We start from the raw sequence: 227158 nt of genomic DNA, 5'->3' as shown, positions 1-227158 counted from the left end.
TTGGCCCGCCAACATGATCAAAGGTGCACCCTTGCGCACCACATGGGTCGTGATGGCGATCATCGGCGCCTCACCCACATTGGTCAGCCCGCCGTGCACTTGGCCCTCTGGAAAGAACAGCGGGGTACCGATGGCAAATTCGACGATGTTCCCGTTCGGGGCTTGGGCCCTGGTCGGTGTGACAACAACGGCATATTCATCGCCAGGATGTGTGTGCAGCGGGATGGTGGCTCCGACGGGTACCGACAGGCGGGTTACAATGACTTCCATGTCTTCCGACCCGGGTACCGGACCACGGCGAATCTCTTCACGGATGATATCTTGCGCGATGGCGCTACCAGCCGTGACGACAACCAGAAGAGCACTCAACAACAGTTTCATGATACGATCCTCCGTTTACAGATCAGCTCAGCCAGCGCTTGCGGCGGCGATAGGACCGCACATCGCGAAAGGATTTACGGCCCTCATCGGACATCCCCAGGTAGAACTCTTTCACATCCGGATTCTCGCGCAGCTCTGCGGCGGGCCCGTCCATAACGACGCGACCGCTTTCCAGGATGTAACCGTAATGGGCAAAACGTAGGGCCACGTTCGTGTTCTGCTCGGCCAGCAGAAACGTCACGCCCTCATTCTCGTTTACAGACTTCACGATGCCAAAAATTTGCTCGACCAGTTGCGGGGCCAACCCCATAGACGGCTCATCCAGCAGGATGGTCTCGGGGCGGCTCATCAAGGCCCGCCCGATGGCGGTCATCTGCTGCTCTCCCCCCGAGGTATAGCCCGCCTGCGACTTGCGGCGCTCTTTCAAACGCGGAAAATAGTCATAGACCATCTCAAGGTCAGCCGCGATCGCGGCCTTACCGTCCGACCTGGTATAGGCACCCGTCATCAGGTTTTCCTCGACAGTCAGGTGCTCGAAGCAATGGCGGCCCTCCATGACCTGAACGACACCAGCCTTGACCAGATCGGCGGGGTCCTTCTCGGCCACGTTGGAGCCGTGATAGAGGATCGACCCCTTGGTGACCTCACCGCGCTCAGAGGCCAAAAGACCGGAAATCGCCTTCAACGTGGTGGTCTTGCCCGCCCCGTTGCCGCCCAGCAGGGCCGTGATGCCGCCCTTGGGGACCTTCAGGCTCACACCCTTCAACACGAGGATCACGTGATTATAGATCACCTCGATATTGTTGACCTCCAAAACGGTCTCTGCCTCCACTTTCGCGTCCAGCATGGGTCACACCTTCATTGTTCCGAAAAATATGCAAATCCCCCCGGCGACGATGAATACCGCCGCCGGGGGAATGGGGCTTACTTGCAGCCCACTTCGATGCCGTTTTCATCCGCATAGGCGGCCGAATCTGCGTCGATCAGCGGCTGAATCACGTCCATGTCCGTCGCCGAGAAATCCGAGATCAGCGACCATGTGCCCGCAGATGCATCCCACTGGGTCATGCCGATCAGGCCCGGACCACCGTGGTTTTCACATGACACGTTAAAGGATGGACCAAAGCCCGGCAGACCAAGGCCTGCCATCTTTTCTTCGGTGATCTCCAACGCTTCCATTCCGTCGCGCATCATCCCTGGGGTGATGTCGGCAGTGCCGTGGATAGCCTGGGCTGTCTTGGCGGCTTCGGCGGCAAGCATCGCGGCATAGAGGCCGCGGTTATAAAGCACCGTACCGATCTGATCGCCTGCACCCGCGGCCAGGCCCTTGTCGACAACATGGGTCTTGATGTCGTCAAACACGGGGAAGTCGCTGCCCACGCCGTGGAATGTCAGCGCCTTGTAGCCGTCCGCCGCGTCACCCGCAGGCAGCACGTCGTTTTCAGAACCAGACCACCAGATACCGATGAAGTTTTCCATCGGGTACCGGATGTTGGCCGCTTCCTGAACCGCAACCTGGTTCATAACGCCCCAGCCATACATGATGACATTGTCAGGACGTTCGCGGCGAATTTGCAGCCACTGGGATTTTTGTTCCTGACCGGGGTGGTCCACGGCAATCAGGCTCAGCTCAAAACCATGCTTGGCAGACAGCTCTTCCAGCGTGCGGATCGGCTCCTTACCATAGGCAGAGTTGTGATAAACCAGCGCGATTTTCTTGCCTGCAATGTCGCCCTGGCTCATCAGATAGTTGATGGCACCGGACGCCCCATTCCAATAGTTGGCAGGGTAGTTGAACACGTGGCTGAACACTTCGCCATTGGCGGCAGAGGTCCGGCCATAGCCCATCGAGTGGATCGGAATGTCGTCCGCCGTCGCTTTGGGGATCAACTGATAGGTGATGCCGGTGGAAAGGGGTTGATAGACCAACGCGCCCTGGCCTTTGGTGGACTCATAGCATTCCACACCTTTCTCGGTGTTATACCCGGTTTCGCATTCCAGCACGCGTGCCTCGACGCCGCCGATGCCACCGTCACGCTCGTTGAGCAGGGTGAAATAATCGGCATAGCCATCTGCAAACGGAATACCGCCCGCCGCATAAGGGCCCGTCCGGTAGCTCAGTGATGGGAACACAAGGTCCGCCATCACGGGGCTTGCGGCCATCACGGCTGCTACAGCCATTGTTCCTAGTTTCATCTTCATCGGGGTTTCCTCCCTTGGTTTATCCGATGTGTAGGCCTTGCGGCCCATCCGTAGGGCGGGGTTCACCCCGCCATTCTTGGTGACCAGCCCAGCTAGTGCGGGAAGGGCCACAATCTCAATTTCTCCTTGGCGACACGCCACAACTGGGCAATGCCATGCGGCTCGGCGATCAGGAACACGATGATCAATCCGCCAACGATCACCAGGTTAAAGTGCGCCACGATATCCGTGGGCCAGCCCAGAAGGTCGACGCCCACCAGTTTCAGGATCACAGGCAGAACCACGAGGAAAGCCGCCCCGGCAAACGAGCCAAAGATGCTGCCAAGTCCACCAATGATGATCATGAACAACACGATGAAGGATTTTTGAATACCAAACACCTCGCCCACTTCCACAGCGCCCAGGTACACCGCAAAGAACAGCGCCCCCGAGATGCCGACAAAGAATGACGACACGGCGAAGGCGGTCAATTTGGCCTTCAGCGGGTTCACCCCGATGATCTCGGCGGCAATATCCATGTCACGAATGGCCATCCACTGGCGCCCCATGGACCCGCGGGTCAGGTTGCGCGCTATCACGGCCGAGCCGATGGTGAACACCAGACAGAACAAGTAGGTGGCCCAGGCCTCGGTATTCGGCCCCGTTACCTCGATGCCAAATACGGTGCGTTCCGGCGCGTTGATCTGGCCGGAAGCGGAATAGTTGTAGAACCACGACACCTTGTTGAAGAGCCAGACAAGAAAGAACTGCGCCGCCAGTGTCGCCACGGCCAGGTAAAACCCCTTGATCCGCAAGGACGGCAAGCCAAAGGCGGTGCCAACCAAGGCCGTGATCCCCCCCGCCAGAATGACGTGGAAAAAGATATTCACATCCGGAAAGGCGGTCATCAGCTTGTAACAGGCATAGGCGCCCACAGCCATGAACCCGCCCGTGCCAAGGCTCACCTGCCCACAATAGCCAGTCAGAATATTCAACCCGATGGCCGCGATCGCATAGATCAGAAACGGCAAAAAGATCGAATTGACCAGATAATCATTCATCACAAAGGGCATGACCACAATGGCCACCAACAGCACCAGATAGTACCGATAGCGGTCAAACCGGATCGGGAACGTTTGGCTATCTTGCGGATATGTCGTCGAAAAATCGCCCGCCTCACGATAGAACATCTCAGGCTCCTCCCCCAGCGTGCGCAATCCGCGCCGCTTTAACCATAACTTCAGCTTTTAGCGTTTCGCCATAGTTCGCCCCATTTCCGCTGCCATATTGGGCGTGGGAAAGTGGAGTGGGAACCATGACTGCAATTCTTGACGACATCCGTCGTCTGGACGCCGCGCATGCGCGTGGCGAAATAACGGCGGCCGACCTGAAGGCCGCCAAGGCCCGGTTGATGGACGCTGTGCCAGAGGTGCGCGACGTCGCGCCGGCACCAGCGACGCCAGCGGATAAACGAGCACGGCCCGGCATTGGCGCGGCGCTGCTGCTCTGCGCCCTGATCCTGACGATCTGCGTCGGCGGAACACTTGTGTTGACCGGCGATATCATGCTGTCAGCCACGGTATCCATTACCGTACTTGCCGCGTTCACCGTCATGCTCTTCCGGCAGCTTGATGGGTAAACGAAGGTTCCCGGGTGGCCGGGTCTCATTGGGCAAAGCCCAATGGGGTCGCCCGCACGGGACAGATCATACACGTTCAATGATCTTCTCCCCAAACAAGCCCTGCGGACGGAACACGAGGAAGATCAACGCCAGTACATAGGCAAACCAGTTCTCCGTCGCGTTCATGGTAAATCCAAAGAGCGCCCCCGCCAGATCGTTCGACGACATGAAGAACTCAAAGAGCTTTTCGCCCACGCCAATGATCAAGCCACCCACGATGGCCCCGGGGATCGACGTAAACCCGCCCAGCATCAGCACCGGCAAGGCTTTGAGCGCGATCAGCGACAGCGAGAACTGAACACCCGATTTCGCGCCCCACATGATGCCCGCCACTAGGGCCACAAAACCCGCAACAGACCACACCAAGATCCAGATATAGTTCAACGACACACCCACGGACAAAGCGGCCTGGTGGTCATCGGCTACGGCGCGCATGGCGCGGCCCTGCTTGGTGTACTGGCTGAAGGCGACCAGCGCGGCCACCAGGATGATGGCAATGATCGTCGCCGTAATGTCCAGATTATCTATGAAAAAGCCGTAGCCAAAGATGTTGTACGTTGCCTCGTCAATGGCGAGGTTGATGCCTTGCGGTAGACAGGTCCCATCCGTAAGGCAGACATCCAGTTTTTTGATCTCGGAATTCCACATCAGGTCGGCCACACCCTCCAGCAGATAGGCCAAACCAATGGTCGCCATGAAGAGGATGATCGGTTCCTGACCCACCAGATGTTTGAAAATGAACCGCTGCACCGCCCAAGCGAGGGCAATCATCACAAACACCGTTAGAACAATGGCGATGACGGAGTGGATCTCCCATCCAAAGTGATGGATCTTGGTCCCGAATATCGCGTTGATCATGTGGGCAAAGGGCACTTGGCCCGTCTGGATACCCACCAACGTCATCGCTGCAAACAAGGCCATGACGCCTTGGGCAAAGTTGAAAATCCCCGAGGCCTTGAAGATCAGGACAAAGCCAAGAGCGACAAGCGCATACATTACCCCCGCCATCAGCCCGTTCAGGGACACCTCCATGGCATAGACAAGCTGTTCGGGCATCACTTCATCTCCACTTGCATCAGGTCGCGCGTGTGATCGCGCAAAGGCTGGTAGGACACACGCAACCGCGTCAGCCCCTCAAAGTTCAAATTCCAGTTGAACGTGATCTCGGTCACGCGACCGTCGCCGCGCGGTGCAGCGAGGAAGGTCGCGGCATAGGCGCGGTCCATGCTGATCCGCGAGGTGGGCTCAAAGCCCGTTGTCGCGACAAAACGGGCACCGGGGCCCGCGCGCCACGCCTGAAAGGCGGGCAGCAACTCGGCATAGCTTAGCCCATAGGTCAGAACCTCGCAGGCCGGTTCGTCATACATGAACACAACCAGGGTGCGGTCCAGATTCGTTTCCTGATAGCCGATCGCATAGCTGTTGAGCGCTGATTCAAAATAGCGCCGGAAGGTGCGCGGCACCTCCAAAAGGTCGTTGGGCGACAGGCTGGCCGGATCGGCCAAAAAGGGCAGGCATTGCGCTTCGATCACTTGGCACAGGCCCGCCATACCAGGCTGCGACGCATCGCAAATCGCGGGCTCGTCGGCCAAAACCGGCCCCCCCCAAAGGGCGGCCATTATCGCCAGAGCCTTAACTCTCAAGGTCAGTTTCCACAATTTCATAGGCCGTCCGCACAGCAGTAACTTCGACACGCATCATCACACGCGGCTCGATCCACTCGTTGCTCATCATCCATGGGGTTGGCCCCGGAACGTAGCGCCCCGTATCGGCTTGTTCTGCCAACCAATCAGCTGCGCCCTGTGACACTTCGTGGCCCGCGTATTCAACAGCACAAGCGCGCTCGCCATCACGCGGCGCCGCGTTCAGAACCAAAATGTATCCCTCGTCCGTTGGCCCAAAAACATGCGACGCATCATGCATCTGATCTACCGGCTGCGGTGAAAGGCCATCGACAACCGCAAGGCTCTGATGCTCAAACGGGTCGAGGCAGCGGGCCACAAACATATCCCATGCGTCCGCCGCAGCGGCCCCGGGCAGAGCGACCAACGCACCGATACAATACCGACGCAATACCGACGCAATACCGACATGGGTTTTGGCCCAAGTTTTGGCCCGTGTCTCAGTCATGCGCCACGCCCAGATAGGCATCGATCACCGCCTGATTACCGCGCACTTCGTCAGGCGTGCCGTCGCCGATCTTCTTGCCATAGTCCATCACGACAACCCGGTCGCTGAGGTCCATGACAACACCCATATCATGCTCGATCAACGCAATTGTGGTGCCAAACTCGTCATTCACGTCAAGGATAAAGCGGCTCATGTCCTCCTTCTCTTCAACGTTCATCCCCGCCATTGGCTCGTCGAGCAAAAGCAGTGACGGTTCGGCCACCAGGGCACGGGCCAACTCGACCCGCTTTTTCAAGCCATAAGGCAAACGGGATACAGGCGTCTTGCGGATCGCCTGAATTTCCAAGAAATCAATAATCTTCTCGGCGACTTCTCGGTTCGCAGTCTCTTCGGCCTCTGCCTTGCCGCGCCACAAGGCCTGCGAAAACAAACCGGTCTTCATATGGGTCAACCGGCCCGTCATGACGTTGTCGAGCACAGACATCCCCTCAAACAAGGCGATGTTCTGGAACGTACGCGCAATGCCCTGACGGGCCACCTCAAACGGCTTCATCTGCGGACGAGGCGCGCCCTTGTAAAACACCTGCCCCTCTTGCGGCACATAGAACCCAGAAATGACGTTGAGCATCGAGGATTTGCCAGCCCCGTTGGGCCCAATGATCGCCCGGATTTCCCCCTCGCGAATGTCGAAAGAAATATCCTTGATCGCCTCAACACCCCCAAATCTAAGGGTAATGTTCTTCATCTCCATCACAACAGGGCCAATCTGGCGCCCATCCGCGGTAACGTATCCTTCGGTCTGATCCAGCATCACACAGACCCCTTCATTGTTCCAAAAATACTCAAGCCTCGCAGAGACATATGGGATGGTGGGCGGGGCGATGCCGCAGGCGAGCGCCGTACCATCATTCCGCCGCCATCTTGGTCACAACCGCAGACGTTGCCGCATCGCAGATCGTCAACGTGGCCGAAATCGAGCCTTTGCGCCCATCCTCATAGGTTACTTCCGTGGTGGTCGAGACCTCCGACGAGCCATCATACAGCGCGTCAATGATATCTGCGTATTTCTCTTCGATGATCCTGCGGCGCACCTTGCGGGTCCGGGTCAATTCGCCATCATCCGCGTCCAATTCCTTGTGAAGCACGACAAAGCGGTGGACCTGACAGCCCGACAACATCTCGTCTTGAGCGACTGAAACGTTCACTTCTTCCACATGGGCCTTGATCGTGGCCAGAACCTGCGGATGCTGCGCCAGTTCCTGGTAGGAGGCGTAGCCGATATTGTTCCGCTCGGCCCAATTGCCCACCGCTGTGAGGTCGATGTTGATAAAGGCCGCACATTCCGAACGGCCATTGCCAAAGACGACCGCCTCCAGAATGTTTGGAAAGAACTTTAGCTTGTTCTCAACGTATTTCGGCGCGAACAGGGACCCATCGGCCATTTTGCCCACATCCTTGGCGCGGTCGATGATCCGCAAGTGGCCCGTGTCAGGCTCGATGAAACCTGCATCACCCGTGGCCACCCAGCCTTCCGCGTCCTTGGTGTCAGCGGTGCTTTCCGCGTTCTTGTAGTACTCCACAAATACACCAGGCGAGCGGTAAAACACCTCGCCATTGTCCGCGATCTTCAACTCCACGCCCGGGCACTGAACACCCACCGTATCGCTGCGAACTTCGCCATCGGGCTGGGCTGTGATAAACACGGTGGCTTCGGTCTGGCCGTAAAGCTGTTTCAGATTGATGCCCAAAGAGCGATAGAAGTCAAAGATTTCCGGGCCAATAGCCTCACCAGCGGTATAGCCCACGCGTACTCGGCTGAACCCAAGCGTGTTCTTCAGCGGCCCGTACACCATCAACTCGCCCAGATGATATTTCACCCGGTCAAACAGGCTCACATCCTTGCCGTCCAGAATGCCGGGGCCGACCTTGCGGGCGTGGTTCATGAAGTAGTGGAACAGGCGTTGCTTGAACTTGCCCGCATCCTCCATCCGGATCATCACGTTGGTCAGCTGCGTTTCAAACACGCGGGGCGGCGCAAAGTAATAGGTCGGCCCGATCTCGCGCAGGTCCACATGCATCGTGTCAGCGCTTTCAGGGCAGTTGGTGCAAAACCCGGTCCAAAGCGCCTGGCCCACGGAAAAGATAAAATCGCCCACCCAGGCCATCGGCAGATAGGCCAGAATGTCGTCGGTCTGACGCAGATCGTCGAAGTCAGAGGATGACTTCGACGTCTCGATTACATTGCGGTTGGACAGGACAACACCCTTGGGCTTGCCCGTCGTGCCCGAGGTATAGAGCATCACGCAGGTGCTGTCGTAATTCAGCTTGTCGATGCGCGCCTGCATCACCGGGCGCAACTCGTCGATCTTGGCGCGGCCCGCATCCTGAACGTGAGAATACTGGTGCAACTTGGAATGATCGTATTTCCGCAATCCGCGCGGATCGAGGTAAATCATCTGCTCAAAGCCGGGCAATTCGCGCTGCACTTCGATGACCTTGTCGACCTGCTCCTGGTCGCCTGCAATGACAAAACGCGCACCACAATGACCAAGGGTATAGGCCATCTCTTCGGCCGCCGCGTCCTGATACAAGGGCACAGGGATGGCCCCGCACATCTGCGCCGCCATCATCGACCAATAAAGGTGTGGCCGGTTTCGACCGATCACGGCAACAAAGTCGCCTTCGTTCAAACCAAGGTCAATCAGACCAAGGGCCAGCGCCTCAATCTCGTCACGGGTTTCGGACCAGGTCCAGCTTTGCCAAATCCCGAATTCCTTTTCGCGATACGCAGGGGCATCGCCGAATTCCGTTGCATTTCGGTGCAGAAGCGCCGGGACAGACGTCAGTCCTCCGGCACCCGTTGGGGTCGTAGCCACTATATTTCCTCCCGACACGTCCCGTTTTCGGGATCGCGCATGACCGCTTTGGCGATTCTTTACCCGTATAAGGATGTTACCTTGACCTTGAAGGTCAACTTTTTCCTGATGTTTTCCCAAACCTTACGAATTGTAACAGGCCGGTTTGCGCCGTTGTACGATGTGACAGGTCAATGCTAGCCATAACGGATGCAGCCCGATCCACAGCCATCCCTGACGGCCTCTGGCCTGAACCTGATTGCGCAAGCCCTGACGATCTATGATCGTGATCTGCGGCTGGCCGTCTGCAATGCGCCGTTCCAGCAGATGTTCGATCTGCCCGATGCGCTGGTCACGCCCGGCTCTACCTTTCGCGAAACGATCACGCATCTGGCCCAGCGGGGCGAATATGGACCCATTGATGATCTGGATGCCTTTGTACAGGAACGCGTCGATCAGGCCCGCGCGTTCGAACCACATTACATGGAACGCACCCGCGCCAATGGCCGCACCATCAGCGTCGAAGGATCGCCTTTGCCGCAAGGGGGGTGGGTCACCGTCTATACCGATATTTCCCACACCAAGGCCCAAGAGGCCCTGCTGCGCGCCCGCGCATCAGAGCTGAGCGATCAGGTGCTGACCCACGCCGAGGCGCTCTCCAGCACCAATCGCGAACTGGCAGCCACCATCGCCGCATTGGAGGAAGCCAAGCGCCAGTTGACCCAGACCGAGGCCCGCACGCGCCTTACGACGGAAATGATGCCTGCCCACATCGCCCATGTGGACCCAAGCGGGCACTACACCTTTTCCAACCGCCGCCTGAACGCTGTCATCCCGGGCCGCCCGTCCGAGATCATGGGCCAGCATATCTCGAACGCTTTGGGCGAATTTGCCTACGGCCGCATCGCTCCTTATCTGGCCCAAGCCTATCGCGGCAAAGCGTCCGTGTTCGAGTTCACCGACGAGGTCAGCGCCCGGCGCATCCGCGTGGCTTTCACCCCCGACGAGGTCGGCGGCGTCTACATCCTGTCCATGGACGTGACAGAAGAAACCCAGGCCCGCGTCGCCCTGCAGCAAAGCCGCAGGCGCGCAATGGCAGCGCAAATGACGTCTGGGCTGGCGCATGATTTCTCCAACCTGTTGACCATCATCCTTGGACTGCAATCCAAATTGGGGCGTCTACCGGATATGCCGGAAGCGGCCACATCCCTGATCAACGGCACTGTGTCTGCCGCCCGGCGTGGCGGTGAGCTGCTGGACAACATTGCGGGCATGACCGCCGGGCGCACCCTGCGCCCCGCTGCCACGGACATCGCGGTTCTGTTGTCAGATGTGGCCACACTGGCCCATTCCACCCTGCCCCAAGGCCTGTCGCTGATTGTCGAGCCAACCGGGATCGAGGGCCGCTATATGCTTGATCCGGGCATGGCACAGGATTCCGTGCTCAACCTGATTCTGAATGCCCGCGACGCCTGCGGCACCCAAGGGCAGATCACCCTGTCGGCCCGGATCGTGCACGACACCTGGATCGAGTTTACAGTCAGCGACAGCGGCCCCGGCTTTTCCGATGATGCACTTGAAAGGGGCTGTGATCCGTTTTTTACCACCAAGGGCAGCGAAGGGTCGGGCCTGGGCCTGCCCATGGTCTATGACATGACGAAACTGGCGGGCGGCGACCTGAGGCTGGGCAACGGGGATCAGGGTGCCATGGTCCGCCTGCGCCTGCCGATGCGACCCGCGCCTGCCGCATCCGGCGCTCTGGTGCTGCTGGTGGAAGATGAGCCGGATCTGCGGCAGCATTACCGCGACATGCTGATCGACCTTGGCCATTCCGTCATCGAGGCCACAGGTGTGGACGAGGCCATCGCATTGACGGCCGACTTACCCGATATCAGCTTTGTCCTGTCCGATATTTCACTGGGCGACGGGGCGCGCACCGGCGTCGATCTAGCCACCCAATTGAACGGAACCTTGCCCGTTGTGCTTATGACGTCGCTGCCGCCCTCCGATCCTTTGCATAGCGCCGCGGTCCAAGCGGCCCCTGTGCTCAAGAAACCCTTTGGCCAGTCCGATCTGGTCGCCCTTTTGCATCTTGAGGGAGCCGCATGACCGAAGCCCCCCTTATCACCATCCTAGATGATGAACCGGCCATCCGAACAATCCTGTCCGATGCCTTGGAAGAGGCAGGTTTTCGCACGCTCAGCTTTTCAAGAGCCTCTTCATTCGAGGCAGCTCTGAAAACGCACAAACCCGATGTCTGCCTTGTGGACCTGGGCCTGCCCGACACCGACGGCCTCACTTTGGTGCATCGCCTCGCGCTGGAACAAGGGGCAACCGTCATCATCATCTCGGGCCGCGCTCAGGTACAAGACCGGGTGACAGGACTGGAGCTGGGGGCCGACGACTACATCATCAAACCCTTCGATCCGGCCGAGGTCCTGGCCCGCATCCGGGTTCGTCTACGCAGCCCCAAGCCTGCCCCCTCCGCTGGGCAAATCGCTCAGTTCAACGGCTGGACAGCCTCTTTCGACAGCTACACGCTGACCGATGACACAGGCGCCCAGACTCCGTTTTCACATGCCGAAGGCGAAGTATTGCGCCTGTTTCTCGACGCCCCCAAACGGCTGATCAGCCGCGCCCAAATGCAGGAACTGCTCGGTGGGGCGGCAGGTGACAGCTTTGACCGGGCGATGGATGTCCGGATCAGCCGCCTGCGGACCAAACTGAACGAAGACCCGAAAAATCCCCGCCTGATCAAGACGATCTATGGCGCGGGCTACATCTTCCTTGGCGATGTGCGCTGGACCTGACCCCATGTGTTGTGGCAGCTTCAACCCATGCTAGATGTTCTGCTTTATCGTGAAGGCACGCGCCGGCCCTGGTTCTACCGGGTGGAGATTGCGATGAACCTTTTTGCCGAGGCATCGGTGATCGTGGAATGGGGGTTGATGGGCGGCACGCCCTGTCGCCGGGTTTCATGCCACAGTGATCTGCGCGCGGCGTCTCAGGCCGCTGACAGCTACCGCAACCGCGCATTGCGGCGCGGTTATATCCGCAGTTAGAGGCCCGCCGCCCGCGCCAGCACGCGCAGGCCTGCAACCAGATCATCCTCGTCAGTGTCTTCCTCAAACGCATGGCTGATCCCGCCGATGGAAGGCACAAACAGCATCGCTACTGGCATCAACCGCGCCACGTTCGTCGCGTCATGCAGTGCGCCGGATGGCATCTTCCGCCATGCACCCGGCGCGATTTCTAACGCCGCGCGCTCAAGCCGCCCGCGCAGCTCAGGGTCCATCGCCACAGGCTCCAGCCCCAGCAACGGGCCAAGCGAAACACCCAAGCCCATCTCGGACTTCACCTCTTCCAGTGTCGCCTCGATGATCCCCTGCATTCGCGCCAACCGGTCCGCATCCGCATCACGCCATTGCATGGAAAACCGAACCTCACCCGGCACAATAGACGAAGCGTTGGGGCTCACGCTCACATGGCCAATGGTCCAAACGGTTTGCGGCGTCACAACATTACGCAGCCGATCATTCAAGCGGCTGGAAAAGGCAACGAGGCCCTGAACCGCGTCCCGGCGCAGCGCCATGGGCGTGGTGCCTGCGTGGTTTTGTTGCCCGCTCAGAGTGATGACCCTGTCGCGAATGCCGACAATATCAGTGACAACGCCGATTTGCTCACCCGCCGCGTCGAGCGCAGGACCTTGTTCGATATGTAATTCGACAAAGCCTGTGAACTGCGCCGGATCAATTGGCTCACCAACTCGATCACCCAATCCCGCCCGCGCATCACGCAGCAATATCCCATCGTGATCAGCCAAAGCATCGGCAGCATCCAGGCTCAGTCCACCGGACCAAACGTTCGATCCCGTGGTCACGCCAAAGCGGCCCTCTTCATCCTGAAAAGACACTACTGAAATCGCAGGCCCACCGGCCTCGATACTCGCCCGCGCCACCTCCAAAGCGGCGACAACGCCAAGCGCGCCGTCCAACCAGCCACCAGTTAGTTGACTGTCAGAATGCGACCCCAGCAAAATCGATGGCCCCGGCGCCAAACCAAAAAGATTGCCCATCGCATCAAATCGCGGGGTCAAACCCGCATCTGCCATTCGGCCCCGCAACCAATCCCGCGCCGCCAAATCAGGTGCAGAATATGCAGGACGCACAACCCCCGCGCCGTGGGCGCCAAACTGGCGCAAGCGATGCAGATCGGACAAGAAGCGACGCGGATCAATCGCCATAAAGCACCTTCTTTTGGCCAAAAGTATCCTGGGGAGTTTGAGGGGCAAAGCCCCTCATCAGCAAAAATAGATAGTGCGCGCCGACAGGCGCTCCTTCAGGTCACTCCGCCGCAACAGCGTTTGCAACAGCCTCGACACGGACCGCAGAAAACTTGAACTCCGGAATCTTGCCATAGGGGTCGACCGCCGGGTTTGTCAGAATATTGGCCGCTGCCTCCACGTAAGCAAAGGGCAGGAAAACCATGTCGGGCGACACCGCGCGATCCTCACGGGCCATGATCTCGATAGACCCCCGCTTGGTCGTCAACCGCACAGCATCCCCCGCAACAATCCCCAGCTTACGCAAAGTCGACGGATGCAGCGAACAATTCGCCTCAGGTTCTACAGCGTCAAGTACGGTGGCCCGGCGGGTCATTGACCCCGTATGCCAATGCTCCAGCTGACGCCCCGTGGTGAGGATCATAGGATACTCCGCATCCGGTACATCATCTGGTGCGATGACGGCCGCAGGGGTAAAGCGCGCGCGGCCATCAGGCCGCGGGAAACCGTCACCAAACACAATTGGCTGGCCGGGATCTTCGGGCGACAACGAAGGATAGGTCACCGCGTTCTGCGCCTCCAAACGGTCCCACGTAATGTTCTCAAGCGACCGCATGTTCAGCTTCATTTCGGCAAACACATCAGCGGGGCTCTGGTAGTCCCAGCCCAAGCCAAGCCGTTTCGCCAACTCGACCTCGATCCACCAATCCTCGCGGGCCTCACCGGGGGGTGGCACGGCAGGGCGGCCCATCTGAACCTGACGGTTGGTGTTCGTCACAGTCCCCGACTTTTCGGCAAAGGCGCTCGCGGGCAGGATCACATCCGCATAATTCGCAGTCTCGGTGATGAAAATATCCTGCACCACGAGGTGATCCAGCTTGGCCAGCGCATCCCGCGCGTGTTCCACATCGGGGTCCGACATGGCCGGGTTTTCGCCCAGCACATACATCGCCTTGATGTTGCCCGCATGGACCTCATCCATGATCTCGGTGACGGTCAGACCCTTTTCATTGGAAAAATCCTCAGACCCCCAGACATCGGTAAAGGCAGAGCGGACGCCATCATCCGTTACCGGCTGATAATCGGGCAGGAACATCGGGATCAAACCCGCATCAGACGCGCCCTGCACATTGTTCTGACCGCGCAGCGGATGCAGCCCTGCACCTGGGCGGCCAACCTGACCCGTCATCAAGGCCAGCGAAATCAGGCAGCGCGAATTGTCCGTGCCATGGATGTGTTGCGACACGCCCATGCCCCAGAAAATCATAGCGGACTTTGCCCCGGCAAAGGTCCGCGCCACATCGCGCAGAACCTCTGCCTCAATGCCACAAATCTCTGCCATCTTCTCAGGTGCAAAGGCGGCAAGGTGTTCCTTTTCCGCTTCCCAATTCTCCGTATAGGCGTCGATATATTGTTGGTCGTAGAGGCCCTCATCGACAATCGTATGCATGATCGCGTTCAGCATCGACACATCCGCGCCGGGCCGGAATTGCAGCATGTGGGAAGAGAACCGCTTGAGCGCCTGCCCCCGTGGGTCCATCACGATCAGCTTGCCACCGCGCTTGGTGAACTGCTTGAAATAGGTCGCGGCAACGGGGTGGTTTTCGATGGGGTTACAGCCGATGGCAATCGCGACATCTGCATTCTCAATCTCATTGAATGTGGCTGTAACTGCGCCCGACCCCACGTTCTCCATCAGCGCCGCGACCGAAGACGCGTGGCACAAACGGGTACAGTGATCGACATTGTTGTGGCCAAAGCCCTGACGGATCATCTTTTGAAACAGGTATGCTTCCTCGTTCGTACATTTGGCCGAACCAAAGCCCGCAACCTCACGACCTCGCCCCTTCATGCCATTGGCGGCAAAATCCAGCGCTTCGTCCCAGCTCGCCTCGCGGAAATGGGTCTGCCAATTGCCGGGGTCTACGTTGAGCCCCTTGGCAGGCGCATCCTCGCGGCGGATCAGCGGCTTGGTCAGGCGGTGGTCGTGGTGGATATAATCAAAGCCAAAGCGCCCCTTGACGCATAGCCGCCCCTCGTTTGCGGGTCCGTTGATCCCATCCACATATTTGACCTTGCCGTCCTTCACTTTCAGCGAAATCTGGCATCCGACGCCACAGAACGGGCAGATGCTCTCGACTTCGCTGTCGAAATCCGCGCTGTCACCGACTTGGGCATCGTCCACGACCGAGGACGGCATCAGTGCGCCCGTCGGACAGGCCTGGACACATTCGCCGCAGGCCACGCAGGTGCTGTCACCCATCGGGTCAGCCATATCGAAGGTGGGATAGCTGTCGTGGCCCCGCCCCGACATGCCAATCACGTCATTGACCTGAACCTCGCGGCAAGCGCGCACGCACAAACCACAGGAAATGCAGGCATCCAGATTGACGGACATCGCCACGTGGCTGTCGTCGAGCAGCGGAATGCGCCCCTCTTCCAGCTTGGGAAAGCGGCTTTCGCTGACACCGTTTGCATCGGCCATGTCCCACAGATGGGCGGACTTGTCGTGGGCGATATCGCGCGCGGGTTGGTCCCCTACGAGCATCTCAACAACCATCTTGCGCGCGTTTTCGGCGCGCGCAGAATTGGTGGTGACAACCATCCCCTCGGCAGGTTCCCGAATGCAGGACGCGGCCAAGACACGCTCGCCTTCGATCTCGACCATGCAGGCGCGACAGTTGCCGTCAGGGCGGTATCCAGGCGCAGGTTTATGGCACAGATGCGGGATCACAAGGCCGCGGCCATTGGCCACTTCCCAGATGGTCATGCCGGCCTCGGCCTCAACCTCGGCCCCGTCCAGCGTAAAAGTCACCTTGCCCGTCATTGCGCATGTCTCCCTGATCTTGGGGCAGTTCTATCGCAGCAGGGCTGATCCGAGGACTCCCAATCCCGACACGAAGGCCCGATTTTACGCCACCGGCGTTTCCGATCCGCGCCATAGCATCCCCCAGCGCACCAGCGGCGTCCCCGCTCAGTCCGCCACCACCCGGCAAAGACAGGCCAACGCCAAGCAGAACGTCAGCAAGAACCACCGGTCCACCTTCTTTGCTCCAAAAAAACCCGCGCGGACGGCTGCCGCGCTTTCCACAGGGCGGCCCCTGCCCTAGAACAACCCAAACACCAGCCGAAAGCGCAAATGTCTCACATCACCCTCATCCGCCACGGTCAGGCCAATTCCCAAGCCAAGGACGAAGCCAGCTATGACCGGCTCAGCCCCCTGGGCCATCAACAATCCGCCTGGCTGGGTCAGCACCTGCGTGACACGCATCAACGCCACACGCGGCTCTTTACCGGTACGCTGCGCAGACATGTTGAAACGGCGGATGGCATGGACACCGGATTGACGGCAACCCGCGATGCACGGCTGAACGAGTTGGAATATTTCACCCTCGCCACGGCGCTGGAACAAGAACACGGCATCCCGATCCCCACCGAACAGGCGCATTTCACAGCGCACTTGCCGCGCGTCTTTGCCGCTTGGCAAGGCGGCATCCTCGAAGGCGCGCCAGAGACGTTTCAATCGTTCGAGACGCGCGTTCAAGACGCCCTGACTGAAATCGTTTCCGGCCAAGGCCCGGCACTCGTCGTCACATCCGGTGGGCTGATTTCAATGACGATGAAACAGCATCTCGGCCTCACGATCGAGGCCATGGCAAATGTGGCGCTCGCGATCATGAACACCTCGATCCACCGGCTGCATCCCATCGGCGGCACCTGGGCGCCGGTGATGTTCAACGCCATTCCGCATCTGGAAAATCCCGATCGGCATCACGCCCAAACCCATGTCTGAGGTCCCCATGAAACTGCATTACGCCCCAGGAACCATCTCCATCGCCGCCGCCATCGCGCTCGAAGAGGCGGGCCTCGACTACACCGCCCACAAGCTGGATTTCAGCCAGGGCGACCAGAACAGTACCGCCTATCTGGCAATTAATCCCAAGGGCCGCGTGCCCGCCTTGGATGTGGACGGGCAAATCCTGACGGAAACCGGCGCGATCCTTGACTTCGTCGCCGCCCACGATCCGCGCCTTATGCCTGCCGACCTGGTCCATGCCGCCCACGCGCGCAGCGTGATGTATTACCTCGCCTCGACCATGCACGTAAACCACGCCCACAAGATGCGCGGTCACCGCTGGGCGGACAATGCCGCCAGCCATGCCGACATGACGGCCAAGGTACCCGAAACGATGACCGCCTCTGCAACCTTCGTTGAGGCGGGGTGCATCCGTGGCACATACGTTCTGGGCGATCACTTCTCCATCGCTGATTGCTACCTCTTTGTGGTTTGCAACTGGCTGCCCGGCGACGGCGTCGACCTCGCCCCCTTTCCCAAGATCCGCGCATTTATGGACGCGATGGAGGCCCGGCACAGCGTCCAGACCGTGCGCGCCAACGGCATGCTGCCATGACCCACCTCTGGGTCCGCGCGGAGCAACGCGAGAACGAAGAGCGCGTGGGGCTTACCCCTTCAGGGGCAGCCCGACTCATCGCCGCCGGGATCAAAGTCACTGTCGAGGACAGCACGTCGCGCTGCCTGCCCACCGATGCCTATGCACAGGCCGGGGCCACGATCGCGCCTGAAAACAGCTGGCCCACAGCGCCGAATGACGCCATCATTTTCGGCCTCAAGGAATTGCCCGATGACGGCACGGCCTTGGCGCATCGACACATCATGTTCGGCCACGCCTTCAAGGGGCAGCCCTCCGGCCAGATTCTGCTGAAACGCTTCCAAGAGGGGGGCGGCACGCTTCTCGATCTGGAATATCTTGTCGACGAAGCCGGCCGCCGGGTTGCCGCTTTCGGCTATTGGGCAGGCTATGCCGGGGCCGCTGTCGCGCTCAAATGCTGGGCCGCGCAGCAGAAAAACCAGATCGCGGGCCCTGTCGGCACGTATCCGAGTTCAACCCGCTTGCTGGCCGATCTGCAATCTGACCTGGTCGCTACAGGCAGCCACCGCCCAACCGCGCTCATCATCGGTGCGTTGGGCCGCGTGGGCACAGGGGCCGCAGACCTCTGTACCGCGATGGGCGTGCCCACTGCCCGCTGGGACATGGAAGAGACACAGCACGGCGGTCCTTTCCCTGAAATCCTGACCCACGACATCTTCTTCAACTGTATTCTGGCACGGCCCGGCACGCCGGTCTTTGTACCCGCCGACACCCCGCACCGTGCGGGGAAACTAACAGTGATCGGTGATATCGCCTGCGATCCCGACAGCGATTTTTCCCCCATCAAGGTCTATGACCGAACAACAACATGGCATGCGCCTGCGCTGCGGGTTCATGACGCGCCGCCACTTGATGTGACAGCCATCGACAACCTGCCCTCCATGTTACCGGTGGAATCCTCCGAGGATTATGCAGAACAGCTTCTGCCTTCGCTCCTCACACTCACAATGACGCAATCAGGAGTCTGGGGTCGGGCCAAAGCGACCTTCGACAAGGCCCTGACACAACTCTGATTCCAGCTTCAGCTTCCTGGGTAAACTCTATGGGCGTTTGAGGGTGTGAAACCCCAAGCGCTCACCGCAATAGCGCCTCTTCGTCATCGCGAATCGAGATGCCAAGCGCATCCAGACCGCTTTCGATGTGGTCGGTGAAATGGGGCGTGCCAAGCACATAATCAGCACAAGGCGTGGTTGCTTCAGCTTCTGCCGTTGCCCGCGCCTCGGCCCATTCGCTGGCGTCAAAGGCACCGCGCCCGATCCACATGATCGCCACCAGTTCGGCTTGTTCATCGCGGCCCAGCCGCTCGATAACGGGGCGCAGTTCAGGTTCCGCCCGGTCCAACTCACGACCCATCAAGACCACTTGGGCCAGGATTCCTCGGTCAATCTCCAATTCCATGATGCATCTCCTTTGGGTCAGAATGCATCCATGGACAGGCACCCGCCTTGATCCTGCTCAAATCAGGCAAAAATGCGGTAATAGAGCCAATCAGGCAAAAACTGCGACCCACGGAACAGCAGGGAAAAGAGCGTCGGAAAGCTTTTCTTGAACCGTTCCGTCAGCATCAGTTCAAACATCTCACGGGCCGCGTCCTCCGGCTCCATGATGAAGGGCATGTTGAACTCGTTCTTTTCGGTCAACTGCGTCTTGATGAAGCCCGGATTGGCCACTTGCACCCGTACACCTGTCTTACGCAGGTCCGCATACATGCACTCGGCCAGCGACATGGTCGCCGCCTTTGAAGCGGTATACCCGATAGAGCCGGGCAAGCCGCGAAACCCGGTGAGGGACGAGGTGATCACGATATGCCCTGCGTCGCGGGCCACGAATTGCGGCACGACTTGCCCCAACACGCGCATGAAGCCGGTGAAATTTACATCCGCCATGGCCACGGCCTGATCGGCATCCCAGTCCTTGGCACCAAAGGGCCAATAGACGCCCGCCAGCAACACGACCCCGTCAATCTCACCAATCGCGGCCGCAGCCTCGCGCACGTTGTCGTCGTCCGAAATATCAACCGTTTGAAATGACGCCTTGCCAGGCAACTCATCAACCAAAGCGGCCAATTTGTCCTCGGAACGGGAGGACACGATCACCTCGATGCCCGCACGGCTCATGCAATGGGCCAGCGCCTTGCCCAGCCCATCGCCTGCACCAACCAACCAGTACCGCTTGCCCGTCAGATCAATATCACTCATGCTGCACGCTTCATTTCTGCCGGTGCAGGGCGCATGGTGGCGACAAGTTCGGCGACTTTCAGTCCGTATTTGCGAAATTGAGAGCGGTTCACGATGGTCCCGTTCGGGGCCAGATACATCCAGTCGACCGTGTCCAGCACATGACCACCATCGCTGTCGGGCAGCTTGAATTTATACTTGAGCTGCACTGTATCGCCCGATTGCTGGCCCGTGCCTTCGCCCACCACGTCGCTGGCGGTCGCGCGGATTTTTCCATCATTGCCCAGGGTCAGGTTCCAGGCGCGGGTCTGCTCGGACCCGTCGTTATAGTAGAACACTTCGTTCATCACGCCCTTGTTGCCTTCCCACTGGCACTCGAACTCTCCGACAAAGCGCGAGGAAACACGCCCCAAAGGCCCGTAAATCACGCCCTCACAGATGATCGGGCCATTCAGGTGCGTGCGGATGTCAAACACCTCGCCGCTTGCGGCATAATCTTCGGGGGTTTGCGCGACAAAACCGGCATAGCGTGACCGGGCCCAGGTCAGCGCGATCATAGCCAGCGCACCAAGCGCCATGAACAAAAACGCATCCATCTCAGGTCTCCTTCAGGTCTGTCGTGGCCAGCAGAACGATGGCAACAACTTTGAGGCCGCAGGGCACCGCTGCATATAGCAGGGTGAGAAGCATCAAGGCTTCGGGCGGGTTGGTGGCTGCACCGCTGACAAATCCGGCCTGCTCAAGCGCGGGCAAAAGAAGGACAGCGGCAAAGGCCAATGTGAATTTCGATACGAACGACCAGAGGCCAAAGCCTTCGGCGGCAGAGGGGCTGATCCGCGCCATACGTGACGCAAAGACCGCCGGTAGAACTGTGAGGTCCGCGCCCAGCGTGGCCCCTGACAAGGCGCAGATCACGGCAAAGATCATCCAATCGCCTGGCCCCAGTGTCAGTGCGCCTCCAAAAGCCAGGATCGCGAGCACCATCGCACTCAGCAGTACCGGCTTGGCGCCGTAGCGTTCGGCCAGACGGCCCCAGAACGGTGCGGCAATGGCGGCCGACAGAAAGAATAGCAGCAGGAGCGGACCCTCAAATCCGGGCGCGATCAACCGGCTTTCGACAAAGAACAGAAACAGTGTGGAACTCACCGCGACCGGCGCAGCATTCACCAGCGCGATCAGCAGCAGTTTGCGCGCCAGCGGGTCGCCCAACACTGCTTTGAACCCCATGGACGGGGGCAGCCCATCGCTCACCCATTCGCCACGCATCATCACGATGGCGGCCAGGGCCAATACCAGAAAGCCAACCGCAAACCCGGCAAAGGGCGCGCCCATGAGCCCACCCAGCATCACAGGGGCAATCGCTGCGACGCAGACGCCAAGCAAGGCCCCTGTTTCCCGCCACCGCGCCAACATCAGATGACCCTGACCCGGCAAGCGATCGGCCTTGACGACGCCCTGTGCGTAAAAGTTGATGGTGAGAAAGCTGAACCCCGAAAACACGCCCGTGAGCATCAGTGCAAACCAAATGAGCGGTGACATCGGCGGCGACACAGCAAAGAGGCCAAACATCGACAGCGCCATGATCGTCGTGCCGATCATGACAGCCAATCCTCGACGGCTCCGCAACGCCTCGCTCAGCCGACCAAAGAGCGGGTCTTGAACCACATCGAAAAGCCGCAGCGCAAAGAGCACGCCGCCAAGCGCGGCCAGCGACACACCATATTCATCCACGTAAAACTTGGGCGCATGGATATAGATCGGCAACCCCGCAGACGCGAGTAAGGCCGCGAACACGGCATAGGCTGGCAATGAATGGCTACGGCTCACCGCGACACCTCTTTTGAGGGGGGCACGGGGCGGGCGCGATAGACGGCTTTCTTCCACCAGAGCTTGAGCGCCTGCCAATGGATCAACGTCAGCACCCGGCGCGAGCCAAAAGGCCTCCGCAAAACCGCCCAAAGCACAGACCGATTTGTCAGGGCGCATCGCCGCCCGGTGAGGGTTGCAACCAAACCACCCTCGCCGCGCGAATAGTCGATCCAGATGCCGATCCGATCATTTGTGATGTCAAAGCGGAACTCATAGCCCCCCTCGACCGGTTGAAAGGGCGAGACATGTAGGATCTTGGTCGCCTGCAAACGGTCCGACGCCGCGATGGGTCGCAGGTCGGAATGATGCACAAGATAGCTGTGCCGGTCGCCAAAAGTGTTCGTGACCTCTGCAATGACGGCGATCAAGGCCTCATCCGCGCGCCGGCACAGCCAAAAGCTGACCGGGTTGAACACATGGCCCAGAACCTTGGGCTGGGCCAGAAGCTCGATCCGGGCCACTCCGGTCACTTGATGAGCCTCAAGTACATCACGGACCCAGGCGGCCCCGCGCCCCGCCTTGGGCGCGCCGCCATGGTCGATGTCGTCCAAGGCGGTCAAACTACGGCCGTTGCGCGCAAACAGGCGTGGGGTTTTTACCCTCGCCTCGGCATCCAGCAGCACATAGTCCACAGAATATCGGAAGGCGTTGGTGATCGCCCCCTTGCGCCCGTGATAGGTCTGGCCCGCGATATGATCGACGGTCAGGGTCATTCGGCGGCAAACTGCACTTGATCTGCGCGTTTCATCATGTCGACGACTTCCGCAGCACTGGCCAGGCCATCCTCATGGAAACCATGGCGCATCCAAGCGCCGCAGAACCACGTATTGTTCGTCCCGTTCATGGCCCGCACGCTATCTTGCGCGGCCAGGGCCGCAAGATCGTAGACCGGGTGGCGCAGGGTAGTCTGATCATAGATCAACTCGTCGCGAATGGTCCGCTTGGTGTTGAGCGTCACAAAATGCGGGTCGTTCATCGGCACCGGTTGCAGCGAATTGATCCAATAGGTGAGGTCGATGCGGTCGGTTTGGGCATCCTTGTCTTCGGTATAAACCCAGCTTGACCAGGTCTGGCGACGCTTGGGCATGATGGCTTCGTCACAATGCAAGGTGACCTCATTGGGCTGGTATTTGACGGCCCCCAACATGCGGCTTTCGTCAGCACTGGGGTCGGCAAGCATCTTGAGGCTGTCATCGGAATGGGTGGCAAAGACGACTTCGTCAAAAGCTTCCCACTCACCGCGCCAAGCCTTGACCTCAACACCCACAGGCGTGCGGCGTACCGACTGAATGGCCGCGTTCAGGCGGATGTCGACACCATTGCCGATCATCGCAGCTTCGAGGCGGCGCACATATTCGATGGAGCCACCATCGACAGTATACCACTGGTGCTGGCCCGTATGGCTTAACAACGCGTGGTTTTCGAAAAACTGGATCATCGCATGGGCCGGGAAATCCATGATCTTTTCCACCGGTGTGGACCAAATGGCACCACTCAGAGGCAAAAGGTAATATTTGCGGAACCACTCGCCTGTGCCCAACACGTCCAGGAACTGAGCTACTGTACGGGTCCGATCCGCGTTCGCAACGCGCAGAGCATTTTTGTTGAAGCGAAAGATGTCGCGGACCATGCCCAGAAACCGCGGGTCCAGCGCGTTTCTTCGCTGGGCAAAGAGGGCGTCCAGGCTGGCCAACCCATATTCCAGTAGACCCCCGTCAATGGACGCACCAAAGCTCATGTTGGATTTGACGACGGGCACCTGCAACTCGGCAAAAAGGTCAGCCATCAAAGGATAGTTGGCGTAGTTAAAGACCAAAAAGCCGGTATCGACGGGTTGATTGCCATCCTTGCCCGCCATGATGGTGCGGGCATGGCCACCCAAACGATGTTCTGCCTCAAACAGGGTCACTTTATTCTCGGGTGCAAGCATGTGCGCTGCCCCCATGCCGCTGATGCCTGCCCCTATGACGGCGATGCGTTTGGACGGGCGGGGAAAGTTCTCGAAAGGCATGTAGGCAAGGTCCTGATCGTATGATGTCTGTAATGTCTTACGCAGATCAGAGTGTTTCGGATGTTGAAAGAGCCGAAGTTTATTTTTGATCCGCTTTTGCGCGGCAGGCGTAGACCATTCATGTTGACGGGCGTAGATACGACTGAAACTCAAACAACCCCGCCCCCAGGCGTCGTCCTGGCACGGGCGGAAAGGCCCAAAGGCATGAAGAATAGCGATGGGAAGCGGATGCTGTGGGTCAGTCACATGACCCGTATCCGTGACCACCAGGATCAGGCTGCGTTTGCCGAGTTGTTCGATCACTTTGCCCCACGGGTCAAAGGGTTTCTGATCAAATCAGGAGCAAACAACTCGTTGGCCGAAGAGTGCGCACAGGAGGTCATGGCGACCTGTTGGCACAAGGCGCACATGTTTGATCCTGCCCGGGCATCCGTGGCGACATGGATTTTTACCATTGCCCGGAACCGAAAGATTGACGTGCTCCGAAAAGAGCGGCGGCCCGAGCCCGAAGAGTTGACATGGGGCCCCGAAGAAGAACCGGATCAGGCCGACGTGATGGCCATCCAACAGGAAAGCGAAATACTGGGACGCGCAATCGCAGAATTGCCGGAAGCCCAGAGGGAACTGATACAGAAGGCGTATTTCGGGGACTTTACCCATAGCGAAATCGCCGACCAAACGGGTCTGCCCTTGGGCACGATCAAATCCAGAATTAGGTTGGCGCTGGAACGTTTGCGCCACGCGATGAAGTGAAAATGAAAATGGCACACGAGATCAAACATCACCTGACGGACGACATCCTGATGGGTTATGCGGCGGGCACCTTGCCCGAGGCGTTCAACCTGATGGTTGCCGCCCACCTGTCGCTTTGTGACACCTGCCGCGCGCAGGCCGAAAGCTTTGACGCCGTTGGGGGCGAGGTGCTGAACGAAAGCATGTCGAACTCTGCGGCGATGACCTCTGACAGTCTGGCCGCAACCATGGCCTTGATCGCGGATGGGGCGATGAACTCCGAGGCGGCGGTCGAGCAAACTGCCGACCCGGTTCTGCCCAAACCGTTGCGCAACTATGTCGGCGGGTCACTGGACGACGTGAACTGGCGTGGTGTGGGAATGGGCGTCAAGCAGGCGATCCTGCCGACATCCAGCGGTGCTTCGGCACGGTTGCTGTTCATCCCTGCCGGGGCCGCAATGCCTGATCACGGGCACAGGGGCGTCGAAATGACAATGGTTCTCAAGGGCGCGTTCCAGGACGAGGACGGTTATTTCGCCCGCGGCGACGTCGAGATCGCTGACAGCGACCTGCACCACACGCCCGTGGCGGATATTCACGAGGACTGTATTTGCCTTGCGGTGACGGATGCACCTCTGACGTTCGAAGGGCTGCTGCCCAAGATCGTTCAGCGTTTCGCTCGGATATAGGACCCGTAAGGCGGGGGGTGTCCCCGCCATACGCCCGGGCCGAAAACCGACGCGACAAGCGTCGCCCGTGAGACAGATCAAGCCCTAAATCCAGAGTGATCCTGACTGCATAGCGCAATCAGGAGCATTTTGAGATGCAAACCACACTGGACCTGGCACAAGGGCATCTGTCGCAACCTCAGAAAGACCAATACTGGCGCGACGGGTTCCTTTTCCCTCTGCCGGCGTTGCCGGTAGATGCCGCACTTGCCGCGCGGCACGAATTTGAAGCGATGGAAGCCGAATGGCTGGCGCGCGATCTGCCCCACCCGCTGAATACCTACAAACGGGTGAACGCCCATGTTGTGATGCCGATGGCCGCTCGGATTGCTCAGGAGCCTGCCATCCTGGACGTGATCGAGGGGGTGCTTGGGCCCAACATCCTAATCTACTCGACAGAGTTCTTTATCAAAGAACCCAAGACGACCCAGATCGTGTCAATGCATCAGGATCTGACCTATTGGGGGTTGGGGGCGATTGACGGGCTGGTCACCGCCTGGATTGCGCTGTCACCTGCAACGCCTGCCTCGGGTTGCATGGATTTCGTGGCGGGCAGCCACAAGAACGCGATCCTGCCCCATGCCGACAGCTTTGACACAAACAACCTGCTCAGCCGTGGCCAGGAGGTCGCCGTGGAGGTGGCCGAGGACGACAAGACCGCCATCGAAATCCACCCCGGCCAGATGAGCCTGCACCACGGGTTGACCATCCATGGCTCTGGGCCCAATCGGTCTGACGACCGGCGCATCGCCTGCGTGGTCCGCTATGTCCGGCCGGACGTGGCGCAGGAAGTCGGGGATACCGATTACGCGATGCTCGCCAGGGGCCAAGACACGTTCGGTAACTTCACTCACATCCCCGCGCCAAGTGCCCTTTTTGCGCCCGATGCCCTGGCGCTTTATGATGAGATCAGGGCGGCCCAGGCCAAAGTCATGATGAAGGGTGCGACCGCCAAGACGGAGATTTACGCATAATGGACCACGTCAAATTCACCGCGATGAAAGATGGCGACAAGGAAGACTATGACTTCCTGACGGCTCACGAGATTGACTATACCAAGGGGACGGCAGCACGACTGCTGACAGCCCTAGAGTCATTGGACGAAAGCCTGTCTGGCTATCAGGTCACGCGGCTCGGTCATTCGACCCAGTCCGCAACTCGGGCCTGGCGGGACGGGGCTGATACCGACTGGGTCGTGGCAACACTTTTGCACGACATTGGCGACATTTTTGCGCCCTACAATCACGATGAATATGCGGCCTCGATTCTAAAACCCTTTGTGCGCGAGCAATGCACCTGGGTGGTGGAAAAGCATGGCGATTTTCAGATGATCTATTACGGCGAACATGTGGGTGCTGATCCGCACAAACGGGACGCCTATGCAGGCCATCCTTATTTCGACGATTGCGCAACGTTCTGCGAACGCTGGGATCAATCCAGCTTTGACCCCGACTATGACAGCCTTCCCATCGATTTCTTTCGGCCCATGGTGCACGAGGTGTTTGCCCGCGAACCTTATGACCCATCTGTGACGCAACCGGGGATGCGCGTGCCTCTTGTTGATCAAATGGTGGCCGCCAGCCGATAGGATGGGCGCATCACGGGTTCGCCTTGAGGGGATTTTTGCCCCGTCTCGCTTAAGCTCATGAGGCGGATCTTGATCAGCCCTTAGCTTTCCGACCCCTTCAACGGGACGACATTGGCGACAGGTTCTTCGATCTCTTCAAAATCGAAATTATCCAGACGGTGGGCCCGTTTGCCTGCCTTGTCGGCGCTGATCTTGATTTCTTCGATATCCTTGGACGCCTGACCAAAGTGCCGGTCCAGGTTGCCTACTCGCGTGCTCAGCCGGTCCACATCCCCCACCAGCAACGCCAGTTCCTTGCGGATGGCGCCAGCCTGTTCGCGCATCCGCGCGTCCTTGAGGATCGCGCGCATCGTGTTCAGTGTGGCCATGCAAGTGGTCGGTGACACGATCCAGACCCGTGCATCAAAGCCCGCACGCACCAAGTCGGGGAAGTTTGCATGTAGTTCGGCATATACTGCCTCGGACGGCAGGAACATCAACGCCCCGTCCGCTGTCTCGCCCTCGATGATGTACTTCTCAGATATGTCAGAGATGTGCTTTTTCACGGCTACTTTCATCTGCGCCACGGCCTGTTTCAGGGCATGATCGCTGTCGGCGGCCCGCAGCGCCTCGTAGGCCTCCAGCGGGAATTTGCTGTCGATTACGATCGGCCCGGGCGGGTTCGGCAGATGGATCAGGCAGTCCGCCCGTTTCCCGTTCGACAGCGTATGCTGCAACGCATAGCTGTCACTCGGGAGCGCTTTGCCCACGATGTCGCGCAGCTGAATTTCGCCAAAGGCCCCACGTGTCTGCTTGTTTGACAGGATATCCTGCAAGGACAGCACGTCACCCGACAGCTTGGTGATATTGTCCTGCGCCTTGTCGATGGCCGCCAGGCGTTCTTGCAATTGGGTCAGGCTTGTGGTCGTCTGCTTGGACGATCCATGCAGGCTCTCGCGCATCCGCTCCTGCATCTCGGTCAGGCCTCGTTGGGTCCGCATCGCGTTGTCGGCCAGACGGTCCTGCATCTGCTGTTGCACACTGGCGAGGCGCTGCTCAACCGTCTGGGCCAGCTGCGCCTGCCCGTTGGTCGACGTGTCGGACACCATCTGCAACGAGGCACGCAGCCCTTCTTGCCCCTGCGCCAAGCCCTGCACATGCTGCCCCAGATAGCCGATCTGCTGCGCCAAGGGCTCTGCCGCACGGGCAGACCGGCCCGCCGCGCGCAACGCCAGGATCAGCAAAATCACGATCAACAGGATCAAAGCCGCGCCGACCAACCCAACCACAACCAACGGATCGCTGGTATCCAGCGTGATATCTCCGATCTGGATCATGTCCGCCCAAACAGCCGTTCGATATCGGCCAATTTCAGCTCCACGTATGTCGGTCGCCCATGGTTGCACTGACCGGAATGGGGCGTCGCTTCCATCTCACGCAAAAGCGCATTCATCTCCTCGCCCCGCATCCGGCGGCCAGAGCGGATAGACCCATGACAGGCCACCCGGCTCAGGATCGCCTCGATCCGCGCCTGCACCGATTGGCTGCTGCCCAGATCGGCCAATTCATCCAGAATGTCGTGGATCATCGCCTTGGCGTTGACCTCTCCCAGAATTGCGGGCGTTTCGCGCACGGCAATGGCGTCGCCGCCAAAAGGTTCGATGCCCAGTCCAAGACGGCTCAGGTCTTCAGCCACATCCATCAAACGGGCGCATTCCGCCGAACTCAGGCTGACGATCTCGGGGATGAGCAGCGCCTGTGCCGCCACACCGTTTTCGGCCATCTGATGTTTCAGTTTTTCATAAACCAGCCGCTCATGCGCGGCGTGCTGGTCGACGATGACCATGCCGGTTTGGGTCTGGGCCACGATGTAATTCTCATGCACCTGCCCCCGCGCCACACCTAAAGGCAGGTCCTCTGGCGCGGCTTCGGATTCATAAACCGGCTCGACAACCTGACCACTAAAGGCCGCGTTCATCTCGGCAAAACCGGAAGTGGCACGCGGCCCAAGGCTGGGGCGATCCATCTGATAGACGCGTGGCTCCACCTGTTCCGGCCTCATCGCGCCCAATGTGGCCCCCGCCACGGTGGTAGAGGCGCGATGGCCCGCCTCTGCCAAAGCATGGCGCAGGCCAGACACGATCAGACCCCGGGCCAGACCCGGATCACGAAAGCGGACCTCGGACTTGGCGGGATGCACGTTCACATCCACCAACTCGGGATCGCAATCAATGAACAGGGCTGCCGCCGGATGTCTATCGCGGCTGAGGAAATCGAAATACGCGGCGCGCAGAGCACCGATCAGCAGCTTGTCCTTGACCGGGCGACCGTTCACGTAGAGGAACTGCGCCACCGCAGCGCCCCGAGAATAGGTGGGCAACGCGGCATATCCGGTCAGGTGCAGGCCCTCGCGGACTGTATCAATGGCAATGCTGTTTTCGGCAAATTCAGCGCCTTGAACGTTAGAGAGGCGCGCACGCAGGGCGACCATCGGGTCGCCGATTTCTGCCTCGACGCAGAACACGCGGCGCGGGTCGTTTGACACATCGCGCAACTCAAACCGGACATAGGGTTCGGCCATTGCGAGGCGCTTGATCATGTCGGTAATCGCCTGCGCCTCCGCCCGATCCGTCCGTAGGAATTTGAGGCGGGCGGGCGTGGCGTAAAAAAGATCACGCAGAGTGATCACAGTGCCTGCATTCAATGCGGCGGGTTTGACGGGGCCCGTGGTGCCGCCCGAGACCGAGATTTCTGCAGCCTCCGCGCCCGGCACACGGCTCGCGATGGTCAAACGGCCAACGGCACCGAGGCTAGGGAGCGCTTCGCCGCGAAAGCCAAAGGTGTGGATATTCAAAAGGTCCGAGCCATCAATTTTCGACGTGGCATGGCGGCTGAGGGCAAGCGGCAGGTCGTCGGCGGCAATACCGCAGCCATCATCCGTCACCCGGATCAACGTCTTGCCACCATCGGCCACGTCAATGCTGATCCGGCGCGCCCCTGCGTCTATGGCGTTTTCCACCAATTCCTTGACCGCCGAAGCGGGTCGTTCAACAACTTCACCCGCCGCGATACGGTTGATGGCCGCCTCGTCCAACTGGCGGATCACGGGTCTTATGTTGGGAGCATGAGTGTTCATCCCACAATACCTAGCATGTCAAAGCGCGATTCGACACCCATCGTCGCGGCTGGTGGATCAAGATCGGCCTAACGCGGATGGGCCAAACGCGGACACGGATAAGCGAAAGGCATACCAGCGGTGCACCATCGACGTCTCAGCCCTTGGTGGCGGATAAATACCACGCAACAATGGCCGCTCGATCCGCGTCGTCCATGTAGCTGACATTGGCGGGTGGCATCGCGTGGCTGATCCCTGCTTGCAGGTACACAGCGCGGGCATGGCGGGTCAGGTCGGCCTCGGTCTCAAGCACAACGCCCTTGGGCGCCCACATCAGCCCGCTCCAAACCGGTTCCGCTGCGTGGCACATACTGCACCGGCCCAGCACAATGTCGTGGACCTCCTCGAAACCCTGTGCCTCAGCAAAGCGGGTCACTACCGCCGCCTCACGTTGCGCAAAAGTTGCGGTGCTGAGCCAGACGATAGCGATAAAGATGAGTGCCGTGACCGCCCAGGTCCAATGCGGATTTCCTTTGCGCGCGTGGTGTGTGTTGAACCAATGGCGGATGGTCACGCCCATCAGGAACACCAGGCTCGCGATCACCCAATTCCATTCGGTGGCAAAGGCCAGCGGATAGTGATTGCTGAGCATCAGGAAAATTACGGGCAGGGTCAGATAGTTGTTGTGTGTCGACCGCTGCTTGGCAATCTTGCCGTATTTGGCGTCGGGTGTGCGCCCCGCCATCAGGTCGGCCACGACAATTTTCTGGTTCGGGATGATCACAAAAAACACGTTGCCCGACATCAGCGTGGCCGTGAAAGCCCCCAGGTGCAAAAGCGCCGCGCGGCCCGTGAACACCTGCGCATAGAACCAGGCCATCGCGACCAGAACCGCGAACAACGCCACCATCAGAACCGTCTGGTTCGCGTTCACGAACACGTTGCAGAGTACCGTGTAGGCCACCCAACCGAAGGCCAGCGACGCCAGCGAAATGCTCACCGCCTGCCAGGTCGCAAGGTCCATCACATTGGGGTCGATCAGGTAGAATTCCGCCCCAAGATAATACACCAGAACGAGCAGGAAGAAACCGCTGAGCCAGGTCCAGTAACTCTGCCATTTGTGCCATATAAGGCCGTCGGGCATGTGGGCCGGCGCCACCAGATATTTCTGGATGTGATAAAACCCACCGCCATGGACCTGCCATTCCTCACCATCGGCACCGGACGCAAGGTTCCGGTTGCGATGCAGCCCCAAATCCAGCGCGATGAAGTAGAATGACGACCCGATCCATGCAATCGCGGTGATCACGTGCAGCCATCTTACAGCAAATTCAAGCCATGCGCCCATCGCGGCGAGGTCATACATATCGGCGTCCCTTAGTTCCCGCCCGCCAGACTAGACCTGGCGCGCGGGAAGGGGAAGCGTGCATTGGGACTCTGCCCTTCGGGCAATGCAGCCCTCCCCAGGGCTATTTTCCGAACAGAGACGGGTCAGTCGTAGCGCAGTTCGACCGCCTTGCCCTTGAACACAGTATAGGCCAGCGCCGTGTATCCCGCGATCATCGGCAGGACAAAGACGGTGCCGACCAATATGATGAACAGGCTTTCGGGCGCGCTGGCCGCCTCGTAAATCGTCAGCTTTTCCGGCACCACGTAGGGATAGAAGGAATAGGCCAAACCGCCAAATGCCAACACAAACAGCGCGATTGCGTAAAGAAAGGGCGTTCTGGCACCCCTGTCGTCAGGCTTGGGCAAGCTTTGCAACGACCGCCACATGAGTAGCACGATCAACCCCGACAGCATCGGTAGCGGCGCGAGGTACAGCATTTCGGGAAAACTGAACCATTTGTCGAAAATCCGCGTGCTGACCAGCGGGGTTGCCATAGACACCAACCCAAGGCCCAGAACAAGCCCCCAGATGCCGCCCTTGGCCCAGGCCACGGATTTGCGTTGCAACCCTTCCTCGGTCTTGAGGATCAGCCAGCATGCCCCGATGAAGGAATAGGCCACCGTCAGGAACACGGCAGTGATCATGGCAAAAATCCAGGTGCCAAGCGTGCTTTCCAGCCCCATCAAGTATTTGCCCAACATGAAGCCCTGGCTGAGCGAGGTCATCAGAGAACCCGCGAAAAACGCCCAGTTCCATGTCGCTTTGTGCGGCGTGGGGGCCTTGACCCGAAATTCGAACGCCACGCCGCGCAGGATCAGGCCGATCAGCATGATGGCCACCGGCAGGTAAAGCGACGTCAAAATCGCACCATGGGCTGCCGGAAAGGCCACCAGCAACAGGCCGATGGCCAGCACCAGCCACGTCTCGTTCGCGTCCCAGAATGGGCCGATCGAGGCCACCATCACGTCCTTTTCCGCGTCCGAGGCAAAGGGGAAGAGAATCCCAACGCCCAAATCAAAGCCGTCCAGAACCACATAGACCAGGATCGACACGCCCATGAGGGCGGCGAAGGTGAATGGCAGCCATTGTGCCGGATCGCCAAACAGTTCCATTCACCTCACTCCGCTGGCACGTTGCGCGCATAGGCTTGGCCCGACAAGGCCGTTCGGGGGCGCGGCAGGTCGCCGTCCACCGCCTTGCGCGCAAGGTAGAACAGTACGCTGATATAGGCGGTCAGCAGCAACGCATAGATGGCAAGGTAAGCGATGAGTGTGGTCGCCACCATGGGTGCCGGAACGTCCGCGACCGCTTGTTTGGTGGTCAGCACACCCTGGACCAGCCAGGGTTGGCGACCAATCTCGGTCGTGTACCAGCCCGCAAGCGTCGCCACCCAACCCGAGAAGGCCATCGGCACCATCGCGTAATACATGAGCGTCGGAATACCCTCGGGCCCACGCTTTTTGCGCAGCATCAGGTAGGCCGCCGTCCAACTCAGCAGCAGCATGGCAAAGCCAGTCGCCACCATGATCCGGAAGGACCAGAAGACGGGCGCCACAGGGGGGTGCATCACCTCGCCGTCCTCGGTCACAAAGTCGTTCAAGCCAGGCACGACACCATCGGCTTTGTGCTTGAGGATAATGGAGGCCATGTTTGGAATGCCAATCTCCATCCGGTTTTCGCGAGCCTCTTCGTCCGGGATCGCAAAAAGCAGCAAGGGCACGTTGGATTGCGTTTCCCAGTTGCCCTCCATCGCGGCGACTTTTTGCGGCTGATACTCCAGTGTGTTGAGACCATGCAGATCACCCATCAGGATCTGAACGGGGATCAGCAAGGCACCCAGATACACACCGGTTTTGATCGTGGCTCGCACACCGCCCGACCGGTCACCCAAAAGCCAACGAAAGGCGCTGAGCCCAACGATAAGAAAGGCCACCGTGAGGCCAGAGGCCAGCATCATGTGCGTGAAACGGTAAGGCAGCGACGGGTTAAAGATGATCTCGTACCAGTTGGTAGCATAGGCCACACCGTCAATCATTTCAAAGCCTTGCGGCGTGTGCATCCAGCTGTTCAGCACGATGATCCAGAAGGCGGACATGCTGGTCCCGAAGGCCACGAGGAATGTGGACAGGGTGTGCAACCAGCCCGGGACCCGGGAAAAGCCAAAAAGCATGATGCCCAAAAACACAGCCTCAAGGAAAAATGCGGTCATGATTTCATAGGCCAGAAGTGGCCCCGCGATATTGCCCACCGCTTCCATGAAACCGGGCCAGTTGGTGCCAAACTGGAAAGACATGGTGATGCCCGACACGACACCCATGGCAAAGGACAGGGCAAAGACTTTGACCCAAAAGCGGTAGGCTTCCATCCATTTCATGTCGCCCGTCGCGTTAAAGCGCAGCTTGAAGAACAACAGCACCCAGCCCAGCGCGATCGTGATCGTCGGGAACAGGATGTGGAAGGATATGTTGGCCCCGAACTGTATTCGGGACAAAATGAGCGTGTCCATGATGACCTCCGTTGGGTCGCGTCAAATGTATCTGTTGTTCAGGTACATAGACCGCCCTTGCAAAGGTTCATTAGGGGTGCGACAGCGTGCGCAGGGGTAAAACCTGCGCGTTTTGTCACATGGGATTGCCGTCGGGGCAGTGCGGAATTCGACACGAATTCCGGCCGTTTTCCGATGATCGGAAAACGTTTCGCCCTTGGATCAGGCCGCGCGCAATCCGGCCTCAAGCCCCGCCAGGACCTGATCGACCTCAGCCTCGGTAATCACCAAAGGCGGCGACATCATGATGTTGTTGCCCCCCACGCGTACCATCGCGCCCGCCTCATAGGCCGCAACCTGAATCCGCTTCATCGTGGCCGGATCCATCGGTGTCTTGGCCGCCGCATCGCTCACAATTTCGACACCCGTCATCAACCCATGCCCGCCGCGCACGTCACCCACGATGTCGTACTTCGCCATCAACGCCTGACAGCCCGCATACAACTGCGCCCCGCGTGGCCCCGCATTGGCCTTTGTGTCCAGGCGCTGCGTTTCTGACAGGCAAGCCGTCACCGCTGCCGCCCCCACGGGATGCGCCGAATAGGTATAGCCGTGGAAAATCGCCCCATCGGCATCCGCTTTTTCAAACACCTCTGCCACCGCCGCGCTCATCAGTGCAGCCCCCACCGGGAAATAGCCCGAGGTGATCCCCTTGGCACAGCTCATCATGTCAGGCTGCACCCCCCAATGGCGGCTGCCGGTCCAATCCCCCGTGCGGCCAAAACCGGTGATCACTTCATCCGCGATCATCAAGATCCCGTGTCGGTCACAAATCTCGCGCATCAGCAGCATAAAGGTCGCGTCGGGCACGATGACCCCACCCGCGCCCTGAATCGGCTCCATGATGAACGCCGCAATACTGCCGGGCCCCTGAAACTGAATCTCATCTTCCATCGCCGCCGCGATGTTCTGCGCCAACTTGACCGGGTCCGTTTCCTCAAATGGGTTGCGATAGGGATAAGGCGACGGCAGGTGGAAACAGCCGGGCATCAGAGGCTCATAGGCAATCCGAAACCGGTTGTTTCCGTTGACAGAGGCACCGCCAAAATGCGTCCCGTGATAGCCTTTTTTCAGTGATAGGAACTTGGTCCGCCCAGGCTCCCCCTTGATCCGATGATATTGACGGGCCAGCCGCAAGCAAGTCTCGACTGAATCCGAACCCCCAGAGGTGAAAAACACCCGCGCCATGCCGTCGGGCTCAAAAAATTCGCGCACGGCATAAGAGGCTTCAATGGCGGGCGGGTTCGAGGTGCCCGCAAAGGCGGAATAATAGGGAAGATCATAGAGCTGTTTGGCAATCGCGTCTTTGACCACATCGTTCGAATAGCCCAGGTTCACACACCACAAGCCACCCACTGCGTCGACAACCCTGTGGCCATCAATGTCCTCGATGCTCGACCCGCTGGCCCCGGTGATGATCGTGGGTGCATTGGCCATCGCATCGCCCGGATGCCCCATCGGGTGCCACATGTGCTGGGCGTTGTTGGCGCGCAAGAAGTTGTCGTCTTTCATGGCGAGGTCCTTTGGCTGAAGAATGGGCACGCATCCCGTTGCACCATCGCTGCCGTGCAAAACCCCATCCGTCAAGCGTTTCGAAGGTTACCCCACCACCAGCCAGGGCGGATCAAGCCTGACCTCCTCTAGGTTGGGCGTCGGCCCGATCCGATCCACCACAGCGAAAAGGCCAGGCGCATGCAGAGGTGTGAGAACACCGTGCCAGATGCCCCGATGCAGGTTGATCCCTTGCCCCGGCGCCGTCAGAAACGCCAGGGGCGCGCCCGGGCGGCCCCCGTCATCCGGGGCGACCGTGACCAGAAAGGAATGCTCTGACATGGGCAAAAACGCCTGGCTCCCGTCTGGATGCCGCTCCATCAGATCAAGGGTATAAGGCAGGCTGCGCGGCTCTGCCTTGAACAAGCTAATGCCGCCCCGCGCGTCACCGAAATCCAGAACAGCCCGGTCGTGATAGCGCCCACAAAGCCCCGCATTGATCATCTTGTCCGGGTCACCCGCACAGTCCAGCAGATCGCCAAACGGGGCAAAGGCCTCCGCTGTCATTGGCAGGCAGCGGACCTCACAAAGGGACATGGCGGTTCACATCCTTGTACAGCAGATAGCGGAACGGCCCCTCGCCCGTTGCGATACACGCCTGCGGACAAAACGCACGCAACCACATGAAATCACCGGGGCCCACGCTGACCCAATCCTTGTTCAGCAGGTACTCGGCCGTCCCCTCCAGCACATAAAGCCCGTGTTCCATCACATGTGTCTCGGCAAAGGGGATGCGGCCACCGGGTCGAAAATTAACGATATTCACGTGCATGTCGTGGTTCAGATCAAAGGGGTCCACAAAGCGCTGCGTGGCCCAATCCCCATTCGAATTGGGCATGGGTATTGGGGCGACATCGCGGTCATGGGTGACGAACGCTTCTGGCATCGTGTAGCCGGACCCTTGGACATATCGTTTGCGGATCCAGTGCACGCCGCAGGTGTCCTCGCTCCGGTTCCACAGAGTCCAGGCCGATCCGGGTGGCAGATAGGCATAGCTGCCAGCCTCAAGGCCAAAAGTCGCGGGCCCCATCGTCAGGCGCGCCGCGCCATATGCCACAAATAGAACCGCCTGTGCATCGCGGTCTGGTTCAGGCGTATTGCTGCCCCCTTCAGGGGCCAGTTCCAGCGCGTATTGAGCAAAAGTTTCCGCAAAACCGCTGAGCGGACGAGCCAGGACCCAGACCCGTGTGCCTGTCCAGTCAGGCAGGAAAGACGTCACAATATCGCGCTGGGTCGACGCAGGCAGCACCGCATAAGCTTCGGTGAAAATCGCAGTGCTTTCGGGGTTGTCACCCATGTCAGGCATCCCACCGGGTGGAAACGCATAAGTGCTCATAGCATCGCCTCCAACCTGAGCCGCGCAATGCGTTCCACCTGGCGACACGCCTCGTCAAACTCGACCTCGGTGCCGTTGTTCACGCGCCGCTCAAACGCGCGCAGGATGCCCGCCTTGGAATGATCCCGGACCGCGATGATAAAGGGAAAGCCGTGTTTGGCCACATAGGCGCTGTTCATTGCTGCAAAAGTTTCGCGTTCCGCGTCGGTCAACGCATCCAGCCCCGCACTTGCCTGCTCTGCCGTGCTGTCATCGGTCAACCGCCTGGCCGCCGCCAGCTTGCCTGCCAGATCGGGATGGGCCTGCAAAACACGCAAACGATCCTCTGGGGGCGCCGCGCGAAACACCCGGCACATCGCCGAATGGAGCCCCAGCGCCGTGTCGTGGGCGCGACCCAGCTCAAGGCCCCATGCTCCTTCGGCCACCCAGGGCGAATGCTCAAACACGCCACCGAACTGCTCGACAAACGCCTCATGCCCCAACTCGGACGAGCGTACACGGCGCTGATGGGGGTGATGTTCTGCCCAATGGGCAGCAATATCGGCGCGGCGCGCGCACCAAACGCCCTCGTGGCCCTGCACATATTCCACAAACCGGCGCAACGCCTGCACCCGACCGGGTCTGCCCACCAACCGGCAATGCAGGCCAACGGACATCATCGCGGGCCGCCCCTCGACCCCTTCGGCATAAAGCGCATCAAAGGTATCGCGCAGATAGGCATAGAACTGATCGCCCGAATTGAACCCCTGCGCGGTGGCAAAACGCATGTCGTTGCAATCCAGCGTATAGGGAATGATCAGCTGATCACGGTCCCCGGCTTCTGCCCAATAGGGCAGATCGTCATCATAGGTGTCGCTGATCCAGTCAAAACCCTGCTGGGCCGCCAAAGCCACCGTGTTCTCCGACGCGCGACCGGTATACCACCCCTTGGGCGGACTGCCGGTAACCTGCGTATGCAACTCAATCGCCGCCGCCATATCAGCGGCCTCATCGGCTTCGGAGAAGTCCTTGTAATCGATCCATTTCAGCCCGTGGCTGGCAATCTCCCAATCGGCGTCCTGCATGGCGGCCACCTGGGCCGGACTGCGGGCCAGCGCCGTCGCCACGCCATAAACCGTCACCGGAATGTTCGCGCCTGTGAACAACCGATGCAGCCGCCAAAACCCCGCCCGCGCGCCATAGTCATAGATGCTTTCCATGTTCCAATGGCGCTGCCCGGGCCAGGGGGCGGCCCCCACGATCTCGGACAAAAACGCCTCCGACGCCGCATCACCATGCAGCAGGCAGTTTTCGCCCCCCTCCTCGTAATTCACGACAAAGGACACCGCGATGCGCGCGCCCCCGGGCCAGGCGGCATCCGGGCGGTCGGGGCCGTGGCCATGAAAATCACGCGGATAACGAGGGGGCATTTCGACCATGGACAGGGCTTTGCTCTTGGGATTTGTTGGCGCTTAATCTGCGCTAGGCGGAAAGGGGATGCAATGACCACCGGATATCTGACGACGCATGTGCTGGACACGGCGCGGGGCCTGCCGGGCGCAGGGATCAAAATCGCGCTCTACCGGGTGTCGGGGAACTCCCACCGCAAAATCGCCGAAGCCGTGACCAATGAAGACGGCCGCACCGACAGCCCGATCCTGCCCGCAGGCAAGATGAAGGCAGGCCAATACGAGCTGATCTTTTTCTGCGGCGCTTACATCGACGCAAACGGGCTAAGCACCGACGAGATCAAATTCCTGGACCAAATCCCAATCCGGTTCGGCGTGACAGACGAGGCCGCCCACTACCACGTCCCCCTCCTGCTCTCCCCCTACGGCTATTCAACGTATCGGGGGAGTTGAGGGGGCAGTGCCGACGATCAACACGTACTTCGCAATGTCAGCTTGGAGCCCATTTTGACCGATGCTGCGGTGTGCACGAATGCTTGCTACTGGAAGGTAAAGCGGGGTTATGGATATGGTAGGGTACTTGTGTTGCACACACCCACGCGAAGCGAATGTGATGTGCAACAAAGTTATGAGCAAGCCAAGCGCATGAATTGAGATGGAAACCGAAGCTATGAATGCGAAGAAACGACAAAGTTCTTCAATGCTTGTGACTACGGCGCTTTTTGTGGGCTTGTTGGGAAGTGGAGCTTTTGCGGAAGAAGAAGTCTTGAATTTGAACGTAGTAACATATCAGCCACCTACTGGACTGATCGCATATTTGAACGCAAACGCACCAGAAGGCGTTTCATATAATCAAGAAGGTTACGTAGGACTGCAGGACGCCGACTTTGTGATTTACTTTATGTCCGATTTTGAGAACCGATACGAAATTCCGCATTTTGGCGCTAGGCTTCTTGATATGGGGGATGAGTTGAGCCCAGATAAGTTTGTAGTAAACCGATCAGTAAAGCATGGTGACCGGTTTGTTTATTTGATTTACGTCGCAACAGGAAATATCGGCACGTCGGAAGAGGATATTCGATGCAACACAACAAACGCCGTGGTGGCCTTGACGCTTAACCTTAAGAGCGATGCCTCTCTGCTGATGCGGGGATGCTAGTTTGTAAACTCTTAACTTGTGATTCAAATAGTGACGTCAAAGTCTCGCGTCCGCGCGTTCATCGCTTCGATTACGCGTGTTTCCTTCGATGCGCGCTTGGGAGAACGAGTGAACCCTGACTTGCGTGCTGTCGTAAACGAACACTTGTCAAACCATCACCAGACGATCGCGCAAGTGCAGCGAAAGTTCGATCTGTCCCGCAGACCAGCCATTAACCTTTTCTTAACAAACCCCACCGCACGTCCCGTTAACCCCACCCATCAAACCCAAAAGCACACAAACCGGTGCACAGGTTGTGTACGGATGGTTCACGTACGGTGACACCCGCTTTTCACAGTAAAATAAGGGGTTAACGCAGCCCCAGTCGACGTTGCGTTCCGACCGTCCGTTAACTGTTGCGCGTACGGTGGGGGCCGGCCATCGCCGCAACCCCCAGGATCAGGCCTGACACCGTCGCGATCATGCCCGCTGCACTCACCGATCCGCCCGCGCCGATCCACAGCGGGCCGTAGCCTGCCAGCACATATCCCAGCACCGCCGCCAGCGCCGCGAACCCGGCCGACCAGGCCACTTGGTGCCCCAACCGGTTCGTCATCATCCGCGCCGCGGCGGGCGGGCAGATGAACATCGCGATCACGATGATCGACCCTACCGCGTCAAAGGCGGCCACCGCCGCGATGGCCGACATGATGACCAGCCCCAGGCCCAGCGGCCCCGGGGCGATGCCCAGCCCTTGGGCGTATCCTTCGTCAAAGGTCGACAGGCTCAGGGGTCTCCAGAACAGGAACAAAAACGCGCAAATGACCACCAGCGCCAGCGCCATCCGGGGCAGCTCAACCGGGATCGTGGCCAGCGCCACAGGGTCCATCAGCGACGCCCAGCCGGTGGCATCTAGCCAGATCAAGCTTTCCAGATTGCCAAACAGCGCGTGTTCCACATCCAGATGCACCGACGACGTATCCGATTGTTCCAAAAGCAAAACTCCGCCCGCGAACATCGCGGTAAAGACGACACCCATAGCCGCGCCCGCCTCAATCCGGCCAAGCCTGCGAATGGCCTCAATCGCGATGACGGCGATCACCGCCGCCGCCGCGGCCCCCAGCAACATCGGCCCCGTCGCCACCAGTCCCGTCACCAGAAACGCCACCACGATGCCGGGCAAAACCACATGGCTGATCGCGTCCCCAATCAAGGCCTGGCGGCGCAGCAGCAGAAAGTTTCCCGGCAGCGCACAGGCCACTGCCACGCAGATCCCGATCAGGATCGGGGGCAGCGACAGGGCGACGAATTCGGCCCCCATCACACCGCCGCCTGCGGCGCGGCAATGCGCCGGTCAATCTCGCGGACCTGATCTGGGGTCAGGTATTCCTCGATCGCCGTCAGCCCGTCATAGCGGGTGGCCGCAGAGGCAAAGCTTTGGTCGGCGCGCACAATCGACCAGCGGGTTTCGTCCAGCAGCGCCTTGGCCGCCGCCGCCTGACCGTCCGCCGTGGCCACCCCGTCGGGCAGGATCAGGCCCGCCCGATGCATCAACCGCCGCGTCAGCGCCTCGTAAATCGGCTGCCCCTGCGCAAGCGCCAGCAGCCCCTGCCGCATGTGTACCCGCCGTTGGTAGCGCCAATGCGTCAGGACCGACGCCAGCACCCCGCGCCCCGGTGAAAGCAACAGCGACACAAGGAACAAGGCAAAGCCCACCAACACGATGATCGGACCTGTCGGCAAGGCGGGGGCAAGGGCCGAGGTTGCGGCACCGACATAGCCCGAAACTCCGCCAACGATGCCCGCAATCACAACGACCTGGTCGGATCTGTCCGTCCAGAACCGCGCCGTGACCGCAGGGACGATCAGCAAGGCCACAATCAGGATCAGGCCCACAATCTTGAGGCCCACAACGGTCACCACCAGCACGATCCCCATCATCGACAGATCAATCCGGTTGAGTGACCACCCGGCTGCTTCGGCATAGCCGGGGTCAAAGGCCGCCAGCTCCAAAGGCCTCCGCAGAACCAGAACCAGCACCAGCACCGCCGCCGCCGCCACGGCGAGCAGCAATGCATCGCTCCGCAACATCCCGGCGGTGGAGCCCAGCAAAAACCCCTCCAGCCCCGCTTGGCGGCCAGCATTCATCGTCTGAATGACGGTCAGGATCACGATGCCAAAACCAAAGAAAACCGACAAAACGGCTCCAATCGCGGCGTCCTCGCCCAGCCGCGTCCTTTTCGTTAGCCAATGGACGCATAAAAGGCCAATGGCTGCCGAAACACTGGCCCCTATCAGCAAACCAAAGAGCGAGCGACCGTCGCCCCCCATCGCCACCATCAGGATAAAGGCGATGCCAACGCCCGGTAGCGTCGCATGCGAAATCGCGTCACTGACCAAAGCCCGTTTGCGCAAGAACAGAAAAGTGCCCGCGACGCCCGCAGCTATACCCAGCAAAGCGGCCCCAAGGGTCACAAGCGTCGCGTTATAACCCAGCTGCAACAGCAGCGCATCGGCCAGCATGGCCTAGCCCGCCGCGCTTTCGGGATCGACGCGGGCCGTTGCGAGGCGTCCGCCATAGGCGGCTTGCAGGTTGGTCTCGGTGAAGGTGTCGACCACGGGGCCAGCGGCCACCACTTGCGTATTCAACAGCACCACATCGTCGAAATAGTCGGGCACGGTCGTCAGGTCATGATGTACGGCCAGAACGGTTCGCCCAGTATCGCGCAACTCTTTCAACACGGCGATGATCGCCTTTTCCGTTGCCGCATCAACGCCCGCAAAGGGTTCATCCAAAACGTAAATATCCGCATCCTGCGCCAAGGCACGGGCGAGGAACACACGTTGCTGCTGGCCGCCGGACAACTGGCCGATCTGACGGGTTGCAAAGTCGGTCATGCCGACGCGTTCAAGGCAGTTCATGGCCTGCGCGCGGTGCTTGGCCCGAATGCGGCCCAAGAGGCCCAGCTGGCGATACAGACCCATCATCACCACGTCGATCACGCGGGTCGGGAAATCCCAATCCACGCTGGCACGTTGAGGCACATAGGCGATCCGGTCACGCATTTTGGCCAAGGGTTGGCCAAAAACGCTGACCGATCCGGCAAGCGGGGTGACAACGCCCAAAGCGGCCTTGAGCAAGGTTGATTTACCCGCGCCGTTGGGCCCGACAATGGCAGTCATCGCACCTGCGCGCACCGTCATATCAACAGAGAAAATCGCAGGCGTCTGACCATAGGATACCGTCAGGCCACGCACTGACAGGGGGCTGGCTGTGCGGGCGGCGCGATCCACTTCAAACGCCTGATCTGTCACCAATGCAATGTTCATGCGGATCCCGCCAATTTGCCCAAGCGGCCAGCCACCGGCGCATCAACGCCCAGTGCCCGCGCGATGGTGGTTACGTTGTGGTCAATCATGCCCAGCCACGTGCCTTCATAGGTTCCCTCGGGGCCCATCGCGTCACTGAACAGAGACCCGCCGATGCGCACCATGTGACCTTGGGCAGACGCCCCTTCGATAAGCGCCCGGATATTGCGGTCAGAGACTGAAGTTTCCACAAAGACCGCAGGCAATTGCCGCGCCACAAGGAAATCGACAAGCTGGCCAATGCGGTTCAGCCCCGCCTCGCTTTCGGTCGAAATGCCCTGGATGCCCATGACCTCAAACCCATAGGCCTGGCCGAAATAGCCAAAGGCGTCATGCGCGGTTAGCAACACGCGTTGGTCTTCGGGCACGGCCATCAGTGTGGCGCGGGAATAGGCCTCAAGCGCCTTGGCCTCAGCGGCAAAAGCCGCCGCATTTGCCTCAAAGGTAGCACGCAAATCTGGGCGCAGGGCCGACAGGGCCTCGACTACCACCGGAGTGCATTGCGCCCACATCGTCGGGTCCATCCAGACATGGGGGTCAAAGCGGCCCGCGTAATCCTCATGCGCCAGCAGACCCGAGGGCTCCAGCGTTTCGGCCACCGCGTGTACGGGGCGCTTGCGGCCCAAATCCTCAAAAAACGCCTCCATCTGCGCCTCAAGGAACAGGCCATGCCAGAACGTGGCATCCGCCCGGGTCATGGCGACAATGTCGCTGCGGGTCTGGCGGTAGCCATGCGGGTCAACACCCGCCCCCATCAGACCCTGCACGGTGACAGCGTCCCCGCCAACTTGGCGGACAAGATCGGCAACCATACCTGTGGTCGCAACGATGTTGAGACGATTAGCGGCAAAGGCAGGGGCCGCAGCAAATGCGGCAAGACTGGCCAATGCGGCACGGCGAGAAAGCATAAGAGAGCGGTTGTGTGTCATGAGATTGAATATGAGAGTCATTCGCAGAAAGTCAATGTTTCTGCGAAGCGTTCGCAACTGAAGCGCTCAGATTCTGCGCTTTTAGTCAAATTCGATGCAAAAAGAGGCGCCCGACCCTTCATTCAGCAGTGAAATAGTTCCACCCCGCGCCTGGACGAGGCTGCGCACGATGCTTAGCCCCATCCCAGTGCCGCCACTGTCCCGCCGGGTGGTAAAGAACGGATCAAACACACGCGCCCGGTTACCCGCACTGATCCCGCGCCCATTGTCGCGGATGATCAGCCCATTTTCTGCGGCTTCCAAGGTCAGCTTGGCTGCACTATGTTCGGCCGCGTTATGCGCCATCTGCGTTAGGATGGTGACCAGATCCTCACGGATCAACGGCACTGTACCATCGTCTACAATCTCAATCGCGATATCGGCTTCCAACTCCGATGCAGCCTCCGACACGAGACAGGTTCCGGCCCCGGCGCTTGAGGTGGCTTGCGCATGGCGCGCCAGATCGTCGAGCAGCGCTTGCATCCGCTGCGCTGCCTGATCGATGGTTTCTGTGAGGGCCTGCGCCGCTGCACCCTTTGCCCCATCCTGAAGCAGTTCGGACGCGCCGCGAATGGCCGTCAGGGGGGATTTCAACTCGTGCGTGACGTGATCAGCATAGGCCTGGATGCCCGCCGCGCGACTGCGCAGGCCGTCACCCATGGAGGTGACGCTGGCCGCCAAGGTGCTCAACTCGGGCGTTCCGAAATGCGTGGGGATTGGTGCCGGTTGTCCCTCCTTCATCGCCCGGGCATAGCCGGTCAGCGCATGCACGGGGCGCAGCACCAAGCGCCATAGCAAAAAACCCAGCACCAGGGTCGCGACACAGGCCAGACCTGCAATCAGCCACGCCGCCTCGCCCCAGCCCAGCACATTGCCCCAGAGCCTCAGATAGACGATGCCCAGGATCGGCAAGCTCAGCACTGCCGCCAAGGTGCCGCCCAGAACCAACGCCAGCGGCGGTCGCCATTTTCGGGTTATGCGGTGCATGGGCCCATCCGAATGCCAATGCCGTGCACTGTTTCGATCGCGTCATCACAACCCGCCTGTGCCAATTTGGCCCGCAGGTTGCGCAAATGGCTGTCGAGCGTCCGGTCACTGACACCCCCGTTCCGCCCATAAAGCGCATCGGTCAGCGCAGGACGCGCCGACACCCGGTCGGGGTGAGCCATGAGGTGGGCCAAAATCTCCATCTCGCGGGCGGTCAATGTGACGGGGCGGTCTTGCACAGTACACATGTGGCGATCCGGGTCGAGCTTGAGGACACCGCGCGCCAGCGATGGCTGCACCTGCGGCCCGCTGCGTTTCAGGATGGCACCGATCCGTGCCACCAGTTCGCGCGGCGAAAAGGGCTTGGTCACATAGTCATCGCCACCAAGTTCAAAGCCCAACACGCGGTCAATCTCGTCCTGGCGGGCGGTCAGGAACACAACCGGCGTCTGATCCGTGGTGCGCAAGGCACGACACAAGGCAAGGCCATCCATCTCGGGCAGGCCGATGTCGAGCACGATCAAGTCAAAGCGCCCGCTGCGAGCCTTGGCCAACCCTTCGGCCCCGTCACCGGCTTCGGTCACACTGTGGCCCGCCTGACCCAATGCAATCCGCAGGACTGAACGGATCTGCGGATCATCGTCCACAATCAGAATCTCGGCCTTCATCTTTGTGCGGTGTCCGTGGATTGCATCATGGCCGCGAGGCTACGGCGCACCCGCCAGTTGCGAAAGCCCCATTCGCGCCAATCCATCGGGCGAAACAAGGTCGGCACCCGGTAGTAGACTTCGCAATAGTCCGCTGTGCTTTGCCCCGAAAAGCGCTCAATGGCGGGCATAACCCCTTCGCTCATCTTGCACAGCAAGCGCCGATCCTCCGGCACATCGCGCGTCAGGTTATAGCGGGCGACGGCACCATCAAAGTTCACGAAAGCACAGGCATAAAGCGTCACGGCCCCCAAAAGCGCACTGCGCACTAGCATCCAAAGGGCGGGCCGGTCCTCCCAAATCTGCTGGGCGGTAATGCCAAGGCCGATGGCCACGATCCCCATCCAGACAAAGGCCATCAGGCGCAACGGCGTCAGGCCATAGGCTCCGACATAAAGATCCAGGCGCCAAAGCGAGGCAAAGACCAGAGCCAGCGTCTGCGCCAGCCACAGCATCATCGACCAGCGCAGGACGGGCCGCCCCGCCAAGTGTGGCCGCGCCAGCACCGCAAAAGCCCCGGCGAGCAATGCCGTGACCAGCAGCGGGTAGGCCCCGCGATGAGCATAGGTCGCCGGGCTGATCCCCTCGGGCAGGGCGGCGGCGCCGTAAAGGAACAGGACGTCCATCCCGGTCTGCACCGCAAAGAGTGCGTTGAATGCCACCAAGGACCGCGCGACAGAGGCGGCATTGATCAGGCCGGGCCGTTTGACGGTGACGCGTACAGGACGGTGCCGGATCAACCGGGCCTGCATCCGAACGGCGACCAGCCAGGGCCAGATCAACACTGCCAAAAGGCTCCAAAGGATCATGCGGGCGATGTCCGGGCTGGGCGGGCTCCAGGTGAAGAGGCGCGTCAGGCTGTGGTCCAACACCGGATTGGCCCCAACCAGCAAAAGGGCAAAGAGGATCGACAAAGCCACAGGCACGGCCCATCCAAGCAAGGTGCTCTGCAAATCACGCTCTGCCATGGTGATCGTGCCGAGGCGCTGTGCGCCCCCGACCAGGTCGCGCCCAATTTGCGCCGGAGCCACCCACCACAAACGCATCACGCCGCGCATTATGTCATGCCGCGTCACCCCCGCCAGCACCACACAGACCGCACATAATCCGACCCAGGCAATCAACAAAGAAAGCGGCTGCACAAGCTCGACCAGCGGCAGCAGCGCCAAGACGCCACCCGCTGCAACCCCGACGCGGGACCGCACAGTCAAGCGGGCCCACCCAAGGCTGAGCCCCGCAAACACAGCGGCAAATGCAAAAACCGCAAGGCTCAGGCCCGGGGTCACGTTCCAGACCGCCAGATCGCCCAGGGCGATCAACAGGATCAGTAAAACGGCCTTGACGCTGGCCCTGCGGCGACTGGCCTCGGGGCAGGCGTGAACGGTTGGTGGAGTGTCTACGGGATAGTACGTCATGCCGGGGGCCTTTTGCCTTGTGTTTTGGTCGTAACACCAATGACAAGGCCTTGTGCAGGACGCATCGCACCCCTTGTGCACAAGATGTGCAGAGCAGCGTGCCGCACGGGCAGCGCTTGCCAAACGCGGTTCCTCATGCGACCACTTTGCGGTGCAACGGCCCAAGAGAGTGACCATGCAAAGCCCCACAACGCAGACACCCGAAACCGTGACCCAGACACATCAACTGCCCCAAGTGACAGAGCCGCGCAATCCCGGCATGGCGCTCGATCTGGATTGGGTCAGGTCTGTGCAGGCGAACACCTCTGCCATCGAACGACGTTGTGCAAGCTTGCCCGGGCGGCGCTCGATCAAGAAGGATCATCAGGCGGCCTGGCTCTTGCGGGCGGTGTCTTGCATCGATTTGACCACCCTGTCGGGGGATGACACAGAACGGCGGGTTGGGCGGCTTTGCGCCAAGGCGCGCCAGCCGGTGCGGGCCGATTTGTTGGAACAGCTGGGCATGACCGGCCTGACCACCGGGGCGGTGTGTGTTTACCATGATATGGTGCCTGCGGCGGTGACAGCTCTAAAAGGGACGGGCATTCCAGTGGCCGCCGTCTCGACAGGCTTTCCGGCAGGCCTGTCCCCCTTTCACCTGCGTATTCAGGAGATCCGCGAAAGCGTGGCCGCCGGAGCCGAAGAAATCGACATCGTGATCTCGCGCAGGCACGTGTTGGAAGGAAACTGGAAAGCGCTTTATGACGAGATGGCAGAAATGCGCGAGGCCTGCGGCGACGCCCATGTCAAAGCGATCCTGGCCACCGGCGAACTTGGGTCCTTGCGCAATGTGGCGCGGGCATCGATGGTTTGCATGATGGCCGGGGCGGATTTCATCAAGACGTCGACCGGCAAGGAAAGCGTGAACGCCACCCTCCCCGTTACGCTGGTCATGATCCGGGCCATCCGCGATTATTTCGAGCGGACGGGATACCGGGTCGGCTACAAACCCGCGGGCGGGATTTCCAAGGCAAAGGACGCGCTGGTATACCTTTCGCTGATCAAGGAAGAGCTGGGGGATCGCTGGTTGCAGCCAGACCTCTTCCGTTTTGGCGCGTCGTCCCTTCTGGGCGACATTGAGCGTCAGTTGGAACATCACCTGACCGGCGCCTATTCCGCAGGATATCGCCACCCGATGGGGTGAGCGGAATTTGACACAAATTCCGGCCGTTTTCCGAGACGGAAAACGCCGCCCGGCATCGAACCAAGGACGCAGACATGACCGTCAAAGACATATTCGAGACGATGGATTACGGCACCGCCCCGGAAGCCGCAGGCGACGCACTGGCGTGGATCGTGGATCAAGGTGCCCGGTTCGGCCACTTCATCGACGGAGCCTTTACCGATCCTGCCAATGGATTCGACAGCACCAACCCAGCCACGGGCGAGGTTCTGGCAACACTGACCCAGGCAACCCAATCAGATGTGGACGCCGCCGTAAAAGCCGCTCGCGCGGCCCAGCCCAAATGGGCGAAATCCGGCGGTCATGCCCGCGCCCGTGTCCTTTATGCCATCGCCCGCCTCTTGCAGAAACACAGCCGCCTGTTCGCTGTCCTGGAAACGCTCGACAACGGCAAGCCCATCCGGGAGGCCCGCGACATCGACGTGCCTTTGGCCCAACGCCATTTCTACTATCACGCGGGCATGGCCCAGTTGATGGACGCCGAGCTTCCCGATCGCGAGGCGCTCGGCGTGTGCGGCCAGATCATCCCCTGGAACTTCCCGCTCCTGATGCTGGCCTGGAAAATCGCGCCTGCGCTGGCCATGGGCAATACTGTTGTTCTCAAACCCGCCGAATACACGTCACTGACCGCTCTGCTCTTTGCCGACATCTGCCGTCAGGCGGGCGTGCCCAATGGTATCGTGAACATCGTGACTGGCGATGGTGCCGTGGGCGAGATGATCGTGAACGCAGACGTGGACAAGGTGGCCTTTACAGGCTCCACCGCCGTGGGTCGCCGCATTCGCGCGGCGACGGCAGGCACCGGCAAGGCGCTCACGCTCGAATTGGGTGGCAAATCCCCCTACATCGTCTTTGACGACGCCGATCTGGACAGCGCCGTCGAGGGCCTCGTGGATGCAATCTGGTTCAATCAGGGTCAGGTCTGCTGCGCAGGATCGCGGCTGTTGGTCCACGAACCGGTGGCCGATGTGTTCTATGCCAAACTCCGCGCGCGAATGGACAAGTTGCGCATCGGCGATCCGCTGGACAAGTCCATCGACATCGGGGCTATCGTTGATCCCGGCCAGTTGGAAACGATCACCAAGATGGTCAGCGCCAACGACGCGGGCAACACTTATCAACCTCAAACGACGCTGCCCGCCACAGGCTGCTACTATCCCCCCACCCTCATCACCGGCCTCAACACCGCCGACACGTTGATGCAGGAGGAGATATTTGGCCCCGTCCTCGTTTCCACCACCTTCCGCACACCCGCCGAGGCGGTGGAACTTGCCAACAACACCCGCTACGGTCTGGCCGCGTCGGTGTGGAGTGAGAACGTCAACCTCGCCCTCGACATCGCACCCAAACTGGTCGCAGGCATCGTCTGGGTGAATGGGACCAACATGATGGATGCCGCTGCGGGTTTTGGCGGGGTCCGCGAAAGCGGGTTCGGACGCGAGGGCGGCTGGGAAGGGCTTCAAAGCTACACCAAGTCCAAAGGCAAACCAAAAGCGCTGAAACCCATCCCGGCCTATATTGGCGAAGACACGCCAACAGACCCGCTGGACCGCACTGCCAAGCTCTATATCGGGGGCAAGCAGGCGCGGCCCGACGGGGGCTATTCACGCAATGTCTATGGCAAATCCGGCGCGCTTCTGGGTCAATCCAGCCTCGCCAATCGCAAGGACCTGCGCAATGCGGTCGAGGCTGCGCATGCGGCAAAAGGATGGTCAAAAACCACTGGTCACCTGCGCGCGCAAATCCTCTACTACATCGCTGAAAACCTCTCTGCCCGAGCCGACGAATTCGCGGACCGCATAAACAAGATGCAAGGCGGCCGGTCGGGAGACAAAGAGGTTGAGGCCTCAATCCAGCGCCTGTTTACCTATGCCGCGTGGGCCGACAAATATGACGGTGCGGCCAAGGGTGTTCCCATCAAAGGCATCGCGCTGGCCATGCACGAACCGGTAGGCGTGATCGGCGCATTCTGCCCGGATGAGGCGCCCCTGCTTGGCCTGATCTCCTGCATCGCACCCGCCATCGCCATGGGCAACAGAGTGATCCTGACGGCGTCAGAACCATTCCCGCTGGCCGCCACAGACTTCTACCAGATTCTGGAAACCTCGGACGTACCGGCTGGCGTGGTCAACATCCTCACAGGCAGCCATAGCGAACTGGCCCCACACATGGGCAAGCACCTCAATATCGACGCGGTCTGGTCATTCTCCAGCAGTGACCTCAGCTCCACAATCGAACGCGAGGCGGCAGGCAACATCAAACGAACCTGGGTGAACAATGGTCAGGCGCGGGATTGGTACGGCGCCGAAGGCGAAGGTCGCGCGTTCCTGCAAGCCGCCACAGAGGTCAAAACCATCTGGGTGCCATACGGGGAATAACACTTCTCTGTTTCAAAAAATCCCGGGGTTTGGGTCAAAGCGCCAAAAAACGCGTCCGCGCGCAGCACTCAATTGGCGACAGTACTCTCCAAACCGACGGGTTGGCCTACCACCACGAAATGCAGACCCTCGGGGTCCAGCAACTCACCGGCGACACGGCGGACATCCTGCAACGTGACGGCCTCGACCTTTTCATTACGTGTTGCAATGTAGTCGATGGGCAGGCCCAGCATCTGCATACCCACCATGATGCGCGCAATCGGTCCATTGCCGTCAAAGCGCAGCGGATAGGCACCGGTCACATAGGTCTTGGCGGCGTCCAATTCGGCTTGTGTCACCCCCTCGGCGGCGGCGCGGGCCCATTCGCCCCGGATGACAGAGACGGCTTCGGCAATGCGGTCATTGGCCGACGCAACCTGACCCTGATAGGTTGCCGCGTGGTCATTGGGCACGAGAAAGGAGTAGACCCCGTAGGTCAGTCCGCGCTTTTCGCGCACTTCGGTCATCAGCCGACTTTCAAACCCGCCAGCGCCCAGCACTTGATTCAGCACGCGGGCCGCAAAGAAGTCAGGATCTTCCTGGGCAATGCCGGGCTGGCCAAAGATGGCAACGGATTGCGGCGTGTCAAAGGGAATCACGGTGGTGCCCCCTTCAATGGTAATATTCGCAGGTCCAGGTTGGGGCGCGCCCTCTTCGGGCAGCGCGCCCAGCAGCGCGTCCAGCAGCGGGCCCAATTCTTCGGGCGTGATGTCACCAACGGCCCCAACATAAAGGCGATCCTTGGCAAACACGGCGCGGTGCGCGGCCAGCATATCGTCACGGGTCAGGGCCGTGACGCTCTCGATCGTACCCTCGTAGGGCGTGGCGTAAGGGTGGTCACCATAGGCCATCGCGTCAAAGGCTGCGCGCGCAATCTCGTCGGGATCCTTTGCGTCAGACCGCAGACCCGACAGCACCTGTTCTCGGACCCGGTCCAAGGCAACCTGTTCAAAACTGGGCTCGATGATCGACGCCCGCAACAGGGCCACCGCCTCGGGGCGGTTCTCGCTCAGGAAACGGGCAGAGACAGACACGGAATCGTCGCTGGCATCATAGCTGAAGCTGGCAGCAAGGCTTTCGATCTCGCGGGCAAAAGCACGCGAATCCAGATCACCCGCCCCTTCTTCCAAAAGGCCGGTCATCAGATTTATGGCCCCCCGCTTGCCAGGTGCATCCAGCGATGCCCCCCCGCGAAAGCGCAATTCCAGCGCCATGAAGGGGATGGAAGGTTCCTCAACCAGCCAGGCCGTGATGCCGCCGGGACTGACAACCTCCTGAATTTCGATTTCGGCCCGGGCGGGCAAAGTGGAGACGAGGGCCAGCATCACGGCCGCAAACAAACGGGTCATTGGGTCACCTCCTCATTGCGCATCAGCCAACCGGTCACCGATGCATCCCGGTTCAGAACCATCCGGGCCGCGGCCATGATGTCGTCAGCGGTCACAGCTTGCAGGATATCGGGCCAGGCCTGCACATCCCCGACCGTCAGACCAGAGGTCAGAGCCCGGCCATAGCGGTTTGCAATCCGGTCAACATTGTCGCGGGCATAGGTTTCACTGGCGCGCAGTTGATACTTGATCCGCTCCAGCTGTTCTTCGTCCACACCGTCCTCAAGAAATTGGGAGATGGTGGCGTCCATCGCATCCTCAACCTCTTGCAGGCTCACGCCAGGCGTGGGGACAACGACAACGTTGAACGTGGCATCGTCCAGTGAAATCCCCCGGTAGAATGACGCTGAATAGACTGCCTTTTGCGTATCAAATTGCAGCTTTTCGGTCAGATAGCTTGTCGTCCCGCCGCCCAGCACATCCGCCAAAAGGGTCAGGGCGGCCGCCATTTCCTGATCGCCGCTGTCGCGTTCCGGGGCCAGATATGACCGGCTCACATAAGGTTGCGCAACGCGCGCATCGCGAAAGATCAGGCGGCGCTCGGCGGTTTGGGGCGGCTCTTCGGTCCGCAGGCGTTCGGGCAGATCAGGATTGGCCGGGATTACGCCGTAGTATTTTTCGGCCAGCGCTTTGACCTCGTCCGGGTCAACGTCGCCTGACACGATCAGGATGGCGTTGTTGGGATAGTAGTAGGTGTCATAGAACCCGATGGCATCCGCCATATCCAGCGTTTCCATCTCGTGACGCCAGCCAATGATCGGCACGGCATAGCGATGGTTGAGGTATTGCGTAGCCCGCATCTGTTCGCTGAAAAGGGCCGCCGGATTGCTGTCGGTGCGTTGGTTGCGCTCTTCGAGGATCACGTTGCGCTCGGTCGCGATGTTCTGCTCGGTCAGGCGGATATTGCGCATCCGGTCCGCCTCCATCCGCATCATAAGTTCCAGGCGATCGGCAGCCACCCGCTGGAAATAAGCGGTGTAGTCATAGCTGGTAAAGGCGTTGTCGCGCCCCCCATTGGCTGCAACCGTGGCCGACAACTCACCATCGGCAAGCGTATCTGTGGCCTTGAACAGCAGGTGTTCCAGAAAATGGGCCACGCCCGACGACCCTTTTGGCTCGTCGGCTGATCCGGCCTTGTACCACACCATGTGCTGCACGACGGGCGCGCGGTTGTCTTCAACCACGACGACTTCCATTCCGTTGTCCAAAACGAACGCGGTCACACCGTCTTTGGTTGCCGCAAAAAGCGGAAACGCGACAAAGCTGGCGGCAAGACCAAAAAGGGCGGCACGGAAACGGTTCATTGCAAGTCCTGTGTTCAGGGCGGTTGCGAAACCAGATACGGTGCCGCCGCCCCTATTCAAGCTGCACTGGCGCGTTTGTGAGCAAAAAGCGCCCTATCGGCGCCGCAACCGCGGGCCACCTGGCGGAGCGGTCGGCGTCGGAATGCCTGCGCGGCGGAAAGCACGGGCTGTTGCGCGCGCGTCCAGTGCCTCACGGCGATAGGCCCGGTTGTACAGGTCTTCGCTGAACAGGCGGATCTGCGTCAGGCGGGACTGGCGCTTGCGGAATTGTTCGTCTGCCGCTGCCAGTTCGCCTCGGATATTCGGATCGACGCCAAAGCGGTTGGCGTGATTGACCAGCGCTGCATCGCGTCCCGGGATCGGCGCGTTGGGCGAGCCGCGCTGCCCACCCAGCTGTGCGACACTTTCCTCAAGCGGGCGCTGATCAGAGCGATTGAACCCGCCCGGCGTCGGATCAGGCAGCGCGCCCAGGTTTTCCGGCTGCTCCAGCGGAAGGGCGGGCACCACGATGAACTCGTCCGGGCCGTTGCCCGTCGCCTGAACCTGGCGCAAACCCTTGTTCTCGCAAGCGGCCAGCGCAGTCACGCATATTAATGCACATGCGATCAAACGCATCCGAACTCTCCTCATTTGGTTCGCATTATCGCAGCTTGACCCACCTTGTCACGCGCCCTTTTTGCCCGGCCTGGGATCATGCCCAAAGAAGACGAGGCCAAGGGCGCCTGCAAAGATAAAGATATCAGCCACATTGAACACAAACGGATTGTCGATCCCGCAGCAGGACATGTTCAGGAAATCCAGCACAAAGCCATAAAGCAACCGGTCCAGCACATTGGCCAGAGCACCCCCGATAAGCAGTCCAGCACTGGCAGTGGCCAAAGGCGGTTGCGGATGCCGCCACAGCCAGACCAGAACGCCCACGCAAATCGCCAGGGCGATCCCGATCAGGACCCAAACACTGACCCCATCGCCAAAGAGGCCAAAGTTGATCCCCCGGTTCTCGCCATAGCGCAAGCGCAGCAGCGGCGGCCACACATCCACAGGATTGAACTGCGACACGCCCATCACATGGATGACCAGAAATTTACTCAGCTGGTCCAGCGCAAAGGCGGCAAAGGCAAAGAGGGAAAGGAGCTTCATAAGGGGCTTAATGCCGGAAATGACGCATGCCCGTAAAGACCATCGCCAAACCGGCCTCGTCCGCCGCGGCAATCACCTCATCATCGCGCATCGACCCACCGGGCTGGATCAGGGCCGTTGCCCCCGCCTCTGCCGCCGTGATCAACCCATCGGCAAAAGGAAAGAACGCATCCGACGCCACAACCGACCCTTGTGTCAGTGGAGCGGGCAGGCCCATCACTTCGGCCATGTCCTGAGCCTTGCGCGCGGCGATGCGGGTGCTGTCCACACGGCTCATCTGGCCCGCGCCTACGCCGACAGTGGCCCCGTCCTTGACGTAGATGATGGCGTTGGATTTCACATGTTTCGCCACCGTCCAGGCAAACAGCATATCCGCCATTTCCTGATCTGTCGGCTGGCGCTTGGTCACAACCTTCAGGTCGTCCAGGTCAACACGGCCAACATCCTTGTCCTGCACCAGAAAGCCGCCCGACACTTGTTTCACAGCCAAAGCCGCAACGGCAGGATCGGCCAGACCATCAGTGGTCAAAAGCCTCAGATTCTTCTTCTCTTTAAAAATACTCACGGCCTCATTACTGGCCCCGGGCGCAATCACAACTTCGGTAAAGATACCCGTGATCTCACGCGCAGTCTCTGCGTCCAGTTCAGTGTTCAGCGCAATGATCCCGCCAAAGGCCGACGTCCGATCACAGTCAAAGGCACGGGCATAGGCCTCTTTCAGCGTCGCACCGGTGGCCACACCACATGGGTTCGCGTGCTTGATGATCGCACAGGCAGGGCCTTTGCCCGCAAATTCACTCACCAATTCAAAGGCCGCATCGGTGTCGTTGATATTGTTGTAAGACAGCTCTTTGCCCTGATGCTGCACTGCCGTCGCCAGCCCCGGACGGGCCGAGCCGTCCGTATAAAACGCCGCCGCCTGATGCGGGTTCTCGCCATAGCGCAACGACTGGGCCAGCGTCCCGCCAAAGGTGCGACGGCGCGGCGTACCGCCCACTTGGGCCGCCATCCAGGTGCTCACAGCCGTGTCATAAGCCGCCGTCCGGGCATAGGCCGTCTGCGCCAAACGCTGGCGCAACGCGTATCCTGTTTGACCGTCATTGGCATCCATCTCGGCCAGCACTGCGGCATAATCCTCCACATCGACGACCACGGATACAAAGCCATGGTTCTTGGCCGCCGAGCGGATCATCGCCGGGCCACCAATGTCGATATTCTCGATCACTTCGGCATATGCAGCGCCTTTAGCCACCGTTTCCTCAAACGGATAAAGGTTCACAACCACCAGATCGATAGGGCCGATGTCATGGGCCTGCATCGCGGCCACGTGGTCGTCATTGTCGCGCAGGGCGAGCAACCCGCCATGGACCACCGGGTGCAGCGTCTTGACCCGGCCATCCATCATTTCTGGAAAGCCTGTAACCTCTGACACGTCCTTGACGTCCAGCCCGGCGGCGCGCAGCGCTGCCGCCGTTCCCCCCGTGCTCAGCAACTCGACCCCGTGGCCTGCCAGTGCAGTGGCGAATTCCACCAACCCCGTCTTGTCGGACACAGAAATCAGGGCACGGTTCAGCGGGGCAAGGTCGGTCATGGGGCAGCAGTCCTATTCGTCTGGGATGACACCGGGCGCATCCCTGTTGAGATCGCGGATGCCCATGGCAGTTTCCTGCGCCTTGGACAAGGACCAGCGCACGCGGGTCGCATAATCCATGGCCTTGCCCGACAACACGATCTGCAGGGCCGCGCGGGGTTTCAGGCGGCCTTTTTCCAGATAAACGCTAGGTTCCAGCGCCAGGGTCTGCGTCCCGTCATGGCGAAACACCCAGATCTCTCCGCTTTTGAGCGCGATGGAAACGGCACTGCCGCCCATGTCGAGGGCCGCGTCAACTTCGGGGTGCAGGTGAAAGCGGATGTCAAAAGGCACGCCTGCCAGTTTCTTGCCGTCCATCACCCTGTCAAACAGGCGTTTTTCCGCATCTTCGAGCGCCAGCAGCATGTCCTCGCCCGCCATGCCCCGCCCATCAAAGGTCAGCTCAAGCTGGCGTGCATGGGTCAACCCATGGGTTTTGACATAGCCGTTATGCCCGCCCTGAAACCGCAAGCCATCCGGCGCATGGCTCACCTCGATGGGCACATGAGACGGCGCATCCACGAGCGCCTCACGGGCCGTGGCCCGATCCGCATCGCCCAATCGCGCGCTGGAATATCCGTCCAGGCACAAGGCAGAGTGCGACGGTGTGGCGCGCCCCGCCCGTCGCCAATCCGCACCGAAACTCGCCCCCGATCCGCAATTCACGATCAACGGCCTGCGCCCCGAAGTGACCTCAAAAGCCAGCGTCGAGGCATGCGCGTTAAAGCTCGCGCCCGGTGCGGGCGGCGTGGCCGCGTCGATGATCACACTGGTGCGCCCCGCGCTCAGCCGCGCATAACCCATCGACAACCCATCGGGTTGCCGGGTCTTCACGTCGCAAGAGGCCAGCGCATGGTCCAGCCACCCTTCCTGCCCCCGGCCACCGCCGTGAAACCGCGCCAGGCCTCCATCGGAATGGCGCAAGGTGCGCAGGGTCGGTGCAATCCGTTCAATGGCCGCGAGGTGCGGCACGGGCGTCGCGCGCCCCGCATCGGTCAGCGCGGCAGAGGCCCAGGTGAGCAGAGTAAAGACATCCAGCAACTCTTCGGGGTTGCGCGTGGGCAAACCACCCTCGTCGTCAATCTGATCGGTGCATTCCTGCGCCAGCGCGGTGACGGCAGGCGTGGCCAGATCATCCATCCCCTCCAACGACAGCCCGGCATAAATGAGGCCCGTCAGCGCCTCGAACCGGGGCAAGCCCGGCGCAGCCGCATACCAGCGCTTGGACAGAAACGTCGTTTGCTGGGCCAGAGATTGATAGAACGCGTCCGACTGTTCCGCTTCGGTGCCGCGCAGGACGAACAGCGCGTGGTTGATCCAGCGGATCAGCCGTCGACCGGTCAGGTCCGGCGTCCAACCGGGCCCGCGTCCCTGGCCATAGCGGTCAATCCACCCCCACAACCACTTTTGTCCAACCTCCCGGGTGGACGCGTCACCAACAGCCGCCAGGTCATCCATCCAGGCAAAGCCATGCAAAGCCTCAAGGTAGGCACCGTCCGGTGCGTTAACGTCCCATACATCAACGCCGGGTGCCTCGACCAAAGCGCCTGCAAACAGGTAGTTGCCTGCCACCAACTGCCGCCCCTTGGCAAAGCTGCCGATGGTGCGCGGTTCGGGCGACGACACAAACGCCGTTGCCGCCCTGGCGCGCGTGGTGCGCCGGGCGTGCCAACGGTTCAAAAACCGGGCCTTGCGGGCCGTGAACCCAAATGGGGTGGACATACTCTACTGCCTCGACGCTTCTGGGGCGCTCTTTGGCAGATCATAACCCCGCCGGGTCAGCAAGTCACGCGTTCTCAGCCCGCTTTGCGCATCGCGGCGACGTAAAACCCGTCCATGTGGCCAATCTCTGCCCAGAAATCAGGGCGCAGGCGCAGGCCCCCTTCCTCGGTGATCCAGGCGGGGTCGATGCCGGGACGGTCAAGTGCGGTACGGTCGATGCTGAGGGCGGGATGGCGTTCCAACGCCTCTTCGACCTGCACCTCGCCCTCGTCCGGCAGCAGCGAACAGGTACAAAACACCAGCCGCCCGCCAGGCTTGAGCAGGGTCAGCGCATGGTCGATCATCCGGCTTTGCATGTCGATGAGGTCGGCGAACTCGGACCCATCCTTGGCAAAGGGCAGATCAGGGTGGCGCCGGATCGTGCCGGTCGCTGAGCAGGGCGCGTCCAACAGAACGGCATCATATTGGCCCGTCAGCGTGAACATATCCGCCACTTGCACATCCGCGCCCAGCCTGGTGCGGACCAGGTTCTGGGACACACGCAGCATCCGGCTGGACGAGATATCCACCGACGTGACATTGGCGCCAGCCGCAGCCATTTGCAGGGTCTTGCCGCCAGGCGCGGCGCACAGGTCCAACACGTCTTCGCCCGGTTGGGCATCCAGTACCTTGGCGGGCAGGGCAGCGGCGGGGTCCTGCACCCACCAGTCTCCTTGAGTAAATCCGGGCATCGCCGACACCTGTGTCCCCGCGGGGACACGGACCGAACCGGTGGGCGTCAGCGTGCCTCCAACGGCCTTGGCCACGGCCTCTGCATCGCCTTTGGCTGTCAAGTCCAGCGGGGCACCGGCGAAAAACGCAGCCTCCATCCCCAATACGGTCTGACCGCCCCAAGCCTCAACCAGCGGACCGCGCAACCATTTGGGCAAGCGCGGCGTACGCAGCGCATTCCACTGCTCGGGGCCTGTCGTTGCGACTTTGCGCAGTACCGCGTTCACAAGCCCCTTGAGGTGGCCATAATGCTTGTGCTTGGAAATTATGCTGACCATGGCATTCACGACGCCGTGGGCCGCGCCGCCATTGCACAACTCGATCGTGCCCACGCGGAGCGCATTGCGCACGGTCAGGGGCGGGTATTTCTGCAAATGCTTTTGCAATATGCGATCCGCGCGCTCGATCCCGCGCAGGGTTTCGACGGTCAAACGCTGGGCGCGTGCCCGGTCCTCGGGTGCAAGCCGGTCCAGCACGCCCGCGCCGATCAGTTCGGGCAAAAGCTTGCCTTCGCCCATGATCTGATCCAGCAGAAAAATGGCGCTGCGGCGCGCGGGCAGACCCAAATCGCTCATATCGTCTCCGAAAGCTGATGGCGCAGCGACTTGCCGATGCGCAGGCCGGGCGTATATCAAGGGCACGCCGTATAAGGAAGCCACCATGTCCGACGAAACGCCTGCTGACCTGCCCCCCGCCGCCCAGCGCGCCCTGGCCGAGGCCGAAGCGCGACGTAAGGCCGCCAAAGAGGTCGAGTGGCCCGCCGAACTGGGCGGCCGCGACGGACCGGAACCGGTTCGGTACGGCGATTGGGAAAAGAAGGGTATCGCGGTCGACTTTTGAGGACCATCGGGATGCCATATCCCTGTCTGCTTCACATCTACAGAGCTAGATTTGACCGGCAGGTCGATGCTGTATTTCAATTTCGTGAATGAAGCGTCCGCTCCTTGAAGGAAACGCTTTAGCAAGTTCTATCCTGTGCCTGAGGCGATCCATACTTGGCACAGCAAACATGCGAATTGCCTGTGACGACCCATTCCATTGATGATTGACTTTGATGGCGAAAGGCAAATAGCCTGATTTTATTAGTTAAATCTTCACTTAAGTTAGGAAATTAACACCATGGATACAAAGACAGTTGCAGGCGTCGAGGTTTTGTTCACGCCCGGATATAGCCAGTGGGACATGGCGGGTGACACTTGGCACATCAACTGGCAATTGGGGGAAAAGAAGAAAGGCAAAGAGGTCTTTCACGTGACAAAGGAAGCCCGTCCCAAGCTGCACTACTTCTTTACTCTGGATGCCGGAGTTATTGACGATGCCACGTCACCTACAAAAGCTAAGAAAGGGACTGCGTTTAAGTTTTCAGCGCTTCCCGGCGAAGTCCAAACCTTTGTCAGAAACAACATCGATGCGTTGGGTGGTTAAACCGGCACTGGCATCGTCGTGAATGGACCAACAGGATACTAAGCCTTGAAGTGGCGAGCCAAGGCGCGTCAGGTTCAACGCAACCGGAACATCGCGCTGTCGCCTTTACCCCTGTCTGACGTGAATTTGATCCGGCCATCCGCCGTCGCCTCGACAGCCTGGCAGTTGTAGCCCAGCGCGTCGCCGCCCCAGAACAGGTCGCGACAGAAATAGCCGTCTTTCCATGACCACGTGCCTTCGATGTCCCAGCGCGCGCCGCGTCCTTCGATGCGGCCGTCGGGTTTGACGCTGATCTTGATCAGAGGGCGGGTCAGGGTCTTGCCCGCCACCACGTCCACGAATTCCTTTTGATCATCAACCTTGATCAACTCGGCCTGAGCTGTGCCGGCAACCGCCATTGCGACAAGTGCACTTGCTAGAACGCGCATGGTGAAACCCCTTGGAACATCTTTCAGCTTCAAGGGTGTTACGCGGAGCACGCTGTTTTGGTTCACTGCACCGGGTCAAAAACTGCGGCGCAATCGGCAACTATTTGCGCAGGCCCAGCACATCCAGCATGTCATAGGCGCCGGGGCGTTGGTCCAACGCCCACAACGTCGCCTTGAGCGCGCCCTTGGCAAACAGCGCCCGATCCGTCGCCATATGGCGCAGCACGATCCGCTCGCCCTGACCCGCAAAGAGCACGTCGTGTTCACCTACAATGTCGCCGCCCCGGATGTTGGAAAAGCCGATATGCCCGCGCGTTCGGGCCCCTGTGATCCCGTCACGCGCCGCGTCCTTGACCGCGTTCAGGTCCACGCCCCGCCCTTCGGCGGCGGCCTCGCCCAGCATAAGCGCTGTGCCCGAAGGCGCGTCGACCTTGTGGTGGTGGTGCGCCTCGATCACTTCGATGTCGAAATCTTCGTCCAGGGCGGCGGCCACCTGTTTGGTCAATTGCACCAGCAGGTTGACACCAAGGCTCATGTTGCCTGCGCGCACGATGGTGCAGTGGCGGCTGGCCGGTTCCAATTGCTCGATCTGGGCCTCGGTCATGCCGGTGGTGCCAATGATATGGGCGGCGCGGGCCTGGGCCGCGATCTTGTTCAGAGCCAGGGTTGCCTCGGGCGCCGTAAAGTCGATCACCGCCTGTGCTTGGGACATGGTTTCCAGCACATCATCACTGACCACAACTCCGAGGGTCGTGCCGCCCATCGCTATGCCAACATCTTGACCAACCCAATCATGGCCGGGCCGTTCCAATGCCCCCGCAAGCCGGACCTTGTCACTGGCCATGACCGTCTGGATCAGCATCTGACCCATGCGGCCCGACGCCCCTGCAATCACGATCCCCGGCAATTCTGACATAGTCCGACCCTTCCTTGGCAACTTCCCGCTGTCCTAACCCGCCTTGCATCGCTTGGCAAAGCCCCGTGCCTCCCTTAGATGGGACAAATGGCAAAGAACAAATTTCATGATGGTCCCGGCCCGTCTCAGCGACAGCTGCGTGTGGGCGAATTGATTCGCCGGACCCTGTCCGAGGTGCTGGCGCGTGGCGATGTGCATGACCCCGAACTGAACCGCATGTCGATCACCGTGGGCGAAGTGCGCACCTCGCCTGACCTAAAGATCGCGACGGCCTTTGTGTTGCCGTTGGGGGGGCAGGGCCAGGAAGACGTCGTCAAGCTCTTGGCCCGCAACAAGGGTGAGCTGCGCCGTGCGGTGTCGAAAAAGCTGGCCTTGAAGTTTGCGCCTGATCTGAGGTTTCAACTGGACGAGACTTTTGACCGGATGGACGAAACCCGGCGGATGCTGGCCCAGGACGTTGTGGTCGAGGACGTGCGGCGGGACGCCGAGGAATGATCCGTCTGGCCCTTTTGGTGTTGGCTGCGATGGCCGGACCTGTCTGGGCCGCCGATTGCCGTGATCTGACCTCAGAGGGCAATCGATATACTCTGTGCGAGGTTGATACCACCCGTGAAGAGTTGCGCCTGTTTTTGTACGATGCCGATGATCGGCCCTATGGCCAGTTTGCCCGTGTGGACGCGGCGCTGGCCTCTTCCGGCAAGGTGTTGGGCTTTGCCATGAATGCCGGCATGTATCACGACAACCGCGCGCCCGTGGGTCATTATATCGAAAATGGCACCGAGTTGATGCGTGTGATCCCCAATGCGGGGCCGGGCAATTTTGGCCTTTTGCCGAATGGCGTGCTGTGTCTGGCGCCCGGTCGGGCGCAGGTGATCGAGACCTTGCGCTATATCGACGAAGGGCCTGCTTGTGATCATGCCACGCAATCGGGGCCCATGTTGGTGATTGACGGTGCGCTGCACCCCCGGTTTCTGCCCGACAGCACGTCGCGCTATATTCGCAACGGCGTGGGCACCAATGCGGATGGCACCCGCGCGGTCTTTGTCATTTCGAACAACGCGGTGACCTTTCACGAGTTTGGCAGCCTGTTTCGCGATGTGCTGGCTTTGCCCAACGCCCTCTATTTCGATGGCAATATCTCGCGGCTTTATGCGCCTGATCTGGGGCGGAACGACTTTGGATTTGCCCTTGGGCCGATTGTCGGCACAGTTGTGGCCGCCGACAACTAGCCCCCGATTGACAAGCCGCGCGGCCCTGCGATAGGCGGCAGCCCTTGGAACGAAAGGGGCGACGCATATGGGCCGCACACGCAAAGGGCGCGATATTTCCGGTTGGTTGGTGATCGACAAGCCCGCGGGGCCGACATCCACGGCTGTGGTCAACAAGGTCCGCTGGGCGATGCAGGCCAAGAAAGCGGGCCATGCGGGCACCCTGGACCCTGATGCGACCGGCGTTCTGGCGGTGGCCCTGGGCGAGGCGACCAAAACGGTGCCCTACATTACCGACGCGCTGAAGGCCTATTCCTTTACCGTCCGGCTGGGTCAGGCCACCAACACCGACGACGCGGAAGGGGAGGTCATCGCGACCTCTGACCTGCGCCCGGATGATGAGGCCATCAAGGACGCTTTGAGCGGTTTTGTCGGGGACATCATGCAGGTGCCGCCCAAGTTTTCTGCCGTGAAGATTGATGGGCAGCGCGCCTATAAACTGGCCCGCGATGGTGCAGACGTCGAGATTGCAGCCCGCCCCTTGTGGGTTGAAGAACTGGTGCTCACCGACCGCCCGGATACGGATCACGTCACGCTTGAGATGATCTGTGGCAAGGGCGGCTATGTCCGCTCCATCGCGCGCGATCTGGGCGAGGCGTTGGGGTGTTATGCACATGTCCGCGACTTGCGCCGCATCTGGTCCGGGCCGTTTGAGGCGTCCGAGGGCCTGAGCATGGCTCAGGTCGAAGAGATGGCGCAAACCGAGGCGCTGGATGCGTATTTGCGCCCGGTGGCGGATGGCTTGGCAGATCTGCCCGAAGTACGTGCCACGCCAGAAGGCGCCGTGCGCATGCGCAACGGCAATCCCGGCATGGTGATGGCATCGGACGTGGAATATGGCGATGAATGCTGGGCCTCGCTGGATGGCGTGCCTGTTGCTGTTGGCCGCTACAAAGCGGGTGAGCTGCACCCGGCCCGTGTGTTCAACCTGTAAGTCGGGGCATGGCGCACCAATAGGTACGCCTTACGGGCCCTATTTTGTAACAATGTGCCCGTGAACTGGTGGATTGCCAGGCTTTGACGTCGCGTATTGTTACAGATTCCATGTGAGCGATCAGCGCTGCGTGAGCGGGACTGACAATTCGGAACCATTTGGTCCATATTCATCTCATCGAACGCACAAACGTCCATTCATGGGAGAGACCACATGACCCAAGTAACCCTTAAAACAGCTACCACCGTCCTGACAGCAGGCGCCTTCGCCACCATCGCCTTTGACGCCTTTGGCCTCGGCCTCAGCCCCTTGCTTGGTCATGCCAAGCTGGCGCCCGTCGGCCTTGCCGGTGCCTCGCTCAAAGCGATCTTTGGGGCCAACCCATCGGGGGCCGCCCACCTGCTGCACGCCTTGACCGGCCTGATCTTTTACGCTGTGGGCTGGTTCGCCATTGCCCGCCCCCTGCAACTGGCTGTGGCGCCCCGCCTGCACTGGTCGATCACGGCTGTGGCCTATGGCGTCGCCCTTTGGGTCTTTGCCCTTTACGTCATGGCGCACCTCGTGACCGGCAACAAACCTTTCCTCGGGTGGACCGGAATCACATGGGTCGCCCTGTGGGGTCACATCGTCTATGCCGTGGTCGCAGCCGCGATCATGGAGGCCAAAGGCGCGGTTCTTGACCTGCGCCGCACGCCCAACGCCGTTCCTGCGGAATAATCCTACTACCCGCCTGAACGCCTCAAGGCCGCCCCTCCCTCGGGGGCGGCCTTTCCCATTTGCACCGTGCCGGATGTGCTGGCACAACGCAGATCATGATCACCCGCACCCATACCAAGGGCGATGCCCCCTCGACCGCCGTTTATTCAGACTGCGAGCGGTATCGTTACAGTCTGACCCGCATCTGGGAACCAGCAGGGCGGCGCGTGAATTTCGTGATGCTCAACCCCTCTACCGCGACCGAAGTGCAGAACGACCCAACGGTTGAACGATGTGAGCGGCGGGCGCGCACGCTGGGTTATGGCAGTTTTGCCGTCACCAACATCTTTGCCTGGCGCGATACCGATCCGCGCGGGATGAAGGCCGCCGCCGACCCTGTCGGACCCGAAAATGACGCCGCTATCACAGAGCGGGCGCAGTGGGCCACTGATGTGATTGCCGCCTGGGGCACTCATGGCGCGCATCTGGATCGCGGGACGCATGTGGCGGCGCTTTTGCAGGCGGCGGATCGGCCCGTGTTTCATCTGGGTCTGTCCAAGGCGGGGCACCCGAAACACCCGCTTTATCTGCCGTATGTCCAACAGCCGGAGCCCTGGGTTTAAGGCAAGGGTCAATTAACCAACCTGTTCAAATTGCTTTGCCAGACCAGCCTGTGAGCGGGTATTGAGGCGTGGGCAGTTGTGCCTTGTTGGGTTTAGGAAACAGTAATGCTTTGGTTGGCAGGTTTGATGGGTCTCATGGCCGTTGGTGCCGTCGGGATCACCGACATGGGCGGATCCTCGAACGAGGACGATGATACCGTGGACGCCACAAATGACGTGAATGACCCGGCAGAGGATGATGCCACGGGCACTGACCCCAGCTCGCCTGATGATCCTGATTTGATCCTCGGCACCGAAAATGACGACACACTGACCGGCACGGCAGATGCCGATACGCTGTACGGCGAGGAAGGCGACGACACCATCGCAGGCGGCGCAGGTGACGATACCCTGCATGGCGAGGATGGCACCGACCTGATGGATGGGGGTGCAGGTGACGACGATATGTTTGGCCATAATGGCGATGACACGCTGACCGGCGGCGACGGAAATGACAGCATGCAAGGTTCCGCAGGCGACGATCTGTTGGATGGGGACGCTGGCAAGGATGCGGTGCATGGCGGCCTTGGCAACGATACGCTCAGCGGCGGCGCCGGGCAGGACAGCTTGTTCGGCGGTTACGGCAATGATCTGATTAACGGGGTTGAGGATGACCCCGACACGCCTGAAATGGACGACACCGACACCGGCGATTTCCTGAACGGCGGCAGTGGTGATGATGTGATTATCGCGGGCAAGGATGACGTGGTCACCCCGGGTGATGGCAACGATACTGTTGTGCTTGGCAGCTGGATCAGTGAGGGGCATGCCGCCGACATCATCGATTTCGATGCCGAAGACGACAACATCCTACTGGTCTATGAAGATGGCGACGAAGAGCCCGAAATTACACTCCAGCCTGACCCTGAAAATGCGCTGACCACCCAGGTTCTGATGAACGGTGTGGCCGTGGCCCATGTGGGCAATGGCGCGGAAATTACCCTTGAAGACATCGCGGTTATGCCCCTGAGCCTCGCACAATCCTCGGGTATGGCACCGCTCTGATCAGGATCGGTTGGGGCGTGGGCAAATAACACTTTGCCATCTCTGCGATTCTCTCCTATACGCGCGCATCCCCGGCAATCGCTTGGGATTGAACATGGCCCCGCACTGGACGACATCCCGGGCGGCGGCGTCTTGAAACCCTAGAATAGGAGACCACGATGTCGATTACAGCCGAAGAAAAAGCCCGCGTCATGAAAGAGTTCGCAACGAAGGAAGGCGACACCGGTTCGCCCGAAGTTCAGATTGCGATCCTCAGCTCGCGTATCGCGACCCTGACCGAGCACTTCAAGACCCACAAGAAAGACAACCACGGCCGCCGTGGCCTGCTGAAAATGGTGGCCCTGCGCCGCAAACTGTTGGACTACACCAAGTCCAAGGACGAAGCACGCTATCAAGACCTGATCAAACGTCTGGGCCTGCGCCGCTAAGCGTTCGCTACCCTATGATTAAGATAAAGCCGCGCCATCCCAGCGCGGCTTTTTTCGTTGATGTGGGCATCGGAGATCAACGCAGCGACGCTGTTTAACCTGGGCGTGCCGCGACGCCGGCATATGTGATCCGCCGCAACAGCCATTCAAATGGCCCCAGCCGGAACCAATTGCGCCAAAAGCTGAGCGCCAGGATCAGCATCCCCGTCACCAGCACTGCAATCAATGTGGCCGTTGCCCGATCGACTTCGTTCCAAAGCCCAAGACCATAGCTCGAGAATATGGTCGACAGGACAATCGACTGACCAAGATAGATGCTGAGGCTGGAGCCGCCTGCGGCAAGCGCCTTGGACATGATCGGCCCTGGAGGATTGGCGATTGCCGCGATCAACCCGAGATATCCGATGGTTGCAATCGGAGCCACGACAACTGTGAGAGAGACACCAAGCGTTGCCGGGCCCCATTGCCAAAGACCTGCGCCAATCAGACTTAGGGCAAGACCCGGCAACAGGCACCACCGGCGTGCCCGCGCCCAAAGCGGATGGTCGGCGTTGTCTATCATCCCCGATTTTACGGATGCGAGACCAAGGCAAAACCAACCCAGCGCCGAGATCCCCTGGATGACCAGGAACAGCGGGAGGGTGAACGCAAAACCGATGCTTCTGAACAGTGCAGCGTCAAGGAATGAGCCTTGGGTGAGCGCCGCCGCTTCGAACCCGAAGACCTCGGCAGATGTTTCGGACGGCAGCAACAACAACGGCAAGCCGATGATCAGTTGCAGAACAAGCAGAACCACGCCGACTTTGGCCAGCCTGCCCACTGTCCAGTTGCGAAAGAAGTAGAGGATAGAGCCGGTCACCGCGTAGATGACAAGAATATCGCCCGGAAAGAACAGGCACCCGTGCGCGACACCCAAAAGAAGCAGACCAGCCATCCGGTTGCGATAAATGCGCCCAAAGGGTAGCCCTCGTCTCTCGGCCGAGCGCATCAAAAGGCCAAGGCCAACGCCAAACATGAACGAAAACAGCCCATAAGTCTTGAGCAGCGCCACGCCATTCACCATCCAAAGGGTCAGCGCGTCGCCAAAGGTTTCTGCGACCGGGTCCGTGAACCCGTGCAAAACAGAAAATGCGATGAACTGGACGTTGACGATCACGATACCAAACAGCGCAATCAGCCTTAGGTAGTCGGGCAAAAGGGCGCGGTCAGTTACATTCATGTTGGTCACTATTTCGTCCTGCCTGTGTCCAAAGAGCGTGAATCTATCTCGGTCTCAAATGTAAGGGGGACTGCCCCGCGAAAACAGGTCGTCTGTCGGGATTCCGATAGAGCAAGGTTCTTTGGCCAGGCGCGGCTTAGTCCGACAGGTAATCGCGCCATGAATGCGCGGGCTTGAACCCCAGCAGCCGCTTGGCCTTGGCATTCGAATAGAACGTTTCGCGCGCGCCCATCGCGGCGACGGGAACGCCGTCGTAATAGCGGGCGACCAGGGCATCCGTGTCCAAAGCCACCGAGTGGTCGTCATTCGACACATTAAACACTTCGAACCCCAGTCCGTCCGTATCCAAGCAGCATTGCACCATCTGCCCCAGATCACGCGCGTCGATATAGGCAAAGAAGTTGCGTAACCGCAGGTCGGGGTTTTCCATGAATGCCGGGAAGTTCTCAGCATATTCGTGCGGCTCGATCACGTTGTTGATGCGCAACCCATAGATATCGGCGCCGGACCGGCGTTGAAAACTGCGCGCTGTTACTTCGTTCACAACCTTGGACATGGCATAGCTGTCCTCTGGGATCACGGGATGCTCTTCGTCGATCGGTAAATACTCTGGCTTGCGCTCTCCATCCGCGAAACAAACGCCATAGGTCGTCTCGGAGGAGGCAAACACCACCTTGCGCACACCCATTTTCAACGCCGCGTCGATGACATTGTAGGTTCCCATTGTGTTGGTGCGGTACGTCTCGTTGTCGCCGGTGACCAAAATGCGCGGCACGGCAGCAAAATGCACAACAGCGTCAAACGACGGCACGCCGGTGCCAGGCTCAAGCTCGTCAAAGCCTGCATAGCTCGACAACACATCGAACACCTGACCCGCATCCGTCATATCGCCCAAGCGGTCATCAACGCCGTCCATCTCCAGAGGCGCGCGGTCAAAGTTCACCACGCGGTGCCCTTGATCTCGCAAGTACGCAACCGCATGCCGCCCGGCCTTGCCCGATCCACCTGTAAACAAAATGCGCATGATGATCCCTTTCGTTTGCGCAAACATAGGCACACGCCGGGGCATGGACCAGCCCCGACTGCGCGCTACCCTGGGGGCATGGAACACATGCCCCGCATCGCGCTATCTGTTCGCCAGCCTTCGGCTTGGGCCATCATTGCGGGCCACAAACCAATCGAGAATCGCACATTGGGGTCAATCCGCGCAGGCCGTATGGGGCCGGGGCGCATCTGTATCCATGCGGCGGCGGGGCTGAAAGAGGAAGAGTTTCGCTATCTCCATTGGCGGTTGGGCAAGCATGGGGTCAAGTGCCCGGCCCCTGCCGATCTGCCACGCGGGTGTATCATAGGCACGGTCGAGGTAACGGGCGTCATCACCGCATCCGACAGCGAATGGTTTGGCGGTCAGGCGGGGCTGACCCTGATCAATCCCGAACCCTGCGACCCGATCCCTGCGCCAGGGGCGTTGGGGTATTTCGAATGGCAGGCCGGTGGCACCCTCGCCGCACCTGCCAAATGGATGACGAAATGGGGCACACCAGACCCCAAAACGCAAACCAATGATCTCTTTCCCGACGCGCCGATTGCCTTTTCAAAACCGCCCCGGCGACCTTGGTAAGGCGGACACATCGCCACGCTTTCATTTCAACGAAATCTCCTGTATGCGCGCACAATCTGAAAGCATGGCGCCCGGACCTCAGCGCCCGCAAAAGAAGATACAGGGGTCAGGGGGAATACGCCCCCTATGCAAATGGCCAATCGGGCCAACTTAGGAAACCTAGATGTTCAACGAAGTGAAAAAATCGATGCAGTGGGGCGAAGAGACGCTCACACTGGAAACCGGCAAGGTTGCCCGTCAAGCGGACGGGTCTGTCATTGCCACGCTGGGCGAAACCAGCGTCATGGCAAACGTCACGTTTGCCAAAAAGCCCAAGCCTGGCCAGGACTTCTTTCCCCTGACCGTCCACTACCAAGAGAAATACTATGCCGCGGGCAAAATCCCCGGCGGTTTCTTCAAGCGTGAGGCGCGGCCCACCGAGAAAGAAACCCTGACCGCCCGTTTGATCGACCGTCCGATCCGGCCCCTGTTCGTTTCCGGCTTCAAGCACGAAGTTCTGGTGATGTGTACCGTGCTGTCCCACGATCTGGTCAACGACCCCGACATGGTTGCGATGATCGCCGCCTCGGCCGCCCTGACCATTTCCGGCGCGCCGTTCATGGGCCCCATCGGTGCCTGCCGCGTTGGCTTTGAGGATGGCGAATACATCCTGAACCCAACTGTCGATGACATGCAGGACCTGCGTTTGAACCCTGAACAACGCCTTGATCTGGTTGTGGCCGGCACCAAAGACGCGGTCATGATGGTCGAATCCGAAGCCTATGAGCTGTCCGAGGCCGAAATGCTGGGTGCGGTGAAGTTTGCCCACGAGCAGTTCCAGCCCGTGATCGACCTGATCATTTCGCTGGCCGAAGAGTCCGCGAAAGAGCCGTTTGACTTCCAGGCGCCTGACTATTCGGACCTGTCCGCAGCTGTCAAAGCCGCCGGTGAAGAGCAGATGCGCGCCGCATTCGCGATCAGCGACAAGCAAGAGCGCACAAGCGCTGTGGCTGCTGCCCGCACCGCAATCCTTGAGGCCCTGACCGACGAGCAGGCCGAAGATCCGAACCTCGGTTCCGCGCTCAAAGGGCTTGAAGCCTCCATCCTGCGCGGTGACGTGGTCAAGACCGGCACCCGCATCGACGGTCGTAAAACCGACGAGATCCGCGACATCGTCTGCCAGACGGGCCTGCTGCCCCGGACCCACGGTTCGGCGCTGTTTACCCGTGGTGAAACCCAGGGTCTGGTCGTGACCACGCTGGGCACCGGCGATGATGAACAGTTCATCGACGCTCTGCACGGCAACTTCAAATCCAACTTCCTGCTGCACTACAACTTCCCCCCCTACTCGGTGGGTGAAGCGGGTCGCGTTGGCCCTCCCGGCCGTCGCGAAATCGGTCACGGCAAACTGGCATGGCGCGCGCTGCAAGCGGTCCTGCCTGCATCGACCGACTTCCCCTACACCGTGCGTCTGGTGTCGGAGATCACCGAATCCAACGGCTCAAGCTCGATGGCTTCCGTTTGCGGCGGCTCGCTGTCGATGATGGACGCGGGCGTACCGCTGAAAAATGCGGTTGCTGGTGTGGCCATGGGTCTGATCCTGGAAGAAGACGGGTCTTATGCGATCCTGTCGGATATTCTGGGCGACGAAGACCACTTGGGCGACATGGACTTCAAAGTGGCAGGCACCGAAAACGGGATCACCTCGCTGCAGATGGACATCAAGATCGCAGGCATCACGCCCGAGATCATGGAGAAAGCCCTAGAGCAGGCCAAAGCAGGCCGGATGCACATTCTGGGCGAAATGGGCAAAGCCATCCAGGGTGCTGCCGACTTCTCGATCCACGCGCCACGCATCGAAACCATGCAGGTGCCCACGGACAAAATCCGTGAGGTCATCGGCTCGGGCGGTAAAGTGATCCGCGAGATCGTCGAAGTGTCGGGTGCCAAGGTCGACATCAACGACGACGGCATCATCAAGATTGCGTCTCCCAATGGCGATTCGATCAAGAAAGCCTATGACATGATCCACTCGATCGTGGCAGAGCCCGAAGAAGGCATGGTTTATACCGGTACTGTCGTGAAGATCGTCGATTTCGGCGCCTTCGTGAACTTCTTTGGCAAGCGCGACGGCCTGGTTCATGTATCCCAGATCGAAAACCGCCGCCTGAACCATCCTTCGGACGTTTTGAAGGAAGGCCAAGAGGTCAAGGTCAAGCTGTTGGGCTTTGACGATCGCGGCAAGGTCCGCCTGTCGATGAAAGTCGTCGATCAGGAAACCGGCGAAGAGATCAAGAAAGAAGAGCCTGCCGCAGAGTAATCTGCGCAGTGTTCCAAAAGGAAAGGCCCCGGCGGAAACGCCGGGGCCTTTTTAGTGTTCAGGCCTGAGAAAGATCGGCCGTGATCAGCAGGTTTAGCCCGGCGCTTTGGTCGTCCGCAGATATGGCAGTACCGTGGTGAACTCGCCAAACTTTGCCGTCGCATCCTCATTCGACACGGTCGGTGGGATGATCACATCATCGCCCGGCACCCAGTTCGCCGGCGTGGCCACGCCGTTGCCCGTCGACATCTGCAACCCGTCCAGCGCCCGGAGAACTTCGGCAAAGTTCCGGCCCACCGTCATCGGATATGTCATCGACAGCTTCAGCTGTTTGTCTGGTCCAATGATAAAGACCGAGCGCACAGTCGCACTATCCGCAGGCGTACGGCCATCGGGCAGGTAGGCCTCTGCCGGCAACATGTCAAAGGCCTTGGCCACTTCCAGACCATCATCTGCGATGATGGGGAAACCCGCCTTTGCACCGGCAACCGTTTCAATGTCGCCCTTCCACTTCTTGTGGTCCTCGACCCCGTCCACGGACACACCGATGACCTTGGTACCCCGCTTTTCCCATTCATCCGCCAATTGGGCCACAGCCCCGAATTCGGTCGTGCAGACCGGTGTAAAATCCTTGGGGTGCGAAAACAGAATCGCCCAGCTGTCGCCGATCCAATCATGCAGCGAGATCGTCCCGTGGTCGGTTTCAACCGTCATATCGGGAATGGTGTCGTTGATACGCAAGCTCATCCTGGCTCTCCGTCGTTAGAAGTTCGCCACCCAATCTAGGACAGTATGGCTTCAGTTACATCCCCTCTCTTGCAGCCGTGATGTTGCGGTGCCAGTGTCAGGCCAAACGTCCATGTCAGGTCAAGGAGGACCATCATGCTCGAGAAACGTGATTTCTATATCAACGGTCAATGGGTTGCGCCCATCGACGGCACCGATCACCACGTCATCGACCCGTCGACCGAAGAACCGACGACGATCATTTCGCTTGGGGGCAAGGCCGACGCCGATGCCGCCGTTGCCGCCGCCAAAGCGGCCTTGTCCGGTTGGATGGCGACCCCCGTGGCCGACCGAATCGCCTTGGTCGAAAAGCTGATCGAGGTTTATCAGGCCCGCGCCGAGGATATGGCCGCCGCCATGTCCGCAGAAATGGGCGCGCCCATCGACATGTCCCGCAGCCAGCAGGTGGGTGCAGGCACATATCATCTTCAAAACTTCATCCGCGCCGCCAAAGAGTTCGAGTTCAGCCGTCCCTTGGGCGATCATGCCCCGAATGACCGGATCATCTATGAGGCTGTGGGCGTTGCTGCTCTGATCACGCCCTGGAACTGGCCAATGAACCAGGTCACACTCAAGGTCGGAGCCGCCGCCATCGCGGGCTGCACCATGGTGCTGAAACCGTCCGAAGAATCGCCGCTCAACGCCATGATATTCGCCGAGATGATGGACGAGGCGGGTTTTCCCGCTGGTGTCTTCAACATGGTGAACGGCGACGGCCCCGGCGTGGGTACGGCCCTGTCGGGCCATCCGGATGTAGACATGGTCAGCTTTACCGGCTCGTCCCGTGCGGGCAAGCTGATCTCGAAGAATGCCGCCGAAACACTGAAACGCGTGCATCTCGAACTGGGTGGCAAGGGGGCCAACGTCATCTTTGATGATGCCGACGACAAGGCCGTCAAACGCGGCGTCCTGCACATGATGAACAACACAGGCCAAAGCTGCAACGCGCCCAGCCGCATGCTGGTGCAGCGCGGCAAATATGATGCTGCCGTCGAAGAGGCGGCTGCCGTCGCGGGTAAGGTCACCGTCGGCCCCGCCTCCGAAGAAGGGCGTCATATTGGCCCGGTGGTGAACGAGGTCCAATGGACCAAAATCCAGGACCTGATCCAGAAGGGCATCGATGAGGGCGCCAAGCTGGTTGCAGGCGGTCCGGGCCGTCCTGAAGGGTTCAACAAGGGGTTCTATGTGCGCCCTACCGTCTTTGCCGATGTGAACAACGAGATGACCATCGCACGCGAGGAAATCTTTGGCCCTGTCCTGTCGATCATTCCCTTCGATACCGAAGAAGAGGCGGTCGAGATCGCCAATGACACGCCTTACGGGCTGACAAACTATGTGCAAACCCAGGACGGCGCACGCCGGAACCGGATGGCGACGCAATTGCGTTCCGGCATGGTTGAGATGAACGGGACAAGCCGGGCAGCAGGCGCGCCTTTCGGTGGGATGAAACAATCCGGCAATGGGCGCGAGGGCGGCATCTGGGGGATCGAAGATTTCCTGGAGGTCAAAGCGGTGTCAGGCTGGGCTGCCGAATAAGGGCATAACAGGTCACGCATCCCCGTAAGGCGGTCCTTGGCCCGCCATCCGACAGAACACGCTGGCGCCGCATCAGGCATCGGCGTACTTCCTCTCAGCCTGCGGCAAACACGTCATGCCCCTTGCTATTGGGGCAAGGCACACCTATGTGACCCATGCGACGTTACCACTATCGAACTTCTGCTCCTTCCGGCTCAGTCTTACGATCTTGCACTGACTTAGCCGACCTGCCGCATCCTGTGGGCAGTATCAAAAAGGAGAACGACGATGGCTACTGGCACCGTCAAATGGTTTAACACAACAAAAGGCTTCGGCTTTATCGCTCCCGATGGCGGCAGCAAAGACGTGTTCGTGCACATCTCTGCCGTTGAGCGCGCAGGCCTGACAGGTCTGGCCGACAACCAGAAAGTGACTTTCGACATCGAAGCTGGCCGTGATGGCCGCGAAAGCGCGTCGAACATCGCACTGGCCTAAGCCTCTGCCGGGCCCTTCCGGGTCCAACACGAATTGAAAGGGTGCACGGGAAACGGTGCGCCCTTTTTCGTTAGAACGGTGCCGATGCCCGGAACCGCATCATCTTGCCGCTGTCGGGATGCTTGATCCGCAGTTCTTCGGAATGCAGCATCAGCCGCTCAAAGTCCCGCGCGGGCCCTGTCGCATAGAACGGATCGCCCAGAATCGGATGCCCAAGCGCAAGCATGTGCACGCGCAGCTGATGGCTCCGCCCTGTTTTGGGGCTAAGCCGCACGCGGCTTTCGGCCTCGGAATCGCGCAACACCCGCCAGTCTGTGACTGCGGGCTTTCCGTTTTCGTGATCTACATGCTGCTTTGGCCGGTTTGGCCAATCCACGATCAGGGGCAGATCAACGCGCCCCGTCTTGGGTGTCAGCCGCCCCCAAACCCTTGCCACATAGGTTTTTTTTGCCGCGCGCAGTTCGAACTGTTTCGACAGGAACCGCTGCGCATGTGGCGTCAACCCAAACACCATCACACCCGATGTGTCCCGGTCAAGCCGATGCACCAGCAGCGCATGAGGCCACACCGCCTGCACCCGCGCAATCAGGCAATCCGCCAGGTGTTCGCCCTTGCCCGGCACCGACAGCAGCCCCGATGGCTTGTCGACCACCAGCATTTCAGCGTCGTCATGCAGCACCGTCAAAGGCACGTCAGGCGGGTTGTATTCCGTTTCCATGCCGCTGCTTTTCAGATGTCGGCAAAAGCTGCAAGCGCCCTCGCTCTAGCCTGCGGCGCGCATCTGGCGGACAATCGACACCGAATAGATCACCAGCGCCGCCCAGATCATCGGGAAGGCAATCATGCGCGCCTGTCCGAATTCCTCGCCAAAGGCGAACACCGCCACGAGGAAAATCATCGTGGGCGCGATGTATTGCAGCACCGCAATGGTCGACAGCCGTAGCCCCTTGGCTCCGTTGGCATAGAGAATCAACGGGATCGCCGTCACCGCCCCACAGCCCAGCAAGAGCCAAGTTGTGCCCATGTCACCCGCCAGAAATTGCCCCTGTCCGTTCAGGCCCAACCACGTCACATAGGCCAGCGCAGGGATCAGAAGGATCAGCACCTCAAGCATGAACCCCTGGTTCGGCCCTATTGGCAGCTGCTTTTTGCACAGCGCATAGAACCCCCAGGACACCGTCAACGCCAGCGCCACCCATGGCACAGTGCCCGCCGAAATCGTCAGCACTGCAACCGCACAGGCAGCCAATGCAATCGCCACCGACTGCGCCGGGCTGGGTCGTTCACGTAGGAAAATTGCGCCAAGCGCCACGCTGAACAGTGGGTTGATGTAATAGCCCAAGGCTGCATCGAGTGCCCTACCCTCTGCAATTGCCCACACGTAAACACCCCAATTCACCGTAATCAGCATGGCGGTCAGACAACCCATGGCCAGCATTCGCGGGTTCGACAGCGCCGCGCGTACATCCCGCGTACGGCCCAGCGCCACCAGCAAAACGCCTGCGATGGGCACAGACCAGATGACCCGATGCGCCACAACTTCGGCCGGACCCACATGGGCCAGCATCTTCATATAAAGCGGCAAAAACCCCCAGAGGAAGTAAGCGCCCAGCGCAAAGCCGAGGCCTTGAGGCGTGTCACCGGTGCTGTTGGCCATGAGGGAGGTCCTTTCCCTACAGCCCTAGCACCGGCGCATTGATCGCGCGAGGGGTTTTACGCCTTCACCCGCTCTGATTTGGGATCATACATCGGGCGCAGTGACGCCTCGGCCTTGATCCGCGTGCCAGCCACGTCGATCTCGTAGCTGGAGGCGAGAACATCCGCGGCCGTCTCGCCCTTGCAGGGCACATATCCCAGGCCCATGGCTGCCCCGAGGTGGTGGCCATACGCGCCCGAACTGAGATAGCCGACGATCTCGCCATCCCGCACAATCGGTTCGTTGTGATACAGCAGCGGTTCGCTATCCATCAGCTTGAATTGCACCATTCGGCTGTTCAGCCCTTCGTCCTGCTTGCGCAGCACCGCGTCACGCCCGATGAAGGATGGCTTGTCCTTTTTGACGGCAAAGCCGAGACCTGCTTCCATCACATGATCCTCGCAGGTGATGTCGTGACCAAAGTGGCGGAAGCCTTTTTCGATCCGGCAAGTATCCATCATATGCATACCACAGAGTTTCAGGCCCATGCCCTGCCCCGCTTCGTGCAGAGTCTCGAACACATGACCGCATTGGTCGGCGCTGACGTAGACTTCCCACCCCAGTTCACCAACGTAGGTCACACGGTGGATGCGGGCGAGGCCCATCCCGATCTCGATCTCTTGCGCCGTGCCGAACGGGTTCACCTCGTTGGACAGATCCGCAGGCGATACGGCGTTCAGCAGATCGCGGGCGCGGGGGCCCATGACGGCCAGTACACCTTCACCAGCCGTCACGTCGGTGATGACCACGTTGAAGTCACCCACATGCCGCTGCATCCAGGTCTGATCTGCCAGCCGCGTGGCGGCAGGCGTCACAACCAGAAAGGCCGTTTCGGTCAGCCGGGTGACGGTCACGTCCGCCTCGATCCCGCCGCGATTGTTCAGGAACTGGGTATAAACGATTTTGCCATTCGGCACCGAATAGTTGCCGCCGCCCACATAGTTCATGAACGCCTCGGCATCGCGCCCTTCGACCCGGATTTTGCCAAAGGACGACATGTCATACATGCCGACATTCTGGCGGATGGCCTTGTGCTCTTCGCGCACGTTGGCAAAGAAGTTTTGCCGGGCCCAGCTGTATTCGTACTCAGGCGTTTGGCCATCACGAGCGAACCAGTTTGCACGCTCCCAACCTGCCAGTTCGCCCATCACCGCGCCACGATCAAGCAGGTGGTTGTGGAAAGGCGTGCGCCGCACGCCGCGTGCGGTCGCCTTTTGACGGTAGGGGAAGTGATCGGCATAGAGCAGGCCTAGCGTCTCAGTCGACCGCTCGGCTAGGTAGGTCTTGTTGCCCATGAACGGCTGCATCCGGCTGATATCCACATCGCCCAGATCGAACGGTTTTTCCCCGTCATCCATCCATTGCGCAAGCGCCATCCCGGCCCCGCCCGCAGACTGGATGCCGATGGAGTTAAAGCCGCAAGCAACCCAAACGTTATCCATCTCGGGCGCAAGGCCAAGGTGGTAGGCATCGTCGGGCGTGAAGGATTCCGGGCCGTTAAAGAACGTGTGGATGCCCGCCTCGGCCAGCATCGGCATCCGGTTCACCGCCGCCTCAAGGATCGGCTCAAAGTGGTCGAAGTCCTCGGGCAGTTGGTCGAACTCAAAGTCGCGAGGGATGCCGTCCACAGCCCAAGGCTTGGCATTGGGTTCAAAAGCCCCCAGCAGCATCTTGCCCGCATCTTCCTTGTAGTAGGCGCATTCATCGGGCACCCGCAGGACCGGCAATTGCGTCAGGCCCTGGATCGCTTCGGTCACAATATAAAAGTGTTCGCAAGCTTGCAGCGGTACGTTCACACCCGCCATGCGCCCGACTTCATGGCCCCACATGCCCGCACAGTTCACGATCATGTCGCAGGCGATGTGACCGTCGCTGCCGTCCTCGCCGGTCCAATCTACGCCCGTTACCTTGCGCCCGTCGCAGACGATATTGGTCACGGCCACGCGTTCCTGCACCTTTGCGCCGCCTTGGCGTGCCCCTTTGGCCAGCGCCAGCGCGATGTTGGCCGGATCGCCCTGGCCGTCGAGCGGCAGAAAAACACCGCCGGTCACATCGTCAATGTTCAGATGCTCATAGCGTGCTTTGACCTCGGCCGCCGAAATCTCTTCGACCTCGACGCCAAAGGCGCGGGCCATGGCGGCCTGGCGGTTCAACTCCTCCAGCCGTTCACCGGTCAGGGCCGCCGTGATCGACCCTACCCGTTTGAACCCGGTGGCAACGCCGGTTTCGGCTTCAAGATTGCCATAGAGCTCTTGGGAATACTTCGCGAGTTTGGTCATATTCGCCGTCGCGCGCAGCTGCGCAATGAGGCCAGCAGCGTGCCATGTGGTGCCGGAAGTCAGCTGTTTACGCTCCAGCAACACAACGTCTTTCCACCCGAGTTTTGTCAGGTGATAGGCCACGGAACAACCGATGACGCCGCCGCCAATGATGACGACGCGCGCGGAGGAGGGAAGATCAGGCATGGTCAGTCCTCAAACAATCTGATGACCAGCGGCCCGCAGCCGCTCGGCGATTTTGGCGATATGGGCGGGGCTCACTTCGCAGCAGCCCCCGACGATCGTGGCCCCTTGCTCCACCCAGCGCATGACATGGTCGGCATACAGCTCGGGCGTAAAGTCGCGACGCATATTCAGCGCGTCGACAGTGGGCGCCTCTTCCAGGAAACCGTCACTGATCTTTTCGAACCCGTTTGCATAGGCGCCGAAGGGCAATCCCGCGTCCTTCAGTATGTCGAGCGCTGCGGGGATGACTTCGGGGGTCGAGCAGTTGATCAAAACCGCCGCTGCACCGTTTTGCACAACAGGTATCGCGTCGGCCAATGGCTCGCCAGACCGCAGACGCGTGCCATCGGTGTCGTCCACCGTCAGCGCGATCCAGACCGGTTTGCCAAAGGGCAGCGTGGCCGCAAGCATATCACGGGCGTGATCCACCGATGACACAGTTTCTCCGATCAACAGATCACATTCGCCCGCCAATTGGGCCGCAACTTCGACAAAAAGCGGCACAGCCACATCCGCAGATGGGTGCAGGTCAGGACGGTAGCTGGCCCCAAGCGGCCCAATGGCTCCGGCCACCAAACCCGAACCGTTGCCCGCGCGTGCCGCCTGCGCCTCAGCCACGGCCATGGCATGCAAATCGGCAAAGCGGCCTTCCATGTGTGTCCGGGCGAGCCGGTCAAGGTGCACAGCATAGCTGTTGGCCGTGGCAATCGTAGCGCCAGCGGCAAAGAAATCTGCGTGCACGCCCGCGACCATGCCCGGATGATCGATCATGATCTGAGTGGACCAGAGCGGCGTGGGCTTGTCCCCGGCGCGGTGCACCAGTTCCTGGCCCATGCCACCGTCCAGCAATGTGATATCGGTCATGCGCGCAGTCTTTCGTTTTGCGGATCCCAGAGCGGTTGATCGGGCTGCACGGTCGCCTTGTAACGTTTGCCATACATCTCGATCTCGAGCGCGGTGCCCGGTGCGGCAAGATCAGCGCGCACAACGCCCAGCGCCACGGAGGCGTTGATCCGGTAGCCCCAATCACCCGAGGTGGTTTCGCCCACAACCTCGTCACCATGCCAAACGGTTGACATGTAGGGGGCGTCAAAGTCGCCCGCCTCAACGATCATGGTCGCGAACCGTTTCTTGACGCCTTGCTGTTTTTCGTTCTGCAACGCTGTCTTGCCGGGGAAGTCCTGAGGCTTGTCCAGCTTCACGAACCGATCCAGCCCGCCCTCGAACAGGGAGTAGTCGGTGGACAGGTCACCCTTCCAAGCGCGGTAGCCTTTTTCTACCCGCATGGAGTTCAACGCGTACATGCCAAAGGGGATCGCGCCCGCGCCTGTAACGGCATCATAGATTGCGGGAATGTCTGCGTTCTCTGCATGCACTTCCCAGCCAAGCTCGCCTGCAAAGGAAACCCGCAGCAAGGCAACCCAGCACCCCGCAATCTCGCTTTCCTGAAAGCTGAGCCAGGGCAAAGACAAGTCAGCCTTGCACAGCCCGCCAAGCAAAGCACGCGATTGCGGCCCGGTCACGATCAGGGTCGACATGCGGTCAGTCCAATCTTCCAGCGTAAAGGCACAGCCCTGCGGCATCCGGCTCTCAAGCAATTCGCGGTCATGCCATTGCGCGGATGCAGCGGTGACAAGAATGAACATATCCTCGGTTTCGCGAGTGATCGACATCTCGGTGGCAATACGGCCCCGACTGTCCGCGAAATAGATCAGACCGACGCGCCCGATCTTGGGCAGCGCCCCGGTGACTTGCGCGCGCAGCCATTCGTCAGCTCCAGGGCCCTGTATCTTGAAGCGGGAAAAGCCGGGCAGGTCCAAAACGCCCACGCCGTCGCGCACGGCCTCGACCTCTTCCTTGACGCGGATGGCCCAAGGGCCGTTGCGCTCCCAGGTGTGGGTCGCTTCTTCGGATGTGTCATCGCCGTCCTTGGCGAACCAGTTCGCTCGCTCCCACCCGTTATAGGCCCCCATTTGGCCGCCGGCAGCGCGAATACGGTCATCGACTGGCGACAGTTTCTTGTCGCGCCCTGCAGGCCATTCGTGATGCGGGAAGTGCATCGCATATTCGTGGCCGTATGTTTCCAGCGCCTTGGACAGGGAATAGTCGTGGTCGGCATAACCGGTATAGCGGCGCGGGTCGGTCGCCCACATGTCCCACTCGGTCTCGCCATGCATGATCCATTCCGACAGGACCTTGCCCGCCCCGCCACCTTGCGCGATGCCAAAGGTAAAGCAGTGCCCTTCAAACGCGTTCTTGACGCCAGGCATTGGCCCGATCAGGGGCAAGCCGTCAGGGGCATATGGAATGGGGCCGTTGATGTTGCGGCCAACGCCGGCGGTGCCCAACGCAGGCACACGCGCCATCGCATCCTCGATATAGAACTCCAACCGCTCAAGATCGTCGGGATAAAGCTGGAAGCTGAAGTCCTCGGGCATCGGATCTTCGGGTGTGATCCAATGCGCTTTGCAGTTCCGCTCGTAGGGGCCGAGATTCAGGCCGTTTTTATCCTGGCGAAGATAATAGCTGATGTCCACGTCCCGGATGATCGGAAGCTTGTGGCCTTTTTCCTTGGTCCAGGCGGCCACTTCCGCAATCTCGTCCGTCAGGAAATACTGGTGGGACATGACAACCATGGGCACTGTGCGCCCGCCAAAGGGCTTGAACATCTCGCCCACGCGTTGCGCGTAGTAACCCGCACAGTTGACAACAAATTCGCAGCGGATGTCACCCTTGTCGGTCTTGACGATCCACTCGTCACCGTCACGGTCAATGCCAGTGGCGGGGCAGAACCGTTCGATCCGGCCACCTGCATCGCGGGCCCCCTTGGCCATGGCTTGGGTCAGCTGGGCCGGGTCAATATCACCGTCCAGAGGATCCCACATGCCACCGGCAAGTTCATGGGTTTCCATGAAGGGGTGGTAGGCCTGCATTTCCCCGGGCGTGAGAATGTCCATCTCAAGGCCCTGGTAGCGTCCCATGCCGGCGACACGCTCAAATTCCTGCATCCGCTCTTTGGAATGGGCGAGGCGCAGGGAACCGGTCACATGGTAGTTCATCGGATAGTCAACGTCGTCGGCCAGGGTGCGGTACATTTCCAGCCCATAGCGCTGCATGTTCATGATCGCCCAAGAGCCTGAAAAGTTCGGGCAGTTCCCCGCCGCGTGCCACGTAGACCCGGCTGTCAACTCGTTCTTTTCCAGCAGAACGCAGTCTTTCCAGCCTGCCTTGGCCAAGTGGTAAAGCGTTGAAGTGCCAACGGCACCGCCACCGATGATGACCACGCGGGCCGTTGATGGAAAATCAGACATTTTGTGGTGCCCCTCTCGTTCTCATTTTGTTAGTTTCATGCTGGAGTTGCATTGGCTTGCGACCCAGTTTCTGTGTGTGAGGTAATTGATGACCAGTCTGCCGAGTTTCGCATCTCCATCGTCCTACTCCGCGCCGGAAGGTACGGCTGATACGCCTTTTCACTATTACATCAGCGTCCAAGAGGACGCGGACAGCCCGGAGGGTGTGACCACCTTTAATGACTTTGCGGCTGAGTTGGCGGCTAGCAGCGACCCGTTGCTGATTATCGAAACCGGGATCACGTCGGACAGCATTCCCGACACGCTGACATCGGATCAATTGGCCGGTCTGATTGACAACGGCCATGACGTCATCGGCTATGTCAACGTTGCCGTCGTGGATCACAATCGCAGTTACTGGGACCCCAACGATGAAGGTTGGGTTTCCCCGGACCCGAATGATCCTGACGACCTCGATTTCGGCACGATCAACGACAGTGCGCCCGATTGGTTGAAAAAACACGTGGGCGTTGCCACCGGCCCTGAAGAGGGCGGTGACGGAAACTTCGGCTATATCGTTGACTACAGCGATGAAGCTTGGCGCAACATTGTCATCGCTGATGCGGTCATGATTGTTAAAGCCGGTTATACTGGCGTCTTCCTCGACGATGTGTCGCGCTACTACCTCGATGCAGATGGCGACGGCGCATTCGACGGCACTCTCGAGGAATTGATCGTCGCAGCTCAGGAGATGATGTCTTTGATCAACGACATTGCCGACGCGGTTCACGCAGTCGATGCCGATGCAAAGATCTTCCTCAACGGCGGCGCTTACCTTGGCGCGAATGGAAACGATGGCGGCACAAACCTTGAATGGTGGAAACTGTTGGACAATGTCGATGGTTTGCTGATGGAAAATGTGGGTGCGACGCCCTTTGCCCCGAACTGGGACGAGATCACGGACGCCTGGTTCGATTCCATTGATTTTCAGTACATCATCGACGAGGCTTTCGTCGATCAAGAAGAGATTGACGCGCTGGCAGAAGACGAGGGGATAGACATCGAAATTGTCGAAGACGCCAATTATGACGATGCCCCACCCTTGGGTGATGTGCCGCCTGTACAACCCGATGGCAGCGGCATAACTCAGACCACGGAATTCACGAATGGTTTTGGCAGGGCCGTCTTTTTTGGTACGGTTGCGGATGACGAGATTCACGCCACGGCCAACCCAACTCTTGGGGCCGTTACCGGCGCAATCGTCTATGGTGACGAGGGCAGCGATCTTATCTATGGCACAGCGGGTGACGACCTTATTTTCGGCGGGGATGGCGATGATGTCATCTACGCGGGCGGCGGCAACGACACGGTCGATGGTGGTCTTGGAGATGATACCTATTTCTTCTTTTTTGACGGCACGACGCTCGTTCTGGGCGGGCCGAACACTGGACCTGCGACAGAAGCGCCCGAAACGGGCCCGGACCTTGGGGCGGCAATCGCCGACACATTTCTCTTTGAGGTCTAAGCTAAGCGCGGATCGCATCGCTTAGTTCTCCCGTTGCGGAACGTTGTCCGCGATGTCGTAATAGTCGCCCTTGTCGGCAGTGAATATATGGCGGTCGAGCCGCAGGCCCGTTGGCCCGTCAATGGCACCAAGCGAAAAGCTCATCTTTGGTTCGCCGACCATTTTCCAAAACAGAAAACTGCCGCAGTCCGGGCAAAACCCGCGCTTGGCAAAATCGCTGGAGGCGTACCAACGCACCTCGCCCGACACCGTGAGATCGTCATCAACGACAAGGCCAGAGGCCCAGTGGTGCCCCGTTTGCTTGCGGCATTGGCCGCAGTGGCACGCGCTGGACCGAATAACGTTTTTCACCGTAAACGTGATGGATTTGCAATTGCAGCTGCCTGTCAGCATCAGGCCCTCCCCGGCGTGGCGGCTGTACCCAGAAGAACGCCGTAAATGATGAAACAGGTCGCCATGATCCGCCGGACCCAAATGTTGTACACCGCGCCCAAAGCCGCTTGACCGATGCCCGCACCCAGTGCGGTGAACGCAGTGTAGCTGAACGCCGTGATGATCAGGGCAGTGGGGATGATCACCCCCATCTGATCCCAAACGGGCACGTTCGGCTGAACGAATTGCGAAAAAGCAGCGAGATAGCCCGCGACGCTTTTCGGATTGATCGTGGCAATGGCCAGCGCGCGCAAATAGACGGACTTGCCCGATTGCTCCGTTGGCTGTGCCATTTGTCCCGCCCGCATCCACCCCCGGACACCGAGATAGATCAGGAACCCCGCACCGATCAGCTTGGCCACCGAAAAAGCGGTTGGTGAGGCGGCGATGAGTGCAGTGATCCCCAGTGCGGACAGGATCAGGAAAAGAGTTGCCTGAGTCAGGATCGCAAGCACGCCAACCATGGACCGGCGAAAGCCAATGGTCATCCCATTGGTGATGCAATTAACCGCGTTCGGCCCGGGTGTGGTCACAAAAACCACCCAGAACAGCGCGAATATGACCCAACCGTCAAAGCTCATCAGTAGACCGGCGGCGCAATGACCCAGATCGCCACGGCAGGGGCATCATAGGGGTTCAACCAGCGAAACGGCTCGCCACGGATGCGGAAACTGTCGCCGGGATGGATTGTGAAACGCTGATCAGAGATGATCAAATCAAGCCGACCCGAAATCAGATAACCAACTTCTTGCGTGGGGCGCGACACCGGCTCTGTGATCTCGCTATGCGGCTCGAAGGTGGAGTGTACCATCTCGAAATCATCGGTGAGATCGGGGGACAGCAATTCTTCGACCAGACCGGCGGCGCGCGAGCCAATAGGCCTGCGTGCGCCACTGCGCACCACGTAACCGTCCTCGATCGCCGGCGATGCCCCACGACGGAAGAGCGTTGAAACCGCCACATCCAGTGTTGCCGCGATGTGGCGCAAGTCGGTGATCGATGGCTCGCTCAGGTCCCGCTCTACCTGACTGACCCATCCGACAGAGCGCCCCACCGCATTGGCCATCGCCTGCAACGTCAATCCGCGCGCCTTGCGCAAGGCACGCAGGTCGGCCCCAAGACTGTCAACGGTGGCTGGAACGGATTGCAGCGTCATGGTGGTGAAAATTCTCCCTCGAATTTCACGTAACGCCAGCCGCCGTGAAAAATCAAGTCAGATTTTCAGCCTTGTGCAAAAACCATGTGCAGAACGTGTGCCAGCGCCGCAGCGTCTTCTTGCGTGAAGGCGTCCGCCTGATCGCTGTCGATATCGAAAACCGCGATCAACGCCCCCTGCTTGTCCCAGACCGGCAACACCAGCTCGGACCGGGTGGAAGACGCGCAGGCGATGTGCCCGTCGAACGCCTCGACATCGGGCACCAGTTGCACTTGGCCCGTTCGGGCCGCCGCACCACAGACCCCGCGCGAAAATGGAATTTGCAGGCACCCATGCCCACCCTGATACGGCCCGATCTTGAGCATCTCGGGGCCTGTCACCCGGTAGAACCCCGTCCAGTCAAAGCGGTCATCGCTGTGATGCACCTCGCAAGTCACTGTCGCCATCAGCGCCACGCTGTCTGTTTCACCTGTCGTGAGGCTTTGGATCGTTTTTGCGAGAGTTGCGTAATCCGGCATGGGAATTATCCTTTGCAACCGTAGGGCTGGGGCGCTGCCCCGGACCCCGGAAGTATTTTTGGAACAATGAAGGGTCAGGCTCGCTCAATTGCGATGGCTGTACCCTCGCCACCGCCGATACAGATGGCAGCCACTCCGCGTTTGAGCCCTCGTTTCTCCAAAGCATTGAGCAAAGTCACCATGATCCGCGCACCCGATGCTCCGATAGGGTGGCCCAGCGCACAGGCCCCACCGTTAACGTTCACGATGTCATGGCTCAGCCCCATTTCCCGCATGAAGGCCAGCGGGACGACGGCAAACGCTTCGTTCACCTCCCACAAGTCCACATCGTTCTTGTCCCAACCGATCCGATCCAGCAGCTTTCGGGCTGCGGGCACGGGTGCTGTGGTAAATAGGCCGGGCGCTTGGGCGTGGCTGGCGTGCCCCAGGATATGTGCTCGGATCATGAGCCCTCGGGCCTGCGCCGCGTCCTCAGATGCCAACACCAGTGCCGCAGCCCCATCGGAGATTGAGGAGGCATTGGCCGCCGTTACCGTGCCGCCTTCGCGGAAAGCGGGCTTCAGGTTGGGGATTTTTTCGGGGCGCGCGGTGCCGGGTTGTTCGTCTTGAGTGACCTGAACGGCCCCTTTGCGTGATTTCACCTCGACCGTTGCCAATTCACCCTCGAACGCGCCTGAGGTTTGGGCCGCCTGCGCCCGGGCGAGCGACGCCAGGGCATATTCGTCCTGCACCTCGCGGGTGAACTGATAGGTCTCGGCGCAGTCTTCGGCGAAGGTCCCCATGAGGCGACCTTTGTCATAGGCATCCTCCAAGCCATCGAGGAACATGTGATCGACGACCTGCCCATGACCCAAACGGGCCCCGCTGCGCATTTTGGGCAGCATGTAGGGGGCGTTTGTCATGCTCTCCATCCCGCCTGCGATCATTGTATCGGTCTGGCCCAGCGCGATCTGGTCAAAGGCGATCATTGCTGCCTTCATCCCTGATCCGCACATCTTGTTGAGGGTTGTTGCGGGCACCTCGTCGGTCAGACCAGCGGCAAACCCGGCCTGGCGGGCGGGCGCCTGACCTTGGCCTGCTGGCAGGACACAGCCCATCAGAACCTCGTCTACCGTGGTCAAGTCTGCGTTATCAAGCGCCGCCTTGATGGCCACACCGCCAAGCTCTGCGGCCGTCATGTCGGACAAGGCCCCTTGAAACCCACCCATCGGGGTCCGGGTGGCGGCAACGATCACAACTGATTTCATTTCTCATCCCCCTGCCCGCATCGGAGCAACTGATTGGTAAGATTTAGCCCTTACACACGAAATTGAGACATGGAATGCAAGAGGCGCTGGAATGGAACTTAGCAGTCGATCCGAGGAAAACCTACAGGTTGTCCGCGTGCATGATACGCGAATTGACGCCGCGGTCGCGATTGAATTCAAGGATGAAATGCGGGCCAAGACGGATGGGGGCAGCGATACCGTTGTCCTGGATCTGAGCGCGGTCGAGTTTATCGATTCGAGCGGCCTGGGCGCAATCGTCGCCGCGATGAAACACATGGGACAGGCCCGCAAACTGGCCTTGGCCGGGCTGACGCCCACCGTCGACAAGGTGTTTCGCCTGACCCGAATGGACAGCGTGTTCAGCGTATTTCCGACGCTGGATGGCGCACTGACCGAACTCAAGTCATGATCCCGTGCTAAATATGAAGGCCGTAGTGATGACCACAAGTGACACGTTGCCCCCATTTCGCGTTTCGGTTCAAAGCAGTCAGATAGCTGTGCGGACCGCACTCAAGGCGCTGCTTGACGGATTGGCACCGCTTGAACTGGACGTGGAAGAATCAGGCACGGTCGAGCTTGTGATGGCCGAGGCACTGAACAATATCGTCGAACATGCCTATCCCGAGGGAGACGCGGCGGGGCCGATCAATATCATGTGCAAACATGCCAAGGATGGGCTGCACCTGAAGGTCGTCGATCATGGTCGGGCCATGCCAGACGGGCAGACGCCTGTCGGTGCCGCAGTCGATGTGGACGTCGCCTTGCAGGACATGCCAGAGGGTGGCTTTGGCTGGTTCCTGATCAAGGATCTGGCCAAAGAGGTGCGGTACGAGCGTTCGGACTGGGAAAACCAGCTGATGTTCCGCCTCGCTGTCGCGACAAAGGGCTCGGCCGCCTGAATTCCTCAACACAGCTCTCAGGGAAAGGCGTGGGGTCGAACCGCGCCATTTCGCGCGTCTCGACCCCACGCGTTGTGATGTGTATCAGTTTCCAGAAAACGCCGCGCAGGGACCACATTCCTGCCTTGATCGTAAAGCATGTTGGACATTGTAGCTGCATATAGCTTCCCTCGGCGTCGCGTTTAACAGCCCCCACCCAGTGCGCGGCGCCGAGGAACTCTTTTCCCAATATTCAAGTGGACATCCGCGTCGCCCCGATTACGTTACGGCGCATTGCAATGCTTCCGAAGTAACTGAAAAGGCGATCTGATGCGCGACTTCCATTTCCCGGGGCGCTCGCCCGTCTTGGCGACCTCTGGCATGTGCGCCACATCGCATCCTTTGGCCGCGCAAACGGCGGTCGAAATTCTGAAATCCGGTGGAAACGCAATGGATGCCGCCATCGCAGGCGCCGTATTGCTGGGCATTTGCGAGCCTCAGATGACGGGGCTGGGCGGTGATTGTTTTGTCCTGTGGTCGGACGCCAGCGGCAAGGTTAATGCAATGAACGGGTCTGGCCGCGCACCGGCCGCCTTGAACGCAGCCGAGTTGCGCGATGCAGGCCATTCGGTCGTGCCGGTGCACAGCGCCCATGCCGTCACGATGCCCGGCGCCATCGACGCTTTTTGCACCTTGTCGGAAAAGGTCGGCAAGCTCGGTCTGGATCGCGTTCTAGCGCCTGCGATCCACTATGCTGAAACCGGCGTGCCCGTTGCACCGCGCGTCGCCGCAGATTGGGCGCAGGACGCGGGCACGCTGCAGGGAACGGCGCGCGATCTATTTATGGTGGGCGGGAAAATCCCGCAGCCCGGTCAGGTTTTTGCGGCCCCGGGACAGGCAGAGGTATTGCGCCGGATCGCCAAACAGGGGCGCGACGCGTTCTATACTGGCGAGGTGGCCGACGACATGCTGGCGGTTCTGACGGCGATGGGTGGTACCCACACGTCTGAGGATTTCACAAACACCCGTGCGACGGAAACCACGCCAATCAGCGGCCCGTACAAAGGGATCGATCTGGTGGAGCACCCGCCAAACGGCCAAGGTGCAGCCGCCAATCTGATGCTCAACATCCTTAGCCATTTCGACATTGCGGCCATGGACCCCTGGGGCAGTGAACGCGCCCATATCGAGGCCGAAGCCGCGAAACTGGCCTATGACGCGCGCAACCGTTTCATTGGGGACGCAGATTACACCACCCGTGTCGAGCATCTGTTGGATATGGGCACCGCCACCAAACTGGCAGGCCTGATCGATCCGAAAAAGGCGATGGACGGGCCAGCGGCGCTTAGCGAGCAGGTGCACAAGGACACAATCTATATCACCGTGGTCGACCGCGACGGCATGGCCGTGTCGTTGATCTATTCGATTTTCCACGGGTTCGGGTCAGGCATCGCCTCGGACAAGTTTGGCATCCTGCTGCACAATCGCGGCGCGGGTTTCACCTTGGAAAACGGGCATCCGAACGAACTCCAAGGTGGAAAGCGCCCCATGCACACGATCATTCCGGGCATGCTGGCCAAGGACGGTAAACCGTTCATGCCATTTGGGGTCATGGGCGGGCAATATCAGTCAAACGGACACGCCCGCTTTGTCACCAACGTCACCGACTTCGGGATGGATCCGCAGGCCGCCATCGACGCGCCGCGCTGTTTCTCGGATGCGGGTGATATGAAAGTCGAGCGGAGCTATTCCGACACAGTCCGCGCGGAGTTGAGCGATATGGGTCACAGGGTGATCACACCCGACACGGCCATCGGCGGGGCGCAGGCGATTCTGATGCGCGATGATGGTGTGCTGGAAGGGGCAAGTGATCCGCGCAAGGATGGGTGCGCGCTGGGGTATTAGGCCTGTAAGGCGGGGGTGTCCCCCGCCACCGTCAGTTCAATTGAAAGTGCAGCGGGTATGACCCATCCTCGAACGGCCCAAACAGGTCCGGGATATCGGGATGATCCACAGGCTCGCCAGAATAGTCCGCGACCAGGTTCTGTTCCGACACATAAGCCACGTAATAGCTTTGGTCGTTTTCAGCGAGAAGATGATAGTATGGCTGCGCCTTTTTCGGGCGGCTGTCCTCAGGGATCGCCTCGTACCATTCATCGGTGTTGGAAAACTCGGGATCCACGTCAAAAACCACGCCCCGAAAGGGGTGTTTCTTGTGGCGGACGACTTGGCCCAGATGATATTTTGCGCGTGTTCTCAGCATAACTTGCGCCCCCTAACGTCCGTGACTACACGGTGCAAGGGACAGTTGTCCAATAATTGAGCGCATTTTTGCTGGAAACAGTCTGTGAACCTGACCGTAACAGTCCTTGAAATTGTCGCACCGGTGTTTTTGCTGGCCGGAATTGGCTTTGCCTGGGTCAAGTTTGGCCTCGAATATCGCATTCAGTTCGTGACCCAGTTGGCGATGACTCTGTCGCTGCCTTGCCTGATCTTTGTGTCGCTGATGCAGACACAGATTGACCCGGCCGCACTTGCATCTCTCTCCTTCGCGTCCATCGTCTCTTATGCCATCGTGACAGTCGTTTTTCTGATTGTGGTCCGAGTGCTCAAGCTTGAGATGCGGACCTATGGCGCGCCGCTGATCTTTGGCAATACCGGCAACCTCGGCCTGCCCCTAGCCCTTTTCGCCTTTGGCGATGTGGGCCTCAGCTATGCGATTATCGTCTTTGCGATCATGGCGCTCTGGTCCTACACATTTGGGATCTGGCTGGTGGCCGGGGCCGGATCGCTGGGCAAAGTCCTGCGCGAACCGCTGGTCTGGGCAACAGTCCTGGGCGCTGTTTTCCTGTGGCAAGGGTGGGAAACACCGAAATTCCTGACCAACACCCTGGAATTGGTCGGCCAAATCGCGATCCCGGTGATGTTGATCACCCTTGGCGTGGCCGTGGCCCGATTGTCAGGTCGCGGCCTGGTTCAGGCGGTTGCCTTGTCCCTGGTCAAACTGGGGATGTGCGTGGCCATTGCCGGGGGTGTCGGGCGTTATTTCGCACTTGATCCAACGGCCTTTGGTGTTCTCGTCTTGCAGGTGGCAACGCCGGTTGCCGTTACTTCGTATCTGATTGCCGAAAAATACGGGGCGGATGCCCAGGCAGTTGCCGGGCTTGTCGTCGCCTCGACCCTGATCTCTGTGGGCGCGCTTCCGCTTATCTTGGCGGCGGTTCTCTAACAAAACGTGATTTCCCAAAGCGGGAAAATCAGTTAAACTACAAAAAAATATAAAAAGCGAGTGAGGCAGATGAGCAGACTCTTTCGCGCATTGGCATTGGTACTATTGGCAGCCAGCTGTGGCGGCGGGTCGGGCACGGCCCCCAGACAGCTGGATAACGCCTGTTCCATCGTCAAAGAGCGCCCCGAATATGTACGGGCCTTCAAGGCGGCAGAGCGCCGTTGGGGCGTGCCCGTGCACGTCCAGATGGCCACGATCTATCAGGAAAGCAAATTCATATCGAACGCGCGCACGCCGTTTCGATATGCCGCTGGTGTGATCCCGATTGGTCGCCAATCCAGCGCTTATGGCTATTCCCAAGCCCTCGATGGCACTTGGAAGGAATACGTTCAGGACACCGGCAGCCGCACGGCCCGTCGCGACCGCATTCGGGACGCGACGGATTTCATGGGATGGTACATGGCCGAAACTCAGGAACGCCTTGGCATTCCGGTCAGTGACACGCGCAATCAGTACCTCGCCTATCACGAGGGCCGCTCGGGTTTTGCCCGAGACAGCTATCGCAACAAGGCCTGGCTTGTCCGCGTGGCGGGCGAAGTAGATGCCCGTTCAAACATGTATGCCGCACAGCTTCAGCGGTGTCGGGTGCGCGGGCTTTAATTGTCGCGGCGTGGCGGATTGAACAGGCGGTTAGGTAACTGACCGCCTGTGGTCATTTCACCAAGGATAACGGTGGTGCGGCCACCGCCACTGTCGTTGACGATCCATTGGCGCAGTTGGACGGGCGTGTCTGTAAACTTCATCTGTATATTGCCGTATTCCGGGTTCTCAGGATCTTGCGCTGTCACAACCGTGGCCGTCCCATCAAAGTCATGGCCCACCACCATATCCGCCTGGCCGAGATTCACATTCCGCGCCAGAATGATGGACAAAGGTGTGCGCCGCAGTGGGTAAGTCTCTGGCGCTTGATTTGATTTGTTGTCCACGATGTAGACGGCATTGGCACTGGCCAGCACAAGCGCCTCATTGGGTGGATCATATTCAAACCGCATTCGGCCCGGCCGTTTGATATATACGGTGCCGGTGTCAATCGTCCCATCGTCATTGATTTGGGTAAAGCGGCTTTGCGCGGTTTTAAGGTCGTTCAAATAATCTGAGATTGTGGCCAGCGGCAATTGATCCGCCCAAGCCCCCGGTGCCGCCATCATTGCCACGGCCACTGCCGCCACCTGTTTCAACATACGCATACCACTCACCTTTTTCCGGCTTTTATCCTTGGCCACAGATATAGGGCCAAGGGCGCTGATATGCGATATCAATTGGCGGTTTGGTGCTTAACCCTGCTCCGGCACGAGGATTTCACGCTTGCCCACATGGTTTGCCCCACTCACGACGCCTTCGTCTTCCATCTGTTCGACGAGGCGCGCAGCCTTGTTGTAACCGATGGCCAATTTGCGCTGGATGTAGCTGGTCGAACACTTGCGATCCTTGATCACAATCGCCACCGCCGTGTCATACAGCGCATCTTCACCGTCCGTGTTCCCGCCAAGGCCCAGCACTTGGTCAATGCTGTTTTCCTTGTCTTCCGGCGGCCCTTCGACCACGCCCGAAACGTAATCCGGCGCGCCAAAGGCCTTGAGGTGGTTCACAATTTCCTCGACCTCTTCGTCGCTGACAAAGGGGCCGTGGCAGCGCGTGATCTTGGCCCCGCCCGCCATATAGAGCATGTCGCCCATGCCCAGCAGTTGTTCGGCCCCCATCTCGCCCAGGATCGTACGGCTGTCGATTTTGCTGGTCACCTGGAACGAGATTCGCGTGGGGAAGTTCGCCTTGATCGTGCCGGTGATCACATCGACCGAAGGGCGCTGCGTGGCCATGATCAAGTGAATGCCAGAGGCCCGCGCCATCTGGGCCAGCCGCTGAATGCAGGCCTCGATCTCCTTGCCTGCGACCATCATCAGGTCCGCCATCTCGTCCACGATCACCACGATATAGGGCAATGCAACAGGCGTGATCTCTTCTGTCTCAAAGATGGGTTCGCCCGTGTCGTCGTCGAACCCGGTCTGCACCGTTCGGCTGAACATTTCATCCTTGGCGAGCGCTTCGCGGACGCGGCCATTGTATCCTTCGATGTTGCGCACGCCCATTTTGGACATCTTGCGATAACGTTCTTCCATCTCGCCCACGACCCATTTCAGGGCCACAACCGCTTTTTTAGGGTCTGTTACGACCGGGGACAAAAGGTGCGGAATGCCGTCATAAACGCTCAGCTCCAGCATCTTGGGGTCGATCATGATCAACCGGCATTCCTCTGGCGTCAGCTTGTAAAGCAGCGAAAGGATCATCGTGTTGATCGCCACCGACTTGCCGGAACCCGTGGTCCCCGCAATCAACAGGTGAGGCATCTTGGCCAAGTTCGCCACGACACTGTCGCCGCCGATATCCTTGCCCAAGGCAAGCGGCAGGCGCATATTGCTGTCGCCGAAATCGCGGCTCGACAGGATTTCGCGCAAGACTACCTTTTCGCGGTTCTCATTGGGCAGTTCGATGCCAATTACGCTTCGCCCCGGCACGGTCGAAACACGCGCCGACAGGGCCGCCATCGACCGGGCAATATCATCAGCGAGGCCGATCACACGGCTGGCCTTGAGGCCCGGCGCAGGCTCAAGTTCGTACATCGTGACCACGGGGCCGGGCCGGACCGAAACGATCTCTCCCTTCACGCCATAGTCATCCAGCACGTTTTCCAACATGCGTGCGTTTTCCTCCAACGCCTCGTCGCTCAGGTGATGGCGCTGAATCTCCACTGGGTTTTCCAGCAGGTTCAGGGGCGGCAGTTCAAAGCCGGGATGCGTATCCTCGAACCGCAGCGTCGGCTGCGCCTCTGCCTTAGCGCGGGTGCTCGGCTGTACGGGCTTGCGCACGGGCTGTTGCACCACTTTACGCGGCTCGGCGACGGGGATCTGGGGCGCTACAGCTGTGGGCTCCGGCATCATGGCTTCGGGTTCGAAGGCCATGTCCGGTTCAACTACCGGCTCTTCTGCCAAAGGCTCCGGTGCCGTGAATGCAGTTACCGCAGGCGCCACCCGAGCTGCTGTCAGCGGCGGTTCGGGCGGCAGGGTTGTCTGCGGCATGCTGTTCAGGACCAACGGATCGGGCCCGCGGCCACGCCCCTTGGTCAGCGGGGCAACGGATTCAATCTGGACCGCCGGGTTGGTCCGCACGCGCGACTTGATCACGTCCGAGATTTTGGCCTTGATCCGTTCTTCACCGGGGCCATCGCCAACGTCCACATCGCTATAAGTTTCGACCAGCTCGGGGTCGGGCATCTCATCCGGCATCTGTTCGGGCCGCTTGATCAGCGTCGGCATGCGCGACAAGAGGCTGGGTTTGGCGGGCTCTTCTTGAGGCTCATATTCCTCGTAAGCGGGCATGCTTGCGGCATAGGCTTCGGCCTCAACCGCCTCGGCATGGCGAGCAGCACGGCGTTCGGCCTGACGTTCTTGCATGACGCGGGCGGTTTGAACTGCGCTACTGGCGCCCCGGCCCAATGCGGTCATCACACCCGCATAAACCATCACCAGCCCCAAAAGCAGAAAGCGCACCAAGCGCGCCAATTCGGGCCGTGTAAAGCCCAGCACAAAGGCCCCAAAGGCCACAATGCCAATGCCCATCAAGAGCGACATCATCTTGACGGCAAAGCTTGATCCCAGGGGCAGAACCGTCAGGATCACGCCCATCACCGTATCGCCGAACAGCCCGCCCAGCCCAAAACCATGCGTGGCGGCCCATTCGGCCCCCGGCTGCAACGTCGCGGCATAAATCGCCCCAAAGGCCACCGCAATCGGGGCAAAGATCAAACGCCCCAGCGCCCGCTCGGTGCCCCAATGCAGGGTAAATCGCGCGCCCCAAACCAGCAAAACGACAGCAATGCCAAAGACGCCCCAGCCTGCGATCATGAACATCGGCGCGGCAATCGAGGCCCCGGTGCGACCCATCCAGTTTTGCACCGGCGCGTCCGTAGAGGCCATCCAGTTCGGATCGTCGGGCGTATAGCTCAGCATCATGGCCGCCGCCATCGCACCCAGGATCAGCAGAGCAATCCCAATCAGCTCGCGACTGCGTTTCTCAATCGCCGCCTGCATCCCATGATCAAAAAGCGGATCCCGTCGTGTCTGATAGGCCATGCGTCCCTCGTCTTTATTCTGTGGCGTAAAGAACGTCGCGAATGGCCATCAGGCCGCGTTCCGTCTCTGCCTTTGGGGCGACCAGGGCCGCCCGAATGTATGTGTCACCGGGGTTGAACCCGTCAATTTCGCGAGCGAGGTAGGCGCCGGGCAACACCCGCACGCCGGTTTCCTGCCACAGCTTCAGCGCCGCTGCCTCGCCATCCTCAACCGGCAACCACAGGAAAAACCCGGCCTCTGGGGCGGCATAGCCGGGCACGTTGCCCAGAATGCGGTCAGCCATGTCATATTTCTCGTGATACTGGGCGCGGTTATCAATCACGTGCTCTTCGTCGGCCCAGACAGCCGCCGCGGCATGCTGCAACGGAGTCGGCAAGGGCGTGCCCGCATAGGTGCGCAACTGCTTGGCCTCGCGAATAGTCGCAGCCCCCCCGACAATAAAGCCCGAGCGCAGGCCCGGCAGGTTCGACCGCTTGGAAAGCGAATGAAAGGCCACAACCCGCTCAGGGTCAGCGTCGCCAATGCATTGCAGCACGCCAACAGGTGGCACGTCGCGGTAAATCTCTGAGTAACACTCGTCGGCAAAGACCTGGAAATCATAGCGTTCGGCCAGCGCAATCAGATCACGCCAATATCCCGCATCTGCGACAGCCCCTTGCGGGTTCGCTGGCGAACACATGTAACAGGCAACTGTGCGGTTCAGAATATCGGGTGCCACTGACGCGTAATCCGGCAAATGCCCGGTGGCCTCGGTGGCTGGCACCAAAACAGGCTCCGCCCCCGCCGAAATCGCGGCCAGCATATAGACCTGATAAAACGGGTTCGGCATTAAAACGACAGGGCGCTGCCCATTTTTGACCTCGGGGCACAAGGCCATGCCTGCGTTGTAAAGCCCCTCGCGCGTCCCGTTGAGCGGCATCACATGCACATCCGGGTCCTTGACCACGTCATAGCGGCGCGCCAGCCAATCGCAAAACGCCGCCCGCAGCTCTGGAATGCCCTCGTTCGGGGGATAGTTGTTGAAACCCGCCGCATGTTCGGAAATCACATCCGTGACCCAGGCTGGAAAAGCATGTTTCGGCTCGCCAATGGTCATATGAACCACATCACCGCCAGGGGCGTGATGATCCAACAGCTCGCGCAGACGCGGGAACGCATAAGCCGGAAGGTTCGAAAACCGCTCGGGAAACTTCATAAAACTGCCTCAGGTTCGGGATCATTATTGCCCCGTTTGGATCAGGATACCCCAATCGCGCGCATCGCGTCCAGCAAAACAACCACACAAGGTCTCAGCCCGTGGCATATCCGCCAAATCCACACCCCTTGGCCTCAAATTTCCTGGGCGGAGGTAAAGCCCCCTCCAGAAAACGACCTAGCGAAGCCTCCAAAAAATATCCTCGTGTCAGCGCCCTTTGGATTACACCAAGGCCCTCTCTGCCGCGATGCCGATCCGAACCAGCGCCTCTTCGCAATTGGGCGCACCGTACAGCATGATGCCACAACTCGGCGTGCCTGTGGGCAAGGTCAGCGCACAAAGCCCCATCAGGTTACCGACCCGCGTGTTGCGCAGGGCCAGCAGGTTCTCGGTTTTGTAATAGTCGCTATCGCTGTTCAACCGATCCAGGTTCGGCGGCAGGATTGGAGCCGTGGGTGCCAGCACCGCGTCATAGCTCGCCATGCGCGTGTCCCAGGCTTGACGCGCCGCCTCTAGCCGGGCCCATGCCGCATGATAGTCCGGGGCAGAGAATGACGCGCCCAAACGGAACCTTTCCAAGATTTCAGGATACATCGCCTCGGGGTTGGCTTCGATCACATCGCGCCACAACCCATACACCTCACCGGGAAACAACGGACCAGCCATGGCCATCGCCCCGGTTTCGCCTACCAGCTCAGGCATCTCGACCTTTTCGACAATCGCGCCCGCCGCCTCCAGTCGCGCCACAGCACTTTCATAAGCCGCCAACGGCGCGTCGCGAATATCGTCCAACACGATGGATTGCAGGGCAGCAAAGCGGCGCCCTTTCAACGAAACACCGCGCATGTCAAAGGGCTTGCGCCCTTCCATCGCGGCCATCAACAAGCCGGCGTCCTCGACCGTCTTGGTCAACGGACCAACGGTGTCAAACTTGAGGCTCAGGGGCACGCAGCCCTCCAACGACAACCGCCCCGCTGTTGTTTTCAATCCCACCAGATCGTTCCAGGCAGACGGAATACGGACCGACCCGCCCGTATCCGACCCGATGGCCGCAGGTGCCAAGCCAAAGGCGACAGAGGCCGCAGCCCCGGAAGACGAGCCGCCCGGCACAGCCTCGGAGTCATTTACGCAAGGCGGAGTGCCGGTTGAAGGATTGTACCCAAGACCGGAAAACGCCAGTTCGCTCATATGGGTCTTGCCCAGACAGATCAGGCCAGCAGCGGATGCATTACGCAATACAGTCGCGTCGCGATCCGGCACGCGGTTCTTGAGCAGGTTCGACCCCGCTTCGGTGACGATCCCCGCCGTATCAAACAAGTCCTTCCAGCTGATCGGCACCCCATCCAGAGGCGACAGACGTTGGCCCGCATTTGCGCGGGCCTTGGCGGCATGCGCCTCGGCCATGGCGCGATCTTCGGTCAGGCGGGCATAAATGCGGTCACAAAGCGGATGCGCCTTGCTCCGCTCCAGGAAGGCATGCGTGAGGGCCACGGGATCCACAGCACCCGCCCCGATGGCCACACCCAGTTCCGCAGCGCTCTTGTCCAGCCAGTCTTGCATCTTGCCCTCCGTCGATAGTTGCCCTGACGGTAGCGACGTGCTGGCGCATGGACAATCCCATGCGGTGCCCCATAGTTCAGCCAAGCGAAACAAAGGCGTATCATGGCCATGAAACACGACTGCGATATCCTGATTGTCGGCGGCGGACTGTCTGGCCCGATCCTGGCGCTGGCGCTGGCCCGGACCGGTTTGCAGGTCGCGGTGATCGACGCGCTTCAGGAAAAGGTCCGTAAAAACGCGGATTTTGATGGGCGCAGCTACGCGGTGGCACTCACGTCGCAAAGGCTGTTGGCGGGCGTTGGCGTCTGGGACGCAGTAGCCGATAACAGCCAACCGATCCTTGAGATCAAGGTCACCGATGGTCGCGCGGGCGAAGGCCCCTCGCCCTTCTTCATGCATTTCGACCATGCCGAGATCGAAGAAGGGCCCATGGGCCACATGGTACAGGACAGGCATTTGCGGCGCGCTCTGCTTGACGCCGTGGCGGCCACCGAAGGGGTCACACACCTGTCTGGCGAAACGGTTACCGGCCAAACGGTTATTCCCGGTGGCATCGGCGTGACGTTGGCATCCGGCAAAACGTTGACCGGTGCGCTTTTGGTGGGTGCGGATGGGCGGGGCAGCGGCACCGCCACAAGGGCGGGCATAAAACGGACGGGCTGGGGCTATGGTCAAACCGCGTTGGTCTGCGCCATCGCCCACGAAAAGCCACATCACGGCATCGCTCACCAGTTCTTTATGCCCCCCGGCCCTCTGGCAATCCTACCCCTGCCCGGCAACGTCAGCTCAATCGTCTGGAGTGAAAGCGCAGAGAACGCCGCCGCCTTCCATGCGCTGTCGGATGCGGAATACCTGACAATGCTGCGCCCTCGTTTTGGTGATTTTCTGGGTGAGATCGGCCTGACGGGCCAACGTTACACATATCCGCTGTCCCTATCGCTGGCCGACCGGCTGATATCTGATCGCATGGCCCTGATCGGGGACGCCGCCCATGGCGTGCACCCCATTGCGGGCCAAGGCCTGAACGCGGGGATGCGCGACATCGCGGCTCTCGCAGAGGTAATCACTGATGCCATCCGCCGGGGCGAAGACCCCGGCAGCATCGCTGTGCTCACCCGCTATGAAGAATGGCGACGCTTCGACAACACAGCCCTCGCCATGGCGACTGACGCGTTCAACCGGCTCTTTTCCAACGACAGCGCCCTTTTGCGCGGGGTGCGGGACGTGGGCATGGGGGTCATCAACGCCCTGCCGGGCCTAAGACGCAGCTTCATCCGCGAAGCCGCCGGGCTGACGGGCGAATTGCCTAGACTGATGCAAGGCCGACCACTTTAGACGGGCGGCCGTAACATCCCGCAAGGAGAACGTGTGGTACCCCACAGCCCTCGGATTTAGCCTAGCGGGCGAGCCTCATCGACCAACATCACCGGAATACCGTTGCGAATGGGATAGGCCAGATTGGCACTTTCCGAGATCAACTCTTGCGCAGCCGCATCATAGCGCAGAGTCGCATGGGTCTGCGGACAGATCAGGGCCTCCAGCATCCGGCGATCTACGTTTACACTCATTGCATCATGTCTCCATCACCGCTGCGCAGCGCAAATTCAATCAAAGTCACCAAGGTTTCGCGGCGTGTGCTGAGCGAGGGGGCCTCCAGCAAAGCCTGCTTATCCTCGGCCTCAAAATCCAGCATCATGGACAGTGAGTTGATAAGCAACTCGTCATCCGCATCTTTCAACGTGTCCCAATCCGCAGACAACGACCGGGCATCAAAATAGCGCCCCAAGAGGTCAAGAAAGACCGGCCGGTCAAACTGGGCGTCCTCTTCGGAAACAGCCTGATCACGGTCAAAGCCGTCCCAATTCACATCACAACGGCGGTAAGGGGTGAACCCCTCAACCTCGCGCACCACACGGAACCGGGAAATGCCAGAGAGGGTGATCATATAACGGTTGTCCTCGGTTTCGGAAAACTGCGTGATCCGGCCCGCGCAGCCGATGGTATGCAGGCCCGTGCCGCCGCGCCGAGCGCCCTCATTGGGTTGGACCATGCCAATCAAACGCTCCGGCGTCTTGAGGGCATCATCGAACATCTGCAGGTAGCGCGGTTCAAATAAATGCAGCGGCAGGCGCGACCGTGGCAGCAAAAGCGCCCCGGGCAGTGGAAACACCGGTATCGTTCCGGGAAGGTTGGGCACTTTGATCATTTGAATCTAGCTAGCCCGGCGGACCGATCAGGCAAATATCATTGAGCTCAAACGCCGTCTTCCGTTCAGAACGATAGGATCATTAGGCTTGAGGGCGTCAAACACAGTGAAAAGCTGAGTCTTGGCCGCACCGTCATTCCACTCGCGATCGCGCTGGAACAAGTCCAACAGGGTATCAACCGCCCCCTCGGCATCACCGTTGGCGTGCAGAGCCTGGGCGAGATCAAAGCGGGCTTGGTGATCGTCCGGATCCGCCTCGACCGCCGCCCGCAACTCTGCCACGGGTCCCGCATCGGCTGCCTGACGGGCCAATTGCAGTTGCGCATGTGCCGCTTCCAGTTCGGGCGCAGTCGAGATTTCGGCAGGAGCACCGTTCAGGATCGCCTCGGCCTGGTCCAGATCGTCCATAGCGATATGCGCCCGAACAAGACCGCCATAGGCCGCCGCGTGCGCAGGCTCTTCGCCCAGGATCGCAGCAAAGGTCTGGGCCGCATCCACGGCTGCCCCTTCGGCCAACATTTCCTCGGCAGCCTCAACAGCGTCGTTCAGGCTGTCGGCCGGGGCCTCGCCGCCCGATGCCTTGATGACCCGATCAACAAAAGCAGTGATTTCGGATTGCGGCACAGCGCCCTGAAACCCGTCAACAGGCTGGCCTTTCCAGAAGGCATAAACAGTCGGGATCGACTGGATCTGCAATTGCCCCGCAATCATCTGCGCTTGATCCACATTGACCTTGACCATTTTAACCGCGCCTTTGGCGGCGGTCACGGCAGCCTCAAGCTGGGGGCCAAGGGTTTTGCAGGGGCCACACCAGGGGGCCCAGAAATCCACAATGATCGGCGTCGTTTGGCTGGCCTCGATCACGTCGGCCATGAAGGTGGCCTCGGTTGTATCCTTGATCAGGTCGGCTTCGGCGGGGGCACTGGACAATCCCAAATCCATCATCGTCTCATCCTCTAAATCAGTTGAGGCTTATATGGACCCGCGAGAAGGGCATGCCAAGGGGGCTAAACAACGCTTTGCCGGAACACGCGTCGCCCATACCGATGGCCTACCGCCGGGAAACAAGGATGCTTTCATAACCTGGGCAATGACCCGAAACTGTGCGATGATCATCGGACAACGGCCCAACGATGGTATCGTTGGGTGCTTGAAGTACCCTCATTCGCTATGTTGGCAAAGAGTTTGCGCGCATCTTCAATCCAGTCACCCTGGCTCAGCCTGAACAGCTCGAGCCTCTGTGCGAAGGACGGCATTCCCGTCGTCAACCCGGCGCGTCACGCCATTGCAGGTATCCAGACAGGTGCGCAGCAGGCCATCACGCGCTATTCAACGCATGTATGCCAGAGTACCCGCCCAACTTAGGGCAAAAGGCTGACGTCACACGTCAAAGGTCGCAAACACCGGGGCGTGATCGCTGGGCTTTTCCCACCCCCGCACGTCGCGCAAAATCCGGCTGGAATGCGCCGCGGTGGAAATGTCGCCAGTGGCCCAAACGTGGTCCAGCCGCCGACCCTTGTCCGCCGCACTCCAATCCTTGGCCCGGTAGGACCACCAGGAATAGAGCAGGCCTTCGGGGATGTCCTGCCGGGTGATATCGACCCAGCCGCCCGCGTCCTGTACCTGAGCCAAGTGTTCCACCTCAACAGGTGTGTGGCTCACGATCTTCAACAACTGCTTATGGCTCCAGACGTCATCCTCGCGGGGGGCGATGTTCAGGTCGCCCACCAGGATCGCCTTTTCGGGACGCTCCGCATGAAACCAGTCGCGCATGTCGGTGAGGTAATCCAGCTTTTGGCCGAACTTCACGTTCTTCTCGCGGTCCGGCACGTCGCCACCTGCGGGGACATAAAAGTTGTGGACGGTCACCCCATTCTCCAGCCGTCCGGCGATGTGGCGGGCATGGCCAAGCCCGGCAAAATCCTGGGCTCTCGATTCCTCCATCGGGATTTTCGACAGGATCGCCACGCCATTGTATCCCTTGTCGCCGCGCGCCACCATGTGGGTATATCCCAGCGCCTCGAACCCCGCGCGCGGGATCTTGTCGACGGGGCTTTTGCACTCTTGCAGGCAGAGCACATCGGGTGCCTCTTCTTCCAGCAGTTTCAGGACAATCGGTTCGCGCAGACGGACAGAATTGATGTTCCAGGTGGCAAGGGTAAAGGGCATGGGGCAAGCTCCGACACTAAGGTGCCGCGACCCTAACTTGGGCGCCTGCGCACTGCCAGCCAAGAAAGGCGTCTTGACAGAATAGCGGTGCGCCACACCATTCTGACCAGCAATCGGAGCGGGACCATGCGACGCAAGGCAAGTGTACTTCTGATGACGATCCTGTTGGCTTTGCCAGCACGGGCCGAGCTGTGGCACCGCCTCACGATCCAGGATTTCAGGGCCGTCAGTTTGGCCTATGACGCAGAAGTGTGCGGCATCTGGGTCGCAAATGAGGGGCCCGAGATCGTGCTCCTGAACACGGCCGGGCGCGAGGTGAAACGGTTCGAAACCGACATGCGTTCGGTGCGCAGTTTAACGGTTGAGGCGGGCGGCCTGCTGATCGCCAATGGTTGGGGTGACTTTCAGCGGATTGACCGGGAGGGGCAGCCCATCGACGCGGAATTTCGCCTGAATCGCACACTTTTTGACACCGAAGGATTGCACCGCGACGCCGATGGCAGCTTTCTCGTGGTGGAGGATGACCCGTCACGCCTGTTGCGGATCGCACCCGATGGCGCAGTGCTGATGGAGCTTTTTGGCGACCGGTTTGATCCGCCGATGGTCGAGCCGCAGGGAATTACCCGCGACCCTTATTCCGGCAACATTCTGGTCGTGGACGACAACGAAGGGCTCAACAGCCTGTTTGAGCTTGCCCCTGACGGACGGGTGCTGACGGTCACGCCGCTTTCAGCCTATGGCCGCGATGCAGAAGGCGTGGCGCTGCAACCCGAAACGGGGGTGGTGTTCGTTGGGTTTGATACGGGGCGGGCGCTGGCGATTTTTGACTGGCTGCCGAGCGAGACCACCATCGACACGCCGTTTGAACGGGGCCCGGATTGCGCAATCTCCTGACGTGCCGACCAGCGCAAACTGCGCCCGCCACGTCTTCTCTGTTCCAAAAACCCCTGGGTCTGGGGCAAACCTCCAGTCTTGCATCTGTCGTGCAACACACAAAAAAACCCGGGCACGCGGCCCGGGCAAGTCCAACAGGGAGGTACATGTCTTTGCCCAAAGGCCCCGGACATGCGCGGGATTACAGAGGATGCTAGCGGGCGGATTGGCCGCACGCTTTGATCCAGGTCAACATCACGACATCAGGCGATAACCACCGGACTCGGTAACGAGCAAACGCGCGTTGGAGGGATCGGGTTCAATCTTTTGGCGCAGACGGTAAATGTGCGTCTCAAGCGTGTGCGTGGTGACACCCGCGTTATAGCCCCAGACCTCGTGCAGCAGAATATCACGGGGCACGACGCCTTCGGTCGAACGATAGAGGAACTTGAGGATGTTCGTCTCTTTTTCGGTCAGGCGGATCTTTTTGTCGTCCTCGGTGATCAACATTTTGACCGACGGCTTGAAGGTATATGGGCCAAGGGTGAATACGGCATCCTCGGATTGTTCATGCTGGCGCAACTGGGCGCGAATGCGCGCGAGAAGAACCGGGAATTTGAAGGGCTTGGTAACATAGTCATTGGCGCCCGCATCGAGACCCAGAATGGTGTCGGCATCAGTATCGTGACCGGTCAACATCAGAATCGGCGATTTGACGCCCTGCTTGCGCATCACGCGGCACAGCTCGCGACCGTCGGTGTCGGGCAGGCCCACATCGAGGATGACAAGGTCATAGATCGCTTCCTTGGCCTTGACCAAAGCGTCCTGGCCGTTGCCTGCCTCGAACACGTCAAAGTCCTCGGTCATGATCAGCTGTTCGCTGAGCGCCTCGCGCAGGTCTTCATCATCATCAACCAGCAGGATTTTCTTCAATTGGGCCATGGGTATGTCCTCCCTCTTTCTTGCATCCTAGATGGTAGGTCACGCTAAAATCAGCAAGATTTTCGCCCGGCCTGTCACGCCCATGTGTCGGTTGCGCGTCAAATGTTTCAATTCGGGCGCGATTTGCTTATGTGCAGGGGACGCGTAAGGGATTTTTGTAACATGGGCCTTGCTCCTGATATCACCGAAATGCTGGCGCGGGCCGGGGCGGACCTGCGTATGGGTGTTCCTGTGGTGCTTGCGGGCCCGGTGTCTGTGCTGGCGCTTGCGGTCGAGACGCTGTCACCTGCGCGGCTGGCCGAGGTCATGGCGTTGGGCGGCGCGCCGGTTCTGGCGCTGACCGGGTGGCGGGCGCAAACACTCAAGGCACGGGCCTATGATGGGGATCTGGCGCGCATTGTCTTGCCACAGGATGCGACCCTTGCCTGGTTGCAGGCCCTTGCAGACCCCGCCGACGACATGTCTACCCCGATGAAAGGGCCGTTGACCAGTATCCGCGAAGGCGACGCCGCCGCCCACCGGGCCGCGATCCAGATGTGCAAGGCCGCGCGACTGTTGCCCTCGGCCCTGTGTCTGGAGATCAAGGACGGTGCAGGATTTGCCGCCCAGCACGGGCTGACCTGCCTGCCTTTGATCCTGGCGCAGCCCCTGCTTGCTGCCCGCAGCCCGATGTATCCCGTGGTGCATGCCCGGTTGCCAATCGAGGCATCCGAAGCGGGTCGTTTGCACGTGTTCCGCCCTGAAGATGGCGGAGAAGAGCATTACGCCATCGAAATTGGTCGCCCCGACCGCAGCAAACCGGTTCTGGCCCGGCTGCATTCGGCCTGTTTCACGGGCGACGTACTGGGCAGCCTGAAATGCGACTGCGGCCCGCAGCTCCGCGGGGCCCTCACCCAGATGGGGGCCGAGGGTGCCGGTGTGCTGCTCTATCTCAATCAGGAAGGTCGCGGGATTGGGTTGGCCAACAAGATGCGCGCCTATGCGTTGCAAGATCAGGGTTTTGACACAGTCGAGGCCAATCACCGCTTGGGGTTTGAGGATGATGAGCGGGACTTTCGCCTGGGTTCCGACATTTTGAAGGAACTGGGCTTTTCTTCTGTGCGCCTGTTGACCAACAATCCGGCCAAGGTCGCAATGATGGAGGCCAGCAACATTGCAGTAACCGAACGAGTGCCCCTGAAAGTGGGCGAGAACCGCCACAATAGCGCTTATCTCGCCACCAAGGCAGCCAAGTCCGGTCACCTGATGTAGCGGTTGCGTAATAAAAGATACGCCTACGGGGATCCGAGTTCCGTTTCCGTCAAACCCGTAAGGCAGGGGTGTCCCCCGCCATGGCGCGCGCTACACTGCCTTTCATGACAGCTGATGACCTTGTCCTTTCTCCCCGTGGTCTGCGTTTTCAGAACCGCGTTTTTCCGTGCAATATCGGACGCGGCGGCATCAGTGCGCACAAACGCGAAGGAGATAGCGCCACACCGACAGGTACACATCGCATCGTGGGTATGCTCTTTCGCCCTGATCGCATGGCCCGGCCAACGGAATGGGCCGTGCCCATCCGGCCTGGTGATCTGTGGTCCGACGACCCAGAGGACGAAGACTATAACATGATGGTGCGTGCGCCCTACACCCCCAGCCATGAGCGGTTGCGCCGGGCTGATCCGCTATATGATCTTGTGATCCTGACGGATTGGAATTGGCCTTATGCAGTGCCGGGGCGCGGCTCAGCCATCTTTATCCACCGCTGGCGGCGTCCAGGGTTCCCGACCGAAGGGTGCATTGGCCTTAATCCCACGCACCTGCTGTGGATCGCCAAAAGGATCAAGTTCAAGACCCGGCTGATCGTGCGCTAACCGCGGTATATCCCGTTCAAACGCGGTCGCCGAAAATGGCCGAACCCACACGAATATGCGTCGCGCCCAGCGCGATGGCGCTTTCAAAATCGCTGCTCATTCCCATGGACAGGCCGGTCAACCCATTCCGTTCGGCTATCTTCGCCAGCAATGCGAAATGCAGCGACGGTTCCTCATCAACGGGCGGGATACACATCAGCCCGGCAATAGGCAGATCAAGCGCACGGCACTCCGCCACAAAGGCATCTGCATCTGCCGGTGACACGCCCGCCTTTTGCGCCTCTTCCCCGGTGTTGACCTGGACAAAGAGGTCCGGGCACTGACCCATCTCTTGGGCAAGGCGGGCAAAGGTCTTGGCCAACTTGGGGCGATCCAGCGTGTGGATGGCCTGAAACAATTCCATCGCCTGACGGGTTTTGTTGGTTTGCAAGGGGCCGATGAGGTCGACTGTAATCTCGCCATAGGTCTCGCGGAATGAGGGCCATTTACCGGCCGCTTCCTGCACGCGATTTTCACCGAAATAGCGGTGCCCTTGATCCAACACAGCGGCAACGCGCGCGTCAGGCTGTACCTTGCTGACCGCAATCAGTTTCACAGACCCCGGTACGCGGCCTGCTTTGGCTTCGGCTTTTGATACACGGTCTTGGATGTCTTTCAGTGGCACGGGCATTCCTGATGCTGGATTGTCATGACGAAACACATAGAAGCGCATGTCCAAAGACAAGAGCGCACAAACGAAATGGGGCAGACCAAAAGGCCTGCCCCAAATCACACAAGTGATTAGATCAGCTTAGAAGCCGAACTGAACACCCAGGTCGGCAACAGTGTTGCCAGCGTTGTTTTGGCCGATACCACCGCGCAGGGAGACACCGCCGCCCAGCGAGTGACGGAAGCCAATCGCGACTGTTTCGTCAGCACCTGGGGTGCCGTTGTCCGAGTACACGAAACGGATGTCTGTAGCCGCACCGATGTCGTACTTGACCGAGAAGCCGTACGATGTGTCGGCGTTGCCGTCATAGTCAGCAACCAAGATCGAGAACGCCAGAGCGCCGATTTCGCCGCCGAACGATGCTGCGACGAAGTCGAAGTCAGTCGCGTCTTCGTTGCCGATTGCGATACCGGCCGAGTAGTTGCCGAAGTTGTAGCCAACACCGACTTGGTACTCTTCACCGCCGAGGGCGTCGTCTGTGTACGATGCGGAGACAGTGAAGTCGCCAGCTGTGTAACGCAGTTTGACTGTTGGAGCGACGAGTGTTTCGTCACCGCCGGAACCGAAGCCGGAAGCTGGCAGGCCAAAGCCCGACGACTGTTCAGCGAACGATGTCAGACCAACGCCATAGCCGTAGTAGTCAACAACGTCGCCGGAGTCGATTACGTCAGACACGTGTCCCACGTCCAGGCGGAAGCCGCCGGATGTGACAGCGAAACCAGCTGCGGAGCTTTGTGCACCGTTGGAGGCGCCAGCTGCGTTGTCGTCTGTTTGGAAACGGATACGACCTTCGAATTCAACGCCGTTGTCTGCCTCGGCAGTACCGGTGATTGTCAGGCGGAAACGCTGTTCGATGCGTGTTTCGTCTGCCAGACCTTCGTCATAGAACAGGCCAAAACGGCCGAAGCCGCCAAAGCTTACATCCGCGGCGGCCATGCCAGCTGTGGCGACCAGAGCGGTTGTAGCGAAGAGAACTTTTTTCATTGGTTTTCCCTCGGTTTTCAATTCACACGCCCTAACCGGGGAATCCGGAAGGGGATGAAGGGTGTTTCACCCATTTGCCCGATCACCTCAAGCGACGCATCACGCCGCGCCATAATTCCGACATAGGCTGGTGCAGCTTTGCCACAGTCAGGATTCCGACCTGAGGATTCGCCACATGCCCCGTGTACCTTGCGAGGGGGATTTAACTTGTCTATCAGAGTGTCTGAATACACAGGCGGTGAGAATTCCTATGGGCACACTCCAAACAAAGGCGCGGCTTACCAGCATCGTGGCCACGCTGTGCGTGGCTGCACTGGTCGCGGGATGCGGTCAACGCATCGGCGTCACGGACCCTGATGCAGACCGCATTATCGGCGACGGCGACAGCGCCCGCGAACGTGAGCAACGCAGCGGAACAACCTTGGGCGATGCCTTTCGTGCAGGGCGCAATGCCGAGGCCTCTGTTTCGGTTAACAAATACATCTGGTCTGCCACGATTGAAGTACTGGATTTTCTGCCGATCCAGACAGTTGATCCCTTTACAGGTGTGATTGTGACCGGGTTTGGTACACCTCCGGGCGGCGGCGGCACTTACCGCGCAACAGTCCTGATCAGTGACCCCGCCCTCGATGCGCGGTCATTGAATGTTGCGTTGCAAACGCGCTCTGGCCCCGCCAGCGCTTCGGCAGTGCGCGCGGTTGAGGATGCCATTCTCACACGCGCCCGTCAGCTACGGATTGCAGACAACAGGCTATAGCGCGCTTCAAGGGCCTTTCAGCGCGCCCCTTTCCACATTATGACAGCGCCGGGCCATCACGCCCGGCGTTTTCGTTTCAAACCAGGATGATCCCCATGGCCACCTATACCCCCTCCGAGATCGAAGCCCGCTGGCAGGCCGCCTGGGAAGAGGCCGGGATTTTCACCGCCACGCGCAGCGGTGACAAACCCAAGTATTACGTGCTTGAGATGTTCCCATACCCTTCGGGTCGCATCCATATGGGCCACGTGCGCAACTACACGATGGGTGACGTGATCGCGCGGTATAAGATGTCGACCGGTCACAACGTGCTTCACCCGATGGGCTGGGACGCCTTTGGGATGCCTGCCGAAAACGCCGCCATGGCCATCGGCGGCCACCCCAAGACCTGGACCTATGACAACATCGCCGACATGCGCGGCCAGATGAAGCCGCTGGGCCTTTCCATCGACTGGAGCCGCGAATTCGCCACCTGTGACCCCGAATACTACGGCCAACAGCAATCGCTTTTCCTCGACTTTCTTGAGGCTGGGCTGGTGTACCGCAAGAACGCCCAGGTGAACTGGGACCCGGTCGACATGACCGTGCTGGCCAATGAACAGGTGATCGACGGCAAGGGCTGGCGATCAGGCGCCGAGGTCGAGCGGCGCGAGCTGACACAGTGGTTTTTCAAGATTTCCGACATGGCGGGTGAGTTGAAAGATGCTCTTGATGGCCTCGACAATTGGCCTGCCAAGGTCCGCCTGATGCAGGAAAACTGGATCGGCGAATCGCGTGGCATCGACATCCCGTTCGTGCGCACCGACGGCGATGGCACAATCCTGTGCTATTCCACACGCCCCGACACCATGCGCGGCGCGTCTTTCATTGCCGTGTCCCCCGACCACCCCGTGGCCAAGGCACTCGAAGCTGAAAACCCCGACCTCGCCGCCTTTATCGACGAATGTCGCAAGATGGACACGACCGAAGCGGCAATGGAAAAGGCCGAGAAAAAGGGGATCGACACGGGCGTGCGCGTGAAACATCCGGTCTATCCAGACGTCGAACTGCCCGTCTGGATCGGCAACTTTGTCCTGATGGATTATGGCACAGGCGCAGTCTTTGGCTGCCCGGCCCATGACCAACGCGACCTTGATTTCGCCCGTAAATACGACCTGCCGGTGCAGAACGCGTTCTATTTGCCTGGCGACGAAACCGAGGTTGGAACCGAAGCCCTCGTGCCCGCCAAGACCGAAAAGGTCCATTTCATCGACCATTTCGCGGGCATCACCGAGGTCACAAGCCAAGAGGCCATCGACGCCACAATCGACTATTTCGAGGCGCATGACCTGGGCAAAGGGCAGACGAAATACCGCCTCCGCGATTGGGGCCTGTCCCGGCAACGCTACTGGGGCTGCCCAATCCCGGTTGTCCATTGCAATGACTGCGGTGTTGTGCCCGAGAAAAAGGAAAACCTGCCGGTCGTCCTACCCGATGACGTCACCCTCGACATCCCCGGTAACCCACTGGACCGGCACCCGACCTGGCGTGACACCCCCTGCCCCAACTGCGGCAAGGCGGCGAAACGTGAAACAGACACGATGGACACCTTCGTGGACAGTTCGTGGTATTTCGCGCGCTTTACCGCACCCCATGCCGACACGCCCACCGTCAAGGAAGATGCCGAATACTGGATGAACGTCGATCAATATATCGGCGGGATCGAACACGCGATCCTCCACCTTCTCTATTCCCGCTTCTTTGCCCGCGCGATGCAGATCACGGGGCACTTGCCCAAGTCAGCGATTGAACCGTTCGATGCGCTGTTCACCCAAGGCATGGTGACGCACGAGATTTACCAGACCAGCGACGAAAAGGGCCGCCCCGTTTATCACCTTCCCGAGGACGTCACTGACGGCAAATTGGCCGACGGCACAGAGGTGGAAATCATCCCTTCCGCCAAAATGTCCAAGTCCAAGAAAAACGTGGTCGACCCGCTGGGCATCATCGCAAGCTACGGCGCGGATACGGCACGCTGGTTCGTCCTGTCCGATTCGCCACCCGAACGTGACGTGGAGTGGACGGCGTCGGGGGCCGAGGCCGCCTATAAGCACTTGGCGCGGGTCTGGAACATCTGTGACCGGATCGGTGCAATGGACAAAGCTGCATCAGGCCAAGGCGACGATGATTTGCTCCGCGCGATGCACAAGACGATCAACGACGTGACGCTGGGTGTGGAATCCTTTGGCTTCAACGCCGCCATTGCCAAGCTTTATGGGTTCACCGCCACATTACAGAAATCCAAGGCAAGCCACGCCGCGCAACGCGAGGCGATCATGACGCTGGCCCAACTCATGGCACCCATGACGCCGCATCTGGCCGAGGACATCTGGGCGCATCAGGGCGGCGATGGCCTTGTGACAACGGCCCCTTGGCCGATCGCAGACGAAGCGATGTTGAAATCCGACACCGTTACCCTGCCCATCCAGATCAACGGCAAACGACGCGGCGAACTGACGGTCGACGCCGACCTCGAAAAGTCCGAGGTTGAAAAACTCGCCCTCGCGCATGAAGCTGTGACAAAGGCGCTGGACGGCGGCACCCCGAAAAAGGTGATCGTCGTTCCTGGCCGCATCGTAAACGTGGTGGTTTAACGCATGATCCGCATCTGTGTCCTGCTTGTGATCCTGGCTCTGACGGGATGCGGCTTTCAGCCGGTTTACGGTCCGGGTGGGGCAGGTGCGGCATTGCAAAACCGGGTAATTGTAGACCCACCCCGCGACCGCGAGGGGTTCCTTCTGGTGCGCCAGCTTGAGGATCGTTTGGGGCGCGCCGCTGATCCGGCCTACACGCTGAGCGTGGCGCTGGAACTCACGCAAGAGGATCGCGCGATTGATCCTGACGGCGACATTCGTCGCTTTCACTTGATCGGTACGGCGATCTATGAACTGCGCGAAAGTGGCACGGGCGACATCGTCCGGTCGGACGCGGTAAATAACTTTGTGGGTTATTCCGCCACCGGCACCACTGTCGCCACCCTGGCCGCCCAAAGGGATGCGCAGGAACGGTTGATGACGATCCTCGCCAACCAGATTGTGCAGCAACTGCAAGCGAGCCGCCTGTGAAGCTGTCCACCGGACAGGCCGCCAGCTATTTCGCCAAACCCGATCCCGATGCCGCCGGTATTCTCATCTTTGGGGCCGACGCCATGCGCATCGCGCTGAAACGGCAAGAAACGGTTGCTGCGCTGATCGGACCGCAGGGCGAGGAAGAAATGCGGCTCACCCGGATCGCCGCCAGCGATCTGCGCAAGGACCCGGCCCTCCTGATGGACGCTCTCAAGGCTATCGGCTTTTTCCCCGGCCCCCGCGTTGCCTTGGTCGAAGACGCGAACGAAACGGTGGGCCCGATCATAACGGATGCCTTGTCGGAATGGGCACCCGGCGACGCTCAGATCATCGTCACCGCAGGCGCCCTGAAACCCACCTCAAAACTACGCAAGGCATTCGAAGGTCATACAAAGGCCTACGCCGCGGCCATCTACGACAATCCCCCCACAAGGGACGAGATTGAGCGGGACCTGAGAACCGCAGGCATCCAGAACCCGCCACAAGAGGCGATGCACATGCTGATGGATCTGGCCAAGAACCTCGAACCGGGCGACTTTCGGCAAACGCTCGAGAAAATCGGGCTCTACAAACTGAACGACACGAACCCGCTCAACGCTGAGGACATCAGCAACTGTGCCCCCACCTCGTTCGAGGCAGATGTGGACGACGTACTGATGGTCGTAGGCGACGGACAGGCGGCGGCCATCGGCCCGGTGATGCAGCGGTTGCAAGCCCAGGGCGTGAACGCGGTCACGCTTTGCATCGGGGCCATGCGGCACTTCCGAACCCTGCATCGGGCAGCCATCGACACGACCGGCAGGCCGCAAATCTGGGGCCCAAACCGGGACAAGATGCTGTCCCAGGCCCGCCGTTGGGGGCCGCAAAAGCTCGAAACCGCACTGACTGTTCTTACAGACACTGACCTGCAACTGCGTAGCGCGGGCCAACACGCGCCAGCCCTCGCATTGGTCGAACGGGCCTTCATCCGCCTCGCCATGCTTGCCGCGCGGTGACGCTAGCCTTCATTGTTCCACAAATACTCGGCCTTATGTATCAAACGCACCAAGCGGTGTGAGCGATGATTAAGGCGTTACTGGTTGCGTTAGTCATTAAAGGTTTGTCTCACGCTGGATTTAGTGAGGGTTTGAAGCGTGCCGCCCTCTTTGAACATTTCACCATAAGTAAAATAGTCCGCCCTAATTTCGTCATCGGATCCAAAGACATCCTTGTATGTGATTTTCAAAGAGACAAAAAAGATACACTCTCCTGCCCGTATCTTTTGGATGATTCCGGCGGGGAACCGGCTTGGGAACAAAGTACTGAATGGCGAGGAAGGCCCTGTAACATCGCCAGCGCTCATTACGATCATTGTGGACTTTTTAGAGCAAAAATCGGTGACGTTTCGATGTATTCGACATTCCAAGCTAACTTGGATGTCGCTTGCTGGAGATTGTCCAAAATTATGGCAAACAACCACCGGAGTAATAGTGTCCTGAATCCCGTCGGTTACAACGCTAAGAATGGATACACTTTTGACGAAAAGATAAGCCCTGACTTGCTTTTGGCCGATTTCGAGGGCGATTTCGTTGGCGTTCCGTTGCAGGTTCAAGGTGTAAATGATCGCTCCGAGGCCCGCCACCCCCACCGCGCCAGTCACAAAAGTGAGCCACACAATCCAGTCGGTCGCATGGGCCATACGCTCTTGAGCGCGAAGATCATAATATTCATGGCGGGTGGGATTGCCTGGAGCATACTCTGGTTCCGCTTCGTAACTGAACGTGCCCCTTATGGCGTCTGGCACTTGCCATATGCGTTCGCCAGCATTTTGGCTTGGCTCATCGGCTGCTTGGCTATAATCGCAGGGTTGGTTTGGGCAGTAGTTTAGCCCTATTATCCAAACGATTGCGATAATCGCCAGCGCGCCGCCGACAATTAGTCCAAGTGCAAATGCTCCGTTCCTATAGCCGTCAGACATTGCAAAAAATACGCCGCTGAAAATTTACCACGACTCAACTTGTTGCGTACATTGGGTTCTTTGTCACCGATTAACTCTGCAAGCCGAGCGTAGGTAACGCCCTGTCGCTTTAATTCCGCCTTCAAGATGTTAGCTGCCTTGGCTTCCCAGTCTGTCTGATCCGGCATGATGTACCTCTTTTTGGATAAAGGCACTATAAATGTGATATTTGCCATTGTAAATCATACCTATACGTACTATATGTGTGATATAGGTAATCACGGTAGATACAATGGCCCAGCACTTCCTCCTTTCAGCAGCATCTCGGACGCTCTCCCTGCGTTCGATTTACAAGGCTGGCGAGGACGCGGCGTATCAGACGTTTTGCGAAATGCGCTGGCCCGAAACGGACGGCGAAGCTGTCTGCCCGTGCTGTGGTCACGATGAGACGTACAAGATCACCACCCGCCGCAAATTCAAGTGCAAGGCCTGCGCGCACCAGTTCAGCGTGACCAGCGGCACGATCTTTGCCAGCCGCAAGATGGACTTTGTAGACCTGCTGGCGGCGATCTGCATTATCGTGAACGCGTCCAAGGGCGTATCCATGGTGCAGCTTTCCCGCGATCTGGATTGCCAATACAAAACCGCTTTTGTGCTGGCCCACAAGCTGCGCGAAGCGATGGCGCAAGAGGTCCAGACGGGTGAAGTGCTGAGCGGCCATGTCGAGATTGATGGCGCATACTTTGGCGGTCACATCCGCCCTGAGAACGCCAAGGCAGACCGTGTGGACCGCCGCAAGAAAGAACACCAGACAGGCAAGCGCCGCGTTGTTATCGCCATGCGTGAGCGTGAGGGCCGCGTGCTGCCTTTCGTGGGGCAGTCTGAGGCCGAAGGCGTTGCGCTGGCCAATGACAACGTGGACCGCATGGCCACCATGTCAGCCGACGAGGCCAGCCATTGGGATATGCTGCACGCGGGCTGGGATGTAGAGCGGGTGAATCACTCTGAGATTTACAGCGACCACGGCAAGCACACGAACATGGTGGAAAGCTATTTCTCACGCTTGCGCCGGATGGTGCAGGGCCAGCACCATCACGTTAGCCCGCAGTACCTTTACCAATATGCCAATCATGCCGCTTGGCTCGAAGACAACCGCCGCACTGACAATGGCACATTGCTGCAGATCGTGGTCAGCAATTCCATGGCTGCACCTGTTTCCCGGCAGTGGAAAGGTTATTGGCAGCGCGCGGCGTGAGAACACAAAAAGAACACGACTTCTGTGGACTCAGATGTGACCTAGGGTTAATATGCTGATTTAGTGGGTTGGACCGGGACGCCCTACCACAGTTTGTCCCGGCCCAAGAAATCTGAAATCAGCGCCGCAGCGCGTCCTCCCACTGATTTGTATCCTTGGTCTAGACCCTTTTTGTGGTGCTGGTCAAGCGGACAAGCTGCGGCAAAGCGTCGGAAAGGACGTTGCCATGAGCAATTTGGGCCTGTGGGGCCGGAAAAACGCAACGCTGCAAATCGCGTTGCAATGCAGCTTTCAATGCAGGTGTTTCATTACGAGGAAGATGAAACTGACTTCCGAGTTTTTGACAGAAGTGGAGAGCCTTGGTTTGTCCTGTCAGACGTGGCGCGCAAGATCGGTGTTAAGAATACATCTGATCTAGCTAGTCGATTGGACGACGATGAGAAGGGGGTCGCTACAATCGATACCCCTGGTGGCCGTCAACGAGTGCGCATCATCAACGAGTCAGGTCTCTATTCTGCGATTTTGGGTTCATCCAAACCGCAAGCAAAGCGGTTTAAGAAGTGGGTCACGAGCGAAGTCCTCCCCTCCATCCGTAAGACTGGATCGTATGGCGGCAAGGTCCCAGCATTTATCAAAAGGTTTAATGCAAACTGGGATCGTGTTCCATCTTCTCACTTCTCAGTTATTAACGAGCTCGTTTATCGTCTATGGGGGCGTTTGGAGATGGTGGGCCACACAATGGCGGATCGTGCGCCAAACGGTAAGCAGAACCGCCCAGATGTGAGTGTAGGGCGTCGATTTGCAGCTTGGCTGGATGAATTCCATCCAACTGTTTGCGCTGATTATCAATACTACCCACACAAGACCGATGAGTGGGAGGGTGATGCGCGCATGTATCCGCGCTCTATGCTTCCGCTGTTTCTAGAATATGTCGACGATGTCTGGATACCGGAGCACGCTCCGGAATACTTCAACACGCGCGACCCGGCTGCACTTCCATACCTTCCGCAGCTTCTCCCCAAGCCCGACGCAGCCTAAGTGTTTTGCTGGCCCTTCGGGGCCAGCTTCCACAAACACCCATCTGGCCCAAAGCCCCTATCAATCAGCCCTACCTTGCGCATTTTCCAAAGCACTCGATCTACGCGCGCATAGGCCACGTCTGGCGGTATCTCTGGCCTACGGCTGGCAACATGCCTCACAATGTCCTTACGCAGCTTAGGGCCATCCCTGAGTGCGTCCAACACCATTGCGCGCGATTGCCCCTGACCCGCTGCACAGGCGCGCCTAGCTGGCATTACGCGGGGCATATCCACGCCACGCATCACCAGCAACGCTTCCACATGCGCCAGACCGTCCAGATCGCGCCGTATGATCTGTTTCCGAAGTGCCAGTAATGCGCCATTAATTGATTTGTCTTGCATCCCCGCATTATGGATTCGCGCGGGCCAATTGTTCAGGTAGATTATTGGTGCGTTTGATACATAAGGCCGCAAATACTCCCGGGGGAGGTCGAAGGCCGGGGGCGGAGCCTCACTAAAACAAAAAATGGTGTCGCGCGCATGCGCGTCCTTTGGATCACGTCGGTGGGGCGGCGAACATCGCCTCGACCTCGGCAGCGGTCATCTTATGAGTCTCTTGGGCAAAGCTGTAGCCATCCGGCTTAAGATCCGAATAGAGCTCGCCCGTCAACGGCACGCCATCCGCCTTGTCCAGTACACCCAACCCAATGTGAACCTCACCCTGCATCGGGCCCTGGGCCGTCACGCGATAAAACAGGCTGCTACCGCAATTGCTGCAAAACGCCCGCTCCGCCCAGGGCGACGAGGTATAGACGCGCATCGCGTCCTCACCTGTGATTTCCAAGCCGCCCGCAGGCACACGCACGCCCAGAAAAACGCCCCCCGACCACTTCCGGCACATCCCACAGTGGCAGGCACCCGTCTCTTCGACGGGGGATGTAACGGTCAGGCGCACCGCGCCGCAGACGCACGAACCAGTCTTTGACATTTCCGAACCTCCTTCTTGATTGAGCATCTGCAGGATGGCTTGGAGTAGTGACAGTTTTTGACAGGATACACGATCGCATCACACGCGTATTGCCGTTGTGCACTCCGCTTTTGGATGCAATCTTGGCTCTATCGCAGATCGGAGAGCCCTATGTATCGCGCCATCGGAACCGTCAAAAGTCGCGCCTTTCGGGTGCTCTGGATGCTCGAAGAGCTGGGGCAAGATTATGACCTCATTGCCGCCGCCCCCCGCTCAGACGAAGCACGAAAATACAATCCGTTGGGTAAGATCCCCGCACTTGTGGATGGCGACGATGTGTTGACCGACAGCGTCGCCATCATGACCTATCTAGCCGACAAACACGGCGCTTTGACTGCGCCTGCGGGCACCCCCGCCAGGGCCCAACAGGATGCCATGACCCTTTGGTTGGTCGACGAGATGGATGCGCTGTTGTGGACGGCTGCCAAACACAGCTTTGCCCTGCCCGAAGCGATGCGGGTGCCTGACATCATTCCGGCCTTGCACAAGGAATTTGCCAGAAACGCCGAAGGTTTGACCAAACGGCTAGGGGATCAGGAATTCTTGATGGGCGACGCGATTTCTGTCCCCGATCTTTTGGCAGTGCATTGCCTTGGCTGGGCCTTTGGCGCGGGGTTCCCCGCCCTGCCCGATCCGCTCAAGGCCTATTCCAAACGCTTGCGCGCGCGTCCGGCCTTTCGCGCCGCTGCCGCCCGCTAGGCCGTCAGATACGACACTACGCTTCGTCCGGCATGCCGACCAGTGGCCAAACAGGCGGTTAGCAAATAGCCTCCTGTCGGCGCTTCCCAATCCAGCATTTCGCCAGCGCAGAAGACCCCGGGCAATGCCCGCAACATCAGGCCTGCATCCACCGCCTCGGGTGGCACGCCCCCGGCAGTCGAGATTGCCTCGTCCATCGGGCGCAGACCCGCGTGGCGCACTGGCAGCCCCTTGATGACTTTCGCCAACGCCGCTGCATCCGGTGGCAGGGGACGCGCCCATTCGTTCAAAAGCGCCAGCTTTACCGGGTCGAGCTTGAGCACTTTGCGCAGATGATTGGCTTGGCTGGCCTTGCCGCGCGGCTTGGAAAGGCGATTGATTACGTCGCCCGCACTCAGATCAGCAAGCAGATCAACGCGCAGGTTCGCCCCCTCGCGGACACCTCGTGATACCGAGTAGATACCGCCACCCTCCAGCCCTTGGGCGGACAAGACCGCCTCGCCGCGCGACTGAAATGCACCGGCGTGCCAGGCAACACCTTTGACCGGTTTACCCAAATGGGTCGCCATATGCGCTGACCAATCCACCGCAAGGGCCGCATTGGACGGCGCAAAGGGGGCCATTGGCCCCGCATGCTCTGCCAGGACCCTGGCCCAAGCCCCGTCCGAGCCCAATCGCGCCCAACTGGCCCCACCCATGGCCAGAACAACCGCATCGGCGGCAACCCTTTGTTCGCCATCTATTGTGTCAAAGCACAGTTGACCACCCTCCCAACCGGTCCACCGCCAGCGCGTCTGCCGTACAACCCCTAGCCCGTCTAATCGGGCCAGCCAGGCGCGGAGCAATGGCGACGCCTTCATCGCCTTGGGAAAGACCCGGGCTGTCGTGCCTGTAAACATCTGCTGGCCCAACCCTTCGGCCCACGCAACAATCGCGGCGCTGTCGAAACCGGCCACGGCGGGGCGCAACCACTCTGCCCGCTCGGCATAGGCGCGCAAAAGCCCTTCCAATGGCGTGTCATGGGTCAGGTTCAGGCCAGATTTCCCGGCCATCAGGAACTTGCGAGCCACCGACGGCTTTGCGTCATAGACAGTTACGGACAACCCGGCTTCGGCCATGACCTCGGCCGCTGCCAGACCAGCAGGGCCGCCTCCGATGACGGCGACCGTCTTCACTCGGACCGCGTGCGCAGTTCACCGGTCAACTCAACCGTGCGATGCGGATAGGGGATCGTGATGCCATTGTCCTTCAGCGCATTCCAAATCAGGAACAACACATCAGACGTATATTTGTTCGGGCCATCGTCGATGCCGTTCACCCAGAACTCCACCGCGAAATCAATGCCGCTGTCGCCAAAGCCCCGCAACTCGCAATCGGGCGGATAGGGGGCATCCAGTACCTCGGGATGCTTGGCCACTGCTGCCTCGATGATTGCCGGAACGGTGTTGATGTCGGTATCATAACTGACAGAAAAAGGGGCCTCGTAGCGGTTGGCAGAGCCGGAATCAGAGTAGTTGACCACCCGGGTGGTTATGAAATCCTCGTTCGGTACAACGATCCAGCGGCCGTCATAGGTTTCCAGAATAGCGGCGCGCGCCGTCATCTTGACGATAATCCCGGCCTCACCCCCATCCAGCTCGACATAATCGCCCACTGTCGCCTGCCCTTCGACCAGCAGGATCACGCCCGAGATAAAGTTCGACGCGATCTTTTGCAGGCCAAAACCAAGACCCACACCAATGGCGCCCCCCAGCACGGCCAAGGCCGACAGGTTGATCCCCATGATGTTCATCAACACCAGAAAGGCGATGCCAAAGATCAGAAATTCAACAGCCTTGGCCACCAATTGGCGCAAGGAGGGGCGCATCTCTGCCTGCTTTTGGATGAAGTCGGTGGACTGGCTGTTGGACCATTTGCCCAGCCAGAAAATCACGCCGGCAACCACAATGAATTGCAACATCCACAGCAAGTTGAACGACAGATTGCCCAGCGGCACAACGGTCGCTTCCAATTGCGCTGCTGCGACACCCAAAAGGTTCAGCGTGTAGAGCGCGGCCACCGGCAGGATCGCGTAACGGCCCAGAAGTTTGAGGAATGGATCGGTGAGGATGTCCCGCACCAGCGCCCGCACCGCCAAAAACAGGAACACGCGCTTGCCAAATGCGATGACCGCGCCGCTATCAAAGATGGAGCGGACGACGCTTTCACCAATCCCTGTCAAAACATAGGCCATCAGTGGCATCACCAGGGGCAGGAATTGCGCGACGAACCGTCGGGCCTGCGCGATCATTCCGTCGCTTTCGCCAGGGTCCAGCAACCGGGCCAGGACAGGGCTGAGACGCCGGGTGGCCAAAATTGCCAGAACATAGGCCACGATCAGCAGCCCAAACTGGGACCAGGCCGCCGGGCTTAACAGCCAGGACTTTGCGATCTCCCACCCTTGTAGGGCAAATCCCACGGCGGTCTGTACAATCTCGGGCTGGCTGGCCAGATCAAACTCCACGTGTCACCTCTTGTCCCATTTAACGCGCGACCCCCATTGTCACGGCACGGCCCTGATCTGCAAGTGATCATGTTGTGCCAGCCAAGCGTTCAAACGTGGGGAGAGAGCGGCAAAACGAACAAACGCCGCTCGGTTGAAACACGCGGGAGGAGGTGCATGTACAACCAAGCGGCGTTGCTCTTCACGTATCCAGCCGGTCCTTCTGGGCCAGACAGGCGGCTTTGCCACAGTTCGATATTTCCCCGAAGTCCTCGTTCGATCAAACTCCTTTTGGTGCATTTGCAGAAAAAATTGCTGCGACGCAGAAGATGCTTAATTTGTGACCGGAATTTAATGGGCAGAGCCTTGGAAAGCACCGTCAGGGGAATGATGTCGGCTCACACCGCCGCGAATCCCGCATCCAGTGCTGCCAGGATCGTGGACGCATCCTGTTCCGTCAGCACCAAAGGAGGCGACAGTATCAGGTTCGCGCCAGATACCCGGATCATGGTGCCGTTCTGATACGCCACCTCTTGGATCGTGGCGGCTGTGGCCCCGTCGATGGGGGCTTTGGTGACGCGGTCACTGACCATTTCAATCGCCGTCATCAGGCCATGGCCACCCCGGACATCGCCGATGATCGCGTATTTTTCCTGCAAGGCGAGGCACCCCTGATACAGCTGCGTGCCTCTGGCCGCCGCATTCCCGACCACGTTCAGGCGCTTGGTTTCCGCCAGACAGGCCAGGGCCGCCGCCGCCCCGACAGGGTGGCCGGAATAGGTATAACCATGGCCGATCTTTGCGCTTGGGTTGTCCTCGAACACCTCAACCATCTTTGGGCCCAGCATCAGCGCACCAAAGGGAAAATAGCCATTGGTGATCGCCTTGGCGGTACACATCATGTCAGGTTGAATGCCCCAAAGCCGAGCACCAGACCACGCGCCCGTGCGTCCATAGGCTGTGATAACCTCGTCCGTGATCAGCAGAATACCGTGTCGGTCACAGATGTCGCGGACCATAGGCGCAAAGGTCGGATGCGGCGGGATAACACCGCCCGCGCCCAAAATCGGTTCCATGATCATGGCGGCAATGGTGCCTGCGCCTTGAAAGGCAATCTCATCCTCCAGTGCTGCAACACAAAGTTGCGCCAGCTTGGCGGGGTCACTTTCGTTGAAAGGATTGCGATAGGTATAGGGCGCCGGAATGTGGAAACAGCCGGGCATCAGGGGCTCATAGGCCGTGCGGAAGTTGGCGTTGCCGTTGACGCTGGCACCACCAAAGTGCGTGCCGTGATAGCCCTTCTTGAGGCTCAGGAACTTGGTCCGGGCCGGTTCGCCGCGCAGCTTGTGATACTGGCGGGCAAGGCGCAGAGCGGTTTCCACCGAATCCGATCCACCCGAGGTAAAAAATGCCCGCTCCATCCCATCCGGGGCAAAGAAATCGGTCAACTCATAAGACAGCTCAATCGCGGCGTCATTGGAACTGCCTCGAAAGGTCGAGTAATAGGGCAGGCGGTCGAGCTGTGCCGAAATCGCGGCCTTCACCGGGGCGCAATCGTAGCCCAGATTGACGTTCCACAGACCACCCACTGCATCAACGACGGTATGGCCGTCGATGTCGGTGATGGTGACGCCGCGCGATTCGGTGATGATCTTGGGCGGATTCTCGACACTGTCTTGCGGCGAGGTCATCGGGTGCCACATCAGCCGCCCGTTACGCTCTTTGAGGAAGTTTGAGTCTTTCATGTGGATGGCTCCAGTTCCTGAGGCTGCGCGAGGGTCGCGGCCCAAGCCGCCTCGACGCTTGCGGGCACGGTGCCGCCCCAATTTCGGGTGATCGCGCGCGCGGCGATGATCAGGTGGCTTTTTATGATCTGCTCCAGTTCCGGCGTGAACCGAGAGGCGACACTGGCTGTGGAGACCGCCCCGGCAAAGAGCCCGGTTTGATCGAACAAGGGCACACCGAGGCTATAGACATCATCCTCGAAACTGCCGGTTGAGCGTGCAAAACCGCTGGACTGGGTGACCTCCACCCGAGTGCGCAGATCCTGCGGATCAGTCACGGTTGTCTCGGTAAAGGCGGTCAGGGACCCCGCGGCCACATCCATCAAGGCAGGCGAGCCAAAGGCCAGCGCACAGTGGCCCGACGATGTGGCATGCAACGGGAAGGTATCCACATCCATGATCACGCGAATGCTGTGCCGGGGCGATTCGACGGCCTCAAGTGTATAGAGCGTCTGACCAGACAGGACCGAAACATGGGACGTCTCGCCCGTCGCATCGGCAAGCACGTTCAACGGGGCCTCGACGCCCGCGCTGCGTGGCACGGTCACCTCGCGGATCTGGGCCAGCTGCAACAGTCTGGGCCCCAGGCGATAGTTCTTGGTCAGCGGGTTTTGTTCTACAAATCCAGCGCCTTCAAGGCTTTGCAAATGGCGATAGGTCGTCGCCTTGTCGCGATCCGCTAGACGGCACAACCGTGTCAGCCCGATCTCGGGCCGGTCCACGGTGAAATAGGTCAACAAATCTAAGGTTTTCGATGCCGACGACATGCGCGTGCTCTTTGCCAATTCAGAAAAAGTTTGACAGGTTTTGCTTAACATGAAAACCTTTTTTTAGAAACAAGGGTTCACAATATGAACCACTACTGGGAGAGTGTGAATGTTCAATATCAAGACATCCGTCACCGCGATGGCCGTAGCCATGGCAGCCTTGACTGGCGCCGCCCAAGCGGAATACCCCGAAAAACCCGTAGAATTTGTGGTGCCTTGGCCTCCCGGCGACCTGGAGGACGTGCTGACCCGCATGATTGCCGAAGATTTCCAAGAGGCTTATAGCGTACCCGCCGCAGTGGTGAACAAGCCCGGAGGTGGCGGTGGCCCCTTCCCAGGAGCCATATCGGTCGCGAATGCGCCCGCGGACGGCTACACCATCGGCTCTTTCATCATTGCGATCCCTGTGGTCGGGCCTCAGATTGGCATTCCCGAACTCAACCCTGACCCGTTCATCCCGCTGGGCAATTTCCTGACTTATCCGTTTGTGATCGCGACATCGGGTGATGCGCCTTACGGCACGATGCAAGAACTGGCCGCCCACGCACAGGATAATGATGTGGTGCTGGGCCACTTTGGCGCGCCACTTGTACCGACCCAGGTGACATTTGGCCTGGCCAAGAACATGGGGTTCAGCTTTGCGGGCGACGCCGCTTTTGATGCGCTGGATTGCAATACGCTGGCATCAGGCGACGTGGACGTGATCAACACCACGCTTCAGTTGATCCTGCCCTGTTTGGACGATGTGAACGTGCTTGCCTCTATCGGGTCCGAGCGTATTCCTTTGACACCCGACGCCCCCACAGTGGCCGAGCTTGCGCCGGACCTGAACGTGGCGCTCTGGAATGGTTTGTTTGTGCACAAGGACACGCCGCAGGATGTTCAGGACAAGATCATCGCGGTCGCTCAAAAGACGGTAATGTCAGAGCGCGCGCAGACACTGGCGGCCGAAACCGGCGCGTCCGTGTATTGGCAGCCTGCGGCGGAGGTGGTCACGCAAATCCAGACGGATATTGAGACGCTTGGCAATATCGACAAAATGCTCAGCGGGAATTGATCCCCGAGGGTCGGGCCAAATGGTCCGATCCTTTCCCGTCAGGAGCGTTCCCTTGTCCCGCGTCAAAACCCTACAATCCCTGTTCAAACGATACCGCCGCCCGGGCGACATTGTCTTTGCCTGGGTGGCGCTTTTGGTATCGCTCTATCTGCTGAGCCAAATCATGGATCAGACTAGCTGGCGCAATGGGGACAAACTCTTTGCCCAACCCCGGTTTTGGCCCGCCGTGTCGCTTGTTGGGATGGTCTGCTTTGCGGCGCTCCACCTGCTCGGCTCTGCGCTGTCCGAACGGATCCATGGCCGCTGGCAAGAGGTGGGCCTGTGGCTCGCCGCCTTTGAGTTTGCGGGCTGGTTCATCGCTTATGCCGTCGCAGTGCCCTATGCGGGTTATCTGCCCTCAACGATCATCTGCGCGATCCTTCTGTGCTGGCGAATGGACTATCGCAGCCGCAAGGTGCTGGGGGCCGCCGCGCTTGCCGCCCTGATCATCGTCGTCCTGTTCAAATCGTTCTTGCAGGTCAAGCTGCCCAGCGGTCTGGTCTATGAGGTGCTGCCCGACGGGCTGCGCCAATTCATGCTGACCTATTTCTGATCGGGGCGTATGTTGGAAAACCTCATCGCAGGATTGGAAATGCTGGCCCGCTGGGACGTGATGCTGGCGCTGTTCGTCGGCTCTATTGGGGGAGTGATGATCGGGGCGATCCCTGGTGTGGGCCCGGCGGTGGCAATCGCGATCCTGCTGCCTGCCACCTTTTCACTCGATCCGATTGTGGGGCTGACGATGCTTTTGGGCATCTATGGCTCGTCCATGTATGGCGGCGCGATCCCTGCCGTTCTTATCAACACACCCGGCACCGCCGTGAATGCGCTGACCTCTTACGACGGCTACCCGATGACCCAACGGGGCGAGGCGCATCGCGCTGTCTCACTGGCCTATAGTGCATCGTTCTGGGGCGGCATCTTTGGCATCCTGTGCCTCATCCTGCTGTCGCCGTTGTTGGCCCTCATCGCACCCATGTTCGGCAGTCGCGAGATTTTCCTGGCCGCCCTGTTGGGCATTATCCTGGTGATCCTCGCGCATCGCGGCCAGATCTTTGCCGCCGGGATGCTGGCCATGTTCGGCATATTTCTGCAAACCGTGGGCCTGGATGCTGTGACCTACACACAGCGCTACACCTTCGGTTTCAGCTTTCTCAGTTCCGGTATCAACCTGATCGTTGTGGTGCTGGGTCTCTTCGCGCTCAGCCAGGCGTTTTTCCTGCTGACCGGCCCAGATACCAGCCCCGATGCCAAGCCCGTTACAGGTCGGATGTCCGCCGGGATCAAAGAGTTGATGGGGCACAAACGGGTCGCATCCGTCGCCGCAGGTTTCGGTGTGATCTTGGGCATGATCCCTGGCACGGGCGAATTCACGGCCCAGTTCATGAGTTACACCTACGCCCAAAAGACCTCTGAAACGCCCGAAGCGTTTGGCAAAGGCGCGCCCGAGGGTCTGGTTGCATCGGAGGCCGCCAACAACGCAGTGCCTGCTGCCGCGATGATCCCACTGCTGGCGCTTGGCATTCCCGGTGAGGCCCTCACCGCCATGATGCTGTCGGTGTTCTACGTCCATAACGTCATCCCCGGCCCTCAGCTTTTCCAGAACAACATCGACCTGGTCTATGGCCTGTATTTCGCGCTCATTGCGTTGAACGTGATCGTCTTTGTGTTCTTGCTGTTCTCGACCAACCTCATGACACGGATCATCCGGGTGCCCACACGGTTCCTGGGCGTCATGATCCTGCTTTTGTCCTTTGTCGGGGTCTATTCGCTGCGCAATTCACTGACGGATTGCATGATTGCGGCGGGCTTTGGCGTGCTGGGCCTGATCCTCAAACGGTTGAACCTGCCCATCGTGCCGATCATTCTCGGCATGGTCCTGGGCGGGATCATGGAGGTCAAGCTGCGTTCCGCCCTGCCCCGTCTCAAGACGCCCTGGGACATGATCGACCGGCCCATCGCCTTTATCCTTTTCGTGATGATCCTGCTTGTTTTGTTGCTGCATTTGCGGACCCTGTTCAAAGAGATCCGCGCGCCGCACGAGGGCGCAGATCACGATCTGCACGACAGTCAGCAACGATAGGACCGCCATCATGCCCGACAAAACCATCCTCATCATTGGCACCTATGACACCAAAGACGCAGAGCTTGGGTTTCTCGCCGATGTGATCCGAGGTCAGGGTGGACAGGTGGTGACGATGGATGTGTCGGTGCTGGGCGATCCGTCTAAGCCCTGTGACCACTCCAAACATGACGTGGCCGAAGAAGGCGGCAGTTCCATCGCAGCGGCAATAGCGGCGGGCGACGAAAACCTCGCGATGCAGATCATGGCGACCGGGGCGGCGCTACTGGCGTCGCGCCTGTACCAAGAGGGCGCGTTTGACGGGGTGATCGTTCTGGGCGGTACCATGGGCACCGATCTGGCGTTGGACGTGTGCAGCGCTCTGCCCCTTGGCGTGCCGAAATACATTGTCTCAACCGTTGCATTCTCCCCCCTGATCCCGGCCGAACGGTTGGCGGCGGACACCCAGATGATCCTCTGGGCCGGGGGGCTCTATGGGCTGAACGCGGTCTGCAAGGCCTCGCTGAGCCAGGCAGCGGGCGCGGTTCTGGGGGCCACGCGCGCGGTGATACTGCCGGATGCAGAAAAGCCCCTGATCGGGATGACATCGCTGGGCAAATCGGCGCTGAAATACATGGTGCCGCTGAAACCCGCGCTGGAGGAACGCGGATTCGAGGTTGCTGTGTTCCACGCCACGGGTATGGGCGGGCGCGCGTTCGAAAGCCTCGCGGCGCAAGGCGCTTTTGCCTGCGTCTTTGACCTTTGCACACAAGAGTTGGGGAATCACATCCATGGCTCCAACATCTCTGCCGGGGCCGGGCGGCTAACCCATGCGGGCAAGGCGGGCATTCCGCAGATCGTCGCCCCCGGTTGCTATGACCTGGTGGATATCGTGGGTTGGCAGGCCTTGCCCGACAAATGGGCGCATCACCTCAGCCATGCACATAACCGCCTACTGTCCTCCGTTGTTCTGAACCACGATGAACGGCGTGCCGTCGCCCGCGCTCATGCCGCGCAACTGTCGCAGGCCAAAGGGCCGGTTGCCCTGCTCTTACCCCAGCATGGCTTTGGGGAGTGGGATCGCAAGGGTGCGGACCTGCATGACCAAGCGGGGCTAGAGGCCTTCCTGGCCGAGCTGAACACGTGCATTCCTCCCAATGTCGATGTGCATAGCATCGACGGACATATCAACGATGCGATCTTTGCCGAAACCGCATTGCGGGTCTTTGACACCTGGCGCGATCAGGGCCTAATCGGGTGAATTGGGATCCAGACGGGCCAGCAAGTCCAACAGCGTCTCGTAATCCTCCGCCCCCAGCTTGGCTTTGAACTCGGCGACGATCTGCGCCGAATGGCCTGCATTGTCGTCGATGATTTTCTGACCGGCCGCAGTAATTTCGATGAATTGCCGCCGCCGGTCCACATCATCGCGTTCCTGGGTGATCAGCCCCTTGCCGCGCAACGTGGTCGCGATCCGGGTCAGGCTGGGAAACAGCAGGCTCGACCGGTCCGCGAGGGTCTTGGCATCCAGACGGCCGTATTCCGACAACACTCGCAATACGCGCCACTGCTGTTCCGTAATCCCCGTTTCGCCCAGCATATCCCGGATCGGCAGCATCACCCCCTCGCGGGCACGGATCAAAGCGATGGGCAAAGACCGAGAGGTAGAGGGCAGTTTCGGGGCCATGACAGCGGGCTTTCCTTGGCAGTTTCGGGGTCCCGGCGGTACGCCAAACTTGACAGAGCGCCGACCTTATAATTAACATCACAAGTATTAACATGTTAAGGTATATCATGCCGCATTTCCACCTCGAATACTCTGCCAACCTCGATGGTGCGGTCGATATCGGCGCACTCTGCGAGGCGATACGGGCAGAGGCAGCCAGCATCGACACCTTTCCCATTGCAGGCATCCGGGTGCGGGCCACGCGGGTGGATCATTATGCCATTGCCGACGGGAATCCCAAACACGGGTTCATCGACCTGTCTGTCCGTTTGCGTGCAGGGCGCAGCGATACCGTGAAACACGACGCGATCACGCAGGTCTTTGCCGCCCTTCAAGGCTTTGTCGCCCCGGCCATGGCCACGCATTCGATCGCCCTATCCGCTGAAATGCGTGATATTGATCCGGATCTGTCACCCAAGTTCGGCAATATCCGCGACCACCTGGAGGACCGCGCATGAGTGTGTTTGACGACAACATCGGTAAACTGAACGAGCATCTGGTTCGCTTTCGTCAAACCGGCATCCTGAACCGGATCGCGGGGCAGGATGTGGCCGGGTCCGGCGGCACCTTCCAAACGATTTCGCCCGTCGACATCTCGGTGATCTGCGATGTTGCGCATGGCACGGCCGCCGACATTGACGCCGCAGCAAACGCTGCCCACGCCGCCTTTGCCGAGTGGCGCGACCTACCCGCAACCGAGCGGCGCAAGATACTGATCCGCATCGCCGAAGGCATCGAGGCGCGCGCAGAGGAAATCGCCCTTTGCGAATGCTGGGATACCGGCCAAGCCTACAAGTTCATGTCAAAGGCGGCCTTGCGCGGCGCCGAGAACTTCCGCTATTTCGCTGATCAGGTGGTGCAGGCCCGCGACGGTCAACACCTGAAATCCCCGACGCTGATGAACATCACCACGCGCGTGCCAATCGGCCCTGTCGGTGTGATCACACCGTGGAACACCCCCTTTATGCTATCCACATGGAAAATCGCCCCGGCCCTAGCCGCTGGCTGCACCGTGGTCCACAAGCCCGCCGAGGCGTCGCCGCTGACCGCCCGCCTACTGGTCGAAATTGCCGAAGAGGCGGGACTGCCCCCCGGAGTGCTGAACACCGTGAACGGTTTTGGCGAGGAGGCGGGCAAGGCGCTCTGCGAGCATCCCAAAATCAAGGCCATCGCCTTTGTCGGCGAAAGCCGCACCGGGTCGCTCATCACCAAACAGGGTGCCGACACGCTCAAGCGGAACCACCTGGAGCTGGGCGGCAAGAACCCCGTCATCGTCTTTGAGGATGCTGACCTCGACCGCGCCCTAGATGCAGTAATCTTCATGATCTACTCGATCAACGGAGAACGGTGCACGTCGTCCTCCCGCCTGCTGGTACAGGACACGATCAAGGACACGTTCGAGGCCAAATTGATCGAGCGTGTGAACAAAATCCGAGTGGGCCATCCGCTCGATCCCGCGACCGAGGTAGGCCCGTTGATCAGCGCCGAACATTTCGACAAGGTCACACGCTACTTCGACATCGCAAAGGCGGACGGGGCAACGGTCGCAGCCGGGGGCAAAACCACCGGCGACGCGGGCTTTTTCATTCGCCCGACCCTGTTCACCAACGCCACCAACCAAATGCGGATCGCCCAAGAGGAAATCTTTGGCCCCGTGCTCACCTCGATCCCGTTCACGACCGAGGATGAGGCGATGGAAATGGCCAATGACACTGCCTACGGCCTGACGGGGTATGTCTGGACCAACGACCTGACTCGCGCCCTGCGCTTTACCGACCGGCTTGAAGCGGGGATGATCTGGGTCAATTCCGAAAACGTGCGTCACCTGCCCACGCCCTTTGGCGGGGTCAAGGCCAGCGGCATCGGGCGGGATGGCGGGGATTGGTCATTCGAGTTTTATATGGAGCAAAAGCACATCGGCTTCGCCACAGGCCAGCACAAGATCACCAGGTTGGGAGCTCTCTGATGCCTGTTCCTGCGCCAAACCTTTATCCCGATTTCAACACCATTCGGCTCAGTCACGTCTGCCTGAACGTCCGCGACCTGGCGGTATCGCGCGCCTTCTATGTCGACACGCTGGGCCTTCAGATCACGGATGAGGACGACACCCACATCTATCTGCGCGCCATGGAAGAACGCGGACACCACTGCATCATCCTGCAAAAGTCGGACCATCCGGGCACGGTCGAGGTGATGGGGTTCAAAACCTTTGACGATGATGACCTGGACCGGGCCGAGGCCTATTTTCAGGGCGAAGGACGGCCAACCGAGTGGGTGGAGCGCCCATATCAGGGCCGCACTTTGTTGACCTCTGACAATATGGGCATCCCGCTGGAATTCTATCATAAGATGGACCGCCTCGCGCCCATCCACCAGAACTACGCTCTCTATCGCGGTGTCAAACCGCTGCGCATCGACCATTTCAACTGTTTCTCACCGGATGTGGATGCGTCGGTGGCCTTCTACTCCGACTTTGGCTTTCGAGTGACAGAATACACCGAGGATGAGGAAAGCAAGAAACTCTGGGCGGCCTGGATGCACCGCAAAGGCGGCGTGCATGACATGGCGTTCACCAACGGCACCGGCCCGCGGCTGCATCACGTGGCGTTCTGGGTGCCCACACCGCTGAACATCATTGACCTACTCGATCTGATGGCCACCACCGGTTACGTCAGCAACATCGAACGTGGCCCCGGACGGCACGGGATTTCCAACGCCTTCTTCCTCTATATCCTCGACCCGGATGGACACCGGATAGAAATTTATTGCTCGGATTACCAGACGGTTGACCCTGATTTGGAACCCATCAAATGGGATCTGCAAGACCCGCAAAGGCAAACCCTTTGGGGTGCCGCGGCACCGGAAAGCTGGTTCAAGCATGGCAGCGGGTTTGTCGGCGTGAACACAAGCGATAGCCAGATCAAGGCCAGCCCGATCATCGCCCCCTGAAGGAGCAATAAAGATGCGTTTTGCCACCTATTCCAGCGATGGACAGACTTATTATGGCGCGGTCACCGACGCCGGGGTGGTCGCGTTGAACGAATTGTTTCCGCAATGGCCGACCCTGCTTGATGTGATCAAGGCGGGCGGCCTCAGCTCCCTTGCCGACGCCACGGACCGGCGCGTTACACATACCGACGTCGAGTTTGAAATGGTGCTGCCCAACGCCCCCCGCATTCTTTGTGTCGGCGTGAATTTCCCCGACCGGAATGCGGAATACAAAGACGGCAGCGAACAACCCAAATACATGTCCCTGTTTCCCCGCTTTGCCAGCGGCTTCACAGGTCACAACCGGCCGCTGATCCGCCCCCCGGAAAACCATACGCTGGATTACGAGGGCGAGGTGGCCATTGTCATTGGTAAGGCAGGACGGCGGATCGCCCAAGCCGACGCTTATGACCACATCGCAGCACTCACGATCTGCAATGAGGGGACGATCCGGGATTGGGTGCGCCACGCCAAATTCAACGTGACGCAGGGCAAGAACTGGGACAATTCGGGGGCCATCGGGCCTTGGCTCGTTCCCTTTACCGATGCAGACCAACTGGACGATGCGCGGATCATTACCCGGGTGAACGGCGAGGTCCGACAAGACGACACGCTAAGCCGGATGATGTTCCCGATTCGGCGCGAGATTGAATATATCTCGACCTTTATGACACTGATGCCCGGAGACATCATCATTACCGGCACGCCCACGGGCGCGGGCGCACGCTTTGACCCACCGCGGTACCTGACACCCGGCGACGTGGTGGAGGTTGAGGTGAACGGTATTGGTACCCTGCGCAACACCGTCGAGGACGAAATGACATGACGCCCGGGGACCACGCCCGCGCGGCCACCGATCTGTTGAACGCCGAGGCTACCGGCCAACAGATTGGCCTATTGTCGTTGCGACATCCCGAGATGGGAATGGACGACGCCTATGCCGTGCAAAACGCGATTCTTGAGGCCAAGCTGGCCGCAGGGAGTCGCGTGATCGGGTGGAAAATCGGGCTGACCTCCAAGGCGATGCAAAGCGCGCTGAACATCGACATCCCCGACAGCGGCATCCTCTTTGATGATATGCTGTTTGCCCATGGTGCCACGGTACCCAATGGACGGTTCATCCAACCTCGGGTCGAGGCGGAAATCGCTTTTGTGATGAAATCAGCCATCGGTGGCGCGGACGTGACGCGCGATGATGTACTGGCTGCCACCGACTATGTGGCGCCCACCTTGGAAATCCTCGACACTCGCATCCAGCGGACCGACCCCGCCACAGGCAAGGCCCGCACCGTCGTTGACACAATCAGCGATAATGCGGCCAATGCGGGCGTAGTGCTTGGTGATATGCGCCACAGCCCCGACACCTTTGATTTGCGCTGGGTTGGGGCGATCACGTCGCGCAACGGCGTGGTCGAGGAAACGGGGCTGGGTGCCGGCGTGCTGAACGATCCGGTGCAAAGCGTGGTTTGGCTGGCGCGGCGCATGGCGCAATACGGTCAAAGCATCGCGCCCGGTCAGATCATCCTGTCAGGCAGTTTCATCCGGCCCGTCGAATGCCCGTCTGGCGCGCACATCGACGCCGATTTCGGCAGTTTCGGCACGGTTACCCTACGCTTTGATTAGTATGACAGATTTTGTGTCAGTGGTGAGCCGTGCAGGGTTCGAACCTGCGACCCACTGATTAAAAGTCAGTTGCTCTACCAACTGAGCTAACGGCCCACTAAGCGGCTCAATTAGATTGGGTCGCGCACAGCGTCAACCCAAAAGCCGAAGGTTTCTCTGCGACATACTGGATTCATTTGATGTGCAGGGCTATATGCGCGCCATGCGCGATCAATCCTCCTCTGATTGGCCCTTCATGAAAATGCATGGGCTGGGTAACGACTTTGTCGTGGTCGATACGCGTGTGTCTGATGTTTCGGTGACCGAAGCCCTCGTACGGGCCCTGGCGGATCGACATCGCGGCGTAGGTTTTGACCAGCTTGCCGTGATCTCGGATGGGGCCGACCTGACGATCACGTTCTACAACGCTGATGGTTCGCAATCGGCTGCCTGTGGCAACGCCACCCGCTGCATTGCAGCCCGTGAGATGGGGCAAAGCGGCAAGACAACCCTCGACATCACAATCACTGGCCGTGGTGCGCTGAGCGCAGTGCAACAGCCGGACGGTACGACGGCTGTCAACATGGGGCTGCCCGTGTTGGACTGGCAGAGCATCCCACTGGCCCAGGATGTTGACATAGAGGCCCTGCCCATTGATGGCGCACCTGTTGCGACCGGCATGGGCAACCCCCACTGCACGTTCTTTGTGGCGGATGTCGAGGCGATTGATCTCGCCGCCCGTGGCCCCACGATAGAACATCACCCCCTTTTTCCTGAGCGGACCAACGTGCAATTCGCCCAAGTCATCGGCCCAGATCATATCCGCATGCGGGTCTGGGAAAGGGGCACGGGGATTACGCTGGCCTCCGGTTCTTCGTCTTGCGCCACTGCGGTTGCGGCGGCGCGTCTTGGCCTGACCGGGCGCAAAGTACGGATCGACCTGGATGGCGGGACTTTGCACATCGACTGGCGTGATGACGGCGTCTGGATGGCCGGGCCCACGGCCCATGTCTTTGACGGGGTCCTGACCCGGGCATTTCTGGACAACCTATGACCGCGCCCATCTTTTCGAATCACGGCTGCCGCCTGAACGCCTACGAGACGAAGGCAATGGAAGAGCTGGCCGCCTCTGCAGGTCTGGACAACACCGTCGTAATCAACACCTGCGCCGTGACAGCAGAGGCAGTGCGCAAGGCCCGCCAGGATATCCGCAAGCTGCGGCGCTCTCACCCGGCCGCCAAACTGATCGTAACAGGCTGCGCCGCGCAGACCGAACCCGACACCTTTGCCAATATGGAGGAGGTGGACGCCGTCATCGGCAACACTGAAAAGATGCAGGCGAGTACTTGGGCGGGCCTCGCCGGTGATTTTGGCACCGAACCCGTACAAGTCGACGACATCATGTCAGTGACAGAGACCGCCGGCCACCTGATCGATGGCTTTGGCACGCGTTCGCGGGCTTATGTGCAGGTCCAGAACGGATGCGATCACCGCTGCACGTTCTGCATCATTCCGTACGGTCGGGGCAATTCGCGCTCCGTCCCAGCAGGCGTGGTGGTGGATCAGATCAAGCGGCTGGTGGATCGTGGATTCAACGAGGTGGTGCTGACGGGCGTTGACCTGACATCTTGGGGCGCAGACCTGCCGTCAGAGCCCAAGCTTGGCGATCTGGTGATCCGTATCCTGAAACTGGTGCCAGATCTGCCCCGCCTCAGGATCAGTTCAATCGACTCGATCGAGGTGGACGAAGCGCTGATGCAGGCCATTGCGACCGAGGCGCGGCTGATGCCACACCTGCACCTGTCGCTGCAACACGGCGACGACCTGATCCTCAAGCGAATGAAACGGCGGCACCTGCGCGACAACGCGATCCGCTTTGCGCAAGAGGCGCGGAGGCTTCGGCCTGACATGACGTTTGGCGCGGACATCATCGCGGGCTTCCCGACAGAGACCGAGGCGCATTTCGCCAATTCACTCAAGCTGGTCGAGGACTGCGATCTGACCTGGCTGCATGTCTTCCCCTACTCGCCCCGCCCTGGCACACCGGCAGCGCGCATGCCGCAAGTGCATGGCGGCGCGATCAAGGAACGGGCCGCACAGCTGCGCGCCGCGGGTGCGCGGCAGGTGGCGCGGCATCTGAGCGCGCAAGTGGGTCGCACCCATCAGGTACTGATGGAAAATCCCCATATGGGGCGCACGGCGCAGTTCACGGAAACCACCTTCCGAACCCCACAACCCGAAGGGCAGATCGTGACTGCAAAGATCGCCAACCACACCGAAACGCAGCTCCAGGTCTAAGCGATGGCGGAGGACACCTCCGCCTTACGGAGATCACGAAGACCGCTGCGTCCCGAATTCTCTGTTCTAATAAAACCCGGGGGGCGCTCAGCGCGGGGGCTGGCCCCCTCCGCACGCCAACATCCACAGCCCAATGGTCCACCGCACATCCCCGTAAGGCGGACGTGTCGTCCGCCACCCCGAAAACGAACAAGCCCCGCCAGATGGCAGGGCTTGCAACATCAGCAATCGAAAAATCGCTTACTTCTTCTTGTAGCGGGCCTTGACCGGCGCCCACAGGCGCTTGTTCGTCAGGTACAGCAGCACCGACAGAATGGTCAGGAACACAACACCGACAAAGCCGGCTTGCTTGCGCGCCATCATCTTGGGCTCTGCCGTCCACATAAGGAAAGCAGCCACGTCCTCGGACAAGTGGTGCAGGTCGGTCGCATGACCATCCGCAAATTCCACATCATCCCCCCAGAGCGGTGGCGCCATGGCAATCCAGCTGCCGGGGTACTTGTGCTTGCCCTTTTCGTCCAGGCACTCTTCTGGATAGCCACCAGCCCCAAAGGTCTGGTTGTAATAGCCGTCAAAATCTTCAGGCGCACAAGACGGGGGATCAACGTATCCATTCAGCAGCGAGGCGATGTATTCCGCGCCACCGATGCCGTTCATCAACTGGTTGATACCCAGACCATAGGGGCCATGGAAACCGGCACGGGCCTTGGCCATCAGGCTCAGGTCAGGCGCATTTTCCAGGTTCGAGGCCGGGAAGTGATCATTGGGCGTGGCCGGGCGGAAATCGTCCAGTTCGGGGTCAAAGACCTCGTAGAACGCCGCATAGGCACGAACCTGATCCTCGGGCAGGTGCGGCCCGCCTTCATCGGCCAACGTCCGGATAGGGACAAACTTCAACCCGTGACAGGCGGCGCAAATCTCGGTGTAGATTTGCAAGCCACGCTGCAACTGGTTCTGATCATAAGAACCGAAAGGGCCGTCAAAGGAGAAGTCGATATTCTCGACTTTCCCGGCACCGCCGGCGGCGAAGGCACCGGTGGTCAGCGCGAACGCCGCCACCATGCTTGCTGCAAGTTTCTTCAACATCTGCAGTCTCTCCTTATTCCGCAGGCTGGGCCGAGGGGGCAGAACCCGCATCGTCACCAGCAACAGTTGCGGCAAAGTCTTCTTCGATGGTATCAGGCTGCGCGTCCGGCTTCTCCAGCACACCCAACAGGGGCAGGATCACCAGGAAGTAGGCAAACCAATATGTCGAACCGATGAGGGCGATGTAGGGGTAAATCCCTTCGGCAGGCATTGCGCCAACCCAGGTCAGAACCACAAAGTTCACCACAAAGATCCAGAACCACCACTTGAACATCGGACGGTAGCGACCGGAGCGGACCGACGACGTGTCGAGCCATGGCACCAGCGCCATCACAACGATCGCACCAAACATCGCAACCACACCAAAGAACTTGGCGTCGATGATGCCCCCGGTGAGGAAGCTGGCCGCGATGACCACCCAGACGTCGCCGTCAAAGGCCCGCAGGATCGCGTAGAAAGGCAGGAAGTACCATTCTGGAACGATGTGGGCTGGAGTGGCCAGGGCGTTGGCCTCGATGTAGTTATCGGGGTGACCCAGATAGTTCGGCATAAAGCCCACCACCGCAAAGAACACCACCAGGATCAGGGCCAGCGCAAACAGATCCTTGATCACAAAGTAGGGCCAGAAGGGCAGCGTGTCTTTTTCCGCGTCTTCCTTCGATGTGCGACGCACGTCAACACCGGTCGGGTTGTTGTTGCCCGTGGTGTGGAAGGCCCAGATGTGCAGGATCACAAGACCGGCAATCACGAAAGGCAGCAGATAGTGCAGGCTGAAGAAGCGGTTCAGCGTGGCATTGTCCACGGCAGGCCCGCCCAAGAGCCATGTTTGCAACGCTTCACCGATGAAGGGGATCGCACCAAAGAGGCCGGTGATCACGGTCGCACCCCAGAAGGACATTTGGCCCCAAGGCAGAACGTAGCCCATGAACGCAGTACCCATCATCAACAGATAGATGAGCATCCCGATGATCCATGTGATCTCACGCGGCGCTTTGTAGGACCCGTAATACAGACCCCGGAAAATGTGGGCATAGACCGCCACAAAGAAAAGCGAAGCACCGTTCATGTGCAGGTAACGCAACATCGCGCCGCCATTCACGTTCCGCATGATGTGCTCGATCGAGCCAAAGGCAAGATCGACATGTGGCGTATAATGCATCGCCAGAACGATGCCGGTGATGATCTGCAGCGCCAGACAGAAGGTCAGAACGATGCCCCAGATCCACATCCAGTTCAGGTTCTTGGGCGTGGGGATCATCAGGGTGTCATACATCAGCCCGACAACGGGCAACCGCTTGGCCAGGCCCTTTTCCCAGGCGGCCTTGGGTTCGTAATGGTCGTGAGGAATTCCAGACATAGGCTTTTCTCTCCCTTAACCGAGTTGAATCGTGGTAGCGTCGAGGAATGTCGCGACAGGCACCGGCAGGTTGGTGGGCGCGGGACCCTTCCGGATGCGGCCAGCCGTGTCGTAGTGCGAGCCGTGGCACGGACAGAACCAGCCACCAAAGTCGCCCGCATCACCCAAAGGCACACAGCCCAGGTGCGTACAGACGCCCATCATCACCAGCCACTCGCCTGCTTCGTCCAAGGTCCGGTTTTCGTCGGACGCATCGGCACCTGCGGGTGCGTTTGCGTTCTCGGCACCCTGATCCGGCAGATCAGATACGGCAACGGCACGGGCTTCTTCGATCTCATCCGCCGACCGACGACGGATGAAAACAGGCTTGCCCAGCCATTTCACAGTCAGCTGCGTGCCCGGGTCCAGGCTGCTCACATCGACGACAATCGAGGACAGGGCCAAAACGTCGGCCGAAGGGTTCATCTGGTTGACCAGGGGCCAAACCGCGGCACCAGCGGCCACTGCACCAGCACCACCAGTGGCGTAGTACAGAAAATCGCGCCGAGTGCCTTCGTGTTCTTCTTCTGCGTGGGACACGGGGGACTTCTCCAGTTTCCTGCGACCCGGAACGGGCCAATAAGATAGCGTGCCGCGCGACGAACGAACGGCAATTATCAGAGCTATCTAGCGGGGTGATGCCCCCACGTCCAGCGCGCAAACTGGCGCAAGTGGTCGCAGGGGGCTTGTTTAACCATTTGATAAGACTCAGGGACGTACGCTGCGTTAAACGCGGGTTGTGCTGTAAAGCGGTGTACAGATGGTGCACGGGTGGTGTCTGCCCCCGCAGCCTTGTTTTATTGGCGCTAACCTACGATTCGCGACGTCTTGGGCAAATCGGCGTCATTGGGGCACCGAACGTTGCGCCCCGGACCTGTCACGCGGTCACGCCGTAGGATCGGTCGCCACCATCGAGGGTCGCGCCGCAAAGCCTTCATACCAGCTCGCCAGCGCCTCGCGACCCTGCCGCCAGCCCCGCGCATCGTGCCGGAAATCCAGATAGCCAAGCGCACAGGCGACGGAAATATGACCCATGCTCACCGGCCCGGACAAATGCCCCATCCAACGGGTGTTCAGCGCATCCAGCGCCCGCTCCACCTTGGCCCATTGCGCCTCGATCCATGCCTCGGACTGGTGGGCCGGATCGCGCAAGCGGATCTCGTAAACCATGGACACGGCACTATCCATCAACCCGTCGCCCGTGGCCTCCAGCGTCATGACCTCCCAACGACTGGCCCCCGACGGGTACATACCTCCCTCAAACAGGTCGTCCAGGTAGGTTGTAATGACCCGACTGTCATAGAGTGTCACACCCTCAGGCCGCTCAAGTGCAGGAATGCGGGCAAGGGGATTCGCGGCCATCAGGCTTGCATCCGACGCCATCGCCGTTGTGGTGATCGTGGCAAGCTCCACGGCCTCCGTCTTCTCCAATTCATAAAGCAAGACAACGACTTTGCGAACAAAGGGCGAGGCGGGCGAGTGGTAGAGTTTCATGTCATATCCCCTGAAATTTGCGCAACCCTAACAGAGGGATCACGGCTGTCCATCGGCCCCGCGCATCAACGCTGACAGGATCGCCGTCTCGCTGCCCATCCCGTAGGCGTCCGCATGATCCGCCGCCCGCAGGCGCACCTCATCGGGCTTGTTCTGGTTCAGCTTCCAGGTGCCATCGACGCCTTCAATCGTCATGCGAAACGGGGCAATCTGGCGCATCATGCTATCCAGCACCTCGGGCGTCATCTTGGTGGTTTTCCAAGGGGTTTTGGGCAACAACTGGTCCTCGAAATGCGCCGACTGGCGATCCAGCATATCGCGCATCTGCTCCTGCGGCAGACGCTCAAGTGTGCCGGTAAGATGCACGGCCACATAGTTCCACGTCGGCACCTGATCGGGCACATCGTACCAGTCAGGCGAAATATAGCTGTCCGGCCCGCTGATCGCGATCTTGGCCTGTGCAGAGGCTTTCAAGGCCCGCGCGATGGGGTTCGAGCGCACCAGATGAATGTCGACAAAGCTACCCGTTTCGTCGACCAAAACTGGCACATGCGCCAACAACGGCCCGTCCGCCCCATTCACCGCGAGAACGCCAAAGGCGCGTTCGCGGGCAAAGATGATGTTGCGATCAAAAGTCTGTGTACGAAAAATCGGGTTGGGATGCATTTCGTGCTCCTGCGACGTCAGGTTCGTCTTGCCTGTTGGGACGGGCCTTGGCAAGTTGGCCCAGTTCTCAGGGCGGGGCGAAATTCCCCACCGGCGGTATGTGGATACAGTCCATGAGCCCGCGAGCGCCCCGTTCCGACGGGGGTCCAGCAGATCAGGTGCGATGCCTGAGCCGACGGTCATAGTCCGGATGAAAGAGAACGTGCAGGCCCGCGCCCGAAAGGGTGCGGAACGCTGTGCGCAATCGCCTTGGGTGACGTGTCTGAACCTGAAGGAGACTGCAATGACACACACCCGTTTCGCCTTTGTCAAAGCCCGCTGGCACGCCGCCATCGTGGATCAAGCCTACAAAGGGTTCACAGAAATCATTCCCGCCGCTCAGGTTGACGTCTTTGACGTGCCTGGCGCTTTTGAAATGCCACTCATGGCGCAAACCCTCGCGGAAACAGGGCATTACGCCGCTATCGCCTGTGCTGCCCTTGTGGTCGATGGGGGCATCTACCGGCATGATTTCGTCGCGTCTGCTGTTGTCGAAGGCCTGATGCAAGTGGGACTAAAGACTGCCATCCCGATCCTGTCGGTATCGCTCACGCCACATCATTTTCAGGAAACCGACCACCACATGGGTATCTATGCCGACCACTTCGTGACCAAAGGGCGCGAGGCGGCGCAGGCCGCATTGGGCATTGTCGAGGCCCGAAAGGGTTTACAGATCAAAGCTGCCTAAAAGCCCAGATAGGCGCGCAAGGCTTCGGGCGGATCGGCCATGATCTCGGCCACCGGCTGGGGCACATGCGCTAGCCCCGCATCGACGAACACGACCTGATCCGCAGCGCGCTCTGCGTCCTGTGGGTCATGGGTGATCATCATTACCGTGGCACCTGCGGCTCGTGCTACCTCGGATGTCAGATCCAGCATCTCGGCCCTGAGGGCTGGGCCAAGGGCGGCAAAGGGTTCATCCAGCAAGATGAGCGGTTTGGCCTGTACCAGGACCCGTGCAAGGGCCGCCCTGCTTTGTTGTCCGCCCGACACGTCTCCTGGCGTGCGACCCTCGAACCCGGCAAGCCCCACGCGGGCGAGGGCCACGTGCGCCTTTTCTGTTTCGTCCGCCGTCAACCGCAAGGCAGGCCGCAGACCCAAGCCCACATTCTGTGCCAGCGTCAGATGCGGAAAAAGATTGCCATCCTGAAACAGCATCGCAATGCCGCGCTGATCAGGGGCGGCGTCCGTTACGTCGTCACCCGCCACAATCACCCGTCCATGATCGAGCGGCACATAGCCACCGATCGCTCCCAACAGCGTCGATTTACCTGCACCTGACGGGCCAATCACAGCGATCCGTGCCCCTTTTTCAATCTCGAATGCGGCACTCAGGGAAAAACTGCCCTGCGCAACCCGAAGGTCCTCAAGTCTCAGCATATCGCCCCCAATAATCGCAGATCCAGAACATGCCCAACGCCAGTACCAACAACAGCAGCGCCGCTCCCGCCGCCGCATCGGTGCGGTAACTGCCCATCAGGCGGTACATTTGTAGAGGCAGCGTCGCCACATCCGGGTCAGCAAAGAGGGTCACGACCCCCAGATCCCCGACCGACATGGCTGCCGTTAGCCCCGCGGCAAAACCCAGACGGGCACGTATCCGCGGCAGCAACACAATCCGCCACAGCGGCCAGCCGCGCAGCCCCAACGCTTGGTTCAAGCGACTATAGTCGGTAAAGCTCTGGCGCATGCCCGGCACCAGAATGCGCACCGCGAAGGGCAAGGCCACCAGCGCATTCACCACTGCCGTGACAGGCATGGCAAAGGCTTGCGGGGACGCAAAGGGATAGATCATGATGAACCACCCCGTGCCGATCATCAGCGGCGATGCCGCAAGGCCCAGCAATGTGATCGCCTCGGCCCCGCCGCGTTTGGTCTGGCCCAGCCAAGCGGCCACGGGCAGGGCCCATAGAATGAGCAAACCCGTACTGAGCATCCCGACCCACAAGGACGTCCAGGCCGCCGTCCAGACCGATATTGGCATGTCAAACAATCCGATGAGGCCGGACAGGATAACCGCGCTCAGCGGCAAGAGCAGGAACAGCGCTGCCAACCCGATCCAGATGGCATCCAGCACACGGCACGGCGCGCCACGGGCGTCCCATCGCTGTAATGGGCGATCCAGACCCGATTGCAGCACCAAAGGCGGCAATATCCAGAGCGCCAACACCGCCGCAGTGCCCGCCACAACCAGTTGGACCAGCGACAGAATTGCCGCACGGCCCAGGTCAAAATCGAAGCGAAACGCTTGATAGATCGCCAATTCAATTGTCGTTGCCCGCGGCCCGCCGCCAAGGGTCAGCGCCACGGCAAAACTCGTCAAACAGATCACAAAGACCAACGCCGCCGCCCCCGGCACTACCTGGCGCAGCATCGGCCATTCCAGGGTCTGAAACACGGTGCGGGGCGGCAGGCCCAACTGGCCCGCCAAGCGATATTGTTCTGAGGGTATCGCTTGCCAGCCTTGCAAGATCAGGCGCGTGGCCAAAGGCATGTTGAAAAATACGTGGGCTAACACGACACCTTCCAGCCCATAGATCGACAGGGGCGGCAAGCCGAACAGACCCAACAATTCGCTGACCCATCCGGCCCGGCCAAAGACGGCCAGAATGCCCAGCACCGCGACGATCACCGGCAGTATAAACGGCGCCCCGAGCAGCGTGACCAGAAACGTGCGACCAACGAACTGCCGACGCGCCAAGGCCCGCGCCACGGGAATCGCAAAGACAACGCTACAGAGCGCGGACAACACCGCCTGCCAAACGGTGAACCGCAGTACGGCCCAATCCGCCGCACCAAAGGTCACGGGCCAATCGGCCCGCGACATGACGGCCAGCAAGGCAACGAGGATCAGCACAAAGACTGATCCTGCCGCCAAAGGGCCGCCAAGTGCGGCGACGGTTACTGAGCGAGCGCGTCGCGCCATTCGGCCAAGGCCTCATCCCGTGCGGCGGCCGCGTCTTCGGGCGACAGCAGCAGCGCTTTTTCCGGGGTGATCAAAGTCTCGAACCCATCCGGCAGGCCACTGGCAGGCGTCACAGCGGGATACATCCAGTTGGTCGTCGGGATGATCGACTGGAATGCATCTGTGACCATGAAGGACAGGAATGCATCCGCAAGTTCGGGTTGATCCGTCGCGGCCAATTTGCCCGCCACTTCGACCTGCATATAATGCCCTTCGTCAAAGGCGGCAGCAGCTTTGCTCGCGTCCTCTTCGGCGATCAGGTGATAGGCGGGGGACGTCGTGTAGGACAGAACCATATCGGCCTCGCCCTCAAGGAACAGACCATAGCTTTCGGACCAGCCTTTGGTCACGGTCAGCACATTGTCCGACAAATCCGCCCAGAGACCCGCAGCGTCGTCGCCATAAGCCGCCTTGACCCACATCAGCAGGCCTAGACCGGGGGTAGAAGAACGGGGATCCTGAATGGCAATTTTCAGATCGCTGGCCGCCAGATCGCGAAAGTTCGCAGGCGCGTCCATGTCCGCATTGTGGACAAAGGCGAAATAACCCCAGTCGTAGGGGGCGAAGGTGTCGTCATTCCACTCAATCGGCAACGTATAGTCGGCCGTCACGGAATGGGGGGCGAACAGGCCCGTTTCCTTGGCCGCGGCCACCAGATTGGTGTCGATGCCCAACAGTACATCGGCATCCGACCGCGCGCCTTCCAGCTTGATCCGGGCCAACAGGGCGGCACCGTCACCCGCCGCAACAAATTGCAGATCGCAATCGCACGTCGCCTCGAACGCCGCCTCGACTGCAGGGCCGGGACCCCAGTCAGAGACAAAACTGTCATAGGTATAAACTGTCAGAACGGGCGTCTCGGCCCAGGCCGCGCTCGCACTCAGCATCGCGGCAGTCGTCATCAGATACTTCATCGCATCCTCCAATAGAGAAGGCGGTGGGATAAGGGTCTTGGGATGATCCAAACCTTCCCTCCGCCGGTGTTAACCGGTTCAGGTTCAACGGGTTCGCATCATTGCATCTCAGCTGTTTCCAGCACCCCGAGGTAGGGACGTGTATAGGCAGCGTTCCAGCCAAGAGCAAGACGGCCTTTGGTTGGACCGTGCCGAGCAAACAGGATGGACAGCGGCTGTGGCGATCCATACTCCTGTGACGGGGCAACAGGAGCACGCACAGACCATGCGATCCGAATTTTCTGCAAGCATCGGTCTGGTTATCGGCGGCGCGCTGTGGGGGCTAATCTGGCTCCCACTGCGTTATCTGGAGGGCATTGGATTGCCCGGCGCGTGGTCCGGCCTTGCTCTTTATGTCGGTGCAGCGGTGGTGATCCTGCCCTTTTGGCTCAGTGGTCGATTTGGGGTGACAGCATCACTGCGATCACTAGCGATCTGCGGCCTATTCCTCGGTGGGGCCTTCAGCCTTTATGCCAGCAGCCTGTTGTTGACGGATGTGGTCCGGGCGCTGCTGCTCTTTTACCTTACTCCGATCTGGGGCACGGCGCTTGGTGTCTTTGTGCTGGGCGAGGCTTTGACGCGGACGCGGGTCATAGCCCTTTTAATGGCCATGGGCGGGCTGTTGGTCGTGCTGGGGATCGGCGAAACCGCGCCTTTGCCGCGCAATGCCGGCGATTGGCTGGCGCTGTTGTCGGGGATGTGCTGGGCCATCGGATCGCTCAAGATCTATCAATTGGGCAGCGCAAACACGTTCGAACAGATTGTGGCCTTCGTCTTTGGCAGCCTCGTGGTGACACTCGCCGTAATGGTGATCGCCCCCGACGTCTTTGTGGCGGGGACCAGCCTGATCACTGCCTTGCCCGCCCTGCCCTGGGGCATCCTGATGTCACTGTATGTTTTGCCCATGCTCGTCCTCACTGTCTGGCCTGCCAGCCTCCTGACGCCGGGCCGCGTGGGTATTTTACTAATGAGCGATCTATTGGTCGGCGTGATCTCCGCCGCCCTTTTTGCGGGCGAACCCTTTGGCTGGCGCGAGGCGGTGGGCAGCCTGCTGATCATCGGCGCTGCGGTTGTCGAAGTGTTGGGCAAACGGCCCACCGTGTAAACCCGCTTGGCATTGGCCCGCCCGCGCCGTATTTCCCCAATGCAATTGCAATCGGAGCCGCCCCAATGTCGATCAACAGCTTTGGCCATCTTTTCCGCGTGACCACATGGGGCGAAAGCCACGGGCCTGCCCTGGGGGCGACTGTCGATGGCTGTCCTCCCGGCGTGGTGATTGACGAGGCGATGATCCAGCAGTGGTTGGACAAGCGCAAACCGGGACAGAACAAATACACCACCCAACGTCGCGAGGCGGACGAGGTCCGCATATTGTCCGGCGTGTTCGAGGGGGTCACCACCGGCACGCCCATTCAGTTGATGATCGAAAACACTGATCAGCGTTCCAAGGACTACGGAGACATCGCCGAGAAATTCCGCCCCGGCCATGCTGACATCACCTATTGGCAGAAATACGGCATCCGCGACTATCGCGGCGGGGGGCGTTCCTCGGCCCGTGAAACCGCGTCGCGGGTTGCGGCCGGTGGGTTGGCGCGGGCCGCCTTGGCCAAGCTGGTGCCAGGGATCGAGATCAAAGGCTACATGACCCGGATGGGCACTCACGAGATTGACCGCGACACCTTTGATTGGGGCCAGATTGACCAGAACCCGTTCTGGGTGCCCGATGCAGGTGCTGCCGAAACCTGGGCCACCTATCTTGATGGTCTGCGTAAGTCCGGGTCCAGCGTCGGAGCGGTGATCGAGGTTGTCGCGCGGAACGTGCCCCCGGGCCTCGGCGCACCGGTCTATGGCAAGCTGGACACGGACCTCGCCGCCGCAATGATGTCGATCAACGCGGTCAAAGGGGTCGAGATCGGCGAAGGCATGTCGGCGGCCATGCTGACGGGCGAGCTGAATGCAGACGAGATCACGATGGGTCCGGACGGGCCGGAATATTCCTCCAACCACGCGGGTGGTATCCTTGGTGGCATCTCCACCGGCCAGGACGTGGTTGTGCGCTTTGCCGTCAAACCAACCTCGTCAATCCTGCAAACCCGCAAGACGATCACCAAATCAGGCGAGGACGCCGAAATCATCACCAAAGGTCGCCACGACCCCTGCGTTGGCATCCGCGCGGTGCCCGTGGGCGAGGCCATGATGGCCTGCGTGATTCTCGACCACCTGCTGCTGGATCGGGGCCAAACCGGCGGCGTGCGCGGCCCAATCGGCTAAGCCAGCATCACGCCCACAGACCGGACCGCATTGCGCAGCATATCGGGCGCGATACGGGCGCGGGCCATGGTGCGCAGGCCGACATATTGCGAGATCAGCATACAGGCGAGTTCGCGGCGCGCGTCCTCGGGCAGGTCCTTGTGTTTGGGCGACGCCTTGAGCGCCTCGCCCATCGCATCACGCAACGCACCAAGGCCACGAGAGACCGCCTCCGCGATCTCGTCGTCATACATGCTGGGACCGGCCGCCGCGGTACACAGCAGACAACCGCGCCTGTCCCCGTCGGTCACGGCACGGTAGGAATTGGTGAACATCGCCATGATGCGATCCGCCCCGTTGGGGACCCCACAGTCAGTGAGCATCGTCACACCCGCTTGCACCGCCATGCCCTCGTAATGCTCAAGCACACGCAGAAATAGCGTCTTTTTGTCGGTGAACGCCTTATAAAGGCTCCCGCGCGTCAGCCCCATGCCCTCCAGCAAATCAGGCAGGGACGCGCCCTCGTAGCCGTGAGTCCAAAAGACTTGCATCGCCTTTTCCACGGCGTCTTCGGTTCGAAATGATCTGGGGCGGGCCATCTGTCTTCTCCATTCGCTTGGCCCTCTATATAGGATATGGAACCAATTAGTCCAGAACTCACGCCTTTGTGTTTTGTACCGATTGGTTCCCTATGTTATCTGTGCTCCATCGCAACGAAGACCGCACCCAAAGGACCAAGCACATGTTCAAAACAATCCAAACCTTTCTGGCCATCGCATTGGCCGCCATCATCAGCTTTTCCGCAATGGCCAACGCCGGAACCACGACCGTGGCCAAAGGCAACTTTACTGGCGCATCCAACCACATCACCACCGGCCTCGTCGAAGTCGTCAAGAACGCCGATGGGAGCCACACGGTCATCCTGGCTGACAACTTCAGCCTCGACGGTGCGCCCGACCCCCGCGTTGGCTTCGGCAAAGATGGCAAATATGACACTTCCACCGGCATGGGCCTGCTGAAGTCGAACACCGGCTACCAGACCTTCACCGTACCTGCTGGTGTGAACCCTGCCGACTACAACGAAATCTACATCTGGTGCCTGAAGTTCAGCGTGCCTCTGGGCGTCGCATCGCTCCTCTAAGGGTTGCGTTCAACACCACAAACCTCCAAGGGTCGGGGCATCATGCTCCGACCTTCCACTCAGAACCGCCCCGGTACCGCCATAGCGCTCAAGCTGTTGGCGGTGTTTTTGTTTATGGTGATGGCGGCCATGATCAAGGCCGCAACCCAGAACGTTCCGGCAGGCCAGGCGGTCTTCTTCCGCTCGCTTTTTGCCATGCCGATTATCGTCCTTTGGATTTGGCAAAGGGGTGAGATTCGCGAGGCCTTGGTGCCCAACAACCTGATGGGCCACGTCTGGCGCGGGATTTTCGGCACGACCGCAATGGCGCTGACCTTTGGCGGCTTGGGCCTCTTGCCTCTGCCCGAGGTGACGGCCATCGGCTATGCCACGCCCATGTTCACGGTCATTCTAGCCGCTGTGATGCTGGGCGAGCGGGTGCGCTTGTTTCGGATCAGTGCCGTGGGCCTCGGCCTTGTGGGCGTAATGATCGTGATGTGGCCGCGGCTCAGCGTCGACACCCTGGGCACAGCGACGACCATCGGTGCGTTGATGGTATTGGGGGCTTCGATCCTGCGAGCCTTGGTCCAAATCCATATCCGCACACTCGTTCAAACTGAACACACCGCCGCTATCGTCTTCTATTTCTCGATGACCGCCACGCTGCTGAGCCTACTCAGCCTCCCCTTCGGCTGGGTCATCCCCGACGGTCGCGACTTGATCCTGCTGGTGGGCGCGGGTCTTATCGGCGGCGTGGCTCAAATCCTGGTCACCTCCAGCTACCGCTTTGGCGGGGCATCAATGCTGGCGCCCTTCGACTACGCCTCGCTGATCTTTGCGGCGCTCATCGGCTATGTGATCTTTGCCGAGGTCCCCACATCCGCCACGGTCATCGGTGCCGCGCTGGTGGTCTTGGGCGGCGTACTGATCATCTGGCGGGAACGGCAATTAGGGGTGGACCGACGCAAAGCGCGGCAGGTGACGGACCCTAAAGGGTGAGGTCGTATGTCACTTTCGATGACACGCCGACGCCTCTACCACCAACCCATCAGGCCCGAACCGCAGCGTTTCTGCCGCCAAGACATCCCGTTGGTTGCGGTAGGTGATGACCAACATGCCGTAACCATGCAGCACATCCACCACCACAAATGACAGGTCAGGTTGGGCCGCCAGCGCCCGGCCCCAATAGTCGCGCAGCGCGTCCTTGCCGTGCAACTCACCCCGCCCCACCAAACGCATCGCCTTGTGCGAGCGAAAGATCACATCCGCGCTGTAATGGGCGAGGATGCGATCCAGATCGTGTGAATTCCAGGCGGCTTCCCACGCCTCAGCAAAGGCGTCGAAATCCAAGGATCAGGCCCGCACCAGCTTTTCATAGTCTTCGGCAATCTCGCGAGTGATCGCGCCAACCTCAAAGTTGAAGTCTGCAATCTCGCCCACGGGGGTCACCTCGGCCGCTGTGCCGGTCAGCCAGCATTGCTCAAACCCTTCCAGCTCTTCGGGCATGATCACGCGTTCGTGGACCTTGATCTGTTTGTCCTCAAGCATGCCAATCACTGTCTGCCGGGTCAGGCCGTTCAGAAACACGTCCGCTTTGGGCGTGTGAACCTCACCATCTTTGACGAAAAAGATGTTGGCCCCTGTGCACTCGGCCACGTAACCACGATAATCCATGAACAGCGCGTCGGAACAGCCTTTGGCCTCGGCCGCGTGCTTGGACGTGGTACAAATCATATAGAGGCCCGCCGCCTTGGCGTGGACGGGGATCGTCTCGGGCGAGGGGCGCTTCCACTTGGCGATGTCCACCTTGGCGCCCTTGAACTTGGCGTCGCCGTAATAGCTGCCCCATTCCCAGGCCGCGATGGCCAGGTGGACAGGGTTGCGTGCCGAAGAGACACCCATGTCTTCACCAGCACCGCGCCACGCCACCGCGCGCACATACGCGTCCGTCAAGCCATTGGCCGTCAGGACCTGCTGCTTGGCGGCCTCAATCTCGTCGACAGTATAGGGGATCTGAAAGTCCAGCTCTCCGGCCGAAAAGTGGAGCCGTTCGGAGTGTTTGCGGCTCAGGAAAATCTTGCCATTATACGCCCGCTCACCCTCGAACACAGAGGACGCGTAGTGCATGGCATGGCTCAGGACGTGGACATTGGCACTGCGCCAATCGACCATTTGGCCGTCCATCCAGATTTTACCGTCGCGATCATCATAGCCAGCCATATCAGCCTCCCGTTTTGCAATAGTTGCGCGGTTAAGTCCACATCGGACATAAAGTTGCGCAAAACCTGCGATTCGATAGCGCTTCACTCTTGGAATGTCAACAAGGCTGACATAAACTGACTACAAAAGACGTATCCAAACGACGGGGACAGCATGGGCGACGGACGGGGCAGCGGGAGCATCAGGGGTGAAAACCTTCTGTTCCTCACGGACGAGCAGTTGCGGCAAGGGATCGAGGCGATGTTCTTTGCCTATCGCGGCTTTACCGCCGACCCGGATCGCATCCTGACCGACATGGCCTATGGGCGCGCCCATCACCGGGCGATCCATTTTATCAATCGCGCGCCGGGGACGACGGTAAACAATCTGCTCAACATTCTTGGCGTCACGAAACAATCGCTGAACCGAGTGCTGCGAACTCTGATCGAGGATGGACTGGTCGAAAGCCGTGTAGGGAAATCAGACAAGCGCGAACGCCATCTCTATCTGACCGAAGAGGGCCGCGCACTTGAAGGCCGGTTGTCGGACGCCCAACGCGCCCGTATGCGCGCGGCCTTTCGCGATGCGGGCCCTGATGCGGTGGCGGGCTTTCGCACGGTGCTAGAAGCGATGATGGACACAGAGATGCAGCGCACCTACACCAGACTGAAGGAGAGCGGGACATGAGCGATTTTGATGCACATTTGCTGATCGTCGATGATGACGAACGCATCCGTACGTTGCTGCAGAAGTTCCTGATGCGGCACGGGTTTCTGGTGACCGCAGGGCGCGACGCCGCCCATGCGCGACGCATCCTCGGGGGCCTCGACTTTGACTTGATCGTCATGGACGTCATGATGCCCGGCGAGGATGGCATCAGCCTGTGCCGGTCCCTGCGTGAAACCCACACGACCCCCATCTTGCTGCTGACCGCCAAAGGCGAGACCGACAACCGGATCGAAGGGCTGGAGGCGGGTGCCGACGATTACCTGTCAAAACCTTTCGAACCCAAAGAACTGTTGTTGCGCATTAACGCGATCCTGCGCCGGGTGCCCGACGTGGCCGCAGATCAGGCGACGCCAAAAATTCTGACCCTGGGCCCGATCCGCTATGACATGGAACGGGGCGAGATGTGGCAAGGCTCTGATCTTGTCAGGCTTACCGCCACGGAAATGCAGTTGATGAAGCTTTTCTCCGCCAAGCCCGGCGAAGCTATCAGCCGCGCCCAATTGGTCGAGGATCTGGGCCGCGACCGTGGTCAGGCCCAGGAACGCGCTGTGGACGTGCAGATCACCCGCCTGCGCCGCAAGATCGAGAGCAATCCAAAACAGCCCCGCTACCTGCAAACGGTGCGTGGAGCCGGGTACATGTTGGCGCCCGATTGATGGACCATCAAACCGTTGCTATCAACCTTTGGGCACTGAGGCGATTGCGCAAGCACATGCGCAAAAATCATCCCCAAGAACTCAAGAAAATGATCGCCCATGACCCCAATGGCAAATTGAACGACCTGTATTTTGGCGGTCGAAATGGCGGCGAATTGGGAACGCTTCAAAATGCTTGCACGGACCCAACACTGTTCCCGGTCCATGTCCTCGCAGATGACGAGGTCGTCCGGCTGATTAAGCGTGTGCAACGCGGGACGGTTGGCTCACTTTGGTTTTTTGCTGCGCGGGTACTCTGGCAGTCGAGGAACTGACATGACAACAGCACTTCTCACTCATTCCGACGGCCTGTTGCACGTCACGCCCTCCGGCATGCCGGAACAGGTGGCACGGCTCGACTACATTCAGCGGGCGTTGGCCGACCTTAATCTGCTCCGCGTCGATCCGCCGCTGGCCGATGATGCCTCTATCGCGCTCTGCCACCCGCAAGCCTACATCGACTTCGCACGCTCAAAGGTGCCGACGGACGGTTTCTCGGGCCTCGACCGCGAGACAGACGCTGAAACCTTCCTCTCTCCGACCTCTTACAACGCCATCTGGCGCGCCGCCGGGGGCGCGGTCAAAGCCGTGGACATGGTGCTGGACGACGAAGCACAGAACGCCTTTGTCGCCATGCGCCCGCCCGGCCACCATGCGGAACAATCCCTGCCTATGGGGTTCTGCATCTTTGGCAATGTCGCCATCGCCGCCAAACATGCGCTGGAGGTGCGGGGCCTTTCGCGTGTCGCCGTCGTCGACTTCGACGTGCATCACGGCAATGGCACGCAGGCTCTTTTGCAGGACGATCCTCGGGCGCTGGTCGTCACTTCGCAGCAGATGCCGCTTTGGCCAGGCACGGGCCTCGCCTCGGATCGCGGCCCGCACCAGACCGTGCTGAACCTGCCGCTGGCCCCCGGCACCGACGGCGCCCATGCCATCGCGGAATATGAGGCCAAGGTTTTGCCCGCGCTGCATGCGCATCAGCCCGAGTTGATCCTGATCTCTGCCGGGTTCGATGCCCATCAGGACGACCCACTGGCCCAGCTCAATTGGTCCGTGGACACCTATACGCAACTTACCGATATGCTCACGAACGCTGCACAAACCCTGTGCAAGGGCCGGGTGGTATCAGTGCTGGAAGGTGGCTATGATCTGGATGCGCTGGCTGCCTGTGCCCGCGCCCATGTCCAATCGCTGATAAAGGCCGCATGAATGACCGACCGCCCCGTAGACGAGATGAGCTTTGAAGAAGCGATGGCCGAACTGGAACAGGTTCTGGGCCAGTTGGAACGGGGCGACGTGGCGCTGGACGCCTCGATCACCCTCTATGAACGAGGGGCCGCACTCAAGGCACGTTGCGAGGCCAAGCTGAAAGAGGCCGAGGAAAAGGTAGCCGCGATCACGCTGGACGCCGACGGCAATCCCACCGGTCTGAAACCTGTCAGCGACCAGTAACGTGTTCGACCAAAGACTGATCGAGGCCGCGACCGCCGTTCAGGCGCAGTTTGATGCCGTATTGGGGGCGTTGCCCGATGTACCTGTGGTCGAGGCGATGGCGCATGCCACGAACGGGGGCAAACGGCTGCGTGGGTTTTTAGTCTTGGAAAGTGCGCGCTTGCATGGGGTGTCTGCCGGGGCGGCCATCTGGCCCGCAACGGGGATTGAGGCACTACATGCCTATTCCCTGGTCCATGACGATCTGCCTTGCATGGACGACGATGACCTGCGCCGGGGCGCACCAACCGTGCATGTGAAATGGGATGAGGCGACCGCTGTGCTCGCCGGCGACGCGCTGCAAACGCTGGCGTTTGAAATGATTGCGCGGCCCGAGGCAGGCTCGGGCGATGTGCGCGCCGATCTGGCACTGTCTCTGGCCAAAGCGTCAGGTGCCGAGGGTATGGTGTTGGGCCAAGCTCTCGACATCGCTGCCGAATCCGCTGACCGGCCCCTGGCCCTTGATGAAATCACCGCTCTGCAACGGGGCAAGACTGGCGCACTGATCGAATGGTCCGCCACTGCGGGCGCGCGCATGGCGCAGGCGGACCTTGGACCGCTCCAGACCTATTCCCGCGCCCTAGGCCTCGCCTTTCAGATTGCCGACGATGTGCTGGACGTGACCGGCGACGCCGCCACAGTGGGCAAGGCAACGGGCAAGGATGCGGACGCCGGCAAGGCCACTTTCGTGTCCCTGCTGGGGTTGGACGAGGCGAAACGCCGCGCTGATGATCTGGTGACGCAGGCCTGTGACGCGCTAGATGTGTACCAAGCGGAGGCAGACGTATTGCGGGACGCCGCCCGCTTTGTCGTGACCCGCAAGAAATGAAAGACGCCTGATGTCTGACCGCCCCAACACCCCGCTTCTGGACACTGTTCAACGCCCTGCTGACCTCAAACGGTTTTCGGATGGCCAGTTGCGCCAGATCGCGGATGAGGTGCGGGCCGAAACCGTATCCGCCGTGTCCGTCACCGGTGGGCATTTGGGTGCAGGTCTGGGCGTGGTCGAATTGACCGTGGCGCTGCACGCCGTGTTTGACACGCCCCGGGACAAGATCATCTGGGACGTCGGCCATCAATGCTACCCCCACAAGATCCTGACCGAACGGCGCGACCGCATCCGCACCTTGCGGATGAAGGACGGTTTGAGCGGTTTCACTAAACGCAGCGAATCTCCCTATGATCCATTTGGGGCGGCGCATTCTTCGACCTCGATCAGTGCCGCCTTGGGCTTTGCCGTGGCGCGTGATCTGGGCGGAGTGGTGCCCGAAGGGCTCGGAGACGCCATTGCCGTGATCGGCGACGGCTCGATGAGTGCCGGGATGGCCTACGAGGCACTCAATAACGCGGGCCATTTGGGCAAGCGTCTGATCGTGATCCTCAACGACAACGAGATGTCGATTGCCCCGCCCGTGGGCGCGATGTCGTCATACCTGTCGCGGCTCTATGCCCAAAACCCGTTTCAGGATTTCAAAGCGGCGGCCAAAGGGGCCGTTAGCCTGTTGCCCGAACCCTTCCGCGAAGGGGCAAAACGGGCCAAGGAAATGCTCAAAGGCATGGCCGTTGGCGGGACTTTGTTTGAGGAGTTGGGGTTCAGCTATCTCGGCCCCATCGACGGGCATGACATGTCGCAACTCTTGCCAGTGTTGCGCACCGTCAAGGACCGTGCCACCGGCCCGATCCTGATCCATGTGTTGACGAAAAAGGGCAAGGGCTACGCACCCGCTGAAACCGCTCGGGACAAGGGGCACGCGACCGCCAAGTTCGACGTGGTGACAGGCGAGCAGAAAAAAGCACCCTCAAATGCACCGAGCTATACACGCGTGTTTGCTGAACATCTGATCAAGCAGGCACAAGACGATGACAAGATTTGCGCCGTCACAGCCGCGATGCCCGATGGCACGGGTTTGAACCTCTTTGCCGAACGCTATCCCAGTCGCTGCTTTGACGTTGGTATCGCCGAACAGCATGGTGTGACATTCTCGGCGGCCTTGGCTGCGGGCGGGATGAAGCCGTTCTGCACGATGTACTCAACCTTTCTGCAGCGCGGCTATGATCAGGTTGTGCACGATGTGGCGATCCAACGGTTGCCCGTGCGCTTTGCCATCGACCGGGCGGGGCTTGTGGGGGCCGATGGGGCCACACATGCGGGGGCCTTCGACGTGGCCTATCTCACCAACCTGCCGGGCTTTACCGTGATGGCTGCGGCGGACGAGGCAGAACTGGCGCATATGGTCGCCACCGCGGCCGCCCACGATGACGGCCCCATCGCCTTCCGCTTTCCCCGTGGGGAAGGAACCGGCGTGGATATGCCCGAACGCGGCATCCCGCTTGAAATCGGCAAGGGGCGGATGATCCGCGAGGGCAAGGGCGTTGCGCTGCTTAGCTTTGGCACGCGGCTGTCAGAGGTCGAAAAGGCCGCCGAAAACCTGGTCGCCAAGGGAATTACGCCCACCATCGCTGATGCGCGCTTTGCCAAGCCTCTCGACCGCGATCTGATCCTTGATCTGGCGGCCAACCACGATGCGCTGATCACCATCGAAGAAGGCGCTGTTGGTGGTTTCGGCAGTCACGTTTCGCAACTCTTGGCGGAGGAAGGCGTGTTCGACCACGGCCTCAAGTATCGTTCCATGGTGCTGCCCGACATCTTCATCGACCAGGCCAGCCCGGGCGACATGTATGCCGTCGCTGGCATGAACGCCGAACATATCGAGGCCAAGGTGCTTAGCATCCTTGGCGTGACGTCAATCGGCGAGGCGCGGGCCTAGAGCTTGCGCCGACCAAAAACGTCCGCCAACGTGGCTTACATGGATATTCATAACCGCTATGTCATCCTCTACCGCTGGGCCGTTTTTCTGCTCGCGGCGGGCTATTGCCTCTACCAACTGGTCTATGGATCGTGGAGCGGGCCCGGCGGCCCTTTTCGATACCTCACCATCTGGGCGCTGTTCCTGTCGTTTTATTCTGCCAGCCGGATGCTCGCGCTCAGTGAACATCGGATCACGCGACGCCACGAAGTAACGGCCACTTGCGCAGCCGTTCTGAACGTGATGGTCGTCTATCTGTATTGGCAGCTTTATTTCACTGACCCGGCCTTGGTGAACAACGGCGGGCCGATCATCTGGCACCAGGAATACTACCTGCACGCCCTTGGACCTGCGTTGCAAATCATCGACGCACTGTTCATCGGCCGGGTCTTTCGGCGGGTCTGGCGGGCGATCCTGCCGCTCTTGGCGATCATTGCCGCCTATGTGGCTTGGGCCGAGCTGTTTGTGCAGCGGTTCAACAACAGGCCACAGGGCGAGGTGACCAGCGGGTTACCGTACCCCTTTCTCAACAACATGGAACTGCCTGAGCGCGCGGTTTTCTATGCCGCAAATGGCGGTACGGCAATGGCTCTGTTGGTCGTCTTTGGGCTTGTCGGTGCAGTGCTTTACCGGATGATGCGGTCTCAGGCCCCGGCCTGAAGCAGCCACAGAATGGCCGCCACCATGGCTCCCACAACGACATAGCCCCACAACACATAGAGCCCATCGCGGGTCAAAAGACCAAAGGACATCAAGGCGACAGCCCCTGCCCCGATGGAGGTGACAAAGGGCAACAGCTCCAGAAACGGCCAGATCATCGGGACCACAGTGCAGGCCAACAGCGTCACAAGCCGCAAAGGACCGGAGGTCAATATCCGCAGGCGTGGGTGCGAATGACGATCAATCCAGTGGGCCGGGCGGCGCATATGGGCAATGGATTTAATCATCCGGTCTGACCGCAACCGCCGGTCGCGCAGAAACGCTGGCAGCCACAAATGCTGCCGCCGCGCGAGCGCCTGGCCCATGACCAGCAGAATGATGATAGCCGAGATCGTTGGCAGGCCCGGGATACCCGACAGGGGCGAGACCAACACAAGAGCGATGGCCAACACGATGGGCATGATCGACCTGTCACCGATTTTGTTCAATATATCCTGAACTGACACCTCGTCGCCCGTCGCCGCGCCCTCAAGCCGATCAAGGAGCGCAGTGAGCGTGCCGCGGTCAGGCGGTGTCATCTGCCAAAAGGGCCGCAAGGCCCGCGCGGTAATCGGGATAGATCAGCTTGATACCCAATTCATCCTTGATCCGGTCATTCCTTACCCGTTTGCTTTCGGCATAAAAGCTGCGGGCCATGGGTGTCATCTCTGCCGTCTCGAACGGAACGGCTGGAGGGACCGGCAGGCCCAATAGCTCAGCGGCATGGGCGATTACATCCTCCGGTGGCGCCGGATCGTCATCGCAGACGTTATAGGCCGCACCCGGGTTGGGCCGAGCGATGGAGGCCGCGACGATCTGTGCGATGTCGTCAACATGCGTGCGCGAAAACACCTGGCCCTCTTTGATGATCCGCCGGGCGGTGCCGGCACGCACCTTGGCAAAGGGGCCCCGCCCGGGGCCATAGATGCCCGCAAGCCTGAAGATATGCAGCGGCAGATCCGGGATGGCGGCCCATGCGGCTTCCGCTTCCTTGCGCCACTGACCCCGGCGGGTCGAGGGGACAAGCGGTGTATCCTCGTCCACCCAACCGCCCTGATGATCGCCGTAAACGCCGGTGGTCGAAAGGTAACCCACCCATTCGAGTCGCTTGGCATGGCGCGCGATCTGATCTGCATAGGCGTTCAGCACCGGATCACCCTCAGCCGTGGGACCGGCAGAAACCAGGACATGGCTTGCCTGCACCAAGGCACCGGTTACATCTCCGTCCCCGGGAAAGATCAGCGGCTCAACACCCTGTTCGGCCAGCTTGGCGGCCTTTTCCGCGCTGCGTGTTGTCCCGATGATGCGCCAACCCTGGGGCAAAAGCAGGCGGGCCAACCCTTGGGCAGAATAGCCGTGGCCGAAGGAAAGAAGTGTCTGTGTCATGCGCAATACGTGGCCCCAACTGCGGCGCAGGGCAAGCCCCTTGCCAATCTTGGCACGTCACCGCCTAATGCGGCCATGACCGAAAAACCCGACCTCGAAAGCGCCTACGCGCTGCAAACACCCGACGACTCTCGCAGGCTTTATGCGCAATGGGCCAAGACCTATGACAGCGATTTTGCCGAACAGAACGGCTATATCCTGCATGAACAGGTGGCACGGCACTTTGTGAATATGGGCGGGTTTGGGCCTGTCTTGGATGTAGGGGCAGGCACGGGGCTGTGCGGCGTGTGCCTGCGCGCACGTGGGGTTGAACCGGTGGATGGCACCGACATTTCCAAAGAGATGTTGGCCGTTGCGGAAGCCAAAGGTTGTTACCGGGCCGTGTTCACCGGCGACGTTCTGCTTGGCCTGGACGCGGCCGAAGACACCTATCAAGGCGTGGTGAGTTCCGGCACCTTCACCCATGGGCACGTGGGCCCGGATGGTATTGATGCGGTGATGCACGTCGTGCAGCCACACGGCTGGATCGTGTTGTCGGTCAATGCAGCGCATTTCCAGGCGGCAGGGTTTGCCGCGAAAATCGCCATGTTAGAGCCGCATATCAGTGATTTGACCACCACCGAAGTGCCTGTCTATGCCAACGACGCACCGGGCGAACACGCCCGTGACACCGCTCTACTCTTGGCCTTTCGCAAGGCTGAAAAGTAGAGGCGCAAGGCGCACCAAGAGGTTTGCCTTATGGGGGTGCGGCCCTGTTGCGTTCATCAGGTATACATCTGCTTTTTGCGGGCCCGTGCCTCTTCTGTCGCCCGGCCCGTACCGTCGTGATAGCTGCCGAACCAACGGTCCCAAGGCATCTCCACCGTGCCGTAATTGCACTCAAAATACCGGTGATGCAGCTGGTGAAAGAAGACCCCCATGCTCAGCTGCGGGTTGTCCTTGACCATCAGGTCTTCGAATCCTGAATGCGAAAAAACGGGATGCGTCGATTGCACATAGCCGTGAAACATCACGTGGATCGGGTGGCTGGGCACCACGAGGTGAATCGCAAAGTTCGTGTAGAACAGCAAGTGTTCCACCGGGTGCATCGCGATCCCCGACCAGGGGCCTACATTGACGTTCCGGTGGTGCAGGGCATGCGCCAGTTTATAAAGCGGCGGCCAATGTAGCGCACGATGCACCCAATAGAAGTGAAAGCTGCTCCAGATCGGGATAAGCACAAAGGCGGCCACGAACCAGACCGGGTTGTCGGGAAAGAACATGCTGGGCGCATAGCCGTTGGCCATCATCCAGAAAACACCGATTTGCGCCAGGCTCCACAACGTGATCCCGCTGACAATGTGCCAGAACATGTTGTCCAGAACCTGGTTGTTAAAGGTGAACGACCCGTTCTTGCGGTTCTGGTCGCGGGGGTCGAATTTGGATGTGTCCCCCTGCCCTTTGCGCGTGATCAGCCAGTAGTGCAGCCCGCCTGCGATCAGGCATTGCGGCACCAGATTGGCCATCCAGACCCGGATCATCCAACCGGGTTGGAAGGTCTGCATCGTCTCTAACGCGGGCAGAATGATGAAATAGGCGCCAAGTGCCAGCACCAGACAGAGCGTTGTGGTCGAGATTTCGAACCAGAAGGCGGCGTACCATCGAAAGATCGCCATGGGGCGTAGCGGCCATTGAAACAGTGGGTTCTGCGCAATTGGTGTCGGTGGGCGATGGTTCCAGCGGGCAGCCTCTTTGGCTTCAGCCCCATCCAGCGCCCCATCAGCTGGCATAGTTCGACCCTTCCTCGTCCAGAATCGCCTTCAACTCGGCCAGATGCCGTTCGTCCTGTTCGGGATAATCCTCGATCTCTTGCGCTGTCTTGGCCGCCACATCATCAGGGATCACCCGCAGGGGTTTGCCGGTTTGCAAGGCCAGCAAATACGTCTGACAGGCCCGTTCGAAATAGAACATGCGGTTAAAGGTCTGGGCCACCGTGTCGCCCAATACCATGATCCCGTGATTGCCCATCACCATCACCTTTTTACGAGGGTCATCAAACAGCTTGGCACAGCGCTCGCCCTCTTCCTCGAACGCCAATCCGCCATAGGCGTCATCCACCACGACCCGATCAAAGAACATGCACCCGTTTTGATCCACGGGCGGCAAACGACTGTCAGCCAGCGCCGCCAAAGCCGTGGCATAAGGCGAGTGGACGTGCATGGCACAGCGGGCATGCGCGCAGTGCCGGTGCATACCGCCGTGCAGCCCCCAGGCCGTCGGATCAGGCGCATCAGGTCCTTCCATGCTGGCCGGGTCATTGGCATCCACCACAATCAGGTCCGACGCCATGATCCGGGAAAAATGCATCTGGTTGGGGTTCATCAGGAACTTGGTGCCGTCGTCGTTGATGGCGAGGGAAAAGTGGTTGGCCACCGCCTCGTGCATATTCAGGCGCACGGTCCAGCGGAAGGCGGCGGCAAGGTCTACGCGTTCCTGCCAGTGGTCCATGTTGGGACGCAATTCGGTGACGGTCATGATCAGGGCTCCCTTTGGTTCTTGGCGTCAGGGTGCGCAGGGGGCCGCCCCAGGATCAACTACAAAACCTGTCCTGAATGCGACCTGATGTCTATGGCATTCACGCTTGCCATTCCGCGCGCGGCGCGTGCACCATGCTGTAACGTTTGGGCGCCAATGCCAGCTACGAAAAGGGCCATTTGATGACGTCCATCCTTTCTCAGCCTCTCGATCTGCCCTGCGGTGTGCAAGTCAAAAACCGGTTCGGCAAAAGTGCGATGACCGAGGCGATGTGTGGCCCGGACGATGATCCGACACAGGCGCATGCGACCCTTTATAACCGCTGGGCCAAAGGTGGAATGGGCGTGCAGTTGACTGGCAATGTGATGGTAGATCGGCGCTATCTCGAACGACCCGGCAATGTGGTGGTTGAGGATAACAGCAACCTTTCAGCGCTCAGTGCCTGGGCCGAAGCCTCAAAGGTGGATGGGTGCCAGATCTGGATGCAGATCAGCCATCCGGGCCGCCAATGCCCCATTGTCGTGAACACGAGGCCCCTGTCGCCATCCGCGGAAAAGCTGCAAATTCTGGGCCTTTTTGGCAAGCCTCGGGCCATGACCGATGACGACATTGAGGATGCCATCGCCCGCTATGCCAAAACCGCGCAGATCGCGCAGAAGGCAGGCTTTGACGGAGTGCAGATCCACGGCGCGCATGGCTATTTGATCAGCCAGTTCCTATCGCCCATCACCAACCAACGCAGCGATGAATTTGGCGGATCGTTGGAAAATCGTGCGAGGTTCCTGCGCCGCGTCTATGCTGCCATTCGGGCGGTGGTGGGCACCGATTTCCCTGTCGCAGTGAAACTGAATTCGGCCGATTTCCAGAAGGGCGGTTTCACGCTTGAAGACAGCTGCCAGGTTGCCAAATGGCTGCAAGAGGACGGTATTGACCTGATCGAATTGTCGGGCGGGACCTATGAAAAGATGAGCTTTGTCAATGGGACCGAGGACGAGCAACGCGACAGCACCAAGCGACGCGAGGCCTATTTCCTCGACTACGCCCGCGAAGTGCGCAAGGCCGTCAGCGTGCCGATTATGGTCACCGGCGGTTTTCGCACCCGCACCGCGATGGAGGCGGCAGTGACCGAAGACGGCATCGACATGATCGGCCTCGCCCGGCCCCTTTGTGTGCTGCCGGATGCGGTGGCGGATATCCTGGCTGGCAAAGTCGAAGATATCAGCAGCGATGAAAGTGGGTTGAACATCGGGCGCGGGCGGTTCGGTGCAAACACCAAAAGCTGGCTGGCCAATCTGGTGAACACCGTGTCGCAGGTCGAATTCTATGCCTGGCAAATGACGCGGATGTCGCGCGGTCAAGAGCCCCAGAGTGAACTGCGCAACAACGCCACCCTCTATTTCCTATGGTATCTGAACCGCACGACGATGCGCGGGATCGGGCGGAAATTCGCGAAGCGTCGCAGCTAGGTGCCAGACCTCACCTTCCACACAGGCCGAATTGCTATGGGCGAAGCCGGGCAGCTGCCTATTTCATGCTTCCACATTCAAAGACCGTACCTTCGTAATCGTATTGACACCACGACAGATGACCTGACGCGTAACCAACCGCAAGAAATATGAAGGCGCAAAAAGCGAGAAGTACCGCAGTCACGGCTGAGAAAACAAGAAACCTTCCGCTTGCTCGAAAAACCGCATCGGAATAATTGCGGACCATCAATCTACACTATCTTTCCCCCGCGACGGCACCCAAGCGTATCCATTCTCGCACAGGATATATGCCTCGTGCAGGCCGTGGGGTTTGTCGGTGGGTTCTTGCAGGATCGTGCCGCCGTGGGCCTTGGCCAGCGCAACCGCCTCTTCGGGGTCGGTGTCATAGAGCCTAATCTCGATCCCGCCACCCCGTGGCGGGTTTTCGGGTAAAAGCCCTAGCAGCGGGTTGGAATGATACGTCCCGTCGCTGTGCAACTGAAACACCTGATCCCCATAGGTCATGATCGCGAAATCGGCAGTGGGCTGAAACGCCTTCATACCGAAAACGGCCTTGAGAAAGGCCACCTCGGCCCCAACGTCCCGCACCAACAGGTTCAGGCCAATGCCCCGCAGGCCCCGGCCAAAGCTGTCTGCATCTATCGTTTCATAATCCATAAGGTCAGCCTTATTGATCTATTTTGAACCGTCAACCCTGTTGCCATCGGCATCCAGAACCATGTCGCCATCCTCTTTGAACAGCGGGCCCGGCGGCCAGACCGGCAAAAGGTCCAAAATTGCATCAGACGGGCGGCACAGGCGCACGCCACGAACGCAGGCCACGATCGGGCGGTTGACCAGAACGGGATGCTCCAGCATCGCCTCCATCAGAACATCATCGGGCACGCTTTCGTCCAGCAACCCCATTTCGGCGGCTGGGCTCTTGGTCACGCGCAGCGCTGTCCGGGGCGTCAACCCGGCGGCGGCAAACAGCGCCAAAAGCTGGGGCCGCGTCCAACCCACCTTGAGGTATTCGATCACCGTCGGCTCATAGCCTGAGGCCCGGATGAACTGCAGTACATTGCGCGAGGTGCCGCAATCGGGGTTGTGATGAATGACAATGTCCATGGGCCAGTCTTTGCCGCCTTTCATGATAGTTTCAAGACAACCGTTCCCGGCCCCTTGCGTATGCCCGCGTTTTTTGATCCAACGGGACATGGAACATGACCTTTTCCCGTCCGCTTTTCCAAGCTGGCCCGCCGTCGCCCCCGACCTTATCGAAACTGCCGCAGGCCGTGCGCCCGCCGATACCGTCATACGCGGTGGGATATGGGTAAATGTGCACACCCGCGAGGCGCTGCCCGGCTACGATATTGCCATCCGCCATGGGCGTATTGCGTGCGTTGTACCCGATGCCAGTCATTGCATCGGCCCCGACACCGAGGTGATCGAGGCGGCAGGCCGATACATGGTTCCCGGCCTCTGTGACGGACATATGCATATCGAGAGCGGTATGCTGACCCCTGCCGAATTTGCCGCTGCTGTCATTCCGCACGGCACCACGACCATGTTCACCGACCCCCATGAGATTGCGAATGTTCTGGGCCTTGCCGGCGTGCGCCTGATGCATGACGAGGCTCTGATGCAGCCTGTGAACATCTGGACACAAATGCCATCCTGTGCCCCCTCGGCCCCGGGGATGGAAACAACGGGTTACGAAATCTCAGCCGACGATGTGGCCGAGGCCATGACCTGGCCCGGTATCATCGGGTTGGGCGAAATGATGAACTTTCCCGGTGTCGCGGCGGGTGATCCCCAGATGCTGGCCGAGATTGCAGCGACCCAGAATGCTGGCAAAACCGTGGGTGGCCATTATGCCTCGCCCGACCTTGGCCCCGATTTTGCCGCCTATGTGGCGGGCGGTCCGGCGGACGATCATGAAGGCACCTGCGAGGCGGATGCAATCATGCGAATGCGGCAGGGTATGCGGTCGATGATCCGCCTTGGCAGCGCCTGGTATGACGTGGAAACGCAGATCACAGCCATCACCGAAAAGGGTCTGGACCCGCGCAATATGATCCTGTGCACCGACGATTGCCATTCCGGCACGCTGGTGAACGAGGGGCACATGAACCGGGTGGTCCGCCATGCCATTGCCTGTGGCTGCGATCCGCTGGTGGCGCTGCAAATGGCGACGATCAACACGGCCACGCATTTCGGGCTGGAGCGTGAGATTGGATCGATTACGCCGGGGCGGCGGGCGGATATCATTCTGACCTCTGACCTCAACGCCCTGCCGATCGAGCATGTGATCGCACGCGGCAAGACCGTGGCGATGGATGGCAAGTTGACCGCCGAATGCCCACATCTCGACTGGCCTGACACGGCCCGTCAGACGGTCCATATGGGCGCTCAAAAGACCGCAGCAGACTTTGAGATCAAGGCCCCCGAGGGCCGCAATTCCGTAACTGCGAATGTCATCGGTGTGGTGGAAAATCAGGCACCGACCAAAGCACTGAAACGGGACATGCCCGTGAACGATGGCAAAGTGGAAAGCCACGGCGACACCTGCCAGATCGCATTGGTGGAACGACATAAGGCGACAGGGGGCGTGACGAACGCTCTGGTCGCTGGTTTCAACTACAGTGGCAAGATGGCCATGGCCTCGACGGTGGCCCATGACAGCCACCACATGATTGTGGTGGGCACCGATCGCGCGCAAATGGCGCTGGCCGCAAACCGGCTGGCCGAAGTGGGCGGCGGTATCACCATTTACAAGGACGGCCAGGAACTGGCGCTGGTGGAACTGCCCATCGCGGGCCTCATGTCCGACAGCCCGGCCCACGAGGTGGCAGCCAAAGCCGACAAACTGGTTCAGGCCATGGTCGATTGCGGCTGCACCCTGAACAACGCTTACATGCAACATTCGCTGCTTGCGCTTGTTGTAATCCCTGAATTGCGCATCTCAGACCTTGGTCTCGTGGACGTGCGCACATTCGAATTCATACCCGTATTAGAGACGACAACATGAAAATACTCACACCCGATCAGCGACCTCACCAACGCATGGACGATGCGAAGGCGGCGGTTGCCCTCCTGCGTCAGCTGTATGACGAGGCGTCCGATTTTTTGAACAACCACTTCGCTGCGGCCATGACCAAGGGCGCGCCAGACGGGCGCGTCCGCGCGTTTTACCCCGAAGTACGGTTTTCCACGTCAAGCTATGCGCGCGTCGATACGCGGCTCAGTTTTGGCCATGTGTCAGGGCCCGGCACCTACGCGGCCACGATCACCCGGCCTGACTTGTTTGCGAACTATCTAACCCAGCAAATCGGCCTGTTGATCGCCAACCACGACCAACCCGTGCATATCGGATATTCCGACACCCCGATGCCGGTGCATTTTGCGGTCGCCAATAACGACGCCATCACGGTGCCCCAGGAAGGGGCGGCGCAGTTTACGCTGCGCGATGTCTTTGACGTGCCTGACCTCACGACGACCAATGACGATATCGTCAACGGGACCTATACGGCCAAGGACGGGATCGAGCCATTGGCCCCATTCACCGCCCAGCGCGTCGACTATTCGCTGGCGCGGCTGTCGCATTACACCGCCACCGACCCGGTGCATTTCCAGAACTTCGTGCTGTTCACCAACTACCAGTTTTATGTGTCCGAGTTCGAGGCCTATGCCCGCGCCCAGTTGGACGACCCTAAGAGCGGGTACACCGCCTTTGTCTCGACGGGCAATTCCATCATCACAACCGGTGACGGCGTGATCGAGGATGCGGGCAAGATGCCGCAAATGCCAACCTATCACCTGAAACGGGCCGACGGGTCGGGCATCACTCTGGTCAACATCGGAGTTGGGCCATCGAACGCCAAGACCGCGACCGACCATATTGCCGTGCTGCGCCCCCATGCCTGGCTGATGGTGGGGCATTGCGCGGGGCTGCGGAACTCGCAGGCGCTGGGGGATTTTGTCCTGGGCCACGCCTATCTGCGCGAGGATCACGTACTGGACGACGATCTGCCGCCCTGGGTGCCAATCCCGGCGCTCGCTGAAATCCAGATCGCGTTGGAACAGGCCGTTGCGGGCGTGACCGAGCTTGAGGGTTACGAGCTGAAGCGCGTCATGCGTACCGGCACGGTTGCCTCTTATGACGACCGCAATTGGGAGCTTCGGGACCAGCACGGACCGGTCCAGCGCCTCAGCCAATCGCGGGCTATTGCGCTGGATATGGAAAGCGCCACAATCGCCGCCAATGGCTACCGGTTCCGGGTGCCTTATGGCACACTTTTGTGTGTGTCGGATAAGCCGCTACATGGCGAGCTGAAGCTGCCGGGCATGGCCTCGACCTTCTATAAATCTCAGGTCGCGCGGCATCTGATGATCGGAATCCGATCGATGGAGCAACTGCGCACCATGCCGCTAGAGCGTATCCACAGTCGGAAATTGCGGTCATTTGACGAAACCGCGTTCCTGTAAGGGGGCTACCGGAGGCTGAAAAAGGCCGAAAACCCCTGTTTTCCGCTTGCCTTGGCCCACTATTCGTTGTGTTTTCCCACAACATACCGTTACATGTACGCAATGAGGCCCAAGTTGTCGGGCAGACGAAGGAGACCATAAAATGGCAAAACCAATGACAAAAACCCAACTCGTCGCCGCTCTGGCCGAGGAAATGGACACAGACAAGAAATCCGCCGGCGCGGCCCTGGAATCGATCTGCAACCTGATTACACGTGAAGTGTCGGGTGGCGGCGCGGTCACCCTGCCCGGCGTCGGCAAAATCTATTGCCGTGAGCGCCCCGAGCGTATGGTGCGTAACCCTGCCACTGGCGACCAATTCAAGAAAGAGGCCGACAAGGTGGTCAAGATGACCATTGCCAAGGCTCTGAAAGACAGCGTGAACGGCTAATCCGCCTCACGCATCCAGATGAGAGGGTCGCCCAGGGGCGGCCCTTTTGCGTTAGGGGGCGGGTCTTTGCGACCAGACCACAGCACCCAGGATCAGCGTTCCGCCCACCACCGCCCAAACGCCTGGCCATTCGTTCAGCATCAGGATCGCGAGGGTCGGGGCCAGCGGCACTTCGAGGGTCGAGATCAGGGCCGTTTCGCTTGCAGGCAACCGCCGCGCGCCTTCGGACAACGTCACCGACGCCACGGCAAAAACCAGGCCGAACAGGACCAAAACAGGGAGCTCCCCCGGCGGTACGGCCAGCGGATCCCCGAAATACCAGCCCAAGGGCAAGAGGAACAGCGATGACACCGCCGCAGGCAAAGCCGCAGTGGTTGCGGGTGCACAGCGATAAACCACCATGACCCCCGCCATCATCACTGTCATGACCAGCGCCAGGGCGTCGCCAGCAATATGCGCGCCACCGGATGTCCCCCCGACAATCAGGGCCACGCCCCCCATCGCCAGCCCCGCCGCAATCATCACTCGGCGCTTGGGCAGTTCACGCACCAAAACCCACGCCAGAAATGCGGCGACAAAGGGGGCGGAGGCATAGATCAGCGCGACATTGGCCACGCTGCTTAGCTTGAAGGCGGGAATGAAAGCGGACGTGCCCAAGGCGCTTAACACTGCCACCAGCAAGGCGGGTTTGCCAAAGGCCCGGATTTCGTCGCGCAGGTGTCCGCGCAGTGCCAGATAGGCCAGCGTGAAGCCCGCCGCCGCGAGCCCTCTCCAAAAGATGATGTCCCAAGCGGCGCTGCTCACGCCTCGGGTGAATACTCCTGCAAGGCTGAACACCAAGGCCGATATGACAACCAGAACAATGCCCAAGCGGCGAGGCGATAAAACAGGCATAAGGCGCACTCCAAAACGATGTGTGCGCCAGTGCTAGCCGAAGCCTGCTGACACATATGTGGCAGCAGTGTTAACCTACACCGCAAAAAATATCGGAGCCGCCCTTTGTCCCGCACCGCTCGTTTCTTTGAGATCATTCAGATTCTGCGCGCCGCCCCCGCACCGGTGCGTGCCCGCGATCTGGCAGATACTCTCGAAGTTTCCATGCGCACGGTTTACCGCGACATTGCAATTCTACAGGCTCGCCAGGTCCCCATTCTGGGCGAGGCGGGCACCGGTTATGTGATGCGGGCGGGCTATGACCTGCCGCCCCTCACCTTTGATGTGGACGAAGCGGAGGCAATTGCCGTGGGCCTGTCGATGATTGCCCGAACGGGGGATGCCGGTTTGTGGCGGGCTGCAAACCGTGCGCATCGCAAGCTGGCGCAGGTCGCGCCCGGCACACGCCATCTGGTCGCTTCGGCCTGGGGTGTTGAGGACACCGGACAAACCGATCCGGGTTTGATCCGGCGTGCGATCCGCGATGAGGCCAAGCTTGATCTGGTCTATGACGATCAAAACGGGGCTCAGACCCGGCGGCGGGTCTGGCCCTTGGCGTTGATCTATTATGCCGACACAGTGATGATCGTGGCGTGGTGCGAGCTGCGTACCGCCTTGCGGCATTTCCGGTTAGACAGAGCAAGGGACGCGGCACTCACGGCAGAGTATTTCAAAGGCCAGGGTGCCGCATTGCTAAAGCACTGGGAAGAGACGGAGAAAGACAAAACTGTTACGACCCTCGCGCTTTAGCCCTCATAGACCGTGGCCGCATCGCCCATGTAATTGTCCCAGGCAAACCAGTACGAGATATGGCCCGCCACACGGGGCAGCGTCGCGCCCTCCGGCCCGATCAGCGCATCCTCTGTCACCCGCCATTCGTCGCTGTTCTGATCGCGCAAGCGCCCGGCAAAGGGGGCAAAGGTCTGGCCGCCCCGCTCATAAGCGCGCACGCTGCGCGTTTCGGGATCACCGATCAGCAACAGAGGTTTGTCCGCAATCGCATCGTTGATGACCGGCTGATTAGCAAATGCGTCCAGCGGCCACGCCCGCGCCGCCCCAAATTCGCGAACGGCAAAGACGTAGTCTTTTTGCGCATGTTCGCGTTGATCGACCTGGGCCGGGAACATCAGATCGGGTGAGCCGAAATAGTCGTTATAAACAACCCCCGACCCATAATCGCGACGGTGTCCGGTGTTGACCGACAGCACTTTGGTGTCCGGGTTCGAAGCCTGCCAATTATCCCAGGTGGTGATGACGACAGGGCGCTGTTGCAACGCAATACCACTGCCGACCAGCGGGCCAACAACCGGCTTGCCCGTGTATTGGTTCCAGAGCGAATTTGTCTCGCGATCAAACATCAGTTTGTTGGACCGATACAGAAAGCCAGACGAGCCAAACACCAACGGCTTGGCCCGGCCCGGCACCTGCGTTTCAAACAGAATGCCAGAGCCGCAGAGCGTGCAATAGGCCAGCGCCAGAGGCACGCCACCAATCACCTCGTTGAACATCTCGTGCCAACCCATGATGCGCAGGGGATAAGCGCGGCTGTCGCCATTGATCGACACGCCAAAGACGAGGTCGTCGCCCCGCATATATTCTGCATCCGCCGCCGCGATCAGATCGGGATTATCCAGCGATGGAATGCCATCCTTGACGACGCCGCCCCAGGTGATTTCCTCAAGCCGGATACGCATCTGTTCGGGCTGAATATGTTCGGGGCGCAGGAATTCGCCAAAATTTGTGTCGATCCGCATCATCAGTTCCCGCTTGAAGGTGGGGAAATCTTCGTGCGGTTTGATCTGTGGGTTGCGCTCTTGCCAGAGCATCCAATCGAACCAATCTGTGAAATAATCCTCGCCCGTGAGGGCGCGCAGCGTCTCGGCCAATTGTACGCCGCGTGCGCGCGAAAAGCGCAGGGATGTGATGAGACTGGCCACCATATCGGTGTTGCCACGCGCTTTCATCAAGGCCATCGCCGCTTCAAACTCTGGAATGTCGGCAGATAGGGCGGCCCGCTGCGCCTCCAGCAAAGTCATCTCTTGGGCTAGGGCCATTTTGGGCAGGGCCCCGGTCAGGGCAATCCCCCCGGCGGCCCGGCCAAAACTGCGGCGCGAAAATTCCATGACTTAACTCCCTGCTGTTGCGGTCACTGTCGCAAACTTGGCGATCACGCGCACCCAAAAGGGTTGTGATCGACGCGCCTTGCATCCCCGCCCGTTTTGCCGGAACGTCCGCGCAAAGCTTCGAAAGACGACATTCATGGACATGCGCGCAATTGCGATGGGGCTGGCCTTTGCCTTTATCTGGTCGTCGGCCTTCACTTCGGCGCGGATCATCGTGGCAGACGCGTCGCCGCTGGCCTCGCTGGCGCTGCGTTTTTTCATCTCGGGGCTGATCGGGGTCGCCATTGCGCGGGCGCTGGGACAAACATGGCACCTGACACGGGATCAATGGCGGGCCACGATCATCTTTGGCATCTGCCAGAACGCGATCTACCTGGGCCTGAATTTCTATGCCATGCAAACGGTCGAGGCGTCGCTGGCCACCATCATCGCCTCGATGATGCCGCTGATGGTGGCCTTTGCCGGTTGGGTGATCTTTCGGGACAAGCTGCCGCCTTTGGGGATCGCGGGCCTCGTGCTGGGGATCGGGGGCGTTTTCCTGATCATGTCGGCGCGGATGGAAAGCGGCGTGGACCTCTTTGGCGTGACGCTCTGCATCATCGCGGCCATCGCGTTGACGGTCGCCACATTGTCGATGCGGTCGATGTCGTCGGGTGGCAATCTGATGATGGTCGTGGGCTTGCAGATGTTTGTCGGCGCTGGCGTGCTGGCCGTCTCCTCGGCCCTGACCGAAACGATCCGGGTCACAATCACGCCCGAGCTTATTGCTGCCTTTATCTACACCACACTTGTGCCCGGCCTCTTGGCCACATGGATCTGGTTTGCATTGGTGGCCCGCATCGGAGCGACCAAGGCGGCAACCTTCCACTTTCTCAACCCGTTCTTTGGGGTTGCCATTGCCGCCCTGCTCTTGGGCGAACGACTGGGGCTGCAGGACGTGATCGGTGTGGCCATCATCGCGGCGGGCATCCTTGCGGTGCAATTGTCACGGGCGGCAAAAACATGACGCATCCGGACTTGCGCCAATGGCCGGGGCGCATATCCTGCGCCCACCCATTTTAGCCCTTCGGAGCGTGATCATGCACCGCCGCACCTTTATCCTCTCTGCCGCCGCGTTTGTGCCCACGCTTGTCGGCGCCTATCCGGCAGAAACCTTTTCGCCCGCCACCTGGAATGGGCTGAAGGATACCGGACAAACTGTGATCCTGAACTACCGGGCCAGTTGGTCGCTGACCTGCCAAATCAAGGCGGATCTGATCGCCGAGGCGCTGGCAGATACCCCTGCCTATGGGCAACTCACCTTTGTGGATGTGGATTGGGACACCTTTGGGCACAGCCAGATGACAGAACGGCTCAAGGTCACGCGCCGCTCGACCCTGTTGGTGATGAAAAACGGTAGCGAAGTCGCCCGGCTCGTGAACGAGCCCTATGACCGCAAGGTCCGCGCGCTTCTGGACGCCGCTCTTGCCGCCTGAGGCGGGGGCTTCGCCCACGGGTTTTACGCCCAAACGTTATGCCTTTTTGCTGATCCCCGGCTATTCGCAGTTGGGCTTTGCCTGCGCGATCGAGGCGCTGAGCCTGGCCAACCTGCACCCGTCAAACCAGACGTTTTATACGTGGCGGTTGATTGGCGAGACGGGCGACCCGGTGCCCGCTTACAATGGCGTGACCACCGCCGTGGATGCGGCCCTGCCCCCGTTGGATCGCAACGAGACCCTGGTGGTTTGTGCAGGCGACAACGCGGGCGACGGCAGCACGCGGCCCGTTCTGAACTGGCTGCGTCGCGAGACCCGCAAGGGTATGGATTTCGGCGCGCTGTCATCGGGCACCTACACACTGGCGCTGGCGGGCCTGCTTGCGGGCAAGACCGTCACGACACACTGGCAATTCCGTGACGCGCTGACCGAGCTTTTGCCCGATGTGATCATTGAAACCAGCCTCTTTTCCGTGGATGGCAAGATTTTCACCACTGCCGGTGGGGCCGCCTCGATGGACATGATGCTGGACCGGGTGCGGGCCGATTATGGGACCGATCTGGCCACTTGGGTCGCGGATCAGATGGTCTACACCGATCCGCGTGCGGCCACCCATGGCCAACGGCTGTCACGCCGGGCGAGCCCCGACATGGCCCACGGCAAGCTGGGGATCGCCCTTCAGATCATGGAAAACAACCTCGAAGATCCGTTGCGACCCGACGAAATTGCCCAGGTGATCGAGCTGAGTACGCGGCAACTGGAACGGCTCTTTGCCAAACATCTCGGCATGTCGCCCAAACGGCATTACCTGCAACTGCGGCTCGAAAAAGCGCGGGGGCTTTTGCGGCAGACCAGCCTCAGCGTCACGGACATTTGCGTGGCCTGCGGGTTTCGGTCACTGTCTCATTTCTCCAAAAGCTATCGGGCGACCTTTGGCCTGAGCCCCGGGCAGGAAAAACGTGGCACCCGCGCCATTTGGCCAGACTAACGGCATCGGGCAATTGCACGCGAGGTCCCGCGCGCGTATCCAGAGGCCAAGCACCACGAGGACGCGATGAAATTACTCTTTGTCCACCAGAACATGCCGGGCCAATACCGCGAATTGATCCAGTGGTTGGCGGCCCAGAGCGAGCACGAGATTGTCTTTCTCACCCAGCGCCTGAAACCCCCGGTCTTTGCGGGTGTGCGCACTGTCCAATACAAATCGCACCACAAGGCGGCGGATGACGCTTATGGACTGTCGCGCACGTGGGAGAACGCAACCGGCAACGGGTTTGGCGCGGCGATGGCCCTGCGCGAGATCGTGGCCGGCGGCTTTCAGCCCGACATCGTGATCGGCCATGTGGGATGGGGCGAGATGACGTTTTTTCGCGAAGTGTTGCCCGACACGCCGATGATCGGCTTTTTCGAATACTACTACTCTGTGCATGGCGGGCCGGTGGGCTTTGACCCGGCATCGCCACCGTCGGATCACTCACCTTTCCTCATGCAAGGACATAACGCCGTTCCGCTGGTGAATATCGAGGTGGTCGACTTGGGCCACAGCCCCACCATGTGGCAGCGCAACCGCTTTCCCACAAGTTTCCACGACAAGATGTACGTCTGTCACGACGGCATCCGTACCGACAAATTGCTACCTAACAAAAAGGCCAAGGTGAACCTGGGCCGCATCGGCAGGCCCCTGACGGTCAAGGACGAAATCGTGACCTTCATGGCCCGCAATCTGGAAACCACGCGGGGCTATCACCAATTCATGCGCGCCATGCCCCACCTGCAAAAGGCCCGGCCTAACGCCCGCGTATTGGTGATCGGAGGCAATGACGCGTCCTACGGCGGCAAGTCCAAGCATCCGGGCGGGCTGCGCGGCCAGATGGAGGCCGAAGTCGGCCACCTGCTGGATTGGGATAGGCTGCATTTTCTGGGTCAGGTGCCTTATCAGGACTACCAGAACATCATCCAGATCAGCAGCTGCCACCTCTACCTTTCGATGCCTTTTGTGCTGTCGTGGTCGCTGCTCGAAAGCATGTCGATGGGGGCGACGGTGGTGGCCAGCGACGTGGCCCCGGTGCGCGAGGCGATCACCCATGGGGAAACCGGCCTGCTCGTCGATTTCTTTGATCCCGAGGCGATTGCGGTACAGATTGCGGATGTCCTCGCGCGACCTCGCGACTTTGCGCATATCGGCCCCGCCGCACGGGATCACGTGGTCAAAACCTACGACTTCCACACCGTTTGCCTGCCCGAACATATCCGTCAGATCAATGCGCTGGTCAGCTCTGGCGCGCAGATCAGGATGCCCTGAGCGATGGGCGTTGTGGTTCTGGGCGCGGGGGGCAAGCTGGGCCAGTTGTTGCAGCCAATCTATCCCGGTGCGGCCACCTGGCTGACGCGCGCGGATGTCGATGTGTTGAATAGCGCCGCGCTGACCCAAGTGTTGGCGGGCGCTGATGCCGTAATCTGTTTGGCCGGTGTAACCAACACCAGCACGCAACCCATGGCCCTGAATACGACGCTGGCGCGGGCCGTGCTGGACGCCGCCGCCACCGCGCAGGCCGGACGCGTGATCCTGTTTTCCAGTGCCGCTGTTTACGGACACACACCCAGTCCCCTACACGAGGACGGGCCAGCCGCACCGGTCGCACCCTATGGTTTCGCCAAGCTTGAGATGGAGGAAATGGCCACCGCGCACCCTCACCCCAACGTCACGATCCGGCTGGGCAATGTGGCAGGGGCCGATGCGATCCTGGGGAATTGGAAACCGGGCTTTACCCTCGACACGTTTGAGGACGGCACAACGCCAAGGCGCAGCTATATCGGCCCCAACACCCTCGCTCGGGTGATCCACGATCTGACCCGCGCCGACACTGTCCCCGACCTGATCAACGTAGCGGCCCCGGGGGCTGTCGAGATGGGCGCGCTGCTGGAAGCTGCAAACCTGGCTTGGGAGATCCGGCCAGCGACCGAACATACCATTGCCAACGTGACCCTCGACACCGCACGGTTGGAACAGGTGACTACCTTTCATCCCCAAGACAGCACGGCCGCCGGTATCGTCGCGGACTGGCGCGCAGCAAAGGCGGCCCAATGACCTGGCGCAAGCGCATCTTTGATCTTTTCTTTGCCAGCCTGCTGGTGGTGATCCTCGGCCCGGTGATCGTGTACCTGACCTGGATGATCTGGCGCAAACAGGGGCGGCCGATCTTTTACGTGGCCGAACGGATGAAATCACCCACCCAGAGCTTTGGCTTGTGGAAATTTCGCACGATGACGGTGGTGGACGACGACGCGGGTGTCTCTGGAGGACACAAGGAAACGCGGATCACACCGCTAGGGGCCAAGCTGCGCGCCAAACGGTTGGACGAGTTTCCTCAGCTTTGGAACCTTCTCAAGGGGGACATCAGCTTTGTTGGGCCAAGGCCACCCTTACGCGAATATGTCGAACGGTTTCCTGAACTGTATCGTGAGGTGCTCAAATCGCGGCCGGGGATTACGGGGCTCGCCACGATACGCTTTCACAAACATGAGGGAAAATTGCTGGCCCGCTGTACCACGCCTGAAGAGACAGACACGGTCTATACTCGTATCTGCGTGCCCCGAAAGGCGCGGCTCGACCTGATTTATCAGCGGCACCAAAGCATGTGCTATGATTTTGACCTGGTGTTTCAAACCATCGGGAATCTGTTTCGACGCCGCCGCGCGCAACAGCCAGACACCGAGTAACGGCTGAATCGATTCGCAGGTCTCCACGACAGACCATTGCGTTTTGCTGAAAATTTGGGCAATCTGAGCGCTTATTCGCCCATTTGCCAACGGTCTTTCTGCAACTGCAAAATCAAGTTCCAACTGCCGCAGTGCTTCATGTAAGTATCCGAGGTGACCGCCGGGAATAATCGGCACGAGGACAGAATGCTAAATTTAATTAAGTCACTTTCGCGCACTCAAAAGCGCAATATTCTCATTGCCGTAGATTCCACGCTCATCCCCGCAGCGCTGTTTTTCGCGTTCAGCCTGCGGCTCCCCACGGACGGCGCCTTGGCGATGATGTGGGATTACCTGCCAGTGCTGCCATATGTGTTGATCATCGCAGCAGGCCTGTCGATCTGGCTTGGTATCTCCTCGACGACGCTCAATGACTACGAGGCTGGCTCGATCGGGCGTACGGCCGTCTTTTCATTCTTTGTGGCAACGTCGTCGGTGATCCTGACATCCGTTGCCGATGTTCAAATGGGCCTAAAGACTCAGATCGTCTTTGGCATCACCTTTTTCGTGTTTTCGGTCATCAGTCGTGCGCTACTTCTCCAAATCGTATTGGCCATCTACCGAACGGGCACAAACCGCTGCCGCGTGCTAATCTATGGCGCGGGCACGACGGGCATGCAGCTGGTGTCAGCCCTGCGCAGCCACGAAATCATCGAACCGGTCGCCTTTGTAGACGACAACCAGGCGCTTCAGGGCGTCAGCGTCTTGCGCCTGCCGGTCTATAGCCCGGTGCGCATCGCCGAGATCGTGGCCGAGAACAAGATTGATCGCGTCCTGCTCGCCATGCCGTCGCAGTCCCAGCCCAAACAGATGCAGATCGCCCGCCGCTTGCAGCAAATGGGGCTCGAAGTGCAAACGCTTCCCTCTTTCTCGCAGCTCATCGGCGAAGAGGCCCTGATCGACAAATTAACCCCCATCAATCCCCGCAGCTTTCTGGGCCGCGACGAGGTCAACGCCCGCCAGGGCAAGCGTGACGAGGCCTATACCGGTCGGCGCGTTCTGATCTCCGGCGCAGGCGGCTCAATCGGGTCGGAACTCAGCCGTCAGGTCATCGAAAGCCATCCGGAAAAACTGGTGCTTTACGAGCTGAGCGAGCATGCACTCTATCAAATCCACCAGGAAGTCATGCAACTGGTCGAAGGCAGCAATATCGAGATCGTGCCGCTGTTGGGTTCGGTAACAGACGCGCGGCAAGTCCGTCGCGTTCTGATGGATCACGATATCGAGGTGATCTTGCATGCTGCCGCCTACAAGCATGTGCCGCTGGTTGAATCAAACCCACTGGCCGGGCTGGCCAACAACGTCTTGGGCACCCATACGCTGGTGACAGAGGCGGCTGCATCCGGTGTCGAACGGTTCGTGTTGATTTCCTCCGACAAGGCGGTGCGGCCCACAAATATCATGGGCGCCTCAAAACGGCTGGCCGAACTTGTGGTTCAGGACGTGGCCAAACGGATCGCCGAGGGCAACGGGCTGGTCTTTGCTGCTGTGCGCTTTGGCAATGTGCTGGGCTCCTCTGGGTCGGTTGTCCCGCTGTTTCAGGAACAATTGCGCCGGGGTGGCCCGCTGACGGTGACGCACCCGGATGTGTCGCGCTATTTCATGACCGTCCAAGAGGCAGTGCATCTGGTGCTGCGCGCAGGGTCTATGGCCAAGGGCGGCGAGGTCTTTGTGCTGGATATGGGCAAGCCCGTAAAAATCGAACAACTGGCCCGGCAAGTCATTGAAAGTGCCGGCTATTCTGTGCGGGATGTGAATAATCCCGATGGCGATATGGAAATTGAATTCACCGGCCTGCGTCCGGGCGAAAAGATGACCGAAGAATTGACGATTAACGGTACTTTGATCGGCACCGGCCACAAAAAGATCTTTTTCACCGTCGAAGAAGGGCTGAGCGAAATCGAAGTCGCCTCTGCCCTGCGGTCGCTGCGCCACGCATTGGCCGCCGGCGACGAAAGTGAGGCACGTGCCATGGTGATGCGATGGGTTGAAGGCTACCGCGCCAACCCGCATGACGGGAACGAATTGCCCGGACGGATCACGCCTGTCACTTGAATGCCGCGATTTGCCGCAACTGCCCGACTACAGCGGGGCAAGTCATTGCCACCAGTCGCATTTGCGTGATTTAAGCGGATGGAATTCAGGACACGGGCAGTGACCAACCATGATGGCCAAGACGTTTAAAACACAGATATTGGCAAGCGTCTCAGCGACCGTGCTGTGCACGGCCCTGATCGCAGGCAGTGCGCAGGCGCAAAACAAAAAAAATGTCACGACCACCAGCCCGACACTTAACTTTTACGGCCTGCCCGGTCTGATCGACATGCCCAGCGCCGAGGCCATGCCGAGCGGGCAAGGCGCGATCGGCATATCCCATTTTGCGGGCCAGACCCGAACCTCGTTTTCGTTCCAGTTTTCGCCGCGTATCTCGGCCACGTTTCGGTATATCGGCATTCAGGATTTCAACGACCTAGGCTTTGACACCTATCGCGACCGTAGCTTTGACTTCCGCTACCTGATCGCCAAGGAAGGGCGCATTCGACCTGCCATCACTGTCGGTCTTCAGGACTTTTCGGGGACCGGGATCTATGCCGGTGAATACCTGGTCGCGACCAAGAACTTCGACCGCCCGCTTAGCCTTCCAGGCAAATTCAAAGTCACCGCAGGTCTAGGCTGGGGGCGACTGGGCACGCTTGGCTCCATCGGATCTCCCTTTGGAGCGGACCGGCCAGTGTTTACCGGCGGCGATACCGGCGGCGAGCTGTCGATTGATCAGTGGTTCCGCGGGCCCATGGCACCATTTGGGGGCATCGAATGGCAGGTCAACGATCGGCTTGGCCTCAAGGCTGAGTATTCGACCGACGCGTACACACCAGAAACGTCACGGGGCGTGTTCACCCAGGAATCGCGACTGAACTTCGGTGCGGAATACCAGGTAAACCGGGGTTTGCGGCTTGGGGCATACTACCTCTACGGCTCAGAGTTCGGGATCAACGCACAGCTGCAATTTAACCCGAACCGCCCTGTGTCGCCCTTTGCGTTGGCCGGGCCACGTCCCGTCATCGTGCGACCGGATCGCGCTGTGAACCCCGATGCCTACGACACCACCTGGGCAGATTCCGAACGCGCGCCGGGCGTGATCCGCGACGCCATCGCGCCCGAACTGGCCGAGGATGGCATCCAGCTTGAGGCTGTGACCATTTCGTCGATCCGGGCCGAGTTGCGGGTGTCGACAGGTCGGTTTGAAAACCAGGCTATTGTGGTGGGCCGTGTGGCCCGCACAATGGCGCGTATCCTGCCGCCTTCGGTGGAAACCTTTGACATTGTGCTGGTGAATAACGGGCTGGCCATGTCCAAAGTGACCGTAGCGCGGACTGATATCGAAACTCTGGAATTTGTGCCACGGGCCAGCGGCGCGCTGCTGCCCGTTACTGTCATTGACAGCGCCGAGGCCAATCCACCCGCCAACGCGTTGATCGAAGAAGACCTTTACCCAAGCCTGAGCTGGTCCATTGGCCCCTACGTGCGCACATCGTTCTTTGACCCGGACAAACCGGTGCGGGTCGATGTCGGCGTCAGCGCAATCGCCTCCTATCGCTTTGCGCCGGGCTGGCAACTGGCCGGCGAAGTTCGGCACCGGCTGGCAGGCAACATTGCTGACAGCGACCGGTTGTCCAACTCGGTCCTTCCACGCGTGCGGACCAACGCCGTGCTTTATGCACGGGGCGGCGACACAACCATCGAAAACCTGTATCTCGCCAAGCAGTGGAAACCGAGCAAGAATACCTATGCGCGCGTCAGCATGGGCTATTTCGAACAAATGTTCGGCGGTGTTTCAAGCGAGGTTCTGTGGAAACCCGCCTCCAGCAGGTTGGCCCTCGGGATCGAGGCGAACTACGTGATGCAGCGCGACTTTGACCAGTTGTTCGGCTTTCAGGATTATGACGTCGCCACCGGGCACGTGTCTGCCTACTACAACTTTGGCGGTGGATATTATGCGCAAGTCGACGTGGGCCGCTATCTGGCGGGCGACCATGGCGCGACTTTCACCCTTGAACGGCAATTTGCAAACGGCTGGCGGGTCGGCGGGTTCTTTACCATGACCAACGTGTCCTCCGAGGACTTTGGCGAAGGATCATTTGACAAGGGCATCACGCTGACCATCCCAACAAGCTGGTTCACGGGTCGGCCCAGCAAGCAGGTCGTCCAGCAAACCATTCGTCCGATCCAACGGGACGGCGGCGCACGTCTGAGTGTACCGGGTCGCTTGTATGAACAAGTGCGCGGTGGGCATAAATCGGACCTTGTGGCCGATTGGGGAAGGGTATGGGAATGATCCGTTCGCTCAAAACAACGGTCGCACTTGGCGCTGTACTCGTTCTGGCCGCATGTACGGGCGGTCGGGATTCCTCTTCGTCGCAAGCTGCACAAATCTCGTCTTATCGCGAAGCGCTACGCGAGGTACGAGCGGCGAAACAGCCTTTGCCCGAACTTACGCCTGCATTGATCGAAAGCCTGCCCACCGCGGCACTTGAGGTCGTTCTGGAAGCACGCGGCGATACAGTGTTTGTGGTGCCGTATTCCGATCGGACGGACCGCCGGAAAGGCGCGCTGCGGACGTGGCGCACCGCGAGTAACGGCCAGATCGTGATGCGCGACGGCGTTCTGATCGCGACGCGTGGCCTCGGATATGATCTGGGATCCAGTCGTGTGCTGTCAGTGTTGAATGCAGTTGAGCAGCGCAGCCCGGTTTCTGGGCCGCACAACTACTTTGCCAAAGGCTTTGACAACAGCGTCACCCGTATTGATTTGGAGTGCGAGATGCAGTCGCTCGGAGATGTGCGAATCGACATCGTCAGCAGCATCCATAGCGTCGTGCATCTCCGCGAAAATTGCCTTGGGCCAGATGATCTGAGCGTAACCAATGACTATTGGGTCGATCAGCGCGACAGCACTATATGGAAATCTCGGCAGTGGGGCGGTCCTGAATTGGGGTATCTGAGCACCCGCCTCCTAAAAAAGTAGCGTTTTCGCCGCACCTGCATCCTTTTTTCCGCCGATCCGGAACAAAATAGCAAACCCGATTGTTTCGCCTTTGGAATTAGCGTAGACACATCTGAGAATTTAACAGGGGTCATACCATGACTAACACATTCAAAATGATCGCGGCGGCTGCTCTGGTGGCTGCTTCTTCGACTGCAGCTTTGGCTGGCAACCCAGAAGGCGTTCTGAACACCAACGTTCAAAACACCCAAGGCAACGAAACTACCGGCACAGGCTTTGGTAACACCGACCTGCGCAACGGTTTGCTGATTGCTGGCGGCGCCGGAGTTCTGCTCGGCCTGGGCGGTGGTTCCAGCACGACCACAACGACCGGCAACTGATAAGCCGCTGCAAAGTAACTAATTTTGGGAAGGCCCTGCATTTTTGCGGGGCCTTTTCTGCGTCTTCTGTATAGGCAATTTTCGTATCTGCTGGTGGGTCGGTGTAACTGACAGAGCATCCGCCACTCCGCTGCCAATTGGACGTATGTTTCTGACGACTGAGACGGCCACTCGGCAAGTCTGGTTCTGTTACACAGAGTGCGAAACGGGGTTGTCCCATCATCCGCATGGACCTGCATATGCTGGTCATTTGCTTGCCAGCGAATCACGGCAAGACACATATTCCAAAAAATATGCTGAAACCGGCCACCGCCGGATCATGTTTGGGACATATGCGCTTCATTGTATGGCGACCCAGGGTCAGGACCCTGTCAACGCCTGTTCGATTGCCTGGACGACGCGTGGGTCCAACGGCGGCGTGCGGGCACCCCAGGTTTCAATCACCCTGCCATCTGCACCCACCAACACCTTGTTGAAATTCCATCGCGGCACAAACCCTGTCTCGTCCCGGACGCGCGCATAGAACGGATGCGCATTGCGCCCTTTGACCGAAGTGATGTCCGTCATCGGCATATCGAGGCCAAACACCATCTCGCAAAATTCCTTGACCTCTGCGCCGCTGTCCAGCTCTTGGTTAAAATCATCAGAGGGCACAACCAGCACCACCAACCCCGCCGCGCGATACCGGTCATAGAGGGTTTGCAGACCCTCGTATTGATCCACAAAACCGCATTGCGACGCCGTGTTTACGACAAGAACCGGCTGCCCGGCCCAATCCGACATCTCGATATACCCGCCATCAATGGATGCAAACCGCGCCGAAGGCACCGCCATCGCAACTGTCGCGGCCACCAGAACGGCCCCAACCAAAACCAACAGATTTCGCATCACGTCCTCCAACATCTGGGTTTGTATTGATCTAGGCCGTTCCGCGCGCCCGTCATCCCCCTTTCAATTCACCCGCTTTGCCCCAAATATAAGGACAAGCCCGAACAGCATGGGAAAAATGGACATGACCAAGTATTTCAAAGACCCCGACGTGATCAAAACCCTCTCTGCCGAAGAGTTTCACGTGACCCAGCAATCAGGCACCGAACGGCCCGGAACGGGCAAGCTTTTGGGGAACAAGGAACCGGGGATTTACGTCGACATCGTCTCGGGCGAGCCTCTCTTTGCCTCGTCTGATAAATACGAGAGCGGATGCGGCTGGCCCTCGTTCACCAAGCCGATTGAAGAAGCCCATGTCGAAGAGTTGCGCGACGCCTCCCTCGGCATGATCCGGACCGAGGTGCGCAGCAAATATGGCGACAGTCACTTGGGCCACGTGTTTCCAGACGGCCCGCGCGACCGGGGTGGCTTGCGCTACTGCATCAACTCGGCCTCGCTCCGCTTTGTGCACCGCGATGATATGGAGGCAGAAGGGTACGGCCAATATCTGAATCAAGTGGAGGACGTGGCATGAGCGATCAACGCGCAGTACTGGCAGGCGGGTGTTTCTGGGGGATGCAGGACCTGATCCGCAAAAAGCCCGGGGTGAAATCCACGCGTGTGGGCTATACCGGTGGAGACGTGCCCAACGCGACGTATCGCAACCACGGCACCCACGCCGAAGGGATCGAGATCATTTTCGATCCCTCAGTGATCTCATACCGCGAGCTGTTGGAGTTCTTCTTCCAGATTCACGATCCGACCACGCCAAACCGCCAAGGCAACGACCGGGGCCTCAGCTATCGCTCGGCGATCTACTATGTGGACGAGGATCAAAAGGCTATTGCTCTGGACACAATGGCTGATGTTGACGCGTCCGGTATTTGGCCGGGTAAAGTGGTGACAGAGCTGGAACCTGTCGGAGACTTCTGGGAAGCCGAGCCCGAGCATCAAGATTACCTGGAACGGATCCCCAACGGCTACACCTGCCATTTCGTCCGCCCCGGATGGGTCCTGCCCAAGCGGGCGGCGGAGTAGCAACAAGGATTAAATTCAGGCCGAAACCGCGTCTACGGAAGCACAAGCGGTTTTGGCTGGCAAACACACCAGCGACTATGCGTTAGCGGACAAGGCTATGGGGGGATAGTCACAGTATTCTGTGAATTGGTGCCCAGAAGAGGACTCGAACCTCCACGACCTTGCGGTCACTGGCACCTGAAGCCAGCGCGTCTACCAATTCCGCCATCTGGGCACGGGTTGGTTTGCGCCGTTTAAGCCGAGCGGTTGGGGCTGTCAATGTGATTCTCGGCCTGTTTGTTGGTTGGACAGGCGGGCGCCTCCGGTGAGGATTTTTTTCACTACAGAGAAGGGACGGGCCTGCGCGCCAATTTGGCGTCTTGAACGGATGTGGGCAGAGGGGTAGACCAGCAGACGAACAGTGCGCAAGGAGCGGGTCATGTCCAAACTGGTCACCATTTACGGCGGCTCAGGCTTTGTCGGTCGCTACATTGCACGCCGTATGGCCAAGGCCGGATGGCGTGTGCGGGTCGCAGTGCGCCGCCCGAACGAGGCGATCTTTGTCAAACCTTACGGCGTTGTGGGCCAGGTCGAACCTGTGCTGTGCAATATCCGTGACGATGCTTCGGTCGCACAAGCCATGATGGGGGCCGATGCGGTTGTGAATTGCGTCGGCATTCTGGCGCGCAGCGGCAAGAACACATTTGACGCCGTCCAAGACGAAGGGGCGACACGCATCGCCCGTGCGGCGCAAGCCCAGGGCATCACCCAAATGGTACATGTGTCGGCCATTGGCACCGATGCAGAAAGCGACAGTGACTATGCCCGCACCAAGGCGTTGGGCGAGGCCGGCGTACTCAAGTACATGCCAGAGGCCGTCATTCTGCGCCCCTCCATCGTGTTTGGGCCCGAGGACCAGTTCTTTAACCGTTTTGCGTCGATGTCGCGGCTGGGACCGATCCTGCCTGTTGTTGGCGCTGACACAAAATTTCAGCCCGTCTATGTGGACGACGTCGCCAAGGCTGCGGAAAAAGCGCTGGTCGAGGGCGTCGCCCCGGGCATCTACGAGCTTGGCGGACCCGAGGTTCGCGACTTCCGCGCGCTGATGGCAACCATGCTTGAGGTGATCCGCCGACGTCGTCTGGTGCTCAACATCCCATTCTTTGCCGCCAATGTGATGGCTTACGGTTTTGCCGCCATCAACACGCTCAGCCTTGGGATCGTGCCTGCACAGATCACACCGGATCAGGTTCGCAATTTGCGCAAGAATAATGTGGTGGGCGCAGATGCGCGTGGCTTTGATGCACTGGAAATTCAGCCCGTCGCGATGGAGGCGATCCTGCCGGACTATCTGTGGCGGTTCCGCCCTTCAGGTCAATATGACGCGATCAAGGAAAGCGCCAAGAACCTGCGTACCTAGGCATAAGCCCAGATCAGCAAGCCAATTCCAAGGATGACCCGGTAAATTACGTAAGGCGTGAAACTGATGCTGCGCAACAGCCGCATCATCACGACCAGCGCGGCCAGGGCAGCGAGAAACGCGAAAGCGGCGGCTATGCTGGCGTCGCGCATGACGCCCCAGTTTGCGCTCCTGATCACATCAATGCTGAGCACAAAGCCCGAGGCGACGATCACTGGGATCGACATGAGCATCGCGAGTTTCGCCGCGTCCTGCCGCGCGTATCCCAACCTGCGTGCCGCCGTGATGGTGATGCCTGAACGGGACGTGCCGGGGATCAGTGCGAGGCATTGGGCAAGTCCCATGATCAGCGCGTCTTTCATCGACCAACGGTCTGCGGTCTTGTCGGTACCGCCTGTGCTGTCTGCCCAGAAAAGCACAAGGCCAAAGATCAGCATCGTCCAGCCAATCAATGCAACAGAGCGCATCGCCTCGTCCAACCCTGTCAGCTTGATGATCAACCCCACAATGATCGCGGGTATTGTCGCAATAATCAGACAGAGGGCGAGGAAAGCGCCTTGGGTATCAACCTTGCCCCTGGCAAGACGCAGCGCGCCCCGGGCGGCAATCCGCACGTCGGTCCGGAAATATAGGATAACGGCCAGCAACGTCCCGACATGAACTGCAACGTCAATGGCCAATCCCTGGTCTTGGGTGCCTGTGAGGTGCGGCAGCAATATGAGGTGGCCAGAGGAAGACACCGGCAAAAACTCGGTCACTCCTTGAATGATCGCCACCAGTAAGAGTTGAAAAATTTGCATGGCCCGCGCGCCCTTGTGATATGATCTTGGTACAAGCTCCTGATTCTGAACGCAAACGGGCATAAAAGAACCGAAACGGTCCTAAATTTATGCTGAAATCAGCCCAAGCGCTTCAAAATGACCGAAAATTCCACTATTAGGTCACACTTACTGACTTTTATTTCCTGGGCGGATGAATTATCCCACCCAGACCGACCGCGAATGGCAGGAGACGACCATGGCTGAGCAGCCGATGCTGAAATTTACGAACATACAACGCGACATGCCGACGAAGCGTGACGCGCGTGTGCGGCGTGAGGACTTTGGTGAGATCTATGCTGAATACGCGGATGCCAAGGCCAAGGAGCAGGCGTCGCGGTGTTCTCAGTGCGGCGTGCCCTATTGTCAGACCCATTGTCCGCTGCACAACAACATCCCCGACTGGCTGCGCCTGACGGCTGAGGGGCGGTTGCGCGAGGCGTATGAGGTCAGCCAGGCGACGAACACGTTTCCAGAGATTTGTGGCCGGATTTGCCCGCAGGACCGCCTGTGCGAAGGCAATTGCGTGATCGAGCAATCGGGCCACGGCACCGTCACCATCGGATCAGTCGAAAAGTACATCACCGACACCGCATGGGAGGAAGGTTGGGTCTTGCCCATCAAACCCAGCGTCGAGCGGGCCGAAAGCGTCGGCATCATCGGAGCGGGCCCCGGTGGCCTTGCCGCCGCAGACGTTTTGCGCCGTGCGGGCATCCAGGTCACAATCTATGACCGCTATGACCGGGCCGGCGGTTTGCTGACCTATGGCATCCCCGGTTTCAAGCTGGAGAAGGACGTGGTCATGCGCCGCAATGAACAGCTGGCACTGGGCGGAGTGACCTTCAAACAGAATTGCAACGTGGGCGAGGACATCAGCTTTGCCGATATTCGCAAGGCCCATGACGCGGTGATCATTGCCACCGGTGTCTATAAAAGCCGTGATCTTTCAATGCCTAACGGAGAATCGCAAGGCATCGAGAAAGCCATCGACTTCCTGACCGCCAGCAACCGCAAGAGCTTTGGCGACGCGGTCGAGGATTTTGACAGTGGCCGCCTGAATGCCGAAGGCAAGCGGGTCGTCGTCATCGGTGGCGGCGACACCGCGATGGACTGTGTGCGCACTTCGATCCGGCAGGGCGCAACATCGGTCAAATGCCTTTATCGTCGGGACAAGGCCAACATGCCCGGCTCGCAGCGCGAGGTGCAGAATGCGGAGGAAGAGGGCGTGATCTTTGAATGGTTGAGCGCGCCCAAAGGCTTTACCACGGACGGCGACAAGGTTGCCGGCGTGATGGTTCAAAAGATGCGCCTTGGTGCCCCTGACGCAACCGGTCGTCAGGCCCCCGAGGTCATTGAAGGCGCCGACTATGTCGAAGAGGCGGACCTGGTCATCAAGGCGCTGGGGTTCGAGCCCGAGGCACTTCCCACCCTTTGGGACCAGCCCGAATTGGAAGTGACCCGCTGGGGCACGATCAAGGCGGAGTTTACCAGCGGCAAGACAGCCATGGATGGCGTCTATGCAGTAGGCGACATTGTACGTGGCGCGTCGCTGGTGGTCTGGGCGATCCGCGATGGGCGGGACTGTGCAGAGGCGATCCTGTCGGAGATGAACGCGATGTCCAAGGCGGTTGCGGCGGAGTAAAAACAACCACTTTGGGCGGCAAAATGTACGTTTTGAAAATAGCCCAAATCAACGTTTTTGCCCCTAAAACACCAAAATGAGCAGTTTGGGCGCCAAAATTTACATTTTGGTATCCCGGCTGAAAATGAAGAGAAACTGAACAAGCTATGTCAGCGCCGCTGACGTAACCACGCACAAAGATGAAGGTAGGGTAAACGTGGCCAAGCAAGGGACAACATGCAGCGGAGGATGCCTGTGCGGTGCTGTGCGTTTCGACGCGCGCAATGTGCCCGCCACGTTTTCCATCTGCCATTGCCCGTCTTGCCAGCGCTGGACCGGATCGGCCCTGTTGGAGGTCAGCATCCAGACCGACGACTTGACCTGGCACGGTGCCGAGCATATTAAAGTCCGCCGCTCCAGCGATTGGGCCGAACGGGCCTGGTGCGCGGACTGCGGCACAAACCTTTATTTCCGTCACACGCGGCAGGACAAATGGTTTGGGTCAACCGAACTGCCCATCGGCGTATTTGACGACGCAACCGGCTTTACCCTGACCCACGAGATTTACGTGGATCACAAGCCCGACAGCTTTGCCTATGCCGGTGACGATCACAAACGATTGACGCGCGCCGATGTTCTGGCCCTGGCCCCGTTCATGGAGGGCAAGGAATGATCCGTTTGATCGCCCTTTTGACCCTCATCGCCGGTCCGGCCGCAGCGCAAGACGCGAGCCGATACTATCCGCCCGAAGGGTGCACCGGCGTCGTGACCGTGCAAACCCGTGGCTGCATCGTAAACAACATCTATACCTGCGCAGCAGATCAGCCGGGCGACAGTTGGCGTCTGATGTTCAATCAGGACGGCCCGGTGTTTCTGTCCAAGATCGATTATGAAACCCAATGGCTGGAAAGCTATGACCTGTTTCCGACCCGCCGCGAGACGTTGCGACAGCCCGCCCCCGATCCCGCCAGCCTGACCGAGTTACTGGAAACCGGCATCGACACCTTTGACTTTACCCAAACCAGTCAACAGCGCGTCACCCGCGTTGTCGGCTTTGACCGGTTGACGGGCGAGGATGTGGTCATTGATGGCGAGCCCCTGTTGGGCACCGAATTCAGCGTCCGCTATGAGGATTCGACCGGCCGCGATTTGCAGGTCCGGGGCCGCGAGTTCGTGTCGGTCAAGCACCGTCGCTTTATCTCTGGTGTGACCACCCTGACCCGGGGGGACGAGGTTGAAGAGCGCGACCGCACCCCGGTTGAATTTATCTATCCCGGCGAGCCGGGCTTTTTCTCACAGACGCCGCTTTATGAATGCGAGGCCTCATTGGCCCGCTTCGTACCGATCACGAAAGGATCTGACCAATGACCAAATATGACGCCGATTGGGTGGCCCGTGAGGAAGCCAAGCGCACGTTCATGGCCGAAAATGGTCTTTACTCCGAAGCCGAAGAGCATTCGTCTTGCGGTGTGGGCCTTGTTGTATCTGTGGATGGCACCGCCAGCCGGGCCGTTGTTGAAAACGGCATCAAGGCGCTGAAAGCCATTTGGCACCGGGGCGCTGTCGATGCGGATGGCAAGACCGGTGATGGTGCCGGCATTCACGTGCAGATCCCTGTCGAGTTCTTCTATGACCAGATTGAGCGCACCGGCCATACTCCGGACCGTGACAAGCTGATTGCCGTGGGTCAGGTGTTTTTGCCCCGCTCTGATTTTGGCGCGCAAGAGACCTGCCGGACCATCGTGGAAACCGAAGTTCTGCGCATGGGCTATTACATTTACGGCTGGCGTCACGTGCCCGTCAACGTTGCCTGTCTGGGCGAAAAGGCCAATGCTACCCGCCCCGAGATCGAGCAAATCCTGATCTCCAACACCAAGGGTGTGGATGAGGAAACCTTTGAACGCGAGTTGTATGTCATTCGCCGCCGCATCGAAAAGGCGGCCCTGGCGGCCCAGATTCCGCAAATGTATATCGCCAGCCTGTCTTGCCGGTCCATCATCTACAAGGGCATGATGCTGGCCGAGCAGGTGGCGGAGTTTTATCCCGATCTGCTGGACGAACGTTTTGAAAGCGCCTTTGCTATCTATCACCAGCGCTATTCCACCAACACCTTTCCCCAGTGGTGGTTGGCCCAGCCTTTCCGCATGTTGGCCCATAATGGCGAGATCAACACCCTGCGCGGCAACCTGAACTGGATGAAGTCCCACGAGATTCGCATGGCCTCGGGTGCCTTTGGCGATATGGCCGAGGACATCAAGCCTATCGTCCCCTCTGGTTCGTCCGACAGCGCGGCCCTTGACGCTGTTTTCGAAGTTCTGGTTCGTGCTGGCCGTAATGCCCCCATGGCCAAGACGATGCTTGTTCCTGAGTCCTGGTCCAAGCAGGCTGTCGAGTTGCCCCAGGCCTGGCGCGACATGTATTCCTACTGCAACTCGGTGATGGAGCCATGGGACGGCCCCGCCGCCCTGGCCATGACCGATGGCCGCTGGGTCTGTGCCGGTCTGGACCGCAATGGCCTGCGCCCCATGCGCTATGTGGTGACCCGCGATGGCATGGTTATTGCAGGCTCCGAGACCGGGATGGTTCCCTTGGAAGAGGTGAATGTGGTTGAGAAAGGTGCCCTTGGCCCCGGTCAGATCCTGGCCGTCGACATGGTCGAGGGCAAGCTGTTCCACGACACCGAGATCAAGGACAAGCTGGCTGCTCACCAGCCCTTTGGCGAGTGGGTCGGCAAGATCAAGGACCTTGACAGCGCCTTGTCCGGTGTGACCGAGAAAGCGTTGTTTACCGGTGAGGAATTGCGCCGCCGTCAGATTGCGGCCGGCTACACCATCGAAGAGCTGGAGAGCATTCTGGCGCCGATGGCGGAAGATGGGAAAGAGTCCCTGGCGTCGATGGGCGATGACACCCCAAGTGCGGTTCTGTCGAAGAAGTACCGCCCGCTGTCGCACTTTTTCCGCCAGAATTTCAGCCAGGTGACCAACCCGCCCATCGACAGTTTGCGCGAGTTCCGGGTGATGAGCCTGAAGACCCGGTTCGGCAACCTCAAGAACGTGCTGGATGAGGACAGCAGCCAGACCGAGATCATCACGCTGGACAGCCCCTTTGTAGGCAACGCCCAGTGGGACGAGGTTGTGACCGCCTTCAACGCCGACATGACCGAGATCGACTGCACCTTTGAGGCGGGTGCCGGTGCGCTGAGCGCGGGCCTGGCCCGTATCCGCGCCGAGGCGGAGGATGCCGTGCGCTCGGGCGCGGGGCACATCGTGCTGACCGACCAGCATTCGGGCGGCGACGGCATCGCGATGCCGATGATCCTGGCCACTAGTGCGGTACACAGCCACCTGACCCGCAACGGTTTGCGCACCTTCTGTTCGCTCAATGTGCGCAGCGCCGAATGCATCGACCCGCATTACTTTGCGGTCTTGATTGGCTGTGGTGCGACCGTTGTGAACGCCTATCTGGCCGAAGATTCACTGGCCGACCGCATTGACCGGGGCCTGATCGACGGCACCCTGACCGAGGCGGTGGCCCGCTATCGCAGCGCCATCGACCAGGGTCTGCTCAAGATCATGGCCAAGATGGGGATTTCGGTGATTTCCTCCTATCGTGGCGGTCTGAACTTTGAAGCTGTCGGCCTGTCCCGTGCTATGTGCGCCGAATACTTCCCCGGCATGACCAGCCGCATCAGCGGTATTGGCGTCACCGGCATCCAGTCCAAGGCCGAAGAGGTTCATGCGCTGGGATGGGATGGCACCAACGTGCTGCCCATCGGCGGGTTCTACAAGGCGCGCGCCAAGGGCGAGACTCACGCGTGGGAAGCGACCAGCATGCATATGCTGCAAATGGCGTGTAACAACGCGTCTTTCGAGATGTGGAAACAGTATTCGGCCAAGATGAAATCGGCCCCGCCGATCCATCTGCGTGACCTGATGGACATCAAGCCCATGGGCAAGGCGATCCCGCTTGAAGAAGTGGAAAGCGTGACCTCGATCCGCAAGCGGTTCGTGACGCCGGGCATGTCGCTGGGTGCGTTGAGCCCTGAGGCGCACAAGACCCTGAACGTGGCAATGAACCGGATTGGCGCGAAATCGGACAGTGGTGAAGGCGGTGAAGACCCCGCGCATTTCCACCCCGAGCCCAATGGCGACAACCCGTCGGCCAAAATCAAACAGGTCGCCTCGGGCCGCTTTGGCGTGACCGCCGAGTACCTCAATCAGTGTGAAGAACTTGAGATCAAGGTGGCGCAAGGGGCCAAGCCCGGTGAGGGTGGGCAGTTGCCCGGCATGAAGGTCACCGACCTGATCGCCCGGTTGCGCCATTCGACCAAGGGCGTGACCCTGATTTCGCCACCGCCGCATCACGACATCTATTCGATCGAGGATCTGGCGCAGCTGATCTATGACCTGAAACAGATCAACCCGCGCTGCAAGGTGACGGTCAAGCTGGTGGCGTCCAGCGGCGTCGGCACGATTGCTGCGGGTGTGGCCAAGGCCAAGGCCGATGTCATCCTGATCTCGGGCCACAATGGCGGCACCGGGGCCTCGCCCGCGACGTCGATCAAATATGCGGGTCTGCCCTGGGAAATGGGCCTGACCGAAGCGCATCAGGTGTTGTCGATGAACAACCTGCGCGAACGCGTGACCCTGCGGACCGATGGCGGCCTGCGCACGGGGCGTGACATTGTCATGGCCGCGATGCTGGGCGCCGAGGAATACGGCATCGGCACCGCCGCGCTGATCGCGATGGGCTGCATCATGGTGCGCCAGTGCCAGTCCAACACCTGCCCCGTGGGCGTGTGTACACAGGATGAAGCGCTGCGTGACAAGTTCACCGGCAATGCCGACAAAGTCGTGAACCTGATCACATTCTATGCGCAGGAAGTGCGCGAATTGCTGGCCTCGATTGGGGCGCGCAGCATGGACGAGGTGATCGGGCGTGCGGACCTGTTGGCACAGGTGTCGCGTGGCTCTGCCCATCTGGATGATCTGGACCTGAACCCGATGTTGATCACCGTCGATGGCGCGTCCGAGATTGTGTATAACCGCGACAAGGACCGCAACGTTGTGCCTGACACGCTGGACGCACAGATCGTGCGCGATGCGGCGCGGTTCCTGGAATACGGGGAAAAGATGCAGCTGAGCTATGCGGTGCAGAACACGCACCGTACCGTTGGCACACGGACCTCCAGCCATATCGTGAGCAAATTCGGCATGCGCAATGCGCTGCAACCGGATCACCTGACCGTCAAGCTGACCGGCTCGGCGGGGCAGTCGCTGGGGGCCTTTGCGGCACCGGGGCTCAAGCTGGAAGTGTCGGGCGATGCCAATGACTATGTGGGCAAGGGCCTGTCGGGGGGCACCATCGTGGTGCGTCCGCCCATGGCCTCGCCCATTGTCGCGTCTGAAAATACGATCATCGGCAACACTGTGCTGTATGGGGCGACCGATGGGTATCTCTTTGCCGCCGGGCGCGCGGGCGAACGCTTTGCCGTGCGAAACTCGGGTGCGAAGGTGGTCATCGAGGGCTGTGGATCGAACGGGTGCGAGTACATGACCGGTGGCGTAGCCGTGATCCTCGGCGAGATTGGCGCAAACTTTGGCGCGGGTATGACGGGCGGGATGGCGTATTTGTACGACCCCGAGGGCAAAGCGCCTGCGCTGATGAATATGGAAACTTTGGTGACCTGCCCCGTGACCGTGCCCCATTGGTTGGATCAGCTTGAAGGGTTGGTACGTCGCCATCTGGAAGAGACAGGCAGCCGCAAGGCCGCCGAGTTGTTGCAGCACTGGGACGTGGAACAGCGCAACTTCCTTCAGGTGTGCCCCAAGGAGATGTTGGTGCATATTCCCGCACCGCTGAGCCTGGAAACGGGCGCTATTCCGGCAGAATAACGCGCCTTGTGAGAAAGGAGTGAGATACCGCGGTGGACTGTTCCATCGCGGTATTTCTTTTGGCAGAGTTTTGAGCATCAAAATCTCTCGCAAAGGTGTCTTTCAAATGCTTCGTGTTCTTTTGATCTGCCTGTCGCTTTTTGCGATCTCTTCACCGGCAATGGCCGACTGCATGTCGGGGTCTGAAGTCGCCGCCCTCATGGCCTCTGGCCCGCTTGAGTTTGAGGCAGGCAGCGTTGGTGTTTTCAACCCGGATGGATCATTCATGTTCAAGCACAATTCCTATGACGAGGCGGGCACATTCAAGGTGTTCAAGAATGGGCGCGTCGAGATTCACGACAAGACCCGCAACAAGAAGGTGCGGTTTCATTTCGAACGCGGTGCCGATGGCACGCCTGAACTGATCTATGCGAAGGGTAACGGCAAACGCTATCCCCTCAAGAAATAGGGCCTATGTGTCGGGGCGGGTGACCATTTTGGTGGCCTGATCCCGACTGCCCACATGGGTGGTTTCCGACAGGATATTGGCGACCTTGCTGGGCATCGTGCCGAGTTTGGCCGCAATCACGTGATCGGCGTCGCCCGCCCATTTCAGCACCCAGACCAGTGCCGCATCGGTGGAATTCAGCACCCGTTGCTGGGGTGGGATCGTGCCTGGGCGAATATGTGTTGTCGTTTCTATCATCTCCGTTTCTCCGAAAGCTGGTGTGTCAACAGCCCGGAACGAATATTACCCGACTCACTTAACAGCCGTTAGGAATTAACACTTTGTAATTTATTAGAGTTTTTTCGAGTTCTGGTGAATTTTGTGTGACCGGCGTGGCCGCCGCCCCGATGTGCCTTATGTTTCCGGTCATGCGTGTATTTCTTGTTCTTGTCCTGCTTTTGGCCTCCCCTGTCGCCGCAGAGCCGTTGCGCGTTCTGGCCGTAGGCGACAGCATTCTGGCCTGGCACAAATGGACGGGGCGCGACATTCCATCCGAGATGGGCAAGCTCTTGGCGGCGCAGGTCGAGAACGGGGCCGTGGCGGGCGCTCGGTTTTCCAATGCGTCGGGCCTGGGCCGTGCCATCGGTTTTGATGTGCGGGCGCAGTACCGGGCGGGCAACTGGGACGTGGTTTTGATGAATGGCGGGGCCAATGATTTTCTGGCCGATTGTGATTGTGGCGACTGTGACCCCGTTCTGGACAGTCTGATCACTGCCGATCTGACGGGCGAGGTGCCGCGCTTTGTCGCCGAGGTCCGTCAGGGGGGCGCGTCGGTCCTGTGGATGGGCTATTACGCCAGCCACCGGTCGGGGCAGTTTGCGGGCTGTCGCCCTTACCTGGTGGAATATGACGCGCGTATGGCCCGTCTGGCGGCTACCGTTCCGGGGCTGGAGTTCGTCGACAGCGAGGCGGCGCTTGATCCGCAGGACCGGAGCCTTTTTGCCTTTGACGGCATCCACCCCTCGCCCAAGGGGGCGGCCCGCGTGGGGGCCTATCTGGCGCAGTCCCTCAGCCAGTAGTTCACAGTTGCGCGCGACCGTCCTATAGCTGTGCCCATGGCACGCAAGACCAAGACCAAAAAGACGAAAAAGCCGTTTCGCCCGGTGCGGTGGCTGCTGTGGTGGGGCGTGCGCCTGTTCAGCATCGTGTTTCTGATTGCCGTAGCGGGGACGCTGCTGTGGTCTGTCCTGAACCCGCCGACGACGTTTTACATGTTGCAGGAACGCGGTCGATTGGGCGCTGTGGATTACCAGTGGGTCGATATGGAAGAGATCGCGCCGGTGATGGCGCGGGCCGCCGTCGCGGCGGAGGACGCGAATTTCTGCCTGCATTGGGGCCTCGACGTGGTGGCTATTCGCAAGGCCATCGACGCGGGCGGCAATCGCGGGGCGTCCACCATCAGCCAGCAGGTCGTGAAGAACGTGTATCTGTGGCATGGCCGCAGTTGGCTGCGCAAGGCGCTGGAGGCGGGGATGACCCCGCTGGTCGAGGCGATCTGGTCCAAGCGGCGCATTCTGGAAGTGTATCTGAACGTGGCCGAGTTTGACGAAGGCGTCTTTGGCATCGAGGCGGCGTCGCGCCACTATTTCGGCATCGGTCCCGAGGCGCTGAGCAACGTGCAGGCCGCGCGACTGGCGGCAATCCTGCCCTCGCCCAAGACACGTTCGGCCAGCCGGCCATCGGATTATGTGCGCCGCCGGGCGTCCCAAATCCTGGACGGAGCGGCTACGATCCGCGCGGATGGGCGTGCGGACTGTTTCCAGAGTTGAAAATCCTCGCGCGCAGGTGCATGGATGCCTGACCCGTTTCAATGCACGCTTGGGAAGTCTTTATGGCCCGCCTGTTCCACGTCCCCCTGTCCCCGTTCTGCCGCAAGGTCCGTCTGAGTCTTGCCGAAAAGAAGATCGAGGTGGAACTGGTTGAGGAACGGTACTGGGAGCCGGAACCCGATTTCCTGCGCCGCAACCCGGCGGCCAAGGTGCCCGTGCTGCGCCTGGATGGCGTGATGATGAGCGAAAGTGCCGCCATCTGCGAATATATCGAAGAAACCCGGCCCGAGCCGTCGCTGTTGCCCAGCGATCCGGTGGCCAAGCTGGAAGTGCGCCGTTTGGTTGGCTGGTTTGACGACAAGTTTCACAACGAGGTCACGTCCAAGCTGCTGTATGAGCGGGTGAACAAGAAGATGATGGGCCAGGGCTTTCCCGACAGCCGCAACGTCAAGGACGGGGCAAAGGCCATCAAATATCACCTCGACTATATGCATTGGCTGCTGGATCACCGTCGCTGGTTGGCGGGTGATGTAATGACGCTGGCCGATTTCGCCGCTGCGGCCCATCTGTCATCCCTCGACTATATTTCGGACGTGGATTGGAACCGGTCCGAGATCGTCAAGGACTGGTATGCCAAGATCAAATCCCGCCCCGCCTTTCGGTCGATCCTGGCCGATCAGGTGTCAGGATTTCCCCCGCCGCGTCATTACAATGACCTGGATTTTTGATCCTGGGTCTGGACTGGGGTTCCACCCCAGACCCCGGAATATTTTTGAAGAAAAGAAGATATGGACCTGAAAGAGCGGGTCATAGCGCGCGCCCTTGAGGAGGGGTTTGTGGCGGCCCGTGTCTGTCGGCCGGATGCGGTGCCAGAGGTGGCGGATCGGTTGGCCGCCTTTGTCGAGGCGGGCTATCACGGGCAGATGTCCTGGATGGCGGAGCGGATGCATTGGCGCGGCAACCCGGCAGCGCTTTGGCCCGAGGCGCGGTCGGTCCTGATGCTGGCTGAAAGCTATGCGCCGGAGCATGATCCGCTGGCGGTGTTGGGTCAGCACGATCTGGCGGCGGTGTCGGTTTATGCACAGGGCCGCGATTACCATGACATCGTCAAGAAGCGGTTGAAGCGGTTGGGCCGCTGGTTGATTGACGAAGCGGGCGGGCAGATCAAGGTTTTTGTCGACACCGCACCCGTACCGGAGAAGGCGCTGGCGCAGGCGGCTGGCCTGGGTTGGCAGGGCAAGCACACCAATGTGGTCAGCCGGGATTGGGGCAATTGGGCCTTTTTAGGCTCTGTCTTTACGACATTGGAATTGGAACCGGATACGCCGGAGGTGGATCATTGCGGATCGTGCCGGGCATGTCTGGATGTGTGCCCGACCAATGCCTTTCCGGCCCCCTATCAGCTGGATGCGCGGCGCTGCATTTCCTATCTGACGATTGAGCATAAAGGGCCTGTCGATCCCGCATTGCGGGGACTGTTGGGCAATCGCATCTATGGCTGTGACGACTGTCTGGCCGTGTGCCCCTGGAACAAGTTTGCCGTAGCCGCCAGCGATCTGCGTTATTTGGGTGCGGTGGGCGCGCCGCCATTGGCGGAGTTGGTGGCGCTGGATGATCCGGGGTTTCGCGCCCGCTTTTCCGGGTCACCCATCAAGCGGATCGGGCGGGATCGGTTTGTGCGCAATGTGCTGTATGCCATCGGCAATTCGGGGGATATGGGCCTGGCTGCCGCAGCGCGTGATCTGGTCGATGACCCTGACGCGGCGGTTGCCGACGCGGCCCGCTGGGCCATGACGCAATTGAGCGCGACGGGTCGCAATTCGCCCCGTTAGGCAGGGCGCAAAAGAGGGGACAGCCATGGCCATATTGCTGGGCGTCGATACGGGCGGCACCTATACCGATGCGGTTTTGATCCGCGACGAGGCCGAGGTTCTGGCCCGCGCCAAGGCGCTGACCACCCGCCATGACCTGGCTGTGGGTGTGGGCAAAGCCGTGCGCGCGGTGCTGGAGGCGGCCGTGATTACACCGGCGGCTGTTTCCATGGCGTCGCTGTCCACGACGCTGGCCACCAATGCGCTGGTTGAGGGGCAAGGGGGGCGCGTGGCCCTGATCTATATCGGGTTTGCGGCCTCTGATCTGGCCACCCATGGCCTGTCTGATGCGCTGAACGGTGACCCGTCTTGCGTTCTGGCGGGGGGCCATTTGCATGATGGGTCCGAGGCTATGGCGCTGGACGAGGCGGGCCTTTTGGGTTTTTTAGAGACACATAAGGCAGATGTGAGCGGCTTTGCCGTGGCATCCCAATTTGCGACCCGCAACCCGGCCCATGAGCAACGTGCGGCAGCGTTGGTCCGCGAGGTGACAGGTCGCCCGGTATCTGCGTCACATCAGTTATCGGCCAAGCTGGGTGGGCCCAAGCGGGCGTTGACCGCCGTGTTGAACGCCCGGCTGATCGGGATGATCGATGCGTTGATTGGGCGCGCCGAGGGTGTGTTGCGCGAGATCGGCATTGCCGCCCCGATGATGGTGGTGCGTGGTGACGGGGCCCTGATGTCGGCAGCCCAAGCGCGGTCCCGCCCCATTGAGACGATCCTGAGCGGCCCTGCGGCATCCATTGTGGGGGCGCGTTGGTTGACGGGGATCGATCATGCTCTGGTCAGCGATATTGGCGGCACGACCACGGATGTGGCGATGCTGAAGGACGGGCGCCCCGCGATTGACCCCGATGGTGCGCGTGTGGGCCCCTATCGCACCATGGTCGAGGCGGTGGCGATGCGCACCACGGGCCTGGGCGGTGACAGCGAGGTCAATTTCGTGACCGAAGGGCTGCGCGGTGGTGTAACCCTTGGCCCGCGGCGCGTGGTGCCGGTGGCCTTGATGGCGGCGGAAGCCCCCGATGTGGTTCTGCCAACGCTGGAGGCGCAGCTGCGCAGCACCACGCCGGGCGAGCATGACGGGCGCTTTGTGCGCAAGGTGCAGGGCATGAATGCCGACGGGTTGGCGGCACGTGATGCCGCCCTGTTGGCGGCCATTGGCGCGCAGGTGCAGCCGCTGGGGGCCGTGCTGCGCACCCGGATGGATCATGGGGCGCTCAAGCGCCTTGTAACGCGAGGGCTGGTGCAGGTGTCGGCCGCGACGCCATCGGACGCGGCCCATATGCTGGGGCGGCTGGAGACGTGGGATGCGGACGCGGCGCGGATGGCCCTGCAGCTTTTTGGCCGCAGACGGACAGGCGCGGGCGAGGTGCTGGCGGCGACGCCCGAGACGATGGCGCAGATGATCGTGGATCAGTTGACGCATCAGACCGGTGTGGCGTTGTTGCAGGCCGCTTTGGCCGAAGAAGGGTTGGACGAGGGCCTGGCCACCCATGTGCTGATGCAGCGGGGTTTGGGCGGGCATCGCGGCGTGCTGCGCATCGACACGGGGCTTGCGGTGCCGGTTGTGGGGCTGGGCGCCTCGGCGGGCAGCTATTACCCGGCGGTGGGTGCGCGGCTGGGCTGCGAGATGATCCTGCCGGGTGACGCGGGCGTGGCCAATGCCATCGGGGCCGTAGTAGGCCGGGTGACCATGCGGCGCAGCGGGACAATCACCGCGCCCGGCGAGGGGCGGTTTCGCGTGCATCTCGACAGTGGGCCGGAGGATTTTGCAGAGGCGGCGCTGGCTCTTGAGCGGTTGGAGCATGTCTTGCGGGCGGCCGCGACGGAGGCAGCGGTGTCGGCAGGTGCCGATGACATCGAAGTGCTGGTCGACCGGGACATTCGCACAGCACAGGCCGAAGCGCGCGAGGTCTTTGTCGAGGCGACGCTGACGGTCGAGGCAGCGGGGCGGCCACGGGTGGCCGTCGGATAGTCAGGCCCTTAGGGGGTGGTGGGGCGCGCGCTCTGATAGCTGGGTTGCAGCGTAAACTCCCGGCCCCGGTCCAGCGACACGACCAGAATATCCTCGTTGATCTCGAAATGGCGGCAGGGGTTGTTGATCGCCACCACCGACGGGTCGGTGGACTGACCTGATTCGATACGGCTGCGGAAGAAGGCGATCCGCTCTTCGTTCTTTTCGATAATCTTTTGCAGGGCGTCCAACTGGGCCTTGGCGGCGCGCTGTTGAGTCTCAAGTTCGATCCGCAACAGGTCGCTGTCCGGTGTCATATCGGTCGCCGTGCTTTGGGTCATGTAATCCTGGAGCATCTGGCTGCTGGCCTGAAATTCGAACATCGCGGATTGAAAGGCGGATTGCAGTTCCCGGGCCTCAAAGGACAGGCGCTGCAACTCATCGCGAAACAGATAGCTCAGTTCGTCTTCGTCCTGGCGGCCCACATCTTGCGACAGGGCAATCAACTGGGGGTCTTCGGTGCGCAGGAAGAACTGGCAGATGCCACCATTATAGCGTTCTTCATATGCGCCCGACACCGCCGCTGCGGCCGTTCCGGCAAGCGATGAAATCTGAAACAGGTTGTCGTCATTTTCAAACAGGACACCCGCCGCCGCCAAGCCAGCCGAACCGGCCGCCTGAGAATAGCGTTCACGGGTCAGACCGCCAGGCACAAAGACCGGATAAATCGCCTCTAGCCGGGCCTGATGAACGGCGCCCATGGCCAGCGGGGCGTTTGACACGGCCACATTCTTGGGAACGGAACAAGCCGCAAGAGTGGCCATCACACAGACGACAACCGCCCGACCAGACCAGCGCCAGAGTGCGCGGGGGGTGCACACGGACGGTGGGATGGCGGGCGGTTGCATCTGGTTGTGACCTTTTTGCGGCGTCATTTGGGGTTCAAAGGGTCAATCCCGATACGGGAGGGACCGTGCTGCGCCGGGATACGTTCACACCCCGGCGCGGTCTTGGTGAGGGTGCCCTCAGGTCCAGTGGAAGTGGCGCTTTTCAAACTCTTCCATCTGGCTGGGGGAATAGCGCGAGTACATGCAGAACTTGCGCACGTTCGGCTTGGAATCGCCAAAGGTGGCGTTGTCGCAGCGGATCTTGGCCTGGGAGTTGCCAACATAGCGCGCGTTCCAGCAGTCACCCCAACCGTAGTACACCCAGCCCGTGTCGCGGATGCGGGTGCCACCAGGGCGATAGATCAGGCCCGACACTTCGTCATCCGTGATGAATTCGAATTCCTGGCCTTCGCGGCGGATGTCGGCGCCCCGGTTGGTAATGCCCTTGGGATGCTTGAATTGGTAAGCGCCATTGCAGCGGGACTTGATGGTGCGCAAATCATAGGAATCGGGGCAGAAGGTGCCGCCCAGCGCATAGAACAGCACATCACCCATGGCGATGATCCCGTCGGTATAGGCGGTTTCCGAGTTCAGGCAGGAAAAGTCGTCGAAGGCCTTGGGAAAGATCATATGCGCCATCATCATTGAAAAATGCTGGGCGTCATTGGTACCGGGGCGCGACGTGTCAACGTCGACATAGGTGTATTTGCTGTTTTTCTTGTCATAGACCCGGACGCTGTAAGTGCCCGCCTCTACCGTCGCAGGAAAGGTGACAACCGACACCGCCCCCACCACAAATGCCGTAAACGCCGACATGATTTTGTTTGCAATTCTCATTGAGTTCCTCCTCGTGTTTTGGTCGCGCGCAACGGTTCTCTGCCATCGCAGCAGCGCTTGCGCACCACCTGCAACCTTCGGTTTTGGCTTGACATTTTCAGGACATGTCGCGCCAATACCACTTATGCTAGAAATCAAGAAACCGTGAGTCGAGTGAAAGTATTTCAGTCCGAGTGAACAGAAATCAGCTTCAAAAAATCGATCTGAACCTGCTGGTGATCTTTGATGTCCTCATGCAGGAAACGAGCGTGAAGGCCACCGCCGAGCGGATGCACAAGACGCCTTCGGCGATCAGCCATGCGCTGTCGCGCCTGCGGCTGCAACTGAACGACCCCATCCTGGTCAAGGTCAACGGCGCGATGACGCCCTCGCCCTATGCGGTCGAAATCATGCCAGAGGTCCGCGCCTGCCTGTCCAGCATCGAACGGCTGATGGGGGCAAGCGACCCGTTTGATCCGCTGACCAGCCGTCGCAAATTTCGCGTGTCGGTCTTTGGCATTCCCGATCTGATCACTGAGCTTATCGACTGGGTTGCGGCCCGTGCGCCCCATATCAGCCTTGAATTTCTGCCCTACACCCGGTCCGTTTGTCAGGACCTGCTGGACGAACGTATCGACATTGCCCTGGTCAGTTCTGAACTGCCGATGCAGCCGGGTTTGGGCAACATGGCACTGACCCCGCTCAAGCGTTATGTGCTGGCCCGCTCCGGGCATCCGACCACCGGAAACTGGAACCGCGACAGCTGGCAACGCTGGCCCCATCTGCTGGTCGATCTGGGCGATATGGAACGGTCGCGCCTTGAGGCCTGCAATGCCTCCCGCGCACTGAGTTGCAAGGTGGGGGCGTCGGTATCGGGTTATGCCGCTGTGGGTGCAATTCTGGCCGGGTCGGACATGATCGCCTACCAACATCCGACCCTGTTGCTCCATGATATCATGCAGCATGACCTGCAAATCATGGAAGCGCCGGTGACTTTGCCTGACCTGAACCTGCGCTTTTGCTGGAACCGGCGGCTTGAGGCCGCGCCCTGCAACACATGGATCAGACAAGGATGCGCCCAGGCCTTTGCCAATCTGCAAAAGCGGGCCGATGATTGGGTGGCTCGCACCCGTTTCATCCCCTTGCAGGATCGCGCCTGCCCCGGCCCGTGCGACCATGACGAAGTGGTCCGGGCCTTTGCCGCCTCGCGTTAGCGCGCGACCGCAAGCAGCGACTGACGAAACAGGCGGATGGGCGGTGTCAGGTCTTCCTCCGACCTTGCCATGACCCCGATCGGCCCCGCCATGTCCCGCGTATCAATCGGCAGCTGCACCATGCGCCCGGCAGCAATGTCGCGGGCCACAACGCCGTGGCTGATGATCCAGACGGCGCGTGCCGGACCCAGCGTCATCGCCCGGCCAAAGGCGCTCGACACCGTTTCAAGGGTTCTGGTCCAGGCCTGTGTGTTGGTCTCGCTTAGAAAGGCATCGACAAGGGGGCGGATCGCCGCCTCTGGCGGAGGATAGAGGATCGGCACAGCGCCCAGCGCCTGCACATCATCGACATGGGCCAAAGGGTGATCCGCGGCGGCGGCAAAGATCACCTGTTCGGCATAAAGCTGGGTAAAGGATACGCCTGCCATGATCTCGGGCGCGCCTGCGCGGCCAATGACGAGATCCACCTCGCCCGACCGCAGCCGCGCCACCAGCGCCTCGACCGGGCCATCCTGCACGCTCAGTGGGGTGGCGGGTGCGCGCTCCATGAAATGGACTATGGCCCGGGGCAGGAAATCCGCCGCGACACTGGGCAAGGCCCCGATGCGCAGGGGCGCGTCCTGCCCACTGGCCAGGGCCTGAAGGCTCGCCAATCCATTGCGCACGGCGTTCAGGCCCTGATCGGCAAATTGGCGAAATAGCGCGCCTTCCGGCGTCAGGGCGATGCCGCCCCGGTTCCGCTCCAGCAGGACAACGCCCAGGACGCTTTCGAGGTCTTTGATGCTTTTGGAAATCGCAGACTGGGTCAGGTTCAACCGCTCGGCCGCTGTCTTGAGGCTGCCGGTGCGCAGGGTTTCGGAAAAGGCCGCAAGGTGGCGCATCTTGATGGCGCGCAGGTCAATGGTTTCCATTCTGGAATGTATTGGGGGAAAAAATCGCTTTTGAAAGAAAAAAACGCCCGCTAAGCAAGAGAAACAGATGCGGAGGATCAACCAATTGCGCACCCAGGTTGCCATTGTCGGAGGCGGGCCATCCGGCCTTTTGCTGTCGCAGCTTTTGCACGTGCAGGGCATCGACAGCATCGTGATCGAGCGCAAGACCAAGGACTATGTGCTGGGCCGCATCCGGGCGGGCGTTCTGGAACGCGGCCTTGTGGCGCTGATGGAGGAAGCAGGCTGCGCCGACCGGATGCACGCCGAAGGGATCATACATGACGGCACCCTGATTTCCTTTGGCCAAGAGATGTTTCGCGTGGATTTTGCCGATCTCACTGGCCATTCCGTCATGGTTTACGGGCAGACCGAAGTGACCCGCGACCTCTATGCCGCACGCGAAGCCGCCGGGGGCCGCATCGTGTGCGAGGCCGAAGACGTCGTGATCGAAGGGGCCGACACCGACGCCCCCACCGTCAGCTATGCGGTGCAGGGCGCACGCCAAGCGATCACCTGCGATTTCATCGCCGGTTGCGACGGGTTCCACGGTGTCAGCCGCAAAACGATCCCCGACCATCTCCGCCAGGAATTTGAAAAGGTGTATCCCTATGGCTGGCTTGGCATTCTGAGCGAAACGCCCCCCGTCAACCACGAACTGATCTATGCAAATTCGGAACGCGGCTTTGCCCTTTGTTCGCAACGCAACGCCAACCTCAGCCGCTATTACATCCAGTGCTCCATGTCCGACCACGTGGACAATTGGAGCGATGAGGCCTTTTGGGACGAGCTGAAAAAACGCATCCCCTCTGATCAGGCCGATACCCTGATCACTGGCCCCTCCATCGAAAAATCCATCGCGCCACTCAGATCCTTCGTGACCGAACCGATGCAATGGGGCCGCCTGTTTCTGTGCGGTGACGCCGCCCATATCGTGCCGCCCACCGGGGCCAAGGGGCTGAACACCGCCGCCTCTGACGTGCACTACCTCTATCACGCGCTGCGGATGTTTTACGGTGAGGGGTCCGAAAACGGCCTCAACACCTATTCTCAAAAGGCGCTCTTGCGGGTCTGGAAGGCCGAACGGTTCAGTTGGTGGTTCTCCAACCTGATGCACAGCTATCCTGACCACACCGCCTTTGACCATAAAATGCAGATCGCCGAACTGGAATTCCTGCGCAGCAACCGCGCCGCGCAAATGGCCATGGCCGAAAACTATGTCGGACTGCCATACTAGGCCCGGAGGAGACAGCACATGACCGACCGACATCAGACAGGCATGACCGTGCGCCGCCGTATCCTGGGCGACGCCCATGTGGACCGGGCCGAGGCGGCCAAGACCGATTTCGACGCCCCGTTCCAAAGCATGATCACCGAAGGGGCCTGGGGCACGCTCTGGGCCGATGACACGATATCGGATCGGGATCGGTCGCTGCTGACCCTTGCCCTGCTGGCCGCCACGGGCAATTTCGACGAAATTCCCATGCACATCCGGGCGAGCCAGAACACCGGGGCCACGCCCGACGAGGTGGCTCAGGCCTTTATGCATGTGGGCGTCTATGCGGGCGTGCCGCGCGCCAATCACGCGATCAAACTGGCCAAGCAGACCTATGCCGAAATGGGGGTCGAGTTATGAGCGATGCAAATCCCACCGGCGGCTTCATCCCCCGCGACCGCAATTGGCAACCCGACGCCCTGACGCCACCCTATAAAACCAGCATCAAGCGCAGTCCGCAGGCGGCGCTGCTCTCCTTTCCCACCAGCCTGTCCGAGGAAACATCGCCTGTTTTTGGCCACGCCATGCTGGGCGATCTCGACAACGACCTGATCCACAATTTTGCCCAATCGGGGCAGAGCGCCATTGGCCCCCGCCTCATCGTGCATGGGCGGGTGATGGACGAAACCGGGCGCGGCGTGCCCGGTGCCCTGATCGAAGTGTGGCAAGCCAATGCGGGCGGGCGGTATCGGCACAAAAAGGAAAGCTACCTCGCCCCGCTCGACCCCAATTTCGGCGGTTGCGGGCGGATGATCACCGACGCGGAAGGTTTTTATGAATTCCGCACGATCCAGCCCGGCCCATACCCGTGGCCCAATGGCATGAACGACTGGCGGCCCGCCCATATCCACTTTTCCATTTTTGGCCACGGCTTTGCCCAACGGCTGATCACGCAGATGTACTTTGAGGGCGATCCGCATATCCCGCTTTGCCCCATCGTCGGCGCGCTGAAATCTCAAGAGGCGGTGGATGCGCTGACCGCTCCCCTCGACATGAAACGAACCGTCCCGATGGACAGCCGCGCCTACAAATTCGACATCGTGCTGCGCGGGCGCAGGCAGACCTATTTCGAGAACCGGGTGGAGGGGATGTGAGATGATCAGCAAAAGTGGGAACCGGTTTTGCGGTTCGATCATCGAACGTAAGGAGAGGTAGATTGGTACAAAAACTGGAAACCCTCCGTGAAAGCCCCAGCCAAACCGCCGGGCCTTATGTCCACATTGGCTGCACCCCCAACTTCACCGGCATCGCCCTTTATGGCGGCGACCTGGGCTCAGCGATGAAAACCGGCCCTGTCCAGGGAACAGAGATCACGATCAAAGGCACCGTCTATGACGGCACAGGCACCGCCCTGCGCGACGCCATGGTCGAGATTTGGCAGGCCGATGCCGCCGGCCTCTTTGCCTCTGCCAATGAGGTGCGCGGGCAGGCTGATCCGAACTTTACCGGCTGGGGGCGATCACCGGGCGACATGGAGACAGGCGAATTCACCTTTGACACCGTCAAACCCGGCCAAGTCCCATGGCCCGACGGGCGGATGCAGGCGCCGCACATCACGGCATGGGTCGTGGCGCGCGGCATCAATATCGGCCTGCATACCCGCATCTATTTCGCGGACGAGACGTCGGCAAACGCCACTGACCCGATCCTGACCCGGATCGAGCATCAAAACCGCATCCCCACATTGCTGGCACAGCCCGAAGGGGCGGGCACCTACCGCTTTGACATCCACCTGCAAGGGCCCAAGGAAACGATCTTCTTCGACATCTGACGGCGCGCCAATGCGCCCATCGGAAACATGAAGCCGCATTTTCCGACACTCCACAGATACAAACGACATTTTGCCTGTTGCCGTTCTGCGTCCGCCTGCGTATCTGCGGCGGTGGGACACCCTTCCCCAACGAAGGGCGATTATCTGTAAGGATAGCAGAAATGGCTATGACACCACCCGGCGCGCGGCCGGCAAACCCGCGTTTCTCCTCTGGCCCCTGTGCCAAACCCCCCACCCACAACCTGGCTGCTTTGTCCGATGCGCCCCTGGGCCGCTCGCACCGTGCCGCCGTGGGCAAGGCCAAGCTGAAGCAGGCCATCGACGACACCCGCGCCACCCTCGGCGTGCCGGACGACTACCGCATCGGGATTGTCCCCGCCTCTGACACCGGTGCCTATGAAATGGCGATGTGGTCCCTGCTGGGCGAACGGCCCGCCGAAATGGTCGCCTGGGAGAGCTTTGGCGCAGGCTGGGTCACCGACGTGGCCAAACAGCTGAAAATTGAACACACCGTCCACACCGCCGACTATGGCGAGATCGTGGATATGGCCGCCCTGAACTACGACAACGATGTCTGTTTCACCTGGAACGGCACGACCTCTGGCGTGCGGATGGCAAATGGCGACGCAATCCCCGCGGATCGCGCTGGCCTGACGCTCTGTGACGCAACTTCGGCGGCCTTCGCGATGGATCTGCCCTGGGACAAGCTCGATGTGACGACGTTCTCGTGGCAAAAGGTGCTGGGCGGCGAAGCGGCGCATGGCATGTTGATCCTGTCCCCCCGCGCGGTCGCGCGACTGGAAAGCTACACGCCCCCCTGGCCCATGCCCAAGATCTTCCGCCTGACCAAGGGCGGCAAGCTGATTGACGGCATCTTTGTGGGCGAAACGATCAACACCCCGTCGATGCTCGCGGTCGAGGATTACCTGTTCTCGCTTGAATGGGCGCGTTCCGTGGGCGGCCTGCAAGGGCTGATCGCCCGGGCCGAGGCCAACGCCAGGGCGGTCTCCGATTTTGTCGACGCGCATGACTGGATTGACCATCTGGCCGTTGACCCCGCCACGCGGTCCACAACGTCTGTCTGCCTCAAGTTCACAGACGCCCGGATCACCGACGGCGCCGCCTTTGCCAAGGCCGTGGCCAAACGGCTCGCGGACGAGGATGTGGCGCTCGACATCGGCGGCTACCGCGACGCCCCTCCGGGCCTGCGCATCTGGTGCGGCGGCACGGTCGAAACGTCGGATATCGAGGCTATGCTGCCCTGGCTCGCCTACGCCTTTGAGGCCGAAATAGCGGCGGGGTGAACCCCGCCCTACCCTCTTTCATCATTCTGTAGCGCGGGGTTGGCCCCGCCGACTTCCCACATCAAAGGACCACCACAATGGCCCCCAAAGTACTCATCTCCGACAAGCTTTCCGCCGCTGCCGTCCAGATTTTCCGCGATCGCGGGATCGAGGTCGATTTCGAACCCGATCTGGGCAAGGACAAGGATAAACTGGCCGAGGTTATCGGCCAATATGACGGCCTTGCCATCCGCTCTGCCACGCGGGTCACGCCGACGATCCTCAAGAACGCCACCAACCTCAAGGTCATTGGCCGCGCAGGCATCGGCACCGACAATATCGACAAGGATGCGGCCAGCAAAAAAGGCGTGATCGTCATGAACACGCCTTTCGGCAACATGATCACCACGGCCGAGCACGCGATCGCCATGATGTTCGCCGTGGCCCGCCAGATCCCCGAGGCGTCCGCCTCGACCCATGCAGGCAAGTGGGAGAAGTCCAAGTTCATGGGCACCGAACTGACCGGCAAGACGCTGGGCGTCATCGGGGCCGGCAATATCGGCGGCATCGTCTGCGACCGCGCCCGGGGCCTAAAGATGAAGGTGCTCGCATTCGATCCCTTCCTGGGTGAAGAGAAAGCCGCAAAAATGGGCGTCGAAAAGGTCGAACTGGATGATCTGATCCAGCGCGCTGATTTCATCACGCTGCACGTCCCCAAGACCGAGCAAACCGCCAATATGATCACCGCCGAGCGGATCGCGATGATGAAGCCCGGCGTGCGGATCATCAACTGCGCGCGGGGCGGTTTGGTGGATGAGGTCGCACTGGCCGAGGCCCTGAAATCCGGCCACGTCGCAGGTGCGGCCTTTGACGTCTTTGCCGAGGAACCGGCCAAGGAAAACCCGCTCTTCAACCTGCCAAACGTGGTCGTCACACCCCATCTGGGCGCGGCAACAACCGAGGCACAGGAAAACGTGGCCCTGCAAGTGGCTGAACAGATGGCCAACTACCTCCTGACGGGGGCCGTCGAAAACGCGCTCAACATGCCGTCGGTCACAGCCGAAGAGGCCAAGGTCATGGGGCCTTGGGTCAAGCTGGCTGGGCATCTGGGGTCCTTCATCGGCCAGATGACGGACGAGCCGATCAAGGCGATCAACATCCTTTATGACGGCACGGTCGCCGACATGAACCTCGATGCTCTGAACTGCGGCGTTATCGCGGGGATCATGAAACGGGCCAACCCGGATGTGAACATGGTCAGCGCGCCCATCATCGCCAAGGAACGGGGCATCCAGATCAGCACAACAAACCAGGATAAATCCGGCACGTTTGACGGCTATATCAAGGTGACGGTCGTGACCGACAAACGCGAACGGTCAGTTGCGGGTACAGTGTTCAGTGATGGCAAACCCCGGTTCATCCAAATCAAGGGCATCAATATCGACGCCGAGATCGGGGCAAACATGCTCTATACCACGAACGAGGACGTGCCCGGCATCATCGGCCTGTTGGGCAACACGATGGGCAAAAACGGCGTGAACATCGCGAACTTTACGCTGGGGCGGAACGCGGTCGGGGGCGAGGCGATTGCGCTGCTCTATGTCGACAACCCGATCCCGGGCGACGTGCTGCACACGCTGGAAAGCACAGGGCAGTTTACCCAAGTCAAACCGCTCGCTTTCGATGTCGCCTAAAGGGGCAAACCGGGGGGCGGACGACACGTCCGCCTTACGGGCACAAGATCAGATGCCATCCCCGTAAGGCGGAGGTGTCCTCCGCCTCCGCACTTCCCCCCTGGCACACCGCACGCTAGGCTGGGCGCATCCAACAGGACTGCGCCCATGCCCCCGATCGAGACCCTGATTGCCTTTTTCATCGCCACCGCGATCTTTGCCTATATGCCCGGCCCCGGGATGCTCTATGCCTCGGCGCAAACCCTGGCCAAGGGGCACAAGGCCGGCATGATGGCGGCGCTTGGCCTGCATATCGGCGGCTACGCCCATGTTGTTGCCGCCGCCCTCGGCCTCGCGTTGCTGTTTGAACTGGTTCCGCCGCTCTACATCGCGCTGAAACTGCTGGGCGCGGGATACCTCATCTGGCTTGGCGTCCAGATGCTGCGCACCCGCGAGGCACGCATCACCGCTGACCCTATTGAGGCCACCGCACACAGCCCCGCACGCGCCTTTCGCCAAAGCGTGCTGGTCGAGGTTCTGAACCCCAAAACGGCCCTCTTCTTCATGGCGTTCCTGCCACAGTTTTCAGACCCATCGGCGGCCCTGCCCATATGGGCGCAACTGCTTATCCTCGGTTCAATCGTGAATATCATGTTCTCCAGCGGGGATGTCATCTGTGTGATTCTGGCCAGCCGGATCGCCCGCCTTGTGACCCAATCCAGCCGTGCCACCGAACGGGTCAAGGCGCTGGCGGGCAGCATCCTCATCGGTCTGGGTCTCGCCGTCGCCATCGACAGATGAGCACCATCGAAGGCTATATCCTGTGCACCGCTCCGCGCAGCGGCAGCACGATGCTCTGCCGCCTTCTGACCGCCACAGGTGTCGCGGGCAAACCGGAATCGCTGTTTCACAGACCGTCGCTCAGCGATTGGTGCGCGGGCCTGAACCTCGTCCCAGACACGCCCCTCGCCCAGATCATCGCAGCGGCGCGACAAACAGGCCGCGCAGGCACCGGCATGTTTGGCCTCAGGCTCCAACGACACAGCGCGCCCTTTTTCTTTGACCAACTCGCGACGCTCTATCCCGATCACGACAGCGACCACGCCAGGCTGACTGCGGCCTTCGGCAATCTCCGCTTTCTTCACCTGACGCGGGCCGACAAAGTGGCCCAGGCCGTCTCTCTCCTTCGTGCCGAACAATCGGGCCTCTGGCACAAGGCCCCCGACGGGTCCGAGATCGAGAGGACGGCCCCGCCGCAAGAGCCACACTATGACGCCCCGGCGATTGCAGAGCACGTCGCCAGCTTCAAAGCTTATGACGATGACTGGAGAAACTGGTTCAAATCACAAAACATCACGCCCCACCGCATCACCTATGACGCCCTGTCCGACGACCCATTGCGCGCGCTGACGGGCATCCTCAACCACCTCGACCTTGATCCCAAACAGGCCGAAAATATCACTCCCCGCACGGCCAAACTGGCCGGCGCGACCAGTGCCGCCTGGATACGCCAATTCAAAGCAGATCAGGCAAATCCCTGATTGCCCCTCGCCCGTCCGGCCATAAGCCTGTAAATGCCAAAGCAGCCGTACCAAGCCAGAGGCCCCATGCAAAATCCCATCTACGCCATTGGCGACATTCACGGCCAAATCCACGAACTCGACCGGGTTCTGACCCTGATCGAAAGAGATGGCGGCAAGGACGCCGACATCGTCTTTCTCGGCGATTACACCGATCGCGGGGCGCACAGCCGCGCCGTGCTCGACACCCTGATCGAGGGGAGGGACGGGGGCCGCAACTGGACCTTTCTCAAGGGCAATCACGACCGTATGTTCGAGTGGTTCATGCAAGATCCACTGCGCCATGACCCCTATCTGATGATCAAGCTTTACTGGCTGCATCCGCGCCTGGGCGGCGACACGACGCTGGCCTCCTATGGCGTGGACGCGCATGAGGACCGGCGCGAAAAGGACGTGCATGCAGAGGCGCGGGCCGCCGTGCCCCAGGCCCATCTCGATTTCCTGTCCGGTCTCGCGTTGAAACACGAGGTCGGCGATCTGATGTTTGTGCATGCGGGCATCCAGCCGGGCGTCCCGCTCAAGGACCAGGACGAAGAAGACCTGCTGTGGATTCGCCAGGAGTTCCACAACCACACCGGCGCGCATCCCAAAGTGATCGTGCATGGACATACGCCGGTGGATGTGGCCACACATTACGGCAACCGGGTGAACCTGGACACAGGGGCGGGCTATGGCAAACCGTTAACGGCAGCCGTGTTCGAGGGGGGCGGCGTCTGGACGCTCACCGAGGCAGGTCGCGTGCCGCTGATGCCCTAGGGCGGGTTCACCCCGTCGGTATGCCGCTTAGGTCCAGTCCAGCACAACCTTGCCCGACGATCCCGATTTCATCGCGGCAAAGCCTGCCTCGAACTCATCCGCCTTGAACCGGTGGGTGATCACGCCCGACACGTCCAGACCGTTCTCCAACATGGCAATCATCTTGTACCAGGTCTCGAAAATCTCGCGGCCGTAGACGCCCTTGATGGTGATCGCCTTGAACACGATCCGGCTCCAGTCCACCGGGCTTTTGCCCGGCGGAATGCCGAGCATCGCGATGCGGCCGCCCATTGTCATGGCTTCGATCATTTGGTCCAGCGCAGCCTGATTGCCCGACATCTCCAGGCCGACGTCAAAACCCTGACGCATCTTTAGCCGGGCAATCACATTGCCCAGATCCTCTTGCGCCACATTGACCGGCACCACGTCCGCAACACGCTCGGCGAGGGCCAGCCGATCCGGGTTCACATCAGTAATCACCACATGCCGCGCGCCCACATGACGGGCCACGGCGGCGGCCATGATCCCGATGGGTCCCGCCCCGGTGATCAACACATCCTCGCCAATCAAATCAAAGCTGAGCGCGGTGTGCACCGCATTGCCAAGCGGGTCCAGGATGGCCCCGATATCGTCCGAAATCTCGTCCGGCAAAGGCACCACATTGAAGGCAGGCAGGCGCAGGTACTGGGCAAAAGCGCCCTGCTCATTCACCCCAATCCCCCGCGTCGCCGGGTCCAGATGAAACTTGCCCGCACGGCTCTGGCGCGAGGTTTTGCCAATCAAGTGCCCCTCGCCGGAACAGCGCTGGCCAATTTCCAACCCCTCGACGTTGCGGCCAGTCTCCACGATCTGGCCCGCGAATTCGTGACCCGTGATCATGGGCACAGGCACCGTACCCGCCGCCCATGCGTCCCAGTTCCAGATGTGAATATCGGTGCCGCAAATCCCCGTTTTATTCACGCGGATCAGCACGTCATCGGGGCCGATCTCGGGCACAGGGGCGGTCTGCAACCACAGGCCCTCGCGGGCGTGGGCCTTCACCAAAGCCTTCATTTCATTGTTCATTTCAATACTCCCAGCGCACGGCCCGCCACTTCGAACGCGGCCAACCCCCGATCCAGATCATCACGGGTCAGCGCCGCGTTCATCTGTGTCCGAATACGCGCCTGCCCGCGCGGCACCACCGGAAAGAAAAAGCCTGAGACATAGACGCCTTCCTCGAACAGGCGCGCCGCCATGTCCTGTGCCAGTTGCGCCTCGCCCAGCATCACCGGGATAATCGGATGCTCGCCGGGCAACAGTTCGAACCCCAGCGCCGTCAGCCCCGCCCGCCAATAGGCCGCATTGTCAAAAAGCTGCGCACGCAGCGCATCGCCCTCCTCCACCAGACGGATCGCCTCGATGCCGGCGGCGACGATGGCAGGGGGCAAGGAATTGGAAAACAGATAGGGCCGCGCCCTTTGGCGCAACAAGTCAATCACAGGCTGCGGCCCTGCGATGTATCCACCAATGGACCCGCCCAGCGCCTTGCCCAGCGTGCCGGTCAGAATGTCGACATCCACGCCCGCATGGGCAGGGGTGCCCGCACCTTTCGGCCCCATGAAACCTGTCCCGTGGCAATCATCGACCATAACTAAGGCGCCATAAGCCTGCGCCAGCGCGGTGATCTCGGGCAATTTCGCCAGATAGCCATCCATCGAAAACACGCCATCAGTGGCGATCATGATATGGCGGGCACCGGCGGCTTTGGCGGCCTGCATTTGGGCCTCAAGATCTTCCATATCACTGTTGGCATAGCGATAGCGCTGCGCCTTGCACAGACGGATACCATCAATGATGGACGCATGGTTCAGGGCATCGGAAATGATGGCATCCTCAGGGCCCAAGAGCGGCTCGAACAGCCCGCCATTGGCGTCAAAGCAGGCCGCAAACAGGATCGCATCATCCTTGCCAAGGAACCGCGCCAACCGCTGCTCCAACGCTCGATGCAGGTCCTGCGTCCCGCAGATAAAGCGGACAGAGGCCATCCCAAACCCATGGCTGTCCATCGCCCCCTTGGCCGCCGCGATCAGGTCCGGGTGATCGGCCAGCCCAAGGTAGTTGTTGGCACACAGGTTCAGCACCGGGCGCCCAGCAACGTCAATCTGACCGCCCTGGGGCGAGGTGATCATACGCTCCCGCTTCATCATCCCATCGGCCTCAATCTGGGCCAGCGTGTCGGTAATATGGGTTAGAAAGGCGTCGGTCATGTCTGGGCTCCTTTGGCGGGCCATCTAACATACCGGAAGCAATTCCGAAATAGGGGATTTCATAATCACGGATAAAAATCCGTTACATCGGATTTATGCGTCCTGCACCACGAGGAAGGCCCGCGCAGCCCCATCCGCCTCGATCCGGTGGGCCACGTCAGCGGCATAGCGGGCGGTATCGCCGGGGCCGACGCGATCCGTGGCATCGCCGCTGCGCACCTGCACAGTGCCCTCGATCACCGTCAGATGCTCGCGCGCGCCGCGCCGGTGGGGCTGGCTGTCGAGCACGCCGCCATCGGCAAAACGCAATTCATAGACTTCGTGCCGCCCGGCATCCTCGGGCGGGCTGAGAATGCGAATGGTACAGCCCGCGCCGCGATTCTCGATGCTGGGCACGTCAGCAGCGCGCAGCACTTCGATCCGCTCGCCCGTCGCCTCGTCCAGCAGCCCGGCAAAGTCCACCTGCAAGGCCCGCGTCAGGTTCCACAACGTGGCGATGGTGGGCGAGGATTCGCCGCGTTCGATCTGGCTGACCATCGACCGGCTCACGCCCGACAGTTTGGCCACCGCATCCAGCGACAGACCTTGGGCGCGCCGCGCCTCTTTCAGGCGGGCGGGCAACAGCGATAGAATGGCGTCGGTATCCTCCGTCATGGGCGCGAGATGGCCGTGCCGTCACGTCGAAGTCAAGGCTTGGGGCTGACTTTGCCGCCCGCGCCCGTCATATCTGAACCAACCCAAAGGGAGGATCACCATGACCCAAGACATCGTAATTCTGGACGGCGCGCGCACCGCCATCGGCACATTCGGCGGCGCATTGGCCGGCACAACGCCCATTGATCTGGGCGCTGTCGCGGCCAAGGCGGCGCTGGAAAAGTCAGGGGTCGAGGGCGGCCAGATCGGCCACGTTGCCTTTGGCCACGTGATCAACACCGAACCCCGCGACATGTACCTCAGCCGCGCCGCCGCGATGCAGGCAGGCGTGCCCGACACGACGCCCGCGATGAACGTGAACCGGCTGTGCGGGTCGGGCGTGCAGGCGATCGTTTCTGTGATTCAGTCTCTGATGCTGGGTGATTGCGACTTTGGCCTGGCGGGTGGTGCCGAGAATATGTCCCGCTCGCCCTTCATCATACCCAGCCAACGCTGGGGTCAGAAGATGGGCGATATCAAAACGCTCGACATGATGCTGGGCGCGTTGAACTGCCCCTTTGGCACCGGGCACATGGGTGTCACAGCCGAGAATGTCGCCGCCGAACACCAGATCACCCGCGAGGCCCAAGACGCCTTTGCCATGCAAAGCCAGGACCGCGCGGCGGCGGCCATCGCGGATGGGCGGTTCGCGTCGCAGATCGCCCCAGTCGAGGTGCGGGTGAAACGGGACATGGTTGCCTTTGAGGTGGACGAACATCCCAAGGCCACCAGCCTTGAAGCGCTGGGCGGGTTGCGGCCCGTGTTCCAAAAGGACGGCTCTGTCACCGCAGGCAACGCGTCGGGTATCAATGACGGCGCGGGCGCCGTTGTGCTGGCCACTGCCGAAGCCGCTGAAAAGGCAGGGTTAAAACCAAAGGCCCGCGTGTTGGGCTATGCCCATGCCGGCGTACGCCCCGAAGTGATGGGCATCGGCCCGATCCCTGCGGTCCGGAACTTGCTGGAGCGGACGGGCCTGACGGCGGGCGACTTCGACGTGGTCGAGTCCAACGAAGCCTTTGCCGCGCAAGCGTTGGCGGTGTCCAACGACCTGGGCTTTGACCCTGCCCGCGTGAACCCCAATGGCGGGGCCATTGCCCTGGGCCATCCGGTTGGGGCCACGGGCGCGATCATCACCATCAAGGCGCTTTATGAGCTGGAGCGGATCGGTGGGACACGTGCGTTGATCACCATGTGTATTGGCGGTGGGCAGGGGATTGCCTTGGCGATTGAACGGATCGCTTGAGGTCAGCGTCGGACTGGGGCTGAGCCCCAGCCGGGGCTCCGCCCGTTCACCACTGAAACACTCCGTTGAGTGTTTCCAAGACGTGGTTCACCCTCAGCAGTATTTATGGACCAATGAAGGGCTATAAGAGCGCTTCGATGACAAGGGTCAGCATGCCGCCTGCGAACAGACCGCCAAGAGTGGCCAGCACGATCCAGCGCCAGAAGCCGGTGCGTTTGGGCTCTTGCGGGTTGGATTGGGCGATCAGCGCCGCCTCGACCAGACGGGGCAAGCGGGGGCCGAAGCGGGTGAGGACCCGAGCCGTTTTGTAGAGGTCTGTGACGATAGCCTTGGGCCCGATGGATTTCTGGATGTAGTCCGTGACCACAGGCGCCGCGACCTGCCAGATGTTCATGTTGGGATTGAGGCTGCGCGCGACGCCTTCGACCACGACCATCGTGCGTTGCAGCAGGATCAGTTCGGTGCGCGTTTCCATGCCGAAGCGTTCTGTCACCTCAAAGAGGTAACTGAGCAGACGGCCCATCGAGATTTTGGACGCGTCCATGCCAAAAATCGGCTCGCCCACGGCGCGCAGCGCCCGGGCGAATTCGTCGACATCCTTGTCGGCGGGCACATAACCCGCCTCGAAATGCACCTCGGCCACGCGTTTGTAATCCTTGCGGATAAAGCCGAACAGGATCTCGGCATAGACACGACGGGTGTATTCGTCGATGTGCCCCATGATCCCGAAGTCATAGGCGATGATGTCGCCATTGGCGGCCACCTTGAGGTTGCCCTGATGCATGTCACCGTGGAAGTACCCGTCACGCAGGGCGTGCAACAGGAAGAGTTTCAGCACCCGTTCGCTGAGATCCACCCGGTCGTGGCCTGCTGCGTCGAGCGCGGCGTTGTCACCCATAGGCGCGCCATCCATCCAGTCGAGCGTCATGACCCGCCGCGCGGAAAAATCCCAACGGATCATTGGCAGGGCAAAGCCCGCGTCGTCCTTGGTGTTGGCAGCGAATTCACCAGCGGCGGAGGATTCCAGACGCAGGTCAAGTTCGCCCTGCACGACGCCGTCAAAATGCTCGATCACGTCGATCGGCCGCAAGCGCCGGGCGCCGGGGGCAAAGAGATCAACGATCTGTGCGGCGAGGTAGAAGGCGTCGACGTCCTTGGTAAAGGCCCGCTCGATCCCCGGGCGCAGCACCTTGACCGCGACATCTTCACCCGTGCTTGCCAGCGTCGCCTTGTGCACCTGCGCGATGGAGGCGGCGGCAACCGGTTCACTGAACGACGAAAAGATCGTGTCGGTCGGGTAGCCCAAGGCACGCTCAACCTCGGCTTTGGCTTCCTCGACGGGGAAGGGGGGCAATTTGTCTTGCAAGACCCGCAATTGCAGCGCCATTTCCTCGCCCACCACATCGGGGCGAGTCGACAGGACCTGACCGAACTTGATGTAGGCGGGGCCCAGCGCCGTCAGCGCGCGGGTCGCGGGCGGCATGGATGGGTCACCCTTGTAGCCGAGCCAAAAGAACGGCTTGCCCAGCGCCTTGGCGACAAAGCGGAGCGCCTTGGGCGCCTCGAACGCGTCCAGCACCACGTTCATCGCGCCGGTCCGTTCCAGCGTGGCACCCGTGCGGATCAGGCGGATGATATTGTGGGGACCGCGCATCAGGTTGTCCCCGCGGGGACACTTGTGGTTAACGTGCTGTTAACCACAACTCTTTGATTTTTCATCAGATTTTCCACCCTGAATGCAGCGCGGCGATGCCCATGGACAGATTGCGATACTTGGCATTCCCAAAGCCCGCAGCCCGGACCATGCTTAAGAACGTCTCTTGATCGGGGAAGTTGCGGATGCTTTCGACCAGGTACTGATAGCTATCACGGTCACCCGCAATCATCTGGCCCATCCGGGGGATAACGTTGAAACTGTAGAGATCATAGAGCTTTTGCATGCCGTCATTGGGCAGCTGGCTGAACTCAAGCACCATCAAACGGCCACCAGGGCGCAACACGCGATAGGCCTCGTTCAACGCCTCTTGGGGTCGCGTCACGTTCCGGATGCCAAAGCTGATGGTATAGACGTCAAAGGTGTTGTCTTCGAACGGCAGGGCCATGGCGTCGCCCACCACCCAATCAAGGCTGTCCTGCATCTGATGCGCCTCGGCCCGTTTGCGGCCCTCGATCAGCATGGGTTCGGTCAGGTCGAGCACGGTGGCATGGCCATAGCCCGCGCGTTTGAGAAATTTGAAGGAAATGTCGCCGGTGCCGCCCGCCACATCCAACAGCTTTTGACCACCACGCGGGGCCAGCCAATCCATCATCGCCTCTTTCCAGATGCGGTGGATGCCGACGCTCATCACATCGTTCATGATGTCGTATTTGGAAGCGACCGAGTTGAAGACGCCCTGCACCTTGCCGGCCTTTTCGCCCTCTGGCACGGTTTCAAAGCCGAAATGCGTGGTTTTTTCATCGGTCATGGCATGCGTCTTTCTGATCTGTCAGACCTTGTTATAGAGCGCAGGCGGGCATACACAACGTAGCCCTTTTGACGCAGGATGCCGCTCATGCCCGAACTGCCCGAAGTTGAAACCGTCCGCCGAGGCCTGACCCCCGCGATGGAGGGCGTCGTGATCGCCCGGGCGGATGTGAACCGGCCCGATCTGCGCTGGCCTTTTCCCGAGCGGATGGCCGAGCGGTTGACGGGGCAGACGGTGCTGCGCCTGCGCCGCCGGTCGAAATACGTGCTGGCGGATCTGTCGTCCGGGGAAACGTTGCTGATCCATCTGGGGATGTCGGGGCGGATGCTGGTGTCGGGGGATCCGCTTGGGGTGTTTGCCCACGAACACCCGGCGGCAGAAAAACATGACCATGTGGTGTTTCACATGGGCAACGGGGCGCGCATCACCTTTAACGACCCACGCCGCTTTGGCGCAATGGACCTGATGGACACCGCCACGGCGGATCAACACAAGCTGCTGGCGGTGCTAGGGCCGGAGCCCTTGGGCAATGATTTCCACGAGGCGCACCTGATCCAGGCGTTCGAGAACAAGAACACACCGGTGAAATCCGCCCTGCTGGATCAGAGAATCGTCGCGGGATTGGGCAACATCTATGTGTGCGAGGCGCTTTATCGTGCTCAAATTTCGCCCACACGCAAAGCGGGGCGGATCGCCAAACCCCGGGTTGCATCGCTTGTTCCGATCATCCGCGACGTGTTGAGCGAGGCGATTGCAGCGGGCGGGTCATCCTTGCGTGATTTCCGCCAAGCCGATGGAGAGCTTGGATATTTTCAGCACAGCTTTGATGTCTACGGACGCGAAGGAGAACCCTGTCGCACGCCGGAGTGCACGGCGCAGATCAGCCGGATTGTGCAATCGGGGCGCTCATCCTTCTATTGCAAGAGCTGTCAATCATAGCTTGAAACGCGCCCGGGCCGTGGTAATGCTCGGCCTTCTACGGGAACAGATGAAAGCATAAACATGGCCTATGAGACGATCATCGTCGACGTCGCAGACCACATCGCCAAGGTCACACTGAACCGGCCCAAGGCGCTGAATGCCCTGAATGATCAATTGATGAGCGAACTTGCCGACGCCATGGGCGCGGCCCAGGCCAACGAAAAGGTGCGCTGCATCGTCATCACCGGCTCGGAAAAGGCATTCGCCGCCGGTGCCGACATCGAGATGATGAAAGACAAGTCTTATGTCGAGGTTTTCACCGAAGACCTCTTTGGCCCTGAAACGGATGCGATTGTGCGGGTCCGCAAACCGGTGATTGCCGCGGTGGCGGGCTATGCGCTGGGCGGCGGTTGCGAGCTGGCGATGATGTGCGATTTCATCATTGCCGCTGATACGGCCAAGTTCGGCCAGCCCGAGATCAACCTGGGCGTCATGGCCGGGATCGGCGGCACCCAGCGCCTGACGCGGGCCGTGGGCAAAGCCAAGGCAATGGACATGAACCTGACGGGCCGTTTCATGGATGCCGAAGAGGCAGAGCGTGCCGGGCTGGTGAGCCGTGTGGTGCCCGCCAAAAAGCTGATGGAAGAGGCCATGGGTGCCGCTGAAAAGATCGCAGAGAAATCCATGATTTCCGCCATGGCCGTCAAAGAGGCGGTGAACCGGTCGTTCGAGGTACCGCTGCGCGAGGGCTTGCTCTTTGAACGCCGCGTCTTCCACTCGCTTTTCGCGACAGAAGATCAGAAAGAAGGCATGGCTGCCTTCCTCGAAAAACGGCAGGCCCAGTTCCGCGACAAGTAGGGGCGCGCGCCTGATCTTCATTGTTCCATAAATACTTCCGGGGGGCCGCGTAGCGGCGGGGGCAGGGCCCCCTCCTGCCCTTTATCAAAAGTGCCCGACGTATGGTTGACTCAAGGCGCTGGCCCGCCTAAACGGCACACTTCTGAAACTACCGCACCAATAGATTGGGACGAGATAACATGGCAAATTCGCCTCAGGCCAAGAAGCGGGCCCGTCAAAACGAAAAACGCTTCCAAGTGAACAAAGCGCGCCGCTCGCGCATCCGCACCTATCTTCGCAAAGTCGAAGAAGCGATTGCATCGGGTGACAAGGACGCGGCCAACCTCGCACTCAAGGCGGCACAGCCCGAATTGATGCGCGGCGTGACCAAAGGTGTTTATCACAAGAACACCGCGTCGCGCAAAATGTCACGCTTGTCGGCGCGCGTGAAATCACTCGCCTAAGAGCAGAGTGAACCGCACAACAAAGCGTCGCATTTTTGCGGCGCTTTTTTTGTTTTTGCCATGAAAACAAGGGCCGTCGCGATTCTTAGTTCTGTCAAGATTAAAGGTCTGTGGACGGCGCGCGAACGAAATTGGTAATCCATATAGAGCGACTCGAAATCGCCTTGGGGGGACAGGCCAGACCTGAATTCGGCAACAGCTGAACGATGATCTGGAGCGGGACTGGCACGAAAGTGTCGGGCCTGAATTTGGAGCAGAGAAATCTGCCGGCCAGACCTGTCAAACAATTTGGTGTGCGGAATGGCGTGATGCGCCAGGGGCCTGTTCTGGGTCCGGTGGCAGGCAGCCACATCTGTAATGATCCAATCGAATCGGTCCCGCCTCCTGTAGGCAGCGGGGGGATACCGATTTGCCCTGGGTGGTGCGGGACGATGAGCAGTGCGTGCTGCGCATCGCGTGACAACTGATGGCAGAAGGGATGGTTGGGACAACATGACGAAAGAAAAATGGGGACAGCTGAGACAACGGCTGCTCAAGACAGTGGGACAGAACAATTACACGACCTGGATCGAACCGCTCCAGTTTCGTGACCTCGAAGACGGGATAGCGACCTTTAACGTGCCCACGACGTTTATGGGCAACTATGTCAGCCAGAACTTTTCCGACCTCATTCTGCATGAATTGAAGGCAGAGAACGACAGCATCCGCCGTCTCAGCTTTGCTGTGGCCGCCAACAGTCAGGCCCGCCCGTCCATGCCCAAACCAACCGCTGCTGCCCCGACGCCGACCCCGGCTGTGCCCGCCCATTCCGCGTTGGCCACTGCCCCGCTGGATCGCCGCTTTACCTTTGACAGCTTTGTTGTGGGCAAACCCAACGAACTTGCCCATGCAGCCGCCCGCCGTGTGGCCGAGGGCGGCCCTGTGACTTTCAATCCGCTGTTCCTTTATGGTGGTGTAGGTTTGGGCAAGACCCACCTGATGCACGCCATCGCCTGGGAGCTTCAGACCCGCCGCCCGGACCTGAACGTGCTGTACCTGTCAGCAGAGCAGTTCATGTACCGCTTTGTCCAAGCCCTGCGCGACCGCAAGATGATGGATTTCAAGGAAATCTTTCGCTCGGTCGATGTGCTGATGGTTGATGATGTGCAATTCATCGCCGGCAAGGACAGCACGCAGGAAGAGTTTTTTCACACCTTCAACGCGCTGGTCGATCAGAACAAACAGATCATCATTTCCGCCGACCGCGCCCCGGGCGAGATCAAGGATCTCGAAGACCGCGTGAAATCGCGCCTGCAATGTGGCCTGGTCGTTGACCTGCACCCGACCGACTACGAACTGCGTCTGGGCATCCTGCAAAGCAAGGTCGAACAGCAGCAGGCCAAGAATTACCCTGATCTGACTGTCGAGGCAGGCGTTCTGGAATTCCTGGCCCACCGGATTTCGACCAATGTGCGCGTGCTCGAAGGTGCGTTGACCCGGCTCTTTGCCTTTGCATCGCTGGTGGGTCGCCCCATCAACATGGAACTGACCCAGGATTGCCTGGCCGATGTATTGCGCGCGTCCGAGCGCAAGATCACCGTCGAAGAGATTCAGCGCAAAGTGTCCGAGCATTACAACATCCGCCTGTCGGACATGATCGGCCCCAAGCGTCTGCGCAGTTATGCACGCCCGCGTCAGGTGGCGATGTATCTGTGCAAGCGGATGACATCCCGATCCCTGCCAGAAATCGGCCGCCGTTTTGGCGGGCGTGATCACACGACGGTCATGCATGGCGTAAAGCGAATCGAAGAGTTGAAAGTGTCAGACGGTCAGATCGCCGAAGACCTGGAACTGCTGCGCCGCGCGCTGGAAGCGTAAGCACAAATTTGATTTGATGAAATCGGCGCCTTGGGGCGCCGTTTTTTTGTTTGGTCAGGCCACCTTGTCCGAACGTTTCTCTTGGTCGGACACGACGAAACGTTGCGTCAGCTCGCGCAGCGCTTTTGCCCCGTTGGTCAGGTTTGCACAGGCCGCGCTTGTTTCTTCGAACATGGCGGCGTTTTTCTGAGTGACTTCGCCCATTTCAGCGATCGACGCATTAAGTGACGATATTTGATCGCTCTGGCTGCGCGTACTGTCGGAAATCATATCCATTTTGGATGTAATCTCGGAAATGGCTGCATCCACACTGCCAAGCGATGTGACCGTATCGGCAATTTGCGCCGATCCGTTTTCAACCTCTGCCCCGGATCGTTCGATCAATGTGCGAATGCTGGTCGCGCTTTCCGCTGAACGCTTTGCAAGGCTGCGCACTTCTGAGGCGACAACGGCAAAGCCGAGTCCCGCTTCGCCGGCGCGGGCCGCCTCGACCCCGGCATTCAGCGCAAGAAGGTTGGTTTGAAAAGATATGCCTTCGATCAGATCGACGATTTTCCCGATCTCTCCCGCCTCGGTTTTGATTGCGCCCATGGCCTGCGACGCTTTGGACACCACATTGCCGCTGACCTGCGCGTTGGATTGCGCGCTTTTGGCGGTGTTGTGCGCGTCGTCCACGCTCGCCGCGTTGTCGCGGACGCTTTTGGTCAAACCGTCCAGCGCGGCGGAAGTTTTCGTAAGATTGCGAGCCTGTGCATCAGATCGCCGCGCCAGATCGTCCGTTGCGAGTGAGATTTCGCTGATCTCAGCGTCCATCTGTTCAGAGCGTTGGGCCACAACTGAAACCAGCTCTTCGAGCGTGCGCATGGCCGCGTTGAATTCCGTGCGTAGGGATTCGTATTCCTTGGGAAAGACTTCTGTGATCCGCGTGGTCAGGTCCCCACCTTCTAGCCGGGTCAGCGATTGGCGGATCGTGTCGACGATGTGCGTTTGTTCGCGGGCTTTGGCGGCATCGTTATTGCGCCGCTCTTCATCGGATTTCTCTTTCTCGTGCTCGGATGCGGCACGGACTTCATCCGCTTTGCGGGCTTGCTCCAACGCGGTTTCAGCCGCTTTTTGCGCATCAAGCGCCTGTTGTTGGGCGGTTTCGGCCCGTTCCTTGGACCGCAACGCCTCTTGCTGGGCACGGTCAGCGTCTTTCAAACTGTCCTCAAGCGCCTCAGTCTGGGCCAGCATTTCGGCGCTGACGCGGTTGAGCCGTTGCACCGTCGCGACCAATGCGGCCGTTTCCATGAGCACGATCACCGCGTGAAATACCGTCCGCTCCAGGTTGATGATGAAGTCTGCCGAAGGATAGATCAGAGACGGCAGCAGCACCGTCAGCGACAGGTGATGCAGGGCGATCAGCGCCGTTGCCACGACAAGGGCCGGAATGCTGCGCAAAATGACAAGGCAGGCCAGCAGGGCAAAAAACATCATATGGCTGTCGATCTGCCAGGAATGCCCTTGAAAAGCCGCAGTGAAAGCAATCGCTTGCCCGATCAGCGCAATCGCAGCCCCGATGGGCACGAGATTTTCCTGACTGCGGGCCATTGCCGCCCCGAGAAGGAAGAAGCACAGGCAGGTGGCCAGAAGCGGTAGAAGTGGCGTGCCGACAATCAGTGCAGCCACCATCACAAAGGGTATAAGGAGGGCGGCGAGGCCAAACACCATTTGTATCGGCGTCATGGACTTGAGGCGAGACATCTCAACTACTCCTGGGTCGGGGAACATTCGGGTCGGCATCAATGCCGCAGATTGCAGCCAGCGCACCGGCGGGCACCATGACAAAGCCGCCTTGAACAAGACGCGCATGTGCGGTTTTGGGGGCATGGATCATCCTGGCCATCGCGCCGTGCGCGGGGCCGATATTGCGCGCACCCGCATCGGTCAGCGCCGCGTCAGACAGGCCAGGCACGCCAACCCCCACAACAAAATAAAGGTCCGCAGGGTCGGCCCGCCCCGATTGGGACGCCAAAAGGGCAACAGGCCCCACAAAGACTGCGGCGCATAACGCGATACTCAACCAGATAACCGACCTGAACATGATCCGTCTTTGGCACATATCGCTTAAAAATCACCTAATGCCTCCAAGGTGAATTGCAGGCCCTGTGACCGTTCTGGTCGCAATCCTTGGCCCCGCCCCCACACAAGCGCCGCATTTGATGTGCCAATCCTCTGCCGTGACTTGACGCCCCCGTCGATACGGCGGAAAACCAATAAAATACTTGTGATGCGCCGCAGGTGGGCTAGTGTGCCCGTCCCGGGGATCTGGTGGGAGACGGACCATGAAAATCAGTGTCGAGCGCGCCGCGCTGCTTAAGGCGGTCAGTCAGGCCCAATCTGTTGTGGAGCGCCGCAATACGATCCCGATCCTTGCCAATGTGTTGATCGAGGCCGCCGAAGCCGATGTCACCTTTCGCGCAACCGACCTCGATATCGAGGTTGTCGACAAGGCTCCGGCCCAGGTGGAGCGAGCCGGTGCCACCACTGTGTCCGCCACGACCCTGCACGAGATCGTCCGCAAGCTGCCTGATGGCGCCCTGGTCACCCTGACCGCTGATAGTGCTGCGGGCCGGTTAACCGTTGAAGCCGGCCGCTCGAATTTCTCGCTGGCGACCCTTCCCAAGGAAGATTTCCCGGTCATGGCGTCGTCGGAATACGCCTCGAATTTCTCTGTCGCGGCACCCAAACTGCGCCGGTTGTTCGACAAGTCCAAATTCGCCATTTCGACCGAAGAGACCCGCTATTACCTGAACGGTGTCTATATGCATGTGGCCGAGGGTGACGATGGCCCTGCCCTGCGCTGTGTGGCCACAGATGGCCACCGCCTCGCACGCATCGACAGTGAATTGCCCAGTGGCGCCGCCGACATGCCCGGCGTGATTGTGCCGCGCAAGACCGTGGGTGAGTTGCGCAAGCTGTTGGACGATGACGACATGCAGATCGCCGTGAGCGTGTCCGAGACCAAGGTCCGCTTTGCCACGCCAGAGATTACCCTGACCTCGAAGGTCATTGACGGCACATTCCCCGATTACACCCGCGTTATTCCTGTCGGCAACACCCGCAAGCTGGAAGTGGACGCCAGCGATTTCGCCAAGGCTGTCGACCGGGTGGCCACGGTGTCGTCGGAACGCTCCCGCGCGGTGAAATTGCAGCTGGACGAAGACCGGTTGATACTGTCCGTGAACGCCCCCGATAGCGGTGCCGCCGAAGAAGAGCTGGCTGTTGCCTATGGCGATGAGCGCCTGGAAATTGGTTTTAACGCCAAATACTTGCTGGAGATCGCAAGCCAGGTGGACCGCGAGAATGCCGTCTTCCTTTTTAACTCTTCCGGCGACCCGACACTGATGCGCGAAGGCGGCGATTTGTCAGCCGTCTATGTCGTGATGCCGATGCGGGTTTAAGGGTTTCTTGCCTCCGTCGGGAGTATTTTGGGAACAATGAAAGGCTGGGGATGGCGCTTGCTCTGACGTCGTTGACCCTGTCGCATTTCCGGTCACACAAAGTGGCCCGCCTGGCTGTGGATGCGCGACCTGTGGCGATCTATGGGCCGAATGGTGCGGGCAAAACCAATATTCTGGAAGCGGTATCCCTGATGTCGCCCGGTCGCGGATTGCGCCGGGCGTCGGCAGAGGACATGACGCGGCGGCCCGAGGCGCTGGGCTGGAAGCTGGCGGGTGTTTTGCAGTCGTTGGATCAGGTGCATGAAGTCGAAACCTGGTCGGAAAACGGGGCCGCCCGGCAGGTGCGGATCGACGGCAAGGGGGCAGCGCAGACAGCGCTGGGTCGCATTGCCCGCGTGCTGTGGCTGATCCCGGCGATGGACCGGTTGTGGATCGAAGGCGCAGAGGGGCGGCGGCGGTTTCTGGACCGCATGACGCTGAGCTTTATGCCCGATCATGCACAGGTGTCCTTGGAATTTGACAAGGCCATGCGGGAGCGGAACCGTCTGCTCAAGGACATGGTGCGCGATCCGCATTGGTATGCGGCGTTGGAAATGCGAATGGCCGAGACCGGGACCGCAATACATGCCAATCGGCTGGCGGCCCTGGTGGAGTTGGAGCGGGCGCAGGCGGGCGCGCAAACGGCCTTTCCAACCGCGACGCTGGACCTGTTGCCCGGAGAGTTGGGAATGCCTGCGGAGGCCAGCGCCTACCGTGATGCACTGGCTGACGGCCGAGGTCGTGATCTGACGGCTGGGCGGACCTTGATCGGGCCGCATCGGGCGGACCTGTTTGGCACCTATGCGGCCAAGGATGTGCCTGCCAAGGACTGTTCGACAGGGGAGCAGAAAGCGTTGCTGGTCTCCCTGATTCTGGCCAACGCACGGGCCTTGGCTGCCGATTTTGGCGCGCCGCCCCTGCTGCTGCTTGATGAGGTGGCGGCCCATCTGGATGCCGATCGCCGCGCGGCGCTTTATGATGAGATTTGCGCCTTGGGCGCGCAGGCGTGGATGACTGGCACGGGACCTGAGCTTTTTGAGCATCTAGGCGATCGGGCACAGTATTTGCATGTGTCAGAGACGGATGGCGTCAGTGAGGTAGAGGCGGCATGACCCTGGGTCTGTGGGACGTTGCGTTGTATTCCGGGGCGCTGTTGGTGCTGTTTCTCACGCCCGGTCCGGTTTGGGTCGGGCTGATCGCGCGGACGCTGTCGGGGGGCTTTCACGCGGCGTGGCCCTTGGCCTTGGGCGTCGTTGTGGGAGATGTTCTGTGGTCGTTGCTGGCGATCTTTGGGATCACCTGGGTGCTGTCGGTCTATGGCGGGTTTCTGGAGGCGCTGAAATGGGTCGCGGCGGCGATGTTTGTCATCATGGGTGCGCTGGTCATTCGCAGCGCGGGCCAGCAGATTGATACCGATGGTCGCCTGACACGGCCCGGCATGTGGGCCGGGTTCGTGGCGGGGCTGGTGGTGATTCTGGGCAACCCCAAGGCGATCCTATTTTATGCCGGGATGCTGCCGGGATTTTTTGATCTGACGCGGCTCACGGCCTTGGACATCGTGACCATCGTGGCCCTGTCGATGGTTGTGCCACTGTTCGGGAACCTGACGATGGCGGTGTTTATCGACCGGGCGCGCCGCCTGATGCAAAGCCCGCGCGCACTGCGCCGGATGAACCTGTCGGCTGGGGCACTGTTGATCGGTGTGGGCCTGATCATTCCGCTGACGTGACGGTTAATCGCCCGACATGATCTTGTTCCAGGTATCCTTTGCCTCGGATTTGGCGCGATCCTGAAGCGTGAAGAGATCGGAAATGGCGTTGATAGGGCCGTTGACCTTGAGCCCTGCAAGATGGCCCGCGATGGCCTGTTCCGCCGCAGTGTCGGGTGTGGTGGCCTGCACCTTGGTGACGAATTTCCCGGCCTTCCAACAGACGAAATCAAATTGGGCTGCGTCAGTTGTCAGCCGAAGCTTGTAGACCGGAAATCGCGCAACCTTTTCCGCCGTCACGACCTGGCTGAGGGGGATGGAAAACTCGCCCCGCAGCCGGTTGATGATATGCGCCTTGAAGACAAAGCGCAGGTTAGTCATGGTCAGGATGCCGCCAATCCCCTCTTTGCCCTTCATGCCAATCACCCAAAACAGCTTGTCCCCGACAAAGCGGTTCAGGCCCGTGTCCTTGACGTCGATGATGGCATTAGCGCCTGCGCGGGCAATGATCCGTTCGTTTGGCATCAGTTCAGGTGGAAGATACATGGCACCCCCAAGACAGCGTTTGCGACAGCCTAGCCCAACATCCTGATTCGAGCCATGAAACTTGGTCTATCGGCGTGACATTCCCCGTGGAAAACCGTATATTTTGGGCAAAGAATGAAGGGCCCGAAAAATGGCAGATAACGAGCAAACCCCCGAAGAATACGGCGCGGATTCTATCAAGGTTCTCAAGGGTTTGGAGGCTGTTCGCAAACGGCCCGGCATGTATATCGGCGACACCGACGACGGCAGTGGTTTGCACCACATGGTCTATGAGGTGGTCGACAACGGCATCGACGAGGCGCTGGCCGGTCATGCGGACGCGGTTACCGTCACAATTCATGGCGACAGCAGCGTGTCGGTCAGCGACAATGGCCGCGGTATTCCGGTGGGTATCCACGAGGAAGAGGGCGTGTCGGCGGCCGAAGTCATCATGACCCAACTCCATGCGGGCGGTAAATTTGACAGCAACTCATACAAGGTTTCGGGCGGCTTGCACGGGGTCGGCGTTTCGGTTGTGAATGCCTTGTCGGATTGGCTGGAACTGCGCATCTGGCGCGATGGCAAAGAGCATGTGGCCCGCTTTGAAGGTGGGTTTACGGCCAAGCACCTTGAGGTCGTGGGCGACAGCAATGGGCATACCGGCACCGAAGTGCGGTTCCTCGCCTCGACCGAGACGTTTTCGAACCTCGAATACTCGTTCGAGACGCTGGAAAAGCGCCTGCGCGAGCTGGCATTCCTGAACTCTGGCGTGCGTATCATTCTGGTGGATGAGCGGCCCATCGAACACCTGCGGTCCGAGCTGTTTTACGAGGGTGGGGTCAAGGAGTTCGTCAAATATCTCGACCGGTCCAAGTCGTCCGTCATGCCCGAGCCGATCTTTATCACCGGTGAGCGGGACGACATCGGCGTCGAGGTCGCGATGTGGTGGAATGACAGCTATCACGAGAATGTCCTGCCCTTTACCAACAACATCCCGCAGCGCGATGGCGGCACGCATATGGCGGGCTTTCGCGGCGCGCTGACGCGGACTATCAACAACTATGCCCAATCCAGTGGGATCGCGAAAAAGGAAAAGGTGAGCTTTACCGGCGACGATGCCCGCGAAGGGCTGACTTGTGTGTTGTCGGTCAAGGTGCCGGACCCGAAGTTTAGCTCGCAGACCAAAGACAAGCTGGTGTCCTCCGAAGTGCGTCCCGCCGTTGAGGGGTTGGTGAACGAAAAGCTGGCCGAATGGTTCGAGGAAAACCCGAACGAGGCCAAGATCATCGTCGGCAAGATCATCGAGGCGGCCCTGGCCCGCGAAGCGGCGCGCAAGGCCCGTGATCTGACCCGGCGCAAGAACCCGATGGATATGAATTTCCTGTCCTCCAAGCTCAAGGATTGTTCCGACAAGAACCCCGCCAACACCGAGGTGTTCCTGGTGGAGGGTGACAGTGCGGGCGGCTCTGCCCAGACCGGGCGTGACCGGAAAACCCAAGCCATTCTGCCGCTGAAGGGTAAGATCCTGAATGTGGAGCGGGCCCGGTTTGACCGGATGCTCGGATCTCAGGAGATTGGCAACATGGTCATGGCCCTGGGCACCGGCATTGGCCGGGACGAGTTCGACATCAGCAAGCTGCGCTACCACAAGATCGTCATCATGACGGATGCGGACGTGGACGGGGCGCATATTCGGACGCTTTTGCTGACCTTCTTCTATCGCCAGATGCCTGAACTGATCGAGGGCGGGTACCTCTATATCGCGCAGCCGCCGCTCTACAAAGTGTCGCGCGGCAAGTCCGAGGTTTACCTCAAGGACGAGGCGGAAATGCAGGACTACCTGATCCAACAGGGGATCGAGGGGGCGATGCTGCGCCAGGGCAATGGCGAGGAAATCGCGGGGCAGGACCTTGTGCGTGTCGTGGACGAGGCACGGCAATTGCGGCGTGTCTTGCAAGCCTTCCCGACGCATTACCCGCGCCACATTCTGGAGCAGGCAGCCATCGCAGGAGCATTCGTGCCCGGTGCAGTCGAATCCGATTTGCAGGGCGTAGCCGACAAGGTGGCCGCACGGCTGAACCTGATCGCGCTGGAATATGAAAAGGGATGGACCGGCCGGATCACCCAGGACAAAGGCGTGCGACTGGCCCGTATCCTGCGCGGCGTCGAAGAGGTGC

The 227158-nt window shown here is 60.1% G+C and carries 225 protein-coding genes, 2 tRNA genes and 2 riboswitches (2 of these 229 running past the window's edge); of the genes, 117 read left to right on the top strand and 110 right to left on the bottom strand.

Going from position 1 to position 227158, the window contains the following annotated elements; genetic code table 11:
* The 4 genes from Q1A44_RS03910 to Q1A44_RS03895 form a co-directional block, all read right to left on the bottom strand.
* On the bottom strand, nt 1-381 hold the 5' portion of the coding sequence (locus tag Q1A44_RS03910) for a hypothetical protein (protein WP_299619960.1). 3 nt of this gene lie to the left of the window's left edge; 381 of the gene's 384 nt are visible here — the first part of the coding sequence; its start codon is at nt 379-381; the stop codon falls past the left edge of the window.
* Nucleotides 382-403: 22 nt separating this feature from the next.
* Nucleotides 404-1228 (bottom strand): ABC transporter ATP-binding protein, encoded by an 825-nt coding sequence (locus tag Q1A44_RS03905; RefSeq protein WP_299619957.1) that lies wholly within the window; start codon nt 1226-1228, stop codon nt 404-406.
* A gap of 77 nt (nt 1229-1305) precedes the next feature.
* Entirely contained in the window at nt 1306-2583 is a 1278-nt protein-coding gene (locus Q1A44_RS03900) for an ABC transporter substrate-binding protein (protein ID WP_299619954.1), read from the bottom strand.
* Between the two features lie 92 nt (nt 2584-2675).
* The gene (locus Q1A44_RS03895; protein ID WP_299619951.1) at nt 2676-3752 is read right to left on the bottom strand and encodes a branched-chain amino acid ABC transporter permease; all 1077 of its coding nucleotides are present in this window, start codon (nt 3750-3752) and stop codon (nt 2676-2678) included.
* A 125-nt stretch (nt 3753-3877) separates the two neighbouring features.
* Between Q1A44_RS03895 and Q1A44_RS03890 the strand changes: the two genes are divergently transcribed.
* On the top strand, nt 3878-4201 hold the full coding sequence (locus Q1A44_RS03890) for an SHOCT domain-containing protein (protein ID WP_299619948.1): 324 nt from the start codon (nt 3878-3880) through the stop codon (nt 4199-4201).
* Between the two features lie 66 nt (nt 4202-4267).
* On the opposite strand, the gene Q1A44_RS03885 is transcribed toward Q1A44_RS03890, so the two are convergent.
* From Q1A44_RS03885 to Q1A44_RS03865, 5 genes are all read right to left on the bottom strand, one after another.
* Nucleotides 4268-5299 (bottom strand): branched-chain amino acid ABC transporter permease, encoded by a 1032-nt coding sequence (locus Q1A44_RS03885; protein WP_299619945.1) that lies wholly within the window; start codon nt 5297-5299, stop codon nt 4268-4270.
* The gene (locus Q1A44_RS03880; protein WP_299619942.1) at nt 5299-5862 is read right to left on the bottom strand and encodes a hypothetical protein; all 564 of its coding nucleotides are present in this window, start codon (nt 5860-5862) and stop codon (nt 5299-5301) included. The genes Q1A44_RS03885 and Q1A44_RS03880 overlap by 1 nt, the downstream gene beginning before the upstream one ends.
* A gap of 13 nt (nt 5863-5875) precedes the next feature.
* Entirely contained in the window at nt 5876-6373 is a 498-nt protein-coding gene (locus Q1A44_RS03875) for a hypothetical protein (protein ID WP_299619939.1), read from the bottom strand.
* Nucleotides 6366-7184 (bottom strand): ABC transporter ATP-binding protein, encoded by an 819-nt coding sequence (locus tag Q1A44_RS03870; RefSeq protein WP_299619936.1) that lies wholly within the window; start codon nt 7182-7184, stop codon nt 6366-6368. Before Q1A44_RS03870 ends, Q1A44_RS03875 begins: the two co-directional genes overlap by 8 nt.
* Before the next feature lie 94 nt (nt 7185-7278).
* A complete protein-coding gene (locus tag Q1A44_RS03865; RefSeq protein WP_299619933.1) occupies nt 7279-9249 on the bottom strand; it encodes an AMP-binding protein in 1971 nt (656 codons plus the stop codon).
* 189 nt (nt 9250-9438) lie between these two features.
* Between Q1A44_RS03865 and Q1A44_RS03860 the strand changes: the two genes are divergently transcribed.
* Genes Q1A44_RS03860 through Q1A44_RS03850 form a run of 3 tightly spaced genes read left to right on the top strand, consistent with a single transcriptional unit; the run spans nt 9439 to nt 12290 of the window.
* Nucleotides 9439-11337, top strand: coding sequence for a PAS-domain containing protein (locus Q1A44_RS03860; protein ID WP_299619930.1), 1899 nt, complete (start codon nt 9439-9441; stop codon nt 11335-11337).
* Nucleotides 11334-12038 (top strand): response regulator transcription factor, encoded by a 705-nt coding sequence (locus Q1A44_RS03855; RefSeq protein ID WP_299619927.1) that lies wholly within the window; start codon nt 11334-11336, stop codon nt 12036-12038. The genes Q1A44_RS03860 and Q1A44_RS03855 overlap by 4 nt, the downstream gene beginning before the upstream one ends.
* 27 nt (nt 12039-12065) lie before the next feature.
* Nucleotides 12066-12290, top strand: coding sequence for a WGR domain-containing protein (locus Q1A44_RS03850; RefSeq protein WP_299619924.1), 225 nt, complete (start codon nt 12066-12068; stop codon nt 12288-12290).
* On the opposite strand, the gene Q1A44_RS03845 is transcribed toward Q1A44_RS03850, so the two are convergent.
* Nucleotides 12287-13471 (bottom strand): hydantoinase/carbamoylase family amidase, encoded by a 1185-nt coding sequence (locus Q1A44_RS03845; RefSeq protein WP_299619921.1) that lies wholly within the window; start codon nt 13469-13471, stop codon nt 12287-12289. The genes Q1A44_RS03850 and Q1A44_RS03845 overlap by 4 nt on opposite strands.
* 100 nt (nt 13472-13571) lie before the next feature.
* Nucleotides 13572-16337 carry a formate dehydrogenase subunit alpha gene (fdhF, locus tag Q1A44_RS03840; RefSeq protein WP_299619918.1) on the bottom strand — a complete coding sequence of 922 codons (2766 nt, stop codon included), beginning with the start codon at nt 16335-16337 and terminating at the stop codon, nt 13572-13574.
* Between the two features lie 312 nt (nt 16338-16649).
* On the opposite strand from fdhF, the gene Q1A44_RS03835 reads away from it, so the two are divergent.
* The 3 genes from Q1A44_RS03835 to Q1A44_RS03825 are packed head-to-tail and all read left to right on the top strand — an operon-like array spanning nt 16650 to nt 18974.
* Nucleotides 16650-17303, top strand: coding sequence for a histidine phosphatase family protein (locus Q1A44_RS03835; RefSeq protein ID WP_299619915.1), 654 nt, complete (start codon nt 16650-16652; stop codon nt 17301-17303).
* Between the two features lie 7 nt (nt 17304-17310).
* Complete coding sequence (locus Q1A44_RS03830; RefSeq protein WP_299621369.1) at nt 17311-17922, top strand: glutathione S-transferase family protein; 612 nt, start codon at nt 17311-17313, stop codon at nt 17920-17922.
* Entirely contained in the window at nt 17919-18974 is a 1056-nt protein-coding gene (locus Q1A44_RS03825) for a saccharopine dehydrogenase (protein ID WP_299619912.1), read from the top strand. The genes Q1A44_RS03830 and Q1A44_RS03825 overlap by 4 nt, the downstream gene beginning before the upstream one ends.
* A 61-nt stretch (nt 18975-19035) precedes the next feature.
* Here the strand turns inward: Q1A44_RS03825 and Q1A44_RS03820 are convergent, their stop codons facing one another.
* The 6 genes from Q1A44_RS03820 to Q1A44_RS03795 form a co-directional block, all read right to left on the bottom strand.
* Nucleotides 19036-19359 (bottom strand): DUF3775 domain-containing protein, encoded by a 324-nt coding sequence (locus Q1A44_RS03820; RefSeq protein WP_299619909.1) that lies wholly within the window; start codon nt 19357-19359, stop codon nt 19036-19038.
* Nucleotides 19360-19421: 62 nt separating this feature from the next.
* Nucleotides 19422-20159, bottom strand: a complete 738-nt coding sequence (locus Q1A44_RS03815; RefSeq protein WP_299619906.1) for an SDR family NAD(P)-dependent oxidoreductase — start codon at nt 20157-20159, stop codon at nt 19422-19424.
* Entirely contained in the window at nt 20156-20734 is a 579-nt protein-coding gene (locus Q1A44_RS03810; protein ID WP_299619903.1) for a DUF3833 family protein, read from the bottom strand. Before Q1A44_RS03810 ends, Q1A44_RS03815 begins: the two co-directional genes overlap by 4 nt.
* 1 nt (nt 20735) lies before the next feature.
* Nucleotides 20736-21965, bottom strand: a complete 1230-nt coding sequence (locus Q1A44_RS03805; protein ID WP_299619900.1) for an MFS transporter — start codon at nt 21963-21965, stop codon at nt 20736-20738.
* The gene (locus tag Q1A44_RS03800) at nt 21962-22720 is read right to left on the bottom strand and encodes a DUF1365 domain-containing protein (protein ID WP_299619897.1); all 759 of its coding nucleotides are present in this window, start codon (nt 22718-22720) and stop codon (nt 21962-21964) included. The genes Q1A44_RS03805 and Q1A44_RS03800 overlap by 4 nt, the downstream gene beginning before the upstream one ends.
* Nucleotides 22717-24018 carry an FAD-dependent oxidoreductase gene (locus tag Q1A44_RS03795; protein WP_299619894.1) on the bottom strand — a complete coding sequence of 434 codons (1302 nt, stop codon included), beginning with the start codon at nt 24016-24018 and terminating at the stop codon, nt 22717-22719. Before Q1A44_RS03795 ends, Q1A44_RS03800 begins: the two co-directional genes overlap by 4 nt.
* Before the next feature lie 204 nt (nt 24019-24222).
* Here Q1A44_RS03795 and Q1A44_RS03790 point away from each other — a divergent pair, with 204 nt between their 5' ends.
* The 4 genes from Q1A44_RS03790 to Q1A44_RS03775 all read left to right on the top strand — a co-directional run bounded on the left by Q1A44_RS03790 (nt 24223) and on the right by Q1A44_RS03775 (nt 27066).
* Entirely contained in the window at nt 24223-24771 is a 549-nt protein-coding gene (locus Q1A44_RS03790; protein ID WP_299619890.1) for a sigma-70 family RNA polymerase sigma factor, read from the top strand.
* An 8-nt stretch (nt 24772-24779) separates the two neighbouring features.
* Nucleotides 24780-25439 (top strand): ChrR family anti-sigma-E factor, encoded by a 660-nt coding sequence (locus Q1A44_RS03785; RefSeq protein ID WP_299619887.1) that lies wholly within the window; start codon nt 24780-24782, stop codon nt 25437-25439.
* A gap of 134 nt (nt 25440-25573) precedes the next feature.
* A complete protein-coding gene (locus tag Q1A44_RS03780; RefSeq protein ID WP_299619884.1) occupies nt 25574-26452 on the top strand; it encodes a phytanoyl-CoA dioxygenase family protein in 879 nt (292 codons plus the stop codon).
* Nucleotides 26452-27066 (top strand): HD domain-containing protein, encoded by a 615-nt coding sequence (locus Q1A44_RS03775; protein WP_299619881.1) that lies wholly within the window; start codon nt 26452-26454, stop codon nt 27064-27066. Before Q1A44_RS03780 ends, Q1A44_RS03775 begins: the two co-directional genes overlap by 1 nt.
* An 80-nt stretch (nt 27067-27146) precedes the next feature.
* Here Q1A44_RS03775 and rmuC read toward each other — a convergent pair whose 3' ends face one another.
* The 9 genes from rmuC to puuE all read right to left on the bottom strand — a co-directional run bounded on the left by rmuC (nt 27147) and on the right by puuE (nt 38391).
* The gene (gene rmuC / locus Q1A44_RS03770; RefSeq protein WP_299619878.1) at nt 27147-28382 is read right to left on the bottom strand and encodes a DNA recombination protein RmuC; all 1236 of its coding nucleotides are present in this window, start codon (nt 28380-28382) and stop codon (nt 27147-27149) included.
* Nucleotides 28379-30181 carry a DNA mismatch repair endonuclease MutL gene (gene mutL / locus Q1A44_RS03765; RefSeq protein WP_299619875.1) on the bottom strand — a complete coding sequence of 601 codons (1803 nt, stop codon included), beginning with the start codon at nt 30179-30181 and terminating at the stop codon, nt 28379-28381. Before mutL ends, rmuC begins: the two co-directional genes overlap by 4 nt.
* Nucleotides 30182-30317: 136 nt before the next feature.
* The gene (locus Q1A44_RS03760; protein WP_299619872.1) at nt 30318-31526 is read right to left on the bottom strand and encodes a urate hydroxylase PuuD; all 1209 of its coding nucleotides are present in this window, start codon (nt 31524-31526) and stop codon (nt 30318-30320) included.
* Nucleotides 31527-31651: 125 nt separating this feature from the next.
* The gene (locus tag Q1A44_RS03755; protein ID WP_299619869.1) at nt 31652-32662 is read right to left on the bottom strand and encodes a cytochrome d ubiquinol oxidase subunit II; all 1011 of its coding nucleotides are present in this window, start codon (nt 32660-32662) and stop codon (nt 31652-31654) included.
* 5 nt (nt 32663-32667) lie between these two features.
* Nucleotides 32668-34056: a cytochrome ubiquinol oxidase subunit I gene (locus Q1A44_RS03750; protein WP_299619866.1), complete on the bottom strand. Its 1389-nt coding sequence runs from the start codon at nt 34054-34056 to the stop codon at nt 32668-32670.
* A gap of 201 nt (nt 34057-34257) precedes the next feature.
* A complete protein-coding gene (locus Q1A44_RS03745; RefSeq protein WP_299619862.1) occupies nt 34258-35607 on the bottom strand; it encodes an aminotransferase class III-fold pyridoxal phosphate-dependent enzyme in 1350 nt (449 codons plus the stop codon).
* Nucleotides 35608-35694: 87 nt separating this feature from the next.
* Complete coding sequence (locus Q1A44_RS03740) at nt 35695-36183, bottom strand: ureidoglycolate lyase (RefSeq protein ID WP_299619859.1); 489 nt, start codon at nt 36181-36183, stop codon at nt 35695-35697.
* On the bottom strand, nt 36170-36982 hold the full coding sequence (locus tag Q1A44_RS03735; RefSeq protein ID WP_299619856.1) for a bifunctional allantoicase/(S)-ureidoglycine aminohydrolase: 813 nt from the start codon (nt 36980-36982) through the stop codon (nt 36170-36172). Before Q1A44_RS03735 ends, Q1A44_RS03740 begins: the two co-directional genes overlap by 14 nt.
* A complete protein-coding gene (gene puuE / locus Q1A44_RS03730; RefSeq protein ID WP_299619852.1) occupies nt 36979-38391 on the bottom strand; it encodes an allantoinase PuuE in 1413 nt (470 codons plus the stop codon). The genes Q1A44_RS03735 and puuE overlap by 4 nt, the downstream gene beginning before the upstream one ends.
* Nucleotides 38392-38463: 72 nt before the next feature.
* Between puuE and uraH the strand changes: the two genes are divergently transcribed.
* Together uraH and Q1A44_RS03720 are read left to right on the top strand one after the other, a co-directional pair.
* Nucleotides 38464-38823, top strand: coding sequence for a hydroxyisourate hydrolase (gene uraH, locus Q1A44_RS03725; protein WP_299619849.1), 360 nt, complete (start codon nt 38464-38466; stop codon nt 38821-38823).
* A gap of 202 nt (nt 38824-39025) precedes the next feature.
* Nucleotides 39026-39529 carry a hypothetical protein gene (locus Q1A44_RS03720; protein ID WP_299619846.1) on the top strand — a complete coding sequence of 168 codons (504 nt, stop codon included), beginning with the start codon at nt 39026-39028 and terminating at the stop codon, nt 39527-39529.
* Nucleotides 39530-39917: 388 nt separating this feature from the next.
* Here the strand turns inward: Q1A44_RS03720 and Q1A44_RS03715 are convergent, their stop codons facing one another.
* From Q1A44_RS03715 to Q1A44_RS03685, 7 genes are all read right to left on the bottom strand, one after another.
* Nucleotides 39918-40829, bottom strand: coding sequence for a metal ABC transporter permease (locus Q1A44_RS03715; RefSeq protein ID WP_299619843.1), 912 nt, complete (start codon nt 40827-40829; stop codon nt 39918-39920).
* Complete coding sequence (locus Q1A44_RS03710) at nt 40829-42031, bottom strand: metal ABC transporter permease (RefSeq protein WP_299619840.1); 1203 nt, start codon at nt 42029-42031, stop codon at nt 40829-40831. The genes Q1A44_RS03715 and Q1A44_RS03710 overlap by 1 nt, the downstream gene beginning before the upstream one ends.
* A gap of 3 nt (nt 42032-42034) precedes the next feature.
* The gene (locus Q1A44_RS03705; RefSeq protein WP_299619837.1) at nt 42035-42838 is read right to left on the bottom strand and encodes a metal ABC transporter ATP-binding protein; all 804 of its coding nucleotides are present in this window, start codon (nt 42836-42838) and stop codon (nt 42035-42037) included.
* Nucleotides 42835-43785, bottom strand: a complete 951-nt coding sequence (locus tag Q1A44_RS03700; protein ID WP_299619834.1) for a zinc ABC transporter substrate-binding protein — start codon at nt 43783-43785, stop codon at nt 42835-42837. The genes Q1A44_RS03705 and Q1A44_RS03700 overlap by 4 nt, the downstream gene beginning before the upstream one ends.
* Before the next feature lie 102 nt (nt 43786-43887).
* A complete protein-coding gene (locus tag Q1A44_RS03695; RefSeq protein ID WP_299619830.1) occupies nt 43888-44832 on the bottom strand; it encodes an ATP-binding protein in 945 nt (314 codons plus the stop codon).
* Nucleotides 44820-45500 (bottom strand): response regulator transcription factor, encoded by a 681-nt coding sequence (locus Q1A44_RS03690; protein ID WP_299619827.1) that lies wholly within the window; start codon nt 45498-45500, stop codon nt 44820-44822. The genes Q1A44_RS03695 and Q1A44_RS03690 overlap by 13 nt, the downstream gene beginning before the upstream one ends.
* Nucleotides 45497-46954 (bottom strand): DUF4153 domain-containing protein, encoded by a 1458-nt coding sequence (locus Q1A44_RS03685; protein ID WP_299619824.1) that lies wholly within the window; start codon nt 46952-46954, stop codon nt 45497-45499. Before Q1A44_RS03685 ends, Q1A44_RS03690 begins: the two co-directional genes overlap by 4 nt.
* 175 nt (nt 46955-47129) lie before the next feature.
* Between Q1A44_RS03685 and deoC the strand changes: the two genes are divergently transcribed.
* Together deoC and Q1A44_RS03675 are read left to right on the top strand one after the other, a co-directional pair.
* On the top strand, nt 47130-48137 hold the full coding sequence (gene deoC, locus Q1A44_RS03680; RefSeq protein WP_299619821.1) for a deoxyribose-phosphate aldolase: 1008 nt from the start codon (nt 47130-47132) through the stop codon (nt 48135-48137).
* A gap of 74 nt (nt 48138-48211) precedes the next feature.
* Nucleotides 48212-50554 (top strand): aldehyde dehydrogenase family protein, encoded by a 2343-nt coding sequence (locus Q1A44_RS03675; RefSeq protein ID WP_299619818.1) that lies wholly within the window; start codon nt 48212-48214, stop codon nt 50552-50554.
* A gap of 68 nt (nt 50555-50622) precedes the next feature.
* Here Q1A44_RS03675 and Q1A44_RS03670 read toward each other — a convergent pair whose 3' ends face one another.
* The 7 genes from Q1A44_RS03670 to Q1A44_RS03640 all read right to left on the bottom strand — a co-directional run bounded on the left by Q1A44_RS03670 (nt 50623) and on the right by Q1A44_RS03640 (nt 59123).
* Nucleotides 50623-51942, bottom strand: a complete 1320-nt coding sequence (locus tag Q1A44_RS03670; protein WP_299619815.1) for a pitrilysin family protein — start codon at nt 51940-51942, stop codon at nt 50623-50625.
* A complete protein-coding gene (locus Q1A44_RS03665) occupies nt 51939-53285 on the bottom strand; it encodes a pitrilysin family protein (protein ID WP_299619812.1) in 1347 nt (448 codons plus the stop codon). The genes Q1A44_RS03670 and Q1A44_RS03665 overlap by 4 nt, the downstream gene beginning before the upstream one ends.
* 93 nt (nt 53286-53378) lie before the next feature.
* Nucleotides 53379-53900 (bottom strand): DUF3035 domain-containing protein, encoded by a 522-nt coding sequence (locus Q1A44_RS03660; RefSeq protein ID WP_299619810.1) that lies wholly within the window; start codon nt 53898-53900, stop codon nt 53379-53381.
* A 48-nt stretch (nt 53901-53948) separates the two neighbouring features.
* Complete coding sequence (gene lspA, locus Q1A44_RS03655) at nt 53949-54425, bottom strand: signal peptidase II (RefSeq protein ID WP_299619808.1); 477 nt, start codon at nt 54423-54425, stop codon at nt 53949-53951.
* A 7-nt stretch (nt 54426-54432) separates the two neighbouring features.
* Complete coding sequence (purH, locus tag Q1A44_RS03650) at nt 54433-56016, bottom strand: bifunctional phosphoribosylaminoimidazolecarboxamide formyltransferase/IMP cyclohydrolase (RefSeq protein ID WP_299619806.1); 1584 nt, start codon at nt 56014-56016, stop codon at nt 54433-54435.
* Nucleotides 56017-56028: 12 nt separating this feature from the next.
* On the bottom strand, nt 56029-57777 hold the full coding sequence (locus Q1A44_RS03645) for a heparinase II/III family protein (RefSeq protein WP_299619804.1): 1749 nt from the start codon (nt 57775-57777) through the stop codon (nt 56029-56031).
* Between the two features lie 74 nt (nt 57778-57851).
* Nucleotides 57852-59123 carry an RsmB/NOP family class I SAM-dependent RNA methyltransferase gene (locus Q1A44_RS03640; protein WP_299619802.1) on the bottom strand — a complete coding sequence of 424 codons (1272 nt, stop codon included), beginning with the start codon at nt 59121-59123 and terminating at the stop codon, nt 57852-57854.
* An 85-nt stretch (nt 59124-59208) separates the two neighbouring features.
* Here Q1A44_RS03640 and Q1A44_RS03635 point away from each other — a divergent pair, with 85 nt between their 5' ends.
* A complete protein-coding gene (locus Q1A44_RS03635; RefSeq protein ID WP_299619800.1) occupies nt 59209-59388 on the top strand; it encodes a DUF1674 domain-containing protein in 180 nt (59 codons plus the stop codon).
* A 279-nt stretch (nt 59389-59667) separates the two neighbouring features.
* Complete coding sequence (locus Q1A44_RS03630; protein ID WP_299619798.1) at nt 59668-59973, top strand: hypothetical protein; 306 nt, start codon at nt 59668-59670, stop codon at nt 59971-59973.
* 74 nt (nt 59974-60047) lie between these two features.
* On the opposite strand, the gene Q1A44_RS03625 is transcribed toward Q1A44_RS03630, so the two are convergent.
* Together Q1A44_RS03625 and dapB are read right to left on the bottom strand one after the other, a co-directional pair.
* A complete protein-coding gene (locus tag Q1A44_RS03625; RefSeq protein WP_299619796.1) occupies nt 60048-60401 on the bottom strand; it encodes a dihydrodipicolinate reductase in 354 nt (117 codons plus the stop codon).
* A gap of 100 nt (nt 60402-60501) precedes the next feature.
* A complete protein-coding gene (gene dapB, locus Q1A44_RS03620; protein WP_299619794.1) occupies nt 60502-61317 on the bottom strand; it encodes a 4-hydroxy-tetrahydrodipicolinate reductase in 816 nt (271 codons plus the stop codon).
* An 87-nt stretch (nt 61318-61404) separates the two neighbouring features.
* Here dapB and rbfA point away from each other — a divergent pair, with 87 nt between their 5' ends.
* The 7 genes from rbfA (at nt 61405) to rpsO (ending at nt 66310) form a co-directional block, all read left to right on the top strand.
* Nucleotides 61405-61812 carry a 30S ribosome-binding factor RbfA gene (gene rbfA / locus Q1A44_RS03615; protein WP_299619792.1) on the top strand — a complete coding sequence of 136 codons (408 nt, stop codon included), beginning with the start codon at nt 61405-61407 and terminating at the stop codon, nt 61810-61812.
* Entirely contained in the window at nt 61809-62546 is a 738-nt protein-coding gene (locus tag Q1A44_RS03610; protein WP_299619790.1) for a phosphodiester glycosidase family protein, read from the top strand. The genes rbfA and Q1A44_RS03610 overlap by 4 nt, the downstream gene beginning before the upstream one ends.
* A gap of 67 nt (nt 62547-62613) precedes the next feature.
* On the top strand, nt 62614-63519 hold the full coding sequence (gene truB, locus Q1A44_RS03605) for a tRNA pseudouridine(55) synthase TruB (RefSeq protein WP_299619787.1): 906 nt from the start codon (nt 62614-62616) through the stop codon (nt 63517-63519).
* Between the two features lie 213 nt (nt 63520-63732).
* Nucleotides 63733-64236, top strand: coding sequence for a hypothetical protein (locus Q1A44_RS03600; RefSeq protein ID WP_299619785.1), 504 nt, complete (start codon nt 63733-63735; stop codon nt 64234-64236).
* A 95-nt stretch (nt 64237-64331) separates the two neighbouring features.
* A complete protein-coding gene (locus Q1A44_RS03595; RefSeq protein WP_299619782.1) occupies nt 64332-64838 on the top strand; it encodes a DUF1643 domain-containing protein in 507 nt (168 codons plus the stop codon).
* A 105-nt stretch (nt 64839-64943) separates the two neighbouring features.
* Entirely contained in the window at nt 64944-65882 is a 939-nt protein-coding gene (locus Q1A44_RS03590; RefSeq protein ID WP_299619779.1) for a calcium-binding protein, read from the top strand.
* Nucleotides 65883-66040: 158 nt separating this feature from the next.
* A complete protein-coding gene (gene rpsO / locus Q1A44_RS03585; RefSeq protein ID WP_299619776.1) occupies nt 66041-66310 on the top strand; it encodes a 30S ribosomal protein S15 in 270 nt (89 codons plus the stop codon).
* Nucleotides 66311-66404: 94 nt separating this feature from the next.
* Here rpsO and Q1A44_RS03580 read toward each other — a convergent pair whose 3' ends face one another.
* Nucleotides 66405-67529 carry a DUF418 domain-containing protein gene (locus Q1A44_RS03580; RefSeq protein ID WP_299619773.1) on the bottom strand — a complete coding sequence of 375 codons (1125 nt, stop codon included), beginning with the start codon at nt 67527-67529 and terminating at the stop codon, nt 66405-66407.
* 136 nt (nt 67530-67665) lie between these two features.
* On the bottom strand, nt 67666-68553 hold the full coding sequence (locus tag Q1A44_RS03575) for an NAD(P)-dependent oxidoreductase (RefSeq protein ID WP_299619770.1): 888 nt from the start codon (nt 68551-68553) through the stop codon (nt 67666-67668).
* A 78-nt stretch (nt 68554-68631) separates the two neighbouring features.
* On the opposite strand from Q1A44_RS03575, the gene Q1A44_RS03570 reads away from it, so the two are divergent.
* Together Q1A44_RS03570 and pnp are read left to right on the top strand one after the other, a co-directional pair.
* Nucleotides 68632-69150, top strand: a complete 519-nt coding sequence (locus tag Q1A44_RS03570) for an ASCH domain-containing protein (protein ID WP_299619767.1) — start codon at nt 68632-68634, stop codon at nt 69148-69150.
* Nucleotides 69151-69313: 163 nt separating this feature from the next.
* Nucleotides 69314-71449, top strand: coding sequence for a polyribonucleotide nucleotidyltransferase (pnp, locus tag Q1A44_RS03565; protein ID WP_299619764.1), 2136 nt, complete (start codon nt 69314-69316; stop codon nt 71447-71449).
* Between the two features lie 93 nt (nt 71450-71542).
* On the opposite strand, the gene Q1A44_RS03560 is transcribed toward pnp, so the two are convergent.
* Complete coding sequence (locus Q1A44_RS03560) at nt 71543-72196, bottom strand: peroxiredoxin (protein ID WP_299619761.1); 654 nt, start codon at nt 72194-72196, stop codon at nt 71543-71545.
* A gap of 135 nt (nt 72197-72331) precedes the next feature.
* On the opposite strand from Q1A44_RS03560, the gene Q1A44_RS03555 reads away from it, so the two are divergent.
* Nucleotides 72332-73771, top strand: coding sequence for an aldehyde dehydrogenase family protein (locus Q1A44_RS03555; RefSeq protein ID WP_299619758.1), 1440 nt, complete (start codon nt 72332-72334; stop codon nt 73769-73771).
* A 267-nt stretch (nt 73772-74038) separates the two neighbouring features.
* Nucleotides 74039-74245 carry a cold-shock protein gene (locus tag Q1A44_RS03550; RefSeq protein ID WP_005851393.1) on the top strand — a complete coding sequence of 69 codons (207 nt, stop codon included), beginning with the start codon at nt 74039-74041 and terminating at the stop codon, nt 74243-74245.
* Between the two features lie 70 nt (nt 74246-74315).
* Here the strand turns inward: Q1A44_RS03550 and Q1A44_RS03545 are convergent, their stop codons facing one another.
* Genes Q1A44_RS03545 through Q1A44_RS03525 form a run of 5 tightly spaced genes read right to left on the bottom strand, consistent with a single transcriptional unit; the run spans nt 74316 to nt 81756 of the window.
* Nucleotides 74316-74963, bottom strand: a complete 648-nt coding sequence (locus tag Q1A44_RS03545; RefSeq protein WP_299619753.1) for an RluA family pseudouridine synthase — start codon at nt 74961-74963, stop codon at nt 74316-74318.
* Between the two features lie 45 nt (nt 74964-75008).
* Complete coding sequence (gene rarD, locus Q1A44_RS03540) at nt 75009-75902, bottom strand: EamA family transporter RarD (protein WP_299619750.1); 894 nt, start codon at nt 75900-75902, stop codon at nt 75009-75011.
* 56 nt (nt 75903-75958) lie between these two features.
* Nucleotides 75959-78406: an FAD-dependent oxidoreductase gene (locus Q1A44_RS03535; RefSeq protein ID WP_299619747.1), complete on the bottom strand. Its 2448-nt coding sequence runs from the start codon at nt 78404-78406 to the stop codon at nt 75959-75961.
* A gap of 9 nt (nt 78407-78415) precedes the next feature.
* On the bottom strand, nt 78416-79309 hold the full coding sequence (locus tag Q1A44_RS03530) for a homocysteine S-methyltransferase family protein (protein WP_299619743.1): 894 nt from the start codon (nt 79307-79309) through the stop codon (nt 78416-78418).
* Nucleotides 79306-81756, bottom strand: coding sequence for an FAD-dependent oxidoreductase (locus Q1A44_RS03525; protein WP_299619740.1), 2451 nt, complete (start codon nt 81754-81756; stop codon nt 79306-79308). Before Q1A44_RS03525 ends, Q1A44_RS03530 begins: the two co-directional genes overlap by 4 nt.
* An 88-nt stretch (nt 81757-81844) precedes the next feature.
* Between Q1A44_RS03525 and Q1A44_RS03520 the strand changes: the two genes are divergently transcribed.
* Entirely contained in the window at nt 81845-83260 is a 1416-nt protein-coding gene (locus tag Q1A44_RS03520; protein ID WP_299619737.1) for a hypothetical protein, read from the top strand.
* A gap of 21 nt (nt 83261-83281) precedes the next feature.
* Here the strand turns inward: Q1A44_RS03520 and Q1A44_RS03515 are convergent, their stop codons facing one another.
* The 5 genes from Q1A44_RS03515 to Q1A44_RS03495 form a co-directional block, all read right to left on the bottom strand.
* A complete protein-coding gene (locus Q1A44_RS03515) occupies nt 83282-83653 on the bottom strand; it encodes a GFA family protein (protein ID WP_299619734.1) in 372 nt (123 codons plus the stop codon).
* Complete coding sequence (locus Q1A44_RS03510; protein WP_299619731.1) at nt 83653-84273, bottom strand: LysE family transporter; 621 nt, start codon at nt 84271-84273, stop codon at nt 83653-83655. The genes Q1A44_RS03515 and Q1A44_RS03510 overlap by 1 nt, the downstream gene beginning before the upstream one ends.
* Nucleotides 84273-84848 carry an XRE family transcriptional regulator gene (locus tag Q1A44_RS03505; protein ID WP_299619728.1) on the bottom strand — a complete coding sequence of 192 codons (576 nt, stop codon included), beginning with the start codon at nt 84846-84848 and terminating at the stop codon, nt 84273-84275. The genes Q1A44_RS03510 and Q1A44_RS03505 overlap by 1 nt, the downstream gene beginning before the upstream one ends.
* A gap of 65 nt (nt 84849-84913) precedes the next feature.
* Nucleotides 84914-85366, bottom strand: a complete 453-nt coding sequence (locus tag Q1A44_RS03500; protein ID WP_299619725.1) for a GAF domain-containing protein — start codon at nt 85364-85366, stop codon at nt 84914-84916.
* Nucleotides 85367-85440: 74 nt separating this feature from the next.
* Nucleotides 85441-86613, bottom strand: a complete 1173-nt coding sequence (locus Q1A44_RS03495) for an acetyl-CoA C-acyltransferase (protein ID WP_299619722.1) — start codon at nt 86611-86613, stop codon at nt 85441-85443.
* A gap of 91 nt (nt 86614-86704) precedes the next feature.
* Here Q1A44_RS03495 and Q1A44_RS03490 point away from each other — a divergent pair, with 91 nt between their 5' ends.
* From Q1A44_RS03490 to ggt, 3 genes are all read left to right on the top strand, one after another.
* Nucleotides 86705-87043 carry an STAS domain-containing protein gene (locus Q1A44_RS03490; RefSeq protein WP_299619719.1) on the top strand — a complete coding sequence of 113 codons (339 nt, stop codon included), beginning with the start codon at nt 86705-86707 and terminating at the stop codon, nt 87041-87043.
* Between the two features lie 28 nt (nt 87044-87071).
* Complete coding sequence (locus Q1A44_RS03485; protein ID WP_299619716.1) at nt 87072-87533, top strand: ATP-binding protein; 462 nt, start codon at nt 87072-87074, stop codon at nt 87531-87533.
* A gap of 309 nt (nt 87534-87842) precedes the next feature.
* Complete coding sequence (gene ggt / locus Q1A44_RS03480) at nt 87843-89417, top strand: gamma-glutamyltransferase (protein ID WP_299619713.1); 1575 nt, start codon at nt 87843-87845, stop codon at nt 89415-89417.
* A gap of 31 nt (nt 89418-89448) precedes the next feature.
* On the opposite strand, the gene hspQ is transcribed toward ggt, so the two are convergent.
* Nucleotides 89449-89775, bottom strand: a complete 327-nt coding sequence (gene hspQ / locus Q1A44_RS03475; protein WP_299619710.1) for a heat shock protein HspQ — start codon at nt 89773-89775, stop codon at nt 89449-89451.
* Between the two features lie 84 nt (nt 89776-89859).
* Here hspQ and Q1A44_RS03470 point away from each other — a divergent pair, with 84 nt between their 5' ends.
* Together Q1A44_RS03470 and Q1A44_RS03465 are read left to right on the top strand one after the other, a co-directional pair.
* Nucleotides 89860-90741 carry an AEC family transporter gene (locus Q1A44_RS03470; protein WP_299619707.1) on the top strand — a complete coding sequence of 294 codons (882 nt, stop codon included), beginning with the start codon at nt 89860-89862 and terminating at the stop codon, nt 90739-90741.
* Nucleotides 90742-90810: 69 nt separating this feature from the next.
* Nucleotides 90811-91401, top strand: coding sequence for a transglycosylase SLT domain-containing protein (locus tag Q1A44_RS03465; RefSeq protein ID WP_299619704.1), 591 nt, complete (start codon nt 90811-90813; stop codon nt 91399-91401).
* Here Q1A44_RS03465 and Q1A44_RS03460 read toward each other — a convergent pair.
* The 4 genes from Q1A44_RS03460 to Q1A44_RS03445 all read right to left on the bottom strand — a co-directional run bounded on the left by Q1A44_RS03460 (nt 91398) and on the right by Q1A44_RS03445 (nt 97683).
* Nucleotides 91398-91988 carry an outer membrane lipoprotein carrier protein LolA gene (locus Q1A44_RS03460; protein WP_299619701.1) on the bottom strand — a complete coding sequence of 197 codons (591 nt, stop codon included), beginning with the start codon at nt 91986-91988 and terminating at the stop codon, nt 91398-91400. The genes Q1A44_RS03465 and Q1A44_RS03460 overlap by 4 nt on opposite strands.
* 87 nt (nt 91989-92075) lie before the next feature.
* Nucleotides 92076-94928 (bottom strand): DNA translocase FtsK, encoded by a 2853-nt coding sequence (locus Q1A44_RS03455; protein WP_299619698.1) that lies wholly within the window; start codon nt 94926-94928, stop codon nt 92076-92078.
* Nucleotides 94929-94941: 13 nt separating this feature from the next.
* Entirely contained in the window at nt 94942-96123 is a 1182-nt protein-coding gene (locus Q1A44_RS03450; RefSeq protein WP_299619694.1) for an aminotransferase class I/II-fold pyridoxal phosphate-dependent enzyme, read from the bottom strand.
* A 222-nt stretch (nt 96124-96345) separates the two neighbouring features.
* Nucleotides 96346-97683, bottom strand: a complete 1338-nt coding sequence (locus tag Q1A44_RS03445) for an amidase (protein WP_299619691.1) — start codon at nt 97681-97683, stop codon at nt 96346-96348.
* 108 nt (nt 97684-97791) lie between these two features.
* Between Q1A44_RS03445 and Q1A44_RS03440 the strand changes: the two genes are divergently transcribed.
* Nucleotides 97792-99018, top strand: coding sequence for an FAD-dependent monooxygenase (locus Q1A44_RS03440; RefSeq protein WP_299621366.1), 1227 nt, complete (start codon nt 97792-97794; stop codon nt 99016-99018).
* 56 nt (nt 99019-99074) lie between these two features.
* Here the strand turns inward: Q1A44_RS03440 and Q1A44_RS03435 are convergent, their stop codons facing one another.
* The 4 genes from Q1A44_RS03435 to Q1A44_RS03420 form a co-directional block, all read right to left on the bottom strand.
* On the bottom strand, nt 99075-99251 hold the full coding sequence (locus tag Q1A44_RS03435) for a Trm112 family protein (protein WP_299619687.1): 177 nt from the start codon (nt 99249-99251) through the stop codon (nt 99075-99077).
* The gene (locus Q1A44_RS03430) at nt 99248-99889 is read right to left on the bottom strand and encodes an LON peptidase substrate-binding domain-containing protein (RefSeq protein WP_299619684.1); all 642 of its coding nucleotides are present in this window, start codon (nt 99887-99889) and stop codon (nt 99248-99250) included. Before Q1A44_RS03430 ends, Q1A44_RS03435 begins: the two co-directional genes overlap by 4 nt.
* A gap of 27 nt (nt 99890-99916) precedes the next feature.
* Nucleotides 99917-100834 carry a co-chaperone YbbN gene (locus Q1A44_RS03425; RefSeq protein ID WP_299619681.1) on the bottom strand — a complete coding sequence of 306 codons (918 nt, stop codon included), beginning with the start codon at nt 100832-100834 and terminating at the stop codon, nt 99917-99919.
* A 435-nt stretch (nt 100835-101269) separates the two neighbouring features.
* On the bottom strand, nt 101270-102058 hold the full coding sequence (locus Q1A44_RS03420; RefSeq protein WP_299619678.1) for an exodeoxyribonuclease III: 789 nt from the start codon (nt 102056-102058) through the stop codon (nt 101270-101272).
* Nucleotides 102059-102184: 126 nt separating this feature from the next.
* Between Q1A44_RS03420 and Q1A44_RS03415 the strand changes: the two genes are divergently transcribed.
* Nucleotides 102185-102952, top strand: a complete 768-nt coding sequence (locus tag Q1A44_RS03415) for a hypothetical protein (protein WP_299619675.1) — start codon at nt 102185-102187, stop codon at nt 102950-102952.
* 234 nt (nt 102953-103186) lie between these two features.
* On the opposite strand, the gene Q1A44_RS03410 is transcribed toward Q1A44_RS03415, so the two are convergent.
* On the bottom strand, nt 103187-103873 hold the full coding sequence (locus tag Q1A44_RS03410; RefSeq protein WP_299619672.1) for a response regulator transcription factor: 687 nt from the start codon (nt 103871-103873) through the stop codon (nt 103187-103189).
* A gap of 162 nt (nt 103874-104035) precedes the next feature.
* Here Q1A44_RS03410 and ribA point away from each other — a divergent pair, with 162 nt between their 5' ends.
* Together ribA and Q1A44_RS03400 are read left to right on the top strand one after the other, a co-directional pair.
* Nucleotides 104036-105124 (top strand): GTP cyclohydrolase II, encoded by a 1089-nt coding sequence (gene ribA, locus Q1A44_RS03405; RefSeq protein WP_299619669.1) that lies wholly within the window; start codon nt 104036-104038, stop codon nt 105122-105124.
* Nucleotides 105125-105228: 104 nt separating this feature from the next.
* Entirely contained in the window at nt 105229-105723 is a 495-nt protein-coding gene (locus tag Q1A44_RS03400; protein WP_299621362.1) for a L,D-transpeptidase family protein, read from the top strand.
* Between the two features lie 16 nt (nt 105724-105739).
* On the opposite strand, the gene Q1A44_RS03395 is transcribed toward Q1A44_RS03400, so the two are convergent.
* A complete protein-coding gene (locus tag Q1A44_RS03395) occupies nt 105740-106387 on the bottom strand; it encodes a YggS family pyridoxal phosphate-dependent enzyme (RefSeq protein ID WP_299619666.1) in 648 nt (215 codons plus the stop codon).
* 126 nt (nt 106388-106513) lie between these two features.
* The gene (locus Q1A44_RS03390) at nt 106514-107416 is read right to left on the bottom strand and encodes a porin (RefSeq protein WP_299619662.1); all 903 of its coding nucleotides are present in this window, start codon (nt 107414-107416) and stop codon (nt 106514-106516) included.
* A gap of 250 nt (nt 107417-107666) precedes the next feature.
* Between Q1A44_RS03390 and Q1A44_RS03385 the strand changes: the two genes are divergently transcribed.
* The 4 genes from Q1A44_RS03385 to holA all read left to right on the top strand — a co-directional run bounded on the left by Q1A44_RS03385 (nt 107667) and on the right by holA (nt 112275).
* Nucleotides 107667-108173, top strand: coding sequence for a DUF3576 domain-containing protein (locus tag Q1A44_RS03385; protein WP_299619659.1), 507 nt, complete (start codon nt 107667-107669; stop codon nt 108171-108173).
* A 95-nt stretch (nt 108174-108268) separates the two neighbouring features.
* Nucleotides 108269-110806, top strand: coding sequence for a leucine--tRNA ligase (gene leuS / locus Q1A44_RS03380; protein WP_299619654.1), 2538 nt, complete (start codon nt 108269-108271; stop codon nt 110804-110806).
* Between the two features lie 3 nt (nt 110807-110809).
* The gene (gene lptE / locus Q1A44_RS03375; protein WP_299619651.1) at nt 110810-111277 is read left to right on the top strand and encodes an LPS assembly lipoprotein LptE; all 468 of its coding nucleotides are present in this window, start codon (nt 110810-110812) and stop codon (nt 111275-111277) included.
* Nucleotides 111274-112275 (top strand): DNA polymerase III subunit delta, encoded by a 1002-nt coding sequence (gene holA / locus Q1A44_RS03370; protein WP_299619648.1) that lies wholly within the window; start codon nt 111274-111276, stop codon nt 112273-112275. Before lptE ends, holA begins: the two co-directional genes overlap by 4 nt.
* An 89-nt stretch (nt 112276-112364) precedes the next feature.
* Here holA and Q1A44_RS03365 read toward each other — a convergent pair whose 3' ends face one another.
* Both Q1A44_RS03365 and Q1A44_RS03360 read right to left on the bottom strand, forming a co-directional pair.
* Nucleotides 112365-113237: a hypothetical protein gene (locus Q1A44_RS03365; RefSeq protein WP_299619645.1), complete on the bottom strand. Its 873-nt coding sequence runs from the start codon at nt 113235-113237 to the stop codon at nt 112365-112367.
* Complete coding sequence (locus Q1A44_RS03360) at nt 113195-113404, bottom strand: DUF6471 domain-containing protein (protein ID WP_299621358.1); 210 nt, start codon at nt 113402-113404, stop codon at nt 113195-113197. The genes Q1A44_RS03365 and Q1A44_RS03360 overlap by 43 nt, the downstream gene beginning before the upstream one ends.
* Before the next feature lie 104 nt (nt 113405-113508).
* Here Q1A44_RS03360 and Q1A44_RS03355 point away from each other — a divergent pair, with 104 nt between their 5' ends.
* Nucleotides 113509-114471: an IS1595 family transposase gene (locus Q1A44_RS03355; protein WP_299619642.1), complete on the top strand. Its 963-nt coding sequence runs from the start codon at nt 113509-113511 to the stop codon at nt 114469-114471.
* Between the two features lie 243 nt (nt 114472-114714).
* Nucleotides 114715-115509, top strand: coding sequence for a Bro-N domain-containing protein (locus tag Q1A44_RS03350; protein WP_299619639.1), 795 nt, complete (start codon nt 114715-114717; stop codon nt 115507-115509).
* A gap of 537 nt (nt 115510-116046) precedes the next feature.
* Here Q1A44_RS03350 and Q1A44_RS03345 read toward each other — a convergent pair.
* Nucleotides 116047-116478, bottom strand: coding sequence for a GFA family protein (locus Q1A44_RS03345; RefSeq protein WP_299619636.1), 432 nt, complete (start codon nt 116476-116478; stop codon nt 116047-116049).
* Between the two features lie 150 nt (nt 116479-116628).
* On the opposite strand from Q1A44_RS03345, the gene Q1A44_RS03340 reads away from it, so the two are divergent.
* Entirely contained in the window at nt 116629-117216 is a 588-nt protein-coding gene (locus tag Q1A44_RS03340) for a glutathione S-transferase family protein (RefSeq protein ID WP_299619633.1), read from the top strand.
* Here the strand turns inward: Q1A44_RS03340 and Q1A44_RS03335 are convergent.
* From Q1A44_RS03335 to Q1A44_RS03320, 4 genes are all read right to left on the bottom strand, one after another.
* Nucleotides 117213-118391: a TIGR03862 family flavoprotein gene (locus tag Q1A44_RS03335; protein ID WP_299619630.1), complete on the bottom strand. Its 1179-nt coding sequence runs from the start codon at nt 118389-118391 to the stop codon at nt 117213-117215. The two genes, Q1A44_RS03340 and Q1A44_RS03335, sit on opposite strands and share 4 nt — an antisense overlap.
* Nucleotides 118388-119719, bottom strand: a complete 1332-nt coding sequence (locus Q1A44_RS03330; RefSeq protein ID WP_299619627.1) for a mechanosensitive ion channel domain-containing protein — start codon at nt 119717-119719, stop codon at nt 118388-118390. Before Q1A44_RS03330 ends, Q1A44_RS03335 begins: the two co-directional genes overlap by 4 nt.
* A gap of 377 nt (nt 119720-120096) precedes the next feature.
* The gene (locus Q1A44_RS03325) at nt 120097-121443 is read right to left on the bottom strand and encodes an aminotransferase class III-fold pyridoxal phosphate-dependent enzyme (protein WP_299619624.1); all 1347 of its coding nucleotides are present in this window, start codon (nt 121441-121443) and stop codon (nt 120097-120099) included.
* Nucleotides 121440-122249, bottom strand: coding sequence for an IclR family transcriptional regulator (locus Q1A44_RS03320; protein ID WP_299619621.1), 810 nt, complete (start codon nt 122247-122249; stop codon nt 121440-121442). The genes Q1A44_RS03325 and Q1A44_RS03320 overlap by 4 nt, the downstream gene beginning before the upstream one ends.
* A gap of 109 nt (nt 122250-122358) precedes the next feature.
* Between Q1A44_RS03320 and Q1A44_RS03315 the strand changes: the two genes are divergently transcribed.
* From Q1A44_RS03315 to Q1A44_RS03300, 4 genes are read left to right on the top strand one after another with little or no spacing between them, the layout of a single operon-like run.
* Nucleotides 122359-123306, top strand: a complete 948-nt coding sequence (locus tag Q1A44_RS03315; RefSeq protein WP_299619618.1) for a tripartite tricarboxylate transporter substrate binding protein — start codon at nt 122359-122361, stop codon at nt 123304-123306.
* Between the two features lie 52 nt (nt 123307-123358).
* Nucleotides 123359-123898, top strand: a complete 540-nt coding sequence (locus tag Q1A44_RS03310) for a tripartite tricarboxylate transporter TctB family protein (RefSeq protein ID WP_299619615.1) — start codon at nt 123359-123361, stop codon at nt 123896-123898.
* A 12-nt stretch (nt 123899-123910) separates the two neighbouring features.
* Nucleotides 123911-125428 (top strand): tripartite tricarboxylate transporter permease, encoded by a 1518-nt coding sequence (locus tag Q1A44_RS03305; protein ID WP_299621354.1) that lies wholly within the window; start codon nt 123911-123913, stop codon nt 125426-125428.
* A 10-nt stretch (nt 125429-125438) separates the two neighbouring features.
* Nucleotides 125439-126668, top strand: coding sequence for a Tm-1-like ATP-binding domain-containing protein (locus tag Q1A44_RS03300; protein ID WP_299619612.1), 1230 nt, complete (start codon nt 125439-125441; stop codon nt 126666-126668).
* On the opposite strand, the gene hpaR is transcribed toward Q1A44_RS03300, so the two are convergent.
* Nucleotides 126657-127094, bottom strand: coding sequence for a homoprotocatechuate degradation operon regulator HpaR (gene hpaR / locus Q1A44_RS03295; protein ID WP_299619609.1), 438 nt, complete (start codon nt 127092-127094; stop codon nt 126657-126659). The genes Q1A44_RS03300 and hpaR overlap by 12 nt on opposite strands.
* 107 nt (nt 127095-127201) lie before the next feature.
* On the opposite strand from hpaR, the gene Q1A44_RS03290 reads away from it, so the two are divergent.
* From Q1A44_RS03290 to hpaH, 5 genes are read left to right on the top strand one after another with little or no spacing between them, the layout of a single operon-like run.
* Nucleotides 127202-127591, top strand: a complete 390-nt coding sequence (locus tag Q1A44_RS03290; protein ID WP_299621351.1) for a 5-carboxymethyl-2-hydroxymuconate isomerase — start codon at nt 127202-127204, stop codon at nt 127589-127591.
* Nucleotides 127588-129099, top strand: coding sequence for a 5-carboxymethyl-2-hydroxymuconate semialdehyde dehydrogenase (gene hpaE, locus Q1A44_RS03285; RefSeq protein ID WP_299619606.1), 1512 nt, complete (start codon nt 127588-127590; stop codon nt 129097-129099). Before Q1A44_RS03290 ends, hpaE begins: the two co-directional genes overlap by 4 nt.
* The gene (gene hpaD / locus Q1A44_RS03280; RefSeq protein ID WP_299619603.1) at nt 129099-130082 is read left to right on the top strand and encodes a 3,4-dihydroxyphenylacetate 2,3-dioxygenase; all 984 of its coding nucleotides are present in this window, start codon (nt 129099-129101) and stop codon (nt 130080-130082) included. Before hpaE ends, hpaD begins: the two co-directional genes overlap by 1 nt.
* Before the next feature lie 13 nt (nt 130083-130095).
* Complete coding sequence (locus Q1A44_RS03275) at nt 130096-130947, top strand: fumarylacetoacetate hydrolase family protein (protein WP_299619600.1); 852 nt, start codon at nt 130096-130098, stop codon at nt 130945-130947.
* The gene (gene hpaH, locus Q1A44_RS03270) at nt 130944-131744 is read left to right on the top strand and encodes a 2-oxo-hept-4-ene-1,7-dioate hydratase (RefSeq protein ID WP_299619597.1); all 801 of its coding nucleotides are present in this window, start codon (nt 130944-130946) and stop codon (nt 131742-131744) included. Before Q1A44_RS03275 ends, hpaH begins: the two co-directional genes overlap by 4 nt.
* 20 nt (nt 131745-131764) lie before the next feature.
* On the opposite strand, the gene Q1A44_RS03265 is transcribed toward hpaH, so the two are convergent.
* Nucleotides 131765-131840 (bottom strand) — tRNA-Lys (locus tag Q1A44_RS03265).
* Between the two features lie 97 nt (nt 131841-131937).
* Between Q1A44_RS03265 and dapF the strand changes: the two genes are divergently transcribed.
* Nucleotides 131938-132777 (top strand): diaminopimelate epimerase, encoded by an 840-nt coding sequence (dapF, locus tag Q1A44_RS03260; RefSeq protein ID WP_299621348.1) that lies wholly within the window; start codon nt 131938-131940, stop codon nt 132775-132777.
* Nucleotides 132774-134021, top strand: a complete 1248-nt coding sequence (gene mtaB / locus Q1A44_RS03255; protein ID WP_299619594.1) for a tRNA (N(6)-L-threonylcarbamoyladenosine(37)-C(2))-methylthiotransferase MtaB — start codon at nt 132774-132776, stop codon at nt 134019-134021. Before dapF ends, mtaB begins: the two co-directional genes overlap by 4 nt.
* A gap of 240 nt (nt 134022-134261) precedes the next feature.
* Here the strand turns inward: mtaB and Q1A44_RS03250 are convergent, their stop codons facing one another.
* The 5 genes from Q1A44_RS03250 to Q1A44_RS03230 all read right to left on the bottom strand — a co-directional run bounded on the left by Q1A44_RS03250 (nt 134262) and on the right by Q1A44_RS03230 (nt 138663).
* Nucleotides 134262-135107: a cytochrome c1 gene (locus tag Q1A44_RS03250; RefSeq protein ID WP_299619591.1), complete on the bottom strand. Its 846-nt coding sequence runs from the start codon at nt 135105-135107 to the stop codon at nt 134262-134264.
* A 13-nt stretch (nt 135108-135120) separates the two neighbouring features.
* Complete coding sequence (gene petB / locus Q1A44_RS03245) at nt 135121-136464, bottom strand: cytochrome b (RefSeq protein WP_299619588.1); 1344 nt, start codon at nt 136462-136464, stop codon at nt 135121-135123.
* 15 nt (nt 136465-136479) lie between these two features.
* Entirely contained in the window at nt 136480-137043 is a 564-nt protein-coding gene (petA, locus tag Q1A44_RS03240) for a ubiquinol-cytochrome c reductase iron-sulfur subunit (RefSeq protein ID WP_299619585.1), read from the bottom strand.
* Between the two features lie 345 nt (nt 137044-137388).
* Nucleotides 137389-137997 (bottom strand): glutathione S-transferase, encoded by a 609-nt coding sequence (locus Q1A44_RS03235; RefSeq protein ID WP_299619582.1) that lies wholly within the window; start codon nt 137995-137997, stop codon nt 137389-137391.
* 39 nt (nt 137998-138036) lie between these two features.
* Nucleotides 138037-138663, bottom strand: a complete 627-nt coding sequence (locus Q1A44_RS03230) for an FMN-binding negative transcriptional regulator (protein WP_299619579.1) — start codon at nt 138661-138663, stop codon at nt 138037-138039.
* Nucleotides 138664-138722: 59 nt separating this feature from the next.
* Nucleotides 138723-138869: riboswitch (FMN riboswitch) on the top strand.
* A gap of 77 nt (nt 138870-138946) precedes the next feature.
* Here Q1A44_RS03230 and Q1A44_RS03225 point away from each other — a divergent pair.
* Nucleotides 138947-139390 carry a 6,7-dimethyl-8-ribityllumazine synthase gene (locus tag Q1A44_RS03225; RefSeq protein ID WP_299619576.1) on the top strand — a complete coding sequence of 148 codons (444 nt, stop codon included), beginning with the start codon at nt 138947-138949 and terminating at the stop codon, nt 139388-139390.
* Here Q1A44_RS03225 and Q1A44_RS03220 read toward each other — a convergent pair.
* The 3 genes from Q1A44_RS03220 to thiB are packed head-to-tail and all read right to left on the bottom strand — an operon-like array spanning nt 139387 to nt 142581.
* Nucleotides 139387-140082, bottom strand: a complete 696-nt coding sequence (locus Q1A44_RS03220; protein ID WP_299619573.1) for an ATP-binding cassette domain-containing protein — start codon at nt 140080-140082, stop codon at nt 139387-139389. The two genes, Q1A44_RS03225 and Q1A44_RS03220, sit on opposite strands and share 4 nt — an antisense overlap.
* Entirely contained in the window at nt 140069-141628 is a 1560-nt protein-coding gene (locus Q1A44_RS03215; protein ID WP_299619570.1) for a thiamine/thiamine pyrophosphate ABC transporter permease ThiP, read from the bottom strand. The genes Q1A44_RS03220 and Q1A44_RS03215 overlap by 14 nt, the downstream gene beginning before the upstream one ends.
* Nucleotides 141604-142581 carry a thiamine ABC transporter substrate binding subunit gene (gene thiB / locus Q1A44_RS03210; RefSeq protein WP_299619567.1) on the bottom strand — a complete coding sequence of 326 codons (978 nt, stop codon included), beginning with the start codon at nt 142579-142581 and terminating at the stop codon, nt 141604-141606. The genes Q1A44_RS03215 and thiB overlap by 25 nt, the downstream gene beginning before the upstream one ends.
* 38 nt (nt 142582-142619) lie before the next feature.
* Nucleotides 142620-142720, bottom strand: a riboswitch (TPP riboswitch).
* 126 nt (nt 142721-142846) lie between these two features.
* On the opposite strand from thiB, the gene Q1A44_RS03205 reads away from it, so the two are divergent.
* Both Q1A44_RS03205 and aroC read left to right on the top strand, forming a co-directional pair.
* A complete protein-coding gene (locus Q1A44_RS03205; protein WP_299619564.1) occupies nt 142847-143725 on the top strand; it encodes a DMT family transporter in 879 nt (292 codons plus the stop codon).
* A 65-nt stretch (nt 143726-143790) separates the two neighbouring features.
* Entirely contained in the window at nt 143791-144891 is a 1101-nt protein-coding gene (aroC, locus tag Q1A44_RS03200) for a chorismate synthase (protein ID WP_299619561.1), read from the top strand.
* Here aroC and Q1A44_RS03195 read toward each other — a convergent pair.
* Nucleotides 144888-145469, bottom strand: coding sequence for a TetR/AcrR family transcriptional regulator (locus Q1A44_RS03195; protein WP_299619558.1), 582 nt, complete (start codon nt 145467-145469; stop codon nt 144888-144890). The two genes, aroC and Q1A44_RS03195, sit on opposite strands and share 4 nt — an antisense overlap.
* Before the next feature lie 143 nt (nt 145470-145612).
* Here Q1A44_RS03195 and Q1A44_RS03190 point away from each other — a divergent pair, with 143 nt between their 5' ends.
* Nucleotides 145613-146011, top strand: a complete 399-nt coding sequence (locus tag Q1A44_RS03190; protein WP_299619555.1) for a DM13 domain-containing protein — start codon at nt 145613-145615, stop codon at nt 146009-146011.
* A 42-nt stretch (nt 146012-146053) separates the two neighbouring features.
* A complete protein-coding gene (locus Q1A44_RS03185; RefSeq protein ID WP_299619551.1) occupies nt 146054-146989 on the top strand; it encodes a DMT family transporter in 936 nt (311 codons plus the stop codon).
* A 9-nt stretch (nt 146990-146998) separates the two neighbouring features.
* On the opposite strand, the gene Q1A44_RS03180 is transcribed toward Q1A44_RS03185, so the two are convergent.
* Both Q1A44_RS03180 and Q1A44_RS03175 read right to left on the bottom strand, forming a co-directional pair.
* Nucleotides 146999-147340 (bottom strand): nuclear transport factor 2 family protein, encoded by a 342-nt coding sequence (locus tag Q1A44_RS03180; RefSeq protein ID WP_299619548.1) that lies wholly within the window; start codon nt 147338-147340, stop codon nt 146999-147001.
* Between the two features lie 3 nt (nt 147341-147343).
* Entirely contained in the window at nt 147344-148210 is an 867-nt protein-coding gene (locus Q1A44_RS03175; protein WP_299619545.1) for a branched-chain amino acid aminotransferase, read from the bottom strand.
* A gap of 153 nt (nt 148211-148363) precedes the next feature.
* Between Q1A44_RS03175 and Q1A44_RS03170 the strand changes: the two genes are divergently transcribed.
* From Q1A44_RS03170 to Q1A44_RS03135, 8 genes are read left to right on the top strand one after another with little or no spacing between them, the layout of a single operon-like run.
* Nucleotides 148364-148876: a MarR family transcriptional regulator gene (locus Q1A44_RS03170; RefSeq protein ID WP_299619542.1), complete on the top strand. Its 513-nt coding sequence runs from the start codon at nt 148364-148366 to the stop codon at nt 148874-148876.
* Nucleotides 148873-149574, top strand: a complete 702-nt coding sequence (locus Q1A44_RS03165; protein WP_299619539.1) for a response regulator — start codon at nt 148873-148875, stop codon at nt 149572-149574. Before Q1A44_RS03170 ends, Q1A44_RS03165 begins: the two co-directional genes overlap by 4 nt.
* Nucleotides 149574-149888 carry a hypothetical protein gene (locus Q1A44_RS03160; RefSeq protein WP_299619536.1) on the top strand — a complete coding sequence of 105 codons (315 nt, stop codon included), beginning with the start codon at nt 149574-149576 and terminating at the stop codon, nt 149886-149888. The genes Q1A44_RS03165 and Q1A44_RS03160 overlap by 1 nt, the downstream gene beginning before the upstream one ends.
* Nucleotide 149889: 1 nt before the next feature.
* A complete protein-coding gene (locus Q1A44_RS03155; RefSeq protein ID WP_299619533.1) occupies nt 149890-150825 on the top strand; it encodes a histone deacetylase family protein in 936 nt (311 codons plus the stop codon).
* The gene (locus tag Q1A44_RS03150; protein ID WP_299619529.1) at nt 150826-151068 is read left to right on the top strand and encodes an exodeoxyribonuclease VII small subunit; all 243 of its coding nucleotides are present in this window, start codon (nt 150826-150828) and stop codon (nt 151066-151068) included.
* A 1-nt stretch (nt 151069) separates the two neighbouring features.
* Entirely contained in the window at nt 151070-151936 is an 867-nt protein-coding gene (locus Q1A44_RS03145) for a polyprenyl synthetase family protein (RefSeq protein ID WP_299619526.1), read from the top strand.
* A gap of 10 nt (nt 151937-151946) precedes the next feature.
* Complete coding sequence (dxs, locus tag Q1A44_RS03140; protein ID WP_299619523.1) at nt 151947-153875, top strand: 1-deoxy-D-xylulose-5-phosphate synthase; 1929 nt, start codon at nt 151947-151949, stop codon at nt 153873-153875.
* 39 nt (nt 153876-153914) lie between these two features.
* Entirely contained in the window at nt 153915-154574 is a 660-nt protein-coding gene (locus Q1A44_RS03135) for a hypothetical protein (RefSeq protein ID WP_299619520.1), read from the top strand.
* Here the strand turns inward: Q1A44_RS03135 and Q1A44_RS03130 are convergent.
* On the bottom strand, nt 154559-155152 hold the full coding sequence (locus tag Q1A44_RS03130) for an exopolysaccharide biosynthesis protein (protein WP_299619517.1): 594 nt from the start codon (nt 155150-155152) through the stop codon (nt 154559-154561). The genes Q1A44_RS03135 and Q1A44_RS03130 overlap by 16 nt on opposite strands.
* Nucleotides 155139-155999 (bottom strand): SDR family oxidoreductase, encoded by an 861-nt coding sequence (locus tag Q1A44_RS03125; protein WP_299619515.1) that lies wholly within the window; start codon nt 155997-155999, stop codon nt 155139-155141. The genes Q1A44_RS03130 and Q1A44_RS03125 overlap by 14 nt, the downstream gene beginning before the upstream one ends.
* 75 nt (nt 156000-156074) lie before the next feature.
* Here Q1A44_RS03125 and Q1A44_RS03120 point away from each other — a divergent pair, with 75 nt between their 5' ends.
* The gene (locus tag Q1A44_RS03120; RefSeq protein WP_299619512.1) at nt 156075-156707 is read left to right on the top strand and encodes a methyltransferase domain-containing protein; all 633 of its coding nucleotides are present in this window, start codon (nt 156075-156077) and stop codon (nt 156705-156707) included.
* A gap of 56 nt (nt 156708-156763) precedes the next feature.
* Here Q1A44_RS03120 and Q1A44_RS03115 read toward each other — a convergent pair whose 3' ends face one another.
* Together Q1A44_RS03115 and Q1A44_RS03110 are read right to left on the bottom strand one after the other, a co-directional pair.
* Nucleotides 156764-157768, bottom strand: a complete 1005-nt coding sequence (locus Q1A44_RS03115; RefSeq protein ID WP_299619509.1) for a sterol desaturase family protein — start codon at nt 157766-157768, stop codon at nt 156764-156766.
* Nucleotides 157758-158513, bottom strand: a complete 756-nt coding sequence (locus Q1A44_RS03110) for a class II aldolase and adducin N-terminal domain-containing protein (protein WP_299619506.1) — start codon at nt 158511-158513, stop codon at nt 157758-157760. Before Q1A44_RS03110 ends, Q1A44_RS03115 begins: the two co-directional genes overlap by 11 nt.
* 182 nt (nt 158514-158695) lie before the next feature.
* Between Q1A44_RS03110 and Q1A44_RS03105 the strand changes: the two genes are divergently transcribed.
* Nucleotides 158696-159979, top strand: coding sequence for an NADH:flavin oxidoreductase/NADH oxidase family protein (locus tag Q1A44_RS03105; RefSeq protein WP_299619503.1), 1284 nt, complete (start codon nt 158696-158698; stop codon nt 159977-159979).
* Nucleotides 159980-160225: 246 nt separating this feature from the next.
* On the opposite strand, the gene Q1A44_RS03100 is transcribed toward Q1A44_RS03105, so the two are convergent.
* Nucleotides 160226-160657 (bottom strand): glyoxalase, encoded by a 432-nt coding sequence (locus Q1A44_RS03100; protein ID WP_299619500.1) that lies wholly within the window; start codon nt 160655-160657, stop codon nt 160226-160228.
* Between the two features lie 18 nt (nt 160658-160675).
* Nucleotides 160676-161107: an arsenate reductase family protein gene (locus Q1A44_RS03095; RefSeq protein ID WP_299619497.1), complete on the bottom strand. Its 432-nt coding sequence runs from the start codon at nt 161105-161107 to the stop codon at nt 160676-160678.
* Nucleotides 161108-161195: 88 nt separating this feature from the next.
* Between Q1A44_RS03095 and ade the strand changes: the two genes are divergently transcribed.
* The 3 genes from ade (at nt 161196) to Q1A44_RS03080 (ending at nt 164897) form a co-directional block, all read left to right on the top strand.
* The gene (gene ade, locus Q1A44_RS03090) at nt 161196-163010 is read left to right on the top strand and encodes an adenine deaminase (RefSeq protein ID WP_299619493.1); all 1815 of its coding nucleotides are present in this window, start codon (nt 161196-161198) and stop codon (nt 163008-163010) included.
* Nucleotides 163007-164467, top strand: coding sequence for an AMP nucleosidase (locus tag Q1A44_RS03085; RefSeq protein WP_299619490.1), 1461 nt, complete (start codon nt 163007-163009; stop codon nt 164465-164467). Before ade ends, Q1A44_RS03085 begins: the two co-directional genes overlap by 4 nt.
* 142 nt (nt 164468-164609) lie before the next feature.
* The gene (locus Q1A44_RS03080) at nt 164610-164897 is read left to right on the top strand and encodes an HU family DNA-binding protein (RefSeq protein WP_299619487.1); all 288 of its coding nucleotides are present in this window, start codon (nt 164610-164612) and stop codon (nt 164895-164897) included.
* Between the two features lie 51 nt (nt 164898-164948).
* On the opposite strand, the gene Q1A44_RS03075 is transcribed toward Q1A44_RS03080, so the two are convergent.
* A complete protein-coding gene (locus Q1A44_RS03075) occupies nt 164949-165791 on the bottom strand; it encodes a DMT family transporter (protein WP_299619484.1) in 843 nt (280 codons plus the stop codon).
* Nucleotides 165792-165896: 105 nt separating this feature from the next.
* On the opposite strand from Q1A44_RS03075, the gene Q1A44_RS03070 reads away from it, so the two are divergent.
* Nucleotides 165897-166580 carry a YafY family protein gene (locus tag Q1A44_RS03070; RefSeq protein WP_299619481.1) on the top strand — a complete coding sequence of 228 codons (684 nt, stop codon included), beginning with the start codon at nt 165897-165899 and terminating at the stop codon, nt 166578-166580.
* Here Q1A44_RS03070 and Q1A44_RS03065 read toward each other — a convergent pair.
* Nucleotides 166577-167953 (bottom strand): DUF3179 domain-containing protein, encoded by a 1377-nt coding sequence (locus tag Q1A44_RS03065; protein WP_299619478.1) that lies wholly within the window; start codon nt 167951-167953, stop codon nt 166577-166579. The genes Q1A44_RS03070 and Q1A44_RS03065 overlap by 4 nt on opposite strands.
* A gap of 136 nt (nt 167954-168089) precedes the next feature.
* Between Q1A44_RS03065 and Q1A44_RS03060 the strand changes: the two genes are divergently transcribed.
* From Q1A44_RS03060 to Q1A44_RS03015, 10 genes are all read left to right on the top strand, one after another.
* The gene (locus Q1A44_RS03060; RefSeq protein ID WP_299619475.1) at nt 168090-168959 is read left to right on the top strand and encodes a DMT family transporter; all 870 of its coding nucleotides are present in this window, start codon (nt 168090-168092) and stop codon (nt 168957-168959) included.
* A gap of 73 nt (nt 168960-169032) precedes the next feature.
* Entirely contained in the window at nt 169033-169428 is a 396-nt protein-coding gene (locus tag Q1A44_RS03055; protein WP_299619472.1) for a thioredoxin family protein, read from the top strand.
* The gene (locus tag Q1A44_RS03050; RefSeq protein ID WP_299619469.1) at nt 169382-170416 is read left to right on the top strand and encodes a GlxA family transcriptional regulator; all 1035 of its coding nucleotides are present in this window, start codon (nt 169382-169384) and stop codon (nt 170414-170416) included. Before Q1A44_RS03055 ends, Q1A44_RS03050 begins: the two co-directional genes overlap by 47 nt.
* 66 nt (nt 170417-170482) lie before the next feature.
* Entirely contained in the window at nt 170483-171730 is a 1248-nt protein-coding gene (locus Q1A44_RS03045) for a glycosyltransferase family 4 protein (RefSeq protein ID WP_299619466.1), read from the top strand.
* 3 nt (nt 171731-171733) lie between these two features.
* On the top strand, nt 171734-172516 hold the full coding sequence (locus Q1A44_RS03040) for an NAD(P)-dependent oxidoreductase (RefSeq protein WP_299619463.1): 783 nt from the start codon (nt 171734-171736) through the stop codon (nt 172514-172516).
* Nucleotides 172513-173148: a sugar transferase gene (locus Q1A44_RS03035; RefSeq protein WP_299619460.1), complete on the top strand. Its 636-nt coding sequence runs from the start codon at nt 172513-172515 to the stop codon at nt 173146-173148. Before Q1A44_RS03040 ends, Q1A44_RS03035 begins: the two co-directional genes overlap by 4 nt.
* A gap of 186 nt (nt 173149-173334) precedes the next feature.
* Complete coding sequence (locus Q1A44_RS03030; protein WP_299619457.1) at nt 173335-175242, top strand: nucleoside-diphosphate sugar epimerase/dehydratase; 1908 nt, start codon at nt 173335-173337, stop codon at nt 175240-175242.
* A gap of 109 nt (nt 175243-175351) precedes the next feature.
* Nucleotides 175352-177523, top strand: coding sequence for a YjbH domain-containing protein (locus tag Q1A44_RS03025; protein ID WP_299619454.1), 2172 nt, complete (start codon nt 175352-175354; stop codon nt 177521-177523).
* Entirely contained in the window at nt 177520-178212 is a 693-nt protein-coding gene (locus Q1A44_RS03020; protein ID WP_299619451.1) for a YjbF family lipoprotein, read from the top strand. Before Q1A44_RS03025 ends, Q1A44_RS03020 begins: the two co-directional genes overlap by 4 nt.
* Nucleotides 178213-178328: 116 nt before the next feature.
* Nucleotides 178329-178571, top strand: coding sequence for a hypothetical protein (locus tag Q1A44_RS03015; protein ID WP_299619448.1), 243 nt, complete (start codon nt 178329-178331; stop codon nt 178569-178571).
* Between the two features lie 360 nt (nt 178572-178931).
* Here Q1A44_RS03015 and Q1A44_RS03010 read toward each other — a convergent pair whose 3' ends face one another.
* A complete protein-coding gene (locus Q1A44_RS03010) occupies nt 178932-179405 on the bottom strand; it encodes a glutathione peroxidase (protein ID WP_299621345.1) in 474 nt (157 codons plus the stop codon).
* Nucleotides 179406-179583: 178 nt separating this feature from the next.
* On the opposite strand from Q1A44_RS03010, the gene msrB reads away from it, so the two are divergent.
* Nucleotides 179584-180033 (top strand): peptide-methionine (R)-S-oxide reductase MsrB, encoded by a 450-nt coding sequence (gene msrB / locus Q1A44_RS03005; protein ID WP_299621342.1) that lies wholly within the window; start codon nt 179584-179586, stop codon nt 180031-180033.
* Nucleotides 180030-180536 carry a peptide-methionine (S)-S-oxide reductase MsrA gene (gene msrA / locus Q1A44_RS03000; protein WP_299619445.1) on the top strand — a complete coding sequence of 169 codons (507 nt, stop codon included), beginning with the start codon at nt 180030-180032 and terminating at the stop codon, nt 180534-180536. Before msrB ends, msrA begins: the two co-directional genes overlap by 4 nt.
* Nucleotides 180537-180663: 127 nt before the next feature.
* Here the strand turns inward: msrA and Q1A44_RS02995 are convergent.
* Nucleotides 180664-180750: transfer RNA gene (locus tag Q1A44_RS02995), tRNA-Leu, on the bottom strand.
* A 204-nt stretch (nt 180751-180954) separates the two neighbouring features.
* On the opposite strand from Q1A44_RS02995, the gene Q1A44_RS02990 reads away from it, so the two are divergent.
* Nucleotides 180955-181935, top strand: a complete 981-nt coding sequence (locus tag Q1A44_RS02990) for a complex I NDUFA9 subunit family protein (protein WP_299619442.1) — start codon at nt 180955-180957, stop codon at nt 181933-181935.
* Here Q1A44_RS02990 and Q1A44_RS02985 read toward each other — a convergent pair.
* On the bottom strand, nt 181932-182735 hold the full coding sequence (locus Q1A44_RS02985) for an undecaprenyl-diphosphate phosphatase (RefSeq protein WP_299619439.1): 804 nt from the start codon (nt 182733-182735) through the stop codon (nt 181932-181934). The two genes, Q1A44_RS02990 and Q1A44_RS02985, sit on opposite strands and share 4 nt — an antisense overlap.
* Before the next feature lie 217 nt (nt 182736-182952).
* Between Q1A44_RS02985 and Q1A44_RS02980 the strand changes: the two genes are divergently transcribed.
* The 5 genes from Q1A44_RS02980 (at nt 182953) to Q1A44_RS02960 (ending at nt 190716) form a co-directional block, all read left to right on the top strand.
* Complete coding sequence (locus Q1A44_RS02980) at nt 182953-184395, top strand: NAD(P)-dependent oxidoreductase (protein ID WP_299621338.1); 1443 nt, start codon at nt 182953-182955, stop codon at nt 184393-184395.
* Between the two features lie 244 nt (nt 184396-184639).
* Nucleotides 184640-185047, top strand: a complete 408-nt coding sequence (locus tag Q1A44_RS02975; RefSeq protein WP_299619436.1) for a GFA family protein — start codon at nt 184640-184642, stop codon at nt 185045-185047.
* Nucleotides 185044-185742, top strand: coding sequence for a hypothetical protein (locus Q1A44_RS02970; protein WP_299619433.1), 699 nt, complete (start codon nt 185044-185046; stop codon nt 185740-185742). Before Q1A44_RS02975 ends, Q1A44_RS02970 begins: the two co-directional genes overlap by 4 nt.
* On the top strand, nt 185739-190268 hold the full coding sequence (gltB, locus tag Q1A44_RS02965; RefSeq protein WP_299619430.1) for a glutamate synthase large subunit: 4530 nt from the start codon (nt 185739-185741) through the stop codon (nt 190266-190268). Before Q1A44_RS02970 ends, gltB begins: the two co-directional genes overlap by 4 nt.
* Nucleotides 190269-190374: 106 nt before the next feature.
* Nucleotides 190375-190716, top strand: coding sequence for a hypothetical protein (locus Q1A44_RS02960; protein WP_299619427.1), 342 nt, complete (start codon nt 190375-190377; stop codon nt 190714-190716).
* 3 nt (nt 190717-190719) lie between these two features.
* Here the strand turns inward: Q1A44_RS02960 and Q1A44_RS02955 are convergent, their stop codons facing one another.
* Complete coding sequence (locus tag Q1A44_RS02955) at nt 190720-190953, bottom strand: hypothetical protein (RefSeq protein ID WP_299619424.1); 234 nt, start codon at nt 190951-190953, stop codon at nt 190720-190722.
* Nucleotides 190954-191123: 170 nt separating this feature from the next.
* Here Q1A44_RS02955 and Q1A44_RS02950 point away from each other — a divergent pair, with 170 nt between their 5' ends.
* The 5 genes from Q1A44_RS02950 (at nt 191124) to Q1A44_RS02930 (ending at nt 196373) form a co-directional block, all read left to right on the top strand.
* Nucleotides 191124-191774: an SGNH/GDSL hydrolase family protein gene (locus Q1A44_RS02950; protein ID WP_299619420.1), complete on the top strand. Its 651-nt coding sequence runs from the start codon at nt 191124-191126 to the stop codon at nt 191772-191774.
* Nucleotides 191775-191810: 36 nt separating this feature from the next.
* The gene (gene mtgA, locus Q1A44_RS02945) at nt 191811-192524 is read left to right on the top strand and encodes a monofunctional biosynthetic peptidoglycan transglycosylase (protein WP_299619417.1); all 714 of its coding nucleotides are present in this window, start codon (nt 191811-191813) and stop codon (nt 192522-192524) included.
* Nucleotides 192525-192586: 62 nt separating this feature from the next.
* A complete protein-coding gene (locus Q1A44_RS02940; RefSeq protein WP_299619414.1) occupies nt 192587-193252 on the top strand; it encodes a glutathione S-transferase family protein in 666 nt (221 codons plus the stop codon).
* A 60-nt stretch (nt 193253-193312) separates the two neighbouring features.
* Complete coding sequence (queG, locus tag Q1A44_RS02935) at nt 193313-194356, top strand: tRNA epoxyqueuosine(34) reductase QueG (RefSeq protein WP_299619410.1); 1044 nt, start codon at nt 193313-193315, stop codon at nt 194354-194356.
* Between the two features lie 25 nt (nt 194357-194381).
* Nucleotides 194382-196373, top strand: a complete 1992-nt coding sequence (locus Q1A44_RS02930; protein ID WP_299619407.1) for a hydantoinase/oxoprolinase family protein — start codon at nt 194382-194384, stop codon at nt 196371-196373.
* Between the two features lie 8 nt (nt 196374-196381).
* Here the strand turns inward: Q1A44_RS02930 and Q1A44_RS02925 are convergent, their stop codons facing one another.
* Together Q1A44_RS02925 and Q1A44_RS02920 are read right to left on the bottom strand one after the other, a co-directional pair.
* Entirely contained in the window at nt 196382-197260 is an 879-nt protein-coding gene (locus tag Q1A44_RS02925; protein WP_299619404.1) for a hypothetical protein, read from the bottom strand.
* Nucleotides 197261-197377: 117 nt separating this feature from the next.
* Nucleotides 197378-198055, bottom strand: a complete 678-nt coding sequence (locus tag Q1A44_RS02920) for a hypothetical protein (protein WP_299619400.1) — start codon at nt 198053-198055, stop codon at nt 197378-197380.
* A 236-nt stretch (nt 198056-198291) separates the two neighbouring features.
* Here Q1A44_RS02920 and Q1A44_RS02915 point away from each other — a divergent pair, with 236 nt between their 5' ends.
* On the top strand, nt 198292-199269 hold the full coding sequence (locus tag Q1A44_RS02915; protein ID WP_299619397.1) for a LysR family transcriptional regulator: 978 nt from the start codon (nt 198292-198294) through the stop codon (nt 199267-199269).
* Here the strand turns inward: Q1A44_RS02915 and pcaQ are convergent.
* Nucleotides 199266-200180, bottom strand: a complete 915-nt coding sequence (pcaQ, locus tag Q1A44_RS02910; RefSeq protein WP_299619394.1) for a pca operon transcription factor PcaQ — start codon at nt 200178-200180, stop codon at nt 199266-199268. The genes Q1A44_RS02915 and pcaQ overlap by 4 nt on opposite strands.
* Nucleotides 200181-200265: 85 nt before the next feature.
* Between pcaQ and pobA the strand changes: the two genes are divergently transcribed.
* The 9 genes from pobA (at nt 200266) to Q1A44_RS02865 (ending at nt 208537) form a co-directional block, all read left to right on the top strand.
* On the top strand, nt 200266-201435 hold the full coding sequence (gene pobA / locus Q1A44_RS02905) for a 4-hydroxybenzoate 3-monooxygenase (RefSeq protein ID WP_299621335.1): 1170 nt from the start codon (nt 200266-200268) through the stop codon (nt 201433-201435).
* An 18-nt stretch (nt 201436-201453) separates the two neighbouring features.
* The gene (gene pcaC, locus Q1A44_RS02900) at nt 201454-201834 is read left to right on the top strand and encodes a 4-carboxymuconolactone decarboxylase (protein ID WP_299619391.1); all 381 of its coding nucleotides are present in this window, start codon (nt 201454-201456) and stop codon (nt 201832-201834) included.
* Entirely contained in the window at nt 201831-202568 is a 738-nt protein-coding gene (gene pcaH, locus Q1A44_RS02895) for a protocatechuate 3,4-dioxygenase subunit beta (protein WP_299619386.1), read from the top strand. The genes pcaC and pcaH overlap by 4 nt, the downstream gene beginning before the upstream one ends.
* Nucleotides 202569-202630: 62 nt before the next feature.
* Nucleotides 202631-203245, top strand: a complete 615-nt coding sequence (gene pcaG / locus Q1A44_RS02890) for a protocatechuate 3,4-dioxygenase subunit alpha (protein ID WP_299619383.1) — start codon at nt 202631-202633, stop codon at nt 203243-203245.
* 161 nt (nt 203246-203406) lie between these two features.
* Nucleotides 203407-204549 carry a phosphoserine transaminase gene (locus tag Q1A44_RS02885; protein WP_299619381.1) on the top strand — a complete coding sequence of 381 codons (1143 nt, stop codon included), beginning with the start codon at nt 203407-203409 and terminating at the stop codon, nt 204547-204549.
* Between the two features lie 77 nt (nt 204550-204626).
* The gene (gene serA, locus Q1A44_RS02880; RefSeq protein ID WP_299619378.1) at nt 204627-206222 is read left to right on the top strand and encodes a phosphoglycerate dehydrogenase; all 1596 of its coding nucleotides are present in this window, start codon (nt 204627-204629) and stop codon (nt 206220-206222) included.
* Nucleotides 206223-206369: 147 nt separating this feature from the next.
* On the top strand, nt 206370-207002 hold the full coding sequence (locus tag Q1A44_RS02875; RefSeq protein WP_299619376.1) for a LysE family translocator: 633 nt from the start codon (nt 206370-206372) through the stop codon (nt 207000-207002).
* Nucleotides 206999-207742, top strand: a complete 744-nt coding sequence (locus Q1A44_RS02870; protein ID WP_299619372.1) for a Stf0 family sulfotransferase — start codon at nt 206999-207001, stop codon at nt 207740-207742. Before Q1A44_RS02875 ends, Q1A44_RS02870 begins: the two co-directional genes overlap by 4 nt.
* 66 nt (nt 207743-207808) lie before the next feature.
* Complete coding sequence (locus Q1A44_RS02865; protein WP_299619369.1) at nt 207809-208537, top strand: metallophosphoesterase family protein; 729 nt, start codon at nt 207809-207811, stop codon at nt 208535-208537.
* A 27-nt stretch (nt 208538-208564) separates the two neighbouring features.
* Here Q1A44_RS02865 and tdh read toward each other — a convergent pair whose 3' ends face one another.
* The 3 genes from tdh to Q1A44_RS02850 all read right to left on the bottom strand — a co-directional run bounded on the left by tdh (nt 208565) and on the right by Q1A44_RS02850 (nt 211440).
* On the bottom strand, nt 208565-209602 hold the full coding sequence (gene tdh / locus Q1A44_RS02860) for an L-threonine 3-dehydrogenase (RefSeq protein WP_299619366.1): 1038 nt from the start codon (nt 209600-209602) through the stop codon (nt 208565-208567).
* Nucleotides 209599-210786, bottom strand: a complete 1188-nt coding sequence (locus Q1A44_RS02855; protein WP_299619363.1) for a glycine C-acetyltransferase — start codon at nt 210784-210786, stop codon at nt 209599-209601. The genes tdh and Q1A44_RS02855 overlap by 4 nt, the downstream gene beginning before the upstream one ends.
* Nucleotides 210787-210879: 93 nt before the next feature.
* Nucleotides 210880-211440, bottom strand: a complete 561-nt coding sequence (locus tag Q1A44_RS02850; RefSeq protein WP_299619359.1) for an XRE family transcriptional regulator — start codon at nt 211438-211440, stop codon at nt 210880-210882.
* A 100-nt stretch (nt 211441-211540) separates the two neighbouring features.
* On the opposite strand from Q1A44_RS02850, the gene Q1A44_RS02845 reads away from it, so the two are divergent.
* Nucleotides 211541-212722 (top strand): acetyl-CoA C-acyltransferase family protein, encoded by a 1182-nt coding sequence (locus tag Q1A44_RS02845; RefSeq protein WP_299619355.1) that lies wholly within the window; start codon nt 211541-211543, stop codon nt 212720-212722.
* Between the two features lie 121 nt (nt 212723-212843).
* On the opposite strand, the gene ubiB is transcribed toward Q1A44_RS02845, so the two are convergent.
* Together ubiB and ubiE are read right to left on the bottom strand one after the other, a co-directional pair.
* Nucleotides 212844-214376, bottom strand: a complete 1533-nt coding sequence (ubiB, locus tag Q1A44_RS02840) for a 2-polyprenylphenol 6-hydroxylase (protein ID WP_299619352.1) — start codon at nt 214374-214376, stop codon at nt 212844-212846.
* 64 nt (nt 214377-214440) lie between these two features.
* Entirely contained in the window at nt 214441-215187 is a 747-nt protein-coding gene (ubiE, locus tag Q1A44_RS02835; RefSeq protein WP_299619349.1) for a bifunctional demethylmenaquinone methyltransferase/2-methoxy-6-polyprenyl-1,4-benzoquinol methylase UbiE, read from the bottom strand.
* Between the two features lie 87 nt (nt 215188-215274).
* Here ubiE and mutM point away from each other — a divergent pair, with 87 nt between their 5' ends.
* From mutM to dnaA, 4 genes are all read left to right on the top strand, one after another.
* A complete protein-coding gene (gene mutM / locus Q1A44_RS02830; protein ID WP_299619346.1) occupies nt 215275-216126 on the top strand; it encodes a bifunctional DNA-formamidopyrimidine glycosylase/DNA-(apurinic or apyrimidinic site) lyase in 852 nt (283 codons plus the stop codon).
* A 63-nt stretch (nt 216127-216189) separates the two neighbouring features.
* Nucleotides 216190-216966, top strand: a complete 777-nt coding sequence (locus tag Q1A44_RS02825; RefSeq protein WP_299619343.1) for an enoyl-CoA hydratase — start codon at nt 216190-216192, stop codon at nt 216964-216966.
* 179 nt (nt 216967-217145) lie between these two features.
* Nucleotides 217146-217409: a 30S ribosomal protein S20 gene (gene rpsT, locus Q1A44_RS02820; RefSeq protein ID WP_299619339.1), complete on the top strand. Its 264-nt coding sequence runs from the start codon at nt 217146-217148 to the stop codon at nt 217407-217409.
* A gap of 492 nt (nt 217410-217901) precedes the next feature.
* Nucleotides 217902-219266 (top strand): chromosomal replication initiator protein DnaA, encoded by a 1365-nt coding sequence (gene dnaA, locus Q1A44_RS02815; RefSeq protein ID WP_299619336.1) that lies wholly within the window; start codon nt 217902-217904, stop codon nt 219264-219266.
* A gap of 54 nt (nt 219267-219320) precedes the next feature.
* Here dnaA and Q1A44_RS02810 read toward each other — a convergent pair whose 3' ends face one another.
* Entirely contained in the window at nt 219321-221009 is a 1689-nt protein-coding gene (locus Q1A44_RS02810) for a methyl-accepting chemotaxis protein (protein WP_299619333.1), read from the bottom strand.
* Nucleotide 221010: 1 nt separating this feature from the next.
* Nucleotides 221011-221349 (bottom strand): hypothetical protein, encoded by a 339-nt coding sequence (locus tag Q1A44_RS02805; RefSeq protein WP_299619330.1) that lies wholly within the window; start codon nt 221347-221349, stop codon nt 221011-221013.
* A gap of 241 nt (nt 221350-221590) precedes the next feature.
* Here Q1A44_RS02805 and dnaN point away from each other — a divergent pair, with 241 nt between their 5' ends.
* From dnaN to Q1A44_RS02790, 3 genes are read left to right on the top strand one after another with little or no spacing between them, the layout of a single operon-like run.
* Nucleotides 221591-222709, top strand: coding sequence for a DNA polymerase III subunit beta (gene dnaN / locus Q1A44_RS02800; RefSeq protein ID WP_299619327.1), 1119 nt, complete (start codon nt 221591-221593; stop codon nt 222707-222709).
* A 50-nt stretch (nt 222710-222759) separates the two neighbouring features.
* On the top strand, nt 222760-223860 hold the full coding sequence (gene recF / locus Q1A44_RS02795; RefSeq protein ID WP_299619322.1) for a DNA replication/repair protein RecF: 1101 nt from the start codon (nt 222760-222762) through the stop codon (nt 223858-223860).
* The gene (locus Q1A44_RS02790) at nt 223857-224477 is read left to right on the top strand and encodes a LysE family translocator (protein ID WP_299619319.1); all 621 of its coding nucleotides are present in this window, start codon (nt 223857-223859) and stop codon (nt 224475-224477) included. The genes recF and Q1A44_RS02790 overlap by 4 nt, the downstream gene beginning before the upstream one ends.
* A 3-nt stretch (nt 224478-224480) precedes the next feature.
* On the opposite strand, the gene Q1A44_RS02785 is transcribed toward Q1A44_RS02790, so the two are convergent.
* On the bottom strand, nt 224481-225002 hold the full coding sequence (locus Q1A44_RS02785; protein ID WP_299619316.1) for a hypothetical protein: 522 nt from the start codon (nt 225000-225002) through the stop codon (nt 224481-224483).
* A 130-nt stretch (nt 225003-225132) separates the two neighbouring features.
* Here Q1A44_RS02785 and gyrB point away from each other — a divergent pair, with 130 nt between their 5' ends.
* On the top strand, nt 225133-227158 hold the 5' portion of the coding sequence (gyrB, locus tag Q1A44_RS02780) for a DNA topoisomerase (ATP-hydrolyzing) subunit B (RefSeq protein ID WP_299619313.1). Its footprint extends 392 nt past the window's final position; the window shows 2026 of its 2418 coding nt (coding positions 1-2026); the start codon lies at nt 225133-225135; its stop codon lies beyond the right edge, outside the window.

Source organism: uncultured Tateyamaria sp., from assembly GCF_947503705.1.
Classification (GTDB): domain Bacteria; phylum Pseudomonadota; class Alphaproteobacteria; order Rhodobacterales; family Rhodobacteraceae; genus Tateyamaria.
The sequence above is the reverse complement of the archived record's forward strand: the minus strand, read 5'-3'. Positions and strand labels throughout refer to the sequence as shown.

Coding starts and splice junctions, on each gene's coding strand:
- Q1A44_RS03905 (WP_299619957.1), bottom strand. CDS start 1,228: ATGCTGGACGCGAAAGTGGAGGCAGAGACCGTTTTGGAGGTCAACAAT.
- Q1A44_RS03900 (WP_299619954.1), bottom strand. CDS start 2,583: ATGAAGATGAAACTAGGAACAATGGCTGTAGCAGCCGTGATGGCCGCA.
- Q1A44_RS03895 (WP_299619951.1), bottom strand. CDS start 3,752: ATGTTCTATCGTGAGGCGGGCGATTTTTCGACGACATATCCGCAAGAT.
- Q1A44_RS03890 (WP_299619948.1), top strand. CDS start 3,878: ATGACTGCAATTCTTGACGACATCCGTCGTCTGGACGCCGCGCATGCG.
- Q1A44_RS03885 (WP_299619945.1), bottom strand. CDS start 5,299: ATGCCCGAACAGCTTGTCTATGCCATGGAGGTGTCCCTGAACGGGCTG.
- Q1A44_RS03880 (WP_299619942.1), bottom strand. CDS start 5,862: ATGGCCGCCCTTTGGGGGGGGCCGGTTTTGGCCGACGAGCCCGCGATT.
- Q1A44_RS03875 (WP_299619939.1), bottom strand. CDS start 6,373: ATGACTGAGACACGGGCCAAAACTTGGGCCAAAACCCATGTCGGTATT.
- Q1A44_RS03870 (WP_299619936.1), bottom strand. CDS start 7,184: ATGCTGGATCAGACCGAAGGATACGTTACCGCGGATGGGCGCCAGATT.
- Q1A44_RS03860 (WP_299619930.1), top strand. CDS start 9,439: ATGCAGCCCGATCCACAGCCATCCCTGACGGCCTCTGGCCTGAACCTG.
- Q1A44_RS03855 (WP_299619927.1), top strand. CDS start 11,334: ATGACCGAAGCCCCCCTTATCACCATCCTAGATGATGAACCGGCCATC.
- Q1A44_RS03850 (WP_299619924.1), top strand. CDS start 12,066: ATGCTAGATGTTCTGCTTTATCGTGAAGGCACGCGCCGGCCCTGGTTC.
- Q1A44_RS03845 (WP_299619921.1), bottom strand. CDS start 13,471: ATGGCGATTGATCCGCGTCGCTTCTTGTCCGATCTGCATCGCTTGCGC.
- fdhF (WP_299619918.1), bottom strand. CDS start 16,337: ATGACGGGCAAGGTGACTTTTACGCTGGACGGGGCCGAGGTTGAGGCC.
- Q1A44_RS03835 (WP_299619915.1), top strand. CDS start 16,650: ATGTCTCACATCACCCTCATCCGCCACGGTCAGGCCAATTCCCAAGCC.
- Q1A44_RS03830 (WP_299621369.1), top strand. CDS start 17,311: ATGAAACTGCATTACGCCCCAGGAACCATCTCCATCGCCGCCGCCATC.
- Q1A44_RS03825 (WP_299619912.1), top strand. CDS start 17,919: ATGACCCACCTCTGGGTCCGCGCGGAGCAACGCGAGAACGAAGAGCGC.
- Q1A44_RS03820 (WP_299619909.1), bottom strand. CDS start 19,359: ATGGAATTGGAGATTGACCGAGGAATCCTGGCCCAAGTGGTCTTGATG.
- Q1A44_RS03815 (WP_299619906.1), bottom strand. CDS start 20,159: ATGAGTGATATTGATCTGACGGGCAAGCGGTACTGGTTGGTTGGTGCA.
- Q1A44_RS03810 (WP_299619903.1), bottom strand. CDS start 20,734: ATGGATGCGTTTTTGTTCATGGCGCTTGGTGCGCTGGCTATGATCGCG.
- Q1A44_RS03800 (WP_299619897.1), bottom strand. CDS start 22,720: ATGACCCTGACCGTCGATCATATCGCGGGCCAGACCTATCACGGGCGC.
- Q1A44_RS03795 (WP_299619894.1), bottom strand. CDS start 24,018: ATGCCTTTCGAGAACTTTCCCCGCCCGTCCAAACGCATCGCCGTCATA.
- Q1A44_RS03790 (WP_299619890.1), top strand. CDS start 24,223: ATGAAGAATAGCGATGGGAAGCGGATGCTGTGGGTCAGTCACATGACC.
- Q1A44_RS03785 (WP_299619887.1), top strand. CDS start 24,780: ATGGCACACGAGATCAAACATCACCTGACGGACGACATCCTGATGGGT.
- Q1A44_RS03780 (WP_299619884.1), top strand. CDS start 25,574: ATGCAAACCACACTGGACCTGGCACAAGGGCATCTGTCGCAACCTCAG.
- Q1A44_RS03775 (WP_299619881.1), top strand. CDS start 26,452: ATGGACCACGTCAAATTCACCGCGATGAAAGATGGCGACAAGGAAGAC.
- rmuC (WP_299619878.1), bottom strand. CDS start 28,382: ATGATCCAGATCGGAGATATCACGCTGGATACCAGCGATCCGTTGGTT.
- mutL (WP_299619875.1), bottom strand. CDS start 30,181: ATGAACACTCATGCTCCCAACATAAGACCCGTGATCCGCCAGTTGGAC.
- Q1A44_RS03760 (WP_299619872.1), bottom strand. CDS start 31,526: ATGTATGACCTCGCCGCGATGGGCGCATGGCTTGAATTTGCTGTAAGA.
- Q1A44_RS03755 (WP_299619869.1), bottom strand. CDS start 32,662: ATGGAACTGTTTGGCGATCCGGCACAATGGCTGCCATTCACCTTCGCC.
- Q1A44_RS03750 (WP_299619866.1), bottom strand. CDS start 34,056: ATGGACACGCTCATTTTGTCCCGAATACAGTTCGGGGCCAACATATCC.
- Q1A44_RS03745 (WP_299619862.1), bottom strand. CDS start 35,607: ATGAAAGACGACAACTTCTTGCGCGCCAACAACGCCCAGCACATGTGG.
- Q1A44_RS03740 (WP_299619859.1), bottom strand. CDS start 36,183: ATGTCCCTTTGTGAGGTCCGCTGCCTGCCAATGACAGCGGAGGCCTTT.
- Q1A44_RS03735 (WP_299619856.1), bottom strand. CDS start 36,982: ATGAGCACTTATGCGTTTCCACCCGGTGGGATGCCTGACATGGGTGAC.
- puuE (WP_299619852.1), bottom strand. CDS start 38,391: ATGCCCCCTCGTTATCCGCGTGATTTTCATGGCCACGGCCCCGACCGC.
- uraH (WP_299619849.1), top strand. CDS start 38,464: ATGACCACCGGATATCTGACGACGCATGTGCTGGACACGGCGCGGGGC.
- Q1A44_RS03720 (WP_299619846.1), top strand. CDS start 39,026: ATGGAAACCGAAGCTATGAATGCGAAGAAACGACAAAGTTCTTCAATG.
- Q1A44_RS03715 (WP_299619843.1), bottom strand. CDS start 40,829: ATGGGGGCCGAATTCGTCGCCCTGTCGCTGCCCCCGATCCTGATCGGG.
- Q1A44_RS03710 (WP_299619840.1), bottom strand. CDS start 42,031: ATGCTGGCCGATGCGCTGCTGTTGCAGCTGGGTTATAACGCGACGCTT.
- Q1A44_RS03705 (WP_299619837.1), bottom strand. CDS start 42,838: ATGAACATTGCATTGGTGACAGATCAGGCGTTTGAAGTGGATCGCGCC.
- Q1A44_RS03700 (WP_299619834.1), bottom strand. CDS start 43,785: ATGCTTTCTCGCCGTGCCGCATTGGCCAGTCTTGCCGCATTTGCTGCG.
- Q1A44_RS03695 (WP_299619830.1), bottom strand. CDS start 44,832: ATGCACCGCATAACCCGAAAATGGCGACCGCCGCTGGCGTTGGTTCTG.
- Q1A44_RS03690 (WP_299619827.1), bottom strand. CDS start 45,500: ATGAAGGCCGAGATTCTGATTGTGGACGATGATCCGCAGATCCGTTCA.
- Q1A44_RS03685 (WP_299619824.1), bottom strand. CDS start 46,954: ATGACGTACTATCCCGTAGACACTCCACCAACCGTTCACGCCTGCCCC.
- deoC (WP_299619821.1), top strand. CDS start 47,130: ATGCAAAGCCCCACAACGCAGACACCCGAAACCGTGACCCAGACACAT.
- Q1A44_RS03675 (WP_299619818.1), top strand. CDS start 48,212: ATGACCGTCAAAGACATATTCGAGACGATGGATTACGGCACCGCCCCG.
- Q1A44_RS03670 (WP_299619815.1), bottom strand. CDS start 51,942: ATGACCCGTTTGTTTGCGGCCGTGATGCTGGCCCTCGTCTCCACTTTG.
- Q1A44_RS03665 (WP_299619812.1), bottom strand. CDS start 53,285: ATGAACCGTTTCCGTGCCGCCCTTTTTGGTCTTGCCGCCAGCTTTGTC.
- Q1A44_RS03660 (WP_299619810.1), bottom strand. CDS start 53,900: ATGCGTTTGATCGCATGTGCATTAATATGCGTGACTGCGCTGGCCGCT.
- lspA (WP_299619808.1), bottom strand. CDS start 54,425: ATGAAGCTCCTTTCCCTCTTTGCCTTTGCCGCCTTTGCGCTGGACCAG.
- purH (WP_299619806.1), bottom strand. CDS start 56,016: ATGACCGACCTTGCCCCGCTGAACCGTGCCCTGATTTCTGTGTCCGAC.
- Q1A44_RS03645 (WP_299619804.1), bottom strand. CDS start 57,777: ATGTCCACCCCATTTGGGTTCACGGCCCGCAAGGCCCGGTTTTTGAAC.
- Q1A44_RS03640 (WP_299619802.1), bottom strand. CDS start 59,123: ATGAGCGATTTGGGTCTGCCCGCGCGCCGCAGCGCCATTTTTCTGCTG.
- Q1A44_RS03635 (WP_299619800.1), top strand. CDS start 59,209: ATGTCCGACGAAACGCCTGCTGACCTGCCCCCCGCCGCCCAGCGCGCC.
- Q1A44_RS03630 (WP_299619798.1), top strand. CDS start 59,668: ATGGATACAAAGACAGTTGCAGGCGTCGAGGTTTTGTTCACGCCCGGA.
- Q1A44_RS03625 (WP_299619796.1), bottom strand. CDS start 60,401: ATGCGCGTTCTAGCAAGTGCACTTGTCGCAATGGCGGTTGCCGGCACA.
- dapB (WP_299619794.1), bottom strand. CDS start 61,317: ATGTCAGAATTGCCGGGGATCGTGATTGCAGGGGCGTCGGGCCGCATG.
- rbfA (WP_299619792.1), top strand. CDS start 61,405: ATGGCAAAGAACAAATTTCATGATGGTCCCGGCCCGTCTCAGCGACAG.
- Q1A44_RS03610 (WP_299619790.1), top strand. CDS start 61,809: ATGATCCGTCTGGCCCTTTTGGTGTTGGCTGCGATGGCCGGACCTGTC.
- truB (WP_299619787.1), top strand. CDS start 62,614: ATGGGCCGCACACGCAAAGGGCGCGATATTTCCGGTTGGTTGGTGATC.
- Q1A44_RS03600 (WP_299619785.1), top strand. CDS start 63,733: ATGACCCAAGTAACCCTTAAAACAGCTACCACCGTCCTGACAGCAGGC.
- Q1A44_RS03595 (WP_299619782.1), top strand. CDS start 64,332: ATGATCACCCGCACCCATACCAAGGGCGATGCCCCCTCGACCGCCGTT.
- Q1A44_RS03590 (WP_299619779.1), top strand. CDS start 64,944: ATGCTTTGGTTGGCAGGTTTGATGGGTCTCATGGCCGTTGGTGCCGTC.
- rpsO (WP_299619776.1), top strand. CDS start 66,041: ATGTCGATTACAGCCGAAGAAAAAGCCCGCGTCATGAAAGAGTTCGCA.
- Q1A44_RS03580 (WP_299619773.1), bottom strand. CDS start 67,529: ATGAATGTAACTGACCGCGCCCTTTTGCCCGACTACCTAAGGCTGATT.
- Q1A44_RS03575 (WP_299619770.1), bottom strand. CDS start 68,553: ATGCGCATTTTGTTTACAGGTGGATCGGGCAAGGCCGGGCGGCATGCG.
- Q1A44_RS03570 (WP_299619767.1), top strand. CDS start 68,632: ATGGAACACATGCCCCGCATCGCGCTATCTGTTCGCCAGCCTTCGGCT.
- pnp (WP_299619764.1), top strand. CDS start 69,314: ATGTTCAACGAAGTGAAAAAATCGATGCAGTGGGGCGAAGAGACGCTC.
- Q1A44_RS03560 (WP_299619761.1), bottom strand. CDS start 72,196: ATGAGCTTGCGTATCAACGACACCATTCCCGATATGACGGTTGAAACC.
- Q1A44_RS03555 (WP_299619758.1), top strand. CDS start 72,332: ATGCTCGAGAAACGTGATTTCTATATCAACGGTCAATGGGTTGCGCCC.
- Q1A44_RS03550 (WP_005851393.1), top strand. CDS start 74,039: ATGGCTACTGGCACCGTCAAATGGTTTAACACAACAAAAGGCTTCGGC.
- Q1A44_RS03545 (WP_299619753.1), bottom strand. CDS start 74,963: ATGGAAACGGAATACAACCCGCCTGACGTGCCTTTGACGGTGCTGCAT.
- rarD (WP_299619750.1), bottom strand. CDS start 75,902: ATGGCCAACAGCACCGGTGACACGCCTCAAGGCCTCGGCTTTGCGCTG.
- Q1A44_RS03535 (WP_299619747.1), bottom strand. CDS start 78,406: ATGCCTGATCTTCCCTCCTCCGCGCGCGTCGTCATCATTGGCGGCGGC.
- Q1A44_RS03530 (WP_299619743.1), bottom strand. CDS start 79,309: ATGACCGATATCACATTGCTGGACGGTGGCATGGGCCAGGAACTGGTG.
- Q1A44_RS03525 (WP_299619740.1), bottom strand. CDS start 81,756: ATGTCTGATTTTCCATCAACGGCCCGCGTGGTCATCATCGGTGGCGGT.
- Q1A44_RS03520 (WP_299619737.1), top strand. CDS start 81,845: ATGACCAGTCTGCCGAGTTTCGCATCTCCATCGTCCTACTCCGCGCCG.
- Q1A44_RS03515 (WP_299619734.1), bottom strand. CDS start 83,653: ATGCTGACAGGCAGCTGCAATTGCAAATCCATCACGTTTACGGTGAAA.
- Q1A44_RS03510 (WP_299619731.1), bottom strand. CDS start 84,273: ATGAGCTTTGACGGTTGGGTCATATTCGCGCTGTTCTGGGTGGTTTTT.
- Q1A44_RS03505 (WP_299619728.1), bottom strand. CDS start 84,848: ATGACGCTGCAATCCGTTCCAGCCACCGTTGACAGTCTTGGGGCCGAC.
- Q1A44_RS03500 (WP_299619725.1), bottom strand. CDS start 85,366: ATGCCGGATTACGCAACTCTCGCAAAAACGATCCAAAGCCTCACGACA.
- Q1A44_RS03495 (WP_299619722.1), bottom strand. CDS start 86,613: ATGAAATCAGTTGTGATCGTTGCCGCCACCCGGACCCCGATGGGTGGG.
- Q1A44_RS03490 (WP_299619719.1), top strand. CDS start 86,705: ATGGAACTTAGCAGTCGATCCGAGGAAAACCTACAGGTTGTCCGCGTG.
- Q1A44_RS03485 (WP_299619716.1), top strand. CDS start 87,072: ATGACCACAAGTGACACGTTGCCCCCATTTCGCGTTTCGGTTCAAAGC.
- ggt (WP_299619713.1), top strand. CDS start 87,843: ATGCGCGACTTCCATTTCCCGGGGCGCTCGCCCGTCTTGGCGACCTCT.
- hspQ (WP_299619710.1), bottom strand. CDS start 89,775: ATGCTGAGAACACGCGCAAAATATCATCTGGGCCAAGTCGTCCGCCAC.
- Q1A44_RS03465 (WP_299619704.1), top strand. CDS start 90,811: ATGAGCAGACTCTTTCGCGCATTGGCATTGGTACTATTGGCAGCCAGC.
- Q1A44_RS03460 (WP_299619701.1), bottom strand. CDS start 91,988: ATGCGTATGTTGAAACAGGTGGCGGCAGTGGCCGTGGCAATGATGGCG.
- Q1A44_RS03455 (WP_299619698.1), bottom strand. CDS start 94,928: ATGGCCTATCAGACACGACGGGATCCGCTTTTTGATCATGGGATGCAG.
- Q1A44_RS03450 (WP_299619694.1), bottom strand. CDS start 96,123: ATGAAGTTTCCCGAGCGGTTTTCGAACCTTCCGGCTTATGCGTTCCCG.
- Q1A44_RS03445 (WP_299619691.1), bottom strand. CDS start 97,683: ATGCAAGACTGGCTGGACAAGAGCGCTGCGGAACTGGGTGTGGCCATC.
- Q1A44_RS03440 (WP_299621366.1), top strand. CDS start 97,792: ATGAAACACGACTGCGATATCCTGATTGTCGGCGGCGGACTGTCTGGC.
- Q1A44_RS03435 (WP_299619687.1), bottom strand. CDS start 99,251: ATGAGTGTAAACGTAGATCGCCGGATGCTGGAGGCCCTGATCTGTCCG.
- Q1A44_RS03430 (WP_299619684.1), bottom strand. CDS start 99,889: ATGATCAAAGTGCCCAACCTTCCCGGAACGATACCGGTGTTTCCACTG.
- Q1A44_RS03425 (WP_299619681.1), bottom strand. CDS start 100,834: ATGATGGATTTGGGATTGTCCAGTGCCCCCGCCGAAGCCGACCTGATC.
- Q1A44_RS03420 (WP_299619678.1), bottom strand. CDS start 102,058: ATGCCCTTTACCCTTGCCACCTGGAACATCAATTCTGTCCGTCTGCGC.
- Q1A44_RS03415 (WP_299619675.1), top strand. CDS start 102,185: ATGCGACGCAAGGCAAGTGTACTTCTGATGACGATCCTGTTGGCTTTG.
- Q1A44_RS03410 (WP_299619672.1), bottom strand. CDS start 103,873: ATGGCCCAATTGAAGAAAATCCTGCTGGTTGATGATGATGAAGACCTG.
- ribA (WP_299619669.1), top strand. CDS start 104,036: ATGGGCCTTGCTCCTGATATCACCGAAATGCTGGCGCGGGCCGGGGCG.
- Q1A44_RS03400 (WP_299621362.1), top strand. CDS start 105,229: ATGACAGCTGATGACCTTGTCCTTTCTCCCCGTGGTCTGCGTTTTCAG.
- Q1A44_RS03390 (WP_299619662.1), bottom strand. CDS start 107,416: ATGAAAAAAGTTCTCTTCGCTACAACCGCTCTGGTCGCCACAGCTGGC.
- Q1A44_RS03385 (WP_299619659.1), top strand. CDS start 107,667: ATGGGCACACTCCAAACAAAGGCGCGGCTTACCAGCATCGTGGCCACG.
- leuS (WP_299619654.1), top strand. CDS start 108,269: ATGGCCACCTATACCCCCTCCGAGATCGAAGCCCGCTGGCAGGCCGCC.
- lptE (WP_299619651.1), top strand. CDS start 110,810: ATGATCCGCATCTGTGTCCTGCTTGTGATCCTGGCTCTGACGGGATGC.
- Q1A44_RS03365 (WP_299619645.1), bottom strand. CDS start 113,237: ATGTCTGACGGCTATAGGAACGGAGCATTTGCACTTGGACTAATTGTC.
- Q1A44_RS03360 (WP_299621358.1), bottom strand. CDS start 113,404: ATGCCGGATCAGACAGACTGGGAAGCCAAGGCAGCTAACATCTTGAAG.
- Q1A44_RS03355 (WP_299619642.1), top strand. CDS start 113,509: ATGGCCCAGCACTTCCTCCTTTCAGCAGCATCTCGGACGCTCTCCCTG.
- Q1A44_RS03345 (WP_299619636.1), bottom strand. CDS start 116,478: ATGTCAAAGACTGGTTCGTGCGTCTGCGGCGCGGTGCGCCTGACCGTT.
- Q1A44_RS03340 (WP_299619633.1), top strand. CDS start 116,629: ATGTATCGCGCCATCGGAACCGTCAAAAGTCGCGCCTTTCGGGTGCTC.
- Q1A44_RS03325 (WP_299619624.1), bottom strand. CDS start 121,443: ATGAAAGACTCAAACTTCCTCAAAGAGCGTAACGGGCGGCTGATGTGG.
- Q1A44_RS03320 (WP_299619621.1), bottom strand. CDS start 122,249: ATGTCGTCGGCATCGAAAACCTTAGATTTGTTGACCTATTTCACCGTG.
- Q1A44_RS03315 (WP_299619618.1), top strand. CDS start 122,359: ATGTTCAATATCAAGACATCCGTCACCGCGATGGCCGTAGCCATGGCA.
- Q1A44_RS03300 (WP_299619612.1), top strand. CDS start 125,439: ATGCCCGACAAAACCATCCTCATCATTGGCACCTATGACACCAAAGAC.
- hpaR (WP_299619609.1), bottom strand. CDS start 127,094: ATGGCCCCGAAACTGCCCTCTACCTCTCGGTCTTTGCCCATCGCTTTG.
- Q1A44_RS03290 (WP_299621351.1), top strand. CDS start 127,202: ATGCCGCATTTCCACCTCGAATACTCTGCCAACCTCGATGGTGCGGTC.
- hpaE (WP_299619606.1), top strand. CDS start 127,588: ATGAGTGTGTTTGACGACAACATCGGTAAACTGAACGAGCATCTGGTT.
- hpaD (WP_299619603.1), top strand. CDS start 129,099: ATGCCTGTTCCTGCGCCAAACCTTTATCCCGATTTCAACACCATTCGG.
- Q1A44_RS03275 (WP_299619600.1), top strand. CDS start 130,096: ATGCGTTTTGCCACCTATTCCAGCGATGGACAGACTTATTATGGCGCG.
- hpaH (WP_299619597.1), top strand. CDS start 130,944: ATGACGCCCGGGGACCACGCCCGCGCGGCCACCGATCTGTTGAACGCC.
- dapF (WP_299621348.1), top strand. CDS start 131,938: ATGCGCGCCATGCGCGATCAATCCTCCTCTGATTGGCCCTTCATGAAA.
- mtaB (WP_299619594.1), top strand. CDS start 132,774: ATGACCGCGCCCATCTTTTCGAATCACGGCTGCCGCCTGAACGCCTAC.
- Q1A44_RS03250 (WP_299619591.1), bottom strand. CDS start 135,107: ATGTTGAAGAAACTTGCAGCAAGCATGGTGGCGGCGTTCGCGCTGACC.
- petB (WP_299619588.1), bottom strand. CDS start 136,464: ATGTCTGGAATTCCTCACGACCATTACGAACCCAAGGCCGCCTGGGAA.
- Q1A44_RS03235 (WP_299619582.1), bottom strand. CDS start 137,997: ATGAAACTCTACCACTCGCCCGCCTCGCCCTTTGTTCGCAAAGTCGTT.
- Q1A44_RS03230 (WP_299619579.1), bottom strand. CDS start 138,663: ATGCATCCCAACCCGATTTTTCGTACACAGACTTTTGATCGCAACATC.
- Q1A44_RS03225 (WP_299619576.1), top strand. CDS start 138,947: ATGACACACACCCGTTTCGCCTTTGTCAAAGCCCGCTGGCACGCCGCC.
- Q1A44_RS03220 (WP_299619573.1), bottom strand. CDS start 140,082: ATGCTGAGACTTGAGGACCTTCGGGTTGCGCAGGGCAGTTTTTCCCTG.
- Q1A44_RS03215 (WP_299619570.1), bottom strand. CDS start 141,628: ATGGCGCGACGCGCTCGCTCAGTAACCGTCGCCGCACTTGGCGGCCCT.
- thiB (WP_299619567.1), bottom strand. CDS start 142,581: ATGAAGTATCTGATGACGACTGCCGCGATGCTGAGTGCGAGCGCGGCC.
- Q1A44_RS03205 (WP_299619564.1), top strand. CDS start 142,847: ATGCGATCCGAATTTTCTGCAAGCATCGGTCTGGTTATCGGCGGCGCG.
- aroC (WP_299619561.1), top strand. CDS start 143,791: ATGTCGATCAACAGCTTTGGCCATCTTTTCCGCGTGACCACATGGGGC.
- Q1A44_RS03195 (WP_299619558.1), bottom strand. CDS start 145,469: ATGGCCCGCCCCAGATCATTTCGAACCGAAGACGCCGTGGAAAAGGCG.
- Q1A44_RS03190 (WP_299619555.1), top strand. CDS start 145,613: ATGTTCAAAACAATCCAAACCTTTCTGGCCATCGCATTGGCCGCCATC.
- Q1A44_RS03185 (WP_299619551.1), top strand. CDS start 146,054: ATGCTCCGACCTTCCACTCAGAACCGCCCCGGTACCGCCATAGCGCTC.
- Q1A44_RS03175 (WP_299619545.1), bottom strand. CDS start 148,210: ATGGCTGGCTATGATGATCGCGACGGTAAAATCTGGATGGACGGCCAA.
- Q1A44_RS03170 (WP_299619542.1), top strand. CDS start 148,364: ATGGGCGACGGACGGGGCAGCGGGAGCATCAGGGGTGAAAACCTTCTG.
- Q1A44_RS03165 (WP_299619539.1), top strand. CDS start 148,873: ATGAGCGATTTTGATGCACATTTGCTGATCGTCGATGATGACGAACGC.
- Q1A44_RS03160 (WP_299619536.1), top strand. CDS start 149,574: ATGGACCATCAAACCGTTGCTATCAACCTTTGGGCACTGAGGCGATTG.
- Q1A44_RS03155 (WP_299619533.1), top strand. CDS start 149,890: ATGACAACAGCACTTCTCACTCATTCCGACGGCCTGTTGCACGTCACG.
- Q1A44_RS03150 (WP_299619529.1), top strand. CDS start 150,826: ATGACCGACCGCCCCGTAGACGAGATGAGCTTTGAAGAAGCGATGGCC.
- dxs (WP_299619523.1), top strand. CDS start 151,947: ATGTCTGACCGCCCCAACACCCCGCTTCTGGACACTGTTCAACGCCCT.
- Q1A44_RS03135 (WP_299619520.1), top strand. CDS start 153,915: ATGGATATTCATAACCGCTATGTCATCCTCTACCGCTGGGCCGTTTTT.
- Q1A44_RS03130 (WP_299619517.1), bottom strand. CDS start 155,152: ATGACACCGCCTGACCGCGGCACGCTCACTGCGCTCCTTGATCGGCTT.
- Q1A44_RS03125 (WP_299619515.1), bottom strand. CDS start 155,999: ATGACACAGACACTTCTTTCCTTCGGCCACGGCTATTCTGCCCAAGGG.
- Q1A44_RS03120 (WP_299619512.1), top strand. CDS start 156,075: ATGACCGAAAAACCCGACCTCGAAAGCGCCTACGCGCTGCAAACACCC.
- Q1A44_RS03115 (WP_299619509.1), bottom strand. CDS start 157,768: ATGCCAGCTGATGGGGCGCTGGATGGGGCTGAAGCCAAAGAGGCTGCC.
- Q1A44_RS03110 (WP_299619506.1), bottom strand. CDS start 158,513: ATGACCGTCACCGAATTGCGTCCCAACATGGACCACTGGCAGGAACGC.
- Q1A44_RS03105 (WP_299619503.1), top strand. CDS start 158,696: ATGACGTCCATCCTTTCTCAGCCTCTCGATCTGCCCTGCGGTGTGCAA.
- Q1A44_RS03100 (WP_299619500.1), bottom strand. CDS start 160,657: ATGGATTATGAAACGATAGATGCAGACAGCTTTGGCCGGGGCCTGCGG.
- Q1A44_RS03095 (WP_299619497.1), bottom strand. CDS start 161,107: ATGGACATTGTCATTCATCACAACCCCGATTGCGGCACCTCGCGCAAT.
- ade (WP_299619493.1), top strand. CDS start 161,196: ATGGAACATGACCTTTTCCCGTCCGCTTTTCCAAGCTGGCCCGCCGTC.
- Q1A44_RS03085 (WP_299619490.1), top strand. CDS start 163,007: ATGAAAATACTCACACCCGATCAGCGACCTCACCAACGCATGGACGAT.
- Q1A44_RS03080 (WP_299619487.1), top strand. CDS start 164,610: ATGGCAAAACCAATGACAAAAACCCAACTCGTCGCCGCTCTGGCCGAG.
- Q1A44_RS03075 (WP_299619484.1), bottom strand. CDS start 165,791: ATGCCTGTTTTATCGCCTCGCCGCTTGGGCATTGTTCTGGTTGTCATA.
- Q1A44_RS03065 (WP_299619478.1), bottom strand. CDS start 167,953: ATGGAATTTTCGCGCCGCAGTTTTGGCCGGGCCGCCGGGGGGATTGCC.
- Q1A44_RS03060 (WP_299619475.1), top strand. CDS start 168,090: ATGGACATGCGCGCAATTGCGATGGGGCTGGCCTTTGCCTTTATCTGG.
- Q1A44_RS03055 (WP_299619472.1), top strand. CDS start 169,033: ATGCACCGCCGCACCTTTATCCTCTCTGCCGCCGCGTTTGTGCCCACG.
- Q1A44_RS03050 (WP_299619469.1), top strand. CDS start 169,382: ATGACCGCAAGGTCCGCGCGCTTCTGGACGCCGCTCTTGCCGCCTGAG.
- Q1A44_RS03045 (WP_299619466.1), top strand. CDS start 170,483: ATGAAATTACTCTTTGTCCACCAGAACATGCCGGGCCAATACCGCGAA.
- Q1A44_RS03040 (WP_299619463.1), top strand. CDS start 171,734: ATGGGCGTTGTGGTTCTGGGCGCGGGGGGCAAGCTGGGCCAGTTGTTG.
- Q1A44_RS03035 (WP_299619460.1), top strand. CDS start 172,513: ATGACCTGGCGCAAGCGCATCTTTGATCTTTTCTTTGCCAGCCTGCTG.
- Q1A44_RS03030 (WP_299619457.1), top strand. CDS start 173,335: ATGCTAAATTTAATTAAGTCACTTTCGCGCACTCAAAAGCGCAATATT.
- Q1A44_RS03025 (WP_299619454.1), top strand. CDS start 175,352: ATGATGGCCAAGACGTTTAAAACACAGATATTGGCAAGCGTCTCAGCG.
- Q1A44_RS03020 (WP_299619451.1), top strand. CDS start 177,520: ATGATCCGTTCGCTCAAAACAACGGTCGCACTTGGCGCTGTACTCGTT.
- Q1A44_RS03015 (WP_299619448.1), top strand. CDS start 178,329: ATGACTAACACATTCAAAATGATCGCGGCGGCTGCTCTGGTGGCTGCT.
- Q1A44_RS03010 (WP_299621345.1), bottom strand. CDS start 179,405: ATGGCGGTGCCTTCGGCGCGGTTTGCATCCATTGATGGCGGGTATATC.
- msrB (WP_299621342.1), top strand. CDS start 179,584: ATGACCAAGTATTTCAAAGACCCCGACGTGATCAAAACCCTCTCTGCC.
- msrA (WP_299619445.1), top strand. CDS start 180,030: ATGAGCGATCAACGCGCAGTACTGGCAGGCGGGTGTTTCTGGGGGATG.
- Q1A44_RS02990 (WP_299619442.1), top strand. CDS start 180,955: ATGTCCAAACTGGTCACCATTTACGGCGGCTCAGGCTTTGTCGGTCGC.
- Q1A44_RS02985 (WP_299619439.1), bottom strand. CDS start 182,735: ATGCAAATTTTTCAACTCTTACTGGTGGCGATCATTCAAGGAGTGACC.
- Q1A44_RS02980 (WP_299621338.1), top strand. CDS start 182,953: ATGGCTGAGCAGCCGATGCTGAAATTTACGAACATACAACGCGACATG.
- Q1A44_RS02970 (WP_299619433.1), top strand. CDS start 185,044: ATGATCCGTTTGATCGCCCTTTTGACCCTCATCGCCGGTCCGGCCGCA.
- gltB (WP_299619430.1), top strand. CDS start 185,739: ATGACCAAATATGACGCCGATTGGGTGGCCCGTGAGGAAGCCAAGCGC.
- Q1A44_RS02960 (WP_299619427.1), top strand. CDS start 190,375: ATGCTTCGTGTTCTTTTGATCTGCCTGTCGCTTTTTGCGATCTCTTCA.
- Q1A44_RS02955 (WP_299619424.1), bottom strand. CDS start 190,953: ATGATAGAAACGACAACACATATTCGCCCAGGCACGATCCCACCCCAG.
- Q1A44_RS02950 (WP_299619420.1), top strand. CDS start 191,124: ATGCGTGTATTTCTTGTTCTTGTCCTGCTTTTGGCCTCCCCTGTCGCC.
- mtgA (WP_299619417.1), top strand. CDS start 191,811: ATGGCACGCAAGACCAAGACCAAAAAGACGAAAAAGCCGTTTCGCCCG.
- Q1A44_RS02940 (WP_299619414.1), top strand. CDS start 192,587: ATGGCCCGCCTGTTCCACGTCCCCCTGTCCCCGTTCTGCCGCAAGGTC.
- queG (WP_299619410.1), top strand. CDS start 193,313: ATGGACCTGAAAGAGCGGGTCATAGCGCGCGCCCTTGAGGAGGGGTTT.
- Q1A44_RS02930 (WP_299619407.1), top strand. CDS start 194,382: ATGGCCATATTGCTGGGCGTCGATACGGGCGGCACCTATACCGATGCG.
- Q1A44_RS02925 (WP_299619404.1), bottom strand. CDS start 197,260: ATGCAACCGCCCGCCATCCCACCGTCCGTGTGCACCCCCCGCGCACTC.
- Q1A44_RS02920 (WP_299619400.1), bottom strand. CDS start 198,055: ATGTCGGCGTTTACGGCATTTGTGGTGGGGGCGGTGTCGGTTGTCACC.
- pcaQ (WP_299619394.1), bottom strand. CDS start 200,180: ATGGAAACCATTGACCTGCGCGCCATCAAGATGCGCCACCTTGCGGCC.
- pcaC (WP_299619391.1), top strand. CDS start 201,454: ATGACCGACCGACATCAGACAGGCATGACCGTGCGCCGCCGTATCCTG.
- pcaH (WP_299619386.1), top strand. CDS start 201,831: ATGAGCGATGCAAATCCCACCGGCGGCTTCATCCCCCGCGACCGCAAT.
- Q1A44_RS02885 (WP_299619381.1), top strand. CDS start 203,407: ATGGCTATGACACCACCCGGCGCGCGGCCGGCAAACCCGCGTTTCTCC.
- serA (WP_299619378.1), top strand. CDS start 204,627: ATGGCCCCCAAAGTACTCATCTCCGACAAGCTTTCCGCCGCTGCCGTC.
- Q1A44_RS02875 (WP_299619376.1), top strand. CDS start 206,370: ATGCCCCCGATCGAGACCCTGATTGCCTTTTTCATCGCCACCGCGATC.
- Q1A44_RS02870 (WP_299619372.1), top strand. CDS start 206,999: ATGAGCACCATCGAAGGCTATATCCTGTGCACCGCTCCGCGCAGCGGC.
- Q1A44_RS02865 (WP_299619369.1), top strand. CDS start 207,809: ATGCAAAATCCCATCTACGCCATTGGCGACATTCACGGCCAAATCCAC.
- tdh (WP_299619366.1), bottom strand. CDS start 209,602: ATGAACAATGAAATGAAGGCTTTGGTGAAGGCCCACGCCCGCGAGGGC.
- Q1A44_RS02855 (WP_299619363.1), bottom strand. CDS start 210,786: ATGACCGACGCCTTTCTAACCCATATTACCGACACGCTGGCCCAGATT.
- Q1A44_RS02850 (WP_299619359.1), bottom strand. CDS start 211,440: ATGACGGAGGATACCGACGCCATTCTATCGCTGTTGCCCGCCCGCCTG.
- Q1A44_RS02845 (WP_299619355.1), top strand. CDS start 211,541: ATGACCCAAGACATCGTAATTCTGGACGGCGCGCGCACCGCCATCGGC.
- ubiB (WP_299619352.1), bottom strand. CDS start 214,376: ATGCGCGGTCCCCACAATATCATCCGCCTGATCCGCACGGGTGCCACG.
- ubiE (WP_299619349.1), bottom strand. CDS start 215,187: ATGACCGATGAAAAAACCACGCATTTCGGCTTTGAAACCGTGCCAGAG.
- mutM (WP_299619346.1), top strand. CDS start 215,275: ATGCCCGAACTGCCCGAAGTTGAAACCGTCCGCCGAGGCCTGACCCCC.
- Q1A44_RS02825 (WP_299619343.1), top strand. CDS start 216,190: ATGGCCTATGAGACGATCATCGTCGACGTCGCAGACCACATCGCCAAG.
- rpsT (WP_299619339.1), top strand. CDS start 217,146: ATGGCAAATTCGCCTCAGGCCAAGAAGCGGGCCCGTCAAAACGAAAAA.
- dnaA (WP_299619336.1), top strand. CDS start 217,902: ATGACGAAAGAAAAATGGGGACAGCTGAGACAACGGCTGCTCAAGACA.
- Q1A44_RS02810 (WP_299619333.1), bottom strand. CDS start 221,009: ATGTCTCGCCTCAAGTCCATGACGCCGATACAAATGGTGTTTGGCCTC.
- Q1A44_RS02805 (WP_299619330.1), bottom strand. CDS start 221,349: ATGTTCAGGTCGGTTATCTGGTTGAGTATCGCGTTATGCGCCGCAGTC.
- dnaN (WP_299619327.1), top strand. CDS start 221,591: ATGAAAATCAGTGTCGAGCGCGCCGCGCTGCTTAAGGCGGTCAGTCAG.
- recF (WP_299619322.1), top strand. CDS start 222,760: ATGGCGCTTGCTCTGACGTCGTTGACCCTGTCGCATTTCCGGTCACAC.
- Q1A44_RS02790 (WP_299619319.1), top strand. CDS start 223,857: ATGACCCTGGGTCTGTGGGACGTTGCGTTGTATTCCGGGGCGCTGTTG.
- Q1A44_RS02785 (WP_299619316.1), bottom strand. CDS start 225,002: ATGTATCTTCCACCTGAACTGATGCCAAACGAACGGATCATTGCCCGC.